The sequence below is a fragment of the Ottowia oryzae genome (assembly GCF_003008535.1).
GTDB classification, from domain to species: Bacteria; Pseudomonadota; Gammaproteobacteria; order Burkholderiales; family Burkholderiaceae_C; genus Ottowia; species Ottowia oryzae.
The window spans coordinates 2,923,705-3,152,579 of record NZ_CP027666.1 but is presented as its reverse complement, the minus strand read 5'-3'; the positions used below and the strand labels follow the sequence as shown (position 1 = coordinate 3,152,579).

The window sequence follows — 228,875 nt, the reverse complement described above, 5'->3', positions numbered from 1 at the left end:
AATCACCGCCGTTATCAAGCCGTTCAAGCTCGAGGAGGTGCGCGAAGCGCTGGCGGAAGTCGGCGTGACTGGCCTCACCGTCACCGAGGTCAAGGGTTTCGGGCGCCAGAAGGGCCACACCGAGCTGTACCGGGGTGCCGAGTACGTGGTCGACTTCTTGCCCAAGGTGAAGATTGAGGTGGTGGTGCCCGACGGCGACGTCGAGCGCTGCGTGGAAGCCGTGATCAAGGCTGCGCGCACCGGCAAGATCGGCGACGGCAAGATTTTCGTCACCCCGGTCGAGCGTGTGATCCGCATCCGCACCGGCGAAGAGGACGACAACGCCGTCTGACCTCGACGCGCCGCGTAAGCGGCGCGCCGTGCTTAGGGCGCTCGCGCACCCTGACCGCCTCACTCGACACTGCCAACCCCAGCAGCTGGCCCCATGCACATCCTGCTGGTCGAAGACGATACCGATCTGGCCGATTCGATCGCCGCTGCCTTGCGCTCGCAAGGATGGCGGGTGGACGTGAGCGACCGGGGTGAGCCGGTGCAGCGCTCGCTGACGCAAGACAGCTACGACATCCTGCTTCTCGACTTGGGCCTGCCGGGTATCGATGGGCTGGAGACCCTGCGCCGCGCGCGCGACAGCGGCTGGCTGGAGCCGATCCTGGTGCTGACGGCGCGCGACAGCGTGGACGACCGCGTCGCGGGGCTGGAAACCGGCGCCGACGACTACCTGTGCAAACCCTTCGCGCCGGCCGAGCTGATCGCCCGTGTGCGTGCGCTGGTGCGGCGGCACGAGCACCGCCAGGCGGGCGTGTACCGGCTGGGCGACTTGAGCTTTGACACCCACAGCCAGCGCGCGTGGCTGGGCGAGCGGCCCCTGTCATTGACCGCGCGCGAATCCATCGTGCTGCAGTACCTGATGGCGCGTTCTAGTGAAGTGGTGGCGCGCGAGCAGCTGAACACCCTGGTGCCAGGCTGGGGACCCGGGGTAAGCGACAACGCACTGGAGCTGCTGATGTCGCGCCTGCGCGCCAAGATCGAACCGGCGATGGTGCTGCTGCGCACCGTGCGCGGGCTGGGCTACATGCTGGAAGCCCGGGATGAACCGCCCAGCCAGTGAACCCGCGCCGGGCGTCGAAACAGACGACGCCCCGGGTCGGCCGCCCAGCCTGCGGCGAAGCCTGCTGGCGTGGCTGCTACTGCCGCTGTGGATTCTGGTGCCCTTGGCCGCGGCGGTGGTGTACTTTCTGGCGCTGGAGCCAGCACTGGACAGCCTGGACCACGCCCTGAATGACACTGCGCTGGCACTGTCGGGCATTTTGCAGATGGAGCACGGCGTGCCGTCTCTGCCGATCAGCGATCAGACTGCCCGCGCCCTCACTTCGAGTCAGGTGGATAAAGTCGTCTTCGCGGTGGGCGACGGCCGCAACGGGCTGTTGGGCGGTGATCCCGCGCTGCTGGCGCTGGTGGGTCTGGCGCGCCCCGTGCAGCCCGGGCAAAGGCAGTTCCTGGACGTGCCCTGGCATGGCCACGCGATGCGGATGGTGGTTTACGGTGAACCCTGTGGCGACCGCGTTTGCCCGGTGCTCGTGGCCGAGTCGCTGGGCAAGCGCAATCAGGCATCGCGCCGTGTGATGCTTGCTGCCTTGGCCGCCGGGTTGATGTTGGCCCTGTGTCTGGGTGTGTTGGCGTGGGTGGCGGTGGCGCGATCGCTGAGCCCCTTGCGGCTGACCAGCCAGGCGCTGTCGCAGCGATCGCTGCAATCCCTGATGCCGCTGCCCGTGAATCAGCTGCCGCGCGAGGTGAGTTTGTTGGGCGATGCCATCAACGACCTGCTGCAGCGGCTGAGGGTGGCGGCGGCAGCCCAGCGTGGCTTTCTGGACGACGCCTCGCACCAGTTGCGCACGCCGCTGGCGGTGATCCTGTCCGAATCTGCCCAAGCCTTGCAAGAGCCGCACCCCGAAGCGCTGCATGGCCACCTCGTGCGCCTGAACTCGGCTGCGCAGCGCGGCGCCCATCTTTCACATCAGCTGCTGACGTTGGCAAGGGCCGAAGGCTCCGCTAAGCCAGAGGCCAGCGGGCAAACCATTGATCTGGCGCGCCTGATCGCCGACAGCGCCACCGAATGGGTCAACAGCGCGCGACGCGCCGGGCAAGACCTGGGTTTTGAGCTGGAGCCGACCACGATGCGGGGAGAGCCCTGGCAGCTTCGCGAGCTGCTGGGTAACTTGCTGCACAACGCCGCGATGCATGCCGGCTCGGGTGCGCAGGTCACGGTGCGCACACACCGCATGGAGGCATCCCGCGACGGTGACGTCGGGCGGGGCACCGCCGTGGTTTTGGAGGTAGAGGACGATGGCCCCGGCATCGCCGCACAGGATCTGCCGCGTGTGTGGGCCCGGTTCTATCGCGGCACCCACGCGAAAGGCGCCGGCACAGGCCTGGGTCTGGCAATTGTTCAGCACATCGCGCGGGCCCATGGCGGCGATGTGCACCTGCATGCGGGTCAGGGTGGGCGCGGCCTGCGCGTTCGCATCACTTTTCCTGCCGCTCCCATGACTGCCTGAACGCGTTCAAGACGCCGCCAAGACGGAAGCTGTCGGTTGGCTGTCATAGGTGGAAGCCGCTATGTCGGCGGCGTCGCGCCGGCTGAATACTGGGCGCGAGGTGTTCGCCGCCATCCTAGGCGGTGTCGCCTCGCGGAGCATCGGACGTGGCCTGAAGCGGGCGCGCCATGCGGGGCTTAACCTAGCCGGATACTTCTGGATGATCGACCGTAACCTGGCGCGCGGCGTGTTTCTTGCCGCCGTGGCGCTGACTTTTGGCGGGTATTCGCTGCGCTATCCCGTAGGCAGCTGGGACAGGGCCGGGCCCGGCTTGTTCCCGCTGATGGTCAGCGGGGCGCTGCTGGCGATGGCGCTCATGATGGTGGTGCGCTCGCGCTTTCAGAAGCCTGAGCCGTTCGAATTCAACGTCAAGAACATCGGCCTCCTGCTGGTGTCCTTGTGTGTGTTCGCCCTGCTGTCGCTGTACGTGAACATGGTGGTGGCCATCGTCGCCATGGTGTTCATCTCGGGCAAGGCGGCCGCCACGTACTCGGTGTCTCGCAACATCAAGATCAGCCTTGGCTTGATCGTGGTGGCGTTCGCCTTTCAGAAACTCCTCGGCCTTAGCCTGCCGCTGCTGTGATGGACGTGCTGCACAACCTCCTCTTTGGGTTTGAGCACGCGCTCACTCTCAGCAACCTGATGTACTGCGCGCTGGGTTGCGCGGTTGGCACGATGGTCGGGCTGCTGCCGGGGCTGGGCCCACTGGCCACCATCAGCCTGCTGCTGCCCCTGACCTACACCATGCCGCTGTCGGGTTCGCTGATCATGCTGGCGGGCATCTACTACGGCGCGCAGTATGGTGACAGCGTCAGCGCCATCACCATGAAGATTCCGCATGCCAGCAGCATCGTCGCCTGCATCGACGGCTATGCCATGACGCTCAAGGGCAAGACGGGTCTGGCACTGTTCACCGCGGGGGTGTCGAGCTTTATCGGCGGCACGCTGGCGATCATCGTGTTGGCGTTCATGGCGCCCACGCTCAGCCAGGTGGCCTTCCTGTTCGGGCCTGCCGAGTACTGCGCGCTGATGCTGGTCGGTTTTGTATGTGTCAGCTTCGTCACCACCGGCAGCCTGCTCAACGGCTTGGCGATGTGCATGGTGGGCGTGCTGCTGGGGCAGATCGGCACCGATGTGAACAGTGGCACGATGCGCTTTACGCTGGATCTGCCCTTTTTGGCGGACGGCGTTGGCCTGGTCAGCATTGCGCTGGGTTGCTTCGGCATCGCCGAGATCACCAAGAACCTCGACGCGCGCGAAGAGCGCTCGCCCTTCAACGGCGCCATCAAGCTGATCCCCACCTGGCCGGAATTCAAGCGCATCATCCCCAGCGCCTTGCGCGGCAGTGTGCTGGGTTCGTTCCTGGGCATCCTGCCCGGCGGCGGCCCCGTGATTGCCCAGTTTGCGGCCTACGCGGTGGACAAAAAGGTGAGCAAGTACCGCCATGAAATCGGCACCGGCGCCATTGAAGGCGTGGCCGGTCAAGCCGCTGCGGATGAAGCCGCCGCGCGCACCAGCTTCATCCCCTTGCTAAGCATCGGCATCCCGGAGAACGCCGTGATGGCGCTGATGATGGGGGCCTTCATGATCAAAGGCGTCACGCCAGGGCCCAACCTGATCCCCGAGCACCCCGACGTGTTCTGGGGCCTGGTTGCCAGCATGTGGGTGGGCAACTGCTTTCTGCTGATCCTGAACGTGCCTTTGGTGCGCTACTGGCTGACGCTGTTCAAGATTCCCTACAGCGTGCTGTTTCCCGCCATTCTGTTCTTCTGCTGCATCGGCTCCTTCAGCGTCAACAACAACGTCGACGACATCTTCGTCACCGTGTTCTTCGGCGCGCTGGGCTACACCTTCATGCGGCTGGGCCTGGATGCGGCGCCGCTGATGCTGGGCTTCATCCTGGGGCCCATGCTGGAGGAGAACTTCCGGCGCGCCATGTTGCTGACGCGCGGCAGCTTCGTGCAGATGGCCGATCGGCCCATCGCCGGTTCGCTGTTTGCGCTGGTGGCCATCTTCATTCTGTGGCAGATCGTGGCCGCGATCCTGAAGATGCGCAAGGAAAGGGTGTCGGCGACCGCCTCAGCCTTGCCTGCGACGCCTTAGGCCTTGCCGGTCGCTATGGCGGCCTGATTTCTGCCGAAAGAGCGCTTTGCCGGTCTTGGCAAAGCGCTGGCGCAGGTAGCACCCGTCCACGCCAATCGGGCCCGCCAGGCTACTACTTACGGGTTCAGCCGCACGGGCGCTGCTGCGCGAGAACCATCGCCTGCAGCTGAAACCATCCGGGTGTCGTGCCAAAACCTCCACGAAGGGGGTTGCTTGTGAGCGTGAACAGGCCCCTTAAAAAGCTACATTTGTGTCGACACGAAACACATGACTGCCGTAGTGCAGTCGGTCAGCTTTTTATGATGCCCTCGCTCAAACAGGCCCGCCTGAACCTTCTGATTTCTCTGGTTTCGGCAACTTACCTCACCGCCTGCGGTGGCGGCAGCGACAGTGCCGCCGTAGCAGCGCCCACCCCCGCGCCCACCCCCGCGCCTTCTCCAGCGCCGATAGGTGCGCCAACGCCGACGCCCGTGCCTGGCCCCGCGCCCGGCACGCCGTCGCCTTATCCGGTGAACCCGGTCATTCCAACGCCGTACCCGCCGCCCAGCCCGGCACCGGCGCCCGCGCCCACACCGAGTCCCGCCCCGGCGCCCGCGCCTGCCCCAACGCCGACGCCTGCTCCTTCGCCAGCGCCCACCCCGGCGCCGGCCCCAACGCCCGCGCCAGCGCCAGCGTCGGCTGCGCGCATCGCCTCGATCGATCTGGTGCAGTCGCACATCTTTGCCTGGGACGACGCCAAGATGAAGGTGGTGGCAGACAAAGACCTGTTGGTCAAAGTCAACGTCACCACCACCGTGCCTAGCCAGGTCTTGCCGGAGGGCACTTTGGTAGTGACCAACGCGGGCGGCACCACGGTCGCCGCTGTGCCGCTGAGCAAGCCGACCGGCACGGTGGGCGCCACTCTGCCGTCCAAACCCGACATGAGCCTGGCCTACACGGCGGTCGTGCCCGCAGCCCAAGTCACCACCGGCATCCAGATGACGGTGAGCCTGAGCGGCAACGGCCAGCCTGCCACGGTGGTCACGCCTGTCGTTCAGGCCACGCCCAGCATCCGCATCGTGGCGGTGCCGGTAGCGTTTGCCGATGGCGCGAATGGCTCGGCCGGCAACGTCGGCAAGGTGCTGCCCGCCAGTTCCGTCAACACGGGCTTCGTCGAGCGAGCGCCGCTGGCGCATGTGCGATACGAAACCAGAACCACGCCCATTGCCCTGGACTACCCTGAAGGTACGCCCAACAAGGACACGCCCGCCCTCGCGCTGAAATTGATGGAAAAAGAGCGTGCGGCCGATACCGACAGAACCATTCCGCTCTACTACTCTGGCGCTTTCCACAGCCCCGGTGGCGGTGGCATCGCCACGATGCCGGGCAACATCAGTGCCATTGGCGACCGAGGGGGCAACGCCGATGGCATGCTGGGTACCTTCTTGCATGAGCACGGGCACAACTTCAGTCTGGGCCACACCGTGGCCTGCATGACCGGCGGGTACATCGACACCAACTACCCCTACGCAGGCGGCATGCTGGGGGATGCGTCCCGCGCCATCACGCCATATTTCATGAGCTTGGGCCTCACGCAGAAGCTGGTGGAACCGACCACGCTGACCGACCGCATGGGCTACTGCTTCCCGGTGCCGTACGCGCTGTCGGACTACAACTACATGAAGGCGTTCAACTACCTGAGCTCGTTGATCAAGACCAAGGCCAAGTCGTCCGCCACGGTGCAGGATTTGCTGTACATCGGTGGCTCGGTTGATGCCAGCGGCAACGTCACGCTGGACCCGGTCGAGGCGATTTCCGGCGTGGACGACACCGCCAGCCAAACCGGCGACTGGGCGGTGCGTGTCACGGCGACCAATGGTCGCGTGTACACCTACCCGATCGAGCTTAAGGTGCTTTCGCACTCGTCAGACCGGCAGTTCGGCATTGCCATCCCAACGCCGGGGCCGCTGGTTTCGGTGGAAGTCGTCAACGCGCAAAAACAGGTGACCAAGCGCCTGGCGACGACCTTGGCCAAGTCGGCCAATGCGCAAAGCGCCAGCGTGCAGTGGCGTGAGACGGGCGGCAAACTCGTCGCCACGTGGGACGTGCAGGCCTTCCGCTATGTGACCGTGAAGTGGGTCAAGAATGGCAAGGTGGTCACGCTGACCAACCCGCGCGAGGGCGGCAGCCTGACGGTCAGCACCCAAACGCTGGAGCCGGGTGGGGCGTTTGAGTTCAGCCTGTCCGACGGCGTGAACAGCACGCGCGTTCGCTACAACCGCTGACGTTTTTCGTTGTACGCGGCGGGCGGCGCGTGGGCGCCCGCCTGCCCAGGCGCGCGGGCGCACGCGCGGCCACACACGCATTGGCCATGCCTTCCGCGCGATCTGCGCCAGGCGCCTTGGTGCCGCGCTGGGTGAGCTGAGGGTCAGGCCGAACAATTGGCACCACGCGCACCAACGCGCCCAAGCGCCGGAAACCAGCGATGCCACTGGCGACGCCACGCCAACGCCTTCGCCGTAGCAGCTAAATCACTACAAATAACATAGCTGCTGCCGGCCATGCCGCTTGCGTTGGCGCATGTTTTGGCATGAACCTCACCGCCGCGCCCCGGCCCGCGGCGGCACGGCGGGGCCCCCTTGCACGACGGGCCCGACTGTTGCCCCAGGGCGACAGGCATTGCACGCCGCTCAGGCAACCCGCGTCCCGCCGGTGACAAGCCGCAGCCTTGCCTCGACAGGGTGTGGCGCTAGCATGTCTGCACAAATACGACAGGAGACAACGCCATGCGCCCGCACTACAAGTTCTGGCCTGCCCGCATGCCCCATGCGATCGCGCCGCCCGCCACCAGCCTGTGGCACAACCTGGCCGTCAGCGCGCTCCGCTACCCCGACAAAGCGGCCATCGTCTTCTTTGGCCGCGTGCTGACGTACGCCCAATTGAAAGACGCGGCGGAGCGCCTGGCCGCACGGCTGAAGGCGCTGGGCGTGGCCAAGGGCGACCGCGTGGTGGTGGATATGCAGAACACGCCGCAGCTGGTGATCGCTCATTTCGCCATCTTCCGCGCCGAGGCCGTCGTGGTGCCCGTCAACCCGATGAACCGGGCCGAAGAGCTCAAGCACTACATCACCGACCCGGGCGCCCGCGTGGCCATCACCACGGCCGACCTGGCGGGTGAGCTGGCCGCCGCCAGCAACGCCTTGCCCGCCGGGCAGGGGTTGGAGCACCTCGTGGTCACCCGCTACGCCGACGCATTCGACGCCGAGGTGGCGGGCCCCGACGCGCCGCCCGAGGCCTGGCGCGGCTGGCTGCTGGCCGAGCACCCGCTGCCCACGCTGACCGGCGGCCAGGTTCACACCTGGCAGTCCGCGCTGGCCGAAGCGCCGCTGCAGGGCGAACTCAACGCCGATCCGCAAGACCTGTGCGTTCTGCCCTACACCAGCGGCACCACCGGGCTGCCCAAGGGGTGCATGCACACGCACGCCAGCATCATGCACAACGCCGTGGCCTGCGGCCTGTGGGGCAGCGCCACGTCTGAAACGGTGGCGCTGGTGGTGGTGCCCATGTTCCACATCACCGGCATGGTGGCGGTGCTGCACGCGGGCATTTTTTGCGGCGCCACGATGGTGGTGATGCCGCGCTGGGACCGCGAGCTGGCCGGGCGCCTCATCTCGCGCTGGAAGGTGACCAGCTTCACCAACATCCCCACCATGATCATCGACCTGCTGGCCAGCCCCAACTTCGCCAGCTTCGACTTGTCCAGCCTGAAGGCCATCAGCGGTGGCGGCGCCGCCATGCCGCAGGCGGTGGCCCAGCGCCTGCTGGAAGCCTACGGCCTGCGCTACGCCGAGGGCTACGGCCTGACCGAGACCGCCGCGCCATCGCACCAGAACCCCATCGACCACAGCAAGCAGCAGTGCCTGGGCATTCCGTTTTTCAGCACCGACTCGCGCATTGTTGACCCCGACACCCTGGCCGAGCTGCCGCAAGGCGAGCAGGGCGAGATCGTGATCAGCGGGCCGCAGGTCTTTCAGGGCTACTGGAAGCGCCCCGACGCCACCGCCGACGCGTTTTTTGAGCTGGATGGCAAGCGCTTCTTCCGCTCAGGCGATCTGGGGCGGATGGACGAGGACGGCTATTTCTTCATCACCGACCGCCTTAAGCGGATGATCAACGCCAGCGGCCACAAGGTCTGGCCGGCGGAGGTCGAATCGCTCATGTTCCGCCACCCGGCGATCCAGGAGGCCTGCGTCATCGGCACCAAAGATGACTACCGAGGCGAATCGGTCAAGGCCGTGGTGGTGCTGCGCCCCAGCCACCGCGACCTGGTGACCGAGCAGGACATCATCGACTGGTGCCGCGAGAACATGGCCGTCTACAAGGCGCCGCGCGTGGTGCAGTTTGTCGAAGCGCTGCCCAAGAGCGGCACCGGCAAGGTGATGTGGCGCCAACTGCAAGAGGCGGAAAAAGCCCCTCGCGCGGCACCCATCGACTGAGGGCGTGCCGCTGAAAGCTATTGAATGAATAGCTGGCCGCGCTGGCGCCTAGGGCGCTGGCGGCCAAAAAGGCTATGCACTGTGCGGCTGCGCCGCCGGCTCAGTCTTTGCGTGGCTTCTCGTTGACCTTGCGGATGAAGAAGCGCACGTACCAGACGGCCATGAAGATCATGAAGGCGATGCCCGCAATGCTCATCAGGCCGTAGTCGGTGCCAAACAGGTCTTGCCAAAGCTTCATGGCGTTCTCCTCTTCTCTCTGTGATGGATACAGAAGAGTCTGGCAAGAACGTGCGCCGCCGGTCTTGATGCGGCGCAAGCCTGCACCGCAGAAGGCCCACTGAAAGCATGGGCTTTGAGAAGGATCAAGCGTCCGGTGCAACGGACGGCGGCGCGGCGCGCGGCGCCGATGCGCTCGCCTGGGGCGCCAAGGGCATGGCGACGGCGGATGCGCACGGTGGCGTGGGGGCAGAAGCAAGGGCAGATGCAGAGTCAGATGCCGCCGCTGAAGTCGCGCCAGTTGCCTCACCCGGCCGGTGCGTGCCCAGGTACTGCCCGGCGGTGACGCCCATCGACACGTAGATGCTGGTCACGCCCTCGATCCCCACCTGTGCGGGCACCACCCAATGCGCCGGCACGAACAGCAGCCCGCCGCCCACCGGCACCGGCGCCGTGGGCACCAGCACACCGTGAAAGGGCTGGCCGCCCATGTCGACCGGCTCGGGCGTGGTCAGCAGGCCCAGCACCACCGTGGTGGCGGGCACTTCGCCAGCCGCGGGCGGGCCGCCGAAGTAAAGCCACACCGGGCTCATCGACTTTTGGCCTTCTTCCTTCGACTTGCCCAGCAGCCCCACCAGGCGCTGCACCACGTCGTACACGGTGCGAACGATCGGAATGCGTTGAATCAGCGATTCGAACAGGCTGTGAAAGCCGCGCTGCAGCCCCGTTTGCACCACCAGGCCCAGCGCGTACACCAGCGCCAGCACCACCAGCAGCCCGGCGAAGTAGCTGGTGGCCGTCGCGCCGCCGCCCACGCCCAGGCCGATGCGCGTCAGCAGGCTGCCGAACAGGCTGGTCGGGCCCAGCCATTCGGCGGCCAGCCGCGTGGCCCAGATCAAGAGCACCAGCGTGGCCGCCAGCGGCAACAGCGCCAGCAGGCCCGTCAGCAGCGGGCGCAGGGGGTGAAAGCGGGGGCGCGAATTCATGGTGGCGGCATTGTGCCCGCGCGTTCAGGGTGCCCGGTGGGGGCAGGGCGCTGGCCGTTAGCCTTTGGCGCCTGGCGCGGTCAGGTAGATGCGGTCGGACCAGGTGGCCAGCCACTGCGGCCGAAAGGCGACGGCCACTGCGGCGAACATGCCGGTCAAGAAGCCGTCGCCCCAGGCGATCAGCCAGCGCGCCACCAGCGCCAGGTCGGGCGGCACCTCCATCGCCAGCGTCTGGCCCGTCCATTGCGCCAGCGCGCCGGTGACGAACATGCACGCCACCGTACCCAGAAAGGCGCGCCCGAGGATGTAGACAAACAGGTTGTGCGGCAGCCAGCGGCGCAGCGCCATGCCGATGCCAAAAGACAGCGTGGCCGGCACGATGCCCAGCCACACCGTCAGGTTCAGCTGCTGCTCCCACGTGATGGGCGCCAGCCAGCCCGCGATCAGCCCGGCCACGCACAGCGCGGGCACCGCCAGCGGCCAGCCCAGCGCGAGCGTCACCATGCACGCGCCCGACAGCTGCAGGTGGATGGGCATCTTGTGCAGCCAGGGCAGCGCCCACAGCCAGGGCACGATCACCAGCGTGGCCAGCAGCGGCGACACCAGGCCCGAATTGGCCAGCAGGCGCCACGGCCGAAAAGCCAGCGCTGCCAGCAGGGCGGTGATCGCAAAAGCGAGTGTCAGCAGTTCCATGAACGGTCAGAAGAGGGGGCAACGCCCGCCGCCGATGCGGGTCGGCGGCCGTGCCACAGCCCGATTTTGCGCCGCCGCTGGCTTGGTGGCTTGTGTGCGGTCATGCCCGGCGCGCGCAATGCCATCTCAGGCGCCAGGGCGTCGGCGGGCCTGCGCCCCTCGCCGCGGCGCCACGCCGTATCCTTTGCACGCCGCAGCGCCCCCTTCTGGGCGGCGGCCGCGCCCATGTTTGCACCGCCCTTTGCCACCCCCGCCACCTACCTTGACGCCCTGCACGGCCAAGGCTTTGCGCTGCTGAACGCCGAAGCCGTTCGGCAATTGAGCGGTGCGGGCCTGGACGAATTCATCGCGCTGGGCGGTGAATGGGCCGACCTGCCGCCCGACGAGTACCTGCGCGACGGTGGCCGCTACCGCAGGCGCCGCCACGCCAGCGCGGTGGTGACCGAGCAAGGCGTGGCCCTGCAGCCCGCGCGGGCGCACTGGCAGCCGCTGGACTACAACGCGCTGCACGGCGGCATCGAGCGCTGGTTTGCGCCGATGACCGAATCCGCGCTGGCCTCGTCCGCCTTGTCGGCGCTGCTGCGGTGGCTGGCGCAGGTGGCCAATGCGCTGCACGGCGCGCAGGCCTGGTTCACCGAAGTGCACGCCTTTCGCATTGACACCACGGGCGGCATCGGCCGGCCCACGCCCGAGGGCGCGCACCGCGATGGGGTGGATCTGGTGGCCGTCTTTCTGGTGGAACGCCACGCCGTCAAGGGCGGCGAGACGCGCGTGTTCGCGCTGGACGGCCCCAGCGGCCAGCGCTTCACGCTGACCGAGCCGTGGTCGGTGCTGCTGATGGACGACGCCCGCGTGATCCACGAAACCACGCCCGTGCAGCCGGTCGGCGCGGCGGCGCCCGGCCACCGCGACACGCTGGTCATCACCTTGCGGCAAGGCGGCTTTCTGGCCCCGCGCGCTTGATGGGCATCAAGGTGCGGGCGCGCGCGCGGCCTCACAATGAACCATCAACCCTCACGCACAGGAGAACGCCATGTTCAAGCACATTCTGGTCCCGGTGGATGGTTCTGAAACCTCGCTCTCGGCGGTCGACAAGGCCATTGGCCTGGCCAAGGCGTTCGACAGCGAGGTCACCGCCATCTACGTGATCGACCCGTACCCCTTCACCGGCGTGGGGGCCGACTTTGCCTACGGTCAAGACCAGTACCTGGGCGCGGCCAAGGCCGAGGCCAACGCGGCCGTCGAAGCCGTGGCCCAGCGCCTGACGGCGGCGGGGCTGAAGGCCGACACGCGCATCGTCGAGGCGCACGCCGTCTGGCGCGGCATCGCCGACGCGGCCGAGGCCGTGGGCGCCGACCTGGTGGTCATGGGCTCGCACGGCCGCCGCGGGCTTGAAAAGCTGGTGCTGGGCAGCGTGACGCAAAGCGTGTTGACGCAAACGCAGCTGGCTACGCTGGTCGTGCGCCGCAACGGCTGATCTGTTTTCAGGGTCTTTTAGGCCGCCAGCGCACGCTGCACCTGCGCTGGCAGCTATCAAAAATAGAGTAAATTGCGGGCCGCGCTGGCAGGCGCAACACCGTGACCGCGTTCGGCGCAGCGACTTGAGTTGACCGCTGGCGCCTCTTGGGGCCTCCCGGAGCCCATGTGCAATCGGTTGGCCTGCGTCGATGTGGGGCGCTTGCCTGCCCTTGGTTGGCGAGGGCCGAGCCCGCTGGCCTAAGGCGGTTCAGGGCACGGCGCCGTCGCGCGCCGAAGCCACGCGCCAGCAGCCACGCACAAGCAGCCCCGCCTGTCGTTCGCGCCCCGCGGGCAGCGCGGCGCCATGGTGCCCACCGTCCGGTGCGACCAGCCCAGCGTTCGTTACGCGACGGGCTTCTCAGCTCGCGCGCCACCGGGCACATCTGCCCACACGCCAGTCGCCCCATCTACCGGCCACGAGCCGTGCGCCTGACAGCCATCAGGCGGGGCAGGGCGCGCCGATTCGTTAGTGGGTCCACTCAAAAAAGATAGCGGCTGGCGCAATGGGCTGCTGCGCTGGCGGGCAATTTCGTACTTGCCCGTTGGGGCCGGCCAGGCTTGCGCGAATGGTGCCTTTGTGGCTCGGCCGCCACACCGGCGGCACCCACAGCCCAGGGGCCGGCGCCCAAAACCCTTGCCTTAACATGCCATCGCATTATTTCCATGGGCAATGTTTGCATAGGCAAATACAATCCGCTCCCCTACCGATTGCTGCGCTGCGATTCCTGCGCTCTTCCTCACCGCCCATGGCCGCGTCTCCATCACCTGCCCCAGCGCCGCTGGCGGCCGCCACCTTCTTCGATGGCGATCACTATCGGCCCGAAGACGGGCTGCTTTTGCTGCTGCGCCAGGCCCAGCTGGCCATCGGCCAGCGCGTGACTGAAGAGGCCGATCTGGGCATTCCCTCCACCGTGCCGCAGTGGCTGCCCCTGTACAAGGTGCAGGCCGGTCATGCCAACACGGTGGCCGAGCTGGCGCGCAAATGCAACATCGACCCGGGCGCCATGACGCGCCTGCTCGACCGGCTGGAGGCCAAGGGCCTGTGCCGCCGCGTGCGCTCCGAGCACGACCGGCGCGTGGTGCACATCGAATTGACCCCTGCGGGTGAGGAAGTGGCCCAGCGCGTGCCGCACATCCTCAGCCGCGTTTACAACGCCGTGCTGGCCGGTTTCAGCGCCGACGAATGGCAGCAGCTGCAGGACTTTCTGCGCCGCGTGCGCGCCAACGCCGAATCGGCATCCACCCACTCTCGCGAGGAATCCGCGTGAACCACCTTCACCGCACACGTTCCGTGGCCGCAGCGGCCATGGCTGCGCTCTGGCTGGCCGGCTGCGCCAACATGCAGGGCATCGACACCCAGGCGCAACTGCGCGACGCGCCCAGCCTGGGCCTGGCCGCCCCCAGCGAATCGCTGACCCCCGCGCCCGACTGGTGGGCCGCGCTGGGCGACGCGCAGCTCAACCGCCTGGTGGCCGATGCGCTGGCCGGCAACCCGAACCTGCGCGTGGCCGCTTCCCGCGTGGGCAAAGCGCGCGCCGCGCAGGCGATTGCCGAGGCGGCCTATGCGCCGCAGGTGACCGGCGCGGTCGACTTGAACCGCCAGAGCTTTTCCAGCAACTACATCTACCCGCCGCCGCTGGGCGGCTCCACCCAGACGTTGGGCAACCTGCAGATCAACGGCGGGTGGGAGCTGGACTTTTTCGGCAAGCACGAAGGCGGGCTGAATTCCGCCATCGGCCAGCTGCACGCGGCCGAGGCCGAGGCCGATGCCGCCCGCATCCTGCTGGCCACCAACGTGGTGCGCGGGTACATCAAATGGGCGCTGGCGAACGACCAATACGTAGTGTCTGAGCGCGCCTTGAACCAGCGCCAGGAAATGCTCAAGCTGGTGCAAGACCGCGTGCGCGCGGGCCTGGACAACCAGCTGGAAGTGCGCCAGAACGAAACCACCCGCGCCGATTCGCGCACGCAGATGGCGGCGCTGCAACAGCAGCAAGACGCTGCGCGCAACGCGCTGGCCGCGCTGCTGGGTCAGCCGCGCCTGCCGGACGACATCCGCCCGCCCACGCTGGCGCAGTTCAAGACGCTGGCCGTGCCGCAGCAGATGGACGCCAACTGGCTGGCCCGCCGCGCCGACATCGTGGCTGCGCGCTGGCGCGTGGAAGCCGCCCGTGGCGAAGTGCAGGTGGCCAAGTCGCAGTTCTATCCCAACATCAACCTGGCGGCCTTCGTCGGCTTTCAAAGCCTGGGGCTGGGCAGCCTGCTCAAGGGCGACAGCTTTCAGTGGGGCGTAGGCCCGGCCATCCGCCTGCCCATCTTTGAAGCGGGCCGCCTGCGCGCCAACCTGGGCGCCAAGACGGCGGACGTGGACGCCGCCATCGAAACCTACAACGCCACCGTGATCGACGCCATGCGCGACGCGGCCGACCAATCTCAGGCGCTGCGGTCGGTGGACCGCCAGCGCACCGAGCAGGCGCAGGCCCTGCGCGCGGCCGAGGGCGCCTACGACATCGCGCAGCGCCGCTACAAGGGCGGCCTGGGCACCTACCTGAATGTGCTGGTCTCTGAAACCGCCGTGCTGGCCCAGCGCCGCACGCAGGTGGACCTGCAGGCGCGCGCGCTGGACGCGCAAGTCGGCCTGACGCAGGCCATGGGCGGCGGCTGGCAGCCATCACCCGAGCTGACGCCGCCCGTGCCCCCCGTCGCCAGCGCCGCGCGCTGATACCGCACCGCCACCCCATCCGAACCCGTTGCAGCCGCAGCCCATTCACTATGTCCAATACCGATCAAGCGCCCGCCACACCAGCGCAAGCAGCTCCTGAAAACGCAGCAAACGCCGCCCCCGTACGCTCGGGCGCCAAAAACCCCAAGCGCAAGCGCGCCCTGCTGACCCTGACCGCCGCGGTGGCGGTGTGCGGGCTCGCGTGGGGCGTGTACGACTGGCTCGTGCTGAGCCACTACGAGGACACGGACAACGCTTACGTGCAAGGCAACCTGATCCAGATCACCCCGCAAGTGGGCGGCACCGTCACCGCCATCATGGCCGACGAGACCGACCGCGTGGAGGCGGGCCAACCGCTGGTCAAGCTGGACGCGGCCGATGCCGACGTCGCCCTGGCGCAGGCCGAAGCCGCGCTGGGCCAGGCCGTGCGCCAGGTGCGCACGCTGTACGTCAACAACGCCGGGCTGGCCGCGCAAGTGCGCCTGCGCGAGGCCGATGTGGCCAAGGCCCGCGCCCAGCTCACCATGGCGCAGCAGGATTTGGGCCGCCGCCAGACGCTGGTGCCCGGCGGCGCCGTGTCGGGCGAAGAGCTGGCGCATGCACGTTCGCAGGTCGTCAGCGCGCAAAGCGCGGTGGACGCGGCGCAGGCCGCCGTGGTGGCCGCGCGTGAGCAGCTCACCAGCAACCGCGCGCTGACCGAAGGCACGCCCGTGGACCAGCACCCCAGCGTGCTGGCCGCTGCCGCCAAGGTGCGCGAGGCCTGGATCACCGCGCACCGCATGACGCTGCCCGCGCCCGTGACCGGCTACGTCAGCAAGCGCAACGTGCAGCTGGGCCAGCGCGTGGCCGCGGGCTCGCCCCTGATGGCCGTGGTGCCGCTGGAGCAGCTCTGGGTGGACGCCAACTTCAAGGAAAACCAGCTGCGCAACCTGCGCATCGGCCAGCCCGTGAAGCTGGTGGCCGACGCCTACGGCAGCAAGGTGGTGTACGACGGCAAGGTGGCGGGCCTGGGCATGGCCACCGGCGCCGCTTCGGCCCTGCTGCCGGCGCAAAACGCCACCGGCAACTGGATCAAGGTGGTGCAGCGCGTGCCGGTGCGCATCGCGCTGGAGACAGAGCAGCTCAAGGCGCACCCGCTGCGCGTGGGCCTGTCCATGGAAGCCAAGGTAGACATCGCCGACCAGAGCGGCACCGAGCTGGCCTCGGCCAGTCGCGCGGGTGACGCCGCCCGTACGCAGGTGTTCGCCCAAGCCGACCAGGGCGCCGACCAGCGCGTGCAAGCCATCATCGCGCAGAACATGGGCACGCCAGTACCCACCAACGCACCCACCAACGCACCCACCGGGGCAGCCGCAGGCGCAGAGGCCACCCCGGCGGCCAAGCGCCCCGCCAGCGCGAACGGCAGCACACCCGCCGCCGCGAACCACGCCACGCACGCCGCCACCACCCAGCACGCGGGCTGATGGCGTCGCCGCGCTGGACGCTTTTATTTTGATAGCTGCCAGCGCTGGTTGCACAAAGGCCTGAACCGGATTTCATTCCTATGAGCGCTCCGAAAGTCTTTCCGCCGCTGACCGGCAGCGCCCGTGCCCTGGGCACCCTGGCGCTGTCCACGGCCACGTTCATGAACGTGCTGGACACCTCCATCGCGAACGTGTCGCTGCCCGCCATCTCGGGCGATTTGGGCGTCAGCACCGTGCAGGGCACCTGGGTCATCACCAGCTTTGCCGTGGCCAACGCCATCTCGGTGCCGCTGACGGGCTGGCTCACCCAGCGCATCGGCCAGGTGCGCCTGTTCATCGGCAGTGTGCTGATGTTCGTGCTGGCTTCATGGCTGTGCGGCCTGGCGCCCAACATGACGATGCTGATCGCCTTCCGCGCGCTGCAGGGCTTCGTCGCCGGGCCGATGATCCCGCTGTCGCAGACGCTGCTGCTGTCCAGCTACCCACCCTCCAAGGCGGGCCTGGCCATGGCGATGTGGTCCATCACCACGCTGGTGGCGCCCATCATGGGGCCGCTGCTGGGCGGCTGGATCACCGACAACGTCAGCTGGCCGTGGATCTTCTACATCAACGTGCCCGTGGGCCTATTGTCGGCCGCCGCCACCTGGATGATCTTCCGCGACCGCGAGACGGCCACGCGCAAGCTGCCCATCGACAGCGTCGGGCTCGCGCTGCTGGTGGTGTGGGTCGGCTCGTTGCAGCTCATGCTGGACAAAGGCAAAGAGCTGGACTGGTTCCATTCGCCCCTGATCGTCGCCTTTGCGGTGACTGCCGTGGTGGGCTTTGCCTTCTTCCTGGTGTGGGAGCTGACGGACGAACACCCCGTGGTCGACCTGTCGCTGTTCAAGCGGCGCAACTTCTGGTCGGGCGCGCTGGCCACCGCCGTGGGCTACGGTGTGTTCTTCGGCAACGTGGTGCTCTTGCCGCTGTGGCTGCAGCAATTCATGGGCTACACCGCCACCCAGGCGGGCATGATCATGGCGCCGGTGGGCGTGCTGGCCATCGTGCTGTCGCCCGTGGTCGGCCTGACGGTGAACCGGTTCGACCCGCGCATCTACGCCAGCCTGTCATTCGTGGTGTTCGGCGTGGTGCTGTGGATGCGTTCGCGCTTCACCATGCAGACCGACTTCGAGACCATCATGATTCCCACGCTCATCCAGGGCGTGGCCATGGCGTGCTTCTTCATTCCGCTGGTCACCATCACCCTGTCGGGGCTGGAGCCGGCGCGCATTCCCGCAGCATCGGGCCTGTCCAACTTCACCCGCATCACCGCGGGCGCCATGGGCACCTCGATCGCCACCACGCTGTGGGAAGACCGCGCCAACATGCACCACGCGCAACTGGCCGAAGCCATCCACAACGGCAACCCGGCGGCGGTGCAAACCCTGCGGCAACTGGAAGCCGGCGGCATGAGCCACGACCAGGCGCTGGGCGTGGTGAACAACCTGGTCACGCAGCAGGCGTTCATGATTTCCACGCAGGAGATCTTCTACGGCTCGGCCATTCTGTTCATCAGCCTGATCGCGCTGGTCTGGCTGGCGCGCCGCACGCACGGCGGCGCGGGGGCGGATGCAGCAGCGGGGGCGCATTGAGCGCCGGGGTTGGCTGCCGGGTGCGGCGACTGTCAGTCGGTTGACGGCCGTTTCGCCTTGGCCCTGGCCAACGCCGCCTCGATGATGCTGCGCTTGCGGTCCAGCTCGGCGGGCGTGGCGCCGCGCACCAGTTCTGGCAGCTTGGCCAGTTTCTCTTTGGCCTTGGCTTCGAGCTTTTCAGCGTGCTCGCGCTCGCCCCGCTTGCGCCGGGCGCTCGTTAATTCATAGCGGACGCGTGCATCCTGGGCCTGGGCGGCGCTCCACGCCTGCCAGCCCGTACGCTCGCCGGTGACGTTGTCCAGCGCAATGCAATCCACGGGGCAGACGGGCAGGCACAGCTCGCAGCCCGTGCACTGCGCTTCGATGACGGTGTGCATGCGCTTGTTGCCGCCCACGATGCAATCGACGGGGCAGGCCTTGATGCACAGGGTGCAGCCAATGCACCAGTCTTCATCGATCCATGCCACATGGCGTGGGCCTTCCTCACCGTATTCGGGGTTCAGCGGCAGCGCCGGCAGGCCGGTGATGGCCGCCAACCGCTGTACGCCTTCGGCGCCGCCTGGCGGGCATTGGTTGATAGCGGCCTGGCCATCCGCAATGGCCTGGGCATAGCCCGCGCAGTCCGGGTAGCCGCAGCGGGTGCACTGCGTTTGCGGCAACGCCGCCAGCACCCGCTGGCCGAGTGGGGCGAGGGCAGAGCTGGCTGGGGCGTCGTGTGGCGTACTCATGAGACGGGTGGAATGAAAACGCCCGCGATGGCGGGCGCTGGGGTGAGTATGCAGGCGGGCCGGTCAACCCGCACTGCATGCTGGGCGCGGCTTACTCAGCCGCTCCGGCGGCGCTGGCACCGGCTTTCTTACGGCTGGGGGCGGGTGCTTTGACCGCAGCGGTCTTGACCGCCGGGCGCTTGGCCTTGGCCGCGCCGTTGGCAGGGGCCCGCTTGGCTGCTGCTGCGGGGCGTGCCGCGCCGTTGGTGGCCGCTGCGCGGCGCGCAGGCGCCTTGGCCGGTGCGGCTTTCACTGCAGCCGCCGCTTCGGCAGGGCGGGCGGCAGGGGCAGCGGCGACGGCCGCTTGCGCGGGCTTGGCAACGTGGTCAGGTGCCTGCGCAGGGGCCTTGTCTGCAGCGACTTGCTTGGACGCGGGCAATTCGCCTTCGCGCGCCGCCTTGGCGTGGAATTCGGCGATGAAGCCCTTGACTTGCGGGTACACCACGGTGCGCCAGCGGCGGCCGCTGAAGATGCCGTAATGCCCGGCCCCCTTGACTTCGAGGTGGTCGCCTTCGCGCCGCTCGATCTGCTGGCACAGCGCGTGCGCGGCGCGCGTCTGGCCAGCGCCGGAGATGTCGTCCAGCTCGCCTTCCACCGTCAGCAGCGCGGTGGTGGTGATGTCCTGCGGGCGCACGCGCTCGAGGTTGCCCTTGGGCGAACGCACGTCCCAGGTGCCATGCACCAGGTTGAAATCCTGGAACACGGTCTTGATGGTTTCCAGGTAATAGTCGGCATCCATGTCCAGCACGGCGTTGTATTCGTCGTAGAACTGGCGGTGCGTTTCGGCGCTGGACTCGTCGCCCTTGAGCAGGTCGCGGAAGTAGTCGTAGTGGCTGTTGGCGTGGCGGTCGGGGTTCATGGCCACGAAGCCCGCGTGCTGCAGAAAGCCGGGGTACACGCGCCGGCCCGCGCCGGGATAGTTCGGCGGAACGCGGTAGATCACGTTGTTTTCGAACCATTCAAAGCTGCGCTGCACCGCCAGGTCGTTCACGGCGGTGGGCGATTTGCGCGCGTCGATCGGGCCGCCCATCATGGTCATGGTGATGGGCGTTTTTTCGCCGCGCGATGCCATCAGCGACACCGCCGCCAGCACCGGCACGGTGGGTTGGCACACGCTGATGACGTGGCAGTTGCCGTATTTGCCCTGCAGGTAGCGGATGAAGTCCTGCACGTAGTTGACGTAGTCGTCCAAATGGAATTCGCCATCGGACAGCGGCACCATGCGGGCGTTCTTCCAGTCGGTGACGTAGACCTTGTGGCCCTCCAGCATGGTGCGCACGGTGTCGCGAAGCAGCGTGGCGTAGTGGCCCGACAGCGGCGCGACCACCAGCACGGGCGGCTGGCCCTTGAGCTTGGCCAGTGTGGCCGGGTCGTCGGAGAAGCGCTTGAAGCGCACCAGCGAGCAGAACGGCTTGTCCATCTCGATGCGCTCGTCAATCGCCACTTCCACGCCATCCACGTCCACCTTGCGGATGCCGAATTCCGGCTTTTCGTAATCCTTGGCGAGCCGGTAGAACAGCGAATAGGCTGCCGCCACGCGCTGGGCCATGGGGCCTCGCCCCATGGTGGAATGCGAATTGCCGAACATCTTGGATGCGGCCTCGGCCATTTCGGCGAAGGGCTCGATGAGAGAGCGCTGCGCTTCGTAGATTTGATAGAGCATAGAAAGAGATTCGGTGGGAGCGGGCGAAATGCTGCGATGCAATATAGCGCAGCTTGATTTAAAAGGCAGTGGGTTGTAACCACTAATCCGGGGCGCTGAGCGTGCGGTTTCTCCCATAGGCTGGAGCCGCGTGAGATTCTCAACCGCCGTGCACCCGGGTGACAAGCGATGGCCGGGCGAATCCCAGTCACCCAGGTGACTGCAAAAGGGCACCCACCGGCCACGGCCAACGCGCGAGCGTGCGCGCCGCCGACGCACCCGCCAATACACGCGCGCACCGAAACGCGGCAGGTATCATGCCCGCCCATGACCTCCGGCTTCTCGCTTCACGACTGGCTGCTGGGCATGGGGCGCAACCTGCTGCGCTGGCTACTGGGTTGGTGGACAGTGGTTTTCATCGGCGCAGAACTGGCCGTGCTGGCGTTTTCGCCTTCCAGCTACCGCCGCGAATCGCGCGGCGTCGTGCTGCGCCAGATCTACTACGCGGCCGGGCCGGGCCTGCCGGGCTTCATCACGCTGATGGCGTTGTTCAACGTCGTGCTGATCCGCATTCTGGTCGTGACGGCGTTCGCCTACGGGCTGACGCAGTACGCGCTGGACGCCGTGGTGCGCGTGCTGGTGCTGGAACTCATTCCTCTCATCTCCGCGCTGTACGTGGCGGTGGAATACACCATTCCCGGCGGTTCGCAGCTGTACAAGCTGCGCCGCAGCGGCGCGCTGGATGCCCTGCGCACGCACGGCGTGGACCCGCTCAGCCGCGAAGTGCTGCCGCGCGTGCTGGCGGGCATGTTCGCCGTGCTGCTGCTGGCGCTGCTCAGCGGGCTGATGTCGCTGGTGCTGGCCTACGTGGCCGTACACGGTTTCACCACGGCGGGGCTGCCTTCCTACAACCACGCCGTGGGCAACATCTTCAACCCGGTGGTGACGATGATCTTCACCATGAAGACGCTGGCGTTTGCCGTGTCGGTGGCACTCTTGCCCGTGGCCAACGCCCTGCGCGACATTCCGCGCCGGCCCTCGCGCACCAGCGTCGAACTGCAGGGGCTGGTGCAGATGTTCGTGCTGATGCTGGTGATCGAAATCGCGTCCCTGGTGGGCAACTACTATTGAGCGTGCGATGACCGACCAGAGACCCCCTCCCGCACCGCCGCCGATGGATGCGGCCAATCCGCCCGGCCTGCCCGAACCCAGCGCGCCTGGCGCAGCCCAGGCCGAGCAGCGCCTGGACGCCGCCGGCCCCGTGCCTCCTGCCAGCGGCTGGTCGCTGCGCAGCCTGGAGTTTCGCGCCGCGCTGCTGCTGATCCTGATGGCCGTGCTGCTGGGCGGCTCGGTGCTGTACCTGCTGTGGGTGCGCGGCGCGTTCGAGCAAACGCAGCAGCTGTACCTGACGGCCGACGACTCGGACGGCGTCACCGTGGGCATGGACATGACCTTTTCCGGCTTTCCGGTGGGCCGCGTCAAGCGGATCGAGCTGGCCGATCAGGGCCAGGTGCGCATCCAGGTGGATGTGCCGGTCAAGTCGGCACGGTGGCTGCGCGTGTCCAGCGTCTTCACGCTGGAGCGCGGGCTGGTTGGCGCGGCCCGGCTGCGGGCCTTCACCGGCATCCTGGACGATGCCCCCCTGCCGCCCGACGCCGAGCGCGTGGTGCTGCGCGGCGACGTGTCCGCCGAGATCCCGAAGATGGTGGCCGACGCGCGCGACGTGCTGCAAAACGTCAACCAGCTCACCGCCACCGATTCGGCGCTGTCCAGCGCGCTGGGCGAAGTGCGCACCTTCGCGCAGCGCCTGAACAGCAACAAGGGCGGGCTGATGGCCGCCGTCACCGGCAACGAGGCCGACGCCCAGCGCGTGGCCCAGCTGATCGACCACGCCAACCAGCTCGTCCAAAACCTGGACGGCGTGGTGCGCAAGGCCGACCAGCAGGTGCTGGGCAAGCAAGGCCTGGTCACCGACGCGCAAGGCGCCGTGCGCCAACTGAACGCCTTGCTGCAGGACGCGCGCCAGACCGTGGCGCAGGTGGACGCCGTGCTCAAGGAAGTGCAGGGCGTGGCCGGCAACGCCCGCGAAGCCACCACCAACCTGGGCGACCTGCGCGCCGACGTGGACGCCAGCCTGCGCAAGATCGACGCGCTCATCACCGAGCTGAACCGCAAGTGGCCCTTCGCCCCCAAGAACAAAGAGGTGACGCTGCCATGAAAGCCCTGTGGATGCGGCGCAGCGCAGGCGCACCCCCAAAGCGCTACGCTATCGTGTTGATAGCTGCTGGCGCCCTGTCAGCCTGCGCCAGCGGCCCGAAAGTGCCTGATTGGAAGATCCAGTCCATCGGCCACGTCGAGCGGTTCACCGCGGCCTACTTGAAAGGCGACAGCCGCGTTGAGGCGCGCGAATTCGACTTGGCACGCGCCGAGACTACCCGCACCGGCCGGCCCGATCTGGTCGCGCGCATCGAGCTGAACCGCTGCGCCGCGCACGTCGCCAGCCTGGATTTCGACCCCTGCACCGGCTTTGAAGCGCTGCGCAGCGACGCCGCCGCGCCCGAGCGCGCCTACGCCGACTACCTGGCCGGGCAACCCGTTGACGCGGCCCAGGCCGCGTTGCTGCCCGAGCACCACCGCGCTGTGGCCGCAGGCACGGCAGGCGCGGCGCTGCCACCGGACGACGACCCCTTCGGCCGCCTGATCGCCGCAGCGGTACTGATGCGGCGCAGCCAGGCCACGCCAGAGGTGGTGGCGCAGGCGGTGGATACGGCGTCTGAACAAGGCTGGCGCCGGCCCTTGCTGGCGTGGCTGGGCGTGCAGGCGCGGCTGGCCGAGGCGCGCGGCGATGCGCCGGAGGGCGCGCGGATCAAGCGGCGGATGGATTTGGTGCAGCCAGCGGCTGGGCGTTGAGCGATTGGCCCTTTGCCCTTTGCCGGCGCGTGGTTTGCTGTGCCAAGGTTGCGTGAGGGCTTGGGGCAAGCTGGCCAGGGTTCAAGCGGCTAGGGCTGATCACTTTTTGCTTGCTTGGTTTATGGTCAGATTGGGGTTTGGCGCTTGTTTGGCCTGCGCTGGCAGCTATCTTTTTTGATATTCGCTTGGGTTGCTGAGGGCAGAGGCCGGGTCTCGGCCCGGCGGCCGACCTGCTTTCTTTTGCTTCGCCAAAAGAAAGTAGGCAAAGAAAAGGCGACCCTGCTGGCTGCGACCCCTTCGCTGCGCTTCGGGGCAACCTGGGTCGGGGCGCTGGCGGGGTGGGCCGCAGAACTCACTTCGCTGCTGCGCAGCTTCGTTCGGACAACTGCGGCCAGCTAGAGCACGAAGCTCGTGCATCCTTCGGTGCACGAGCCACCCCACCAGCACCCCGCCCCAGGCGCATCCAGAAGGGTGTAGGGAACCATACGGGCCATCGCTTCGCTCGGCCCTGGGTTTGGGGTGCCACGGGACGCAACTGATCGCTGAACGCGATGTGACCTGGCCCGGCTTGAAACTAACCGCACCGAACTGAACCTGCCCAAACCCTGGTGCTGGACTTCAGAGTCCCAGAAGGAGAAGCGCAGGTGGGGAGAGCCAAGATGGAAGGCGGCCGCAGTAGCAGGTAACTGCTTGGACGCCACCCGCAAACCCCTGCACCCAGGCCGAGCGCAGCGATGGCCCGTATCGGGCTTCGATCCCCTCTGGACGTGCCGAGAAGCGCAGGGCGTGGGGCGGGCTGAGGGCAGCGCAGCATGCCCTCAGCTTCGTGCTCTAGCTTGCTGCGGTTGTTCGAACGGCGCTGCGCAGCAGCAAAGTGAGTTCCGCAGCGCCGCCCCATGACCGAGCATCGCAGGTTGCCCCGTAGCGAAGCGCAGGGGACACGGCAAGTGGGGTCGCCTTTTCTTTGCCTACTTTCTTTTGGCGAAGCAAAAGAAAGCAGGTCGGCCGCCGGGCCGAGACCCGGCCTCTGCCCTCAGCAACCCAAGCAAACATCAAAAAAGATAGCTGCCAGCGCAGACAAGGTCAGCGCCAGCCGCCAAAAGGGTCCTAGAAAAGCAAGAGCGCAAACGTCAACCGAACCGCCAAAGCCCAATCACTGATCCACAAACGCCCGCTCAACCACATAGTCGCCCGGCGTCGTGGTGTTGCCTTCGTTGAAGCCGCGCTTTTCCAGCACTTCCTTGATCGACTTCAGCATCTGCGGGCTGCCGCACAGCATCACGCGGTCGGTCGTGGGGTTCAGCTCTGGCAGGCCCAGGTCGCGCGCCATCTGGCCGCTTTCGATCAGGTCCGGAATGCGGCCCTGCGTGCGGAAGGGCTCGCGCGTCACGGTGGGGTAGTACTTGAGCTGCTGGCGCACCATTTCGCCCAGAAACTCGTGCTGGGGCAGTTGCTCGGTGATGTAGTCGTGGTAAGCCAGCTCGCCGACCAGACGGCAGCCGTGCACCAGGATGACCTCTTCAAACTTCTCGTAGGTATCCGGGTCGCGGATGATGCTCATGAACGGCGCCAGGCCCGTGCCGGTGCCGAACATGTACAGGCGCTTGCCGGGCAGCAGGTAGTCGATCAGCAAGGTGCCCGTGGGCTTGTGGCCGACGATGACGCTGTCGCCGGGCTGGATGTGCTGCAGGCGGCTGGTCAGTGGGCCGTCGGGCACCTTGATGCTGAGGAATTCCAGCGTTTCCTCGTAATTGGGGCTGACGATGGAATAGGCGCGCAGCAGCGGTTTGTCGTTCACGCGCAGGCCGATCATGGTGAAGTGGCCGTTGGAGAAGCGCAAGCTGGTCGAGCGCGTGGTGGTGAACGAAAACAGGCGATCCGTCCAGTGGTGAACGGTCAGGACTTTTTCTTCGTCGAATGCGGCCATGGGGCAGGTCGGCCCGCGCAGGGCGGGGTTTGTGAGTCAGGTGGAGCCCGGTATTGTCGCACTGCAACATATTCGCATTGGCGCTATGAATATGCCCAGTTGGCATATGCGCAGGCCGCCGAAATCGCCGCTGAGCGGGCTGGGCGTGGCGACTTCAGTCGAGCAGGCTGGCGTCCCACGCGTGCACGCGCTGGCGCTGCTCGCCTAGCCCGTCGATGCCCAGGTGCAGGGTGTCGCCCGGTTTCAGGAACACCGGCGGCTTCCGGCCGAGGCCCACGCCGGGCGGGGTGCCGGTGGAAATCAGATCGCCCGGCTGCAGCGTGACGAAGCGGCTGACGTAGGCGATCAGCTCGGCCACGCCGAAGATCATCGTTCGCGTGCTGCCGGTTTGATAGCGCTTGCCGTTCACGTCCAGCCACAGCGACAGGTTGTGCACGTCGGGCACCTCGTCGGGGGTGACCAGCCAGGGGCCCACCGGGCCAAAAGTGTCGCAGCCCTTGCCCTTGTCCCAGGTGCCGCCGCGCTCCATCTGGTATTCGCGCTCCGACACGTCGTTGACGACGCAGTAGCCGGCCACGTGCTGCAGCGCCTCTGCCGGCTCAACGTAGCGGGCCTTGCTGCCGACGACGATGCCCAGCTCCACTTCCCAATCGGTCTTTTGCGAGCCTTGCGGCAGCACGATGGGGTCGTTGGGGCCGGTTGCGGCGCACCACTTGTTGAACAGGATCGGCTCTTGTGGCACGGGCGATCCGGTTTCGGCCGCGTGGTCGCGGTAGTTCAGGCCGATGCAGATGAACTTGCCGGTGTGCCGCCACGGCGTGCCGATGCGGCCCAGCGCCGTAGGCGCCACCTCGGGCAGGGCGCTGGTGTCCAGCGCGCGCAGTGCCTGCAAGCCCGCGGGCGTGAGCGTGTCGGCGGTGATGTCGCTGATCACCGCCGAAAGATCGCGCGCGCGGCCTTGGGCGTCCATCAGGGCGGGCTTTTCATGGCCGCGTGGGCCGTAGCGAAACAGTTTCATGGGCGTGGCGTCCTTGGCGCGATGGGGCTGGCGTGAATGCGGTTTGGTGCGTGCGGTGGCAGGCGTGCCTTCAAGCGATTGGGGCATGGCCTGCCATGGGCGCTTCGCCGGCTGCGCGACGCAGGGCGGTCACGCCGCGCCCTCGACCAGCAGGCGCACGCGCCGCACGCCTTGCCATTCGTCGGTTTCCAGGCGAAACGCCAAGTGCGCGCGGGCGGGCAATGGCTCGGTGTGGCCAAACCAGATGCCGTCTACCGGCTGGCCTTGGTGGCGCAGCTTCAGCGCCAGGTGTTTTTCGCCCACCAGGCGCTGGCTGAGCACCTCTACCTCTTCGCTGAACACCGGCGGCGCAAAGCCCTGGCCCCAGACGGCCTGGTGCAGCGTGTCGACCACGTCGGCGCGCCGGTATTCGGGCGGCAGCGGGCCGTCGGTTTCGATCCGGCGCGTCAGCGTCGCTTCGTCCAGCCATTCGGCGGCGACTTGCTGTAGCGCCGCGTCGAAGGTTTCAAAGTGATCTTCGGCAATGGTGCAGCCCGCGGCCATGGCGTGGCCGCCGAATTTCAGCAGCACGCCGGGGTGGCGCTTGGCGACCAGGTCCAGGGCGTCGCGCAGGTGAAAGCCGGGGATGGATCGGCCAGAGCCTTTCAGCTCGTGCTCATGCCCCGGCGCGGCGCTGGCGGCAAAGACGAAGGTGGGGCGGTGCAGCTTGTCTTTCAGCCGCGCGGCGACGATGCCGACCACGCCTTCGTGAAAATCGGGGTCAAACACGGCCAGCGCGCTGGGCGCGGCTTCGGCCTCGTCCCACAGGCCTTCGGCGATGTGCATGGCCTGCTCGCGCATGCCGCCTTCGATTTCGCGGCGCTCGCGGTTGATGGCGTCCAACTGGCGGGCCAGTTCGTCGGCGCGCGCAGGGTCGTCGGTGCGCAGCAGCTCGATGCCCAGCGTCATGTCGGCCAGGCGCCCGGCGGCGTTGATGCGTGGGCCCAGTGCAAAGCCAAAATCGAACGTGGTGGCCTTGGGATAAGCGCGGGCAGCTACCGAAAACAGAGCAATCATGCCTGCGGGCAGCTGCCCCGCACGGATGCGCCGCAGGCCCTGCGCGACCAGGCGGCGGTTGTTGGCGTCCAGCTTGACCACGTCGGCCACGGTGCCCAGCGCGACCAGCGGCAGCAGCACGTCCAGCTTGGGCTGCTGAGCGTTGCCCCAGGCCCCGCGCGCGCGCAGCTCGGCCCGCAGCGCCATCAGCACGTAGAACATCACGCCCACGCCGGCCAGCGATTTGCTTTCAAAGCCGCAGCCGGGTTGATTGGGGTTGACGATGACGTCGGCGGCGGGCAATTGGTCGCCGGGCAAGTGGTGGTCGGTCACCAGCACCTTCAGGCCCAGCTCGCGCGCGCGCGCCACGCCGGCCACGCTGGCGATCCCGTTGTCCACCGTCACCAGCACTTGCGCGCCGGTGGCGGCCACGCGCTCGGCGATGGGCGGGGTGAGGCCGTAGCCGTCCACCACGCGGTCGGGCACCAGGTAGTGCACGTCGGTAGCGCCCAGCAGCTGCAGGCCGCGCAAGCCCACAGCGCAGGCGGTGGCGCCGTCGCAGTCGTAGTCGGCCACGATGCAGATGCGCTGGCCGGCGGCCACGGCGTCGGCCAGCAGGCGGGCGGCGTCGCTGGCGCCCAGCAGGCCGGACGGCGGCAAAAGGCGCGCCAGACCATCGTCCAGATCGTCTTGCGTGGCCACACCGCGCGCGGCGTACAGGCGCGCCAGCAGCGGGTGCACGCCCGCTTGTTCCAGCGCCCACGCGGCGCGGGGCGGTACGCTTCTTACTTCAATTTTCATAGCTGCTTGCGCAAGTCCTGTAAGGACGGGCGGCCGAAAAGGCTTGAAATGCGCCCCCACAGCCCGCCGGATGGCGCGGCCAGGGTGATGGCGCGGTGCGGGCCGCCCAGAGTGAGGTGCACCGGCTGGCCGCCGCGCAGGCTGGCCAGCAGCTCGGCCGCCTCGTTTTGGTCAATCGCTCGCCACGCGGCGGTGTGGGCGGCCGCGTCGACCGGCGCGTCGCCCTGCGTCAGCTGCGGCGCCACGCGCACGCCGGGCGTGGGTGGCACAGGCGCATCCAGCGCGCCGGCGCCGTGCACCCAGACGGAATTGATGGGCCAGCGCCGGGCGGCTTCGCGAGCCTGGCTGATGGGGTGGGTGGCCAGCACCATTTCCAGCTCGCTCAGCACGCGGGCCAGCAGGCGCTGCTGCTCGGGCTGGTCGGCGCGCAGCAGCTCGTTGCGCGTCAGCCGGCGGCCGGCGGCGCAGTCGGGCGCGGGGGTGTACAGGTGGCGCAGCAGCTCGCCCTGGGCCAGCCAGCGGTCGGGCGCGACGGCGTGCACGGTGATGCCGTCTTCAGCCAGCAGCGGCGCGCAGGCGGCCAGCAGCTGCCGGGATTCGTCGTCACTCAGCTGCAGCTGGTCCAGGGCGATCAACTGCACGTCGTCCATGCCCATTTGCAGGTGCGCCGGGCGCAGCCAGGCGCAGGGCGTGCCGATGGTGCCGGTCTCCAGCGCGGCCCAGGCGTGGCGGCCCGGCTGGCCGGGCAGGCCGCGCGCGCGGGCCAGCGCCAGGGCGATGGGCGATTCGGGGCTTTCCTCATCGCAGTGGAGGGTGTCGGCCGGGCGCAGGCGCGCCAGCAGCGCCTGAAGGTTCGGCAAGGGCGGTTCGGGTGGCTGGGCACCGTGGGTCGCGCCAGCCGCATCGGCGCCGGGCAGCAGGGCGGCGCCTGGAATCAGCAGATGGCGCAGTGCGGGCTGGCGGCCATCGGCGGGGGCGGCGGTAGAGGCTGCAGTGGGTTGGGAAGACATCAGGGCTGTATTGTCCGGGATGCCACAATGTTGGCCTTCGCCCGCACGGGCGGCTTTCGCGTTTTTCGCCCCCTGATGCCCTCATCCGCTGGCCTACCTTATGAAGCGCGCCTTGGCTGGCGCTACACGCGCGCAGGCCGTGCCACGCGGCGCAACGGCTTCATTTCTTTCATATCTGCGTCGTCCATGCTGGGCATTGCGCTGGGCGTGGCCGCGTTGATCGTGGTGCTGAGCGTGATGAACGGCTTTCGCAAAGACGTCACGGGCCGCATGCTCAGCGTGATCGCGCACGTGGAAGTCTTTTCGCCCGACGGCGGCCCCTTGCCCGACCCGCAGCGCACGCTGAGCGAGGTGCGCGCCAACCCCGAGGTGGTGGGCGCCGCCCCCTTCATCGGCGCGCAAGGGCTGGTGGCGCGCGGCGAAACCATGCAGGGCGCTATCGTTCGCGGCATTGATCCGGCGCTGGAGCCCAACGTCACCGACGTGGCCGCGCAGCTGAAAGACACGGCGCTGGCCAAGCTGGTGCCGGGGCAGTTCGGCATCTTGCTGGGCAGCGACCTGGCGCGCAAGCTGGGCGTGGCAGAGGGCGACCAGGTCACGCTGATCGCGCCCAGCGGCCAGGTGACCCCCGCGGGCGTGGTGCCGCGCCTCAAGCAGATGACGGTGGTGGGCACCTTCAGCAGCGGCCACTACGAATACGACTCGGCCCTGGCCATGCTGCACATCCAGGACGCCGAACGCATCTTCCGCCTGGACGGGCCGACCGGCATCCGCCTGAAGCTGCGCGATCTGAACAAGGCGCGCGAGGTCACGGACCAGCTGGCCCAAACGCTGAGCGGCCAGCTGATGCTGCTGGACTGGACGCGCCAGAACCGCACCTGGTTTGCCGCCGTGCAGCTGGAGAAACGCATGATGTTCATCATCCTCACGCTGATCGTGGCGGTGGCCGCGTTCAACCTGGTCAGCACGCTGGTGATGACGGTGCAGGACAAGCGCGCCGACATCGCCATCCTGCGCACGCTGGGCGCCAGCCCCGCCAGCATCATGAAGATCTTCATGGTGCAGGGCGCGCTGGTGGGCGTGATCGGCACGCTGGGCGGGCTGGCGCTGGGCCTGCTGATCGCCTGCAACATCGACGTGATCGTGCCGTTTCTGGAGCGGCTGTTTCACGCCAGCTTCTTGCCCAAAGAGGTGTACCTGATCAACAAAATGCCCAGCGACCCGCAGGCTGGCGACATCGTGCCCATCGCGGTGATATCGCTGGTGCTGTCCTTCGTGGCCACGCTGTACCCCAGCTGGCGCGCCAGCCGCGTCAACCCCGCCGAGGCGCTGCGCTATGAGTGACGTGCCCCCACGCTCCGCTGCTTCGCATGCTGCGCTGCCCCCCGAGGGGGACACCGCCAGCTTGGGGCGGCCCGGCGCTGGCGAGTCGCCCCCACGCTCCGCTGCTTCGCATGCTGCGCTGTCCTCCGAGGGGGCTGCAGCCGACTTGGGGCGGCCCGGCGCTGGCGGGGCCAATCTTGAAAATGCTATGAATCCGATAGCTGGCAGCGCAGGTGCCACCAGCGCCAACGTCGTTTTAGACGCTAAAGGCCTGACCAAACGCTTTCAGGAAGGCCCGCTGGACGTGACCGTGCTGCACGGGCTGGATCTGCAGGTGCGCGTGGGCGAAACCGTGGCCATCGTCGGCCAATCCGGCTCTGGCAAGAGCACGCTGCTGCACCTGCTCGGCGGGCTGGACAGCCCCAGCACCGGCAGCGTGTGCCTGCTGGGGAAAGACTTTGCCAGCCTGTCGCCCTCTGCACAGGGCATGCTGCGCAATCAGCACCTGGGTTTCGTGTACCAGTTTCACCACCTGCTGCCGGAATTCAGCGCGCTGGACAACGTCGCCATGCCGCTGTGGATTCGCCGCGAGGCGCGCGACCAGGCCACCCGATCGGCCGAACGCATGCTGGCACAGGTCGGCTTGAAAGAGCGCATCCACCACCGCCCAGCCGAGCTGTCGGGCGGCGAACGCCAGCGCGTGGCCATCGCCCGCGCCCTGGTCACGCAGCCCGCCTGCGTGCTGGCCGACGAGCCCACCGGCAACCTCGACCGCGCCACCGCCGACAGCGTGTTCGAGCTGATCTTGCAGCTGGCCCGCAACCACGGCACGGCCTTCGTTCTGGTCACCCACGACGAATCCCTGGCCGAGCGCTGCGGCCGCACGCTGCGGCTGGAGCGGGGGCGCCTGGCGGGGGAATGACGGGCCGCGCGTGCGGCTGCGTCGCTGGGCAAAGAGTGGAATGAAACCCGCGCTGTGAGCCCAAGCCCCTGAGCTGGCCTGCGCGGCGCAGGGTGACGCCTGGGTCGCCGCTGGCGATATCGACAAAGCGCTGGCCAGTGGCGGCACAATAAGCTGGCGGTGATGCTCGCCGCGACTGTTTGCCGACACTGTCATGCTCGAACTGCGCCCCAACTGTGAATGCTGCGACCGCGTCCTGCCGCCGGGCAGTGCCGACGCGCGTATCTGCTCGTTCGAATGCACCTTCTGCGCCGATTGCGCGCAAGCCAAGCTGGGCGGCGCTGCCCGAATTGCGGCGGCGAGCTGGTGGTGCGGCCGCGCCGGGGTGCTGACAAGCTGGCGCGCTATCCTGCGTCGACCGAGAGGGTGCTCAAGCCCCAGGGCTGCGCCGCGGTGACGTTGATGGGCCAAGCGACGGCGGCCTAGGCTTCTGCAAGGAATTTCAGGATGTCTGATCGTAGCGCGCCTTGGGCGCATTCATTCTTCAAGCTGGGCGCTGTGGCGCTGATGGCCGCGCTGGCGGCTTGCACCACGCCTACCAGCACGTCGCCCGCAGCGCCAGCGTCTTCACTGCCGGGCGCGCCCGCGCCCACGACGCCTTTCTACCCGGCGCCTTCGCAGCCTGCCAACGCGCAGCACGCGCCCGTTCTGGTGCTCGTGCCGCTGCCGCCGCTGCTGCACAAGCGCACGCAGTCGGCGCTGCGCCTGCAGCCGCAGCAAATCTGGCAGCTGACGTACGAGGGCAAGCCGGCCTTTTATCTGGTGGAGCCGTGCTGCGACCGCATGAACACCTTGCACGACGCTGCTGGCTATGCACGCTGCGCGCCCACAGGCGGCATCAGCGGCAAGGGCGACGGACGTTGCCCGGCGCCACTGCCACCCTCTGACCAGATGCGGCTGGTGTGGGAGCGCGCCCGCTGAGCGGGCCGTCGTGGCAAGCCGGCTGAAGGCGCTGCGGCCGCTTGGCAGGCGCCGCCGGTTTTTCAGCTTGGCATTAGCACTTCGCTGACTGGCCGGCGTTTGGAGTACGGCAACTTGTCTGCGTAGCCCAGGCGAAGCAGCACTGTCGGGCGTTCCGCGCCCAGCTGTAGGCTTGCGGCCATCTCCCGCGCAAGGCGAGGCACTTCGTTGGGCTGGTTAAGGTGCGCGCACGCCACGCCGAGCGCGGTGGCGGTGAGCCAGAAGCGCTGCAGCGATCGCCCCAGCGCAACCCGTTCGCGCAGCGAGTCCGAAGCGGTGGTGAACAGCGCGAGGTGCGACGCGGACTGGAACCGCTGGCTGTCGTTCTTGTTTTGCGTGGCCGCGTTGATCTGCATGGCCATGATCGGCCGAGATAGGAAGGCGGGCAAGTTCGGTGCGCCGAAAACGGCGTAGCTCAAGCCGTCCAGCGTGCTGTCCTGGTGCTTTCGGTTGAAGCGCATCCAACTCTTCAGCTCGGTTTTGAACGCTTCGTCGTGCATCTGCACGGTGTTACCCCGGTAGACGAATTCCGCAATCGCTTCGAACGCCTGGGTGTCACGCGGATAGAGGTGAAGGCCGACGCCTTCCCCCTGTGCAGTGGCCGCCAACTGAGCGACGGTGTGCTCTGAGAGCAAGCGGCCGCTATAGACCCGGCGGTTGCTTTGCCGCAAGCCAATCTGGGTTGCCAACGGGTCGGGCGAGATGCCTGGGTTGTGGGTCAGCGCCACGGTGATGATGCCGGAATCGGCCACCGTCACCTGGCTGGCATAGCCTTTCTCTGTGGCGGCAAGGCAGAGGTTTTCAACCGCACAGCCTAGCGAGACGTACAGCTCCCGGTGCTCAGGATCGACCGCAGGCAATGATCGCTTCAGGTCGGGGTGAACCTCGATGCTGTCCGTGTTGAGCTTGAAGAGCCACGGTTGGCTGTTGTGGCCTGAGGGGGCTTGCGTGGCCTGTGCCACTAGGTAGAGCCAGTCGGGTGGGGCGCTTGCGGGTTGGGTTGTCATGATGAATGCAAAAAAACTCCGTTCATCTGCCGTGGGACCCCAAGGCCCGCAGCGGCCGCCTGCAAGGCCGGGGCCGCAATTCGCCAGGTGGTCGGCCGGCTTACGGCAAACGGTTGAACCACCACATGGAAAGCCCACCGGCCAGCAGGACCAGCGCGGCGCCCAGCAATGCAAAAAGCGATGTTACTTCGGTTTCCTTTTTCTCCAGCGTCAGGCGGCTGGACAGGCTTTCGTACACCTTCTGCAAGTCTTGCGCGGTGCCGGCGTAGTAGTACTCGGCGGCGGTTTTCTGGGCGATGGCCTTCAGCGTGTCTTCGTCCAGCCGCACGCGCATCGACCAGCCTTCAAAGCCGATGGTTTCGCCGTCCACCGTGCCAATGCCCACGGTGTAGACCTTCACACCACGGTCGGCGGCCATCTTGGCGGCTTCAACAGGGTCCACGCCGGTGGTGCGTTGGCCGTCTGTCAGCATGATGATGGCGGCCGAGTTGTAGGAGCCCGGCGGCACGGGAATGAATTCGTTCTGCGTGGGTGGCGCCTGGTCCAGTGGTCGGCCCAGGGCACGCTGGCGGTCAAAGCTGAGCTGCTGCAGCTCGATGCCCGCGTTGGGGAACAGCGTGGCCAGCGAAATCACGATCGCGTTGCCCGTGGCCGTGGCGCGCTGCAGCTGAAAGCGGTCGATGGCGGTGACGAGGTCGTCCCGGTTGACCGTGGGCAGCTGCGCCACCTGGGCGGATCCGGCAAAGGCCACCACGCCCACCTTCACGTCGCGCGGCAGCGCCTTCAGGAAAGCCTTGGCTGCATTCTGCGCCGCCACCAGGCGGTTGGGCTCGACATCGGTGGCGCGCATGCTGCCGGACACGTCCATCGCCAGGATGATGGTTTGCTGGTTCGAGGGCAGCGACACCACGGCGACCGGCCGCGCGCTGGCCACGATCAGGGCCGCCAGCGCCGTCAGCATCAACAAGGGTGGCACGTGCCGGCGCCAAGCCACGCGTTGGCCCACGGCTTCCCTCACGATGGAAAGGCTGGCGTAGCGCACCGCCAGCTTCTTGCGGCGCCGCTGCAGCCCCAGGTACAGCAGCACCAGCACCGGCAAGAGCAGCAGCAGCCACAGGAATTGCGGCCACAGGAAGTGCGGCTCAGGCAGGCCTTGGGGCCAGTGCAGGAAGGCGGGCCAGGTGCGGTTCATGGTCAGCTCGCTGGAGCCCCATTGTCGCGCGATCGGGTCCGTGGGCGCAGGTGCAGGGGCATGCCCAACTGGGTATGCCCGCCGCCGGTGCGCGTGCGCTGGCGGCGCAGTTCGGCAAACCGCATGACGGCTTCGGCCAGGTCGTCTGCGGTAGACAGCTCCAGGGCGTCCACGCCCGCGCGGGCCAGCGCGCTGTGCAAGGCTTCTTCGCGCTGGGCGGCGACGGTGGCAAAGCGGTAGCGGAAGGCCGCATCGTGGGTGTCGACCAGCAGGTGTTCGCCGGTTTCGGCGTCACGCAGGGTGAGCAGGCCCAGGTCGGGCAGGTGCTGCTCTAGCAGGTCGATCAAGCGCACGGCCACTACCTCGTGGCGCTGGGCCAACTGGCCCAGGGGCTTTTCCCAGCCGGGCTCGCTGATGAAATCCGACACCACGAACACCGTCGACCGGCGGCGAATGCTGTGAACGCCTGCGCTCAACAGATCGGCCAGCCGCGTCGTGTTGCCCTGGGCCCGGTCGGCCAACGCCGTGGGGTGCAGGTTCTTCTGGATGCTGTGCAGCAGGTGCAACACATGCTGGCGGCCGGTGCGCGCGGGCACTACGCGGTCCACGCCCGCGCCGTAGAGCAGGGCGCCCACGCGGTTGCCGCGCTGCGTGAGCAGGCGCGCCAGCACCGCCACGAATCCGACAGACAGATCGCGCTTGCTTTGCGGGCCTGAGCCAAAGTCGACCGAGGGGCTCAGGTCCAGCAGGAACCAGGCGGACATCTCGCGGTCTTCGGTGTACACGCGCACGTGCGGTACCTGCAAGCGCGCGGTCACGTTCCAGTCGATGTGCCGCACGTCGTCATGCAGCTGGTACTCACGCAGATCGGCCAGATCCAGCCCGGCGCCGCGCATCAGCGTGCGGTAGTCGCCCATCAGCTGCCCGTCCAGGCGCTTGAGCACCGTCCACTCCAGCCGACGCAGCAGGCGCTCGGCTTGGCCATGCAGCGGCGCACGGGCGGCCCCGGCGCTTGGAGTTGGCGCCGTGTGCGGTTCTGGCTGGGCAGGTTGACGGCGGAACCAGGCCATGCTCAAGCCCGGCATCCGACTGCGGGGACAGGCGTTGCGACGTGGCTCGCATTGCGGTGGGGCGCGCGCAGCGCCAAGGCCGACCGTTCACCCTCGGCGCATCCAACACTGTCGCCGGATGGGCGGCGCAAACCGGCGCTGCCCGCCCCCCGAATCGCGCAGCATCGAGCGACCGGGTGGCGGCGCGGGCGGTGGCTCAGCGGGCGTCTCATCGCTACGCCGCCCGCCTTTCCGGTGCCAGCGGCTTGGGCGGGGGGGGCACCTTGGCCATGATGCGAAGCACTGCGTGATCGACCGATAGGCCTTCGGACAACGCCTCGTACGACAGCACCAGGCGATGGCGCAGCACATCAGGCACCAGGTCGCTCATGTCTTCGGGCAGCGCGTAGCTGCGCCCCCGCATCATCGCCAGCGCCTTGGCGCCCTGAATCAGCCCAATGGTGGCGCGCGGGCTGGCACCGTAGCTGACCAGCGGCGCCAGGTCTTTCAAGCCGACGTGGGCGGGTGAGCGCGTGGCCGACACCAACCTGACCGCGTACTGCATCAGTGAAGGGTCCACGTACACCTGCGCGCACTGGCGCTGCAGCGCACCCAGCTGTTCCATGGTGGCCACGGGGTTCACGTAGATGCGCGGGCCCGTCACGCGCTGGGCGATCACAAATTCCTCTTCGTCATTGGGGTAGTCCACCAGCACTTTCATCATGAAACGGTCGACCTGCGCCTCGGGCAGCGCGTAGGTGCCTTCGGTTTCGATGGGGTTCTGCGTGGCCATCACCAAGAACGGCTCAGGCACGAAATGCGTTTGCCCGGCGATGGTCACCTGCCGCTCCTGCATCACCTCCAGCAGCGCGCTTTGCACCTTGGCGGGCGCACGGTTGATTTCATCGGCCAGCAGCAGATTCGTGAACACCGGGCCCAGTGCGGTGCTGAAGTCGCCCGTTTTCTGGTTGTACAGCCGTGTGCCCATCAGGTCGGCCGGCACCAGGTCGGGCGTGAACTGAATGCGCTTGAAATCGCCCTGCAGCACGCTGGCCAGCGTCTTGACGGTGAGGGTCTTGGCCAGCCCCGGCACGCCTTCCACCAGCAGGTGTCCGCCCGCCAGCAGCGCGACCATGACGCGCTCCAGAAAACGGTCTTGCCCGACCACCACGCGCTTGACTTCATACAAGACCCGCTCCATCAGCTCGGCCGTGTCAGGGTTAAGAAGAAAACGGCTTTCGTCGTTGCTGGACATGCGCTGGCAGCTCCTAAAAAGTGAGTATCAGAAAGGCGGCTGCCCGGCTGCGGCCGCGGCGTTTTCGATGGGCACGGCAAAGCCAATGCCCAAGAACGTGCGCGCGGGCGTGGGGTTCAGGATGGCGGTGACGATGCCCACCACCTGACCGTCCAGCGTCACCAAAGGGCCGCCCGAATTGCCGGGGTTGGCGGCGGCATCGAACTGGATCAGGTTGCTCATCTGCTGGCCCCCATCGGGCGAGCGAAACCCGCGCCTTACGCCCGACACCACGCCCGAAGACACCGAAGGGCCGATGCCAAACGGAAAGCCGATCGCTACCACTTCTTCGCCCGGCCTCAGGTCGGCGGAGGAGCGCAGGGTGGCGGCCTGCAGATCGTCCGGCAGCTTCTGCGCGCGCAGCACCGCCAGGTCGTTCTCAGGCTGGATGCTGACGATGCCCGCCGGGCTTTCGGTGCCGTCGGCAAAGGCGACGGTGATGCTTTCGGCCGTCTGCACCACGTGCAGGTTGGTGAGGATGGTGCCGTCGTCGATGATGACCACGCCGCTGCCCACGCCCTTGCCCGGTTCCGCGCTGCCCCTGCGGCGCTTTTGTCCAGGGATCGTGCCCTCGACCCGTACCACCGAAGGGCCCACGGCGGCGGCGGCGCGCGCGACCTGCGACGGAAGGTGCCTCGTGGCGAGCGTGTGCATGACGGCAGCGTGGATGTCGTTCTGCGTCAGGGCGCGCGCGGGCGGCTTGCGCCAAGGCATGGCGGGCCAAAGCAGCGCGCCAGCCAGCAGTGCGATGGCAGCCCACAGCAGTGCCGGGTGGGCCAGCACGCGGCGCCAACGGTGCGCTCGTGCATTGGGCGCCTCGGGGGACGGGCAGGGGCCGGAAACAGGGGGCGCCGCCGCAGCGGCGCTTGCGCTGTCAATGTCAGGCGCGCGGTGGGAAGAGCGGCTGTAGAGCGCGGGTCGACGCATCAAGGCAACCCCCAGTGCTTGAGGCAAAACGTGGACATTCGCACAGTAGCACGCTTGCCCGGATGTTCGTCAGGCCAAAGCCCTTCGGCCAAGGTCGGGCATGATCGCGCCATGCCGGTCTGGATCGATACGCACTGCCATCTGGATGCGCCGGAGTTCGCGCCCGACGTGGACGCGGTGCGCGCCCGCGCCACCCAGGCGGGCGTGGCGCGCTGTGTGATTCCTGCGGTTGAGGTGCGCACTTTTGACGCAGCACGCTTGCTGGCCCGGCGATTCGGCGATGGCTACGCGCTGGGCATCCACCCCCTGTACGTGGGGCGGGCGGCGGACGACGCACTCAGCCAATTGGACGCAGCGCTGACCGCGCACGCGGGCGACCCGCACTTGGTGGCCGTGGGCGAGATCGGCTTGGACTACTTCGTGCCCGAGTTGACCACCGGCCCGCTGCGCGAGCGGCAAGACCGTTTCTATCGCGAGCAGCTGCGGCTGGCGCGCCAGCACGGCCTGCCGGTGATCCTGCACGTGCGCCGCTCGGTTGACCAAATCCTCAAGGGTCTGCGGCAGTTCGAGCCTCCTGGCGGAATCGCCCACGCCTTCAACGGCAGCCGCCAGCAGGCCGACATCCTGGCGGCGATGGGTTTCAAGCTGGGGTTTGGCGGCGCCACCACGTATGAACGCGCGACACGACTGCGGGCCTTGGCGGCAGAATTGCCACTGGGCACGATGGTGATGGAAACCGACGCGCCGGACATTCCGCCGCACTGGCTCTACACCACGGCCGAGGGCCGCGCCGCCGGGCAGCCCCAGGGCCGCAACGAACCGGGCGAGTTGCCCCGCATTGCGCAAACGGTGGCGGGCCTGCGCGGCATGCCGCTGGACGAGCTGGCTGCCGCGACCAGCAGCAACGCCGTGGCGGTGCTGCCACGCCTGGCGGGATTGCTGCCAGGCCATGGTGTTTCACGCCACTGAGCCGACGCACGCCGCAGCGTGCAGCGCGGCGTTGGCGTGGGCCCGGCAAGGCGCGGCCATGTCCGCAACCGCACACGGGCAAGGTCACCAGCCAGATGGCCGCCACGTGGCCTAGCAGCGCAGTGGCTGGCCGCAAGCGACCTCAGCTCAAAGGCTGTAGAAGCTGCGAACCACTTCCCACGCCTCTTGCGGTGTGTCGACGATCCTGAACAGCTCCAGGTCTTCTTCCGAGATGGTGGCGTCTTCCAGCATCGCGTCCATGTGCAGCAGGCGCGTCCAGAAGTCTCTGCCGACCAGCACCACCGGCACGCGGCGCACCTTGCGCGTTTGCACCAGGGTCAGCACTTCGAACAGCTCGTCCATGGTGCCGAACCCGCCGGGGAAGACCACCAGCGCCTGCGCGCGCATCAAGAAATGCATCTTGCGCAGGGCGAAGTAGTGGAACTTGAACGACAGCTCCGGCGTGATGTAGCGGTTGCCCGACTGCTCATGCGGCAGCGTGATGTTCAAACCCACCGAAGGCGCACCGGCTTCCTGGGCGCCGCGGTTGGCCGCTTCCATGATGCCGGGGCCGCCGCCGGTGCAGATGTACAGGCGCTCCTTGGGCGGCTGCGTCAGCCCGAATTGGGACACCAGTTGACCGAATTCGCGCGCCTGTTCGTAGTAAACCGAGGTGCGTTCAGACCGCTCGGCCAGGGCAATGGCGTGCGCGTCGCCCGACGCGCGGGCCGCCGCCAGGCGCTCGGCCGCCACCTCGCGCGAGACGAAGCGTGCGCTGCCGTAGACCACCACGGTGTGGTCGATGCCTGCGGCGGCCAGCTCCAGGTCGGGCTTGAGCAGCTCCAGCTGAAAGCGGATGCCGCGCGTTTCGCGGCGCAGCATGAATTCCGGGTCGGCGAAGGCCAGGCGGTAGGCGGCGGGGTCCAGCGGTTCGCCGCGATCGGCGTGGGCCTGCAACTCTGCCCAGGCGTCGGCCAGAGGCGATCCGGTGGCTTGTTTGAGGTTCTCAGTGGTTTCCATGGGGCGCCAGTTTAGGGGAAGGGTGGGGCCACTATCGGGTGCTGTCCTCGGCCGGTCACAGGCAGCGAAAAGGCTCCCGCAGGAGCCTTTTTCGAGCCGGATGAACCGCCGCAGCGGTCCCCCTGAGATCAGACGCGTTTCTTGTATTCGCCGGTGCGGGTGTCGATCTCGATCTTGTCGCCCTGCGCCACGAACAGCGGCACGGCCACTTCGAAGCCGGTGGAGATCTTGGAAGGCTTGAGCACCTTGCCCGAGGTGTCGCCCTTGACGGCCGGCTCGGTCCAGGTGACTTCGCGCACCACGGTGGTGGGCAGCTCGACCGAGATGGCCTTGCCGTCATAGAAGACCACTTCCACGGCCATGCCGTCTTCCAGGTAGTTCAGTGCGTCGCCCATGTTCTCGGCTTCGACTTCGTACTGGTTGAATTCACCGTCCATGAACACGTACATCGGGTCGGCGAAGTACGAGTAGGTGCACTCTTTGTGGTCCAGGATGACCTGGTCCATCTTGTCGTCGGCCTTGAACACCACTTCGGTGCCCATGTTGTTGAGCAGCGCCTTGAGCTTCATGCGCACGGTGGCTGCACCACGGCCGCCACGGGCGTATTCGGTGCGAAGGACGATCATCGGATCCTTGCCGTGCATGATGACGTTGCCGGCGCGGATTTCCTGAGCGATTTTCATGTGTAGGGGTCTTCCAGTGAGTGAAGGGAGCGTGGTGGCCGCTCGTGCACCGAAGATGTGAAGAACGCGCGGCGCGCTGCGGCAAGAGGCGAAATGCGGGGGCTGCGCTCTATGACAAAGCGGGCGGCCAAATTTCGCAAAGCCCGCAATTCTAGCCTTTTTCCTGCACGAACCCGATCAGTTGCTCGGCCAGGCTGGGCTGGGCCAACAGGCGCGCGCGGGCTGCCTGGGCGGCCGCCAGCCATGTCGCCCCATCGGCCGCGTCGGGCAAAAGCAAAGGCGGCGCGGCCTGCCCGGCAGGGTGCACGTCGTTCCAGGCGTCGTGAAAGCGCCGAAGCGAAGGCGGCGCCTGCAGCCAGTCCAGAAATGCGTGCAGCTTGGCGTGGTGGGCGTCGTCTTCGGGCTGCGGGTAGATCTGCCAGACGAAGGGGCGCCCCGCCCACAGCGCGCGCACCAGCGAATCTTCACCGCGCACGAAGTTCAAGTCGCAGGCCCACAGCAGCTCGTCGTAGGCGGTCTGTGGCAGATGCGGGAGGTATGAAATGGATAGCTGCTGGCGCTCTTGCAGCAAGCGCTGGAGGCCATTTTCTTGTGCAATCGCATGCCGCACTGCGGCTGTGGCGCGCCCGGCCGTCACCAGCAGGCGGGTGGGCTCCGGTGCGTGCGTCGAATTTGCCCACTGCATCAGCAGCGCGGGCAAAGCCGTAGGTTCGTAGCAGAACAGCGAAGCCAGTCGCTCGCCCCGCCAGTCGATGCTATGCGCGCGCAACCACGCGGCGCGGTCGAACATGCCCTGGCGCGAGGGCAGATCGGCTTCGCGCAGCAGCCCGCCCGTGCGCGGGGTAAAGCCGGGGTAGAAGAACCACTTGGTCCAGCCGGCCGCGGGCCCGCGCAGCACGGGCGAGGGCAGGGCGTGCATGCGCTCTACATACGGCTCAGCGCTCAGGTATTCTAGGTTCAGCCAGACTGGCGGTTGGGGGTCAAATCGGCCTCCAGCGCTGGTGGCGCCTGCGCCAGCAGCTATGAATTCAGGAGGAATCTCGCAGCCGAAGGCTTCTACCCAAGCCTTGGCTGGGGCCTCCGCCGTCACCGCGGCCACGGCTTGCGCATCCTGCGCCCTGGCCCAGGGCAGCACCTGCACGCCAGGCACATCGCCCTGCAGCGCGCCGGGTGCCATCCAGTGCAGCGCGGACGCATCGTCCACCCACAGCCGCACGTGCTGACCGCGCGCCACCAGGTCGCGCGCCAGGCGCCAGCACACGCCCAGATCGCCATGGTTGTCGATCACGCGGCAGAAGATGTCCCAAAGGTCAGGGTGGGTTGAAGGTGAAGGCACGTGGCGATTGTGGGCTGAATGCGCGGCGTGTAGCCAACGATGGCCTGCGCCACGCAGCCAGCAGGTCAACGCGCTTCGGGCAAAGGTACGCCCGCCAGCCGCGCTGCGATGGCCACGCCCGCGCCGCGCTCACGCCACAATAGGCGCATGTCCGATTCCCTACCGGCGCACCCCGAAGCGCTGCTGGCCCAGGTGGGCGCCTTGCCCGGCCTGCCGGGCGTTTACCGCTATTTCGACGAAGCCGGCAACGTGCTTTACGTGGGCAAGGCGCGCAACCTGAAAAAGCGCGTTTCCAGCTACTTCCAGAAGAACCACGGTGGCACGCGCATTGGCCACATGGTGCGGCGCATCGCGCGGATGGAAACGACGGTGGTGCGCTCAGAGGCCGAGGCGCTGATCCTGGAAAACAACCTGATCAAGCAGCTGGCGCCCAAGTACAACATCGTCTTTCGCGACGACAAAAGCTACCCCTACCTGAAGATCACCGGCACCGGGCACGAGCACGACAGCGCCGAAGGCCCGCCACGCCCAGCGGCCTATCCGCGCATGGCCTACTACCGCGGCGCCACCGACAAGCGGCACCGCTACTTCGGCCCCTATCCGGGTGCCTGGGCGGTCAAGGAAACCATCCAGCTGATGCAAAAGGTGTTTCACCTGCGCACCTGCGAAGACACGGTGTTTGCCAACCGCACGCGGCCCTGCCTGCTCTACCAGATCCGCCGCTGCACGGGCCCCTGCGTGCGGCTGATCAGCGAGGCGGACTACGCCGCCGACGTGGCGCACGCCGAGCAGTTTCTGCGCGGCGAAACGCAAGACCTGCTGCACCAGCTGGAGGCGCGCATGATGGCCCACGCCGACGCGCTGGAGTTTGAGCAGGCGGCCAACATCCGCAACCAGATCACGTCGCTGTCGGCGGTGCTGCACCAGCAGGCGGTCGAGGTGGCCGGGGATGCGGACGTGGACATCCTGGCCGTCAAGGTGCAGGGCGGGCGCGCCTGCGTCAACCTGGCCATGGTGCGCGGTGGGCGACACCTGGGCGACCGGGCGTACTTTCCCAGCCACGTCGAAGACGGCGCCGCCATGGCGCTGGATGAAAGCGACGAAGAGCTGCCCACGCTGGAGGCGCAGGTGCTGGACGCCTTCATCGCCCAGCACTACCTGCACGTGCCCGCGCCTCCGCAGCTGATCACCAGCGAGCCCGTGTCGCGCTCATTGCTGCAGGCGCTGGCCGACAAGGAAGAAGTGAAGATCAGCGCCACCCACGCCCCGCGCGGGCAGCGCCGCGTGTGGCTGGACATGGCGCGCCAAAACGCCGGCCTGCAACTGGCGCGGCTGCTGGCGGAAGAGGGCTCGCAACTGGCGCGCACCCGCGCGCTGGCCGACGCGCTGGGCCTGGACGTGCCCGATCTGGGCGACTTGCGCATCGAATGCTTCGACATCAGCCACACCGCGGGCGAAGCCACGCAGGCCAGCTGCGTCGTGTTTCAGGCCAACCGCATGATGAGCAGCGAATACCGCCGCTACAAGATCGAGGGCATCACCCCCGGCGACGACTACGCCGCCATGCGCCAGGTGCTCACGCGCCGGTACACCAAGATCGCCGAGGCGCTGCAGACATCCGCCGAAGGCGAGGCGCCCGGGGTGCGCATGCCCGATCTGGTGCTGGTGGATGGCGGCAAGGGCCAGGTGGCCATGGCGCGCGAGGTGTTTGCCGCGCTGGGCCTGGACTTGTCGCTGATCGTCGGCGTGGAAAAAGGCGAGGGCCGCAAGGTGGGCCTGGAAGAGCTGGTGTTTGCCGACGGGCGCGAAAAGGTCTACCTGGGCAAGGATTCGGCCGCGCTGATGCTGATCGCGCAGATCCGCGACGAGGCGCACCGCTTTGCCATCACCGGCATGCGCGCGCAGCGCGCCAAGGTGCGCGTGGGCGGCAGCCGCATTGAGGAGATTGCCGGCGTCGGCCCACGCAAGCGCGCGCGCCTGCTGCAGCGCTTTGGCGGCGTGCGCGGCGTGGAAGCGGCCAGCGTTCAGGATCTGGCCACGGTGGAGGGCATTTCGCCCGCGCTGGCCGAGGAGATCTATCGGGCTTTGCATTAGCCCAGCGTCAGCGCGCGGACTTGAGCCCGTCATCCTCGCTGGCCTGCGAGCCACGACTCGATGCGAAGACCCATTCGATCGGCTGCGCTTTCTTATTGAAAAAAAACAGCTGCCAGCACAGGTGCAGTCAGCGCTTTAAGCTATTGATTGAGTAGCAATCCAGCCTGCCGGCCGTTGCGCCACGCTGGCGCGGCGGGCGTGCCACAATCGCCGCCATGTTCTTCACCCTGCCCACCATCATGACCTGGACGCGCATCGTCGCGATTCCGCTGATCGTGGGGGTGTTTTACCTGCCTTTGGCGCCCCAGACCGCCAACCTGGTGGCCACGGTGATGTTCATCGTCTTCGCTTGGACGGACTGGCTGGACGGCTTTCTCGCTCGGCGACTGAACCAGACCTCCGCCTTCGGCGCCTTTCTGGACCCGGTGGCAGACAAGTTTTTGGTGTGCGCGTCGCTGCTGGTGCTGGTGCACTTGCAGCGGGCCGACGTCTTCGTTGCGCTGATCATCATCGGCCGTGAAATCGCCATCTCGGCCCTTCGCGAGTGGATGGCCAAGATCGGCGCCAGCCGCAGCGTCGCGGTGCACATGCTGGGCAAGCTCAAGACCACGGTGCAGATGGTGGCCATTCCGTTCTTGCTGTACGACGGCACGCTGTTGGGCGTGGTCGACACGCGCGCATGGGGCCTTGTGCTGATCTGGATCGCTGCCGTACTCACGGTCTGGTCGATGGTGTATTACCTGCAGAAGGCGCTGCCAGACATTCGTGCGCACGCCAAGTAGATCGGCTAGCGGATACGGGTGCTTCAGTGCGCGGCTAAGCCGTCCAGGCGGGGCTGTTCACGTCCTCTTGTTCAGCTGGCTGTGGCGATGGCTCGGACCGCCGAGCATTGAGCTGGCCCGTCCGCGCTTGGCGAAATGGCGAGCGGCTGTCCATCGCCGCCGAGGGCAAAGGCTTTTCCGGCGGGCCAAAATGCCGCAAAACTGGCGGATACGTCACACACCAGCCCACCTTGGCATGCGCCATGTTGCGCTTGCGCACAAGCCGGTCAGATACGGGTTGGCGAGTCCCAATTGGGACTAGAATGCAACGCTCGCCGGACAGGGGCCGACGTGACCGCGCTATGCGCGCACGTCGATGACGGCCATTGCGGGTTTGCGTTGACACCCGCCGCCGCCTACCTTATGAAGCGGGCTGACCGAGTTTTCGGGCAGTCCGACATCGTTTTCCGGGCACTGGATAAATTCTTGAAAGAGGGGCACCTTCGTGAACAAAACCGAGCTGATCGAACACATCGCCAAGAACGCCGACATCTCCAAAGCTGCAGCCACTCGCGCGCTGGAGGCGACCATCGGTGCCGTTAAGACCACGCTGCGCAAGGGTGGCGCCGTATCGCTGGTGGGCTTTGGCACGTTTGCGGTCGGCAAACGCGCCGCGCGCTCGGGCCGCAACCCCCGCACCGGCGCTACGATTAAAATCAAGGCTGCCAAGGTGCCCAAGTTCCGTCCCGGCAAGGCGCTGAAAGACGCGCTGAACTGATTGATACACCGTTTCAGGTGGGGTGCTTAGCTCAGTTGGTAGAGCGGCGCCCTTACAAGGCGTAGGTCGGCGGTTCGACCCCGTCAGCACCCACCAAGTGACGTAAAGGCGAACCCCGGTTCGCCTTTTTTTCTGTTCCCAGATCTATCCGAGAGAGTCTCGCGCATGTTCGATATCGTCCGCAAACACACCAAGCTGCTGATGGTGGTGCTGTTCTTGCTGATCATCCCTTCGTTTGTGCTCTTTGGCATTGATGGGTACACGCGCATGAGCGATGCCACCGCCAAGGTGGCCACGGTCAACGGCAAGGCCATCACACAGACCGAATGGGACAACGCGCATCGCCAGGACGTGGATCGCCTGCGCGCCAGCAACCCCAGCGTGGACCTGAACCTGTTGGATTCGCCGCAGATCAAGTACGCATCGCTGCAGCAATTGGTGCGCGAACGTGTGCTGGCCGCGGCGGCGGCGGACGAGCACCTCACGGTCAGTGATGCGAGTCTGGCGGCCTACTTGCAAAACGACAGCAGCATCGCCGCGCTGCGCCGCGCCGACGGCAGCTTGAACATGGACGAGTACCGGCGCTTGCTGGCCCTGCAAGGCATGACGCCCGAGCAATTCGAAGCGCGCGTGCGCGGCGACTTGTCGGTGCAGCAGGTTCTGGGCGCCGTGGCGAACACAAGCTTTTCGACGCAGGCCGAAGCCGACGTGGCGATGAACGCCTTTCTCGAGCGCCGTGAAGTCCGCCTCCTGAAGCTCAGCGCCGCCGACTACGCCGCCAAGATCAACCCGACCGATGCCGAGTTGGACGCGTTCTACAAAGCCAATCTGGCGCGTTACCAGGCACCCGATTCCGCCCGCGTCGAGTACATGGTGCTCGACCTCGACCGCATCAAAAAGTCGATCGAAGTCAACGAGCAAGATCTGCGCAAGTACTACGAGCAGAACAGCGCCCAGTTGGGCGAGCCTGAGCAACGGCGCGCTGCCCACATCCTGATCGCCGCGCCCAAGGATGCGCCGGCAGCCGATCGCCAGAAAGCCAAGGCCACGGCCGAAGCCTTGCTGGCATCGCTGCGCAAAGCCCCTGATACGTTTGCCGATGTGGCGCGCAAGTCCTCGCAGGACGACATCAGCGCGCCCAGCGGCGGTGACCTGGGCTTTTTCCGTAACGACCGCGGCACCGACCCGGCGATTGCCAAAGCCACCTTTGCCCTGGCCAAGGCGGGCGACATCAGCGACGTGATCGAGAGCGATTTCGGCTACCACATCGTTCGCCTGACCGAAATCAAGGCTTCGGGTGTGCCCCCCTTCGAGCAGGCGCGCGCCAAGCTGGAGGACCAATACCGCACCCAGGAAGCCCAGAAGCGCTTTGGCGAGTTGGCCGAAGAATTCCGCAACGGTGTGTATGAGCAAGCCGACAGCTTGAAGCCCACCGCCGACAAATTGAAGTTGTCCGTGCAGACGGCAGACAACGTGACGCGCGCGCCAGCGGCAGGCGCGTCCGGCCCGCTGGCCAACGCGAACTTTCTCGCAGCGCTGTTCAGCGCGGATTCACTCGACAAAAAGCGCAACACCGAGGCAATGGATCTAGGCTCCAACGAACTGGCCTCCGGCCGCGTAGTGAGCTATTCGCCCGCGCACGCCAAGCCTTTTGCGGAAGTGAAAAACGAAGTTCGTGCTGCCTACGTTGCGCAAAAAGGCACCGAACAGGCGCTCAAAGCCGGGCAGGAGAAGGTGAAGGCGTGGGAAGCCAAGCCGGAATCGGCCACGCCTGAGTTGACCAAGGTGGTCACCATTTCGCGCGATGACCCCGCTGGGCAATCGCCCGCCTTGGTCGATGCTGCGCTGCGCGCCGATCCGAAGAAGCTGCCCAAGCTGATTGGCGTTAACCTGGGTGCGGAGGGCTTTGTGATTGCCCGCGTCGACAAGGTCGTCCCGCGTGCGGCCATGACGAAGGAAGACAACCAGCAAAACCTGTCGCGCTACGAACAGCTGTGGGGCATGGCAGAAACCGTCAGCTACTACGACACCCTGAAGGCCAAGTACAAAGCGAAGATTCTGGTGCCCGAACCAGCGGCCACCCTGACGCCAACTGCGGGCGGCTCGGGCGCTGCGGCAGCGCCTGCTGCTGCGGCGGCGTCTCGCTAAGCGGGGCGCGCTGTGTCAGAGCGGTGGCGTTGGCCACCGCTTTTTTTTTGGGCGATTCATGGTCCGAGCTGCTTTGAGGCGATTCGGAGCATCCTCGGGCAGGCACGGACTGCGGCGTTGCACGATTGGCGGGTTCAGGGGGAGAGCAACCACCGCGCGGCACGCGCGCTGATCAGCCGTGTCTTCCTTCGGCTGGGTTAGGGGCGGCGAGCGACACGTCCTTCGTACTGGCCACACGGCAATTGATTCGCACGGCGCCATCGCCTGAAGCCGGCACCGAATGACGCGACGGGCGCGGGTTGAGCAGGCGCAGCCGATTCAGGATTGCCTGCGCCCAATCGCTCGTCAGCCGCTCAACCGCCGCCGCTTCCGTTTCTCAGGGCTTCTTGCTGCTCGCGCATGCGCACGCAGCTGGGGTGCTGGCGCAGCGCGGGTTTGCTGCATTCCGACTGCAAACAGACGGCACGCCCGATGAACGCGCGGTCGCTGCACAGGCTGGCGGCGACAGGCGCGGGCGCCGTGGGGGGCGGCGTTGTAGGGCTTGGCGCCGATGGCGTGGGCGCTGCGGTGCCTGCCGATTTCTCTGCGTTGGCGCGTGAACGATCCGCGTGGGCCTTGTCCGTCGGTGCCTTGCCAGGGCGTGCCGCAGCCTTGGGCGCAGCCTGCGCTGGCGTGGGTGCCGCGTTGGCGTGTGGCGCGGCGTCTGCGGCCTTGCTGGCGGCGACGGGCGCAGTGTTCAACGCAGCCGATGCCGCCGCGGCAGCCGTCAGCACGGCGGCCGAGCCGGCGACTTCCGGAGCCGCGTTGGCTACGGGGCGCGGCGCTTCACCTGCAGCCGCCGCTGCGGCTGGTGCCGACTCAGACGGAGCGCGGGCGGTGCTTTCGCCGTAGGCCAAACCGCCAGGCGGTGTGACCCCCGCCGCCGGCCCCGAGGGCGCAGAACTGCGCATGCCCCACCACACGGCGGTGACCAACACCAGCGCGCCCGCCACACTGCCCACCAGCCAGCGGTTGTCTGGCCGGGTCCGGCCCGCTGCCGCAGCGCGCGCCTGCGCTTCTTTATGGCGACGACGTTGGCGCCGGCGCGAGCCGCGTGCGGCTTCCGCTTCGGCGGGATTGAGCACGACCAGCTGCTTCGCGCACTTCAGGCAGAACTTGGCGTGGGGCCGGTTTTCGGCGCCACATCGGGGGCAAATCAGCGACATGCAGGGTGGGGATCAGACCTGGTTGGCGGCCACGTTTCAGTCGGGCACGCCGCGCAAGATCGGAAAGTAATCCCAAAGTGTAAGCAACGCGGCGGCGGTTTGGCCGCAGCGCGTCGGCTATGCGCGCATCAGCCCACGAATCCGTCACGGGAATGCGCATCGCATGGCACTGCCACGCCACGGCGCACCGTGGCCAAGCGTGTCCGCCTGTGCAGGGCGGATACGCATGTCCGCCGCACGACGAGGGTTGCGAAATACTATGAAATAGATAGCTTCCAGCGCTGGTTAAGCCTGCGCTGGAGGCACATTTGCCTGCTATCTATACCGTTTCGGCCGTCGGCGCCTGGTGCAGGCGGGCGATCAACGCGTGCTCTGCCGGGCCGTCCACCGGAATCCACACGCGCAGCGGGTTGCCCGCGGCCACTTCGATCGCCTGGCCGTCGGCGTTCTTCATGACGTCCAGGCGCACGGTGCGGTTGCCCTGGGGATGGATGATCTCGATCCAGTCGCCCACGGCGAATCGGTTCTTGGTTTCCACTTCTGCCCAGCCGTCCTGCACGGCTTTGACTTCGCCCACGAACTGGCTGCGTGTGGCCACGGAATGGCCGGTTTCGTAGTTCTGGTAGTCGTTGGCGGGGCGCCGCTCCAGAAAGCCGCTGGTGTAGCCGCGGTTGGCCAGGCCTTCCAGCTCGGTGATCAGCGCGGGGTTGAAGGGACGGCCAGCCACCGCGTCGTCGATGGCGCGGCGGTACGTTTGCGCGGTGCGGGCCACGTAGTACAGGCTCTTGGTGCGGCCTTCGATCTTGAGCGAATCCACGCCGATCTTGGTCAGCTTCTCGACCAGCTCCACCGCGCGCAAATCCTTGCTGTTCATGATGTAGGTGCCGTGCTCGTCCTCCATGATCGGCATCAGCTGGCCGGGGCGGCCTTCTTCCTCGATCAGGTACACCTTGTCGGCCGACGGGTGGCGCTGGCCATTGCCGCAGGTGGATTCGCCGCCCAGCGCGGCCTGCTCAGCGCGCTCAGCCTCGGCGCCGAAGCTGAAGCCGTCCAGCCGCTCGCCGCGCGCCAGGGCTTCGCCCGTATTGGGGTCTACATCGGCGTCCACGGTCTTGTAGTTCCAGCGGCACGCGTTGGTGCAGGTGCCCTGGTTAGGGTCGCGCCGGTTGAAGTAGCCCGACAGCAGGCAGCGGCCCGAATAGGCGATGCACAGCGCGCCGTGCACGAACACTTCCAGCTCGATGTCGGGGCATTCGTTGCGGATCTGCTCCACCTCGGCCAGGCTCAGTTCGCGCGAAAGGATGATCCGCTCGACGCCCGCGCGCTGCCAGAACTTCACCGCGGCCCAGTTGGTGCTGTTGGCCTGCACCGACAGGTGGATCGGCACGTGCGGCCACAGGCCTTTTTCCATCTGCTCGCGCACCAGCATGATCAGACCCGCGTCGGCCATGATCAGCGCGTGGGGCTTGAGCTCGACCACCGGCTGCAAATCACGCAGGTAGGTGCGCACCTTGTCGTTGTGGGCGATCAGGTTGCTGGTGACAAACAGCTTTTTGCCCCGTGCGTGCGCCTCGGCAATGCCTTCGGCGAGTTGCTCCAGGCGGAATTCGTTGTTGCGCGCGCGCAGGCTGTAGCGCGGCTGGCCTGCGTACACGGCGTCGGCGCCGAAGTCGTAGGCGGCGCGCATCTTGTCGAGGCTGCCGGCCGGCAGCAGCAATTCGGGGGCTTTCATGGGGGCGTATTGTCCCTTTTTGGCGTTCGGCGTGCCGGCTTTTGGGGATGTTGGGGCTTTCCATAGGCCCCGCGCTGCCAATCAAGCCGCAAATGCGCGGCCCATGGATAGCCACCGTGGCCTTGCGGGCCTACCATCGCCACTTCCAATTCGGAGGGAAGACCATGAAACTCAATCACCCCGCCATGTGCCTGTGGGCAGTCGCTGCTGCACTGACGGCCGGCCACGCGCAGGCACAGGCGCAGTCCATCAAGCCAGGCCTTTGGGAGCTGCGCATGACCAAGCAAGTGGTCAACGGCGTGGACCAAACCGCCCAGATGGCCGCCGCTGCCGAACAGATGAAGGCCGCCATGGCCAAGCTGACGCCCGAGCAGCGCAAGCAGATGGAGGCCGCCATGGGTGGCGCCGGCGCTGGCCCGGCAGGCGCGCACCGGCTGTGCATCAGCCCAGCCATGGCGGCGCAAGAGGCGCCTAAGATGCCGACCGACGCCAAGTGCCAGCCGCCTACGGTCAAGCGCGAAGGCAACGTCACGCAGTACGAGTTCAGCTGCCAGCAGGACGGCAATACCGTCAAAGGCAAGGGCCAGTCGGAAGTGGCCAGCAACCGCGTGGTGACGCGCATGGAGATGGTCACCACCGGCCGCCAGGGCAAGCAAAGCATGCAGAGTGAGTCGGAGATGCGCTTTGTCAGCGCCGACTGCGGCGGCGTTGTGCCTGCCGATCAGCTTGGCATGAAGGCGCCGGCCAAGCGCTGAGGTGCTTTTTGCGGCGTGCCGTCTGCTTTACTGGGCGGCAGTACCGCTGCCCCTTCACGCACGATTGGCGGCACCACCGCCAGTGCGAACCGCGGCGCCAGCCGGCCCGGGCCAGCGCGGGCCGTACCAGCACGCAAGCGCCGCGCTCCTTCAACCCAGGTCAAGAAAGGCTTTCCCCTTTGGTCGCCAAAGTCCTTTGACGCCTGACACAATAAGGAAAGGCGCGTTGTGCGCTCCTGCCATTTGTTGAAGGAAAACGTCATGGCTACCAAAAATTCCCACGCTTTCGCCTCTGCCCGTAAGAGTTTTACAACCGCCTCCGGCAAGACGGGTGACTTGTATTCCCTGCCGGCCCTGGCCAGGAAGTTTCCCAACATCAAGCGGCTGCCGGTGTCCTTGCGCATCGTGCTCGAATCGGTGGTGCGCCATTGCGATGGCTTGAAGGTCACGCCCGAGCACGTTCAGCAACTGGCCAACTGGCAGCCCAACGCCGCCCGCACCGACGAGATTCCCTTCACCGTGGCCCGCGTCGTGCTGCAGGATTTCACCGGCGTGCCCCTGCTGGCCGACCTGGCGGCCATGCGCTCCACCGCCCAGCGCCTGGGCAAGGACGCCAAGAAGATCGAACCCCTGGTGCCGGTGGATCTGGTGGTCGACCACTCGGTGATGGTCGACTTCTACGGCAAGAAGAACGCGCTGGACTTGAACATGAAGCTCGAGTTCCTGCGCAACCGCGAGCGCTACGAATTCATGAAGTGGGGCATGCAGGCGTTCGATACGTTCGGCGTGGTGCCCCCGGGCTTCGGCATCGTCCACCAGGTGAACCTGGAATACCTGGCGCGTGGCGTGCACAAGCGCGCCGACGGCGTTTACTACCCCGACACCCTGGTCGGCACCGACAGCCACACCACCATGATCAACGGCATCGGTGTGGTGGCCTGGGGCGTGGGCGGCATCGAGGCCGAGGCCGCCATGCTGGGCCAGCCGGTGTATTTCCTCACACCCGACGTGGTGGGCTTCGAGCTGAAGGGCCGCCTGCGCGAAGGCTGCACCGCGACCGACCTGGTGCTCACCGTCACCGAAATCCTGCGCCGCCACAAGGTGGTGGGCAAGTTTGTCGAGTTCTTTGGCGAAGGCACGCGCACGCTCAGCCTGCCCGACCGCGCCACCATCGGCAACATGGCGCCTGAATACGGCGCCACCATGGGCTTCTTCCCCGTGGATGAGCGCACCATCGAATACTTCCAGGGCACCGGCCGGACCAAGGCCGAGATCGAGGCGTTTGAGGCGTACTTCCGCGCCCAGGGCCTGTTTGGCGTGCCCAAGGCGGGCGACATCGACTATTCGCAGGTCATCACGCTCGACCTGGGCGATGTCAGCCCCAGCCTGGCCGGCCCCAAACGCCCGCAAGACCGCATCGAGATCGGCCACGTGGCCGCGCAGTTCGAAACCCTGTATTCCAAGCCCATGGGCGAAAACGGTTTCAACCGCCCCGCCGCCGAGCTGCGCAATCGAGTGGACGTGGTGCGCGATGCCCACATCGAAGCCGAAGAGACGGCGCCCACCGCCCAGCCCCCAGCCGCTGGCGCACCGCGCGAGGTGGTGGAAATGGTGGCCAACCGCCCCACGCTCGAATCCGCGCTGGCCGTGGCCGACGTGATCGAGCCGTCCACCCCCTACCGCTACAGCCTGGGCAATGGCGACGTGCTGATCGCGGCCATCACCAGCTGCACCAACACCAGCAACCCCAGCGTGCTGTTGGCGGCGGGCCTGCTGGCCAAGAAAGCGGTGGAGGCGGGCCTGACGGTGCAGCCGCACATCAAGACATCGCTGGCGCCGGGCTCGCGCATCGTTACCGAGTACCTGACCGAAACCGGCCTCATGCCCTACCTCGAAAAGCTGGGCTTTGCACTGGCGGGCTACGGCTGCACCACGTGCATCGGCAACGCCGGCGACCTGGCGCCTGAGATCAACGAGGCCATCGTCAAGAACGACCTGATCTGCGCCGCCGTGCTGTCGGGCAACCGCAACTTCGAGGCGCGCATCCACCCCAACCTGAAGGCCAACTTCCTGGCCAGCCCGCCGCTGGTGGTGGCCTACGCCATCGCCGGCAACGTCATGGTCGACCTGATGACCCAGCCCGTGGGCAAGGGCAAGGGCGGCAAGGACGTGTTCTTGGGCGACATCTGGCCGACCAGCGACGAAATCAACAAGCTGCTCAAGTACGCGATGAAGGGCAAGGCCTTCCGCGAGAACTACGCCAAAGTGGCCACCGAGCCGGGCGACCTGTGGGAGCGCATCGAAGGCGTGACCGGCCAGGTCTACAACTGGCCCACCAGCACCTACATCGCGCAGCCGCCGTTCTTTGACGATTTCACTATGGAATCAGGAGCTGCCGGCGCAGGCCAGACGGGCGCTGGCGGCCAAAATGATGACCATCGTGTGACCGGTGCGCGCGTGATGGCGCTGTTTGGCGACAGCATCACCACCGACCACATCTCGCCGGCCGGCAGCATCAAGGACACCTCGCCCGCCGGCCAGTGGCTGCTGAAGCACGGCGTGCACAAGCCCGACTTCAACAGCTATGGCGCGCGCCGCGGCAACCACGAAGTGATGATGCGCGGCACCTTCGCCAACGTGCGCATCAAAAACCTGATGATCCCGCCGCAACCCGACGGCAGCCGCGAAGAGGGCGGTGTCACGCTGTACCAGCAGCCGGGGCCGGAGCAGGGCAGCAAGCAGTTCATCTACGACGCGGCCATGAAGTACATCGCCGCGGGCGTGCCCACGGTGATCTTCGCGGGCGAGGAATACGGCACCGGCTCCAGCCGCGACTGGGCGGCCAAGGGCACGCAGCTGCTGGGCATCAAGGCCGTGGTGGCCAAGAGCTTCGAGCGCATCCACCGCAGCAACCTGGTGGGCATGGGCGTGCTGCCCCTGCAGTTCAAGGCCGGCGAATCGTGGGAAAAGCTAGGCCTGAAGGGCGACGAGCTGATCGAGATCGTCTGCGACGAGCAGCTCACCCCGCAGAGCGACGCGCAGCTGATCGTCACCCGCGCCGATGGCAGCAAGAAGAAAACCACGCTGACGCTGCGCATCGACACGCCGATCGAGGTGGACTACTTCCGCGCCGGCGGCATCCTGCCCTACGTGCTGCGCCAGCTGCTGGCGTAAGCGGCGCCGGTCGCTGTGCAGTGCCGCGCGAGCGCTGCACAGCGGTGGAATGCGCCAGTTTTTGAATCCAACTGGCCGCCAGCGCAGGCGGGTAGGGCGCTGGGAGCTATTGGTTTGAGAGCGTTGGCTGCGATCTGACAGCGTAAGGGGCTGTCCGTCAGCTGCGCGAATTCCGCCACGGCGGTTCGCGCCCAGCACGTCTTTGCGGCCACGCCGCCCGATGCGCGTGGCCCCGTCGCTTGTGACCCTGAGCGCATCGACAGGTGCAGCCTGCGCGCTGCGCGGATCATGCCCGGCCGCCCTGTGCAGGGCGCGCACCGCGTCACGGCACAATCGGGGGTCATGAGCGCATTGCAAGTGTTGATCGCAGGGGGCGGGATTGGTGGCTTGGCCGCGGCGCTGGGCTGCGCGCGGGCCGGTTGTGAAGTTCGCCTGTACGAACGCGCCCCCGCGTTCAGCGAGGTGGGCGCGGGCGTTCAGCTGGGGCCGAACGTCACCGGCATCTTGCGCGACTGGGGCCTGGGCGACGAGCTGCAGGTGGTCGCCGCCTTTCCGGAGCAGCTGCAGGCCCGCAGCGCGCTGACCGGCGAGGTGCTGGGCCAGCTGCCGCTGGGCGCGCGCTCGATCGAACGCTACGGCGCGCCCTATGTCACCGTGCACCGGGCGGATCTGCACCGCGCGCTGGCCCGTGCGGCGATGCGCGACGAGCGCATTCACGTGAATCTGAACCAGCCGGTCACGGATTTCTCTGACGCCGCAGGCGCCGTCACGCTGACCATTGGCGCCACCTACCGAGTGGAAGGCGACGTGCTGGTGGCCGCCGATGGCGTGTGGAGCCCCATCCGCCAGGCGCTCATCAAGGATGGCCCGCCGCGCGTCACGGGGCATCTGGCCTACCGCGCCATGCTGCGCACCGCCGATTTGCCGCCTGCGCTGCGCGCCAACCAGGTCACTGCATGGCTTGGCCCGCATGTGCACGTCGTGCAGTACCCCGTGCGGCACGGCGAGTGGACCAACGTGGTGGCCATCGTCGAAGGCGCGCCGCCCTCGGATGCCCACGACTGGGACCACGGCGCCAACCAGGCCGATCTGATGCACGCCCTGGGCCGAGTCTGTGCCCCGCTGCAGGAATTGCTGGAAGCCGCGCCCGGCGCCAGCCTGAACGCCGCCACCTGGCGCCTGTGGGCGCTGGCCGATCGCCCACCGGTGCGCGGGGCCGACCAGATGGCGCGCGGCCTGGTGGCCTTGGCGGGCGACGCCGCGCATCCGATGCGCCCGTTTCTTGCCCAAGGCGCCGGCATGGCCATCGAGGACGCGGCCGAGCTCGGGCGCGCCATGGCGATGGACGCCGTGGATGTGCCCACGCGGCTGAAGCGTTATGCCCTGGCGCGCTGGGAGCGCTGCGCGCGCGTGCAGGCGCGATCCGCCCGCAACGGGCAAATCTTCCATTCCACCGGCCTGATGCGCCTGGGGCGCGACGCCTTGATGCGGGTCATGGGCGCGCGCCTGATGGACGTGCCCTGGCTGTACGGGCGCTAAAGCCCGCTAACGGACGCTGAGCGGGCGCGCCTGCTCAGCCTGCCGCCGAAGGTCGCATGGCTTGCGTAGAGTGAAAACGCTCCGCCCAAGGCCCTTCACAAAGCGGGTGATCGGGCGGCACCCAAATGGCGAAAAATCTTGCTCGCATCAGGGAAAGCCTGTGCATGGTGCGGCGCAGCAGCAACCTAGAATCCTTGGCGATGCAGCAGTTTCCCGTTCGTTCGACATGAGCCGTAGCAAGCCCTCCACTGAGCCGAAGACCCCCAAAGGCTCTGCGGTCCCCCCTCCCACGGCCGAGCGCGTGATCAAGAAGTACCCCAACCGGCGCCTGTACGACACCACCAGCTCAAGCTACATCACGCTCGCCCAGGTGCGCGAACTGGTCATGAGCCGCGAGCATTTCGCCGTGCGCGACGCCAAGACCGGCGAAGACCTCACGCGCAGCATCCTGCTGCAAATCATTCTGGAAGAAGAGGCGGGCGGCTCGCCCATGTTCACCGAGGCAATGCTGTCCAACATCATTCGCTTCTATGGCCATGCGATGCAGGGCTTCATGGGCAGCTACCTCGAGAAAAACATCCAGTCGTTCATGGAAATCCAGGCCAAGCTGGCCGACCAGTCCAAGGGGCTTACGCCCGAGATGTGGTCGCAGTTCCTGACCATGCAGTCGCCCCTCATGCAGGGCGTGATGGGCAACTACCTGGAGCAGTCTAAGAACATGTTCCTGCAGATGCAGGAGCAGATGAACCGGCAGACCGAGCAAATGTGGGGCGCTTTCGGCCTCAAGCGCTGAAGCGGCGCTGACGTGCAGGAATGCCGGGTGCCGGGCGCCGGGCGCACTGCCGCCAGGAAGCGCTTGCCGACCGGGCCGATGCACTGAATGATCGGCAGCGCGGGTACCTTGCCGCAGTACCGACGCCCGCAACGCGCTGAGCGCATACAATGCACGCTGCTTGCACCTTGCGCAAAAGGCGCGAGGCCTCAGCTTCAACTACGACGCGATGCAGCGAAGACAGTTGGCCCATGTGGCGCCGGGCGATCAGGGCCCGTTCAAATTCTGCGCAACGCGCGATCTGCGCCAATGTGCGCATCCCACCCTGACCTTCCTGGCCTTTCCTACAGCACGCTGGGCCATTCCATCCAGCCCCTGCCACCTTGTGCCGCTGCGCCGCACAGCACACGGTCGGGGCGGAGATTTCCGCTGCGAATCTGCGCAACCAGCCAGCGCCAAGTCTGGCCGCGCCACCTGAAAAGAACATGACCACCACCACCGATGCCGCGCCGGCGGCCGCACTCAAGACCGAAGCACCCCGCGTAGGCTTCGTCTCGCTGGGCTGCCCCAAGGCGCTCACCGACTCTGAGCTGATCCTGACCCAGCTCTCTGCCGAAGGCTACGCCACCAGCAAGACGTTTGAAGGGGCCGACCTCGTCATCGTCAACACCTGCGGCTTCATCGACGAAGCCGTGAAGGAAAGCCTGGACACGATTGGCGAGGCGCTGTCGGTCAACGGCAAAGTCATCGTCACCGGTTGCCTTGGTGCAAAAACGATAGCTGCCAGCGCTGGTACGGCGGGCGCTGAAGGCCAAAATGGCTCAGATAACCTGGTGCGATCACTGCACCCATCGGTGCTGGCCGTCACGGGCCCGCACGCCACGCAAGAGGTGATGGACGCGGTGCACCAGCACCTGCCCAAGCCGCACGACCCGTTCATCGACCTGGTGCCCGGCGCGTTTGGCGAGGCGGGCCTCAAGCTCACGCCGCGCCACTACGCGTACCTGAAGATCAGCGAAGGCTGCAACCACCGCTGCACGTTCTGCATCATCCCGTCGATGCGCGGCGACCTGGTCAGCCGGCCCGTGGGCGACGTGCTGAAGGAAGCCAAGGCGCTGTTCGAAGGCGGCGTGAAAGAGCTGCTGGTGATCAGCCAGGACACCTCGGCCTACGGGGTGGACGTGAAGTACCGCACCGGTTTCTGGGATGGGCGGCCCGTCAAGACGCGCATGCTCGATCTGGTGCAGCAGCTGGCCGAGCTGGCCGAGCCGCACGGCGCGTGGGTGCGCCTGCACTACGTGTACCCGTACCCGCACGTGGATGAAATCGTTCCGCTGATGGCGCAGGGCAGGGTGCTGCCCTACCTGGATGTGCCGCTGCAGCACAGCCACCCGGACGTGCTGCGTCGTATGAAGCGGCCCGCCAGCGGCGAGAAAAATCTGGAGCGCATCGCCCGCTGGCGCGAAATGTGCCCTGAACTGGTGATCCGCTCGACCTTCATCGCCGGTTTTCCGGGCGAGACCGAGGCCGAGTTCGAGCACCTGCTTGATTTCGTGCGCGAGGCGCGCATCGACCGCGCGGGCTGCTTTGCCTATTCGCCGGTGGAAGGTGCCACCGCCAACGCGCTGCCAGGCATGCTGCCGCCCGAAGTGCGCGAAGAACGCCGCGCGCGCTTCATGGAAGTGGCCGAGGCCGTTTCCACTGAAAAGCTGCGCGAACGCGTGGGCGCGACCATGCAGGTGCTGGTGGATTCGGCACCCGCGCAGGGGCGGAGAGGCGGCGTGGGCCGCAGCTACGCCGACGCGCCGGAAATCGATGGGGTGGTGCAGCTGCTGCCGCCCGAGAAGATCAGCAAGACGCTGAAGGTGGGCGAGTTCACGCGCGCCCGCATCGTCGGTACCCAAGGCCACGACCTGGTGGCCGTGCCGGTCTGACCGCGTGAGGCTGTCGCTGCGCTTGTCGTCTGCCCTTGGCCTGAACCTTGGCGCGGCCGTGTGCCGCGCAGGGCACAGGCTTGGCAAGGCGGGTGTCGGGTGTGGCTTCCTGCCAACAAACTGCGCCGACAAGGCGGCGCAACAACGCGCGGGCAAGAAAAAAGCCACCCTAAGGTGGCTTCTTAAGGGCATTCGGTCTGTTAAGTTCAGACTTCATGCCAACATCTCTTTGGTGCCCAGGAGAGGACTCGAACCTCCACGGAGTTACCCGCTAGTACCTGAAACTAGTGCGTCTACCAATTCCGCCACCTGGGCATCAGGACAAGCAAGGATTCTATATCAAAAATTCGAACATAACCAGCATCGGGCTGGAAGAAATTGAAGGTGTGGTGCAAGGGCACCGCGACGGGCACGGTTTTGTGTCGCCAGATGACGGTTCTCCCGACATCTATTTGCCCCCGAACGAGATGCGCGCGGTGTTGCACCGCGACCACGTTAAGGTGCGCGTGGTGCGCCACGACAAGCGCGGCCGCCCCGAGGGCCGCGTGGTGGAAATCGTGCAGCGCCCGCCGCACCCGATCATCGGGCGGCTGTTGCACGAAGGCGGCATCTGGCTGGTGGCGCCGGAAGACAAGCGCTACGGCCAGGATGTGCTGATTCCCAAGCAGGGCATTGGCGAGGCCAAGGCCGGCGAGGTGGTGGTGGTCGAGCTGACCGAGCCGCCGGCCCTGTACGGCCAACCCATCGGCCGGGTTCGTGAGGTGCTGGGCGACATCGACGACGCGGGCATGGAGATCGAGATCGCCGTGCGCAAGTACGGCGTGCCGCACGAGTTCTCTGCCCCCGCCATGGCCGAGGCGCGCGCGCTGCCTGACACCGTTCGGCCGGCTGATAAGGCGGGCAGGGTCGATCTGACCGACGTGCCGCTGTGCACCATCGACGGCGAAGACGCACGCGACTTCGACGACGCGGTGTATTGCGAGCCCGCCGTGGTCACCGGCCGGGGCAAGAAGCCCAACGGCTGGCGCCTGCTGGTGGCCATTGCCGATGTCAGCCACTACGTCAAGACGAACAGCCCGATCGACGTGGACGCGTACGACCGCGCCACCAGCGTGTACTTCCCGCGCCGCGTCATCCCGATGCTGCCTGAAAAGCTCAGCAATGGCCTGTGTTCGCTGAACCCCGACGTTGATCGCCTGTGCATGGTGTGCGACATGCTGGTCACGGCCAACGGTGACGTGCACGCCTACCAGTTCTACCCGGCGGTGATGCACAGCCATGCCCGCTTCACCTACACCGAGGTGGCCGCGATCCTGGCGAACACGCGCGGGCCCGAGGCGGCGAAGCGCAAGGCGCGCGTGAAGGACCTTGAGAACCTGCATGACGTGTTCCGCGCCTTGCTCAAGGCGCGCCACGCCCGCGGGGCAGTGGATTTCGACACGGTAGAGACGCAGATCATTGCGGACGAATCGGGCCGCATCGAGCGGATCGAGCCGCGCACCCGCAACGACGCGCACCGCCTGATCGAAGAGTGCATGCTGGCCGCCAACGTGTCCAGCGCCGACTACATCCTGGGCAGCAAGCACGCGGGCCTGTTCCGCGTGCACGAGGGCCCCACGCCCGAGAAGATGGAGCTTTTGCGCGCCTACCTGAAGGCGCTGGGCCTGGGCCTGTCGATCAGCGACGAGCCGCACCCCAGCGAATTCCAGCGCATCGCCGAAGCCACCAAGGACCGCCCCGACGCCGAGCAGATCCACATGATGCTGTTGCGCTCGATGAGCCAGGCGATCTACACGCCCACCAACAGCGGCCATTTTGGCCTGGGGTATGAGGCGTACACGCACTTCACCAGCCCGATCCGGCGCTACCCCGACCTGCTGGTGCACCGCGTCATCAAGGCGATCCTGCAGGACCGCAAGTACCAGCTGCCCGATCTGCCCACGCCCGGCGAGGCGCATGAGAAGCTGACCCGCCGCTTGAAAAAGCAGAGCGCCTCGCGCAGGCGGGACGAGGGCGCGCCGCCCAAACGGCTCTCTGAAGAGCTGCTGGGTTGGGAGGCCGCAGGCCTGCACTGCAGCGCCAACGAACGCCGCGCCGAAGAGGCCAGCCGCGACGTCGAATCGTGGCTGAAGTGCAAGTACATGAAAGAGCACCTCGGCGAGGTGTTCAACGGCACGGTGACGGCCGTCACCACGTTCGGGCTGTTCGTCACGCTGAACGAGTTGCACGTGGAAGGGCTGGTGCACATCACCGAGTTGGGCGGCGAGTATTTCCGCTTCGACGAAGTGCGCCAGGAGCTGCGCGGCGAACGCACCGGCATTCGCTACATCATCGGCAGCAAGGTGCGCGTGCAGGTCAGCCGGGTGGATCTGGACGGTCGCAAGATCGACTTCCGCATGGTGTCTGAAAACGACGAGCTGCCAGCGCGCCCCCCACGCGATCGCGCCGGCAGTGCCGCCGCCGAAGGCCGTGCGGGCAATACCGCTAAACCAGCCAAGTCGGCTAAGTCGGCCAAAGCCGGCGGCCGTGCGGCGCGCCCGCCGCGCGCCGATGGCGAAGGGCCGTCGCGCCAGGCGATGTCGCCTATCCAGGCACTCAAGGCCAGCCTGAAGAAGGCGACGGGCCGCGCCAAGAAGAGCAGCAAGCCGCGCAAGACCCGGCGTTGAGCGATGTGCACCGGTGCCGATCGGCGCCGGTGCGCGCCGGCCGGCCCCGATTGAGGTTCGGGTGAATTCCGGTTTGCTATTTTTAGTGTAGCTGTCAGCGCTGGTGCAGCCTGCGCTGGAAGCCATTTTTATTTGAGATTCGCATGAATTCAGCAGTCACACCATCGCCGCGCACCGCCATCGTCACGGGCGCGGGCAGCGGCATTGGCCGCGCGTCGGCGCTGGCGCTTTTGAACGACGGCTGGCAGGTGGTGCTGGCCGGGCGCCGGCGCGAGCCGCTCGAGGCCGTGGCCGCCGAGTCAGGCGCCGGCGACCGCGCCATGCCGTTTCCTGCCGACGTGAGCGACGCCAGTGCGGTGGCAGCGCTGTTTGCCGCGGCGGTCGAGCGCTTTGGCCGCGTCGATCTGCTGTTCAACAACGCGGGGCTCAGCAACCCGCCCGGCCCGTTTGAAGACTGGACGCCTGAGCAATGGCGCGCGGTGGTCGACGTCAACCTGAACGGCATGTTCTTCTGCCTGCAGCAGGCGTTTCGCACCATGAAGGCGCAAAGCCCGCGCGGCGGCCGCATCATCAACAACGGCTCGATCTCGGCCACCACGCCGCGGCCCAATTCGGCCGCCTACACGGCCACCAAACACGCGGTGAAGGGACTGACCAAGACCGCCGCGCTGGACGGCCGCCCGTGGGACATCGCCGTGGGCCAGATCGACGTGGGCAACGCCATGACCGAACTGGCCGCGCGCATGGCCAAGGGTGTGCCGCAGGCCAATGGCCAGATTGCCGTAGAGCCGATGATGGACGTGGCCGACGTGGGCCGATCGGTGCTGTACATGGCCAACCTGCCGCTGGATGTGAACGTGCTTTTCCACACCGTGATGGCGACCAAGATGCCGTTTGTGGGGCGCGGCTGACCTGCTGAACGCCCCCAGTTCTTAGGTACCGGTACTTGAACAGCCCCTGGCTGCGGCGCGCGCCGCCGGCCCGCTAACCGAGCGACTTGGCCAGCGCGCCGGCGGTCAAGCCGTGGCCGCGCGGCCAGGCGTCTGCCGCCGCGCCGTGCTGGTACACCGCGTCGCACGCGGCCTGAAACGCAGGCTGCCCCGCGGCCAGTCGCGCCCCCGTCAAACCCGCCAGCACGTCGCCCGTGCCCGCCGTGGCCAGCAGGCCGTTGCCCGTGGGGTTGATGTGCGGCGCCTTGCCCGGCGCGGCGATCACGGTGCCGCTGCCCTTCAAGACCACCACCGCCGCCATGCGCGCAGACAGCGCCTGCGCTGCGGCGAGGCGGTCGCGCTGCACCTCGGCCGTGGTGGTGCCTAGCAGCCGCGCGGCCTCCAACGGGTGCGGCGTCAGCACGGTGGCCAAGTTGCCGTCCGCCCTTCGGCGCACATCGGCGGCCAAGTCGGGCCGATGGGCGATGGCGTTGAGTGCGTCGGCATCCAGCACCAGGCGCGGCGCCTGCGCCAGGATGGCGGGCAGCAGCGCGGCCACCGAAGCGCCGCCGCCGCAGCCGCACACCACCGTCAGGCTGGCCCGCGGCAGCGCCTGCGGGTCGCGAAACATCAATTCGGGCTGCGCCACATCGCAGTCGATCTGCGGCTGGCCCAGCAGGCCCACGTATACGCGCCCGGCGCCGCCGTGCAGCGCGGCGCTGGCGGCCAGCAAGGCCGCGCCCGCCATGGCGGTGGCGCCGGGGTGCGAGGCATCGACCGCGCTGACCGCGCCCTTGGCGGCGGGGCGCAGGGTTTCACCGCCGACGATGGCGACGTCGCCCCGGCTGCCTTTGTGGCTGGCGTGCGCATAGTGCGCGGTGGCGGGCGCGCCAGACAGCCAGGCCGTGGCGGGCTCTTCGCCCAGAGGCACCATCAGATCGTCGAACCAGAGGGTGCCGCAAGCGTCGCGCCCCTGCGCGGTGAACAGCCCTGGCTTGAGGGTGAGCAGGCTCAGCGTATGGGTTCGGCTTTCAGTGCCAAACAAGCCGCTGGCGCTGGTGTGGCCTGCGCTGGCAGCTATCAAAGGCGTAGCGTCGGGCGAAAGCAGGCAACCGGTATCGGCGTCAAGCCCGCTGGGCACATCCACGTTCAGGCGCAGCGCCGGGCTGTGGGCCATGTGCGCCAACCAATGGGCCATGCGGCCCTCTGGCGGGCGCGCGGCGCCGATGCCCAGCAGGGCGTCAATGCACACATCCTGCTCGCCAAGCCGGTCAGCCGCAGGCGGCTGGTCGCGCAGCTGCACGCCCGCATCCAGCGCACGCGCCAGTGCCGCGCGGGCGTCGGCGGGCGCGCGATCGGCATCGCCCAGCCAGGTGACGTGGGGCGTGCGCCCCCAGCGCTGCAGGTGCAGGGCGGCTTCCAGCCCGTCACCGCCGTTGTTGCCGGGGCCGCAGGCGATCCAGATCGTGCGGGCGTGAGGCGCCAACGCCATCGCCAGCCGCGCCACCGCCAGGCCCGCGCGCTGCATCAGGGTGTTGGGCGGCAACTGGGCCGCCGCGCGTTCCTCAACGCGGCGGGTGGCGACGACGCTGTGCAGCGCGTGCGGTGTGTCCAATCGCAAGAGGTGCGGCATGGCGACGATTGTGCATGCGAGGCAATGCGTGGCTGCGCCGTCGTGGCCGGTGCTGAAAGCGCGAAACGGGTCGGCCGGTGGGTGCAGCGAGAGGCTGATCGACCAAGCCCGCCCAACCGAGGGCCGGTTCTGATCCTGGCTTGTTGAGGCTTAGCAAACTTGCTTCGACGCCTTGGCACGGCAGCGGCGCTCAGCGCAGGCGATCCGGCCCCAGGCCTTCGGTGTCTATCTCGGGTTGGCGCCCGGCAATCTGGTCGGCCAGCACGCGGGCGCTGCCGCACGCCAAGGCCCAGCCGCTGGAGCCATGCCCCAGGTTCAGCCAAAGGCCAGGTCGGCCGCTGGCGCCGATCACCGGCGGGCCGTCCGGCAGCATGGGGCGGGCGCCTTTCCAGACCTGCACGCCCCGCGACAGCCGCCCGGCGGAAGGGAACCAGTCCGACAAGACCTTGTACAGGGTTTGCAGCGCGTGCTGGTTCGTCGCGTCCGGCGTGCCGCCGATCTCAGCAGAGCCCGCCACGCGCACGCGCTGGCCCATGCGGCTGATGGCGACCTTGTAGCGCTCGTCCATCACACCGCTGCGCGGGGCGAAAACAGGTTCTGGCACGTGCGCGCTCACGGAATAGCCATACACCGGGCGCATCGGCAGGCGAATGCCCAGGGGCGCCAGCAGTTCGGGCGACTGCACGCCCGCGCACACGACCAGCGCGTCAAAGTGGTGCGCGGTGGGGTCGTTTGCTACGTAAATGGTAGCTGGTTGCGCTGTATCAATGCGCGCTACAGGCGTATTGAACGAAAAATTCACGCCCATCTGCTGCGCCGCATCGCGCAGGATGACGGCAAACTGGCGGCAATTGCCCACGCCGTCTTCGGGCAGAAAAATGGCGGCGGCCAGCGGGGTGTCGGGGTTCAGCGCGGGTTCGATCTGGCGCGCTTCGGCGCCGGTGATTTCGTGAAAGGCCACCCCCAGCTCGCGCAGCAGCGCCATGCCCGGCTGCGCCATTTCGCGCTCCTGGTCGCCGCGCAGCAGCACCATGTAGCCGTTGCTGCGGTCGAAGTCGTAGGCCATACGCCCAGCCACCTCGTTCAGCCGCTGGCGGCTGTAGAACGCCAGGCGCTGCAGGCGCGCACGGTTGGCCAGGTAGGTGTCGGCATCGCAGGCGCGCAGCCAGCGGCGCATCCAGGCGATGTCACCGCCCGACAGGGGGCGGCTCACGCGCACCGAGGCGTGCTTGGTCAGCAGCTGGCGCAGCACCTTGCCCGGCATGCCGGGGGCGGCCCAGGGCGTGACATACCCGGGCGCAAGCACGCCGGCGTTGGCGAAGCTGGCGCCTTCGGCCACGCTCGCGTGCCGCTCGACCACGGTCACCTCGTGGCCGTCGCACGCCAGCTCATACGCCGTGGCGACACCAACGATACCGGCGCCAAGAATCGCGATTTTCATGGGGGAGGGCACTGCGGTGAATAACCGCGGACTGAGACAAGTGAGGGGCGGCCGATCGCCACCGCGGCGCGAATCATAGAGATATTCGGGCCAGGTGTGCGCCTGGCGGGGCGAAGATCACGGCGGCGCCGAAGGCCTAATGGCCCCGCACATGGGTGCTGGCGTGCTAGAATCCTGCGGTTTTGCTGAATGGCGCCGCCTTGGCGCTGCAAGCGGCAGAACAAATCGCAAACCAGCCCCACGAGGTGTCGCCCGCCGGCCGTTCTTGGCCGAATCCGGTGATCTGCGGGCTGGCTTTTAGATCCAACCTTGAGAAGGTATTCCTATGTCCGTCACCATGCGTGAAATGCTGGAAGCCGGTGTCCACTTCGGTCACCAAACGCGCTTCTGGAACCCCAAGATGGCCCCGTACATTTTCGGCCATCGCAACAAGATCCACATCATCAACCTGGAAAAATCGCTGCCGATGTTCCAGGACGCGCAGAAGGTGGCCAAGCAGTTGGCAGCCAAGCGCGGCACGATTCTGTTTGTTGGTACCAAGCGCCAGGCCCGCGAAATCGTCGCTGAAGAAGCCCGCCGCTGTGGCATGCCCTATGTCGAGCAGCGCTGGCTGGGCGGCATGCTGACCAACTTCAAGACGGTGAAGACTTCCATCAAGCGCCTGAAGGACATGAAGGCTCAGCAGGAAGCCGGTCTGGAAAGCATGAGCAAGAAAGAGCAGCTGATGTTCTCGCGCGAAATGCAGAAACTCGAGCGCGACATCGGCGGCATCCAGGACATGAACGTCCTGCCCGATGCGATCTTCGTGATCGACGTGGGTTTCCACAAGATTGCCGTGTCCGAAGCGCAAAAGCTGGGCATTCCGCTGATCGGCGTGGTGGATACCAACCACAACCCCGACGGCATCGACTACGTGATTCCCGGTAACGACGACTCGGCCAAGGCTGTGACGCTGTACGCCCGCGGCATGGCCGACGCTGTGCTGGAAGGCAAAGCCAACGCCGTGAACGACGTGGTCAAGGCCGTTCAGGCCGAAGGCGACGACGAGTTCGTCGAAGTCGAGGAAGGCCAGGCGTCCGCCTGAGTTTTGCGCCTCCTGCCGGGCCGACGCTGAGGCGTCACGCCGTGGCACTAAAAAGGGGCCGCAAGCCCCTTTTTTCGTAAGCTGATTTTCAGGGCGCCCAGGGCGGCGCCACTTAACCGAACCGACGGAGAAACAAGATGGCAGCAATCACTGCAAGCATGGTCGCCGAACTGCGCGCCAAGACCGACGCCCCGATGATGGAGTGCAAGAAAGCCCTGACCGAGGCCGATGGCGACATGGCCAAGGCCGAAGAGCTGCTGCGCGTCAAGCTGGGCACCAAGGCTGGCAAGGCCGCCAGCCGCGTGACGGCCGAAGGCGTCGTGGCTGCCTACGTGGCAGGCGATGTGGGCGCGATGATCGAAGTGAACTGCGAAACCGACTTCGTGACCAAGAACGAAATGTTCCTGGCCATGGCGCAAGGCGCCGCCAAGCTGGTGGCAGAAAACAACCCGGCCGACATCGCCGCACTGGGCGCGCTGCCGTATGAGCAAGACGGCTTCGGCCCCACGCTGGAAGACGTGCGCGTGGGCCTGGTCGGCAAGATCGGCGAGAACATGAGCTTCCGCCGCTTCGTGCGCAAATCCGGCACGCAACTGGCCAACTACCTGCACGGCACCCGCATCGGCGTGCTGGTGGAGTTCCAGGGCGACGAAGCCGCCGCGAAAGACGTGGCGATGCACGTGGCCGCGATGAAGCCCGCCGCGCTGACCGGCGCCGACGTGCCCGCCGAGCTGATCGAGAAAGAGCGCAGCGTGGCGACCGCCAAGGCGGCCGAATCTGGCAAACCTGCCGATATCGCTGCCAAGATGATCGAAGGCTCGGTGCAGAAATTCCTGAAAGAGGTTTCGCTGTTCAACCAGGCTTTCGTGAAGAACGACAAGCAATCGGTCGAGCAGATGCTGAAGGAAAAAGGCACGCAAGTCTCCGCCTTCACGCTGTACGTGGTGGGCGAAGGCATTGAGAAGAAGGCCGACGACTTCGCGGCCGAAGTGGCTGCGCAAGTGGCTGCCGCCCAAGGCAAGGCCTGATCGGCGCCAAGGCTGCGGCGCGCCTGGGTGGCGCCGCTGCAGCACGCCGCGCAACTTGAGCCACCCGCTCCCTTTATTCACCCGAACATGCCCATGACCAAAGCCAAACCTGTTCACAAGCGGATTCTGCTGAAGCTCTCTGGTGAAGCCCTGATGGGCGATGACGCGTTTGGCATCAACCGCGCGACCATCGAGCGCATCGTGGGCGAGATTGCCGAGGTGACGGGCTTGGGTGTTCAGGTCGCGGTGGTCATTGGCGGCGGCAATATCTTTCGCGGCGTGGCGGGCGGCTCGGTCGGCATGGATCGCGCCACCGCCGACTACATGGGCATGCTGGCCACCGTGATGAACGCGCTGGCCCTGGCCGACGCCATGAACAAGCATGGCATGACGGCGCGGGTGATGTCCGCCATCGCCATTGAGCAGGTGGTTGAGCCTTACGTGCGCCCCAAGGCGCTGCAGTACCTTGAAGAAGACAAGGTGGTGGTGTTCGCCGCAGGCACGGGCAACCCCTTCTTCACGACCGACACCGCAGCCGCGCTGCGCGGTGCCGAAATCGGTGCCGAACTGGTGCTGAAGGCCACGAAGGTGGATGGCGTTTATACGGCCGATCCCAAGAAAGACCCGACCGCCACACGCTACGCCACGCTCACGTTCGACGAGGCCATGAGCCGCAACCTGGGCATCATGGACGCGACGGCGTTCGCCCTTTGCCGTGACCAGAAGCTGCCTCTCAAAGTGTTTTCGATTTTCAAGCCCGGTGCCCTCAAGAGCGTGGTGCTGGGTGGCGATGAAGGCACTCTGGTGCACGTCTGAGAAGCGCCTGGCAACCGTCCTTCGGGCGGACCCAATGCGCCGCAGGCCGGTTGCAGCGAATGCGCCAGCCGCGGCGCCTGAGGGCTTGCCCCGGCGCCCCACCGTCGCCATGCCCCGGCAGCGGGCAATAATCCGCGATTGGAGATACTGACATGACCATTGCCGACATCAAATCCAACACGCAGACCAAGATGGATCAATCCATCGCTGCGTTCAAGAACAACCTGACCAAGATCCGCACCGGGCGCGCCAGCCCCGCGCTGCTGGACACCATCCATGTCGAGTACTACGGCAACAACGTGCCCTTGTCCCAAGTTGCCAACGTCGCGCTGATCGACGCGCGCACCATCAGCGTGCAGCCCTGGGAGAAGGGCATGGGTGCCAAGATCGAAAAGGCCATCCGTGAGAGCGATCTGGGCCTGAACCCGGCCAGCATGGGCGATCTGATTCGCGTGCCCATGCCGCCCATGAGCGAAGAGCGCCGCAAGGAAATGACCAAGATCGTGCGCAGCGAGGGCGAGAACGCCAAGATCGCTGTGCGCAACCTGCGCCGCGACGCCAACGAAGCGATCAAGCGCCTGGTCAAGGACAAAGAGGCCACGGAGGACGACCAAAAACGTTCCGAAGCCGACATCCAGAAGTCCACCGACAAACACATCGCCGAGATCGATGCCTTGGTCGCCTCCAAGGAAAAGGACATCATGGAAGTCTGAAGCGCAGCGCTTCGGATCTTTCGTCTTTCGCCGCAACATGGCGTTTCCCCGCTTGTCTTCCGCTGCGTCCGCAGCGGCCCGCCCAGCGCCTCATCACGTGGCCATCGTGATGGACGGCAATGGCCGTTGGGCGCACAAGCGCCTATTGCCGCGCATTGCCGGGCACCGTCAGGGTGTCGAATCCTTGCGTCGCTGCATCCGCGCCTGCGCCGAACGCGGCGTGAAGGTGCTGACGGTGTTCGCGTTCTCTTCCGAGAACTGGAATCGCCCTGAGGAAGAAGTCAGCGGGCTGATGGAGCTGATGGGCAAGGCGTTGGCCAATGAGGTGCCTGAGCTGCATCGGGCGGGCATCCGCATGTATTTCGTGGGTGATCGCGATTCCTTGTCCGCGCGCATGCAGCAAAGCCTGACGCAGGCGGAGGCTGCCACGGCGGCCAATTCGCGCATGGTGCTCAACGTGTGTTTCAACTACGGCGGACGTTGGGACATCGCCCAGGCCGCGGCGCGGGTGGCGGCCAGCGGCCAGCCGATCAATGAAGAATCGCTGGGGCGCGCGACAGCGCTCGCGCATGTGCCCGACCCCGATCTGCTGATTCGCACGGGTGGCGAGCATCGCATCAGCAACTTTCTGTTGTGGCAGTGCGCCTACAGCGAGCTGTATTTCAGCGACAAGCTCTGGCCCGATTTCGACGAAGCCGCGCTGGACGAAGCCTTGGCCGACTACGCAGTTCGTGAGCGCCGCTTCGGCAAGACCTCCGCCCAGGTGGCGCAGGCCACAGGCTGAACGAAAGGCACCGACATGCTGCGTCAACGTGTCATCACCGCCCTGGTACTGCTGGCCATTCTGCTGCCGGCGCTTTTCGCCGCCTCGCCCGTGCCTTTCATTGCGCTGTCGGTGGCGATGATCGCGGCCGCCGGTTGGGAATGGGCACGCTTGAATGGTGTCACCGGCGCCGCCGCGTTGGCCACAGGTGCCGTGTGCGGCGCGCTGTGCCTGGCGTTGTGGGGGCTGGGCGCCGTGGATCGCCCCTTGCCCGGGCTCTGGTTGGCATCCGCAGCCGCTTGGGTCGTGGGCGGTGCGTGGCTGATTCGCGGGGGTGTCTCTGGCTGGCCCAAGCTGCCGCGCGGCCTGCGTTGGTTCGTTGGCGTGACCGCGTTGTGCGTGGCCTGGCTGGCCATGGCGCAGGCGCGCACGCTCGGCGTCAACTTCTTGCTCTCCTTGTTCATGCTGGTCTGGGCCGCCGACGTGTTTGCCTATTTCTTTGGCCGTGCGCTGGGCGGCAAGTTGTCGGCGGGGCGCAAGCTCGCGCCCACCATCAGCCCTGGCAAAAGCTGGGAAGGTGTTTGGGGTGGCATGCTGGGCGTGTTGATCGTCGGCTTTGTCTGGATCGGCGTTGACCAGCGTTGGGCCACCGGTTCCGCGAGCCTGTTTACGCGCCTCAACGGCGTTGGCCCTTGGTTGCTGGTCTTGGCGTGCTTGTTTCTGTCTGCGATGAGCGTGGTGGGCGACTTGATCGAGTCGCTCGTCAAGCGCAGCGCGGGTATGAAGGATTCCAGCCAGTTGCTGCCTGGCCATGGCGGCGTGCTCGACCGGATCGACGCCATGCTGCCCACGTTGCCGCTGGCGATGATGCTGGTCAGTGTTGCAGGAGGTGGGGCGTGAGCAAGCAGCGCGTGGCCGTGCTGGGATCGACCGGCTCGATTGGCACCAATACGCTGGACGTTCTGGCGCGCCACCCTGATCGGTTCGAGGTGGTGGCACTCACTGCCGCGACCCAGGTCGATCTGATGCTGGCGCAGTGCGAGCGCTTTCGGCCCCGCGTCGCAGCGATGGCCAGCGAGCCGCACGCGCAAGAGCTAGCGCAGAAAATTAAGCAAAAAGGCCTTCCAACGCAGGTGGAATCAGCGCAGGCAGCTATTGAAGATATAGCGTCTTCCGACGAGGTGGATGCTGTCATGGCCGCCATCGTCGGTGCTGCAGGACTGGCTTCCTGCCTGGCGGCGGCACGCGCCGGCAAGCGCTTGCTGCTCGCCAACAAAGAGGCATTGGTGGTTGGCGGCGATGTGTTCTTGCGGGCCGTGCGCGACGGCGGCGCCACGCTGCTGCCCATCGACAGCGAACACTCAGCCGTGTTCCAGTCGCTGCCCGACGATCCGGCCACCTGGGGGCGGCGCATTGAGAAGATCATGCTGACCTCGTCCGGCGGGCCGTTTCGCACGCGCGATCCGGCCACGCTGCGCGATGTCACACCCGATCAGGCCTGCGCGCACCCCAATTTCGCGATGGGGCGCAAGATCTCGGTGGATTCGGCCACGATGATGAACAAGGGGCTGGAGGTCATTGAGGCCAAGTACCTCTTCGGCGTGGCGCCCGAGCAGATCGAGGTCGTGATTCACCCGCAGCAGATCATCCACTCCATGGTGCAGTTTCACGACGCATCGGTCATCGCCCAACTGGGCACGCCCGATATGCGCGTGCCCATCGCCTATGGGCTGTCCTGGCCGGAGCGCGTCGAGAGTGGCACGCCGCGGCTCGATTTCGCGCGGATTGCCGCCATGACGTTCGAGGCACCCGACTTGGCGCGGTTTCCGTGCCTTGGCCTGGCGTGGGAGGCGCTTCGTGGGCCCTCAGGCAGCTGCGCCGTGTTGAACGCGGCCAACGAGGTGGCGGTGGCCGCCTTTCTGGACCGGCGAATCCGCTTTGACCAGATTCACCACGTCAACCGTGCCACGCTGGATACCGTGCGGCCGGATGCGCCCGACAGCCTGGAAGCGTTGCTGGCGCTGGACGCGCAGGCGCGCGCTGCGGCATTGTTGGTGGTTGGCGCCCTGGCGCCTTGAACTTTCACCGCGACGACGGAACCTAGTGCCATGCTGATGACTTTGCTGGCTTTTGTCGTGGCCTTGGGCGTGCTTATCGCCATCCACGAATGGGGACACTACCGCATGGCGGTGGCCCGGGGTGTCAAGGTGCTGCGCTTTTCGGTGGGCTTTGGCAAGACCATTGCGCGCTTCAAGCCCAAGAAGCAGCGCCAGGGACAGGACACGGAATTCGTCATTGGCGCCATCCCTTTTGGCGGCTACGTCAAGATGCTGGACGAGCGCGAAGGAGAAGTGCCTGAGGCGGATCGCCCCATGGCGTTCAACACCCAGCCGCTTTCAACACGCGCGCTCATCGTGGCCGCTGGGCCGGTCGCCAATTTGATTTTGGCGGTGCTGCTTTACGCAGTGGTCAACTGGGTGGGCGTGGATGAGCCGCGCGCGCTGTTGTCACCGCCGGTGGCCGGGTCACTCGCGCAAAGTGCCGGGCTGCAAGGCGGTGATCTTGTGCGCAGCGCCGCGCTGGCCGGCGATGATTTGGAGCCGGTGGCCTCGTTCGAGACCCTGCGCTGGGTACTGACCCGCGGTGCTTTGAATGCGCAGGACGTTCAGCTGGAGGTGGTACGCGGCGACAACGGCACGTCGCGCGAAGTGCGCCTGCCGCTGTCTTCGCTGGCCCACAAAGACCCTGACGCTCAACTGTTTCGCGCCATCGGCATCGTCTCGCCGCTGACCGAACCTGTCCTGGGCGAGGTGATGGCGGGCGGCGCAGCGGCGCGCGCCGGTCTTCGCGAAGGCGACCGTGTCGTTCGCGTGGGCGATACCGCCGTGGCGGACGGCCAGCAGCTGCGCGAGTGGATTCGCGCCTCCGCCCGCGATGGTGCGCCGGCCGAACTGGCCTGGCAGATCGTCCGCGACGGTCGTCCCATGACCGTTCAAGTGCGCCCGGACGCCGTGGACGACAAGGGCGGCCGCATCGGCCGCGTGGGCGCCTTCGTGGGATCTGCGCCGGCCATGGTCACCGTCCGCCAGGGTCCCATTGAGGGCCTGTGGTCTGGCGCGGTGCGCGTCTGGGAGGTTTCCACGCTGTCGTTGCGCCTGTTGGGCCGCATGGTGACGGGTGATTTGTCGCTCAAGAACCTGAGCGGCCCCATTGCGATTGCCGACTACGCGGGCAAGTCTGCCGCGCTGGGTTTGACGTATTACCTTGGCTTTTTGGCCTTCATCAGCGTCAGCCTGGGCGTGCTGAACCTGCTGCCCGTGCCCGTCCTCGATGGGGGGCACCTGATGTATTATCTTTGGGAGGCGGTCACGGGCAAGGCGGTAGAAGGCAAATGGCTCGAACGGCTCCAATACGTGGGCATGTTTTTGCTGCTGTCCATGATGGCCATTGCGATGTTCAACGACATCACCCAGCGCCTAGGCTAGAACATCTGTGACCCGCAGGTCACCTCAAACTCTGCATTCATGAAGTCAATCGCTCAACGATTCCGCCTGCGCTCTGTGACCTCGTTGGTCACGCTGGCCCTTGCATCGCAAATGGCCTGGGCGGTTGACCCTTTCACCGTGCGCGACATCCGTATCGAGGGCCTGCAGCGCGTCGAGCCGGGCACCGTGTTCGCGTCTCTGCCGGTACGTGTGGGCGAAACCTACAACGATGAAAAAGGCGCCGCGGCCATCCGTTCGCTGTTCGGCCTGGGCTTGTTCACCGACGTGCGCCTCGACGTGCAGGGCGACGTGCTCGTGGTCAACGTGCAGGAGCGTCCTACCGTCGCTGCCGTGGATTTCGCTGGCAACAAGGAATTCAGCAACGACATCCTGCAAGGTGTGCTGCGCGACGCGGGGCTGTCGTCTGGGCGGCCTTACGACCGCGCGCTGATCGACCGGATCGAGCAAGAGCTCAAGCGCCAGTACATCAACAAGAGCCTTTACGGCGCCGAGGTGGTGACCACCGTCACCCCCATGGAGCGCAACCAGGTTCGCCTGACCTTCAACATCACCGAAGGCCGCGCTGCGCGTATCAATGACATCGAGATCCTCGGCAACCACGCCTTTTCTGAAAAGCAGCTCAAGGGCCTCTTCGAGCTGGATTCAGGTGGCTGGCTGTCTTGGTATACGAAATCCGACCAGTATTCGCGCACCAAGTTGAATGCCGATCTGGAGGCGCTGCGCTCCTTCTACCTGGCGCGTGGCTACCTCGATTTCAAGATCGATTCCACCCAGGTGGCCATGTCGCCCGACAAGGAATCCATCTCGGTCACCGTCAACGTCACTGAAGGTGACCGCTTTGTCGTGACCGGCGTCTCGCTCGAAGGCAATTACCTTGACAAGGACGACGAGTTCAAATCGCTCATCACCATCAAGCCGGGTGAGGCGTACAACGCCGATCAGGTGGCAGAAACCACCAAGGCGTTCACCGAATACTTTGGCAACTACGGTTATGCGTTCGCCCAGGTGGAAGCGCTGCCGCAGGTGGATCGTTCGACCAACCGTGTGGCGATGGTGATCAAGTCGGATCCGGGGCGGCGCGCCTATGTGCGCCGCATCAACGTGCAGGGCAACGCTCGCACCCGCGACGAAGTGATCCGCCGCGAGTTCCGCCAGTACGAATCGTCCTGGTACGACGCCGACCGCATTCGCCTGTCGCGCGATCGGGTGGATCGCCTGGGGTATTTCACCGAACTGTCCGTGACCTCGGCCGAAGTGCCGGGCGCGCCTGATCAGGTCGATCTGAATATCGAAGTCAAGGAAAAGCCGACGGGCAACATCTCCATCGGCGCAGGCTATTCGTCGGCAGAGAAGCTGTCGTTCACCTTTGGCCTGGCGCAGGAAAACGTGTTTGGCTCGGGCAACCGGCTGGATCTGCAGCTCAATACGGGCAAGTTCAACCGCACCGTGGTGGTCAGCACGACCGACCCGTATTTCACGGCCAACGGTGTGTCGCGCACGGTCGATCTGTACTACAAGACCCAGAAGCCGTACCAGGATCAGGGTGGTAACTACACCCTGGTCACCATGGGTGCTGGCCTGAAGTTCGGTGTGCCCGTTACCGAAATCGACACCGTGTACTTGGGCATGAACGCCGAGCGCACGCGCATCAAGCCGGGTACGAACATTCCGGCCTCGTATCTGGCCTACGCCAACCGTTTTGGCTACACCAGTACATCCTTCCCCTTCACATTGGGCTGGTCGCGCGATTCTCGCGACAGCGCATTGGCGCCTACCGATGGCCGCTATCAGCGCTTGCTGGGTGAATTGGGCCTGGTCGGCGACGCGCGCTACGTCAAGGCGAACTACCAGTACCAGCAATACATCCCTCTGGGCAAGCTGTACACGCTCGCATTCAATGCCGAAGCGGGCTGGGGCAAAGGTTTGGGCGGTCGCCCGTTCCCGGTCTTCAAGAACTTCTATTCGGGTGGCCTGGGGTCGGTGCGCGGCTATGAGCAGTCCACGCTCGGCCCGCGCGACGTGACGGGCGCTTTTATCGGCGGTACGCGCAAGTTCACCCTGAACACCGAGTTCATTACCCCGTTCCCCGGTGCCGGCAACGATCGCACCTTGCGCCTGTTCGGCTTCGTCGACGTGGGCGCGCTGTACGGCGACGGTGAGAAGATCACCGGCGACGCATTGCGTTACTCAACCGGTATCGGGTTCAGCTGGATCTCGCCCCTGGGCCCGCTGCGGTTTGCCTTTGCAGTGCCGCTGCGCAAGCGCCCCGGCGATAGAATTCAACGTTTCCAATTCCAGATCGGGACTTCGTTTTGAAGCAGTATTTTTCTCATGGGCTGATGGCGCTGGTGGTCACGGGCGCCGCAGTGCTGAGCACGCAGGCCGTTGCGCAAGATTTCGCGCGCATCGGTTTCGTCAACACCGACCGCATGCTGCGTGAAGCCAACTCCTCTCGCACCGCGCAGACCAAGCTGGAGCAAGAGTTCTCACGTCGCGAAAAAGAGATCGACGACGCCGGCAGCGCACTGAAAACCGCTTCCGATCGCTTTGAGCGCGAATCGACCACCATGTCGGAAAGCCAGCGCCAAACGCGCCAGCGCCAACTGATGGATCAAGACCGCGAGTTTCAGCGCAAGCGCCGTGAATTCCAGGAAGACCTGAATTCGCGCAAACAGGAAGAGCTCCAGCAGATTCTTGACCGCGCCAACCGTATCGTCAAACAGGTCGCCGAGGCTGAAAAGTACGACGTCATCCTGCAAGAGGCGGTGTACGTCAATCCCAAGCTCGATATCACCGACAAGGTGATCAAGGCGCTCAACGGCGCCAAGTGAGTGAGCGCGCGTGCTACCTTTTTTGCAGCGCGCGCCCCGAGATTCCTACTGCTGAATTCCTGACGTGACCTTGCGAGCCGGTGCCATTGTTCAGTCGCTCGGCGGAGAGCTGTTTGGTGATCCGGACCGTCAGATCACCCGACTGGCGCCGCTGGAAACCGCTCAGCCGACCGAGCTGAGCTACCTTGTCAACCCGCGTCTGGCCCAGCAGCTGGCCAACACGCAGGCTGGCTGCGTCATCGTGGGGCCCGCCATGGCGGAGGCCGCCCGCAGCCGCGGCGACTGCATCGTCTGCGACGATCCGCACCTGTACTTCGCGCGCGTTACCCAACTGTGGCGCCGCCTTCACCACGTTGCGCCGCGTTCGCGCATTCATCCCAGCGCGGTGGTGGAAGAGGGTGCCTTCGTACATCCCACCGCCGTTGTCGGCGCGCTCAGCTTCGTGGGTCGTGGCGCCCGTATTGGTGCCGACACGGTCATCAAAGAGCGCGTGACCATTGGCGAAGACTGCGTGCTGGGCGCCCGCTGCCTGGTGCAAAGCGGTGCGGTGATCGGCGGCGACGGCTTCGGCTTTGCATCGCAAGACGGCGCCTGGATCAAGATCGAGCAGCTGGGCGCGGTGCGCATCGGGGACGACGTGGAGATCGGCGCCAACACCTGCGTGGACCGCGGCGCGTTGGACGACACCGTGATCGAAGACGGCGTCAAGCTCGACAACCTGATCCAGATAGGCCACAACACGCACATTGGCAAGCACACGGCGATGGCCGGCTGCGTGGGCGTGGCGGGCAGCGCGCGCATCGGCGCCTATTGCACCGTGGGCGGCGCGGGCATGATCGCCGGGCACCTGAGCATTGCCGACCATGTGCATGTGTCGGCCGGGTCATTGGTGTCGCGCTCGATCACCAAGCCGGGCCACTACACCGGCTTCTTCCCCATCGATGACAATGGCGAGTGGGAAAAGAACGCCGCCACCCTGAGGCAGCTGCACCGCCTGCGCGAACGCGTTCGGCAACTCGAGCGGCTCATGGCCGATTCCGAAGAATAATGGGCTCCAGCGCTTGTGCGACAAGCGCTGGCAGCTATCAAATAGTGAGCATACTGCCATGATGGACATCCACCACATCCTGACCAAGCTGCCGCACCGCTACCCGTTTTTGCTGGTCGATCGCGTGTTGGATATCGACCTTGAGGCCAAGACCATCCGCGCGCTCAAGAACGTGACGGTGAACGAGCCTTGTTTCACCGGGCATTTTCCCAAGCGCCCGGTTTTCCCGGGCGTTTTGATGCTGGAGGCGCTGGCCCAGGCCTGCGCGCTGCTGTCGTTCGAAGTCACCGGCCTGTCGCTGGACGACGAATCGGTCTTTTACTTTGTCGGCGTGGACGGCGCGCGTTTCAAGCGCCCCGTTGAGCCGGGCGACCAGCTCATCATGCATTCGGCTTTAGAGCGCGTGCGCGGCGGCATCTACCGCTACAACTGCAAGGCCACGGTCGATGACGAGGTCGCGGTCGAAGCGGCGATCATGTGCACGATGCGCAAGGTGGTATGACGCTGCCGGATTGCCAAGCTGCCGTGTCTTCTGACGTGCCGCGCGTCTTCTTGCGCGTTCGCGTGACGGACTTCTTCAGCCTTCTGAGCGCCGCCGCGCGCCGGCCCGCCTTGAAGGTTGAAAGGGCTGGCGCTTGACCCAGATCCACCCCACCGCATTGGTTGACCCTGCGGCCGAATTGGCCGAAGGCGTGGTGGTGGGTGCGTATTCGATCATCGGCCCGCATGTGCGCGTGGGCGCCGCCACCGAAATCGGCCCGCACTGCGTGGTGGAAGGCCACACCACCATCGGGCGCAGCAACCGCATTCTGCAGTTCGCCAGCATCGGCGCGCCACCGCAAGACAAGAAATACGCTGGCGAGCCCACGCGGCTGGAAATTGGCGACGGCAACACCTTCCGCGAGTTCGTCACCGTCAACACCGGCACCGTGCAGGATGCGGGCGTCACCCGCATCGGCAGCGACAACTGGATCATGGCCTACGTGCACATTGCGCACGATTGCCAGCTGGGCGACCACATCATCCTGGCCAACTCGGTGCAACTGGCCGGGCACGTGCATTTGGGCGACTGGGTCTTTCTGGGCGGGCTGACGGGCGTGCACCAGTTCGTGCGCGTGGGAGCGCACGCGATGACGGCCTTCCAGTCGCGACTGGCGCAAGATGTGCCGCCCTTCGTCACCGCGGGCGGCAACCCTTCGGAAGCGCAGAGCATCAACGCCGAGGGCTTGCGCCGCCGTGGCTACAGCAGCGAGCGGATTGCGCTGGTCAAGCAGATGTACCGGCTGCTGTACCGCAAGGGCCTGACGCTGGATGCCGCACGCCAGCAGATCGATGCGCTGCGCGGTGAAGTGCCCGAGGCCGACACCGATATCGCGCTGATGCAAACCTTTCTGGCGCAGGCCTCTCGCGGTATCGTGCGTTGACCAAGTGGCCGCTGGTGCCGCTAGCTGGAGAAGATAGATGAACACCCGTATCTTGGTGCGCCGCGTGGGCGTTGCTTTCGCCCTGTCGGGCGCTCTGGCCGCGCACGCCGAGCCCGCGTCCGAAGCCGCTGCGCAAGAGCTGCTCAAGATCAGCCGGGCCGAGTCGATGATGACGGCAGCGAGCGCCAACCTGGAGCAGCAAATGCGCGACACCATGGGCAGCATGCTGGCGCAGGAAAAGCTGACCCCCGCGCAGCGCGACGCCGTGACGCGCGTGGTGCCCGCCCGCGTGTCTGAGCTGATCAGCAAGGCGATGGACTGGCCGGCAGTAGAAAAAGACATGGTGCAGGTCTACCGCGATAACTTCACTGAAGAAGAAGTGGCGGGGCAGATCGCGTTCTACCGCTCATCCGTCGGCCAATCGGTGCTCGACAAAATGCCGGCCGTCATGCAGCAATCCACCGAGTTGGCCATGCGCCGCATGCAGACGGTGCTGCCGCAGATGAAGTCCGTCATTGAAAAGGCGCTGGCCGAAGCGAAAGCCAGCGCCGACGCCGCGCCCAGCCGCCCGTGATCACGCAGACCGGCGCCGCCGCTGGGGCGTCACCGAGCTTGGCGATGGTGGCCGGCGAACCTTCCGGCGACCTGCTCGCCGGGCACCTTCTGGCGCACCTCAAGGCGCGATGGCCTGGTCTGGATGCGGCCGGGATAGGCGGCGCTCACATGGTGGCGCAGGGGTTCAACGCCTGGTGGCCGGTCGAGAAGCTGTCGGTGCGTGGCTATCTCGAAGTGCTGCCGCGCCTGCCCGAGCTGCTGCGCCTGCGCCGCCAGCTGGGTGATCGCCTGCTGGCCGAGCGGCCGGACCTGTTCATCGGCGTGGACGCGCCCGATTTCAATTTCGACCTGGAAGCGCGCCTCAAGCAAGGTGGCCTCAAGACCCTGCACTTCGTCAGCCCATCCTTCTGGGCCTGGCGGCCAGAAAAGCTGATCAAGCTGCGGCGCGCGGCCGACCACGTGCTGTGCCTGTTCCCCTTCGAGCCCGAACTGCTGCACCGCGCCGGCATTGCCGCCACCTACGTCGGTCACCCCTTGGCGCAGGCCATTCCGATGCAGGCCGACGCCGCAGCCGCGCGCGCTGCGCTGGGCCTGCGCGCCGATGGGCCGCTGGTCGCGCTGCTGCCCGGCAGCCGCAATGCCGAGGTAGATCACCTTGCGTCAAGATTCTTTCAGGCTGCAGCGCTTATCCGACAAGTGCATCCAGCTACACAATTTGTAGTGCCCACGGTGCCTTACCTGCTGCCCAAGGTGCGGCAGCTGGCCGGCGCCAGCGGCCTGGGCGACGCGGTGCACGTGGTGGCGGGCCAGTCGCACGCCGCGCTCGCGGCCTGCGACGTGACCCTGATCGCCAGCGGCACCGCCACGCTGGAGGCCGCGCTGTTCCATAAACCCATGGTGATCGCCTACGCCATGCCCGCGCTCAGCTACCGGCTGATGTGGCGCAAGCGTCAGCTGCCCTGGGTGGGCCTGCCCAACATCCTGTGCGCCCCGCGCGAATGGCTGGATCGGCCTGCCGCCGTGGCGCCGCGCGAATGGGCCGACCGGCCGGGCGCGCCCTTCGTCGTGCCCGAACTGGTGCAGGACGCCGCCACGCCGCGTGCGCTGGCCACGGCCGTGCTGGACTGGCTGCGCGCGCCTGAGAAAATGGCGGCCACCACGGCGCGCTTTGCCGATCTGCACGCCGAACTGCGCCGCCCCACCGCCCAACTCGCTACCAATGCGATCGAAACGCTTCTTGCACGCTGAACAGTCCGCGCTGGACTGGAAACCGTCCGGCCTGTGCGCCGGCGTGGACGAGGCCGGGCGCGGCCCGCTGGCCGGGCCGGTGGTCGCGGCGGCCGTGATCCTGGACCCGCGCAAGCCCATCGCCGGCTTGGCCGATTCCAAAACGCTGACCGCGCTTCGGCGTGAGCGGCTGTACGACGAGATTTGCGCCAAGGCGCTGTGCTGCTCCATCGCCGAGGCTTCGGTGGCAGAGATCGACACCATCAACATCCTGCAAGCCACGCTGCTGGCCATGCGCCGCGCCGTGGAGGGCCTGCGCCTGCCGCCCGCGCTGGTGCGGGTGGACGGCAACCGCTTGCCGGTGCTGGCAGTGCGGGCCGAAGCGGTGGTGGGTGGCGACGCCACGGTGGCCGAGATATCGGCCGCCTCCATCCTGGCCAAGGTGCACCGCGACCGCTGGTGCGCCGCAATCGACTTGCAGTGGCCGCAGTACGGCTTTGCTGCGCACAAGGGCTACGGCACGCGCGCGCACATGCAGGCCTTGCGCGAACACGGCGCGTGTGTGCACCACCGGCGCACCTTCGGCCCCGTGGCGGCTGCCCTGCTGGCCAGCCAGGGCGCGTTGCAACCCGAGGCGGCATCGGCATGAGTGAAACCGGCCCCGTCGTCATCCGATCGCGCGACAACGCGCTGCTGAAAGACCTGCGGCGCCTGGCGCAGGACAACGGCGCCTACCGCAAGCAGGGCCGCGTGTGGATCGAGGGGGATCACCTCTGCCGTGCCGCCCTGGCGCGCGGGTGGCGCCCGGCGTTGGCTGTGTTTTCTGAATCATATTGGCCTGCAGCGCCCGCTGCAATTGCGCAAGCAGCTCCTAAAAACATAGTAATCGAAGATGGGCTGATGGCCGGCATCAGCGGCCTGGAATCGCCCGCGCCGATGGCTTTCGTGCTCGATCTGCCAGCGGGCCACGCGCTGCAGGCCGACCTGCCCACCGTCGTGCTCGACCGCCTGCAAGACGCGGGCAACGTCGGCTCCATCCTGCGCAGCGCGGGCGCGTTTGGCTTCGCGCAGGTGCTGGCGATCAAGGGCACGGCGCAGCTGTGGTCGCCCAAGGTGCTGCGCGCGGGCATGGGCGCGCATTTCGGCCTGCGCCTGGTTGAAGGCCTGGACGTGGCCGCGCTGGCCGCGCTGCAGGTGCCCTTGGTAGTGACCAGCTCGCACGAGGGCGAATGGCTGCACCGCGCGCGCCTGCCCTGGCCGTGCGCGTGGGTGATGGGGCACGAAGGGCAGGGCGTGGATGCCGCTTTGGCCCAGCGCGCGGCGATGGCCGTGCGCATCGCCCAGCCGGGCGGCGAGGAGTCGCTGAACGTAGGCGCTGCGGCGGCGATTTGCCTGCACGCCAGCGCCACATCGCGAATGGCCTGAGGCGCGCGGCAGGCCCCACGCGGGGCGAGGGTGCAAGGTATAATCAGCGGCTTTTCTCGAAACCGCGTCGCCCGACCGCAGTCAAGTCCAACATTCAATTGAGACGAGCCACGCGGCGCGCTGCGTGGCCAGGCAAGTGTGGGCGACCGTCAACCAACGGAGTATCCCGTGCTTTCCACCTTGAGCGGGAAACACCCCGCCGCCATCCTGGCCCTTGCCGATGGCACGGTCTTCATCGGTCAGTCCATTGGTGCTGCCGGCCAAACGGTCGGCGAAGTGGTGTTCAACACCTCGATCACCGGCTACCAGGAAATCCTGACCGACCCCAGCTACTGCCAGCAGCTGGTCACCCTGACTTACCCCCACATCGGCAGCTACGGCACCAATGGCGAGGACGTCGAGTCTGCCCAGGTGTTTGCCGCCGGCCTGATCGTGCGCGATCTGCCGCTGCTGGCCAGCAACTTCCGCAGCGACGCCAGCCTGAGCGAATACCTGCAGCGAGCTGGTTGCGTGGCCATTGCCGGCATCGACACGCGCCAGCTCACGCGCCTGCTGCGCGACAAGGGGGCGCAAAACGGCGCGATTCTGGCGTTGGCCGAGGGCCAGGCGCCCGATCAAGCCGCCGTCGACACCGCCTTGGCCGCCGCGCGCGCCACGCCGCCCATGAGCGGGCTGGATCTGGCCAAGGTGGTCAGCACCACCGAAGCCTACCCCTGGACGCAGACCGAATGGCGCCTGGGCGAAGGCTATGGCCGCCAGGACGCGCCCCGCTTCAAGGTGGTGGCGTACGACTTCGGCGCCAAGTACAACATCCTGCGCATGCTGGCCGAACGCGGTTGCGACTTGACCGTGGTGCCCGCGCAGACTTCCGCCGCCGAGGTACTGGCCATGCGGCCAGACGGCGTGTTCCTGTCCAATGGCCCCGGCGACCCCGAGCCGTGCGACTACGCGATCAACGCCGCGCGCGAGATCATCGCCAGCGGCATGCCCACCTTCGGCATCTGCCTGGGCCACCAGATCATGGCCCTGGCCGCGGGTGCCAAGACGTTCAAGATGGCCAACAGCCACCACGGCGCCAACCACCCGGTGAAAGACCTGGACACAGGCCGCGTCAGCATCACCAGCCAGAACCACGGCTTTGCGGTGGCGATGGATTCGCTGCCCGCCACGCTGCGCGCCACGCACATCAGCCTGTTCGACGGCACGCTGCAAGGCCTGGAAGTGATCGGGAAGCCGGCGTTCTGCTTTCAGGGGCACCCTGAGGCCTCGCCCGGCCCCCACGACATTGGCTACCTGTTTGACCGTTTCATAAAAGATATGGCTGCAGCGCAGGCTGGTAGTGCGCCGGCAGCTACAAAAAAGGGAGTGGTTGCCGCATGAAGTTGTACAGCTTTCCGCAGGCTCCGCTGGAAAAAGCCATTGCCAAGCGCATGCTGACGCTGGTGCCGCCGCACAAGGATTGGTTCGCTGAGCGCTGGTCGCAAAAGCCCTACAAGAAATCCTTCATGGAACACAAGGCCATGCCGCTGATCACGCTGCTGGCCAAGGGCAAGACCTGGACCGACGAAGAATTCAACAGCGAGCTGGCCGGCTGGACGGTGAAGTTCTACGACGCCGAAGCCGAAGTGCTGCGCCCGCTGATCGACGGCGACGGCCTGCTGCAGCTGATGCAGAAAAACATGCCGCCCGAGCGCGTGCAGGCCCTGCTGCGCAAGCTGGATGAGGATCGCCATGCCTAATGCGCGCCAAGCGGGCTGGTTGCGGCGCTGCCTGGCTGCCGGCGTGGCCGGCGCCTTCCTGGCGCTGGGCGCGGCAGGTTGCGCCAGCAATGGCGCCGCCAAGGCAGCCGACCCGGCGCGCGTGCAGCGCCTGGGCGCACTGTTCGTGCAGACCATGCCGATCGGCTGGATTGCCGAGCGCGTGGCCCAGCTTGACCCGCAGTGGCCCATGCAGCAGCACGCCGGCAAGTTCACGCCCGCGCAGCTGGCCTGCACTCGCGGTGAACTGACGGCCGACAAGGTGGACGCCACCGTGATCGGCAACGCGCAGGCCTTTGCCCGGCGCTACCCTGATCGCGTGGAAGAGTCGATCCAGCTGCTGGAAGCCGGCGCGGCCGAAACCACCGGCATGCTGATGCGCGCCGGCGTGCGAGAGGGCACGGGCGGCGCCAAGGTGGACGCCAGCCGCTTGATGGCCGAATTGACCGCCGCGCAGCTTCGGTCTTTCGTCACCTTGACTGAAAACCCCCAATACGCCGAACTGCGCCAAGCCCTGCGGCTGGATGGCATCACCAGTGCCAGCAGTCGCCAAGAATCGCGCCAGCGCGGCTTTCGCCTGGGGCAATCGCTGATGGCGGCACCGCTGCTGAGCGCGTTCGAGCGCTGCAACATCTCCCCAGCAGCCATTTTTGACAAGCCTGGAATGCCTGCGTGAGCGACTCCATGGCGTGGTGCTTGGCCCTGGTGGTCTTTGGCGCGCTGGCCTTGCTGGCCGGCTGCGCTCGCCTGCCCGTGGCCGAAACCGCCGCGCCCCGCGACCGGTTTGCCAGCGCCTATGTCGAGTTGCTGCCCGTCGCCGACATGATGGGTGAAGCCGCCGCGCGCGACCCGCGCTGGCCCTTGGCCGAAAAGGCCGCGCTGGTCAGCCCCGCCCAGCTGGGGTGCATGCGCCAGGCGTTGGCCCCCGGCCAGGTGCAGGCGGCGCAGCTCCAGTTGGCACTCGACTACGCCGACGCGCATCCTGCCACGCTGACGGCAGACATCGCCGTTCTGGAAGGCGGCGCTGCCCGCCTGATCGGCCAGGCCATGCGTGCCGGGGCCGGGTTGAAAGCCCCTGCATCCACGCGCCCCGCCAGCGAGGGTGAAATGCGGGCGCTGGCGCAGTTCGCCACCGACGCGCGCTTCGCCGATCTGCGCCAGGCCACGGGCCTGTCCCGGCTGGCGGGCGGATCGCCTTCGGCGGACGACGAGCGCGGCAAGGACATTGCGCGCGCCCTGACAGTGAACTTTCTGACCGACGCATTTCTGCGTTGCCACATTCCGGTCAAGCTTTTGTATTGACCCCAAGCCATGCCCAAACGTTCTGATCTGAAATCCATCCTCATCATTGGCGCCGGCCCCATCGTGATTGGCCAGGCGTGCGAGTTCGACTATTCCGGCGTGCAGGCCTGCAAGGCGCTGCGCGAAGAAGGCTACAAGGTCATCCTGATCAACAGCAACCCCGCGACGATCATGACCGACCCGGCCACGGCCGACGTCACCTACATCGAGCCCATCACCTGGCCGACGGTCGAGAAGATCATCGCCAAGGAGCGGCCCGACGCCATCCTGCCCACCATGGGTGGCCAGACGGCGCTGAACTGCGCGCTCGATTTGTGGCGCAACGGCGTGCTGGCCAAGTACAACGTTGAGCTGATCGGCGCCACGCCTGAGGCCATCGACAAGGCCGAAGACCGACTGAAGTTCAAAGAGGCGATGACCAAGATCGGCCTGGGCTCGGCACGCTCGGGCATTGCGCACAGCATGGACGAAGCCTGGGGCGTGCAAAAGCACGTGGGCTTTCCCACCGTGATCCGCCCCAGCTTCACCCTGGGCGGCACCGGCGGCGGCATCGCCTACAACCCGGAAGAGTTCGAGACCATCTGCAAGCGCGGCCTGGAAGCCTCGCCCACCAACGAGTTGCTGATTGAAGAATCGCTGCTCGGCTGGAAAGAGTACGAGATGGAAGTGGTGCGCGACAAGGCGGACAACTGCATCATCATCTGCTCCATTGAAAACCTGGACCCGATGGGTGTGCACACGGGCGACTCGATCACGGTGGCCCCGGCGCAGACGCTGACCGATAAGGAATACCAGATCATGCGCAACGCCAGCATCGCGGTGCTGCGCGAGATCGGGGTGGACACGGGCGGCTCGAACGTGCAGTTCTCGATCAACCCCAAAGACGGCCGCATGGTCGTCATCGAGATGAACCCGCGCGTGTCGCGTTCATCCGCGCTGGCCTCCAAGGCCACGGGCTTTCCCATCGCCAAGGTGGCCGCCAAGCTGGCTGTCGGCTACACGCTGGACGAACTGAAGAACGACATCACCGGCGGCGCCACGCCAGCCAGTTTCGAGCCCAGCATCGACTACGTCGTTACCAAGATCCCGCGTTTCGCGTTCGAGAAGTTTCCGGCCGCCGACAACCGCCTGACCACGCAGATGAAGAGCGTGGGCGAGGTGATGGCCATCGGCCGCACCTTCCAGGAATCCTTCCAGAAAGCCCTGCGTGGCCTGGAAGTGGGCGTGGATGGCATGAACGAAAAAACCCAGGACCGCGAATGGCTTGAAAAAGAGCTGGGCGAGCCGGGGCCAGACCGCATCTGGTTCGTGGGCGACGCCTTCGCCGCCGGCTGGTCGCTGGACGAGGTGCACAACATCACCAAGATCGACAAATGGTTCTTGGTGCAGATCGAGGAGATCATCAAGATCGAGCTGGAGCTGGACCAGCACACCGAGCAGCAGGGCGCCAAGGCGCTGGAGACGCTATCGAAAGAAGAGCTACTCACGCTCAAGCGCAAAGGCTTCTCGGACCGTCGCCTGGCCAAACTGCTTAAGACCACGGACAAGGCGGTGCGCGACCAGCGCCGTGCGCTGAATGTGCGCCCGGTCTACAAGCGCGTGGACACCTGCGCCGCCGAATTCGCCACCAACACCGCGTACATGTATTCGACGTACGAGGTGGAATGCGAGGCCGCGCCCACCAACAACAAGAAGATCATGGTGCTCGGCGGTGGCCCCAACCGCATCGGCCAGGGCATCGAGTTCGACTACTGCTGCGTGCACGCCGCGCTGGCCATGCGCGAAGATGGCTACGAGACCATCATGGTCAACTGCAACCCCGAAACCGTCTCGACCGACTACGACACGTCTGACCGCCTGTACTTCGAGCCGCTGACGCTGGAAGACGTGCTGGAGATCGTCGACAAGGAAAAGCCCACCGGCGTGATCGTGCAGTACGGCGGCCAAACGCCGCTGAAACTGGCGCTGGGCCTCGAGGCCGAAGGCGTGCCCATCATCGGCACCAGCCCCGACATGATCGACGCCGCCGAAGACCGCGAGCGCTTCCAGAAACTGCTGCATGAGCTGGGCCTGCGCCAGCCGCCCAACGCCACCGCCCGCACCGAGGCCGAGGCGCTGGAAAAGGCCGCCGAGCTGGGCTATCCGCTGGTGGTGCGCCCCAGCTACGTGCTGGGCGGCCGCGCCATGGAAATCGTGCACGAACAGCGCGACCTGGAGCGCTACATGCGCGAAGCGGTGAAGGTCAGCAACGATTCGCCGGTGCTGCTGGACCGTTTCCTGTCCGACGCCATCGAGTGCGACGTCGATGCCGTCTGCGACGGCCAGCGCGTGTTCATCGGCGGCGTGATGGAGCATATCGAGCAAGCCGGCGTGCACTCGGGCGACTCGGGCTGCTCGCTGCCGCCGTACTACCTGAAGCAGGCCACCATCGACGAGCTGAAGCGCCAGACCGCCGCCATGGCCAAGGGCCTGAACGTGGTGGGCCTGATGAACGTGCAGTTCGCCATTCAGGAAAAACCGCAGGCCGACGGCAGCAAGCAGGACGTGATCTACGTGCTGGAAGTCAACCCCCGCGCCAGCCGCACCGTGCCCTTCGTCAGCAAGGCCACCGGCATCCAGCTGGCCAAGGTGGCCGCGCGCTGCATGGCAGGCCAGTCGCTGGACGCGCAAGGCATTGGCGCCGAAGTGCACCCGCCGTACTTCAGCGTGAAGGAAGCGGTGTTCCCGTTCGTGAAATTCCCGGGTGTCGACACGATCCTGGGCCCCGAGATGAAATCGACCGGCGAAGTCATGGGCGTGGGCAAGACCTTTGGCGAGGCCTACGTCAAGGCGCAGATGGGTGCGGGCGAGCGCCTGCCGCGCCCGCTGAAGGCCGATGGCACGCCCAGTGGCAAGGTCTTCCTGACGGTGAAGAACAGCGACAAGCCGCAAGCCGTGCAGATTGCACGCGATTTGCACGCCATGGGCTTCGCGCTGGTGGCCACGCGCGGCACGGCCGCCGCCATCGAAGCGGCGGGCATCCCGGTGCAGACGGTGAACAAGGTCACCGAAGGCCGCCCGCACGTCGTCGACGCGATCAAGAACGGCGAAATCGTCATGGTCATCAACACCGTGGAAGAGCGCCGCAACGCCATCGCCGACTCGCGCCAGATCCGCACCAGTTCGCTGCTGAACCGCCTGACCACCTTCACCACCATCGCCGGCGCCGAAGCCGCGGTGGAGGGCATGAAGTTCATGGACAAGCTGGGTGTGATCTCGGTGCAGGAGATGCACGCGCAACTGGTGTAAGCGGACCGACGCGCGGGGCTTGCGGCCGCGCGCGTCCCCTGCCTGATGGGCTAGGGCCCCAGCGCCCAAAGCCGGGGCATAATGGCATCAACAACACACACCGCCGAGGGGAAACGCTCGGCGGTTTTCGCTTTTTGCATGGACTTAGAGACAAATGGCCACCATTCCCATCACCACGCGCGGCGCTGAGAAACTCAAGGCGGAACTGCATCGCCTCAAGACCAAGGACCGCCCGGAGGTCATCCAGGCGATTGCCGAGGCGCGCGCGCAGGGTGACTTGAGCGAAAACGCCGAGTACGACGCGGCCAAGGATCGCCAGGGCTTCATCGAAGGCCGCATCAAGGAAGTGGAAGGCAAGCTGGCCGCCGCGCAGGTGATCGATCCGTCGTCGCTGGACGCGGGTGGCAAGGTCGTTTTTGGCGCCACCGTGCAGCTGGAAGAAGAGGAATCGGGCGAGAAAGTCACCTACCAGATCGTGGGTGAGGACGAGGCCGACCTGAAGCACGGCCTGATCAACATCAGCAGCCCCATCGCCCGCGCGCTGATCGGCAAGGAAGAGGGCGACAGCGCCGAAGTGCAGGCGCCCGGCGGCGTGAAGCACTACGAAATCATCGCCGTCAGCTACATCTGAGCACCCGGCGCACGCCATGAGATCACGCACGCTCGTCTTTGCCGCCGCCCTGTGGTGGGGCAGCCTGAGTGCCATTGGCTTCATGGCGGTGCCGCTGTTGTTCCGCTACTTGCCTACCGCGGCGCTGGCGGGGCAGGCGGCGGCGCGGCTGTTTTCGGCGCAGACGTGGGTGTCGCTGGTGTGCGGCGCTCTGCTGCTGGTGCTGTTGAAGCCAAAACCGGGCCTAGCGCAGGCGCAACCGGCGCGGGCAGCTACGATTTTCGTAGTGCTTGGCATGCTGATGGCCATGGTGGTGGAGTACGGCGTGGCGCCGCGCATCGTGGCGCGCGAAAATCTGGCCGTATGGCACAGTGTAGGCACCCTGATGTACGCCGTGCAGTGGGTGTGCGCCGGCATCGTGCTGTGGCGCGTCAGCCCGCCAACCGGATGGAGGCCATGAAAAGCGACCAAATCGTCGAAATCGACGCGACCGACATCGGGCAGCTGCACAGCCAGCCCGATTGGACGGCCGCGGTCGAGGCGGGCAAGCTGCTGTACTTTCCGCACCTGGGCTTTCAGGTGCAGCCCGATGAGCGCGCCCTGCTGCGCGAAGACATGCTCAGCCCCAAGGCGCGCAACGTCAGCCTGGGCGCCGACGGCGTGCTGAAGGGCGCAGGCGGCTCGCAGGCCGAGCAGGCGCTGCTGGCCGCCATGGTGGCGCGCTTTCGCCAGCAGGCGCTGCAACTGGTCGACGTGCTGCTGCCCGAATACCACGGCCACACGCGCATTGCGCCCACCAGTTTTCGCCCGCGGCAGGTGGAAACGCGCGTGCAGTCGGTGCGCGCAGACGACCAGCGCATGCACGTGGATGCCTTCCCGTCGCGCCCCAGCTATGGCGAGCGCCTGCTGCGCGTGTTCGCCAACGTCAACCCCGCGGGCGTGCCGCGCGTGTGGCGCGTGGGCGATTCGTTCGAGGCGGTCGCGCGCCACTTTCTGCCCAAGGCCAAGCCCTACAGCCTGTGGCAGGCCAAGGTGCTGAACGCCGTGAAGGCCACCAAGTCGCTGCGCAGCGAGTACGACCACTACATGCTGCAGCTGCACGACCTGATGAAGTTCGACGAGGACTATCAGAAGAACGGCACGCAGGTGAAGATGCCTTTTCCGCCTGGCTGCCTGTGGGTGTGCTTTTCCGACCAGGCCACGCACGCCGTAATGAGTGGGCAGTACATGATGGAGCAGACGCTGTACCTGCCGCCGGGGCGCGAAGTGAATCCGCAGTCCAGCCCGCTGGCGATCCTCACGCGCCTGGTTGGGCGGCCGCTGCTGGGCGTCGGCGAGGGCCGGGCGCGCTGAGCGCTTGCACCGGCCAGCGGCGGCGTTTTGCTATTGAATAGCTAGCTGCTTGCGCAGGTGCAGCAAGCGCTGGCGGTCGATTTGTCTTGTAGGTCGCACTTTGACGGCCCAGCCCCTCGACGCTTTTGTCTAGGCCTTCCAGGCCTGCCCCACCCAGGTGGCGGGCTGGATGTGGGCAAAGCGCTTGTTGCGTTTGCCCGCCAGCGCGTCGGGCGGATTCACTTCGCCGTGGAAGATGACGATGCGCGCACCCGCTGGCACGAAGGGTGGCTTCCAGTAGTTGGTGGGCCACGTCGGGATGCAGTCGTATTTGAAGCTGGGGCACCAGCCGGTCGGCCAGTAGTTCAGCTTGCCCTGCCGGTGCAGGTAGTGCGAGAGGAAATCCTGCTCGTTGCGGTACTCGCGCTGCACTTCTTCCATGTGGTCGCGGAAGTACGCCAGCACGTCGGCGTGCGCCCCCAGCTCAAACCGGTACACGGACGAATTGCCCACGATGCGCTGGCCAAAACGCCAGAAGCGCGGGTAGTCGTGGATGATGTTGAACGCACCCGGCTGGGTGAAAAAATCGTCCAGGCTGCCGACGACCACCACGTCCAGATCCATGAACATGGCGGTGCCGCGCAGGCCGTGCAAATCGGCCTCAAAGGTGGTCAGCTTCTTCCAGGCGCCGTCGCGCTGGCCGGGCTTCAGGTTCAGGTTGAGCGGCGGGATGGGCAGGCACTGCACCTCGGGCCGAATGCCCTTGGCGTCGTCGGTCAGGCAGACGAAGTTGAAGTCGCCCGACAGATGGCGCCGCACCATGCCGTAGAGGCGGTCGACGTATTCGGGGCCGTATTTCGTGCCCCATTTCATGCACAAAATATGGCGTTGGCGCTGGTCTGACATGCGCTGGCAGCTATGAATTCAGGAGTAATTGGCGCCGCATCGCAGCGCGCTGCCGCTCAATCAGAACGGCCTTTCTTGACCGACTTTTGCTTGGGCGCCGACCTTTTCACCTTGCCACCCGTGGTCAGGCGCTGGTTGCCCAGCACGCGCACCACGCGCACTTCGGGCCGCTGGCCGCCGCGCTTGCTGTACTTCAGCACCTTCACGTCCTTGGGGCCGGCCATGCGGTCTTCATCGGGCGCGCCGCGCTCTTTGGCGGGCTTGGGGCGCCACAGCACCAGCAGCTTGCCGATGTGCTGGATGGGCGCGGCGTTCAGCTCGTCGGCCAGTTGTTGGTAGATGGCCTCGCGCGCGGCGCGGTCGTCGCCCAGCACGCGGATCTTGATCAGACCGTGGGCGTTCAGCGCCAAATCGGCTTCTTTGCGGATGGCGTCGGTCAGGCCATCGCCGCCAATCATGACCACGGGGTCCAGGTGGTGGGCCTCGGCGCGGTGCGCTTTGCGTTCGGTGGGGGTAAGTTGGATCTGCGCCATGCGCGCGATTATCTACTGCGGCCAAGGCTGCGGGCGGCGACAATCGGCGCATGAAGGTGAAAAGCAAGAGCAAAAAGGTCAACAAGGCGTGGTTGAGCGACCACCTGAACGACCCCTACGTCAAGCTGGCGCAGCGCGAGGGCTACCGCGCCCGCGCGGCGTACAAGCTCAAAGAGATCGACGAAACGCTGGGGCTCATCAAGCCCGGGCATCGCGTGGTGGACCTGGGCAGCACGCCTGGTGCCTGGAGCCAGTACGTGCGCCGCCGCCTGTCGCCCGACGGCGCAGCCGCCGGCGAGCTGAACGGCACCATCGTTGCGCTGGACATCCTGCCCATGGAGCCGATCGAGGGCGTGCAGTTTCTGCAAGGCGATTTCCGCGAAGACGAAGTGCTGGCCCAACTGGCGCAAGCCGTGGGCGGCGAGCCGGTGGACGTGGTGGTGTCGGACATGGCGCCCAACCTGTCGGGGGTGGAATCCAGCGATTCGGCGCGCATCGCGCATCTGGTCGAGCTGGCCGTGGAATTCGCTCAGAACCACCTCAAGCCGGGTGGCGCGCTGGTGGTGAAGGTGTTCCACGGCAGCGGCTACAGCCAGCTGGTCAAGCTGTTCAAGGAAACCTTCAAGGTGGTTAAGCCGATCAAACCCAAGGCTTCGCGCGACAAATCGGCGGAAACCTTTCTGGTCGGTATCGGTCTGAAGCACGGCCGCTGCGACGTGCCCCGACCTTGATCTGGACAAACTGCCGCAACCAGATGTAAGCCTGCTGCTTGGATTGGCTTGCCTTGAGCGGCCCCTGTGGCCGCATTCGTTCTGAAAATGCGCCGAAAAGCGCGTCTGCGGGGCGGGATTTACCCATTTGCCCTCTGTTGCCAGAGGTTGAAAAGCCTAGAATGACCCGTACATGTTCGGCACTGCCGGCATTTTGCTGACTCTGGAGCGTAAGCCTTGAAGAATCAATGGTTCTCGAAGATCGCCGTTTGGATGGTGATCGCGATGGTGCTGTTCACTGTGTTCAAACAGTTCGACGGCGGCCGCATGGCGAATTCGTCGCATGTGGGCTACTCGGATTTTCTGGAAGATGTGCGCAACAACCGCGTGAAGGAAGCCACCATCCAGGAAAGCCCCGGTGGTACCGACATCGTCGCCGTGATGAACGACGACCGCCGCGTGCGCACCCAAGCCACCTACCTCGATCGCGGGCTGGTCGGCGACCTGATCAACCACAACGTCAAGTTTGACGTCAAACCGCGCGAAGAAGGCTCGCTGCTGACCACGCTGCTGGTCAGCTGGGGCCCGATGCTGCTGTTGATCGGCGTGTGGGTGTACTTCATGCGCCAGATGCAGGGCGGTGGCAAGGGCGGCGCGTTCAGCTTCGGCAAGTCCAAGGCGCGCATGCTGGACGAGAACACCAACCAGGTTACCTTTGCTGATGTGGCTGGCTGCGATGAAGCCAAGGAAGAAGTCAAGGAAGTCGTGGACTTCCTGAAAGACCCGCAGAAGTTCCAGAAGCTGGGCGGCCGCATTCCGCGCGGTTTGCTGCTGGTCGGCCCTCCGGGCACCGGCAAGACCTTGCTGGCCAAGTCCATCGCTGGCGAGGCCAAGGTACCCTTCTTCAGCATTTCCGGCTCCGACTTCGTCGAAATGTTCGTCGGCGTGGGCGCGGCCCGTGTGCGCGACATGTTCGAAAACGCCAAGAAGAACGCCCCCTGCATCATCTTCATCGACGAAATCGACGCCGTGGGCCGCCAGCGCGGCGCCGGCTTGGGCGGCGGCAACGACGAGCGCGAACAGACCCTCAACCAGATGCTGGTCGAGATGGACGGCTTCGAGACCAACCTCGGCGTGATCGTGGTGGCCGCCACCAACCGCCCCGACATCCTGGACGCCGCCTTGCTGCGTCCCGGCCGCTTCGACCGCCAGGTCTACGTGACGCTGCCGGACATCCGCGGCCGCGAACAGATCCTGAACGTGCACATGCGCAAGATCCCGATTGGGCAAGACGTTAGCCCCAACGTGATCGCCCGAGGTACCCCCGGCATGAGCGGCGCCGATCTGGCCAACCTGTGCAACGAAGCCGCGCTGATGGCCGCGCGCCGCAATGCGCGTGTGGTCGAGATGCAGGATTTCGAGAAGGCCAAGGACAAGATCTTCATGGGCCCCGAGCGCAAGAGCATGGTCATGCCCGAGGAAGAGCGCCGCAACACGGCCTACCACGAATCTGGCCACGCACTCATCGGCAAGCTGCTGCCCAAGTGCGACCCGGTCCACAAGGTCACCATCATCCCGCGCGGGCGCGCGCTGGGCGTGACCATGAGCCTGCCCGAGAACGACCGCTACAGCTATGACAAGGAATACATGCTGAACCAGATCAGCATGCTGTTCGGCGGCCGCATTGCGGAAGAAGTGTTCATGAACCAGATGACCACCGGCGCCAGCAACGACTTCGAGCGCGCCACCAACCTGGCCCGCGACATGGTCATGAAGTACGGCATGAGCGAGGTCATGGGCCCGATGGTCTATGCCGAGAACGAGGGCGAGGTGTTCCTGGGCCGCAGCGTGACCAAGACCACCAACATCAGCGGCGCCACCATGCAGAAGGTGGACGGCGAAGTGCGCCGCATCATCGACGAGCAGTACGCGCTGGCGCGCAAGCTGATCGAAGACAACCAGGACAAGATGCACGCCATGGCCAAGGCTTTGCTGGAATGGGAAACCATCGATGCCGAGCAGCTGGACGACATCATGGCCGGCCGCGCGCCGCGCCCGCCTAAGGACTTCACACCGCGTACGCCTTCGTCGGGCGGCAGCGGCGGGACGCCCTCCGAGGTGACCAAGCCTGCCGATCCAGCGCCCAGCGCTGCTTGACGCCAACCAACGCCCGCAAGCCGGGCGTTGACCACCGCAGCGGGGCCGATGGCCCCGCTTGCTTTTTGTGGGCCCCAACCGAGTCACCGCCATGCAATGGAAAACCACACGATTCGACATTGACCTCAGCGAGCCGCAGGTCATGGGTATCGTCAACCTGACGCCGGATTCGTTTTCTGACGGCGGCCAATTCCACGATCCGGTGCACGCGCTTCGGCATTGCGAACGGTTGCTGAAGGACGGTGCGCACATGCTCGACATCGGCGGCGAATCGACGCGCCCGGGCAGCGGTGGCGTGTCGGTCGAGCAAGAGCTTCAGCGGGTACTGCCAGTCGTGCGCGAGGCCGTCAAATTCAACGTGCCCATCTCGGTGGACACGTCCAAGCCCGAGGTCATGTCGGCGGTGCTCGATTTGGGCGCCGACATCATCAACGACGTGTGGGCGTTGCGACGAGCCGGCACCGACGGCGGCCCCAGCGCCACGGATGTCGTGCGCGCGCACCCGGCGTGCGGCGTCTGCGTGATGCACATGCACGGCGACCCTTCGACGATGCAGCTTCAGCCGATGGACGGTGACGTGGTGCCTGAAGTGCTCCTGTTCTTGGAGCGTTCAGCGCAAGCACTGCAAGCGCTGGGGGTTCAAAAGGCCCGAATTGCCATAGACCCGGGCATCGGGTTCGGCAAGACCGTGGCGCAGAACTACGCCCTGTTGGCCAGGCAGTCCGAGCTGTTGCAGCCGGGCTATCCGCTGCTCGTTGGCTGGTCGCGCAAGTCGTCGATTGGCGCGGTTTCGGCCGACGCGCAAGGCAACGTTCCGCCTGCCGCGCAGCGCTTGGGTGGCAGCGTGGCGGCGGCCGTGCTGGCTGCAGAGCGCGGTGCGCGCATCGTGCGGGTGCACGACGTGCGCGAAACCGTGCAGGCGCTGCAAGTCTGGCGCGCCGTGGCGGTGCAGGCCGGTTCTTCACAACGGCTGGTTTAACCTGACGCAACAGACAGCGTGGCTCCCGCCCGGGCGTTGCGCCGGGCTGGGGAATAATCCCTGTTGGTCGACGAAGACTATGAAAACAGTAGCTGCTGGCGCAGGAGGTTGAAGCGTATGGCCCGTAAATACTTTGGAACCGATGGCATTCGAGGCACGGTGGGGCAGTCGCCCATCACGCCCGACTTCGTGCTGCGCCTGGGGCACGCCGTGGGGCGGGTGCTGCGGCAAAGCCAGCCCCGGCCCACCGTGTTGATCGGCAAAGACACGCGCATATCCGGCTACATGCTCGAAAGCGCGCTGGAATCGGGCTTGAACTCTGCCGGTGCAGATGTCGTGCTGCTGGGCCCGGTGCCCACGCCCGCGGTGGCGTACCTCACGCGGGCGCAGAGGGCAGACCTGGGCATTGTCATCAGTGCCAGCCACAACCCGTTTGCCGACAACGGCATCAAATTCTTCAGCGGTGCGGGCACCAAGCTGCCTGACCAGTGGGAACAGGACGTGGAAGCCGCCCTGGACGAAGCGCCGCAGTGGGCCGACTCCAGCCACCTGGGGCGTGCGCGCCGCCTGGACGACGCGGCTGGCCGCTACATCGAGTTCTGCAAGAGCACCTTCAGCCACTGGCTTTCCTTGCGTGGCCTGAAGCTGGTGGTCGACGCCGCCAACGGCGCTGCCTACCAGATCGCGCCCAAGGTTTTCCACGAGCTGGGCGCCGAGGTCATCGCCATTGGCTGCACGCCCGATGGGCTGAACATCAACGACGGCGTGGGGGCCACGCACCCCCAGAAGCTCATCGCGGCGGTGCTGGCGCACCACGCCGACTACGGCATTGCGCTGGATGGCGACGCCGACCGCCTGCAGATGGTCGACCGCACGGGGCGCCTGTTCAACGGCGACGAATTGCTGTACCTGCTGGCCGCCGACCGCCTGGCGCACCTGCGCGCCAAGGGCACGCAGCGCGGCCCTGAGTTGGGCGGCGTGGTGGGCACCTTGATGACCAACATGGCGGTGGAGCTTGCGCTCAAGCGCCTGGGCTACGACTTTGTGCGCGCCAAGGTGGGCGACCGCTATGTGCTGGAAGAGCTGCTTGCGCGCGGCTGGACGCTGGGCGGCGAAGGCTCTGGCCACCTGCTGGCGCTGGACAGGCACAGCACCGGTGACGGCCTGGTGTCGGCCCTGCAGGTGCTGCGCGCCTGCGTGGCCAGCGGCCAGACGCTGGCCGAGTTGCTGGCCGACGTGACCTTGTTCCCGCAGACCTTGATCAACGTGCGTTTGCCTGCTGGGCAGGATTGGCGCGCTGCGCCCGAATTGCCGGCGGTTACCCAGGCCGTCGAGGCAGAGCTGGCGGGCAGCGGCCGGGTGTTGATCCGCCCCAGTGGCACCGAACCGGTGGTGCGCGTGATGGTCGAAGCGCGCGATGGCGCCCAGGCCGAGGCTTGCGCCCATCGTCTGGCCGACGCGCTGCGCGGCCCGCAGTAAGCGCCGCTGCCGGGCTTTTGCTGGCATCAGGCAAGGCCTTACCCGCGCGACGCCGCCTGTTGCCCCGGCCCTTTGTCACGCTAGGCCGGTTTGCCGCGCTTGGGCGGCGCTGGCGTGGGGAATAATGAATCTGTGAAAAGTGATGTCTCGGCCTCGTCGGAGGTCAATCTTTCTGAAAGCGACGGCATTCGTTACCTGCACCTTGGAACCGAATGGGTGCAGGGCTCGATGCGCATCAAGGCGCCTTTCGATATCGACCTGGAATACGTGCAGCGCATGATGGCGTGGCTGCTGTTCGTGCCGCCCGATACCGTAGCAGGCAGGCATGCCATGCAATTGGGCCTTGGCGCAGGCGCCATAACGAAGTTCTGCTATAAAAAACTGAGAATGACCTGCACGGCGGTAGAGATCAATCCGCGCGTTGCCGATGTCTGCCAGGCGTGGATGCGTCTGCCGCCGCAGGATGAGCGCCTGCGCGTGGTCATAGCCGATGCCGCGCGAGAAATTCAGGATCCGCAGTGGCTGGGCACGGTCGACGCGCTGGCCGTCGACCTGTACGACGAAGACGCCGCCGGCCCGGTGCTGGACAGCGAGGATTTCTACGCCGATTGCCGGCGCCTGCTGACGGACGAGGGCTGCATGACGGTCAACCTGTTTGGCCGCACCGCCAGTTTCGAGCGCAGCCTGTCGCGCATCAGCCAGGTGTTTGGCGCAGACGCAGTCTGGGCCTTCAAGCCCACACGCGAGGGCAACACCGTCTTGCTGGCCCAGCGCACGCCGCAGCGGCCGAAGCGTGCGGCGCTGGAGGCGCGCGCCGAAGTGATAGAAGCGCGCTGGGATCTGCCCGCGCGCAAATGGCTCAAGGTATTCAAGGCAGTCGAAAAATGAAAACCGCATCCCGCCCCGCGCCGCTGACGGCGCAAGTGCAGGCCTACCAGGGGCCGCTGGCCTGGCGCCATCTTGTGGATTGGTTGCAGGAAGACGGCGTCATCTCGCAGGACGAGGCCGACCGCACGATCGCGCGCTGTTCGCAGGGCGAGAGCTCGCAACCCCCGCTGGTGCGACTGGCGGCGGTGGGCATCCTGCGCCAGTCCGACGGCCAACCGCTGGATCTCGACGAGCTGACGCAGTTCCTCGCCCGCCGCGCCGGGCTGGACTACATGCGCATCGATCCGCTGAAGGTGGACGCGGGCAAGGTGGGCGACGTGATGAGCGCCAACTACGCCGAGCGGCACAAGGTGCTGCCGGTGCTGGTCGGCCCCAGCGAAGTGGTGGTGGCCACCAGCGAGCCGTTCATTCAGGAATGGGTGGGAGAGGTAGAGCGCCAGTCGCGCCGCAAGGTGCGCCGCGTGGTCGCCAACCCGCTGGACATCAAGCGCTACACGGCCGAATTCTTCGCCCTGGCCAAGTCGGTGCGCGCGGCGGTCAAGACCGGCGGCACGACGGGCGTGGCCAGCTTCGAGCAGCTGGTGGAGCTGGGCAAATCAGGCCGCCAACTGGACGCCAACGACCAGGGCGTGATCCAGGTGGTCGACTGGTTGTGGCAGTACGCGTTCGATCAGCGCGCCAGCGACATCCACCTCGAGCCGCGCCGCGACCAGGGCGTGATCCGCTTCCGTATCGACGGGGTGCTGCACCCGGTCTACCAGGTGCCGCCGGGTGTGATGAACGCCATCACCGCGCGGGTCAAACTGCTGGGCCGCATGGACGTGGTGGAGCGCCGCCGCCCGCAGGACGGCCGCATCAAGACACGCGGGCCGAACGGCGATGAGTTTGAAATGCGCTTGTCCACGCTGCCCACCGCGTTCGGTGAAAAGCTGGTGATGCGCATTTTCGATCCCGACACGGCGGTCAAAGACCTGGCGGCGCTGGGGTTCACCCCACACGATGCCGAGCGATGGGAAAGCCTGGTGCAAAGGCCGCACGGGATCATTCTGGTCACCGGCCCGACGGGCTCGGGCAAGACGACCACCTTGTATTCCACGTTGCGCCGGGTTGCCACGGAAGAGGTGAACGTCAGCACCATTGAAGACCCGATCGAAAAGATCGACCCCGCGCTGAACCAGACGCAGGTGCAGCCGCAGCTCGATTTCAGCTTCGCCGAAGGCGTGCGTGCGCTGATGCGCCAAGACCCTGACATCATCATGATCGGTGAGATCCGCGATCTGGAGACGGCTGAAATGGCGGTACAGGCCGCGCTGACGGGCCACTTGGTCTTCAGCACGCTGCACACCAACGACGCCCCTTCGGCGCTGACCCGGCTGATGGAGTTGGGCGTGCCCGCCTACCTGCTGAACGCCACCATCCTGGGCGTGTTGGCACAGCGCCTGGTGCGCACACTGTGCCCGTTGTGCAAGCAGCCCGACGAGCGCGGTACGACGGAATTGCTCGCCGAGGCCGTCAAGCCCTGGAAGATCAACAGCGGCAACTACCGGCCCTACAAACCGGTCGGTTGTGTCGACTGCCGGATGACGGGTTTCCGTGGGCGGCTTGGGATTTATGAACTGTTGACCGTCACCGAAGCTTTCCGCGGGCAGGTGCACGAAGGCGCCAGCATGGGTGCGCTGCGCAAGCAGGCGGTGCTGGACGGCATGCGCCCCTTGCGCCTGGCCGGCGCCATGCGCGCGGCCGAGGGGCTGACCACGCTGGAAGAAGTCGTCGCCGCCACGCCGCCGCTGACCTGAAGGCGGGCCGCTTGCGGCGCCCCTGCGCGGCCACTCTTGCGGTGGCTGCGTGGGTTTTTTTCGATGCGGGTGTTCGTCTTTTCCCTAGGGGTAATCCCCAGCCAGGGTAGGTGAAACCCACATCCTTCACGCTTCAACGCGTCGTCACAATCCCCGTTGCAACTTGCATCTGAGGAGACGAAGCGTGCGCATAAAAAGTCAAAAGGACTTTTTCGCCGGCCTCTTGTACATGGGCATCGGCATTGCCTTTGCCTGGGGCGCGACGAACTACAACATCGGTGACGGGGCCCGCATGGGGCCTGGTTACTTCCCACTCCTGCTGGGCATCGTCCTGGCCGTGATTGGCGCGATTGTGATGATCCGCGCCATGGTCGTGGAGACGGCCGACGGCGAGCCAATTGGCCAATGGGCATGGAAGCCCCTGGTGCTGATCATCCTGGCCAACTTCGTGTTCGGCATCCTGCTGGGCGGCATGCCCAGCCTGGGCATCCCGGCGATGGGCCTGATCGCTGCGATCTTCGGGCTGACTTTCCTGTCGGCACTGGCCGGCTCGGAATTCAAGTTCATCGAAGTGCTGATCCTGGCCATCGTTCTCGCGGTAGGCAGCTGGGCCGCGTTCGTCTGGGGCTTGAACCTGCAGTTCCAGGTCTGGCCGAGCTTCATCTCAGGTTGAGCGCGAGGACATCACCATGGATCTGATCAACAACCTCTCGCTCGGGTTCTCCGTCGCTTTCACGATGCAGAACCTGCTGTACGCCTTCATCGGCTGCCTGTTGGGCACGCTGATCGGGGTGCTGCCCGGTGTCGGCCCTGTGGCAACGATCGCCATGCTGTTGCCGGCGACCTACGCGCTGCCCCCGGTGGCGGCGCTGATCATGCTGGCGGGCATCTATTACGGCGCCCAATACGGCGGCTCCACCACCGCCATTCTGGTCAACCTGCCGGGTGAATCGTCGTCTGTCGTCACGGTGATCGACGGCTACCAGATGGCCCGAAAGGGCCGGGCGGGGCCGGCGCTGGCTTCGGCTGGCATTGGCTCGTTCATCGCCGGCTGCGTGGGCACCTTGATCCTCGCGGCCTTTGCCGCGCCTTTGACCGAAGTGGCGTTCAAGTTCGGCCCGGCCGAATACTTCTCGCTGATGATCCTGGGCCTGATTGGCGCGGTGGTGCTGGCGTCCGGCTCGCTCATCAAGGCCATCGGCATGATCGTGCTGGGCCTGCTGCTCGGCCTGGTCGGTACCGACGTCAACTCCGGCGTGGCGCGCTATTCGTTCGATGTGCCCGAGCTGACCGACGGCATTGGCTTCATCGTGATTGCCATGGGCGTCTTTGGCTATGGCGAGATCATCGCCAACCTGTCCAACCCCGGTGAAAAGCGCGACGTGTTCACCGGCAAGGTCGAGCACATCTACCCGACCAAGCAAGACTGGAAGCTGATGATGCCCGCCATCCTGCGTGGAACGGCCATTGGCTCGGCGCTGGGCATTTTGCCGGGCGGCGGCGCCATGCTGGCGGCGTTTGCCGCGTACACGGTCGAGAAGAAAACCAAGCTGCGGCCGGGCGAAGTGCCTTTCGGCAAGGGCAACATCCGCGGCGTGGCTTCGCCCGAATCGGCCAACAACGCCGGTTCGCAAACCTCGTTCATCCCGCTGCTGACGCTGGGCATTCCGCCCAACGCCGTGATGGCGCTGATGGTGGGCGCCATGACGATCCACAACATCCAGCCGGGCCCGCAGGTGATGACCAGCAACCCTGAGCTGTTCTGGGGCCTGATCGCTTCGATGTGGATCGGCAACCTGATGCTGATCGTGCTGAACCTGCCCTTGATCGGCATCTGGATCAAGCTGCTGTCGGTGCCCTACCGCTGGCTGTTCCCGGCCATCGTGCTGTTCTGTGCCATCGGGGTGTACTCCACCAACAACAACACGTGGGACGTGTGGATGGTGGGCTGGTTCGGCATCATCGGCTACATCTTCATCAAACTGGGCATGGAGCCGGCGCCGCTGCTGCTGGGCTTTATCCTGGGCCCCATGATGGAAGAGAACCTGCGGCGGGCGCTGCTGCTGTCGCGTGGCGACTGGAGCGTGCTGGTCACCCGGCCCCTGTCGGCCACGCTGCTGGGCATGGCGCTGCTGCTGTTGATCATCGTGCTGCTGCCGGCTGTGAAGAAGAGCCGCGAAGAGGCCTTCGTCGAAGAGTAGTGCGCCACACGCGCTGCGCAACGAGAAAACGGCACCTTGGTGCCGTTTTTTCTTGCCCGGCGCACGCCGCCGCCGCGTCGGGCCGACAATGCCCGATGCGCCGTGGTCTCACTGCCGTTCGGCGCCACCCCATCCAACCTCCTCGCCCGTTCTGCGCATGAAGTTCGACTACGCCAACCCTTACCCCAGCGCCCGCCTGCCCGTCTTTGCGCGCAACCTGGTGGCCACGTCGCAGCCCATCGCCGCGCAGGCTGGTCTGGCGGTGCTGCGCCAGGGCGGCAATGCGGTGGATGCGGCCGTGGCCACCGCCGCCGCGATGACCGTGTGCGAGCCCACCGGCAACGGCCTGGGCAGCGATGCGTTCTGCATCCTTTGGGACGGGCAGCAGCTGCATGGGCTCAACGCTTCCGGCCCGGCGCCGCAGGGCTGGAGCAGCGCGTACTTCCAGCGCAAATACGGCGCTGGCGCGTCGTCACCGCCTTTGCGCGGCATCGACAGCGTCACGGTGCCGGGCGCGGTCGGCGCGTGGGCGGCGTTGCATCAGCGCTTTGGCCGGCTGCCTTTCGATCAGGTGCTGGCGCCAGCGGTCGATCTGGCTGAGAACGGTTACCTGGTGCCCGTGGTGATGCAACCCAAATGGGCCGCAGGCGCAGCAGAACTCGGCGCACAACCCGGCTTCGCGGCCACGTTTCTGCCCAACGGTCGGCCGCCTGCGGTGGGCGAAGTGTTTCGCATGCCCAACGCCGCGCGCGCCCTGCGGCTGATTGGCGAAACGCGGGGCGCTGCGTTCTACCAGGGCGAGATCGCCGCGGCCATCGAGCGCTTTGCCACCGCGCACGGCGGCGTGCTGAGTCAGGCCGATCTGGCCGCCTACCAGCCGGAATGGGTCGCGCCGCTCAGCATGGACTACCGCGGCTACACCCTGCATGAAATCGGCCCCAGCACGCAGGGCATTGCGGCGCTGATGGCGCTGGGCATCTTGTCGCACTTCGACATGCCCGCGCTGGGGCTGGACAGCGCCGCCAGCTACCACCTCCAGATCGAGGCGATGAAGCTGGCCTTTGCCGATGTCTACCGCCATGTGGCCGAACCGTCAGCTATGGCCGTGACGGCCCAGCAGATGCTGGACGCGGGCTACCTGCAAAGCCGCGCGGCGCTGATCGACATGCAGCGCGCGCAGGACTTCGGCCCCGGCCTGCAGCCCACGGGCGGCACCATCTACCTCACTGCGGCCGACGACAGCGGAATGATGGTCAGCTTCATCCAGAGCAACTACCTGGGTTTTGGTTCTGGCTGTGTCGAGCCGGACTTTGGCATCAGCCTGCAAAACCGCGGCCACGGCTTCAGCCTGACACCGGGCAGCCCCAACGAGGTGGCGCCGGGCAAGCGGCCGTTTCACACCATCGTGCCCGCCTTTGTCACGCGCGCGGGGCAGCCGGTGATGAGCTTTGGCGTGATGGGCGCGCACATGCAGCCGCAAGGCCATGTGCAAACGGTGCTGCGCATGGTCGACTTTGGGCAAAACCCGCAGACCGCGTGCGACGCGCCGCGCTGGCGCGTGAACCAGGGCCTGAGCGTCAACCTGGAGCCCACCGCGCCTGCGCACGTCGCCGAAGGGCTGCGCGCACGCGGGCACCAGCTGGCCGCGCACAACGACGTGTACCAGGACTTTGGCGCCGGGCAGTTCATCTGGCGGCTGGATGACGATCTTGGCAACCCTGCTAAAGCGCGCAGCGCGGCGCGCTACGTGGCGGCCAGCGACCCTCGGCGCGACGGCCAGGTGGCGGGTTACTGATGCCCGGCCTTGTGAATTGCACCTGGCTGGTTCCATGACAAATCGGCCTACAGCGCAGGCTGCACCAGCGCCAGCAGCTTCCAAAAGCATAGCGGCTGGCCTGGGCATGGCGATCGGTGGCGCCATCGCCTTCAGCGGCAAGGCGATCATCGTCAAGCTGGCTTACCGCTATGGGGTGGACGCGGTCACGCTCATCATGCTGCGCATGGTGTTCGCGCTGCCGTTCTTCCTGGTGATGGCGTGGTGGGCGGGGCGCGGCAAACCGCCGCTCACGCCGCGCGACTGGGCAGGCGTGGTGGCGCTGGGCTTTTCGGGCTACTACCTGTCCAGCATGCTCGACTTTGCTGGCCTGCAGTACATCAGCGCCAGCTTAGAGAGGCTGATCCTGTACCTGGGCCCCACGCTGGTGCTGCTGCTGAACTGGCGCGTGAAGGGCCAGCCCGTGTCGCGCGCGCAATGGGTGGCCATGGCCGTCAGCTACGCCGGGGCGCTGCTGGTGTTCGGGGTGGAGCTGCGCGTGGCGCCCGGCGGCGCCACGGCGTGGGGCGCGCTGCTGGTGTTCATGTCCACCTTCAGTTATTCGCTGTACCTCTTCTACAGCGGCGAATTCGTGCAGCGCCTGGGTGCGCTGCGCCTGGGCGGCTGGGCCACGGCGGTGGCTTGCGCTTTCTGCATTGCGCAGTTTCTGCTGCTGCGCCCGATGTCTGCTGCGCACGTGGCGCCGCAGGTGCTGTGGCTGTCGGTGCTGAACGCCACGGCGTGCACGGCCGCGCCGGTGCTGCTGGTGATGATGGCCATCGAGCGCATCGGCCCAGTGCTGACGGCGCAGGTGGGCATTCTGGGGCCGCTGGCCACCATCGTCATGGGCATCGTGCTGCTGGGCGAGCCGTTCACGCCCTGGCTGGTGGCGGGCACGGTGCTGGTGGTGTGCGGCATCTACCTGTTCTCGCGCGCGGGGCGCGTGGGCAGGTGAGGGCGTTTGCTATTGAGTTGGTAGCTTCCGGCGCTGAATGCACCTGCGCTGACGGGCAATTTGTTTCATCATCGACCGTCGGCGTGGCCGTGGGCTGCGCGCGTTGGACGAACCCGTGTGTAAAGGACTGAGACCATGAATCTGGGCATTGAAGGCAAATGGGCGCTGGTGTGCGGCGCCAGCAAGGGGCTGGGCCGTGGCTGCGCCGAAGCGCTGGCTGCCGAAGGCGCGAATGTGCTGCTGGTGGCGCGCGGGGCAGAGGTGCTGGCGACCACCGCCGCGGCCATTCAGGCCGCCAATCCCGCCGTGCAGGTGCTGCACGTGGCGGCCGACATCACCACGGCCGAGGGCAGGGCGGCGGTGTTCGCAGTGCGGGGTGACTTTGACATCGTCGTTACCAACGCGGGCGGGCCGCCGCCGGGCGCCTTTCGTGACTGGGGCCGCGACGATTGGATCAAGGCGCTGGACGCCAACATGCTCACGCCCATCGAGCTGATCAAGGCCACCATCGACGGCATGATCGCGCGCGGCTTTGGGCGCATCGTCAACATCACGTCCAGCTCGGTGAAGGCGCCCATCGACATCCTGGGCCTGTCCAACGGCGCGCGGTCGGGCCTGACGGGCTTCGTGGCGGGCGTGGCGCGCAACCCCGACATCGCGGCCAGGGGCGTGACCTTGAACAACCTGCTGCCCGGCAAGTTCGACACCGACCGGCTCAAGGGCACCATGGCTGGCGCCGCGCAGAAAAGCGGCCAAACGGTGGATGCGGTGCGCGCCCAGCAAGCCGCGCAGATTCCGGCGCGGCGCTTTGGCACGGCGGCCGAGTTCGGCGCGGTCTGCGCCTTTATGTGCAGCCAGCAAGCCGCCTATTTGACGGGGCAGAACATCCTGCTGGACGGCGGGGCGTACCCCGGCACGTACTGACGCGCACGGCCACACGGCCACGCGCCCTTTGGCCGTTCGTGCTGCGGCGTGTGGCCAATGGCAGCGCACTGCAGGCCGCGATGCCGTGCACGCCTAGCGGCGCGAAGACACCACGATGCCCGCCACGATCAGGGCGAAGGCCACGCCGTGGTACCAGGCGGGCGCCTCGCCCAGCACCAGGGTGGACATCACGGCGGCGAACACCGGCGTCAGGTTGGAAAAGAACCCCGCCGCCGCCGGGCCCGCGCGCTGCACGCCCAGGCCCCAGCAGCGGTAGGCGATGACGGCCGGGCCCACCGCCACGAAGGCCAGGATGGCCGCCAGCGCCCAGCCCCACTGCACGTGGCCCGCGCCCACCGACCATTCCGCCGCCGTCATCGCGCCCGACCACATCAGCCCGAAGGTGATCTGCGCCAGCAAAAAGGCGGCCCAGTCGGCGCGAATGGCGCCAGGCTCGTTCGGGCGCGACAGCAGCCACGAATACCAGGCCCAGCACACGGTGGCGGCCAGCATGTACAGATCGCCCGGCACCAGCCGCAGCCGGGCCAGTTGGCCCCAATCGCCCCGCGCCAGCACCAGCACCACGCCCGCTATCGACAGCAGCGCGCCCAGCACCTGCTGGCGCTGCACCGGCGCGTGAAAGAACAGGCGGCCGATGCTCAGCATCCACAGCGGCATGCTGGACGCCACCAGCGTCACGTTCAGCGGCGACGAGGTCTGCAGCGCCAGGTACTGCAAGGCGTTGTACGCGCCCACGCCCAGAAGGCCCAGCAGCGCAAACCGGCGCCAGTGCGCCCACAGCCCTGACTGCGGCCGCAGCACCCACGCCCCCAGCGGCAGCAGGATGCCCAACGCCAGCACCCAGCGAAAAAAGTTCAGCGTGATGGGCGAAATCAAAGGCACCGCCAGGCGCCCCACCACGGCGTTGGCCGCCCACAAGAAGGGCGGCAGGGTGAGCAGCGCGGCGGCGGCCGGTGTAAGGCGGGTGGTCGTCATGGGGCGCCAATGGTGCCATGGGCAGAGCGCGCTTCGCCACAGCGTGGCACCATGGCGCACTTCACACCTCACACTCACTCTTGTCAGCTAAGGAGCTTTTGCATGGCTTTGACCGTCCAGATCGATCAACCCGGTGGCCCTGAGGTCATGAAACTGGTGGACTTGCCCGTGGGTGAGCCCGGCCCCGGGCAGGTGCGCATCCGCCACGAGGCGATCGGCCTGAACTTCATCGATGTGTACCAGCGCACCGGGCTGTACACACTGCCCATGCCGTTGACGCTGGGCATGGAAGGCGCTGGCGTGATCGAGGCCGTGGGCGAAGGCGTGACGCACCTCAAGGTGGGCGACCGTGCGGCCTACGCCAGCAACCCGCCGGGCAGCTACAGCCAGGCGCGCGTGCTGCCGGCGCTGGCGGTGTGCCGCTTGCCCGAATCCATCGGCTTTGACACGGGCGCGGCGATGATGCTCAAGGGCTTGACCGCGCAATACCTGCTGCGCCGCACCTTGCCGGTGGGCGGCCTGCAGCCGGGCGACCAGATCCTGTGGCACGCCGCCGCGGGCGGGGTGGGGCTGATCGCCTGCCAGTGGGCCAAGGCGCTGGGTTATGAGCTGATTGCCACCGCCGGCTCGGACGAGAAGTGCCAGCTGGCCCTGGCCAATGGCGCCGCGCACGCCATCAACTACCGCACCGAAGACTTCGCCGCGCGCGTGCGCGAGATCACCGGCGGCCAGGGCGTGAAAGTGGTGTACGACTCGGTCGGCAAAGACACGTGGGACAAATCCCTCGAATGCCTGCGCCCGTTCGGCCTGATGGCCAGCTTTGGCAACGCCAGCGGCCCGGTGCCCCCGATTTCGCCCGCCGTGCTGGCGCCCAAGAGCCTTTACCTGACCCGCGCCACGCTGTTCACGCACATCGCCACGCGCGAAAACTGCCAGGCTATGGCGGACGATTTGTTCGACGTGGTGGGCAGCGGCAAGGTCAAGATCCACATCGAACAGCGCTTTCCGCTGGCCGACGTGCAGGGCGCCCACCGCTTGCTGGAAGCGCGCAAGACCACCGGATCGACCATTCTGCTGCCCTGATCCGCCGCCGCCTGCCGTGCATGCCTGCGGGTGCGGCTGGCGAGGCCTGAAGCGGCGACCGAAGGTGGATGGGTAAAGAAAAAGCCTTTTAGCGCAGGTGGTGCCTGCGCTAGAAGCTATTCAATTGATAGCGAAAGCGCGTCGATTCACACGCGATCAATCGACGCGCCGCGATGGTCCGGCCTCATGAAAATGGGGCGAGGCGCCTGTGCTGCTGGCGCCCCCAGGTCAACCGAAATGGTTGGCGAACTTGCGCACCTTGAACGCCATCATCACCGTCAATGCGCCGAAGATGAACGCGTACGTGGCGATGATCCAGGCCACGGCCAGGGCGCCCGCACCGGGCTGGGCGACCAGCAGCAGGCCGAACGCCACGGACAGCACGCCCATCAGGCCCATCAGCCATTCGCCCTGGATTTCCTTGCGCAGGCGGAAGGCCGCCACGATCTGCAACACGCCCGTCACGATGGCCCAGGCGGCGATGTACATCAGCAGCACCAGCCCGGTGACGGCGGGGGCCAGAAAGGTCATGGCGCCCACCGCCACGCTGACCAGGCCCCACAGCAGCAGCACCCACCAATGGCGGTGGTTCTTGCGCCCCGACAGCGCGGCCCAAATACCCAGCACGCCGTCGGCCAACACGTAGATGCCGAAGACCAGCACCATGGCGGCCAGCGATGCGGCGGGCTGCAGCCAGGTCAGCAGGGCGAACGCGATGGCGACCAGCCCGCGCAGCAGCAGCAGCCACCAGCTTTTGCCCATCGCGGTGGCAAGATCGTCGGCATTGGGTCGGACCATGGGTTGCTCCTTCAAGCTGTAACTACCCAGGCCACTTTACCCCTGTGGCCCCAGGCTGGCAAACCGGCAGCGCAGCCGCTGGTGGCGCCCGTCAGCGCCCCCGGCGCACGCGCAGCAGCTCGTCCAGAATCAGGCCGATGGCGCCCGCCGTGATGGCGGCGTCGGCCAGGTTGAACGCGGGGAAGTGCCCGCCGCGAAACAGCGCGCCGAGAAAGTCCCAGTGGAAGTCGAGGTAGTCCACCACATAGCCGTGCAGCATGCGGTCGACCACGTTGCCGATGGCGCCGCCCATGATCATGCTCAGGCTGAAGGCGAACAGCTTTTGCCCCGGATGCGCGCGCAGCAGCCACACGATGAAGCCCACCGCGCCCAAGGCCAGCGCGATGAAGAACCAGCGCTGCCAGCCGCCCGCGCCCGCCAGGAAGGAGAACGCCGCGCCCGGGTTGTGCGCCCGAACGATGTTGAAGAAGCTGGTGACGGTGGTGCTATCGCCCAGGCGGTAGTTGCCCAGGATGTACTGCTTGATCAGCTGGTCGGCCACAGCCACCACGCCGGCCAGCGCCAGCCACAGCAGCATCGCGCGGCTGGATGAGCGGGTGCCGGCCATGTCAGGCTACCGTGCGCGTTTCGCCCGCGCCGAACAGGTTGCTGATGCAGCGGCCACACAGGGTGGGGTGCGTCGCGTCTTGGCCGACGTCGTCGGTGTAGTGCCAGCAGCGTTCGCACTTCAACGACGTACTGGCGGATACTTGGATGTGACCGCCGTCATCTACGGCTTTCTTCAACACAGCTTGTGAAGTGATAAGGACAAACCGGAGGTCATCTCCCAAGCTCTGCAGCAGGTCGTAATCAATTCCGCCCCAGACATCTAACCCTTGTGAGCGCAATTGAGCACCAACTGCCCCCCCTTGTTTCGTTGTCGGGGCCTCGATGGTTACGTTCGCTTGTAGAGACGAGCCAATAAGGCCTTTTTCGCGCAGGGTTTCAACTTCCTTATTGACGATTCCGCGGATTTCACGCACGCGCGCCCACTTGGCCAGCAGCGCTGCATCCGGCTCGGGCAGCGACCAGAACTCCTCAAGAAAGATGGAATCGCTGTTGCCAAAGATCTTCCACGCTTCTTCGGCGGTAAAGCTGAGGAAGGGCGCCATCCAGCGCAGCATGGCCTGCGTCAGGTGCCACAGCGCCGTCTGCGCGCTGCGGCGTGCCAGGCTCTTGGGCGCGGTGGTGTACAGGCGGTCCTTGAGCACGTCCAGGTAGAAGCCGCCCAGGTCTTCCGAGCTGAACAGCGCCAGCTTGGCCACCACGGGGTGAAACTCATACAGCTCGAAGTGCGCCAGCACCTCGCGCTGGAACTCGGCCGCGCGCGACAGCGCCCAGCGGTCCACCTCCAGCAGCTGGTCTAGCGGCACGGCTTCGGTGACGGGGTCGAAGTCGCTGGTGTTGGCAAGCAGGAAGCGCAGCGTGTTGCGGATGCGGCGGTAGGTGTCGATCACCCGCGCCATGATCTTGTCGTCGCCCGCGATGTCGCCCGAATAGTCGCTGGACGCCACCCACAGGCGCAGGATTTCCGCGCCCCACTTCTTGTTGGCCTCGGTCAAGTCGATGCCGTTGCCCAGCGACTTGCTCATCTTGCGGCCTTGCGCGTCCACGGTGAAACCGTGGGTGAGCAGGTTGCGGTAAGGTGCGCGGCCGCGGATGGCCGACGCCAGCAGCAGCGAGCTGTGGAACCAGCCGCGGTGCTGGTCGTGGCCTTCCAGGTACAGATCGGCCTCGGGACCCGGAGCGCCAGTGCGCGGGTCAATGGCCGCGTGATGTTCGTTCGGGTGCGTACCGCACAGCACGTGGAAGAAGGTGGAGCCCGAGTCGAACCACACTTCCAGGATGTCGTTGAACTTGCGGTAGTTCTGCGCGTCTTCGTCGCCCAGGATTTCCTCGGCCGTCACGCGGCTCCAAGCCTCGATGCCGCCTTGCTCGATGATGTCGGCCGCCTGGTCCAGGATTTCCAGGGTGCGCGGGTGCAGCTCGTCCGTGTCCTTGTGCAGGAAGAAGGCGATCGGCACGCCCCAGGCGCGCTGGCGGCTGATGACCCAGTCGGGCCGCCCGGCGATCATGTCGCGCAGGCGCGCCTTGCCGTTGGGCGGGTAGAAGTTGGTGTCTTCGATGGCGCGCAGCGCGGTGGTGCGCAGCGATTCGGGCGCCTTGTCCTTCGTGAGCACGCCTTCGCCTTCGTCCATGCGCACGAACCATTGCGAGGCAGCGCGGTAGATCACGGGCGACTTGTGGCGCCAGCAGTGCGGGTAGCTGTGCGTGATGGTGCTGGTGGCCAGCAGGCGGCCCGCGTCCTGCAGCGTCTGGATGACCACGGGCACGGCCTTCCAGATGTTCAGGCCGCCGAACAGGGGCCAATCGGCCTCGTAGCTGCCGCCGCCTTGCACCGGGTTCAGGATGTCGGCATGCGCCAGGCCGTGGGCCACGCAGGAGTTGAAATCCTCGATACCGTAGGCGGGCGCCGAGTGCACGATACCCGTGCCGTCGGTGTCGGTGGCGTAGTCGGCCAGGTACACGGGCGCCACGCGGCGGTAGCCGTAGGTGCCGTCTTCGCTGGGCACGTCGTACAGCGGGTGCTTGAAGTTCAGGCCCGCCAGCTTGTCGCCCATGGCGGTGGCGATCACCGTGCCCTCCAGGCCGAAGCGCTTCAGGCTGTCTTCGACCCGCGCCTTGGCCAGCAGCAGCACGCCCTTGGGCGTATCGACCAGCGCGTATTCGATGTGCGGGCCGAGGTTCAGCGCCTGGTTGGCCGGGATGGTCCAGGCGGTGGTCGTCCAGATAACGACGAAGGCGGGTTTGTCCAGCTTGGGCAGGCCGAAGGCGGCGGCCAGCTGGCCGGGCTCGGCCGCTTCGAAGGCCACGTCCACCGTGTTGCTCTTCTTGTCCTGGTATTCGATCTCGGCCTCGGCCAGGGCCGATCCGCAGTCAAAGCACCAGTACACCGGCTTCAGGCCGCGGTAGACGTAACCACGTTCGATCAGGCGCTTGAACAGGCGCAATTCCCCCGCCTCGTTGGCGAAGTTCATGGTCTTGTACGGGTTGTCCCACTCGCCCAGCACGCCCAGGCGCTTGAAGCTGACCATCTGCTGCGCGATTTGCTCGGTGGCGTAGGCGCGGCCCTTGGCCTGCATCTCGTCGCGGCTCAGGTTGCGGCCGTACAGCTTTTCGATCTGGTTTTCGATGGGCAGGCCGTGGCAGTCCCAGCCCGGCACGTAATGCGCGTCCATGCCCTTGAGCTGCCGCGTCTTGACGATCATGTCCTTCAGGATCTTGTTGACCGCGTGCCCGGCGTGCAACTGACCATTGGCGTAGGGCGGGCCGTCGTGAAGGATGAATTTCTCGCGCCCCGCGCGCGCCTGGCGCAGGCGGCGGTACAGGCCGTTTTCGTCCCATTCCTCAACCCAGCCCGGCTCGCGCTTGGGCAAGTCGCCGCGCATGGGGAAGGGCGTGTCGGGCAGGTTGAGGGTTTTGCGGTAGTCGGTCTTGCTGTCGGAACTCATGGCGGGGGAATGCTTTTAAATCTGAATCAAAACAGCTGCTGGCGCTTGGCTGACAAGCGCTGGCAGCTATGAAAACAGGAGTGGGGCGCTGTGCGGACGCAGGAGGCAGGCCGTCCGCCGCCCCATCAAATTCGGCCGCCGCGGGCGCTCAACCAGGCGCGCGCGTCGTCGCAGTCGCGCGCGATGCCCTCGGTCAGTGCCGCCAGGCTGTGATAGCGCAACTCGTCGTGCAGTTTGTGCAGCAGGTCCACGCGGATGATTTTACCGTAGGCCCCCTCGGCGCCCAGGGCGGCGGGCCAGTTCAGAACATGCGTTTCGAGCAGCACGCGCCCGCCGTTCACGTCGTTCGGGTCCAGCGACGGGCGCACGCCCAGGTTGGCCACGCCGGACAGGGGGTGATCGGCCAGGCCGTGCACCTGCACCACAAAGATGCCACTGGCCGCAGGCTTCCACGCATGCGCGCGGCGCGAAAAGCGCAGGTTCAGCGTGCGAAAACCATCCGCCTTGCCGGGCGCGCTTTCTGCCAGCGCGCGGCCCAGCTTGCGCCCGTGCACCACGTGCCCGCTGATGCTGTAGGGGCGCCCCAGCAGGGCTGCCGCGTCGTCCATGCGCCCGGCGGCCAGCGCGTCGCGCACCGCTGAGCTGGACACGCGCAGGCCATGTACCTCGTAGCTCATCATCCGCGCCACATCGAAACCCAGGCGGGCACCCGCAGCGTCCAGCATGGCGTAGTCGCCTGAACGTTGGGCGCCAAACCGGAAGTCATCCCCCACCAGCACGTAACGCACGCCCAGGTCGCGCACCAGGGTCTCTTCAATGAACGCCTCGGCGCTTTGGGTGGCCAGCGCCTCGTTGAAGGGCAGCACGATGGCCTGATCAACCCCGCTGCGCGCCAACTCGGCCAACTTGTCGCGAAACGTGCAGACCCGCGCAGGCGCCAGATCGGGCTTGGCCAGCAAGGCGGCAAAGTAGTCGCGCGGGTGCGGCTCAAACGTCATCACGCAGCTGGGCACGCCGCGCTGCGCCGCTTCGCTTTTCAGCAGCGCCAGCATGGCCTGGTGGCCACGGTGCACGCCATCAAAGTTGCCGATGGTGAGCGCGCAGCCCGGCGCGATGCCAGGGTGGTGCAGGCCGCGGAAGATTTTCATAGGTTTTAGTGAAAAAAGGCGGAAAGCAGCATCGCAACCCAACGGGCAGGGTCATCGGTCACGGCAGCGGCGCAGCGTTCACACGGGATGACCGGGAAGCCGTGCAGGGGGAGTCTGAACCGGACATGGAAACCACCTAGTAAGACTCCCAGCTAGGAACGATCCCAGTGTCAGATCGTGGGTATTGGAGGAAGATACCAGCCTCCGTGACATCTTAGTTTCCAGTGCGCGTTCGCCATGCAAATTGAATCTGCCCAAACATCTTCAAGGGGGACTGTTCACTCCTCGAATCCACCGAATGCCGATGACGTCATGTCTCGGCCAGCGCCTGCACATGTTGATCGGCTGCATTGGAAATTGGCGGATACTGATGAGCGTCGGCAGCTTGTACAAGGCGCAGCTGAGCAGCCGCGCGAGAACGGTGAGCTTGAGGCCGGCGGCGCCTCGCCGCTGATACTTGGTGGCATGGCCGGCGCCCGCGCAGCCGATCGCCTCAACACCACGCCGCAAGGTCTGACCGACCGCCAATTCGACGGCGTCGCGCGCAAGGTGCGCGACGCAGCGCAGCAGCGCGGCTTGGGCAGCGACATCGTGGTTCAGGGCAGCCGCGCGGCGCGCACAGCCAAGCCAAGCTCGGACATCGATTTGGCCATCCGCGTTTCACCGCAAGAATTTGACCGTTTTATCAACAGCAAAGCGCAGTCCACGTTGTCGTCACCCAATCCCGGATCCAACCTGGAAAAAACGCGCGTCAGGGCTAATGAAGTCGGGCTTGTTCAGGCTGGCGAGGCCAGGTTGTCGAGTACAGCGAAGGCGATCGGCTCCGACATCCTCCAGACTCAGCCAGCCGTTAATGAACGGGTCGATCTTTCGGTCGTGCGTCGTGGCGGCCTTTTCGATACATCGCCCACGATGGATGTCCCCAGCGCCCGTGTCGCGACGGCGCGTGCAGCGGGGCAGGGTGCCTTGGTTGCTGGTGCCATTGGCGGTGCCGTAAGTGCCGCCAACGCGCTGCGCGATCGCACCCTCACAGGCGCTGAGGCGCGTGACGTGCTGACCGAAAGCGCGCACGCCGCCGCGGTGGGCACCACCTATGCCGTGACCGAGAATGGCCTCGTGCGAGCTGCCGACCGTGCGGCCGGCAGCGCCATTGAGCGCGGTTTGGGTAACGGTGCGCGCGTGGCAGGCACGCGCCTGGCCGGTGCGGGGGCCGCAGGCGCGGTGATCGGCGCCGGCATATCGATCTACGAAAACCGCGATGGTCTGGCGCGCGGCGACTCTAAGGCCATCGGCAACGTTGCTGGCGACGCGGTGGTTGCCGGTGGATCGGCCTTGGCAGGCGCCGCCGCCGGGGCGGCTATCGGCAGCATCGTGCCTGGCGTCGGCACGGTAATTGGTGCGGGCGTTGGCTTGGTGGGCGGGTATCTTGCCGATCAGGCTTTGCGTGCCGGCGGTGTTGACAAGCTGGTCGGCAGCGCGGTGTCCAGCGCCGTGGATGCGATCAAAGGTTGGTTCCGCTGACGGACCGTTGCTGGCAGCACGACAAAATGAATGCACGCGACGATCTCTTTTGCAAGCTCTATGTAGCCGATGCGGTGGATGAGCATGCCTACCAAGCGGCGGTACATGAGATCGCGCGCGGCGGTGTGTCTGCAAGCGGCGCCGCCCTTTCTGCACTGGACATCACTGCGCGTGCGCAGACCCGGCATTTACCGCTGGACGACACGCAAGACGACTGCACCCTTTGGCGGCACTATGCGGATATCGAAGCCGCCAATGCAGGCGTGACGTTCGAGACGTTTTTCTCGGAGTGCGTTCAGCTGGTCGTTGGCTTGCGGGAACGCGGCATGAGAGTGGCGCCATCGTGCGATTTCGAGGGTGAAATTGAAGCCGCCGCGCGTGCCCTACAACCTTCTGGCCGGGCGTAGCGGTCGCACAGGTGCATGCCACCCCGGCCAGCAAGGCGCGCCAACGCCTCAGAGGCCTCAATTAAACGCCGCGATGCCTGTGATCGCCCGACCCAGGATCAGCGCATGCACATCGTGCGTGCCTTCGTAGGTGTTGACGACTTCCAGGTTCACCAGGTGGCGCGCCACGCCGTATTCGTCGCTGATGCCGTTGCCGCCCATCATGTCGCGCGCCTGGCGGGCAATGTCGAGGGCCTTGCCGCAGTTGTTGCGCTTGAGCACCGAGGTCAGCTCCACCGGGGCGATGCCTTCGTCCTTCATGCGCCCCAGGCGCAGCACGCCTTGCAGGCCCAGGCCGATGTCGGTCAGCATGTCGGCCAGTTTCTTCTGGATCAGCTGGTTGGCGGCCAGGGGGCGGCCGAACTGGTTGCGGTCCAGCACATACTGGCGGGCGCGGTGGAAGCAGTCTTCGGCCGCGCCCATCGCGCCCCAGGCGATGCCGTAGCGGGCGCTGTTCAGGCAGGTGAAAGGGCCTTTCAAGCCGCGCACGTCGGGAAAGGCGTTTTCTTCAGGGCAGAACACCTCGTCCATGACGATTTCGCCGGTGATGCTGGCGCGCAGGCCCACCTTGCCGTGAATAGCGGGGGCAGACAGGCCTTTCCAGCCTTTTTCCAGGATGAAGCCGCGGATTTGCCCGCCATCGTCCTTGGCCCAGACGACGAACACGTCGGCGATCGGGCTGTTGGTGATCCACATCTTGGCGCCGCTGATCGAATAGCCGCCATCGACCTTGCGTGCGCGGGTGATCATGCTGCCCGGGTCGGAGCCGTGGTTGGGCTCGGTCAGGCCGAAGCAGCCGATCCATTCGCCCGCGGCCAGCTTGGGCAGGTACTTCTGCTTTTGCGCTTCGGTGCCGAATTCGTTGATGGGCACCATGACCAGCGAGCTTTGCACGCTCATCATGCTGCGGTAGCCGGAATCGACGCGCTCGACCTCGCGGGCCACCAGGCCGTAGCAGACGTAGTTCAGGCCAGCGCCGCCGTACTGCTCGGGGATGGTGGCGCCCAAGAGGCCCAGCTCGCCCATCTCGCGGAAGATGGCGGCGTCTGTCGTTTCGTTGCGAAAGGCCAGTTGCACGCGGGGCAAGAGCTTTTCCTGGCAATACTGGCGGGCTGCATCCTGCACTTGGCGCTCGTCTTCGCGCAGCTGCTGGCTCAGTTGGAAGGGGTCTTCCCAGTTGAAGGTGGCTTTCATGTCTCTTGGGTTCCTTGGGGTTCGGGGATGGCGGATGTTTTCCAACAGTGGCGAGGTTGTCGCGCCGCGCGCATCGGTCGGTCAATGGTAATGGGCGTTTGGCAGGCAGGAATGAGGCTGTCAGGGTGAAGGCGAAGGGCTTGAACGCTCGACCAGCTTGAAGGTTCCGGTTGCCATGGCGACCAGCTCGCCCGCGTCGTTCAAGACCTCGCCGCGGGCAAAGCTGAGCGAACGGCCACGTCGCTCGCATTGGGCGCGCGCGTGCATCGTGCCGCGGCCGGTGGCCAGAAAATGCAGCACCAAGTCGATGGTTACGACGCCGTAGCGGGCAGGGTCGTGCGCGCGCGCAGCACTGGCCAGCGCACAGTCCAGCAGCACCGCCAGTGCGCCGCCATGCACGTCGCCACGGCTGTTGGTGTAGGCCGCATTCGGCGGCATGTCGATCCAGGCCTGGTCGGCGCCGATGTGCGTGCCCTTCAAGCCGAAGGCCAGGGCCATGGGCATAGGCAGCGCAAACAGCTCGCCAGCGGCTTCTGTGGCGAAGGGCGATGCGGGCGGCATCTGCCGCAGCGTGGTGTTTTGGGGGGCAGGTTTCATGGCCAAAGTGCTGAGCGATCAGGGCGCAGTATCAGCGGGTTTGCCAGGCGCCCCCATCGCGCCAGCGGCGAACAGCGACTGCACCGCCGCCGTGTCCAGGCCCAGCCATTCCGACAGCACCGCAGCATTGTCCGCACCCAACTGTGGAGGGGCGCGCAGGGGCGCGCGGTGCGCGCTCATGTTCAGGCAACTGCGCAGCAGCTTCAGCGGCGCGCCGCTGCCATGCTGGACTTCGGCGACCAGGTTCCGGTGCTGCACCTGCGGGTCGGCAAAGGTTTGCGCCATGTTGTTGATGCGCGTGCAGGGCACCTGCACGTCGCTGAGCCGGGGCAGCCAATGGCCGGTGGTCTGGGATTGCAGCACCGGTTCGATCAGCGCGTGCAGTGCTTGGCGGTTCTGCACCCGCATCATGTTGCTGGCAAAACGCGTGTCGCTAGGCAAATCGGTGGCGCCCAAAACGCCGCAAAGCTGCACAAACTGCCGGTCGTTGCCCGCAGCAACCACCATCCATCCGTCTGCAGTCTGAAACACGCCCGACGGCGAAGCGATCGGGTTGTTGTTGCCCTGGCGTGAGACCGGCTGACCGGTGATCAGGTAGGCCTGCGCCAAGGTCGAGTTGAAGCACACGCTGGAATCCAGCATGGCTGCGTCGATGAACTGCCCCTGGCCGCTGATGCCGCGCTGGATCAACGCGCCCAGGATGGCCACGGTGGCCTGGTAGCCCGCCACCAGGTCGGTGGTGGGAATGCCGGTGCGCATGGGCATGCCGCCGGGCGCGCCTTCGGGTTGGCCGCAGCTGCTCATCAGGCCCGCCATGGCCTGCATGATGAAGTCGTAGGCGGGGCGCTTGGCGTAAGGGCCGTCCTGTCCGAAGCCGGTGACCGAGCAATAAATAAGCCGATGGTTGGCCGGCATCAGGCTGGCCGCGTCCAGGCCGAAGCGGCGCAGGCCGCCGGCCTTGAAGTTCTCTACCAGCACATCGCTTTCGGCGGCCAGTCGAGCGATCAGCGCCGCGCCGGAAGCGGTGTTCAGGTCGACGGTGATCGAGCGCTTGTTGCGGTTGCAGGCCAGAAAAAAGCCTGAGTCACGCCCAGGCCCGTCGACCGGCAAGGCTTGGCCGAACTGGCGAGAGTCATCGCCGGTGCCCGGCGCCTCAACCTTCACCACGTCGGCCCCCAGGTCGCCCAGCAACTGCGTACACCACGGGCCGGCCAGTACGCGCGTGAGGTCCAGCACGCGCACGCCCTCCAGCGGCGCCCGCTGCACGGGGGAATCGGTTGGGGCGCTCATGACTTACAGCAGCCCTTTGGCACGCAGCTTGGCCACCCGCTTTTCTTCGCGCTCGTAGGCTTGCAGGGCGTAGGTTCGGTAGGCGTCAGGGTCCATGTAGTTCACCGGCTGATTCAGCGATTCCAGCGCACGCAGGCTGCCGGGCGAGTTCAGCGCTTGCTGGAACACGCCGCTCAGCCGTTTGACCAGCGCCGGGTCCATGCCGGCAGGCCCCGCCACGCCGTAAGGCGAATCGATCCAGGCGTTGACCCCTTGCTCGCGCAGCGTGGGCAGATCGGGGTAGCGCTTGATCCTGTCTTTGGTGAGCGCCACCAGGTAGCGCATCTTGCCCGAGGCGATGTGTGGAACAGCGATGCCGCTCAAAGGCCCCGCATCCACGTGGCCACCGAGGATGGCGTTGGCCAGGTCGGCATCGCCCTTGTACGGCACTACGTTGAGGTCGATGCCCGCTTCGGAGGCGGCCTCGTCCATGACGATGCGCGGCGTGCCCACCGCGCCGGTGGCGCCGACGTTGATGCGTCCGGGGCGCTTCTTGGCATCGGCGGCCAGGTCTTTCCATTGCTTCCAGGGGGCGTCTGCGCGCACGGCCAGGCCGAATGCGTAGTCCGACAGCATCGCGATGTAGCTGAAGCTGGTGCGGGGGTCAAACGGCGTCTTCTGTACGTGCGGCTCGCGGTACACGGAGGCCGGAAGAATCGCGAGTGTGTAGCCGTCGGGCGCCGCCTTGGGCAGCAAGGCGGCACCGTTCACGCCGTTGGCGCCCGGTTTGTTGTCGATCACCACGGGCTGGCCCAGCAGCTTGCCGGCGGCGTCTGCCACCGCCCGCACGTGGGTATCCGTCGGGCCACCAGCGCCGTAGGGCACCAGCAGGGTGATGGGTCGCGTGGGAAAGGTGGCTCCCGGCTGTGCCCAGGCCTGTACGGTGGGCAGCGAGGCGGCGAGCAAGGCGCTGCGGCTCAGAAAGTGTCGTCGTTGCATGTTTGTCTCCTTGTTGTCGTGAAAAGCGCGATCAGATCTAGGGCGCGGCGCAGCTGCGTGTCAGGGCGCTGGCGGGTCGGCCGGGTGGACGGGCGGCGCCAGCCGGTAACTGGCGGGGGTGCGGCTCAGCTTGATGGGGGAGGCAACCCCCGTATAGGCGTCGCCAACCTGTACCACCATCTGACGGTGGGCGGTGTGCGGGTGCTTCAGGGCCGCGCTCACCGAAAGCACGGGTGCGGCCGGCACGCCGATGGCCATCAGCGCCTCGGCCAGGGCGGGGCCGTCCTGACTCGCCAAGAGCGCAATCAGCTGTTCGCGCAGCGCGGCACGGTTGACAGACCGCGCGCCAGCAGTGGCATACAGGGCGTCGTCCGCCAGATCGGCGGCGCCCAGGTGCTGGCAGAGCAGGCGGAACTGGCGGTCATTGCCTACTGCCAGAAACACCGCGTCGGTGCCGGTCGGGAACGCGTCGTAGGGGTAGATGTTGGGGTGCGCGTTGCCGGTGCGGCGCGGCTCCTTGCCGCTGGCGAACCAGTTCGCTGCGTGCGGGTGCAGCAGCGACAGGCCGCTGTCGAACAGGCTGGCTTCGACAAACTGGCCACGGCCGCTTGTGTGACGCTCTTGCAGCGCGAGCAGCACGCCCAAGGCGGCATTCAGCCCCGTCACCATGTCCACAATCGGCAGGCCCACCCGCAGCGAATCGCCACCCGTTTCGCCGTTCACACTCATAATGCCTGTCATGGCTTGCACGGCGGCGTCGTAACCCGCCAAGCCGCCCAGCGGCCCGTCCGCGCCAAAGCCGCTGACACGGCAGTACACCAGGCCGGGAAAGCGCTCAGCCAGCGTGTCGTAGTCCAGGCCCCAGCGCTCCATGGTGCCGGTCTTGAAGTTTTCGATCAGCACGTCCGCGCCTTGCAGCAGCGTCCACAAGATCGCGCGGCCTTCTTCGGTAGACAAGTCGAGCTGGGTGCCGCGCTTGTTCCGGTTCAGGCCCATGTAGTAGGAGGCCACTTGGCGCCCCTGCACGTCCTCGAACGGAGGGCCCCAGGCGCGCGTATCGTCGCCCTGGGGGGGTTCGATCTTGAGGACATCGGCCCCATGGTCGCCCAGGATCTGGCCGCAGTACGGACCGCCCAGCACGCGCGAGAGGTCGACCACGCGGATGCCGGCCAGCGCGCCCGGTTGGGCCGTGGAAGGGTTGGCGGTGCTCATCAGTCGGCCTTGGCGCCAGACGCCTTGATCACCGCGCGCCATTTGTTGGCTTCAGCCTGGGCGTACGCGGCCAGGGCTTCGGGTGTGTGCTGCGCGGGGGCTTCCAGGCCCTGCTTTTGCAGCCGCGCCTTGATTTCGGGGTCCTCCAGCACCTTGAGGAAGGCCGCATTGAGTTTGGCAATCACCGGTTTGGGCGTGCCTGCCGGGGCCACCACGCCGAAGAAAACGCTTGCGTCAAACCCCTTCACGCCCTGTTCATCCAGCGTGGGCACATCGGGTAGTGCGCGTGACCGCTTGGCCGACGTGACAGCCAGCGCGCGCAGCTTGCCGGCCTCCAGGAACGGCAGGGCCGACAGCACGTCGGTGAACGCCACCTGCACCTGGCCGCCCAGCAAGTCGTTCAGCGCAGGGCCGGTTCCTTTGTACGGCACGTGCAGGATGTCGGTGCCGGTCTGCATGTTGAACATGACGCCCGCCAGGTGCGACGAGGCGCCGCTGCCGGATGAGGCGAAGCTGACCTTGCCCGGATTGGCCTTGGTGTACGCGATCAGTTCGCGCGCGTTCTTGGCCGGCACGCTAGGGTTGACCAGCAGTACGTTCGGCAGGTAGCCGACCTGGATGACCGGCGCAAAGCTCTTGAGCGGGTCGTACTTCAGGTTGGCGTACAGGGATTGATTGATGGCCAGCGGCGCCGACGTGCCCAGCATCAAGGTGTAGCCGTCTGGCTGCGCGCGCGCCACGTACTCGGCTCCGATGTTCGAGCCGCCGCCCGCCTTGTTCTCCACGATCATGGTTTGGCCCAGTACGGGCCTGATCGCGGTAGCCAGCATGCGCGCCATGGCGTCGGTGGGGCCGCCCGCCGAATAGGGAATCACCATTGTGATCGTGCGGTTGGGGTAGTCCTGTGCCCAGACGGGCAGGGTGGTCAGCCCGAGGGCACAGGCGAGCATCGCCTTGCGTCGCGAAAAAGCCATGGTTTGTCTCCAGTCGTTGGATCTCTTGATTTCGAAGGAGCAGCCTGCGCCATGCGCAACGCGCCCCTTATCCGATCGCCTTCTGTGGGCGGTGCGGGTCAGCGGGACAGAATCAATGCGGTGTCTTCGTCCGCTTCCGCATCGACGTCTGCGGCGAGCGGGTCGTTCACTTGCAGACGGTGGCGCAACACCCTGCGCGCCAGCGCCTGGCGAACAGCGCCCGCGCCCTGCGTGCCTTCCCACGCCATGGCGATGGCCGAGGTGACGTGGTACAGCGCACTGGCGGCGCGGCGCGCCAGCGCGTCTGCGCCGGGCATGGCCGCTTGCTCCGCCAGCGCCGTCGCGCGCACCAGTGCTGCTTGCAGGTCGCTGCGCAGCGCGGCGTCGATGCCGGGTTCGGCCAACAGCTTGCCAAGGTGGCGGTTGAGCGCCGGCAAAGAGGCTTCGCGGCGGATGGCGCGGATCACGTCCAGCGCAACGATGTTGCTGGTGCCTTCCCAGATGGAGCCCAGGTGCGCGTCGCGCACCAGGCGCGGGTCGGCAAATTCCTCGATGTAGCCGCAGCCGCCGCGCACTTCCATCGCGTCGCCCGTCACCTTGCGCGCGTCGCGGCAGGCGCGAAACTTGATCAGCGGCGTCAGGATGCGCAGCAGCGCGTACGCCTCGGTGTCGCCCGTGTCAGAGCGGGTCAGCGTCTGCGCGGTTTGAAACACCATCGTGCGCGCCTGCTCGGCCGGCACGATCAGCTTGAGCAGCTGGCGGCGCATCAGCGGCAGATCGACCAGGGCCTTGCCAAATGCGCGGCGGTTGCGCCCCACATACAGCGCTTCGCTGACGGCGCGGCGCATAAGGCCTGCAGCGCGCACGCCGTTGGACAGGCGCGAGTTGTTGACCATGTCGGCCATCTGAACAAAGCCACGCCCGCGCTCGCCCACCATCCAGGCTTGCGCGCCTTCCATGCGGATTTCGCCGCTGGCCATCGACCGGGTGCCCAGCTTTTCCTTCAGCCGGATGATGCGGTAATGGTTGTGGCTGCCGTCGTCCAGGTCGCGCGGCAGAAGAAAGAGCGACACGCCTTTCATGCCGTCCGGGTCGCCTTCCACGCGCGCCAGCACCATGGCCAGCGCGGCGTCGGGGTTGGAGCAAAACCATTTGTCGCCGCTCAGCAGCCAGCGGTTCGGATCGCTGGGGTCGGGGCGCGCCAGCGTGGCGGTGGCGGCAATGTCAGAGCCTGCGCCCTGTTCGGTCATGAACATCGCGCCCTGGGCCAGCGTGTCCAGGTCCAGGCTGGTCAGGCTGTCGAAGTAGCGCTCAACCAGCTCGGGCGCGCCAAATTTCTTCAACGTGCGCGTCAACGAATCGGTCATCGACACCGGGCAGCACAGGCCGAACTCGGCCTGCACGAACAGGTACGTCAGCGCGTATTTCACGGCGGCGGGCATCTGCCCCTGCCAGCCCAGCACGTCCTGCCGGTGCGACACCGCGGCCAACGCGAACTCTTCGAAGGCGTGACGTTCCAGCTCGACATAAGCGGGGTGCTTGAGCACCTTCTGCGCGTCGACACCGGTGCGGTCGCGGTACTGCAGCTCGGGTGGGTTCTTGTCGGCCACGCCGGCCAGGTCGTCCAGGCGCGAGCCAGCCAGGGCGCCCAGCCGGTCGAGCGTCGGCGTGAGGTGCGCTAGCAGATCGGCGGGCAGGTAGATCGACAGCAGCTCGCGCAGGGCCGGGTCGGTCGTGAAGAGGTTGGCGCCGTGCTGGTCGGGCACCGGATGGGGAGCGACCAAAGCCGACAGTGCGGGCGGATTTTTAGTCATCGTCTTGTCTCCTTGTTGGGGGCATTCTTGATCTTTGATCAATACAACTCCAATATTGACTATGGAATGATCAATACGAAAATCAGAACATGGAGCTGAGGCACCTGCGCTGCTTCCTGGCGGTGGCCGAAGAACTGCACTTCGGCCGCGCGGCCGAGCGCCTGGCCATGAGCCAGCCGCCGTTGACCGTGGCGATCCAGCAGCTCGAGTCCGAAGTGGGCGCCGCCTTGCTGCTGCGCAACAGTCGGGGCGTGCGGTTGACGGCGGCCGGTTCTGCCTTGCTGCCCCGGGCGAGGGCGCTGTTGACAAGCGCGTCCCAGGCCATTGGTGAAGCGCGCGAGGCGGCGCACGGCTTGTCGGGCAACCTGGTCATTGGCTTCGCGGGCACGATGCTGTACCGCGGGCTGCCGCAGATGCTGCGCGACTTTCGTGCCGAGCACCCGCGCATCAAGCTGAGCCTGCGCGAAATGAATTCCGGCGAACAGGTGATCGAGCTGCAGCACGATCGGCTGGATGCGGCCTTCGTGCACACCAGCCGCGTGCCGGCCGGAATGCACCAGATCCTGGTGGCCAGCCAGACCTTCGTGGCCTGCCTGCCGGACCACCATGCGCTGGCTGGCGCACGCTCCGTCAAGCCTTCGCAACTGGCTGGCGAGCCGCTGGCGCTGGTCGCGCGGGCCGTCTCGCCGGACTACCACGAGCGCACGCTGGCCATGTGCAGCGCCGCGGGGTTTGACCCGGTTTCGGTGCATGAGCTGCGCCATTGGCTGAGCGTGGTGTCCATGGTGGCTGAGGGCCTGGCCGTGGCGCTGGTGCCCGCCGCGCTGCAGCAATGCGGCATGGCGGGCGTGCGCTACTTGCCGTTGTCGCAGAAAGAGGCGGCGCTGCCGCGCTACGAAACCCGCTGCCTTTGGTCTGCCGCACGCGACCAGCCCGCGCTGGGGTTGTTTTTGAACGCCGTGCGCACGGTGGCCCAAGCCGGCTAGCATGGATGCTCACAGGGGCGCGCAGTGCGGCCCACCAAGCCGGGGTTTTTTATGAGTACGGAAACAATTGCGTTGGGCGGCGGGTGCTTCTGGTGTACCGAAGCGGTTTTCAAGGAAGTGCGCGGCGTGCTGGACGTGGAATCCGGCTATAGCAACGGCCAGGAAACCGCCCCCACGTACGAGCAGGTGTGCACCGGCCGTACCGGCAGCGCCGAGGTGGTCAAGCTGGTGTACGACCCGGCGCAGGTCAGCACGCGGCAGATTCTGGAAATCTTTTTTGCCACGCACGACCCCACGCAGCTCAACCGCCAGGGCAACGACGTGGGCACGCAGTACCGCAGCGGCATCTACTACACGACCACGCAGCAGCGTGACGTGGCCAATGACCTGATCCGCGAGGCGGGCCAGGACAAGCTGTACGACGGCAGCATCGTCACCGAGGTGCTGCCGCTGGCGCACTACTTTGCGGCCGAGGACTACCACCAGGACTTCTTCGAGAAGAACCCCACGCAGGGGTACTGCATGGCGGTGGCGGCGCCCAAGGTCAGCAAGTTCCGCAAGACATTCCGGGATCTGGCCAAGGGCTGAGGCGTAAACGGGTTGAAGGTGTTTTGGGGCTCCAGCGACCGTCTGATGCGCGCTGGCAGCTATCAAAAATGTAGTTTTTCGCGCGAGACGCGCAGGTGCTTGCCGCCGCTTGCCTGCTGGCGCTGGCGTTGAGGCACGCTCAGCCGCGTCACCACGCCTTCGCACCCACGCGCTTCGCTGACGAACGATGAAGCAGGTCTCCATTCGCCCGGTCTGGACCATTCAGGACCCGTCCGGCCCCGTGCTGCCCGCGCGCCTGATCGAGCTGCTGGTGCACGTGGCTGAAACCGGCAGCCTGCTGCAGGCCGCGCGACAGCTGGCCATGTCCTACCGCCGCGCGTGGGACATGGTGCGCGAGGGCGAGGCGCAGTTCCACGCGCCGCTGCTGGCCATGGAGCGCGGCCGTGGCTCCAAGCTGACGCCGCTGGGCGCGCGACTGGTATGGGCCGACAAGCGCATCCACGCGCGCCTGCGCCCCGTGCTGGAAAGCCTTTCTTCCGAGCTGGCGCAAGAGCTTGGCGATGCGCTGCGCGAGGCGCCCGCCGCCCTCCGCATGCAGGCCACACACGGCTTTGCCATCGAGCGGTTGATTGAGCGCCTGTCGCAAGACGGGCTGACGCTGGCCGTGACGTACGGCAGCTGCGCGGCCGCCGCAGCGGCGCTGCGCGAGGGCAAGTGCGATGTGATCGGCATGCACATTCCGCTGGGGCCAATACAGGCGCTGGCCCTGCAAACCTACGCGCCCTGGCTCAAGGGCTTGCCGTTGACCTTGATCGACGTGGCGACGCGCAGGCAGGGCTTGATGGTGCGCCCCGGCAACCCCAAGGCGGTGCTGGCGCTGGCCGATCTGGCGCGGCCGAATGTGCGCTTCATCAACCGCCAGGCGGGCTCGGGTACGCGGCTGTTGCTGGAGGGGCTGCTGCGTGCGCAGGCCGTGGCGCCAACCGAGATTGCCGGTTTCGAGCACGGCGAATACACGCACGCCGCCGTGGCCGCCTACGTGGCCAGCGGCATGGCGGACGTGGGCTTCGGGCTGGAGACGCCGGCGCGCGACTTCAAACTGGATTTCGTGCCCCTGGCGACGGAGCGCTACTTTTTGCTGTGCCGCGACCAGCTCATGTCCACCCCCGCGATGCAAACGGTGCTGAGCGTGCTGCGCGAGCCGAGGTTTCTGAAATCGCTGGCCGGCTTGCCGGGGTACGACGCCACCGGCGCAGGCGCTGTGATGCCGCTGAGCCAGGCGTATCCCGGCCTAGGCGATGGGCTTGGCTGACGCTGAGAGCGTGTGGGGGCTAAGGCGTGCCGTGCGGGCGCTGTGCGCCTCTGTTCAATATGAAATCAGCCTCTGGCGCTGGTGCAGTCAGCGCCAGTAGCTATCAAAAGTGAAGTGATTGGCGCATTGACGCTGTGGGTGCAAGCGGGGCGCTTGCCGTTGGCGCCAGCGGCCACGAAGCTGTGCGCGCGATTTGCGAAGACACGCAGACGTCTACCTGCGGCAAGCAGGCGTTGATCAGCCCATGCCGCGCGACCGCACCCGCAAGGTGATCAACGCGCCCACCACAATGCCCAGCAGCGCCGGTACGCTGGCCACCGCCAGCGCCGACAGGCCTGTCAGCCCGTGGCCAATGGTGCAGCCCAAGGCCAGCACGCCGCCAAAGCCCATCAACACGCCGCCGAAGGCCGACGCGGCCAGGCGCGATGGGCTGTCAAAGCCTTCCCAACGCGCGGTGCGCGTGGCCAGCGCGGCCACCAGTGCGCCCAGCAGGGTGCCCACCACAATGGCCGTGCCCAGGCTGAAGTTGCGGCCCGCCGCCATCTGCAGGTACAGCAGGGTGTCTGCCACCGGGCCCACGAAGCTGAGCGAGATGAGCGGAATCGGCTCGAAAGGGTCAAAGCCCACGTTCGCGCTGATCCACCAGCCCGCGGCCACCAGCGCGCCGATCACCAACGCGCCCAGCCATTCGCGCGGGCTGCGCCGCAGCGCGGGGCGCCACAGCGCGTACGCCAACAGCAACGCCGCCAGCACGGCCGTGCTGGCAATCACCGCCACCAGCGCGGGAACCCCCTGCGCCTGCAGCTGGCCGGGCAGCGTGCCGTGCGACAGCGTGACCGCGCCCCAGCCCTGCAGCCAGTGGCGCAGCGGGGCCAGCACGCCCGTCAGCGTGGCCTGCGCGCCCAGGCCCAGCGCCACCAGCGCCACCAGCGCACGCAGGTTGCCGCTGCCCAGCAGCACCAGCGCCCGCGCGCCACAGCTGCGCGCCAGCACCATGCCCACGCCAAAGAGCAGCCCACCCACGAACGTGGCTGTTAAGGAGAACCGCGCCCGCACGATGGGCGCGTTGGCCCAGTCGATCTGCCCGGTGTACGCCAGCCATTGCGAGCCCACCAGCGCCACGGCCAGCGCCAGCGCAAAGGCCTGCAGTGCAGGCGCGCCGCGTGTGTCACCGCCATCCTCACCCCGCCACTGCCGCAGTCCGCGCAACAGGCAGAAGCGACTGACCTGCGCCGCCGCGCCAAAGGCACAGCCCAAGGCCAGACCGGCCCAGAGAACGTGGTGAGGGTTGGGGTCCATGGTGCGTCAATCAGGGGGCAGTCGCCTGGTCGGCGGATCGTTGGCGGTGCGCGCAAAACCCGTCAATGTCATGGCCGGGGCTGTGTCGCTGACTGGCGTTGTCGCCAGCGCGGCAGAAGGGGCTGAGCCTCGTGGCGCCGGCCTTGCCTGGGCAAGCTGGGGCGGCGCTGCAGGCTGCGAGCGCCGACGGCCTGTGCGTCCCAGGAGTGCGGTATTTACTTCGTCCCGAAAATGCGGTCACCCGCGTCGCCCAGCCCCGGCAGGATGTAGCCGTGGTCGTTCAACTCGCGGTCGATGGCGGCGGTGTAGATCGGCACATCCGGGTGCGCCGCCTGCAGTGTGGCAATGCCTTCGGGCGCGGCCAACAGGCAAAGAAACTTGATCGAACGGGGGCCGGCGGCTTTCAGCTTGTCGATGGCCGCGACGGCGGAATGGCCGGTGGCCAGCATGGGGTCAACCGCGATCACGTCGCGCTCAGCCATGTCGGCGGGCATCTTGTAGTAGTACTCGACCGCCTGCAGCGTTTGCGGGTCGCGGTAAAGGCCGACGTGGCCCACGCGGGCGTTGGGCACCACGCGCAGCAGGCCGTCCAGCATGCCGTTGCCCGCGCGCAGGATGCTGGCAAACACCAGCTTCTTGCCGTCGATCATGGGGCTTTGCATGGTCTCCAGCGGTGTGTGGGTTTCGACCATCTGCACCGGCATGTCGCGGGTGACTTCGTAGGCCATCAGCATGGCCAATTCGCCCAGCAGCGTGCGGAAGGTGGTGCTGCTGGCCTCTTTGTTGCGCATCAGCGTCAGCTTGTGCTGAACCAGGGGGTGGGTAACGTGGTGGACTTGGGGCGTGGGAGTGGGCGCAGACATGGCGCGCATTTTAGGCAAGCGGCGCGGGGTGAGTGGCGCTCAAGCGTCGGTGCCCGCGTGAATCGCGGCGGCAGAAACGCGCGCCGGAGGACGTCGGTCAGCCCCAGATGGCACCGCAGGCGCGTTCGATATTCACGCCAGCCACAGGGTTGACTCTGCTTTTAAATTGATAGCTGCCAGCGCAGGCTGATAGGGCGCTGGCAGCCGCCGGGGCACTATTTTCGCTTGCCCCCCAGCAAGCTGCCCAGCGCTCCGCGCACCAACTCGCGGCCCATGCGGCGCATCTCGCCCTTGACCACGTTTTGCACCAGGCCGTCGTATTGGCCGCCGCGCGGGCCGGTGCGGCCAAACAGCGCCTCTTTGCCCAAGGTCATCAAGTCGCCAAACATGCCGCCGCTTTCGGCAGGCGCTGGCGCATTGGCGGTGCCTGGTGTGGCGGGGGCACCTGGTTTTGCAGCGCCCTGGCTGCCACCCGCCTGCACGGCCTGGTTGCCGCGCTGGGCCAGCATTTCGTAGGCGGATTCGCGGTCGACCGCTTCTTCATAGGTGCCGGCCACCAGCGATTCCTTGACCAGCGTGGCGCGCTGCGCGTCGGTGATGGGGCCGATCTGGCTGCCGGGCGGCAGCACGTACACGCGCTGCGTGACGCTGGGGCGGCCTTTCTCGTCCAGCAGGCTGACCAGCGCCTCGCCCGTGGCCAGCTCGGTGATGGCCTGCGCGATGTCCAGGCCGGGGTTGCCGCGCATGGTTTCGGCGGTGGCTTTCACCGCTCTCTGGTCGCGGGCGGTGAAGGCGCGCAGCGCGTGCTGCACGCGGTTGCCCAGCTGGGCCAGCACGGTGTCGGGCACGTCGATGGGGTTTTGCGTGACGAAGAACACGCCCACGCCCTTCGAGCGCACCAGGCGAACCACCAGCTCGATGCGCTCCAGCAGCGCCTTGGGCGCGTCGTTGAACAGCAGGTGCGCCTCGTCAAAGAAGAAGAGGAACTTGGGCTTTTCGGGGTCTCCGATCTCGGGCAGGCGCTCGTACAGGTCGGACAGCATCCACAGCAAGAAGGTGGCGTACAGGCGCGGCGAGGTCATCAGCTTGTCGGCCGACAGGATGTTGACCACGCCCTTACCGCCCACCGTCTGCATCATGTCGTCGATGTTGAGCATGGGCTCGCCAAAGAACTTGTCGCCGCCCTGGCTTTCGAGTGTGAGCAGCCCGCGCTGGATGGCGCCCACGCTGGCGGCGCTGACGTTGCCGTACTGCGTGGTGAACTGCTTGGCGTTGTCCGCCACGAAGGTCAGCATGCTGCGCAGGTCTTTCAAGTCAAGCAGCAGCAGGCCGTTGTCGTCGGCGATCTTGAACACCAGGTTCAGCACGCCGCTTTGCGTCTCGTTCAGATCGAGCATGCGCGCCAGCAGCAGCGGGCCCATGTCGCTGATGGTGGCGCGCACCGGGTGCCCGTGTTCGCCAAACACGTCCCACAGGGTGACAGGGCAGGCCACGGGCGTGGGCGCGGGCAGGCCGCGCTCTTTCAGGATGTCGGCCATCTTGCCGCCCACGCTGCCGGTCTGGCTGATGCCGGTCAGGTCGCCCTTCACGTCGGACATGAAGACCGGCACGCCGATCTGGCTGAAGGATTCGGCGATCTTCTGCAGCGTGACGGTCTTGCCCGTGCCGGTGGCACCGGTGATCAGGCCGTGGCGGTTGGCCAGGCCCGGCAAGATGAAGCATTCAATGTCGCCGCGCTGGGCAATGAGCTGGGGTTCGGCCATGGCTGTGCGTCAAAAGTAAAATCGCCGCATTATCCCAAGCACATCGCAGAAAGCAGCACTCCATGGCCGGACACAGTAAATGGGCCAATATCCAGCACCGCAAGGGCCGCCAGGATGAGAAACGCCAACGGGTCTGGACCCGCGTGGTGCGAGAAATCATGGTGGCAGCGCGCACCGGCGGGGGCGACCCCACCGCCAACCCGCGCCTGCGACTGGCTATTGAAAAAGCCAAGGCCGCCAACATGCCGGCCGACACCGTCAAGCGCAACATCGACAAAGCCACCGGCAACCTCGAAGGCGTGAGTTACGAAGAGATTCGTTACGAAGGCTACGGCATTGGCGGCGCCGCCATCATCATCGACACCATGACCGACAACCGCGTGCGCACGGTGGCCGAGGTTCGCCACGCGTTCAGCAAATACGGCGGCAACATGGGTACCGAAGGCTCGGTGGCGTTCCAGTTCAAACACGTCGGCCAGATCATTTTTGCGCCGGGCACCAGCGAAGACAAGGTCATGGAAGTGGCGCTTGACGCGGGTGCGGACGACGTCGTGACCGACGAGGACGGCGCCATCGAGGTGCTGACCGACCCCGCGCAGTTCGAGGCCGTGAAGAACGCTCTTGAGGCGGCTGGCCTGACGCCCGAAGTGGCTGAGGTGACCATGCGCGCCGAAAACACCATCGACCTGACCGGCGAAGACGCCGCCAAGATGCAAAAGCTGCTCGACGTGCTGGAAGACCTGGACGACGTGCAGGACGTGTTCCACAACGCCAACGTGGAGCTGGCTTGAAGCTGGCGTTGCCCCCGTCTGCACTGGCGCCAGCGTGCGCCGTGCTGGCCTGCCTTTTGGCGGCTTGCGGGGGCGATACGGATGCGTCCTGGTGCTTGGCCGGTGGCAATGGCCATTGGTCGGCTGGTTACAACACCAGCAGCTGCCCGCCTGAGCGGGCTGCGGAAGTCGTAGCGCCAGGGCTCGGTGACCAGTCCGGGCAGCATTGAAGGCACCCCGCCTGAATGGCCTGCGCGCGAAACAAGTGAAGTGAACCCATGAAGATTCTGGTGATCGGCGGCGGTGGCCGTGAACACGCGCTGGCCTGGAAATTGGCGCAGTCGCCCAAAGTGCAGCAGGTGTACGTGGCGCCCGGCAACGGCGGCACGGCCTTGGCCAGCAACCTGCAGAACGTGCCCATCACCGATGTGGCGGCGCTGCGCGACTGGGCGCTGGCGGAAAAGATCGGTTTGACCGTGGTGGGGCCAGAGCAGCCCCTGGCCGCCGGCGTGGTGGACGATTTCCGCGCCCACGGCCTGCGCATCTTCGGCCCGAGCAAAGCAGCCGCGCAACTCGAAAGCTCCAAGGCCTTCAGCAAGGCCTTCATGAAGCGCCACGGCATTCCCACGGCCGAGTACGAAGCCTTCACCGATGCAGACGCCGCGCACGCGTACGTGGAGGCCAAGGGCGCGCCCATCGTTGTCAAGGCCGATGGCCTGGCAGCCGGTAAGGGTGTTGTGGTAGCTGCTACCAAAGATGAAGCGCATGCCGCCATCGACGACATGCTGGGCGGCAACAGCCTGGGCGTGGCGCACAACGACGGCGGCGCGCGTGTGGTGATCGAAGAGTTTTTACAGGGCGAGGAAGCCAGCTTCATCGTGATGTGCGACGGCAAGAACGTGGTCGCCATGGCCACCAGCCAGGACCACAAGCGATTGAAGGACGGCGACGAGGGCCCGAACACCGGCGGCATGGGCGCTTATTCGCCCGCGCCCGTGGTCACGCCCGACGTGCACGCCCGCGCCATGCGCGACGTGATCCTGCCCACCGTGCGCGGGATGGACAAGGACGGCATTCCCTTCACTGGCTTTCTGTACGCCGGCCTGATGATCGGCGCGGACGGCAAGCCCAAGACGCTGGAATTCAACACCCGCATGGGCGACCCGGAGACCCAGCCCATCATGATGCGACTCAAGTCCGACCTGGTGGACGTGATGATGGCCGCCACCAGTGGCAAGCTGGACGAGGTCGAGCTGCAGTGGGATCGCCGCGCTGCGCTGGGCGTGGTGATCGCCGCTGGCGGCTACCCGCTGAACCCCAAGAAGGGCGACGTGATCACCGGCCTGCCCAAGCCGACCGACGACGTGGTGGTGTTCCATGCCGGCACAGCCGAGCAAGGCGACAAGACCCTCACTTCAGGTGGGCGCGTGCTGTGCGTGACAGCGCTGGCCGATTCCGTGAAGCAGGCGCAGTCCAAGGCGTACGACGCGGCGCGCAGCATTCACTTTGACGGGATGCAGTACCGGCGCGACATCGGCCACCGCGCGGTGAAGTAAGTCGTTGTTAGCGCGGGTGGCTTGGCGCGGCGTGTACCTGACTGCGCTTCGGCTGGGCCACGGAGTCATTCGAGCGAGTCAGCAGCAGTCTTGCATTTGCGCACGGTTTTGGACTTGCTCGCCTGAAAAGGTGCGGTTTGGCAACTGAAGGGCCGTACGCGCGCACCGCTTGCGGGCAAAGGCGGCTTATACACAGCGAATTTCTGCTTGGCACGTAACGTGCGTAAGACGTGACGTCCCCGACGCCTGAGCGACTCAGGTGGGGCGTATGGCAAAGGCGCCATGGACCAGCGATGGTTCATGGCGCCTTTGTTTTTGTCCAACGCAATGTCGTCAAGGTTCTCAAATGTCTTACATCGTGCCTTCGGAATTCGTCACCAAGATGGTCGACGCAGGTGAATCCAAGCTCTACATGGCGACGCGAGATGCCTTCATCCGCGCGCTGATGGCCGGGGCCATCCTGTCGGTAGCGGCCGCCTTCGCAGTGACGGTCTCGCTGCAAACGGGTCAGCCCATCGTCGGCGCCATCCTGTTTCCGGTCGGGTTTTGCATGCTGTACCTGATGGGGTATGACCTGGTGACGGGCGTATTCATGTTGACGCCGCTGGCCTGGCTGGATCGGCGGCCGGGGGTCACGTTGCCTGCAATCTTGAAACACTGGCTGATAGTGTTCGCGGGCAACTTCGCCGGCGCCCTGATCGTCGCCGTCTTGCTGGCATTTGTGTACACGTACGGCTTTTCAGCGCCAGCGGGCAAGATCGGCGACACGCTGGCGCATATTGGTGAGAACCGTACCTTGGGGTACGCGGCCCATGGCGTGGCGGGCTGGTTCACCATCTTCATTCGCGGCATCTTGTGCAACTGGATGGTGTCGCTGGGCGTGGTGGGCGCCATGGTGTCCACCAACGTGAGCGGCAAGGTGATTGCCATGTGGATGCCCATCATGCTGTTCTTCGCCATGGGGTTCGAACATTCCGTGGTCAATATGTTCTTGTTCCCCACAGGCCTGATGCTGGGCGGCAACTTCTCGATCGCCGACTACTTCATCTGGAACGAGATCCCTGTGCTGCTGGGCAACATGGTGGGCGGCCTGACCATGACGGGCCTGGCGCTCTATGCCACTCATGTCAAGACCGCGCCACGCAAGCATGCGATCGCCTGAGGGCGCTTCGGTGGGGGCGGGCAGCGGCAACGCGACGCCCCGGCTTCGTGTTCGCTTGGCACAAGCCAGCGAACGCGGGCAGCACGCACGCAACCAGGACTTCCACGGGGCTTGCGTCCCCAACGAAGAAGTGGTGCCGACCAAGGGTGTTGTGTTGGCCATCGCGGACGGTGTGGGCTCCAGCGAAGTGGCTCATCTGGCCAGTGAAATTGCCGTGCGCAGCATGCTGGAGGACTTTTTCAGCACGCCGGCCAGTTGGTCGATACGAAAATCCGCCCAGCGCGTGATTGAAGCGACCAATGGCTGGTTGTACGCGCAGTCGCGCCAGGCCGGGCATACCGGCGCACGCCGCGATCAGGCGTGCGCTTGCACCCTCAGCGTCTTGGTTCTTCACTCATGCACGGCCCATGTATTCCATGTGGGCGATGCGCGCATCTACCGCTTGCGCCAAGGCGAGCTTGAACAGATCACGCAAGACCACCGCGTCTTCATCGACGGTCAGAAAGGCGTGTCACGCGTTCTGGGTGTGGCACAGCACGTCGAGGTGGATCACGAAAGCCAGCCGATTGAAATCGGCGACGTTTTTTCGTTGATGACGGATGGCGTGCACGAGCACGTGGACGCTGCTGCACTGCGGCACGCCATGGCGCAGGCTGCCAGCCCCGATGCGGACTTGGCTGCGGTGGCTGCAGGGCTTGTGGCATCGGCGCGAAGCCATGGCAGCACAGACGACGCCACGATTCAGATCCTGCACGTGTTGGAGCTTCCTGAGCGCCATCTCAGTGACCTGAGGCAGTATGCAGGGCCGCTGCCGTGCCCGCCGTTGCTCAGCCCTGGACAGAGCCTAGATGGCTTGACCGTAGTCGAGCAGCTGCACGCGAGCAGCCGCAGTCACGTATACCTCGTCGAGCGAGAAAGCGCCGAGGGGCAGCCGACAGGCAGCGGGCGTTGGGTCATGAAGATTCCATCTCTGGATGGGCGTAACGACCCTTCCTACCTTGAGCGCATGCAGCTAGAGGAATGGATGGCAAGGCAGATTCACAGCGCCCATGTGGTGCGCAGTGCGCCCGCCACGCCGCACCGAAGCTACCTATATGTGCTGAGTGAATATGTGCCTGGCGTCACGCTCACGGCGTGGATGAGAGCGCATCCGAACCCTGGCCTGGATGCGGTTCGAGGCGTCATCGAGCAGATAGCGCGCGGCCTGCAGGCCATGCATCGGCGAGAGATTCTTCACAGGGATCTCAGACCAGACAATGTGCTGGTCGACGACCAGGGCGCGGCTTGCATCATTGATCTGGGCTCTGCGCAGGCCGCTGGGTTGCGCACGGCAGCAGAAGCCGACGAGCCTATGGGCGGCGTTGGGACATTAGCATTCACCGCGCCCGAACAGTTTTTAGGCGTTCGGGCCAGTATGCAGTCGGATCAGTACGCGTTGGCTTGCATGGCCTACCAGATGCTGAGTGGACGCCTGCCCTACGGCACGCGGGTGGCACGCGCCCGCTCCTTCGCCGAGCAGGCGCGTCTTGGCTATGAGCCGGTGGCGACGCCTGAGAGGGATTTGCCGGTGTGGCTCGATGACACGTTGGCACGCTCGTTGCATCCAGACCCAGCGCAACGTTTCGAGACCTTGTCAGAGTTCGTGCAAGGCCTGCGCCAACCAACAGCGTTGCGGCCTGCGCACAGATCTCTGAGCGAACGGCACCCGCTGCGGTTTTGGCAAGGCCTTTGCGCTGCTTTGGCGCTCGCCTTGTGTTGCTCCCTGTGGGCGCTGGTTCAAGTGGGTTGAAACTGAAGGCTGACCATGATGCGAGATTTGCTGCGTTTCCCTTTGGGCCCTTCGCCTGCCGAGCGCGCTGCCGGCAAGGTGTGGCTGGTGGGCGCCGGACCGGGCGACCTGGAGCTCTTGACGCTCAAGGCGGTGCGGGTGCTGGGCGAGGCGGAAGTGGTGCTGGTGGATGACCTCGTCAATCCGGAAATCTTGAGCCATTGCGCGCAGGCGCGCACAGTTTGGGTTGGAAAGCGCGGGGGTTGCCGATCCACCTCACAAGCGTTCATCCAGCGGCTGATGTGGCGACTTGCCCGGCAAGGCAAGTGCGTGGTTCGGCTGAAGGGCGGTGATCCCGGCGTGTTTGGCCGGGCTGGCGAAGAGGCGCTGTGGCTGCACGCTCGTGGCGTGCCCTGCGAGGTGGTCAATGGCGTTACGGCTGGCGCAGCGGCGGCCACTGCGTGTGGCTTTCCGTTGACGATGCGTGGGATGACGATGGGGGTGACGCTGGTGACGGGCCATACCGAGCACGGCGACACACCGAACTGGCCTGCGTTGGCGCACAGCGGTACGACGCTGGTGATTTACATGGGCGTGTCGACGATGGCACAGACGCAGGACTCACTTTTGCGCGCAGGTATGGAGCCCAGCACGCCTGTGGCGATGGTTGAGAACGCCAGTCTGGCCCAGCAGCGCCATCGACTGTCCACGCTGGCCCACATGCTGGCGGATGCGCGCGATTTTGGCTTGCGCAGCCCCGCCATTTTGGTGGTGGGGCAAGTGGTGGGCATGGCTGAGGCGCTGGTGCCCTTGGCCGGCGCGTCTAAACGCACTGGAACCCTGGGATGAACGCGCCGACACGGCCAGAACATGCCGACGGTGAGTTGACACTGCGCTTTGCGCTGGCCGCGCGGCGGCGTGAACTGCAAGGCATGCACGAGCTGGCGCAAACCAGTGAACTGGTTGCTCAAGTGGGCCAGTTGATCCACGAGCTGCAGAAAGAGCGCGGCCGAGCGGCCCTGCTGGTCGGGCAAACGACCGAAGAACAACGAACGCACTGGCTGGGTCAAACCGCTCTGACCGTGCGGGCGCAGCGTTCATTGAGCGAACGGCTCACGAGCGAGCTCAACGGCGAAAGGCTACTGCAGCGCCGCACGCGCTGGCTTCACGCCGTGGCCCACGCGCTGCACGCGATGGATGGTCTGGCGGCACTTCGAGCATCCTTGGTCGCGGGAGCCATGCAGGCCGAAGACGCCACCTTGGCCTACAGCAGTGTTATTGGCTGCTGGCTCGGCGTGGTCATTGAGGCACTGGATGGGCCCTCCGATCCCCACATCACGCGGGTGCTTGTGGCACTGCTCAACTTCATGCAGGCCAAAGAACTGTGCGGGCAAGAACGCGCCGTTGGCGTCGCGGGATTTGCGCGAGGCAGCTTCAACGCTGAACGGCGCACGCAGATGGCCAGCCTGGCGCGCGGTCAGGCCCGCAGCTTCGAGCTGTTTCTGCAGCACGCTTCCGCAGGTCTGCGCGCTGGCTGGGAAGCGCTGAGAGCGGGTGAACTGGCGCTTCAACGTCTGCGCGATCTGGCCGCGACGCCGGATGCTGCTATCAGTCCTCAGCTGGCCCAGCCCTGGTTCGATGTTTGTACCGCCCGCATTGACGCCCTTCACGGGCTAGAACAGGTCCTGACGACAGAGTTGGCCGACTGTTGCCGTGACCGGGTCGCGGAGAACGAGCGTGCTTTGTCCCAGCTCACCGATGACAGCGACCGCCATGCGACAGAGGGTCAAAGCGCAAAAGCCATGACGAGTGTCATGCGCCAATCCCTTGTGTACACCTTGGTCGGTCGGCCGATGGATGCGGTCGTCACTGGCGACGCCATTGGCGACACGATGGCCCGTTCCGTCCTGGACTTGTTGCTGGAGCAAGGCGCCAGGTTGCACGAAGCGGACTTGAGGTTGTCGGAAGCGCGGCGCGCCCGCCATGAGCGCCGACGCATTGAGCAAGCCAAATGGTGGTTGGTCACCCACTACCAGCTCAGCGAGCCCGCAGCGCAAGAACGCTTGCAGCGCACCGCTATGAACAACGGCCTCACGCTGCTTGAGGTGGCCGATCGCATTCTTGCGTCCGAGTCTCCGGCTGGATGATCGTGGCGCTTGCTCACCGCTGCCCGAATTTGCACCGCGAAGCGGCCGATCCGCACCTGCCGAAGTGCGTCGGGTGGATCGCAAAGCCTCCACGGGCAGCGTCCGTGCAAAACATCTAGCCTCAACGCACCAAGATGTCGCAGGTCGAGCACGGGTTGGGTGCATGGATCGCCCGATCGGTGTCATTTACGCTTTGAATGCCTGGCACGCCAATTGCAGGTCATAGGCTACTAGGCTTTGCCACCTGCAAGGCCTCTTGGACAACGGCGTCCATTGCCCAGCGAATGCGCACCGCGCAGCTCGCCAGGGCGATGGACGCCGTTTGCGTTTGGCTGAACAAGGAGTGCTTTGATGCCTGATACAACCCGCGTCGTCGTCGTAGGCAATGGCATGGTGGGCCATTGCTTTGTGCAAGAGATGGTGCGGCGCACGCCTGATCTGGTTGCTGCCTGCCTGCAGATCACGGTGCTCGGCGAAGAGCCCCGGCCAGCGTACGACCGAGTGCATTTGTCGAGCTTCTTCGCTGGCACCACGGCAGACGAACTGTCCCTCGTCGAGCCAGGCTTCTACGACCGACCTGGCTTGTCTCTGCGGCTCAACGCACGTGTGCAGCAGATTGATCGACGCATCCATCAGCTCAGGCTCGCCGATGGCGAGATGATGAGCTACGACCGGCTGGTTCTGGCCACTGGCTCAGTGCCGTTCGTTCCCGCCGTACAGGGGCGCGACCGGGACGGTTGCTTCGTCTACCGAACCATCGAAGACCTGGAGGGCATGCTGGCGGCGGGCCGATATGCGCAAAGCGGCGTCGTGATCGGCGGGGGATTGCTCGGGTTGGAATGCGCCAAAGCGCTGCGCGACATGAAGCTGACCACGCACGTCGTGGAATTCTCCAAACGGTTGATGGCCGCTCAGGTGGACGACGGTGGCGGGGAGGTGCTGCGCGCCAAGATTGAGGCGCTGGGCGTTCAGGTACACACCAGCCGCAACATGGTGGAAATCACCGATGGCATGACGGCGCGCCACCGGCTCGTGTTCGACGATGGCATCTGGCTCGAGACCGATATGGTCGTTTTTTCAGCCGGTATCCGCCCGCGCGATGAGCTGGCGCGCCAGAGCGTGTTGGCGATCGGCCCGCGCGGCGGCGTGGCGATTGACGACCACTGTCGCAGCTCGGATCGTTCGGTGTATGCGATTGGCGAATGCGCTTCCTGGAAGGACAAGTTGTTCGGGCTGGTTGCCCCCGGCTACGAGATGGCGCGTGTGGCGGCGGGGCACATTCTGGGCGATGGCGAGGCCAGTTTTTCCGGCACCGATATGAGCACCAAGCTCAAGCTCATGGGCGTGGAGGTGGCCAGCGTGGGCGACGCCCACGGCGCTACGCCGGGCAGTCGCAAGTTCGTGTATGCGAACGAGCTTCAGCAGATCTACAAGAAGCTCGTTATCAGCCAGGACGGCCTGCAACTGCTGGGCGCGGTGCTGGTCGGGAACGCCGACGAGTACGGCACGCTTCAGCAAATGGTTGCCAACGGCATCGCGTTGCCTGCGCAGCCTGAGTTCCTGATCCTGCCGGCCAGCGACGGGCAGGCCAAGCCGGGCCTCGGCGTTGATGCGCTGCCCGACAGCGCTCAGCTTTGTTCGTGCAACAACGTCAGCAAGGCGCAGGTGTGTGCCGCCGTGGGCGAGGGCGCCACCACCATCGCCGAGCTGAAGGCTTGCATCGGGGCGGGGACGAGCTGCGGCGGCTGCGTGCCCCTGGTCACCCAGGTGATGAAGGCCGAGATGGCCCGCCGTGGCTTGAAGGTCAACAACCATCTGTGTGAGCACTTTGCCCATTCCCGCCAAGAGCTCTATCACCTTGTCAGGGTGGGCCAGATCAAGTCTTTCGATGCCTTGCTGGCCGCGCACGGCCAGGGGGAAGGCTGTGATGTGTGCAAGCCCACCGTGGCCAGCATCCTGGCGTCGTGCTGGAACGAGTTCGTGCTCAAGAAAGACCTGGCCAAGCTGCAGGACAGCAACGATTACTACCTGGGCAACCTCCAGAAAGACGGCAGCTACTCCGTCGTGCCGCGCATGCCCGCTGGTGAAGTGACACCCGATGGCCTGATCGCCGTAGGAACGATTGCCAAGAAGTACGGCCTTTACACCAAGGTGACGGGCGGTGCGCGCGTGGACATGTTTGGCGCGCGGGTCGACCAGCTGCCGCTGATCTGGGACGAACTGATCGCGGCCGGCTTCGAATCAGGACACGCGTACGGCAAATCCCTGCGGACAGTCAAGAGTTGCGTGGGCTCGACCTGGTGCCGCTATGGGGTTGGCGACAGCATCGGGTTGGCCGTGCTGCTGGAAAACCGCTACAAGGGTTTGCGCGCGCCTCACAAGATCAAGTTTGGCGTTTCTGGCTGCACGCGCGAATGCGCTGAGGCGCAGGGCAAGGATATCGGCGTGATCGCCACCGAAAAAGGCTGGAACCTCTACGTGTGCGGCAACGGTGGCATGAAGCCACGCCACGCCGAATTGTTCGCGACCGACCTGAGTCAGGACGAATTGATCGCAATGATCGACCGGTTCCTGATGTTCTACGTGCGTACTGCCGACCGCCTGCAACGCACCAGCACGTGGCGCGAAGGCCTGGAAGGCGGCCTGGCCTACCTGCAAGACGTGCTAATTCGTGACAGCCTGGGCCTGTGCGCCGAACTGCAGGCGCAGATGCAGCACGTGGTCGACAACTACCGTTGCGAATGGAATGAGGCCGTCTCCGACCCCGACACGCGCAAACGCTTCAAGACATTCGTCAACAGCGACGCAGCCGACGCGAACATTCAGTTTGTGCCAGAGCGCGCACAGATCCGCCCCGCCACCGAGGCGGAAAAGGCCCTGGCTGGCGCCGCCTTGTAAGAGTCCATCATGACCCATTCAAACGAATTCCATGGCGGTGGCTGGACACCCGTTTGCGCGCTCGACGACATCAGCCCCAGCATGGGCGTGTGCGCATTGCTGGGCCGGCGCCAGGTGGCCGTTTTCCGCATGCCCGACGATCGCCTCTTCGCGCTCGACAACCACGACCCCCACAGCGGGGCGAACGTACTGTCGCGGGGCATCGTGGGCGATTTAGCGGGCGAGCTGGTGGTGGCCTCACCGATGTACAAGCACCACTACAAGCTGCACACCGGCGAGTGCGTTGAGGACGCGCAAACCTCGGTCGCTGTTTACCCGGTCAAGTCGTGCAACGGCAAGGTCTGGGTCTGCGCGGGCGAGGACTAGGGCGCACTGCCGCGGCCGGCGCCGTGCGCGAAGGCCGGGTGGGATAATCAATGGTGCACCCAGCGTGCCGAGGCGCGGTGCACGCGCCCGCGAATCCCGATCCATCACATGCGCCTGTGCGCCGGCGGTCTGCCGGGCCGGGCCTTCTCACTTTATGGTGACATCCTCCGTTGTGCGGCCTTGGCTCATGGGGCTGCAATCGTCCATCGTGGACGCCATCGAAGCCCACGAGCGCGCCGCTGGCAGCACTGTGCGCTTTGCGCGCGATGCCTGGCAGAAAGAGCCCGGTGAGCCGCTCCAAGGGCAGGGCCTCACCTGCATCCTGGAGGGCGGTGAAGTGTTTGAGCGCGCTGGCGTGGGCTTCTCGCACGTCAGCGGGCCGCGCTTGCCCCCCTCGGCGACGCAGCACCGCCCAGAGTTGGCTGGTGCGCCATTCGCTGCGATGGGCGTCTCGCTGGTATTTCATCCGCGCAACCCGTATGTGCCCACGGTGCACATGAACGTTCGCATGATCGAAGCGATCCGCCCGGGCAACGAGCCGGTTTGCTGGTTTGGCGGCGGCATGGATCTCACGCCGCACTACGGCTTTGCCGAAGACTGCGTGCACTTTCACCAGACCTGCCGCGATGCGCTGGCGCCGTTTGGCGACGACAAATACCCGCGCTTCAAAACCTGGTGCGACGACTACTTTCTCAACAAGCACCGCGGCGAGCCGCGCGGCATCGGCGGTGTCTTCTTTGACGACTTTGCCGAGGGGGGTGCCGACAACGGCTTTGCGCTGATCCGCGCCGTGGGCGAAGCGTTTCTGCCCGCGTACGAGCCCATCGTGCGCCGCCGGCAGGCCACGCCCTGGGGTGAGCGCGAGCGCCAGCACCAGCTGGTGCGGCGCGGCCGCTACGTCGAATTCAATCTGGTGTGGGACCGCGGCACGCATTTCGGCCTGCAATCGGGCGGGCGCACCGAATCCATCCTGCTGTCCATGCCGCCGCAGGTCGCATGGACCTACCAATACCAGCCCGAGCCTGGTTCGCCCGAGGCCGAATTGACCGAGCGCTATCTGAAGGCGCAGGCGTGGGTGTGACGACGCAGGCCGATACGCAGGCCGCGCGCCGCATCGGTGTCTTTGGCGGCGCGTTCGATCCGCCGCACGCCGTGCACCACGCACTGGCGGCGGCCGCCATCGACACGCTGGCGCTGGATGTCCTGCTGATCGTCCCCACGGGCGACGCATGGCACAAAAGCCGCCCCCTCAGCCCCGCGCGCGATCGGCTGGCGATGTGCCGCCTGGCGTTTGCCGACCTGCCCAAAGCGCGCGTGGACGACCGGGAACTGCACCGCGACGGCCCCACCTACACCATTGACACGTTGACCGAATTGCAGCAAGCGTGGCCCGCCGCCCAGCTGTACCTGCAGATCGGCGCCGACCAGGCCGCGGCCTTTCACACTTGGCGCAGCGCGCAAGCCATCGCGGATATTGCTATCATCAGCATAGCTGCCCGCGCTGATGCAACGGGCGCTGCGCTGCAATTTGATCCAGAAAACCCGCTGCCTGGGCTGAATGTTTTGCCCGACGGCGTGCGTGTTTTGCCGCTGCCCCCCATGCCGCACAGCGCCACCGACGTGCGCCGCCGCGTCGCCCAGGGGCTGCCGATTGACCATCTGGTCGCGCCGGCCGTCGCCGGGTATATTGCCGAAAACCACCTTTACCAAACTGCCTGATGAGCGAAACCGCTGCCAAGAAAGACGTCCAGAAACTCCAGCGCACCATCGTCGATGGTCTGGAGGACATCAAGGGCCACGACATCCGCGTGTTCAATACCGAGCACCTTTCGCCGCTGTTTGAGCGGGTGATCATCGCCAGCGGCACTTCCAACCGGCAAACCAAGGCCCTGGCCGCCAGCGTGCGCGACAAGCTGCGCGACGGTGGCTATGGCAAGCCCCGCATCGAAGGCGAAGACAACGGCGAATGGGTCATCGTCGACTGCGGCCAAGTGGTGGTGCACGTCATGCAGCCCGCCATCCGCCAGTACTACAACCTGGAAGAAATCTGGGGCGACAAGCCCGTGCGCCTGAAAGGACCTGAGGCGCGCGCCGCAGGCTCGCAGCGCAAAGCCGCGGCCAAGGGCGATGAAAATTCGGCGCCAGCGCCCGCTGCCAAAGCGCCGGCAGCTTCCAAAAAGGTAGCAAAAGGCGCAGTCGCCAAGAAGGCCCCTGCGACCAAGGCGCCTGCCAAAGCCCCCGCTGCCAAAAAAGCGGGCGCGAGCGTGCCAGCGAAGAAATCCGCGGCACGCCCGGCCGCCAAGGCACCTGCGCGCAAGGCGGCACCCGCCAAAGCCGCGCGCGGCGCCGAAGCGCTGCCCACGGTGGTGGTGAACAAGCCGAAGGCCAAGCCCGCGACCAAGACCGCAGCGAAGCCCGCCGCCAAACCTGCTGCCAAAGCCGCAGCAAAACCTGCTACCAAGGCTGCGCCGAAGGCCGCCGCCAAAAAGGCGCCTGCCAAGGCCGCTGCCAAAAAGCCCAGCAGCGCACGCACCGGGCGTTGATCGCTTCGCATGAGGCTGATGGTCGTTGCGGTGGGGCAGCGTGTGCCCACCTGGGCGCAAACCGCGTGGGACGACTACGCCAAGCGCTTTCCGCCTGAGCTGAAGCTGGAGCTGAAGGCGATCAAGACCGAGCCGCGCGCCGGCGGCAAGACCGCCGCGCAACTCATGGCGGCTGAGCGCCAGCGCATCGAAGCCGCCATCTCCAAAGGCACGCATACCGTGGTGCTGGACGAGCGTGGCACCGCGCTCACCACGCAGGCGCTGGCTAGCCGCTTGGGCGATTGGCAAGGGCTGGGAGGCGACGTGGCGCTGGTGATCGGCGGGCCCGACGGGCTGGACCCCGAGCTGCGCCGCAGCGCACAAGAGCGCATCCGTCTGTCTGACCTCACGCTGCCCCACGCCATGGTGCGCGTGCTGCTGGTCGAGCAGCTATACCGCGCCTGGTCGGTCAACGCGGGCCATCCGTACCACCGTGAGTAGCCACCGCTGGGCGCCCGTTGATGGCAGCCAGGCGCAGGCTGGGCAGCGACTGGCCGAAGACGGCTGCCTGATGTGCCCCGGCTTGTTGACCTGGCGTGAGACGCAGTTGCTGGGCAGGCTGCTTCTGCCAAGGCCCGAGGGTGCTGGCCAGCGCGAGCTGCTGTCGCGCCCCTGGGCGGCGGCGCTGGCTGCCCGCGTGCGTACCCGCCTGGTTGGTGCGGGGTTGCTGAGCACCCATGCACGGGCCGTGCAGTGCACCTTGTTCGACAAGACGCCCGCGCGCAACTGGTTGGTCACGTGGCATCAAGACCTGTCGGTGCCCGTGCAAGGCAACTCAGACGCCGACAACGGCGCCTGGCAGCGCGGCGCGGTCAAGCAAGGTGTGCGCTTTGTGCAGCCGCCTGCCGCCTGGCTGGCGCGGCTGTTGGCGGTGCGCCTGCACATCGACCGCTGCGGCGCCGGCAGTGGGCCGCTGCGCGTGCTGCCCGGTTCGCACCACCACGGCAAGCTGGCGCTGGATGGGCCTGGCGGCGCGGTTGAGGTCTTGCGCCAAGTGCGCGCCCAACATGCAGAGGTGCGTTGCACCGCCGAGGCGGGCGATGCGCTGCTGATGCGGCCGCTCACGGTGCACGCCTCGTCCCGCATGGCCGATGGCGCCGGCCAGCGTCGGCGCGTGCTGCATTTCGTGTTTGCGCCGCCTGAGCTGCCCGCTGGCCTGCGCTGGCACTGGTCCGCGTGACCCGCAGCGGCTTGACGCCCTGCGCTTCGCCCGTCGCTCAGCCATACTGCGCCATTGCAGCGCCGCGCAGCGGTGCCCCAGCCACAACATGACCGAATCCACCCCCCACTTCATCTACCTGGCTTCCCAAAGCCCGCGCCGCCGCCAGTTGCTGGAGCAGCTGGGCGAGCGCCTCAGCCTGCTGCTGCCGGATGACGCCGAAGCGGCCGAAGCGCTGGAAGCCGTGCGCCCCGGCGAGGCGCCCGCCACCTACGTGCGCCGCGTCACCGGCCTGAAGCTGCAAGATGCGCTGCGCCGGTTGACCGACCGGCACCTGCCGCCCGCACCCGTGCTGTGTTCCGACACCACGGTGGCGCTGGGCCGGCAGATTCTGGGCAAGCCGCGCGACGCCCAAGACGCGGCCGACATGCTGGCGCGCTTGTCTGGCCAGACGCACCGCGTGCTGACGGCGGTGGCCATTCAGTCGGGCCAGCGGCGCGTGGACGCGCTCAGCGATTCGCGCGTGCGCTTCGCCGCGTTGACGCCCGCCGACATCGCCGCCTACATCGCCAGCGGCGAATGGGAAGGCAAGGCCGGTGCCTACGCCATTCAGGGCAGGGCGGCGGCTTTCGTGGAACACATCAGCGGCAGCTACAGCGGCATCATGGGTTTGCCGCTGTTCGAAACTGCGGACTTATTGAAACAAATTCGTGCCTAGCGCCCGTCCAACCTGCGCGGGCAGCTACAAAATATGCAGCAAGACATTCTGATCAACTGGTCGCCCCAGGAAACGCGCGTGGCCGTCGTCGAGTACGGCGCCGTGCAGGAAGTGCACGTGGAACGCACGCTGGAGCGCGGCCTGGTGGGCAACGTGTACCTGGGCAAGGTGGCGCGCGTGCTGCCGGGCATGCAGTCGGCCTTCATCGATATCGGGCTGGAGCGCGCGGCGTTCTTGCACGTGGCCGACCTGTGGCAGCGCCCGCTGGACGGCGAAAGCCTGAGCGCCAGCCGCGCCGCCACGCCGCCCAAGCCGATCGAAAAGCAGGTGTTCGAGGGCCAGACGCTGATGGTGCAGGTCATCAAGGACCCCATCGGCACCAAGGGCGCGCGTCTGTCCACGCAGATCAGCCTGGCGGGGCGCATGCTGGTGTTTTTGCCGCAGGACGACCACATTGGCGTGTCGCAAAAGATCCCGGCCAGCCTGCGCGACAACCTGCGCACGCGCGTGCAGGCGCTGGCGGCCGAGGGCGTGCCCGAGGGCAAGACCGGCGGCTTCATCCTGCGCACGAACGCAGAGGACGCATCCGACGCCGAGCTGGCCGAAGACATCGCCTACCTGCGCAAAGCCTGGTCGCGCATCCGCGATGCCAGCGCGCGCATGCCGCCCACCAGCCTGCTGCATGAAGACCTGAGCCTGCTGCAGCGCGTGCTGCGCGATTTGACGTCCGAGCGCACGCAAACCATCTTGATCGATTCGCTGGAGCAATTCCACGCGCTGACGAAATTCGGGCGCGAATTCATGCCCGCCGCCGCCGCGCACCTGCAGCATTACAAGGGCGAACGCCCACTGTTCGACCTGCACAACGTGGACGAAGAGATCACCAAGGCGCTGGGCCGGCGGGTGGATTTGAAATCGGGCGGCTACCTGATCGTGGACCAGACCGAAGCGCTGACCACGGTGGACGTGAACACCGGCGGCTACGTGGGCACGCGCAATTTTGACGACACGGTGTTCAAGACCAACCTGGAAGCCGCGCAAGCCATTGCCCGCCAGCTGCGGCTGCGCAACCTGGGCGGCATTGTGGTGGTGGATTTCATCGACATGGCGCAGGCCGAGCACCAACAGGCGGTGCTGAGCGAGTTTCGCAAGCAGCTGGCCCGCGACCGCGTGAAGACGCAGGTGGGCGGTTTTTCGCCGCTGGGCCTGGTCGAGATGACACGCAAGCGCACGCGCGAATCGCTGGCGCAGCTGCTGAGCGAAACCTGCGAGCAGTGCCAGGGCGCCGGGCGCGTGCGCACGGCGCGCACGGTGGCCTACGACATCCTGCGCGAAATCCTGCGCGAGGCGCGGCAGTTCAACCCCAAGGAATTCCGCGTGGTGGCCCCGCCCGCGGTGATCGACATGCTGCTGGACGAGGAAAGCCAGCACTTGGCCGGGCTGTCGGATTTCATCGGCAAGCCGATTTCGTTGCAGGCCGAAGGCGCGCTGGGGCCTGGCCAGTACGACATCGTGCTGCTGTAGCTGGATCTAAGTGTTTTGAGCCGCCAGCGCTGGTGCAGACTGCGCTGGTAGCTATTTAAAATATAGCGTTTTGCGGCACGTCGGCATCGCCCGGGCTGGGTGGTGCACCGTTGGCCGAGCCGGGGCTGTTGGAAACCGTGCCGCTGCTTGCCGCGCTGGCGGTGGGCAGCGGCGAGTGGTTCAGCCGCGCGTACAGGCCACCGGCACGAATCAGCTCGGCGTGCGAGCCTTGCTCAACGATGCGACCGTGCTCCATCACCACGATGCGGTCGGCGTGCTCGATGGTGGACAGGCGGTGCGCAATGACCAGCGTGGTGCGCCCCACCATCGCCCGTGCGATGGCCTGCTGCACCAGGCGTTCGCTTTCGGTGTCCAGCGCGGAAGTGGCTTCGTCCAGCAACAGCACCGGCGCATCCTTGTACAGCGCGCGCGCGATCGCCAGGCGCTGGCGCTGGCCGCCCGACAGCTGCGTGGCGTTGTGGCCCAGCACGGTGTCAATGCCCTGCGGCAGCGCGCCAACATGGCCCCACAGGTTGGCATCCTGCAGGCAGCGCTGCACGCGGTCGCGGTCGATGGCGGGCGCACCCAGCGCCACGTTGGCCGCCACGCTGTCGTTGAGCATGGTCACGTCCTGGCTGACCATGGCGAACTGCGCGCGCAGGCGGCGCAGCGGCCATTCGCGGATGTCGGTGCCGTCCAGCAGCACGCGCCCGTTGGTGGGCGCCACAAAGCGCGGCAGCAGGTTGACCAGCGTGGTCTTGCCAGAGCCCGATGGGCCCACCAGCGCCACGGTTTCGCCCGCCCGCACGTGCAGGCTGAGCGCGTCCAGCGCGGGTTCGCCATCGGAGCCGTAGCGCACGCTGACCTGGTCCAGCGTGATTTCGCCCCGCGCGCGCGGCGGCTGGGTGGCGGCGGCATCGGGCGGCGAGGCGGGGCCGGGCTCGGGTAGCACTTCGGCCATCAGGTCCAGCCCGCGCTCGAGCGCCGCCAGCCCGCGCGTGACCGGGCCCACCACGTCGGTCAGCCGCCGCAGCGGCTGGATCAGCATCAGCATGGCGCCGATGAAGGCAACGAACCCGCCCACGGTGATCGCCCGCCCGCTGGCGCTTTGGCCCTGGTACAGCGCGATGCCGATCACCACCGACAGCGCCACGGCTGCGGCCATCTGCGCCAGCGGCATGGCGCCGGCCGACGCGGCCGTGGCCTTGATCGACAGGTTGCGCAGGTGGCGGCTCAGCCCGTCAAAGCGGCTGGCCTGCTGCGCTTGCGCGCCGTGCAGCCGCACCATGCGGTGCGCCAGCACGTTTTCTTCGACCACGTAGGCCAGCTCGTCCGTGGTGGCCTGCGCCAGCCGCGTGTAGCGGTAAAGGCGGCGCGACATCACCTTCATGATCACACCCACGATGGGCACCAGCACCAGCACGATCAGCGTCAGCGACCAGTTCAAGTACAGCAGGTAGAACATCAGCGCCACCACGGTGAAGCTGTCGCGCGCCAGGTTCAGTATGGCCTGCACCAGCAGCGTGGTGCCCGTTTGCACTTCGTACACGATGGTGTTGGCCAGCTGGCTGGCGCTTTGGCGCGCGAAAAGCAACAGGTCGGCATCCAGCAGGCGCTCAAACAGCTGTGCGCGCAGCTTGACCATACCCTCGTTGGCAATACGCGCCAGCGCGTATTGGCTGGCAAAGTGGGCAAAGCCGCGCAGGGCAAACAAGCCCACAATGGCCAGCGGCACGATCCAGATCGGCAGGCTGCCTTGCGTGAAACCCTCGTCCAGCAGGGGTTTGAGCAGGGCGGGCACCGACGCCTCGGTCAGCGCGCTGATCAGCGTGCCCACTGCGGCGATCACCCAGCCCAGGCGGTATTCCTTGAAGTACATCCACAGGCGCGCCAGCCGCGCGCCCATGGGCCGCTGCGCGGCGGGCGATGCGGCGGGTGGGTCGGGCTGTCGGTTGCTCATGGGCGGTTGGGGCAGGGCGCGGGCCAAACCGGCCATTCTACGGAGCGCCGTCGTGACGATATTTCACACATGAGCGGAACTAATGCCTCGCCATCTGGACAAATTCACAGATTGAAACGTGCGTTCACGCAGGCTTGCTAACATTGCCGCCGTGCCACGGCTCGCCACCCTTCGGGTGCCATTCGCTGACGCCTAGTTGAAATGAAATTCTCTCGTCCCGACTCCCCGCCTTCCCCCAACTGGCAGCGCCGCGGTCTTGTCGCCGCTTTGGCCGTTGCCCCAGTTGTGCCTGCCATGGCGCAATTCCGTGTTGAAGTTTCAGGCGTCGGCCTGACGCAGTTGCCGATCGCGCTGGTGCCCTTCCGGGGCGAAGACGCTTCTTCACAGAAGATCAGCGCCATCATCAAGGCCGACCTGGAGCGCACCGGCCAATTCCGCTCGATCGACGCCGCTGGCCAGTCGATGGACGAATCCACCCGCCCCGACATGTCCACCTGGCGCCAGCGCAATGCGGACGCCCTGGCCGGCGGCAGCGTCACCCGGCTGGCGGACGGCCGCTGGGACGTGCGCTTTCGCTTGTGGGATGTCGTCAAGGATCACGATTTGGGCGGGCAGGGCTACGTCGTGCCGCAGGCCGACCTGCGCCTGGCAGCCCACAAGATCGCCGACTACATCTATGAAAAGCTGACCGGCGAGAAAGGCATTTTCTCGACCCGCCTGGCCTATGTCACCAAGGCTGGTGGCCGTTATACGCTGTGGGTGGCCGATTCCGACGGCGAAAACGCCCAGGCGGCCCTCGGCAGCCCCGAGCCGATTATTTCGCCCACCTGGTCGCCCAACGGCTCGCAGCTGGCCTACGTGTCGTTCGAGTCGCGCAAGCCGGTGATCTACGTGCACGACGTGTCCACGGGCCGCAGGCGACTGCTGGCGAACTTCCGCGGATCCAACAGCGCGCCAGCCTGGTCGCCCGACGGCCGCAGCTTGGCGGTCACGCTGTCGCGCGACGGCGGTTCGCAGCTCTACCTCATCAGTGCCAGCGGCGGCGAGCCGCGCCGACTGACCCAGTCGCAGAGCATCGACACCGAGCCCACTTTCTCGCCCGACGGCAGCATGATTTATTTCGTGAGCGACCGAGGCGGCGCCCCCCAGATCTATCGCATGTCCGCCAGTGGCGGCGCGGCGCAGCGCGTGACCTTCAACGGCAGCTATAACGTCTCTCCGGCGATCAGCCCGGACGGGCGCTGGCTGGCTTATGTGTCGCGCACCGGTGGCTTCAAGCTGCACGTGATGGAGCTGTCGTCCGGCAATGTCACGCCTGTCACGGACACCACCGAAGATGAAAACCCCAGCTTTGCGCCCAACAGCCGCCTGATCGTTTACGCCACTCGCCAAGGCGGGCGCGAGGCGCTCATGATCACCACCGTGGACGGCAAGATCAAGGCCCGCCTGGCGGGCAAGAGCGGTGACATCCGCGAGCCTTCCTGGGGGCCTTTCCAGCGCTGACAGATTCCGACGGCAGCCGATTCTGGCTGACGACGAGTTGCCTTATTTTTTCTTGATTCAGGAGTGATCGAAATGATGAAACGATATTTGATGGTGGCCGCACTGGCCTTGGTTATGGCCGGTTGCGGCTCTAACGTCAAACTGGATCCGCCCGTGCAAGGCTCGGACGCGACGGCGACCGGCGCAGCCGGCGGCGCGGGCAGCCAAGGCGCAGGCCAAAGCACGGTGACGCAGGTCCAGGCGGGCTCTTCTGCTGGCGATGCCGCGGGCCCCGTGGGCGTTGAGCGCGTGATCTATTTCGACTACGACAGCTTCACCGTCAAGCCCGAGTACCAAGGCCTGGTGGATCAGCACGCCCGCTTCCTGCAGGCCAACAAGGGCCGAAGCATTTCGCTGGAAGGCAACACTGATGAGCGTGGCAGCCGTGAATACAACCTCGCGCTTGGCCAGAAACGCGCCGAGGCGGTTCGCCGCGCCATGACGCTGGTCGGCGCCAACGACGCGCAGATCGAGGCGGTGAGCTTCGGTGAGGAAAAGCCGGCCGTCCAGGGCAGCTCGGAAGAAGCCTACGCGAAGAACCGTCGCGTTGAAATCCGCTACCGCTGAACCGGCCGATGATGCGCATGAATTCGCTTCGCGCGGCCATTCTGGCGGTGTGCTGTGTTGCGGGGCAGGGCGCGCACGCGCAGCTGTTCGGTGACGATCAGGCCCGCCAGGCCATTCTCGATTTGCGTCAGCGGTTCGATCAGTCGGTCGCCGCGCAGAACCGCTTGGTGGATGAGAACGCCCAGATGCGCCGCGGCATGCTGGATCTGCAGCAGCAGATCGAGTCGTTGCGGGGTGACCTGGCGCGCTCGCGCGGCCAGGAAGAGCAGTTGACGCGCGACATCGCCGATCTCAAGAAGGCGCAAGCCGACAGTCAACGCACTCTGGATGACCGCCTGAAGAAGATGGAGACGCCTTCGGCCGGCGCGTCGGCCGAGGCGCCCGTCTCCAATGCCGGCGGCACGGTCGCCAGCGAGGGCTCTCCCAACGAAAAGCAGGAATACGACGCCGCACTGGCCCAGTTCCGCGCGGGTGACTTTGCGGGCGCACAGTCGAGTTTTGCCGCTTTCATCAAGCGTTATCCGCGCAGCGCACTGGCACCCACGGCCTTGCTGTGGCTGGGCAATGCGCAGTACGCCACACGCAACTACAAGGAAGCCATTACCAACTTCCGTTCGTTGCTAACGGCAGCGCCGAACCACGCACGTGCACCTGAAGCGATGCTGTCCATCGCGAATTGCCAGATTGAGCTGAAGGACACGCGCGCTGCGCGCACGACGCTGGAATCGCTGATCAAGACCTATCCGCAATCCGAGGCCGCGCATGCGGGCAAGGAGCGGCTGGCGCGTCTGAAGTAGTTTTTAAGCTGCTTCGCGATCAAAGAGAAGGCCGCGTTTGCGCGGCCTTCTCCATTTCGGAAGGGCTCGTTGAGTTGTCTGCAGCCCTTGGGTCTTTCGCCTAGCACTGGTCAAGTGCACCAGTGCGCGTGCGATGTATAATCCTGAGTTCCCTTGCCGCACCCTGTCTTGACGCCGGGGGCGGCTTTTCACTCGGCCCGATCCCGATCGGTCCGCTCATCCACAAGGAGAGTCCATGCGTCACTATGAAATCATCCTGCTGATCCATCCGGATCAAAGCGAGCAGGTTCCGGCCATGCTGGAGCGCTACAAGGGCATGATCACCGCCGGCGGCGGCAAGATCCATCGCCAGGAAGACTGGGGCCGCCGTCAGCTGGCTTACCAGATCAACAAGCTGGCCAAGGCGCATTACCTGTGTCTGAACATCGAGGCCGATCAGGCCGTGATGGGCGAGCTGGAGCACGCGTTCAAGTTCAACGACGCCGTTCTGCGCCACCTGACTGTGCAACGCCCCAAAGCCGACACCGGCCCTTCGTCGATGATGAAGACCGTCGAGCGCGAAGAGGCTCGCAAAGCCCAGCAAGCTGAAGCCAGCAACTGAACGCGACGCGCGTGGAGGCCATGAGATGGCCAATCTGACCCGTCTCACCGCTGTCATCGCCGAATCGAATCCGCTTCGCTTCACGCCCGCCGGTTTGCCGGCACTGGATATGCGGCTCGAACACGAGTCGCAGGTCGAAGAGGCAGGAAGCCAGCGAATGGTACGGTTGGTGCTCAAGGCGGTTGCCTTGGGTGCGATGGCAGAGCGCTTGGTCAAGCAGCCCATCGGCAGCCAGTGGCTGTTCAGCGGGTTTCTGGCCAGCCCACGCAACGCGAAATCGGTGGTGCTTCACATCCAGGATTTTCAGCAAGATCAGTTTCAAGGAGCCTCAAATGGCCACGTTCAAGAAATTCAATAAGGACAAGCGTCCCAAACGCAACACGCAGTCGCTGCTGTTCAAGCGCAAACGCTTCTGCCGTTTCACCGTCGCTGGCGTCGAAGAAATCGACTACAAGGACATCGACACCCTGCGCGACTTCATCAGCGAGAACGGCCGCATCGTGCCCGCTCGCCTGACCGGCACGCGCGCTTTCTACCAGCGTCAGCTGAACACCGCCATCAAGCGCGCGCGCTTCCTGGCCATGCTGCCGTACTCCGATCAGCACCGCGTCTGAGGAAGGAAACACCATGCAGATCATTCTTCTGGACAAGGTCGTCAACCTGGGCAACCTGGGTGACATCGTCAAAGTCAAAGACGGCTACGCTCGCAACTTCCTGATCCCCAGCGGCCGCGCCCGCCGTGCGACTGAGGCCGCGAAGGCCGAATTCGAAGCCCGCCGCGCCGAGCTGGAAAAGCAAGCCGCTGAAAAGCTGGCTGCGGCCCAAGCTCTGGGCGACAAGCTGAACGGCCAGACCATCAAGCTGACGCAAAAAGCCGGCGTGGACGGTCGTCTGTTCGGTTCGGTCACCAACCACGACATCGCCGACGAGCTGAAAAAGCAAGGCTTTGACGTGCACAAGTCGCAGATCCGTCTGCCCAACGGCCCGATCAAGGTCGTGGGTGACAATACGGTTCACGTGGCGCTGCACACCGACGTGGATTCGGAAATCACCGTCGCGGTCTACGGCGAAACCGCCTGATCGCGCAAAAGCTCGCGCCTCGTCGGGCCTGGCCCGGTGAGGTGGCGCAGCCCCAGCCGCCCGCTGCAAGGCGTGGCGGCTTTGTTGTTTTTGAGGGCGGCTTGTGCACAGGTTTGGGTGGGTTACCCCAAGCTGTTGCACGGCTTGTCCACAGCTTTGTCCCATGACGTCGGCGCGCGATCGGCGTAGCATGGCGCAGAAGTACCACCGCCTGCATGTCTTCTGTCTTTCCCCCCACTTTTCCTGATCTCGGCGACGAAGCGCCGCCGGACCGCCAGGTCGCGCAGCTGCGCATTCCTCCGCATTCCATCGAAGCGGAATCCAGCGTGCTGGGCGGCCTGCTGCTGGACAACACCGCGTGGGACCGCATGGGCGATGCGGTGGGCGCCACGGACTTCTACCGCTACGAACACCGTCTGGTATTCGAGGTCATTCACAAGCTGATCAACGAGACCAAGCCCGCCGACGTCATCACGGTGCATGAAGAGCTGCAGCGCCAAGGCAAGGCCGACGAGGTGGGCGGGCTGACCTACCTGAACGCGCTGGCCCAGTACGTGCCCAGCGCCGCCAACATCCGCCGCTACGCCGAGCTGGTGCGCGAGCGCTCCATCCTACGCAAGCTGGTCTCGGCCAGCGATGAGATCGCCACCAGCGCCTTCAACCCCCAGGGCAAGGCCGTTGCCAAGATTCTGGACGAGGCCGAGGGCAAGATCTTCAAGATTGGCGAAGAAGGCTCGCGCATGAAGCAGGGCTTTCAGGGCATGGAGAGCCTGGTGGTCGAGCTGCTCGACCGCGTTCAGGAAATGGCGGACAACCCGAACGACGTGACGGGCGTGCCCACCGGCTTCATCGATCTGGACCGCATGACGGCCGGCCTTCAGGCTGGCGACCTCGTGGTGCTGGCCGCGCGCCCCTCCATGGGTAAGACTGCGTTCGCCATCAACATCGCCGAGCACGTCGCGCTGATGGAACAGCTGCCCGTGGCCGTGTTTTCAATGGAAATGGGCGCTGCGCAGCTTGCTGTGCGTATCGTGGGTTCCATCGGCCGCATCGACCAGGGGCATTTGCGCACCGGCAAGCTCAGCGATGAAGAATGGCCGCGTCTGACCGAGGCGATCGAGCGCCTGCGCGGCGTCAGCCTGCATATCGACGAAACGCCGGGCCTCACGCCCAGCGAGCTGCGTGCCAACGCGCGCAGGCTGGCGCGCCAATGCGGCAAGCTGGGCCTGATCGTGGTCGATTACCTGCAGCTGATGAGCGGCAGCAGCTCCGACGGCGAGAACCGCGCGACCGAGCTGGGCGAGATTTCGCGTGGCCTGAAGGCGCTGGCCAAAGAGCTGCAGTGCCCGGTGATCGCCTTGTCGCAGCTCAACCGCAGTGTGGAGCAGCGTACCGACAAGCGCCCCATGATGAGCGACTTGCGCGAATCCGGCGCTATCGAGCAGGATGCCGACATCATCATGTTCATCTACCGCGACGACTACTACAACAAGGATTCGCGCGAACCTGGGGTGGCCGAGATCATCATCGGCAAACAGCGTAACGGCCCCACGGGCACGGTGAAACTGTCGTTCCTGAAGCCGCTGACGCGCTTCGAAAGCATGCCCTTCGGCGTCAGCGACGACTTCTAAGGCATTTGGGCTTCCAGCGCTGGAGGAAAGGGCACTGGCAGCTATCAACTTAATAGTAATCTGAGGCTTGGCTGGGGCAGCCCAGCCATTGCGTTCGCGCGTTGCCAGCGTCAACGCTCATACACCCAGGTGCTGCTGGGCGTGGCGTGTTGCAGGGGCGGATCGGCATGCAAGGTTGGCATCAGCGGCTCGGGTGTGGGCGCCGTTGCAGGGCCATCGCTCAAGGCGCGCGAGCGGCTTTGACCCGCATGAGACGGTCACATGGTCCACTATCAATAGCGTAGCTGCTGGCGCTGGTGGGATAAGCGCTGGATCCTGATAACAATCGAAATCTGCAAGGCGCTGGGTCGCCCGGAAGGCTATATGACCATGGTCAGTAGCGCGCTGCAACCCCGGAGCTTGCGGCGCCGCCAGTCAGCGTAGTGCGCTGCTCAAAGCTAGGCGCATGGCGCACGGCGCGGCGGTGTCTGGCGGTATGGCGCCCCGGTTCACGCCGCCAACTTGGCACGTCAGTGCAGTCAGATCATCTCAAGCGGCTGCGCGTGCGTGGGCGGCGCGAAGGCCTCGTCGATCAGTGCGATGTCTGCCTCGGTCAGCCGGATGTCCAGCGCGCGGGCGTTGTCTTGCACGTGCGCGACGGTCGAAGCCTTGGGAATGGCCACCACATCGCCCCCGCGGATGTCCCAGGCCAGCGCCACCTGCGCCACCGTGGCTTGGTGGCGCTGCGCGACTTGCGCCAGCGCGGGGTGGCGCAGCAGGCGGCCTTGCTCTATGGGGGAATAGGCCATGATGCGCACACCCGCTTGGGCGCACAGCGGCATAAGGTCGAACTCTGGCCCCCGGCGCGACGGGTTGTAGAGAATCTGGTTGACCTGCGGCGTGCCCAGTTGCAGCAATTCGCGCATGTCGTCGGTGTCAAAGTTGCTCACGCCCCAGGCGCCGATCTTGCCGGCGCGCTGCAACTGCTCAAACGCCTGCACCGTTTCGGCCAGCGGATGGCTGCCGCGCCAGTGCAGCAGGTACAGGTCGATCTGCTCGACGCCCAGCGCTTTCATGCTGCGTTCACAGGCTTTGACGGTGCCGGCGTGCGAAGCGTTGCTGGGCAGCACCTTGTCCACCAGGTAAACGCTGTCGCGCAGGCCGCGAATGGCTTCGCCCACCAAGCGCTCTGAGCGCCCGTGGCCGTACATCTCGGCGGTGTCGATCAGGCTCAGGCCCAGCTCGACGCCCGCGCGCAGCGTGGCGATCTCGGCCGCGCGATCGCCGGCGGGCTCGCCCAGCTCCCACGTGCCTTGGCCCAGCACCGGGATGGCGTGGCCGCTCTTCAGGGTGAGGGTGGGGATGGGCATGGCTTCTCCTGGTGGCAGGCGTGGGACGTTGGCAGCGCGCCGGGTGCGGTGCCCGGCCGCGCCATCCAGCCTGCGCGCCCTGCGTGGCATCCACCTCAGTGGATCCGGTCGGTGCAGAGCGGCGAAGCGCGCCGCGCGCAGTGTGTGGCAATGCTGGTGCGATGCACGCAGCGGCAGCGGCAGCGGTCGCGCACGCAGATCGTCGCCCCAAAGCAAAACCCGGGCGCGGGGCCCGGGTTTTGATCACACCACCTTGGCGATGGACTGACAGACGTAGTCGATGTTCTTGTCGTTCAGCGCGGCCACGCACATGCGGCCGGAATCGGTGCCGTACACGCCAAACTCATTGCGCAGGCGCACCATCTGGTCTTTGGACAGGCCGGAATAGCTGAACATGCCGATCTGCGTGGTGATGAAGCTCATGTCCTGCTTCACGCCTGCGGCTTTCAGGCCGTCCACCAGCTTGGCGCGCATCTGCTTGATGCGGTTGCGCATGTGCGACAGCTCTTCTTCCCACTGCTGGCGCAGCGCCGGGTCGTCCAGCACCAGCGCCACCACGGCGCCGCCGTGCGTGGGTGGGTTGCTGTAGTTGGTGCGGATCATGATCTTCAGCTGGCTCAGCACCTTGGCGGCTTCTTCCTTGGTGCTGCAGACCACCGACAACGCGCCCACGCGTTCGCCGTACAGGCTGAAGCTCTTGCTGAAAGACGTGGCCACGAAAAAGTCCAGGCCAGAGGCGACGAACTTGCCGACCACGGCGCCGTCTTCGGCAATGCCGTGCGCAAAGCCCTGGTAGGCCATGTCGAGGATGGGCGACAGCTGGCGCTCTTTCACCACGGCGATCACCTGGTCCCACTGCGCGGCGGTGATGTCGTAGCCCGTCGGGTTGTGGCAGCAGGCGTGCAGCACGGCGATGGTGCCCGGCGCGGCGGCCTTCAGGTCGGCCAGCATGCCGTCGAAATCCAGCGCGCGGGTGCTGGCGTTGTAATAGCGGTAGGTGTCCACCTCAAAACCGGCCTGGCTGAACAGGGCGCGGTGGTTTTCCCAGCTGGGGTCGCTGATCAGCACTTTGGCGCCGGGGTTCAGGCGCTTCAGAAAATCGGCGGCGATCTTCAGGCCGCCCGTGCCGCCCAGGCCTTGCACCGTGGCGATGCGCCCGTCTTTGTAAACGGCTGCGTCGGCGCCGAACACCAGCTTTTTCACGGCGTCGTCGTATGCGGCGATGCCGTCAATGGGCAGATAGCCGCGCGGCTTGGGCGTGTCCATCAGCTTTTTCTCGGCCGCTTGCACGCACTGCAGCAGCGGCAGCTTGCCGTTTTCGTCGAAGTAGACGCCCACGCCCAGGTTGACCTTGTTGGGGTTCTGGTCGGCGGCGTATTGCTCGTTCAGGCCCAGGATCGGGTCGCGCGGTGCGAGTTCAACTGCGGAAAAGAGAGACATGGACAGTGCCTGCGTTGGTGGAAAAAGTGACCAATTAAGGTGAAACCCTTGGATTTTAGGCCCACGTTCCCAAACAAGGTGCGCGCCGGGTGGTTCGCTAAGGGGTAAGGCCCTTGCGGCCACGGCTGGTAGCGCCCAAGCGGGGCCGGGCGCCCTTGTCGAACGCCGCCACGTCACCAACTGCGTTGCATGCCTGCTGCAACCCCGCTACCTGAAAGCCCGCAAGCGTGGGCGGCCATTGACCAGCGGCTGGATCGCATTGCGCGAAGCGCCTTCCGTGCGCGCATCCACTTGCAGCCGGCCGACCGCGCGTTCATCGCACAGCGCGGGCTGGAGACGGTGCGTCAGCACGCCTACGACCTGCTCACACGCCGCCTGGCGCCGGCCTTTCCCTTGAACGACGGGCGCCAGACGCCGTGGCGCGGGCACCCGGTGTTCCGCGCCCAACACGCCACCGGCACCTGCTGCCGCAGCTGCCTGGCGCGCCTTCACGCCATCCCCAAGGGGCAGGCGTTGGCCGCCGCGCAGCTGGATGAGCTTGTCGCGCTGATTGACCGCTGGCTGGTGCGTGAGCTTGGCGACGGCAGCGGGCAGGGGCAAGAAAGCGGTGAGGCAGTCCATCAGCGCCCTCAGGGCGACGGCCCCTTGTTTGATAGCTGACTACTGTTTATATATTCAGTAAAATGGCCAGATGCTGAACCCATGACCGGGGCCGCCGCGCCAGCACGTATCTTCAAGCCAAATTGCCTTCCAGCGCCCGTGCAGTGTGCGCTGGCAGCTATCAAAACCATAGAAATTCAAAGCGCGGCGGCGGTTGCCCTGCGGTCAGCGTTTTTTGAACCAGCGCACCCGGTGCGCCCACCCGTCCGCCATGCCATGGTCGCGTGCACTGCGCACGGCCATGGGTTAAGGTGGTCGGCTTGCCCTTTGGGGCCTTCGCCCGCATCTGTTTTGCCATGCCGCCCACCATCACGCCCCAAGCCCCCGCCGACTTTGCCCCGCCTCGCGCGGTAGAGGCGCCCGCGCCGGCGCAGGGCCAGTTCGTCACTTTTCCAGGCTCGCCCTTCCAGCTGTACCAGCCGTACCCGCCCGCGGGCGACCAGCCCGGCGCCATCGACAAGCTGGTCGAAGGGGTGGAAAACGGTGAATCCTTCCAGACGCTGCTGGGCGTCACGGGCTCGGGCAAGACCTTCACCATGGCCAACGTCATCGCGCGCATGGGGCGCCCGGCCATCGTGTTTGCGCCCAACAAGACGCTGGCCGCGCAGCTGTACAGCGAATTCCGCGAGTTCTTCCCTAAGAACGCCGTCGAGTACTTCGTCAGCTACTACGACTACTACCAGCCCGAGGCCTACGTGCCGCAGCGCGACCTGTTCATCGAAAAAGACAGCGCGATCAACGAGCACATCGAGCAGATGCGCCTGTCGGCCACCAAAAGCGTGTTGGAGCGGCGCGACACCATCATCGTGGCCACCGTCAGCGCCATCTACGGCATTGGCGCGCCCGACGATTACCTGCAGATGCGGATGATCCTGAAGGTGGGCGGCAAGCAGGGCCAGCGCGATGCCATCGCCCAGCTGGTGCGCATGCAGTACCAGCGCAACGACACCGACTTCAGCCGGGGCACGTTCCGCGTGCGCGGCGACACCATCGACGTGTTCCCCGCCGAACACAGCGAATTGGCCGTGCGCATGGAGCTGTTCGACGACGAGGTCGAAAGCATCTCGCTGTTCGACCCGCTCACGGGCCGCGTGCAGCAGAAGGTGCCGCGCTTCGTCATCTACCCCAGCAGCCACTACGTGACCCCGCGCGAGAAAACGCTGGCGGCGGTGGAAACCATCAAGCTGGAGCTGGCCGACCGCCTTAAGCAATTCGTGGGCGACGGCAAGCTGGTGGAGGCCCAGCGGCTTGAGCAGCGCACCCGCTTCGACATTGAAATGCTCAGCGAAGTGGGGCACTGCAAGGGGATCGAGAACTACACGCGCCACCTGTCGGGCGCTGCGCCGGGCGATCCGCCCGCGACGCTGACCGACTATTTGCCCAAGGACGCGCTGATGTTCCTGGACGAAAGCCACCAGATGATCGGCCAGCTCAACGCCATGTACAACGGCGACAAGGCGCGCAAAACCACGCTGGTCGAATACGGCTTTCGCCTGCCCAGCGCGCTGGACAACCGGCCGCTGAAGTTCGAAGAGTTTGAGCGCCGCATGCGCCAGGTGGTCTTCGTCAGCGCCACGCCCGCCGACTACGAGAAGACCCACGCGGGCCAGGTGGTCGAGCAGGTGGTGCGCCCCACGGGCCTGGTCGATCCGCTGGTGGAAGTGCGCCCCGCCACCCACCAGGTGGACGACGTGCTGCAAGAGATTCGCGACCGCACGCAAAAGCATGAACGCGTGCTGATCACCACGCTGACCAAGCGCATGGCCGAGCAGCTCACCGAATACCTGACCGACAACGGCGTGAAGGTGCGGTACCTGCACTCGGACGTGGACACTGTGGAGCGCGTGGAAATCATCCGCGACCTGCGCCTGGGCGCCTTCGACGTGCTGGTGGGCATCAACCTGCTGCGCGAGGGGCTGGACATTCCCGAGGTGTCGCTGGTCGCCATTCTGGATGCCGACAAAGAGGGCTTTCTGCGCGCCGAGCGGTCATTGATCCAGACCATTGGCCGCGCCGCGCGCAACGTGAACGGCAAGGCGATCCTGTACGCCGACCGCATCACCGATTCGATGAAAAAGGCCATGGGCGAGACCGAGCGCCGCCGCGCCAAGCAGATCGCCTTCAACGAGGCCAACGGCATCACGCCGCGCGGCATCGTCAAGCAGGTGCGCGACCTGATCGATGGCGTCTACAGCGAGAAAAGCGGCCGCGAACAAGATCGGCAGGCCGCGCTGGCTGGCGCTGGCGTGCTGGATGAAAGCCTGTCGGAAAAAGACCTGGCCAAGGAAATCAAACGGCTGGAAAAGCAGATGCTGGACCACGCCCGCAACCTGGAATTCGAAAAGGCCGCGCGCGTGCGCGATCAGCTGCAGTTGCTCAAGCAGCGCACGCTGGGTGCGCCGGGCAGCGACAACCTGGCTGCCTAACTTGCCTGCCTGAGTGAAATCAGCCGGTTTGCTTCTAAAAAAATAGCGGCCAGCGCAGGTGCATCCTGCGCTGGCCGCTATTTTTATGCTCAAAAGCTGGGGTGGCGTGCCGGTGCGAATCCGGCGCGCTGCCCCTGGCCGATCAGCCCACCTTGAGCAGGTTGGCCACGCCGGTCACGCCCTTGGTGTCGCGGGCGATGGCGGCAGCGCGGTCTTTGGCCGCGGCGGTGGGGGCAGGGCCTTGCAGGGTCACTGTGCCGTTTTTGGTGTCTACGTCGATCTTCAAGGCGCTCAGATCGGGATCTTTGGCCAAGCCAGCCTTGACCGACGCGGTGATCGATGCGTCGTCCAGGGCGTCGCCCACGGCCGATGCCGCAGCGCTGGCGCTGGCTGCCAGATCAGAAGCGCCAGCGCGAACGTCTGCGCCGGCGCGGTCTGCGGCGGCTTTGGCGTCGTCAGCGGCTGCAGCAGCTTTGGCTTTCGCCTCATCGGCTGCGGCGTCGGTTTTGGCAATCGCCGAATCGAGCTTCTGGCCGGCGGTACGGTCGTCGTTCTTGTTGCAGGCGGCCAAGCCCATGGCCAAGGCGGCGCCAGCAGCAATCAGGGTGATGCGGTGGATGAAGTTGTTCATGAAAGAAGCCCTCTGTACGATTCGTTGAAATCCAGTCAGGCGAGAGACCGTCCCCCGCCTTACGGTGCGTAATTTAGGTGTAAGCGCCACTCTGCCACGTCGGCGTGCGATGAAACTGATGTAGGACAAATCTGAGTGCACGATGCGCCCTGAAGGCGGCCAAGCCTAGATTGGCGATGGCCGGGCTGGCCAGGGCATGGCCATAATCACGGCCCCCGCATTCCGGCGACGCGGTCTTGCCTGGCGTTTTGTCATGGGGCTGCTGCAGTGTCTTGCTCATGCACACGGCAGCCTGAAACCCCTCGTAGCACGTTGATCAAGCAGTTGGTAGGGGAAATCCCCTGAGTTTGGTCGGATTTGCGGTATACTTGAGGAAATCACTCGGAATTGACCGGCCCGCGGTTTTCTAGCGGCCCACCGGCCAGTCCACCTGGGCGAGCTTCACGTGTTGCAGCGGTCCAGAACACCTTAGGAGTTCCAGATGCGCCTCACCACCAAAGGTCGGTTTGCCGTCACCGCCATGATCGACCTGGCCCTGCGTCAGGGCAGCGGTCCGGTCACTCTGGCGGCGATCAGCCAGCGCCAGCAAATTTCGCTGTCGTACCTGGAGCAGCTCTTTGGCAAGCTGCGTCGTCACGAGCTGGTGGAATCCACCCGCGGCCCGGGCGGCGGCTATTCGCTGGGCCGCAAGGCCAGTGAGATCACGGTGGCCGACATCATTACGTCGGTCGACGAGCCGCTGGACGCCACGCACTGCGGCGGCAAGGAAAACTGCCACGGCGACGGTGGCCGCTGCATGACGCACGACCTGTGGACTTCGCTGAACGCCCGCATGCTGGAATTCCTGGAATCCGTCACGCTGCAAAAGCTGGTGGACGACCAGCACGCCCACGGCGTTGAAGTGGAGGGCAAACCCGCCACCAAGCGCGCCATCTCCAGCTCGCCCGTGGTCAAGCCGATCCGCATCAACGCGCCCAATTCGGTCTTTGCCCTGGGCGAAGTCGCCTCCAAGTAACCGCCTGCGGGCCGGCTGCCGCTTGGCGCCGCCCGCACATCGAAGACATTCCGAAAACTGAGAACACTGCGATGAGCCAGACCCCGCATTTCCCCATCTACATGGACTACGCCGCCACCACGCCCGTCGATCCGCGGGTGGTGGACGCCATGATCCCGTGGTTGCGCGAACAGTTCGGCAACCCCGCCAGCCGCAGCCACGCGTGGGGCTGGGAAGCGGAAAAGGCCGTTGAAAAAGCGCGCGAACAGGTGGCCGACCTGATCGGCGCCGACCCGCGCGAGATCGTCTGGACCAGCGGCGCCACCGAATCCAACAACCTCGCCATCAAAGGCGCAGCCCAGTTCTACAAAGGCAAGGGCAAGCACCTGATCACCGTCAAGACCGAGCACAAGGCCGTGCTGGACACCATGCGCGAGCTGGAACGCCAGGGCTTCGAGGTGACTTACCTGGACGTGCAGCAAGACGGCTTGATCGACATCGAGAAGTTCAAGGCCGCGATTCGCCCCGACACGATTCTGGCCAGCGTCATGTTCGTGAACAACGAAATTGGCGTGATTCAGGACATCGAAGCCATCGGCAAAGTGTGCCGCGAGCACGGCATCATCTTCCACGTCGATGCGGCGCAGGCCACCGGCAAGGTCGAGATCGACGTGAAAAAGCTGCCCGTGGACTTGATGAGCCTGGCCAGCCATAAGACCTACGGCCCCAAAGGCATTGGCGCGCTGTACGTGCGCCGCAAGCCCCGCGTGCGCCTGGAGGCGCAGATGCACGGCGGCGGGCATGAGCGCGGCATGCGCTCGGGCACGCTGGCCACGCACCAGATCGTGGGCATGGGCGAGGCTTTTCGCATCGCCAAGGAAGAGATGGCCAAGGACAACGAGAAAGCCTGGGCGCTGCACAAGCGCTTTGTGGATGGCATGAAGGGCCTGGATGAAGTGTTCATCAACGGCCACCCCACGCAGCGCGTGCCGCAGAACATCAACATGAGCTTCAACTTCGTCGAAGGCGAGTCGCTGATCATGGGCATCAAGGGCCTGGCCGTCTCCAGCGGCTCGGCCTGCACGTCGGCCAGCCTGGAGCCCAGCTACGTGCTGCGCGCCCTGGGCCGCAGCGACGAGCTGGCGCACAGCAGCCTGCGCATCACCATCGGCCGCTTTTCGACCGAGGAAGACATCGACGCCGCAGTGAAGGCGATTCGCGAGAACGTCGTCAAGCTGCGCGAGCTGAGCCCCCTGTGGGAAATGCACCAGGACGGTGTGGACCTCAGCACCATTCAATGGGCCGCCCATTGATTCTTTGAACGGTTTCGGCCCGCAGCGCACTGTGCACCAGCGCGGGCAGCTATTAAAACAGGAGTAAAGCCATGGCCTATTCTGAAAAAGTCATCGACCATTACGAGAACCCCCGCAACGTCGGCAGCTTTGACAAGGGCGACGACAGCGTGGGCACCGGCATGGTCGGCGCACCCGCCTGCGGCGACGTGATGAAGCTGCAGATCAAGGTGAACCCGCAAACCGGCGTGATCGAAGACGCGCGCTTCAAGACTTACGGCTGCGGCTCGGCCATTGCCTCGTCGTCGCTCGTCACCGAGTGGGTGAAGGGCAAGACGGTGGATGAAGCCGCCACGCTGAAGAACAGCCAGATCGCCGAAGAACTGGCGCTGCCGCCGGTGAAGATCCACTGCTCGATCCTGGCCGAAGACGCCATCAAGGCAGCGGTGGACGACTACCGCAAGAAGCACGCGGCCTGATCTGCCATGGCGCTGCAGCACGCTAGTTCCGGCGATGTGATCGATGTGCGGCCGTACGGCGCGCGCATCGATGGCGCGCAATCCATCGCGTTGTTCAAGTCGAACCAGCTCGAAGTGATGCGCCTGGTGCTGCCCGCCGGCCACCGCATGCCGCCGCACCACGTGCCGGGCGAGATCACCATCCAGTGTCTGGAAGGCGTGGTGCGGGTCGATGTGGCGGCTGCGTCGCACGACTTGCCGACGGGGCATTTGATGTATGTCGCGGGCGGTGTCGAACACGCGCTCACTGCGATCGAGTCGGCCTCGGTGCTGGTCACGATCGCGCTTTGAAGTTCACGGAAATCGGATTGCTAGGCCATGGCCGTCTCTCTCACTGAAGCCGCAGCGCGGCATGTCACCAAATACCTCAGCAAGCGCGGCAAGGGCGTGGGCGTGCGCCTGGGCGTCAAGACCACGGGCTGCTCCGGCCTGGCCTACAAGCTGGAGTACGTGGACGACGTGGCGCCCGAAGACGCCCTCTTTGAGCAGCACGGCGTGAAGCTGATGGTCGACCCCAAAAGCCTGGCCTACATCGACGGGACAGAGCTGGATTACGTGCGCGAAGGGCTGAACGAGGGCTTTCGCTTCAGCAACCCGAACGAGCGCGACCGCTGCGGATGTGGTGAGAGCTTCCGCATCTGAGATGAACGCCGCCGCCGCGCAGCCAGCAGCCCGCGCCACGGTCAGCGTCACCATCGACAACGAGCGCGAGGTGATGGCCATGAACGCGTGGTTTCAGCGCTGGGGCCCGCGCATCCAGTGCGCCGACAACCAGGGCTGCGGCTGCTGCGTTGACATTTGGGACGTGCGCGCGCCAGCCCAGGCGTTGGCCGAGTTGCCCGCCGGCATGGTCCGCCAAGCTGCATCATGAACCTTCAATCCACCGACTTTGAGCTGTTTGCCGTGCCCGCGCGCTTTGCGCAGGATCGCGCCCAGCTGGACGCGCGCTGGAAAGAGCTGCAGCGCGAAGTGCACCCCGACCGCTTCGCCGCGCAGGGCGCCGCCGCCCAGCGCGTGGCCATGCAGTGGTCTGCGCGCATCAACGAGGCGTACCAGCGCCTGAAAGACCCGCAGCGCCGCGCTGCCTACCTGTGCGAGCTGAACGGTGCGCCGATCGAGGCCGAGAACAACACGGCCATGCCGACCGAGTTCCTCATGCAGCAGATGGATTTGCGCGAGCAGCTGGACGATGCGCACACCGGCGAGGCTTTGGATGAAATCAGCGCCGAGAGCACACAGCTGGCGCGCGACCTGCTGCAAAAAATAGAGCAACAGCTGGACGACCAGAAGGACTGGTCGGGCGCGGCGCAGTCGGTGCGCGCGCTGATGTTCCTGGACAAACTGGCCGCCGACATCGACCGGCGCCACGAGACCTTAGAAACGAGATAAGCATGCGCGGCGGAGCAGGGCGGTGGCCCAGCGCTTCGCGGCGATGCGGCAATTCATGGCCCTGCTACAGATTTCCGAACCGGGCCAATCGCCCGACCCACACCAGCGGCGCATCGCCGTGGGTATTGACCTGGGCACCACCCATTCGTTGGTGGCCGCCGTGCGCCACGGCGTGGCCGAATGCCTGCCCGACGCCCAAGGCCGCGTGCTGCTGCCCAGCGTGGTTCGCTACCTTGAGGGCGGCGGCCGCCAGATTGGCGACGAAGCCCTGGCCAGCGCCGCGCTGGACCCTGAGAACACGCTTTCATCCATCAAGCGCCTGATGGGGCGTGGCTTGAGCGATGTGGCCGATGCCGACCGCCTGCCTTACCGCCTGGTCGACCAGCCCGGCATGGTGGGCGTGCAGACCGTGCTGGGCGTGAAATCGCCGGTCGAGGTCAGCGCCGAGATTCTGGCCACGCTGCGCTACCGCGCGGAAGACACCTTCAACGATGACCTGTACGGCGCCGTGATCACCGTGCCCGCCTACTTTGATGATGCTCAACGCCAAGCCACCAAGGACGCGGCCCGCCTGGCAGGCATCAACGTGCTGCGCCTGATCAACGAGCCCACCGCGGCGGCCCTGGCCTATGGGCTGGACCATGAAGTGGAAGGCGTTTATGCCGTGTTCGACCTGGGCGGCGGCACCTTCGACGTGTCGATCCTGCGGCTGACCAAGGGCGTGTTTGAAGTGATCGCCACCGGCGGTGACTCGGCCCTGGGCGGTGACGATTACGACCGCGCGCTGGCGCAGTGGGTGCTCCAGCGCGCCGACGCCAAGGCCGAGAGCCCCACCGACCGCGCCAACCTGCTGCGGGCCGCGCGCACAACCAAAGAGGCGTTGACTGCTTCTGAAACTGTAGCGTTCAGCGCTGATCTGGCGGGCGCCAGCGTGCGATTGGACGTGAATCGTACGGATTTTGAAGCCGCTACGGCCGCGTTGACCGAGCGTTGCATCGCTTCCGCGCGGCGCGTATTGCGCGATGCGCGCTTGAGCGCCGGCGAGATTCAGGGCGTCGTCATGGTGGGCGGCTCCACCCGCATGCCGGTGATTCGCCACGCCGTGGCCGAATTCTTCCGGCGCGACCCGCTGGTCAACCTCAACCCCGACGAAGTGGTGGCCCTGGGCGCCGCAGTGCAGGCCAACCAGTTGGCGGGCAATGACTCGGCGGGCGACTTGCTGCTGCTGGACGTGATCCCGCTGTCGCTGGGTATTGAAACCATGGGCGGGCTGGTCGAGCGCATCGTGCCGCGCAACCAGACCATCCCCGTCGCTATGGCGCAGGATTTCACCACCTACAAAGACGGCCAGACCGCGCTCGCCCTGCACGTGGTGCAGGGCGAGCGCGACCTGGTGCAGGACTGCCGCAGCCTGGCGCGGTTTGAGCTGCGCGGCATTCCGCCGATGGCCGCCGGTGCGGCGCGCATCCGCGTCACCTTCACTGTGGACGCGGACGGTTTGCTGAACGTGTCGGCACGCGAGCAAACCAGTGGCGTGGAAGCGCAAATCGACGTCAAGCCCAGCTACGGCCTGTCGGACGACCAGATCGCCAGCATGCTGCAGGATTCATTCACCACCGCCGATGCCGACGTGAAAGCGCGCGCGCTGGTGGAGGCGCGTGTTGAGGCCGACCGCATGCTGCTGGCCACGCAAAGCGCGCTGAACGCCGATGGCGACCTGTTGGCCGCATCCCAGCGCGCCGAGATCGACGCGCTGATGCTGGCTTTGCGCGCCATCGCCGCCAACAGCACGGATGCGGCGGCCATCGAATCTGCCACCGAAGCCTTGGCCCACGGCACCGAAGCCTTTGCGGCTGCGCGCATGAACGCGGGCATCCAGAAGGCCCTGGCCGGCAAGAAAGTCGAGTCGCTCTGAGCGGCTTGCGATACCCAACATGCCCACGATCAAAATTCTTCCCCATCCCGAGTACGCGCCCCAAGGCACTGAAATCCAGGCCAACGTGGGCGATTCGATCTGCGAAGCCCTGCTGGACAAGGGCATCGAGATCGAGCACGCCTGCGAAATGAGCTGCGCGTGCACCACCTGCCACTGCATCGTCCGCAAGGGCTACGATTCCATGGAGGCGCCCGTCGAAGCCGAAGAAGACCTGCTCGACCGCGCCTGGGGGCTGGAGCCGCAGTCGCGCTTGTCCTGCCAGGCCATCGTTGGTCAGGAAGATCTGACCATCGAGATTCCTCGCTACTCGATCAACCACGCCAAAGAAAACCACTGAGGTGCGCGCAGCATGACCCGCCAGATCGTCCTGGACACGGAAACCACCGGGCTGTCGGCCGACAGCGGCGACCGCATCATCGAGATCGGCTGCGTGGAGTTGCTGAACCGCCGCCTGACCGGCAACAACCTGCACTTCTATCTGAACCCCGAGCGCGACAGCCATGAAGACGCGCTGCGCGTGCACGGCTTGACGACCGAGTTCTTGCGCGACAAGCCCAAGTTTGCCGAGGTGGCCGAAGATCTGCTGACCTACCTGCAAGACGCCGAGATCATCATCCACAACGCGGCCTTTGACGTCGGCTTTCTGGACCGCGAGCTGGAGCGCCTGCGCAAGCCCGCGTTCAACACATGGGTTGACTCGATCACCGACACGCTGGTGATGGCCAAACAACTGTACCCAGGCAAACGCAACAGCCTGGATGCGTTGTGCGACCGGCTGGGCGTGGACAACAGCGGGCGCACCTTGCACGGCGCGCTGCTGGACGCCGAGTTGCTGGCCGATGTGTACATCGCCCTCACGCGCGGGCAGGAAGCGCTGCTGATTGATCTGGGCGACGTTGGCCAGCAAGGCGTGAGCGTGCGCCGGGCCGACTTCAGCGCGCTGGACCTGCCCGTGATTCGCGCCAACGAGGTGGAGCTTTCCGCCCACGCCGGGGTGCTGACGCAGCTGGATAAATCCAGCAGCGGAAAAACCGTGTGGCGCGTGGTTGAGCCGGAAATAACTGGTATATAATTCCATCTTTCGCTGCGGTGCAAAGCTGCAGAGATCGGGTGATTAGCTCAGCGGTAGAGCACTGCCTTCACACGGCAGGGGTCGCAGGTTCAAACCCTGCATCACCCACCAAAAATTCCAAGGGCCTGGCAGACGCTAGGCCCTTTTTCTTTGCGCCGCCGTTTTCTGCGCGCCTCCGCCGGTTAGCCGGACGTATCCGCAGGGTAAACAAGCTCACTTCTCTGGCAGACGCAGAAGCCGTCGGTTGTGGGCTGCCCGCTTACCCAACTGCAACGGTCATTTACTTGCCGTTCTGCGTCTCTGAATAATGCGCGGGTTCGGGCAAACTGCCGCTTAAGCGGCAGACGTCGCGCCGGGCGTGCTGCTGAGTTGGCTCGCGCTCCAATCAAGGATTCTCAGAAGAATGAGCCAAGCTGGCCAATCCGGGCGATATGCCGCCTCGTCAGTGGTGCGTGCCGTGCTGGGCTTCGCCGTGCTGGTGGCGTGTCTCTTCGCCGGAACGGCGCTCGTGCGCTGGACGGGGCTTCCCGTGCCGCCCTCCGTCATGGGCATGGCCATCCTGATCGTGGCGCTGGCGTGCTTTGCGCGCCTGGAGGCGCCCGTGGGCTTGGCCGCGACGCCGCTTCTAAAACACATGATGCTGTGCTTCATCCCGGCCGTCGCCGGTGTCATGGAGCAATTTGCGGTTCTCAAGACGGGCTGGCTGCCCTTCGTGGCGGCCAGCGTGCTGGGCGGTGCGCTGACGCTCGTGGTCACCGCGCTTACGTTTCAGGCGCTCATGAAACGAAAAGAGGTGGCGTGATGGACGCAACCACCATCTCTACTGTGCTGGCGGCGACGCTTTTGACCTTGGCGGCCTATGCGCTGGCCGTGTACGCCTATCGGCGCACGGGGTGGAATCTGCTGCTGCCGGTGCTGACGGGTGCCACCATCGTGGTCGCGGTGCTGATGCTGGCGGCCGTGCCGTACAGCACCTACCGCAGCGGGGCTGCCGTGGTGTCGTGGTTGGCTGGTCCGGCCACCGTAGCGCTGGCGCTGCCCCTGTACCGCCAACGGCATCGGTTGCGCGGCCTGGTGGTGCCCGTGGTCGGCGCGCTTTTGGTCGGCTCGGTGACGGCCGTTGTCTCAGCCGTTGGCATTGCTTGGCTGCTGGGGGCCGATTGGGCGCTGATGATGTCCTTGGCGCCCAAGTCCGCCACGATGCCGGTCGCCATTCCCGTGGCGGATCGCATGGGCGGCTCGCCTTCGCTGAGCGCGGTGTCGGTGGCCTTGACCGGCATCGCTGCTGCGGTGTTGTCTGGTGGCCTGTTCTCATTGCTGGGCGTGCGCAACGACGTGGTGCAGGGCTTTGCGCTGGGGGAATCGGCGCACGCCATAGGCACAGCGCGCGCCGTGCAGATCAGCGAAACGGCGGTGGGCTTTTCAGCGCTGGCGATGGGGCTGAATGCCATCGCCACCAGCGTGCTGGTGCCGCTGATGGTGGGGCTGCTATGAAGGGTGCTGTGAGCTGCCTCAGGCCGCCACCGGAGATCGTCCCAGAGACGTTCAACGTGTTTGGCATGAGCACTTCCGATGAGATTTTGTTCTCGGTCCACTCCGCCGACGAGCGTTCTGCCGAGCAGGTGACAAGCGTCGCGTTCGACCAGACCGTGCTCAATGTGGACGGCCAGTGGCTTCGGCTGGAGGGTCTCGCGACCATCCAGGACACCGCTCAGGCGGGCGTGCTGGTGGTGCGCAGCAAATTTGTGCCCTTGCCGTGCGAGGTCGAGGTCAACGCCGTCAAAGGGCGCGCCTGATCGTTCGCGGGGCGCATGGTTTTCGCAGCCCAAGTCCGCGGTGCCAGCATTCCAGGCTCAAAGAGATGCGGAGGCGCCACGCCGTCTCACTCGACCGATCAGCCTCAAAGCCGTGCACCCGACACTTAGGTGGCTGGGGCGAACAGAGCAGGGCGCCTGCCGCTGCCTTAGCGCATTCAGAGTGAAGCGGTTGGCACGCGCACCGGCATAGACAGCAGGATTTGCGCCATGCCTTTGCCCAAAGGGTCATTGCGCAAAGAGGCCATGCCACCGCCGCCCAGAGCTTGTTCGCAAACGAAGTTGAAGGCGTGAATGCCGGGCAACTCGTACCGGGTAACGCGCCCCTTGACCAGATGGGCCAGGTAGTTGGCGACGCGAGTTGTGGTCAGCTCGGCGCGCAGGGCCGGCACCCACTCTGCCCGGCGCGCAACCACCCCGATGTTGGAGATGTCGCCCTTGTCGCCTGAACGTGCCCAGGCCAGGCGAATCAATGGCACTTCGGTCCAGTCGCACTCATCCGCTGCAAACGCATGTTCGGTCAGCGGCATTGGGGCACTCGTGACGGCGACAGGTGTCGCAATGTCCGGGTGGTCTGTTTCGGTTGGCGGCTGTCCGACGGCCACGGTGCGCCCGTTACGCTGAACGGCAGCAGAGATGAGCGCCTTGTCCAGCAGGAATGCGTACTGCCGAATGGATGGCGAAACGCTTGCGCGCCCGCCTGCACCCGTTGTTCCGGGTGCCCAAGACGTGCCGGCCGGGGCGACTTCGCGGGTCAAGAGCTGCAAGGCGGCCTTGTCGGGGTGCCACGCGGTGATGCGCAGCACCGCTTCGCGCGCGCTGGATAGGGCGCGCTGAGCGTGTGGGCCGTAAGCGCTTTCGGCGCCGATTACTTCAATTTCTGTAGCTGCTAGCGCAGGTATGGCAAGGGCTGCGAGCATATCGTTCACACGCTCAACAATGGCTTCGCCCGTTCGCCGAGCCTTGGCTACCGCGTCGAAGCCGATGACGGTGAGCTGTGCCGATGTCTTGAAGCCATCCATATAGGTGGCACTGACCTTGTAGCTGTGGGGTGGCGCGCTTCCGCGCGCGCCCGAGACGCGCACGTGGTCACGGTCCCCGCGCTCGATGCGTACGTCGCGCCAGTCGCAGCGCACGTCTGGCAGCAGGTAGGCGGCAGGGTCATGGATTTCGTAGAGCAACTGTTCGGCCACGCATTGCGGCGCGATCAGCCCGCCCGTGCCAGGCGGTTTGGTGACGGTGAAACTGCCGTCTTTATGGCATTCGGCAATGGGATAGCCAATGTGCGCCCAATCCGGGACATCCTGCCAGTCGGTGTGCAGGCCGCCCGTCGCTTGGCAGCCGCATTCAAGAATGTGACCAGCCAAGCTGCCCGCAGAGAGCAGGTCGTAGTCGCTGGCAGACCAGTTGAAGGCGTGCATCAGTGCACCCAGCGTGACCGCAGAATCCACGCATCGCCCGGTGATCACGATCTGGGCGCCAGCATCCAGCGCGGCCTTGATCGGCAGGGCGCCCAGGTAGGCATTGGCCGTCAGCACCTTGGCTGGCAAGGGCGCGCCGCTCTGAAGCTCTTGCACCGGCGGCTCAGCCGCGCGCAGCGCTGTGAGCTGCGGCATCACGTCGTCGCCGGTGACCACGGCGATGTCGATATCGACGCCCAGCTCCGTCGCCAGGGCGCGCAGGGCGTCGGCGCAGCCTTGCGGATTGACGCCGCCAGCATTGCTGACCACGCGAATGCCTTGCTTGACGACATCCATCAGCACGCTGCGCATAGCGACATCCACAAAGTCCGTGGCGTAACCCATGGTAGGGTTTTTGAGGCGCGCACCCGCCAGGATCGACATGGTGAGTTCGGCCAGGTAGTCGAACACCAGAAAATCGACTTGCCCTTTGCGGACGAGTTGCGGCGCGCCTACAGCGGAGTCGCCCCAGAAGCCGGAGGCGCCGCCGATCCGGACGGTTTTGCGTACGTGTGCGGGTGTAGCGCTGGCGCTGTTCATCGGCCGCTCCATCGGGGTGGTCGTTTCTCGCGGAAGGCTGCTTGCCCCTCGGCCGCGTCCTCGGTCAAGGCGATCAGGCCGATCTGGCTTTCGGTAAAAGCCATGGATTCTTCGAACGACATCGCGCCCATGCGCTTCATGAGGTACAGGCCGCGGCGGATGGCGGCGGGCGACTTGTCCAGAAAGCGGTTGAGCAGGGCGCTCACCCCGGCGTCGAGGTCTTCGCTGACGCGGTTGATAAGCCCCAGCCGCAGCGCTTCCTCGGCACCGATGGGCTCACCGGTGATGCACAGCTCAGTCAACGCGCGCGCGCCAATCAGGCCGTTCAACACCGACAAAACCTGGGCGGGAAACACGCCCACCTTGACTTCCGGCAGGCCAAATTGCGCGTGCGGCGCCGCCAGCGCCAAATCGCACATCGCCAGCAGGCCCATGCCACCCGCCATGCAAGCGCCGTTCACGCGCGCCACCATCGGCACCGTCATTTGGCGCGAGAGGCGCAGCAAGTTGGCAAAGCCTTGCGTGGGCTCGGCGTAGTCGAATTGAAACGACTGGCCTGACTGCAGATCCGCGCCGGCACAGAAAGCCTTGTCGCCAGCCCCTGTGAGCACGATGGCGCGCAGGCTGCGGTCGCTGTTGGCGCTCGTCAACGCCGCTGCCAGCGCGTTGATTACCGCAGGACTGATCGCGTTGCGCCGGCTCTCGCGCTGGATGGTCAGGCGAAGCACGCCGTCTTGCTGGTGCGCAATCAGGTCGGCTCCGGTGTTGGTTGGCGAATCGGACATGTTTGAGTGAGGTGCGTGAAAGATTGGCCGCAGCAATGCACCGCCTTGCCGCAATTTAACTGCGCATCCGGTGCAGTCCGAAGTCAGTCTAGGGGCGCCCAATTGATCTGTGAAGATCCAGTCTGCTATATGTGTGATAACAAAAACGGATCAATCGCATGGGCCAAATCGACCTTACGCTGGCGCAGTTGCAGGCCTTCGTCCACATCGTGGAGGCTGGCAGTTTTCGGGGCGCGGGCTTGCAGATGGGCGTGTCGCAGCCTGCGCTCAGCCGAACCATTCGGCAGGCAGAGGCCACGCTGGGCGCGCGCCTGTTCGATCGCGACACGCGCAACCTTCACATCACCGCCGTCGGCCGCGAGTTGCTGCCCATCGCGCGGCGTGTGTTGAGCGAATTCGACGCCTCGTTTGGCGAGCTGGGCCAGTTCTTGCAGGGCCGCAGCGGGAAGGTGGCGGTGGCAACCTTGCCATCCGTCGGGGCGAGCGTCTTGTCCACCGCCATCGCATCGTTTCGCCGCGTGCGCCCGGACGTTCAGTTTGACCTTGCCGAGGCACCCGCCGATGGCTTGCTGGCGATCATTGAAGAGGGGCGTGCTGACTTCGCGCTGAGCGTCAAGCCGGCGCCCGACCGCACGCTGCGCTACCAGCATCTGCTGGACGATGAACTTGTGCTGCTGTGCCGCAACGACGACCCGCTGGCCGATCGCAAGGCCGTGCCGTGGTCGGTGTTCGCTACGCGCCCGTTCATCGCGGCGCAGCCGCGCAGCAGCATTCGCCAGCTGACGGACGCCGTGTTTCTACAGCGCCGGCTATCGGTGCCAATGGCGATGGAATGCCCCAGCGTTGCCGCCTGCGGGGCGCTGGTCTTGGCGGGCGTGGGGGTCAGTGCGTTGCCACGGCTGGCGCTGTCGCTGGCGAATATGCAGGGCCTGCGCGCCGTGCCTTTGGTGCGCCCCGCCATGCTGCGCTCGATCGGTATCTTGACGCGCATAGGGCGCTCGCTGTCGCGGGCGGCGAATTCGTTCATGCAGCATCTGGCGACGCTGGCGTGAATTGCGGCGCACTTCGGGGTTGGCGACGGGTTTGAGCGTCGCGTCGGCGCAAGGGCCTGTGCTAACCTTACTTACGCCTGTCAGAGACGGGTGGGCAGACTTGCCAGCACGCCGTTTTTGAAGCCAGCACGCATCTGCCGATCGTGCGACACTTTCCCAAAATACTTCACCTTGTAGACCGCCGCTTGCCAGCGGTTTTCGCGCTGATGGGGCTCCTGCAGTAGGCCGATGTGCAGGGGCGACGATTCACCACAGGAGCTTGCCGATGCTGCTTGACGCCGATGACAGCCAATTGGTGCTGATTGACTACCAAGCCCGCCTGATGCCGGCCATCCACGACCACAACGCGGTGCTCGCCAACGCGCGTCGCCTGGCGGAAATGGCGCGGCTGGTGGGCGTGCCCGTGTGGGCGACCGAGCAGAACCCTGACAAGCTGGGGCCGACCGATTCCTCGCTGGCGCCTTTGTGCGACGACGTCGTGGCAAAGATGGCTTTCAGCGGGGCAGATGAACTGCAGCCATTGCTGGCGCCGCTCGCCGCTCGCGCGCCCGCGCCCCGCGCTGGTAACGCGCGCAGCCTGCCGCGGCATCTGCAAAAGCCCGCCGCACCGCCCGCGCCCGAGCGCAACACCTTGTTGCTGGCCGGTTGCGAGGCGCATGTCTGCCTTTTGCAAACCGCCCTGATGTTGCTCGAAGCCGAGTGGGACGTGTGGGTGGTGACCGACGCCTGTGGGTCGCGCACCGAGCGCAACCGCGATGCCGCTTACGACCGCTTGGCCGGTGCGGGGTGCGAGCTGGTCACTACCGAAATGGTCGGGTTCGAATGGCTGCGCACTTGCGAGCACCCGCAGTTTCGCGAACTGCAGGCTTTGGTGAAGTAGGGCGCCGCTGCCTCCCGCACAGACCGATTGTGTACAAAAACGCCTTCCAGCGCAGGCCACACCAGCGCTGGAAGCTATGTAAAACGTAGCAAAGTTGGCCGCCCGCCTTCCCCGCTGCATGCTTGAGAAAGTTGCACTATGGTTCATAAGCAGTTGCGCCTGACGCGCGATGCGGCCCAATTGGCCGATGCCGTGCCACAGGTCGTCATGCACCGCGTCGGCCGGATGATGACCGCCGGGGTCAACCCCAGCCGCAAGGATCAAGATGAGTTTTACCGAATGGGCGCCGAGAAGGTGGCCGCGTTCGGTGAATCGTGGACGGCGATGTCGATGCAGGCGCTGGCCGCGCAACAGCAGTTCGCCGGCTGGTGGCTGCAAACCTGGTGGAAGGTGGCGCTGGGCGGTTGGATGAACCCGCCGACGCTGCAGCACCTGTCCGCCAGCGCTCAGCGCCAGGTGATGAATTCGATGCTGGACGTGGCTGTGCGCGGCATGGCCCCCGTGCGCCGCCGCGCGGTGGCGAACGCGCGTCGCCTGGGCGGCACATCACGCTGACCTGCCTGCGCGGCCAGGCGGCCTGCGCTTGCGGGCAAGAATAATTTGGTCTGGGCCGGCGCGTTGGCCCTTGCCGGGCGCCCGCGGCTGCCGTCAGCTTTTTGCAAGAGCGCGCCCGACATAATGGCCCTACAGGCCGAGTGTCCATAACTCAACCCGCGCGTTGCATCGGCCGAAGCAATTCACCGTGCCGAGGAGACAACCGTGGCCAGCTATGCCGATTTCTACCGTCGTTCCATCGACGATCGTGATGTTTTCTGGGCCGAGCAAGCCCAGCTGATCGACTGGGCAACGTCGCCCCAGACGATTTGCGACTACAGCAACCCGCCTTTCGCGCGCTGGTTTGCCGACGGCACCACCAACCTTTGCTACAACGCGGTGGATCGGCATCTGGCCGATCGCGGTGATCAGCGCGCACTGATCTTCGTGTCCACCGAGACGGATCAGGAGATCGTCTACACCTACCGCCAGCTGCACGCTGAAGTGCAACGCATGGCCGCCGCACTGCAAGGCCTGGGCGTGCGCAAGGGCGATCGGGTGTTGATCTACATGCCGATGATCGCCGAGGCGTGCTTTGCCATGCTGGCCTGCGCGCGCATCGGCGCGGTGCACTCGGTGGTGTTTGGCGGCTTTGCATCCGGCTCGTTGGCCACGCGCATCGACGATGCCGAACCCACGGTCATCGTCAGTGCCGATGCGGGTTCACGCGGCGGCAAACCCGTGCCCTACAAGCACCTGCTGGACGAAGCCATCAAGCTGGCGGCGCACAAGCCCCAGGCCGTGCTGCTGGTTGATCGTGGCCTGGCGCCCATGCAATTGGTGGAAGGGCGCGACCATCTCTGGGGCGCGCTGCGCGAATCCTTGCTGGATGCGCAGGTGCCCTGCGAATGGGTGGAAGCCACGCACCCCAGCTACACGCTGTACACCAGCGGCACCACCGGCAAGCCCAAGGGCGTGCAACGCGATACGGGTGGCTACGCGGTCGCGCTGGCGGCGTCCATCCGAAACATCTACTGCGGCAAGCCGGGCGAAACCTTCTTTTGCACCAGCGACATCGGCTGGGTGGTGGGGCACAGCTACATCATCTACGGCCCGCTGATCGGCGGCATGGCCACCATCATGTACGAAGGCACACCCGTTCGCCCCGATGGCGGCATCTGGTGGAAGCTGGTCGAGAAATACAAGGTCTCGGTGATGTTCAGCGCCCCCACGGCGATTCGCGTGCTGAAGAAGCAAGACCCCAAGTACCTGAGCCAGTACGACCTGTCGTCGCTGCGTTCGCTCTTTCTGGCGGGCGAGCCTCTCGACGAGCCCACCGCCAAGTGGATCAGCGAGGGGCTCAATCACAAGCCCATCATCGACAACTATTGGCAGACCGAGACGGGCTGGCCGATCCTGGCGGTTTGCAACGGCGTTGAGCCAACGCCCACGCGCTTCGGCTCGCCCGGCAAGGCGGTCTACGGCTACAACGTCAAGCTGCTGGACGACCAGACGGGCGAAGAGCTGACGGGCCCCAATCAAAAGGGCGTGATCGCCGTACAGGGGCCGCTGCCGCCGGGCTGCCTGCAAACGGTGTGGCGCGACGACGCACGCTACGTGAATACGTACTGGTCGTCCGTGCCGAATCAGCTGGTCTACAGCACCTTTGACTGGGGCATTCGCGATGAAGACGGCTATTACTTCATCCTGGGGCGCACCGACGACGTGATCAACGTGGCGGGCCACCGCCTGGGCACGCGCGAGATCGAAGAGGCCATCGCGGCTCACCCGAACGTGGCGGAAGTCGCCGTCGTTGGCGTGGCCGACCAACTCAAGGGCCAGGTGGCCATGGCTTTCGCCGTGCTCAAGGACGCCAGTCAACTGGAAGATCCCGACGCAATGCTCAAGCTCGAGGGCGACGTCATGAAGCTGGTCGATGGTTCGCTGGGGGCCGTGGCGCGGCCCGCGCGCGTGCGTTTCGTGGCCGTACTGCCCAAGACCCGCTCGGGCAAGCTGCTGCGGCGTGCGGTGCAGGCGGTGTGCGAAGGGCGCGATCCTGGCGATCTCACCACCATGGAAGACCCGGGCGCGCTGCAGCAAATCAAGGATTTGGTTGCAGGCGTGTGACCAACACCTTCTCTGCTGAGGGGTTTTGTGCCACGGCGGCATCGCGCGCTGCTTAGGCAGCGGTATCGGTGGCACAATCCTGGCTGCGAAGTTTTTCCGGCCCTTCCCAGCCAGTCGCGTCCGCCAACCGGTTCAGCCGTGACGCGGAAGGTTTCTTCACCAACTTGAGCTTCCCTGAGGGAGGCGAAAGGTCTGCGCAAGCCATGAACGAGACGAAATCCGTCTATGCCACCTACGGGGGCAACAGCTATCTCTTCGGGGGCAACGCCCCTTACGTCGAAGAGATGTATGAGAACTACCTCGCCAACCCCGGCAGCGTGCCCGATTCGTGGCGCGAGTACTTCGATGCCCTTCAGCACGTACCCGCTGTTGACGGCAGCAACGCGCGCGATGTGCCTCATCTGCCCGTCATCAATGCGTTTGCCGAACGTGCCAAGCAGGGCGGCACGCAGGTCGTGGTCGCTTCAGGTGCCGATTCGGAACTGGGCCGCAAGCGCACCGCCGTTCAACAGCTGATCGCCGCTTACCGCAACGTGGGCGCGCGGTGGGCCGACTTGGACCCCCTCAAGCGCACTGAGCGCGCCGACATTCCTGAGCTGGATCCTGCCTTCTACGGCTTCACCGGCGCCGACATGGAGACGGTGTTCAACACCAGCAACACGTTCTTCGGCAAAGAAACGATGTCGCTGCGCGACCTGTTGAATGCGCTGCGCGAAACCTATTGCGGCACCATTGGCGCCGAGTACATGTACATCACCGACCAGGGCCAAAAGCGCTGGTGGCAGCAGCGCCTGGAAAGCGCGCGCACCAACCCGCACCTGGACGCCGAGCAGAAAAAGCACGTTCTTGAACGCCTGACCGCCGCAGAAGGCCTGGAGCGCTTCCTGCACACCAAATACGTTGGTCAGAAGCGCTTCTCGCTGGAAGGCGGCGAAAGCTTCATCGTGGCCATGGATGAACTGATCCAGAAGGCCGGCACCGCAGGCGTGCAGGAAATCGTGATCGGCATGGCCCACCGCGGCCGCCTGAACGTGCTGGTCAACACGCTGGGCAAGATGCCCTCAATGCTGTTTGCCGAGTTCGACCACACGGCGCCGGAAGACCTGCCTGCGGGCGATGTGAAGTACCACCAGGGCTTCTCGAGCGATGTCAGCACCGCTGGCGGCCCTGTGCACCTGTCGCTGGCATTCAACCCCTCGCACCTGGAAATCGTCAACCCGGTGGTGGAGGGCAGCGTGCGCGCGCGCCTGGACCGCCGCGGCGATCACGAAGGCGACACCGTCCTGCCTGTGCTGGTGCACGGCGACGCGGCCTTTGCAGGCCAGGGCGTGGTCATGGAAACGCTGGCTCTGGCGCAAACGCGCGGCTACTACACCGGCGGCACGGTTCACATCGTCATCAACAACCAGATCGGCTTTACCACCAGCGACCCGCGCGACACGCGATCGACGCTGTATTGCACCGACGTGGTCAAGATGATCGAAGCGCCTGTTTTGCACGTGAACGGCGACGATCCTGAAGCCGTGGTGTTGTGCATGCAGCTGGCGCTGCAGTACCGCCAGGAATTCAATCAGGACGTGGTGGTCGACATCGTCTGCTACCGCAAGCTGGGCCATAACGAGCAGGACACCCCCATGCTCACCCAGCCGCTGATGTACACCAAGATCGGCAAGCACCCCGGCACGCGCCGCCTGTACGGCGAAAAGCTGGTGGCGCAGGGCGTGCTGGGCGACACCGGCCCGGACGACATGGTGGCCGCCTACCGCGCCGCCATGGACGCGGGCAAGCACACGTTCGATCCGGTGCTGACCAACTTCAAGAGCAAGTACGCCGTCGACTGGCAGCCGTTCCTGAACCAGAAATGGACCGACGCGGGCGAGACCTCCATCCCGTTGGCCGAATGGAAGCGCCTGGCCGAGCGCATCACCACGGTGCCCGAAGGCTTCACGGTGCACACGTTGGTCAAGAAGGTGCTGGAAGACCGCGCCGCCATGGGCCGCGGCGAGATCAACGTCGACTGGGGCATGGGCGAGCACATGGCGTTCGCGTCGCTGGTGGCCAGTGGCTACCCGATTCGCCTGTCTGGTGAAGACGTTGGGCGCGGCACCTTCGTGCACCGCCACGCCGTGCTGCACGACCAAAAGCGTGAGAAATGGGACGTGGGCACCTATGTGCCGCTGCAGCACGTCACCGACGGCCAAGCGCCGTTCGAGGTGTTCGATTCCATTCTGTCGGAAGAGGCGGTGCTGGGCTTCGAGTACGGCTACGCATCCAATGACCCCAACACGCTGGTCATCTGGGAAGCGCAGTTCGGCGACTTCGTCAACGGCGCCCAGGTGCTGATCGACCAGTTCATCGCCTCGGGCGAAGTGAAGTGGGGCCGCGTGAACGGCCTGACCCTGATGCTGCCGCACGGCTACGAAGGCCAGGGCCCTGAGCACTCTTCCGCGCGCCTGGAGCGCTTCATGCAGCTGGCGGCCGACACCAACATGCAGGTCGTGCAACCGACCACGGCCAGCCAGATCTTCCACGTGCTGCGTCGCCAGATGATTCGCCCGCTGCGCAAGCCGCTGGTCATCATGACGCCCAAGTCGCTGCTGCGTAACAAAGATGCCACTTCGCCGGTGGCTGAGTTCACCAAAGGTGGCTTCCAGACCGTGATCGCCGACAAGGCCGATCTGAAGGCCGACAAGGTCAAGCGCGTCATCGCCTGCTCGGGCAAGGTGTACTACGACCTGGCCAAGAAGCGCGAGGAAAAAGGCGTGGACGACGTGGCCATCCTCCGCGTGGAACAGCTCTATCCGTTCCCGCACAAGGCGTTCGCTGCCGAGATCAAGAAGTACCCCAACGCGACCGAAATCGTGTGGTGCCAGGACGAGCCGCAGAACCAGGGCGCCTGGTTTTTCGTGCAGCACTACATCCACGAGAACATGCTGGCTGGCCAGAAGCTGGGCTACGCGGGCCGCGCCGCCTCTGCATCGCCCGCCGTGGGCTACGCACACCTGCACCAAGAGCAGCAAAAGGCGTTGATCGACGCCGCCTTCGGCCGCCTCAAGGGATTCGTGCTGCAAAAGTAAGCGACTGTGCCTTGGCCGCCGCGCCCTGACGGTGCTGCGGCCAACCACCCGCTCCCAAGAACACGCTCAGAAATAACTGGAAAACAACATGGCAATCGTTGACGTCAAAGTCCCGCAGCTGTCCGAATCCGTGGCCGAAGCCACCTTGCTGCAATGGAAGAAAAAACCCGGAGAGGCCGTTAAGGTCGACGAGATCCTCGTCGAAGTCGAAACCGACAAGGTGGTGCTGGAAGTGCCTGCGCCCGCGGCTGGCGTGCTGGCCGAGATCGTGCAAGCCGATGGCGCCACCGTCGTGGCCGATCAGCTGCTGGCCAAGATCGATACCGAAGGCGTGGCAGGTGCCGCTGCGCCCGCACCCGCCGCTGCTCCTGCGGCCGCAGCCCCTGCGCCCGCCGCTTCTGCCGCGCCGGCAGCCGCTGCCACTGGTGGCGACAAGGCGGGTATTGCCATGCCTGCCGCGGCCAAGATCATGGCCGACAACAACCTGGCCGCCGGCTCGGTCGCGGGCACCGGCAAGGATGGCCGCGTGACCAAGGGCGACGTCCTCGGTGCTATTCAATCAGGAGCTGTCAGCGCTGGTGCAGCAAGCGCTGGCGGCCAAAAAGCCGCCAATATTCCTACCGGTGCGCCGACCAGCGCGCTGCCCCAGGTGGCGCCGCCTGCCGCCCCCAACCTGGGCGACCGCCCCGAGCAGCGCGTGCCGATGACGCGCCTGCGCGCCCGCATTGCCGAGCGCCTGCTGCAGTCCCAGGCCACCAACGCCATCCTGACGACGTTCAACGAAGTCAACATGCAGCCGGTGATGGATCTGCGCAAGAAGTTCCAGGACCAGTTCGTCAAAGAGCACGGCGTCAAGCTGGGCTTCATGAGCTTCTTCGTCAAGGCGGCGGTGCACGCGCTGAAGAAATTCCCGGCCGTCAACGCCTCGATCGACGGCAACGACATCATCTACCACGGCTACTTCGACATCGGTATCGCCGTCAGCTCGCCGCGCGGCCTGGTGGTGCCCATCCTGCGCAATGCCGACCAGATGAGCTTTGCCGACATCGAGAAGAAGATCGCCGAATACGGCCAGAAGGCCAAGGACGGCAAGCTGAGCATCGAAGAGATGACCGGCGGCACCTTCTCTATCTCCAACGGCGGCACCTTCGGCTCGATGATGTCCACCCCCATCATCAACCCGCCGCAGTCGGCCATCCTGGGCGTGCACGCCACCAAGGACCGCGCCGTGGTCGAGAACGGGCAAGTGGTGGTTCGCCCGATGAACTACCTGGCCATGTCGTATGACCACCGCATCATCGACGGCCGCGAAGCCGTGCTGAGCCTGGTGACGATGAAAGAGGCACTGGAAGAGCCTGAGCGCCTGCTGTTTGATATCTAACAGGCGTACCCTGTGCCGCTGCGTGCTTTTGCCTTGTTTCTCTTGGGGCTGTGTTTTTGCGCGCAGGTCCAGGCTGACGAAGGTTTTTCCGGCTCGTATCGGTTGGACTGCCGCACGATTCAGTCTGAGCCTAGCGCGGTGAAATGGCTGAAGACCGAATGCGAGCGCGGGAAAGACGCGCCAACACTGCGTATTGAACCCGGTGAAGTGTCTGGTAGCTGGATCGTCACGGGGTTGGGTGCTTCGGAGGACGGGCGCACTGACTCTTTGACGTGGAGACAGAGCGCCGTGGACGGCATGGAGTGCGTGTCCGCGCCGTTTGTCGCCATCTGCAAGGTTCCCACCAACAAGGCGGTGTTTGGTCAACTGGTGGGTGATGGTGTGCGGTCCAACACAGGGCTTCTATTGGTAGGCCAAGGCTTGATTGCCGACGTGATAAAGGTAAACAAATGAGCAAACAATTCGACGTCATCGTCATCGGCGCTGGCCCCGGCGGCTACATCGCTGCCATCCGCGCCGCCCAACTGGGCTTCAACGTCGCCTGCATCGACGAGTGGAAGAACGACAAAGGCGGCCCGGCGCCGGGCGGCACCTGCACCAACGTGGGTTGCATTCCGTCCAAGGCGCTGCTGCAATCGTCTGAGAACTACGAAGAAGCCGCGCTGCACTTTGCCGACCACGGCATTGGCATCAAGGGCCTGAGCATCGACGTGGCCAAGATGATTGGCCGCAAGGATGCGGTGGTCAAACAGAACAACGACGGCATCCTGTACCTGTTCAAGAAGAACAAGATCGCTTTCTTCCACGGCCGTGGTTCGTTCGTGAAAGCCGCCGAGGGCGGCTATGAAGTGGCCGTGACCGGCACGCAGAACGAAACCCTGGTGGGCAAGCAGGTGGTGATCGCTACGGGTTCCAGCGCTCGCGCGCTGCCCGGCGTGCCTTTCGACGAAGAAGTGGTGCTCAGCAACGACGGCGCGCTGCGCGTGGGCGCCGTGCCCAAGAAGCTGGGTCTGATCGGCTCTGGCGTGATCGGCCTGGAAATGGGCAGCGTGTGGCGCCGCCTGGGCGCTGAAGTGACGGTGCTGGAAGCGCTGCCCACCTTCCTGGGCGCGGTGGACGAGCAGATTGCTAAAGAAGCCAAGAAGGCTTTCGACAAGCAAGGCCTGAAGATCGAGCTGGGCGTGAAAGTGGGCGACATCAAGGCGACCAAGAAGGGCGTCAGCGTGGCCTACACCAACGCCAAGGGCGAGGCGCAAACGCTGGACGTGGACAAACTGATCGTCTCGATCGGCCGCGTGCCCAACACCACCGGCCTGAACGCGGAGGCGGTGGGCCTGAAGATGGGCGAGCGTGGCGACATCGTGGTGGACGACGAATGCCGCACCAACCTGCCCGGCGTGTGGGCGATTGGCGACGTGGTGCGCGGCCCCATGCTGGCGCACAAGGCCGAGGAAGAGGGCGTGGCGGTGGCTGAACGCATCGCCGGCCAGCACGGCCACGTTGATTTCAACCTGGTGCCCTGGGTGATCTACACCAGCCCCGAAATCGCCTGGGTCGGCAAGACCGAGCAGCAGCTGAAAGCCGATGGCGTGAAGTACAAGGCCGGCACCTTCCCGTTCCTGGCCAACGGCCGCGCGCGCGCCCTGGGCGACACAACGGGCATGGTCAAATTTCTGGCCGACGCGGCGACGGACGAGATCCTGGGCGTGCACATGGTCGGCCCCATGGCCAGCGAGTTGATTGCAGAGGCCTGCGTTGCCATGGCCTTCCGCGCCAGCAGCGAAGACATTGCGCGCATCTGCCACGCGCATCCGTCCTTGAGCGAAGCGACCAAAGAGGCGGCGCTGGCCGTCGACAAGCGCACGCTCAACTTCTGAGCCTGTTCGCTGTTTGAGGTCTGATTGGCCTCTAGCCGGCGCCCCACTGGCGCCGGCAGCTATTAAAAAGAGAGTAAGAGGGTTTGCGTGACATGACCAGCGTGCGTGAGTATTACGAGGCCGAACTCAAAGCGCGCGGTTACCACAGCGACCCGGCGCAGCTGCGCGCCGTCGCGGCGCTGCAGCGCTGCGCAGACGATTGGGCGGCCTACAAGGACAAGCGATCCAACTCGTTCAAGAAGCTGTTCAACCGCCCGGACATCCCGAAGGGCGTGTACATGTACGGCGGCGTAGGGCGCGGCAAGAGCTTCCTGATGGATTGCTTCTACAACGCCGTGCCGATCCGCCGCAAGACGCGTCTGCACTTTCACGAATTCATGCGCGAGGTGCACCGCGAACTGGCTGCACTGCAAGGCACCGTGAACCCGCTGGACGAGCTGGGCCGGCGCATGGCCCTCAAGTTCAAGCTGATCTGCTTTGACGAGTTTCACGTAGCGGACATCACCGACGCGATGATCCTGCATCGTCTGTTGGTGGCGCTGTTCGACAACGGCGTGGGCTTTGTCACCACCAGCAACTTCAAGCCGGACGACCTGTACCCCGGCGGCCTGCACCGCGACCGCATCCTGCCCGCCATTGCGCTGCTGAACGAGCGCATGGAAGTGGTGAACGTGGACAACGGCACCGACTACCGCCGGCGCACGCTGGAGCAGGTGCGCCTGTACCACACGCCCCTTGGGCCCGAAGCGGACGCGGCCATGGACGAGACCTTCTCGCGCCTGGCTTCAGGGCCCGATGAAGACCCGGTGCTGCACATCGAGGCGCGCGAGATCCGGGCGCGCCGCCGCTCGGGCAGTGTGGTGTGGTTCGACTTCAAGACCCTGTGCGGCGGCCCGCGGTCGCAAAACGACTACCTGGAAATAGCGTCGCAGTTCAACACCGTGATGCTGTCCGACGTGCCGCACATGCCGGTTCGCATGGCATCTGAAGCGCGGCGCTTCACCTGGCTGGTGGACGTGCTGTACGACAGGCACGTTAAGTTCATCGTGTCGGCGGCTGTGCCGCCGGAAGCGCTTTACACCGAAGGGCCGCTGGCCCACGAGTTCCCGCGCACCGTCAGCCGGCTGAACGAAATGCAATCGGCCGAATACCTTGCGCTGGAAAGACGCACCGTTGATACTCATCTGACATGACGCGCGCCTCGATCCTGTTGGCCTTGGCAGTGTGCGGCCTTGCCGCAGGCTGCACATCCACCCCCGCTACGCCGCCCGTGCCGCCTGCGACGGTGGTGCGGCCAATTCCGCCGTCGGTGCAGGCGCCCGACGGATTGAGCGACGCCGACTTCCAATCTTGGCTGGACGGGCAGCGCACCCGCGTTGACGCCGCCCGCACGACCGCGCACAAGGCCTATGCTGACGCCGAGTTGGAGTGCTGGCACCGCTTTGCCGTCAACGATTGCCTGAGTAAGGCGCGCGCCAAGCGGCGGTCGACCTTGGACGGCTTGCGCGCGGAAGAACTGGCGCTCAACCAGCAAGAGCGGCAGCGCACAACGGCGGACAAGCTCCAGCAGTTGCAAGAAAAGCAGCGCACCGGCGAACAGCCCAAGTGATCTTCGGCAGACGGTGCTGAGGCGCAAAGCGCCTGGAGCGCGGCGCGGAAGAAGCGTTCTTCCTGAACGCCTTGCTTGACGGGTGCCAAACGCTGCGCAGCGGGCGTTGACTTACGGCGCCGCGCAGCCCGTGCGCTCAGGGCAAAGGCGAGAAGCCGGACCCGACCGGCGCCTTGTCTGGGACGGGTGGCTCCACCTTCACGATGGCCAGCGCCAGGTTGTCGCCGCCGCCCATCGCGCGTGACCGCGCTTTCTCGACCAAGAACTCACTCGCTTCGCGCGGCGGCAAGGAGTGCAGTACCGAGCCCAACTCTTCGGTGGTGAAGTAATGCCACAGACCGTCCGAGCAGGCCAGCAGCGAGTCGCCGATCTGAAGCTGCGGGATGTAGTGCGTGGCCAGCTCGGGCTCGGCTTCCGTGCCGAGGCAGCTGAGCAGCACGTTTGATTTTGGGTGAACCAGCGCCTCATCGTCGGTCAGCTCGCCCTGGTCAACGAGCGCCTGCACGTACGAATTGTCCTTGGTGCGCCGCAGCAGCGCCGGCCCGCGAAAGTGGTACAGGCGTGAATCGCCCGAATGCACCCAGTGGCATTCCCCACCAGGGTTGATGATGAAGGCCGCGATGGTGCTGTGAGGTTCCTGCTCGGCAGCGATGGCCGTCAGCTTGATCACCAAGTGGGCTTCTTCGCCGATCTGGCGCAGGGTGGTGGAGCCGTCCTCGCTGGCGGGATCGTAGCGCTCGAACAGCTGCCGCGAAGTCAGCAAAACCTGATCGGAAGCCTTTCGCCCGCCCGCACGACCGCCCATGCCGTCGGCCACCACGCCCAATACACAACCCGGTATGCGCGGGTGGGCCAGCAGTGCGACCTGATCCTGCTGGTATTCGCGATCCCCCTTGTGGATGCCGGTCGCTGCGCTGAGTCGATATCCCTTGTCCATATTCTTGTAGTGCCCGGTGAGGCGTAGTGCGGCAAAGCCCTATTATTGATGGAACGGCAGGCCGACAAGTGCCAAGTCTGTCACTTCAACATGGTTGCCGATTCCTGTTTTCCCTTTAATCCGACACCGCTTAGGCCGCAGGCGGCCCATGCGCGGGGTCGCCGCACCTGGGCCCGATCGACCGTCTGCACAGCCCGCCGCCTTTCGTCGCGTGGACGTGGCGCCGTCTCGCCGGCGCTGCCCCGCCGGAGCCCACGCACTGCATGAGCCCGCTGCAAGAGGCGGTGGCCGCCACGTTCGCTTCGGACGGCACGCTGGCGTGCACCGCCGACGGCTTTCGGCCGCGCGACGGGCAAACCCAGCTGGCCCTGGCGATTGCCCGCACCATCGACCAGGGGGGTGAGCTGGTCGCCGAAGCTGCCACCGGCGTCGGCAAAACCTTTGCCTATCTGGTGCCGGCTTTGCTGTCGGGCGAGCGCGTGTTGCTGTCGACCGCGACCAAAGCCCTGCAGGACCAGCTGTTCACGCGCGATTTACCTCAGCTGGCCGCGGCGCTGGGCGTGCCCGTGCGCATGGCGCTGCTCAAAGGGCGCGCCAGCTACCTTTGCAAGCACCGCCTGGGTTTTGCCGATGCGGCGCTGGGCTCGCATGAGCTGGCACAGCGCGTGGCGCTGGCCAAGGTGGCGCAATGGGCCCAAGCCACGCGCACGGGCGACCTGGGCGAAATTCCGGGCCTGGATGAACGGTCGCCCGTCATCCCCTTGGTCACCTCTACGCGAGAAAACTGCCTTGGCGCCGAATGCCCGCAGTTTCGCGGCTGCCACGTCAACCAGGCGCGCCGCGAGGCCATGGCGGCCGACGTGGTCGTCATCAACCATCACCTGTTTTTTGCCGATTTGGCCGTGCGTGAGTCGGGTATGGCCGAGCTGCTGCCCACCGTGCGCGTGGTGGTGTTTGACGAGGCGCATCAGCTCAATGAAACGGGTGTGCAGTTTCTGGGCCGCCATTTGGCCACCGGCCAGTTGCTGGACTTTTCGCGCGATCTGCTGGCCGCCGGTATCCAGCACGCGCGCGGTTTGGCCGACTGGATGGTGCTGGCGGGCAATGTGGAACGCGCCGCGCGCGACTTGCGGATGGCGGCCGGGCCAGCCAAGACATCGCAGCGCTATCGCTGGGCACTGCAACAGCCTGACGGCGTCGACGGCGCCGCCTGGGCGCTGGCGCTGACCAGCTTGGGGCACGCGCTGGCCACAGCCCAGCGCGCCCTAGCCAACGTGGCTGAAAGCGCGCCCGACCTGGCGCGGCTGAACGAGCGGGCTGCCGACCTGGGCGAGCGCGCCGTTCGGTTTGCCGCACCGGCTGAGCCCGGCGTGGTGCGGTGGCTGGACGTGGCCGCAGGCCTGCGCCTGATCGAATCGCCGCTGGATATCGCCGAAACGGTGCAGACCAAGCTGCTGGCGCAGCCGAACGTACAGCCTGATGTACGGCCCGGTGTGCAAGCTGGGGCACAGCCAGGCACGCACAGCCCGCGCCGCGCCTGGGTTTTCGTTTCGGCCACGCTGGGCGCGGACGCGCGCCTGTCCTGGTTCACCGGCCCGTGCGGGTTGGAGGGCGCCGAGGTGATGCAGATCGCCAGCCCGTTCGACTATGCCCACCAAGCGGCGCTGTACGTGCCGCCCGAGATGGCGCGCCCTGCCGATGCCCACCACAGCGTCGAGGTCGCCGCGCTGGCCGGCGACATCGCAGCCCATCTGGGCGGTCGCACCATGGTGCTGACGACCACGCTGCGCGCGTTGCGCACGATCGGCGATGCGCTGGCTGCGCGCTTTGCGGGCCGCACCGGGCCGGAGGTGCTGGTGCAAGGCGCCTTGCCCAAGCGCGTGCTGATGGAGCGCTTTCGCGCAGGCGCCGACGACGCGCTAGGGCGGGGCTGCGTGCTGGTGGGTTCCGCCACGTTCTGGGAGGGCGTGGACATGCCCGGCGATGCGCTGCAGTGCGTGGTGATCGACAAGCTGCCTTTTCCGCCGCCCGGCGATCCCTTGGTGGAGGCGCGTTGCCAGCAACTGGAGGCGCAGGGTCGCAGCGCCTTCGCCGATTACTCGGTGCCCGCCGCAGCCGTCGCACTCAAGCAAGGGGCAGGGCGCCTGATCCGGCGCGAAACCGATGCGGGCCTGCTGGTGATCTGCGATACGCGCCTGACCAGCATGGGCTACGGCCGGCGGTTGCTGGCAGCCTTGCCACCCATGCGGCGACTGCGCGGCCAGGATGAGTTGATGCAGGCGCTCGATCAGCTGAACGAGCAGCGCACGGGCGTTGGTGCCGCAGCACAATCAGACTGAAATCAGGCCCTAGCGCTGGCGCAGCAAGCGCTGGTAGCTACGATTTTTATAGTGTTTGCTTCAGGCGCGACTCGGGCAGCGCACCCGAAGCCACTCACCAAAGCTGCCACCAGGGCTTGGCGTTGGCGCGAAAGCCCTTGGCCACGAACTCGCTGTTCGGGTAGTTGGCGTCCAACACGCGTTTGGCGTCGTCGCGCAGTTGCGGCATGCCCAGCTTGTCATACGACTGCACCAGGATGTACAGCGCCTCTTCCAGCGCCGGCGCGTCGCGGTAGTCGCTCAGGGCCTGCTGGGCGCGGTTGACGGCCGCCACGTACGCGCCGCGCGTGTAGTAGTAGCGCGCCACGTGCACTTCGTACTGCGCCAGCGCGTTGACCGTGTAGCGCATGCGCGCGCGGGCATCGGGGGCGTAACGCGAATCAGGGAAGCGCGTGACAAGGTCGTTGAACGACTCGAACGCCTCTTTGGCGGCCCGCTGGTCGCGCTCAGACAAATCCTGGCGTGACAGGAACGACATCAGCCCCAACTCGTCGTTGAAGTTGATCACGCCCTTCATGTACAGCGCATAGTCGATCGCCGGGCTGGACGGATGCAGGCGCATGAAGCGGTCCAGCGTGGCGATGGCCTCGGCCTTTTGGCCGTCCTTGAACTGCGCGTACGCCTTGTCCAGCTGGGCCTGTTGCGCCAGCGGGGTGCCGGCGGCGCGGCCTTCCAGGGTTTCGTAAAGCGGAATCGCTTTGTCGAAGCTGCCGGAATTGAGTTCGTCCCGCGCTTCGGCCTGGATGCGGTTGGGGCTCCAGCCGGCCGTCTTGTCGACCGGCTTGGAGGAGCAGGCCGACAGCAGCACGGCCAGCAACAGAACCCCCGTGCCAGCGGCCGATAATCGGTCTCGATGCATCAGCGGTAATCCTCTTGAGTCAAGCTCCTGCCATTATATCGGCCGCCCCCCGGCCCAACGCCCCTGCCGACGCCACGCCCGAGGCCGACGACGAGTTCGCCATCGGCGAAGCCGAGCGGCGCGCCATCACCGTGCCGCCCGAGTGGCACGGTGAGCGCCTGGACCGCGCCCTGGCGGCGCTCGTGCCCGAGTTCTCCCGCAACTACCTCAGCCAGTTGATCGAAGACGGCGCGCTGGAGGTGGCGGGTGCGCCCGTCACCAAACCTTCGCGCAAGGTCAAGGCGGGCGAGGCGCTGACGCTGGAGCTGCGCCCCACGCCCATGAGCCAGGCCTTCGTGCCGCAGGCCATTCCGCTGGACGTGGTGTATGAGGACGAGCACCTGGCCGTGATCAACAAGCCCGCAGGCATGGTGGTGCACCCGGCCGCTGGCAACTGGAGCGGCACGCTGCTGAACGCGCTGCTGGCCCGCGACCCGCGTGCGGCCCAATTGCCACGCGCCGGCATCGTGCACCGGCTGGACAAGGACACCAGCGGCCTGATGGTGGTGGCGCGCACGCGGGCGGCCATGGATGCGCTGGTCGCCGCCATCGCCGCGCGCGACGTGCACCGCGAATACATTGCGCTGGCGCACCGCACCTGGGGCTTGGCGCCGCAGCGCGAGGTGGATGCGCCCATCGGGCGCGACGCGCGCCATCGCCTGCGCATGGCGGTGGTCGATTTGCAGCGCCAGCCGGGCAAAACCGCGCAGACCGAGTTTTCGCTGCTGCAAGACGCCGATGGCGGCTGCCTGCTGCGCTGCGTCCTGCGCACCGGGCGCACGCACCAGATCCGCGTGCACGCCGCGCACATCCACCACCCGTTGGTGGGCGACACGCTGTACGGCGGCACGCCTGCTGCGGGCATGACGCGCCAGGCCTTGCACGCACGGCGCTTGAGCTTCGTGCACCCCGTCACCGGCCAAGCGCTGGCTTGGCAGGCGCCCTTGCCGGCCGACCTGGCCGCCGCGCTGACGGAGTGGGGCCTTACAATGCCCGATGACGACAGCGCCGCCGCCACGACCGTCAGCGCGCCGCAGGGCGGCTGAGCTGGCGCCTCTTATCCGGGGCACCCGCGGCATCGTGCGCGTGATGCGCACCGCCCCGCTGTCGGTTGACTGTCTGCCCGGCGCTGCCCTGGCCGCTAGGCCGGGCGCCCGCAGTGTCGCCGGTGCCGCTGCGGCCAGCGCCCCCATTCATCCGAGTACGCCACCGTGAATTCAACGGACGCCAAGCGCATTCTTGAAACCGCCCTGATCTGTGCCACGCAGCCGGTGCAGGTACGCGACCTGCGCGTGCTGTTTGACGATCAGGTGGGCGCCGACACGCTCAAGTCCCTGCTGCAAGAGCTTCAGGACGACTGGGCGCAGCGCGGCGTGGAACTGGTTCAGGTCGCCAGCGGCTGGCGCTTTCAAAGCCGGCCCGAGATGCGCGAGTTTCTGGACCGCCTGCACCCCGAAAAGCCGCCCAAGTACACGCGCGCCACGCTGGAAACGCTGGCCATCATTGCCTACCGCCAACCCGTGACGCGTGGCGACATGGAAGATATTCGCGGCGTAACGATCAATTCCGTGCTGCTCAAGCAGCTGGAAGACCGTGGCTGGGTCGAGGTGATCGGCCACCGAGAAACCGTGGGCCGCCCGGGCCTGTACGCCACCACGCGCCAGTTTCTGGACGACCTGGGCCTGGAATCGCTCGACCAGCTGCCCATGCTGGAATCGCCCAGCGAAGAAGCTGCCAGTATGTTTGAGGCGCTGGCCGGCGGCTTGGAAGGCGAGGGCGCTGCGCCCGCCGTCGCGCCGGGGGTGGCGGAACCCGTGGGCGATACGGGTGAGTCGCCCGGGGCCAGCTTGATCGACTTGGTCGAAGTGGCCGACAGCGCTGTCGCCGTGCAAGCGGCCGAAGCGCCGCAGGCCGTCGACGGCGATTTCGCCCAAGCTGCAGGAGAGGCCGACCATGTCAGTTTTCCAACGCCGGCGTTGAACGAGGATGCACTGACCCAAGCCACGCCCGAAGCTGCGGCGCTGGCTGAAACCGACGCACAAGCGCCCGACGCGCCCGCCAGCCAGCGCGCGGCGCCGTCCGACCACGAACGCCATGCGGCAGCAGCGCCTGCCGCACAGACCCCTACAGCCGACCCAGACGACTGGTTGGCCACAGCGCCCCACGAAGCCACGGAACCGCCCAGCAGCCGCGACGCTGACGACACCGACCCGGCGCCCCTTCCCACAGAATCGACCAAGCCATGAACACCGAAGACTCTTCCGCCAACGCCGAGGGCGCACCTGCAGCCGCTGACGACACACCAGCGTCATCCAAGAAAAAAAGGGCGCCAGCGCAGGCAGATAGTGCGCCGGCAGCTACTGAAAATATAGCGAAGCCAAGCAAGCGCCGTGCAGCCAAGCCTGCGGCTGGTGAAGCGCAGAACGAACTGAACGCGGCTGATGGTGCCGACGACGCACCCGCTGGCGAGCCGCAGCTGCTGACCGAAGTGGCGGAATCGGACGAGCCCAGCGCACCCGTCGCCGCCGATGCGGAAATGGCCGACGACGAGGCGCAAGCGCCGGTCGGCTTCGACGACCTGGTTTCCGGCCGCTTCGACGACGAGGCGGATTCCGAATCGCAGCTGCCTACCAAGCGCGTGCTGCAACCGCAGCCTGAGCAGCCCAAGCTGCACAAGGTGCTGGCGCAGTCGGGCTTCGGCTCGCGCCTGGAGATGGAGCAGATGATTCTGCAGGGCCGCATCTCGGTCAACAACCAGCCCGCCCACGTCGGCCAGCGCATCCAGTTTGGCGACAAGGTCAAGGTGGATGGCCGCCTGATCGCGCTGCGCATTGCCCAGCCGCCCGCGCGCGTTTTGGCGTATCACAAGCCCGTGGGCGAGGTGGTCACGCACGACGATCCGCAGAACCGACCCACCGTGTTTCGCAAGCTGCCGCGACTGCAGCACGGCAAGTGGCAGTCGGTCGGCCGGCTGGACTTGAATACAGAGGGGCTGTTGCTGTTCACCAACTCGGGCGAATTGGCCAACCGGCTGATGCACCCGCGATTCGGGCTGGAGCGCGAATACGCCGTGCGCGTGCTGGGCGCGCTGACGGACGAAGAGAAGCAGCGCCTGCTGGACGGCGTACAGCTGGACGACGGCATCGCGCAATTTGGCTCCATCAAGGAAGAGGGCTTGGGCGAGGGCGCCAACCAGTGGTACCGCGTGACCATTTCCGAGGGCCGCAACCGCGAAGTGCGCCGCATGATCGAATCGGTAGGCCACGCCGTCAGCCGCCTGATCCGCATCCGCTACGGCGCCATGATGCTGCCGCGCGGCTTGAAGCGCGGCGCATGGATGGAGCTGTGGGACCGCGACATCGAGGCGCTGGGCGCCGCATCGGGCACGCCCAGCCACGTCATCAAAGGCGGCCGCGACCCTGAACAGCCAACACTGGCGCCCAAGCGCCCAGGCCGTGGCGATCGCGGGCGAAGCAGCGGCCCACGCCCCAACATGGCCAACCCCGGTGGCAACCGCAGCGCTGACAACGCCCCGCGCGCGGCCTACGGCGCCAACCCCATGGCGGGGCGCAGGCGCACGGGCGCCGGGCCGTCTGGCGCTGAGGGGCGTGGCCAGCAGCCTGACCCATTGCGCACGTCGCAGGGCTACATCGGCGCCGACAGCTTGTCGCGCCAGCGGCGCAAGAGCGGGCCGGGTGTGGGCGGCAATCGCCCGGGAGGTGCTCCGGCCGGGCGCGGTGGCGCTGGTGGTAATTCAGGCGGCGGTGCCGGGGGCAACCGCGGCGGAGCAGGGCGCGGCGCACCGCGCGGCGGCCGGCGTGGCTGAATCAGCGGCGCGTGGGCGGGTGACGTGCGCGGCAGCCCAAATCCCCTGTGCGGCTGAGTTTTCGTGCCGCGCTGCCACACGGCAGACACCGCCGCCGGTTAAAATCTCGGGCTTTGCCCAATTTGCCTAAACTGGGCGTTGAACCTCTCCTTCTTATCTGGAACTTACTCAAATGGCTATCGAACGCACCCTGTCCATCATCAAGCCCGACGCCGTCGCCAAGAACGTCATCGGCCAGATCTACGCCCGTTTCGAAGCCGCCGGCCTGAAAGTGGTGGCTGCTCGCATGCAGCACCTGTCGCGCCTGGAAGCCGAGCAGTTCTACGCCGTGCACAAAGAGCGCCCCTTCTTCAAGGATCTGGTGGACTTCATGATTTCCGGCCCGGTGATGATCCAGGCCCTGGAAGGTGAAGGCGCCATCGGCAAGAACCGCGAACTGATGGGCGCGACCGACCCCAAGAAAGCCGACAAAGGCACCATCCGCGCCGACTTCGCCGACAGCATCGACGCCAACGCCGTGCACGGCTCCGACGCCCCTGAAACCGCTGCCGTGGAAGTGGCTTTCTTCTTCCCGGGCCTGGCGATCTACTCGCGTTGATCGCCCGCGGCCTGGCCCCGCTCGCATGACCACCACGCCTGTCAACCTGCTCGATTTCGATCTCGACGGGCTCACCGCGTACTGCGAGGGGCTGGGCGAAAAGCGCTTTCGCGCCGCGCAACTGTTCCGCTGGGTGCACCAGCGCGGCGTGGCCGATTTCAGCCAGATGACCGATCTGGCCAAGTCGTTTCGCGACAAGTTGGCGGGCGTGGCGGAAGTCCGCGCACTGCCCGTCATCACCCAGCACGATTCCCGCGACGGCACCATCAAGTGGCTGTTCGACGTGGGCGGCGGCAACGCCGTCGAGGCCGTGTTCATTCCCGAGGACGACCGTGGCACGCTGTGTATCTCGTCTCAGGCGGGCTGTGCGGTGGGCTGCCGTTTCTGCTCCACCGGTCACCAGGGCTTTTCGCGCAACCTGACCACGGCCGAGATCGTGGCCCAGCTCTGGTTCGCCGAGCATTACCTGCGCCGCCACCTGAACACGCCAGACCGTGTCATCTCCAACGTGGTGATGATGGGCATGGGCGAGCCGCTGCAGAACTACGACCGTTTGGTGCCGGCGCTGCGCACGATGCTCGACGACCACGCGTATGGCCTGTCGCGCCGCCGGGTGACGGTGTCTACCTCGGGTGTGGTGCCGATGATGGAGCGCCTGGCGCGCGACTGCCCCGTGGCGCTGGCTGTGTCGCTGCATGCGCCCACCGATGCGTTGCGCGACCACCTCGTGCCGCTCAACCGCAAATACCCCATTGATGAACTGCTCCGCACCTGCACCGCCTACCTGGCCAGTGCGCCGCGCGACTTCATCACTTTCGAGTACTGCATGCTGGACGGCGTGAACGACGCGCCGGAGCATGCCCAGGCGCTGGTCGATCTGATGCGTGCGCACGCCGCTGACGGGCTGCGTTGCAAATTCAACCTGATCCCGTTCAACCCGTTCCCGGCGTCGGGGCTGACGCGTTCGCCCATGCAGCGCGTGCTGGCCTTCGGCAAACTGCTGAACGATGCGGGCATCGTGACCACGGTGCGCAAGACGCGCGGCGACGATATTGACGCCGCTTGCGGCCAATTGGCCGGCGACGTGCAGGATCGCACGCGCGTGCAGGATCGCGTGGCCCGCCAACGCACCGTGGTGCTTCAGCGCATGCCCGCACCTCAGGCAAGCGGCAACCAGAGAAAGGCTGTGACATGACCCCTGTGCAATCCCTCCGCCCTGCGTCGCGCTGGCTGCTGCTGGCAGCCGGTGCTGCCGTGTTGCTGGGCGGCCTTGCCGGTTGCGCCACAGGCCCCGGTGGCTTGGGTGATCCGACCGAGTTGCATACCGCGATAGACGACAGCCCGGCACGCGCCCGTGCGCGCACCCGGCTGGCGCTGGCCACCAGCTATTTCCAGAACAATCAGCCCGAAGTGGCGCTGGATGAGGTCAAGAAAGTGCTCCAGGTTGACCCCAGCTTCGCCGACGCCTACAACCTGGGCGGATTGATCTACCTGCGGCTGGATCAGCAGGCCATGGCCGAATCGCACTTTCAGCGCGCCATCAACCTGAACCCGCGCGATGCCAATGCCATGCACAACCTCGGCTGGCTGCAGTGCCAGCAAGGCCGCTACCCTGAAGCCGCGCAGTCCTTCCAGCGCGCCATCGCGGTGCCCGGCTACCAGGGGCGCGCGCGCACCATGATGGCGCAGGGTATTTGCGAAAGCCGTGCAGGCGACAACGTCCGGGCCGAAGCCACCCTGAAGCAGTCCTACGAGCTGGATCCGGGCAACCCGGTTACCGCCTACAACCTGTCGCTGCTGCTGTACAAGCGGGGTGACTACCAGCGTGCGCAGTTCTTCATCCGCCGCCTCAATAACAGCGAGTTGGCCAACGCCGAATCGCTGTGGCTGGGCATCCGGGTGGAGCGGCGCCTGAACGACCGCCAGGCTTCGGACCAGCTGGCCTCGCAATTGCGGCGGCGCTTCTCGCAGTCGCGCGAGTATCAGGCCTATGAACGTGGAGCTTTCGATGACTGAACGGGATTCCGCGTTCGCGCCCAGCCAGCTGCCGCCCGAGGGTGCGCCAGAGCCCGACAAGCCGAGCGGGCCCGTGCTGCAGGGCAGCTCGCCCGGCGGCATGCTGCGCCAGCTGCGTGAGGCTGCAGGGGTTGACCCAGCCCTGGTGGCCAGTGCGATGAAGGTCTCGCTGCAAAAGCTCGACGCGCTCGAAAACGACCGCTTTGACGAGTTGCCTGACCTCACCTTCGCGCGTGGCCTGGCTTCGGCCATCTGCCGCGCCTTCGGCGCCGACCCCGCACCGGTGCTGGAGCGCATGCCGCTGGCCGCGCCAGGGCTGCGCGCGCAGGGCAAGCCGATCAACCAGCCTTTCCGCCAGCCCGGCGACAGCCCGGCGCCGATGCTCAAAAGCAGCTTCTCCAAGCCGCTGGTGATCGCAATCGGCGTGCTGCTGCTCGCGGCCGCGGCCTTGTGGTTGTTGCCCACCCTGCCAATCCAGCTGACCGCACCGGCCCAGGAATCCACTTCTGCCGATGGCGAAGTGCAGGAACCCGCGGTCCCCGCCGCTGAGCCGACGCCGCCCGCCGAAATGCCGGCGGGCGCGGCTTCGGCCGAGCAAACTGCACCCGCTGCCCCGCAGGCGTCAGCATCGGCTGCGGAGCCCGCTGCGACGGCGGACGGTGACCTGCTCGTCTTCACGGCCAATGCCGAAACCTGGCTGACCGTGCGCGACGCGCAAGGCAAACAGCTGATCAACCGCACGCTGACCAGCGGTGAAACCGTCAAGCTGACGGGCGAAGTGCCGCTGTCGGCCACGGTTGGCCGCAAGGACGCGATCAGCGTGAAAGTGCGTGGCGAGCCGTTCGACATCAAGGCGCTCAGCAAAACCACCGTGGCCCGTTTTCAGGTGAAATGATGACCGTCGCCGCTACCGCCGCACCCGCCCAGACCTCTGCCGACGCCTTACCGATCGCGGTGGCCGCGCCCGCCGCGCGCCGCAGCCGTCAGGCGCGCGTTGCGTGGGGCCAGCGCGTGGTCACCGTGGGCGGTGATGCGCCGGTGCGCGTCCAGTCGATGACCAACACCGACACGGTGGACGCCATTGGCACCGCGATCCAGGTGAAAGAACTGGCGCTGGCCGGCAGCGAGATGGTGCGCATCACGGTGAATACGCCCGAGGCCGCCGCGCAGGTGCCCTACATCCGCGAGCAGCTCGACCGAATGGGCGTGGATGTGCCGCTGATTGGCGACTTTCACTACAACGGCCACCGCCTGCTGACCGACTACCCGGACTGCGCGCAGGCGCTGTCCAAGTACCGCATCAACCCCGGCAACGTGGGCAAGGGCGCCAAACGCGACGCGCAGTTTGGCCAGATGATCGAGGCGGCGCTCAAGTGGGACAAGCCGGTGCGCATCGGCGTCAACTGGGGCAGCCTGGATCAGGAACTGCTGGCCGGCCTGATGGACGAAAACGCCAACCGCCGCCAGCCCTGGGAAGCGCGCCAGGTCATGTATGAGGCGCTGATCCAGTCCGCCATCGGCTCGGCCGAACAGGCGGTGGATCTGGGCATGCGGCCTGAGCAGGTCATCCTGAGCTGCAAGGTCAGCGGCGTGCAGGATTTGATCGCCGTTTACCGCGAACTGGCGCGCCGCTGCGACTATCCGCTGCACCTCGGCCTGACCGAGGCTGGCATGGGCACCAAGGGCACGGTGGCTTCGGCCGCGGCGCTGTCGATCCTTTTGCAGGAAGGCGTGGGCGACACCATCCGCGTCAGCCTGACGCCGCAGCCAGGCGAGGCGCGCACGCAGGAAGTGGTCATCGCCTCGGAAATCCTGCAGTCGCTGGGCCTGCGCGTGTTCGTGCCCAGCGTGACGGCCTGCCCGGGTTGCGGGCGCACCACCAGCACCACGTTCCAGGAACTGGCCAAGGACATCGACGACCACCTGCGCGCCAACATGCCGGTGTGGCGCGCCAAGTACCCCGGCGTCGAAAAGCTGAAAGTGGCCGTGATGGGCTGCATCGTCAACGGGCCGGGTGAAAGCAAGCATGCGGACATCGGCATCAGCCTGCCGGGCACGGGCGAAGCGCCGGCTGCGCCCGTGTTCATTGATGGGCAGAAGGCGATGACGCTGCGCGGCGAACATATCGCCACCGAGTTTCACCAAATCGTGGCCGATTACATCGAGCGGCGCTTTGGTGCGGGCGTCGTCAATAGTTAAGAGATAAAAGCGCTGCCAGCGCTTGTGCTACAAGCGCTGGCAGCTATCAAAATAATAGTTTTCGTACCGATGTCAGGCAACCCCAAAATCACCGCCATCAAAGGCATGAACGACATCCTGCCGCCGGAATCGGCGCGCTGGGAATGGCTGGAATCGGTGGTGCGCCGCGTGATGGCCGCCCACGCTTACCGCAACCTGCGCACGCCCATCATGGAGCACACGCAGCTGTTCACGCGCGGGCTGGGCGAGGTGACCGACGTGGTCGAGAAGGAGATGTATTCCTTCCAGGACCGGCAAGACCAGCATGGCAACGCAGAGCACCTCAGCCTGCGGCCTGAGAACACCGCCGGCGTGGTGCGCGCCGTGGCCGAGCACAACCTGCTGTACGACGGTGGCAAGCGCCTGTACTACATGGGCCCGATGTTCCGCCGTGAGCGCCCGCAGCGCGGCCGCTACCGGCAGTTCCACCAGATCGGCGCCGAGGCGCTGGGCTTTGCGGGCGCTGAGGTCGATGCCGAGCTGATCCTGCTGGCCGTCAGCCTGTGGCGCGAGCTGGGCATTCAAAACTGGCGGCTTGAGCTGAACAGCCTGGGCCAGCCCGAAGAGCGGCGCGAGCACCGCGCGGCGCTGATCGCCTACTTTGAAGCGCACGCCGACCAGCTGGACGAAGACGCGCGCCGGCGCCTGCACGCCAACCCGCTGCGCATTCTGGACACGAAGAACCCCGCCATGCAGGCGCTGGTGGAAGGCGCGCCCAAGCTGATGGACTACCTGGGCGATGCGTCCAAAGCGCACTTTGCCGCCGTACAGGCCATCCTGGACGCGAACGGCGTGGCCTGGCGCGTCAACCCGCGTCTGGTGCGCGGGCTGGACTACTACAACCTCACGGTGTTCGAATTCATCACCGACAGCCTGGGCGCGCAAGGCACCATCTGCGGCGGCGGGCGCTACGACTACCTGATCGAGCAGATCGGCGGCAAGGCCGCCCCTGCTGTGGGTTGGGCCCTGGGCGTAGAGCGTGTGCTGGAACTGCTCAAGGAAGAGGGCGTGACCAGCCCTGAACCCGCGCCCGACGCGTACGCCATCATCCCCGACGCCAGCGCGCTGCCGCGCGTCATGCAGGCGCTGCATGCGTTGCGCGCGCAAGGCGTGGCCGTGCAAATGCACGCAGGCACTGGCGAGGGCATGGGCAGCATGAAAAGCCAGTTCAAACGGGCCGATGGCTCTGGCGCCGCCTTCGCGCTGGTTTTTGGCCCCGACGAGCTGGCCGCGGGCGAAGTCACCGTCAAGGCGCTGCGCGATGGCGCCGGCGCACAGACGCGCCAACCGCTTGCCAATGTGGCCGCCTGGGCCGGCACCCTAAAATCCACCGCTTGACCGAATAGACACTGCACATGGCGAAACATCTCGATCTTGAAGAACAGGAACAGCTTGACGCGCTCAAGCACTTCTGGAACCGCTGGGGCAACCTGATCACCTGGCTGCTGATTGCCGTACTGGGCGCCTACGCCGCCTGGACAGGGTGGCAATACTGGGAACGCCGCCAAAGCGCGGCCGCCTCGGTGCTGTACGACGAAATGTCGCGCAGCGTGCAGGCCGGCGACGTAGCGCGCGTGGAACGCACGCTGTCCGACATGAAAGACAAATTCGGCAGCACCGCCTACGCGGCGCAAAGCGGCTTGATGGCCGCCAAGATGCTGCAGGACAAAGGCAAGCCTGCCGAAGCCAAGGCCGCGTTGACCTGGGTTGCCGACAAGGCACCGAACGACGGGCTGAAATCCTCCGCACGCCTGCGTTTGGCGTCGCTGCTGGTCGCCGACAAGGCGTACGACGACGCCATCAAGTTGCTGTCTGGCAGCTTTCCTGCCAGCTTTGTCCCTCTGGCGGCCGATCGCCGTGGCGACGTGCTGCTGCTGCAAGGCAAGCGCGACGAAGCGGCCACCGAATACGGCAAGGCCTACCAGGGCTTGACCGCTGATACCGGCGACTACCGCCGTCTGGTGGGCATGAAGCTCAACGCGCTGGGTATTGACCCCGATGCCGGGCCGAAAGGTGCCAGTTCATGATCGATGACCGCAAAACTCTGAAAAGCCACGCGGGCCGCGCGCTGGCACTCAGCGCCAGCCTGTTGACCGTCGCTGTCTTGGCAGGCTGCGCCGCGGGTTCGGCCCGACCGAAGCCCGCAGAGCTGCCACCCAACGTGGCCTTGATGGGCGTGCGGCAGGCCTGGACGGCCCGCATTCCCGCCGTCAATTTCCCGCTGCAAACGCGCGTGGTGGGCAACCAGGTCGTGGTGGCTGGGGGCGATGGCTCCGTGGTCACGCTGGATGCCAATACCGGCGCCGAGGTGGCGCGTGCCAACGTCGGCACCACGCTGTCGGCAGGTGTCGGCAGCGATGGCCGCACCCACGCCGTCGTCACGCGCGACAACAATGTCGTTGCGCTCGAAGGCCGCCGTGAGATCTGGCGTTACCGCCTGCCCACGCAAAGCTACACCGCACCGCTGGTGGCTGGTGGCCGTGTCTTCGTGCTGGGCGCGGACCGCTCCCTGACGGCACTGGACGGCCGCGCCGGCACCTTGCTATGGACCGTGCAGCGCCCCGCTGAGCCGCTGGTGCTGCGCCAAGCAGGGGTGTTGACCGCGGTGGGCAATACGCTGGTGGCTGGTCTGGCCGGTCGGCTGGTGGGTGTCAATCCTGACAGCGGCAACGTCACCTGGGAAGCACCCGTGGCTTCGGCACGCGGCACCAACGACGTGGAACGCCTGGTTGATCTGGTGGGCGGTGTGCGCCGCCAGGGCAACGTGGTTTGCGCGCGCGCCTTCCAGGCTGCCGTGGGCTGCGTCGATACGTACAACGGCAACGTCGCCTGGACGCGCGCAGCCAACGGCGCCACCGGCATCGACGGCGACGACCAGCGCATTTTTGGCACCGAATCCGACGGCCGCGTGCTGGCCTGGCGCGCCGACAATGGCGACCGTTCCTGGTCCAGCGAACGCCTGCAGTGGCGTTACCTGACCGCGCCGCTGGTGCTGGGCCGCTCGGTGGTGATGGGCGACGAAACGGGGCTGGTGCACTTCCTTTCGCGCGAAGACGGCTCGCCGTTGACGCGCGTGAGCACCGACAGCTCGGGCATTGCCGTGTCGCCCGTCGTGGCTGGCAACACGCTGGTGGTTGTGACGCGCAACGGCGGCGTCTACGGCTTCCGGCCCGATTGAGATCGCAGAAAGTTTGTATCCGTGAAACCCGTATTGGCCCTGGTCGGGCGCCCCAACGTGGGCAAGTCCACGTTGTTCAACCGCCTCACGAAAAGCCGCGACGCGATCGTTGCCGACTACGCCGGCCTGACGCGCGACCGCCACTACGGGCAGGGTCGCCTGGGCAACCGCGAATACATCGTCATCGACACCGGCGGCTTTGAGCCCGAAGCGGGCGAGGGCAGCATCTTCCGTGAGATGGCCAAGCAAACGCGCCAGGCCATCGCCGAGGCCGACGCGGTGATTTTCGTGGTGGATGCGCGCGGCGGCCTGTCGGGGCAGGACCATGACATCGCCAAGGAATTGCGCCGCTTGGGCAAGACCTGCGTGCTGGTGGCCAACAAGGCCGAGGGCATGACCGAAGGCGCGCAGTTGGCCGAATTCTATGAACTGGGCTTGGGCGAAGTCGTGCCCGTGTCCGCCGCCCACGGCCAGGGCGTGCGCAGCATGGTGGAAGCCGCGCTGGACACCCTGGGTGTGCCCGAGGAAGACGACGACGCCGAGCGCGTGGACGACGGCATCATCCGCCTGGCGGTTGCCGGGCGCCCCAACGTCGGCAAATCCACGCTGATCAACGCCTGGCTGGGCGAAGAGCGCCTGGTGGCCTACGACTTGCCGGGCACCACGCGTGACGCCATCTCGGTGCCTTTCGAGCGCGATGGCAAGAAGTTCGAGCTGATCGATACGGCTGGCTTGCGCCGCAAGGGCAAGGTTTTTGAGGCCATCGAGAAATTCTCGGTCGTCAAGACGCTGCAGGCCATCGAATCGGCCAACGTCGTCCTGCTGTTGCTGGACGCCACACAGGGCGTGACCGATCAAGACGCGCACATCGCCGGCTTCATTCTGGATGCTGGCCGTGCCGTTGTGCTGGCCGTGAACAAGTGGGACGCGGTGGACGCGTACCAGCGCGAAATGGTGCAGCGCTCCATTGAAACGCGGCTCCCTTTCCTGAAATTCGCCGAGATCCATTTCATCTCGGCCAAGAAGCGCCAGGGGCTCGCCCCGCTGTGGAAATCCATCGCGAAGGCCTACGCCGCGGCCATGCGCAAGATGCCTACCCCGCAGCTCACGCGCCTGCTGCTGGAGGCGGTGCAGTTCCAGCAGCCCAAGCGCAGTGGCATGTACCGGCCCAAGCTGCGTTACGCGCACCAGGGTGGCATGAACCCGCCGGTGATCGTGGTGCACGGCAATTCGCTCGAAGGCGTGACCGACACCTACAAGCGCTACCTGGAAGGGCGCTTCCGCAAGGCTTTCGACCTGGTCGGCACGCCCTTGCGTGTCGAGATGAAATCGGCGCGGAACCCCTACGCCGATAAAGACTCCTAATCAAGGCGCCAGCAGCGGCTGGCGTGGGTTTGCGGCCAGTTTTTGGGTGACGGGCCCGGCGGGGCTGCCTTGCGGGCAGTCTTTCAACACCCCGCCTCTTGTCGTGGGCTTTGCCGTCTCCATATGGTAAGTTCCAACCCCCTCAACCCGTTCGTAGAACACGGAGAATATCGTGAGCAATAAAGGGCAACTTTTACAAGACCCCTTCCTCAACACGCTGCGTCGCGAGCACATTCCGGTGTCGATTTACCTCGTCAACGGTATCAAGCTCCAGGGTCAGATTGAGTCGTTTGACCAGTACGTCGTGCTGCTTCGCAACACCGTCACCCAGATGGTTTACAAGCACGCGATTTCCACCATCGTGCCTGGTCGCGCCGTCAATTTCCAAACCCCTGCCGACAACGCAGATTCCCAAGCCGATTAAGGCTCTAGCCCTCGCCCATCCTGCGCAAGCAGCTCCTGAAAAAGGAGCGTCTGGCAGGGTGGGTTTTTCACATCTGGACCTGTAGCTTTGCCTGAAACCCGCGCCCCTGAACACATCGACGCCGTTTTGGTCGGCGTGGATTTTGGGTTGCCCCATTTCGACCACGATCTGGAAGAGCTCGGCCTCTTGGCCGAAACCGCTGGCCTGAACCCCGTTGCGCGCCTGACCTGCAAGCGCAAGGCGCCCGACGCGGCGCTGTTCGTCGGAACCGGCAAAGCCGAAGAGATCCGCATGCTGGCGCAGGCCGAGGGCGCGGCCGAGGTGCTGTTTGACCAGGCGCTCAGCCCGGTGCAGCAGCGCAATCTGGAGCGCGCCATCGGCATGCCGGTGAACGACCGCACGCTGCTGATCCTGGAAATCTTCGCGCAACGCGCCCGCAGCCACGAGGGCAAGCTGCAGGTTGAATTGGCGCGCCTGCAGTACCTCAGCACCCGTCTGGTGCGCCGCTGGAGCCACTTGGAGCGCCAGCAGGGCGGCATTGGCGGCCGCGGCGGCCCGGGTGAAACGCAGATCGAGCTGGATCGCCGCATGATCGGCGAGGCCATCAAGCGCACGAAAGAGCGCCTGACCAAGGTCAAACGCCAGCGCCAAACGCAGCGCCGCCAGCGCGAGCGGCGCGAGGCTTACAACATTTCCCTGGTTGGCTATACCAACGCCGGCAAATCCACGCTGTTCAATGCGCTGGTGAAGGCGCGTGCGTACGCGGCCGACCAGCTGTTTGCCACGTTGGACACCACTACGCGCCAGCTGTACCTGGGCGACCAGGAAGGCGGTGGGCGTTCGGTGTCGCTGTCGGACACGGTGGGCTTCATCCGCGACTTGCCCCACGGTTTGGTGGAGGCGTTCCAGGCGACCTTGCAGGAAGCGGCAGACGCCGATCTGCTGCTGCATGTGGTCGATGCGGCCAACCCCGCCTGGCACGAACAGATGCAGGAAGTGCAGCGCGTGCTGGGCGAAATCGGTGCGCTTGAGGTGCCGCAACTGGTCGTGTTCAACAAGCTGGACGCGGTGGACGCTGCCAAGCGCCCGCTGGCTTTGCAAGATCGCATGGATCTTGATGGCCGTCTGCTTGACCGCATCTTTGTCAGTGCACAGTCCGGTGAAGGGCTGCCGGTTCTGCGCAACGAGCTGGCGCGCCGCGCCCAGGAAGCCGCGGAAGCCCGCCAGGCACTGGAATCCGACGAGTCTCCTACTGCCTTTGGGCACAATGGCGGGTTGAACAGCCCGATGACCAACGAATGAAAGACCGTTTTTTCACCTTGCGCCCGGCCGGGTGGCCTGAGCGCCTTCGGGGCATGTTCAACCTGAACGACCCCCGCTGGGGCCGTGGCGACGACGCCGGTCAAAACGAGCCGCGCCCGGATGACCAGCGCCCCGCTGACCCCCCCCGCCAGCCGCCGAACGAGCCGCCTCGCCAGCGTCCGTCCAGCGGTGGCGATCAAGGTCCGCCCGATCTCGACGAGCTCTGGCGCGACTTCAACCGCAAGCTGGGCGGCCTGTTTGGCGGCGGTGGTGGCAATCGCCGCCCGGGTGCCAGTGGTGGCGGTGGTTTCCAGCCTCCCGACATGAAGAATGCCGGTGTGGGCATCGGTGTGATCGGCGTGGTTGCCCTGCTGATCTGGCTGGGCACTGGCTTTTTCATCGTGCAGGAAGGCCAGCAGGCCGTGATCACCCAGTTCGGCAAGTACCACTCCACGGTGGGTGCGGGCTTCAACTGGCGTCTGCCTTACCCCATTCAGCGCCAGGAAACCGTGAGCGTGACGCAGATCCGGTCGGTGGATGTGGGCCGTGACAGCGTGATCAAGTCCACCGGCCTGCGCGAATCGGCCATGCTGACGCAGGACGAAAATATCGTCGAGATCAAGTTCGCCGTGCAGTACCGCCTGAACGACGCGCGCGCCTACTTGTTTGAAAGCAAGAACCCGGCGGATGCCGTGGTACAGGCCGCCGAAAGCGCTGTGCGCGAAGTGGTCGGCAAGATGAGCATGGACAACGCCATGGCGGACGAGCGCGACCAGATCGCTCCGCGCGTGCGCGATCTGATGCAGAAGATCCTGGACCGCTACAAGGTTGGCATCGAAGTGGTGGCCGTCAACATGCAGCAAGGCGGCGTGCGCCCGCCCGAGCAAGTGCAGGCCGCTTTCGACGACGTGCTCAAGGCCGGCCAAGAGCGCGAGCGCGTGAAAAACCAGGCGCAGGCCTATGCCAACGACGTGATTCCGCGTGCCACCGGTACGGCTGCGCGCTTGACGCAGGAGGCCGAGGGCTACAAGGCGCGCATCGTGGCGCAGGCCGAGGGTGACTCGCAGCGCTTCAACTCGGTGCTGGCCGAGTACCAGAAGGCGCCGCAAGTCACGCGCGACCGCATGTATATCGACACCATGCAGCAGATTTATGGCGGCGTGAACAAGATCATCGTGGACAGCAAGTCCGGCGGCAATTTGATGTACCTGCCCTTGGACAAGGTGATGCAGGCCGCAGGTGCCCCGGCGGCTTCTGCGCCCGCCGCGCAGGCTGCGCCGGCGGCTTCGGCCGCGGCCCCCTCCACGCAATTGCCCCCCGATGCCCGCACCCGCGACAACGCCCGCAGCCGCGAGCGTGAAACCCGCTGATTGCCGAGAGCGATTGAAATGAACAGAGTCGGATTCATCGCCACCACCGTCCTCATCCTGTTGGCCCTGCTGGCCTCCACGATGTTCGTGGTGGATCAGCGCCAGTTTGGCGTTGTCTATCAGCTGGGGCAGATCCAGCGTGTGATCACCGAGCCAGGGCTCAGCTTCAAGCTGCCGCCGCCGGTGCAGAATGTGCGCTACATCGACAAGCGTCTGCTGACGCTGGACAGCATGGACACCGAGCCGATGCTCACCGCCGAAAAGCAGCGCGTTGTCATCGACTGGTACATGCGCTGGCGCATTTCGGACCCGCAGGCCTACATCCGCAACGTGGGCCCTGACGAGGCTGCCGGTGCCACGCAGCTCAACCGCGTGGTGCGCAACGCCTTCCAGGAAGAGATCAACCGCCGCACGCTGCGCGAGCTGCTCTCCACGCGCCGTGAAACGCTGATGGCCGACGTGAAGCGCGAAGTGACCGAGGCGGTTACCGGCGCCAAGCCCTGGGGCATCGACATCGTGGACGTGCGCATCACGCGCGTCGACTACGTGGAGTCGATCACTGAATCGGTGTACCGCCGTATGCAGGCCGAGCGCGAACGTGTCGCCAACGAGCTGCGCGCAACCGGCGCCGCCGAAGGCGAGCAGATCCGCGCCGACGCCGACCGCCAGCGCGAGGTGACGGTGGCCAACGCCTACCGCGACGCCGAGAAAGTGCGCGGCGAGGGCGATGCCCAGGCTACGCGCATCTACGGCGAATCGTTCGGCAAAGACCCGAAATTCGCCGAGTTCTACCGCAGCCTGGATGCGTACAAGGCCAGCATCGGCAAGAAGGGCGACGTGCTGGTGATCGACCCGGCTTCGTCCGAATTCTTCAGCAACATGCGCGCGCCGCAGTCGCGCCGTTGAGGCGCACGGGCACGGCGCCGTGAACGCAAGCGTATTGCTGGCCGCGCTGGGGCTGGCGCTGATCCTGGAGGGGCTGATGCCCCTTATCGCGCCCCAGGGTTGGCGGCGCGTGGTGGCGCAGCTCATGCAGCTCAAGGACGGGCAACTGCGTTTTTACGGCTTGATCAGCGTGGTGTTGGGGCTTTTGCTGTTGTTCAGCTTTCTCTGACCGCGCTGGCATTTGATTGGGCCGCGCTGCGGGGCCGGTAGAATCACGTTTTTAACAGCCCCGCGAACTTTCATCCCATGTCCGCCTGGCTCCTGCCGGATCACATCGCCGATGTACTGCCCTCTGAGGCCCGGCGCATCGAAGAACTCCGTCGCGAACTGCTCGATACCGCCCGTGCCTATGGCTACGAGCTGGTGATCCCGCCCCTGATCGAGCATCTCGACTCGCTGCTCACCGGTACCGGTGAAGCGCTCAACCTCCAGACGTTCAAGCTGGTCGACCAGCTGTCGGGCCGCTCGCTCGGCGTGCGTGCCGACACCACGCCGCAGGTCGCGCGCATCGATGCGCACTTGCTGGGGCGCCAGGCGGTCACGCGGCTTTGCTACTGCGGCCCCGTGCTGCACACCCGGCCCGAACGCCCGCACGCCACGCGCGAGCCGCTGCAGTTCGGCGCCGAAATCTACGGCCACGCGGGGCGCGAGGCCGATCTGGAAGTGCTCTCGCTGGCGCTGGATTGCCTGAGCGCGGCGCAAGTGGGCGATTTGACGGTCGATCTGGCCGACGCGCGCATCGTGCGGGCGTTGCTGGCCGGCGTCATGGTCGATCCGCAGGTGCTGTCGGCTGTGCACGACGCGTTGGCCGCCAAAGACGCCAGCGAGATCGCCAGGCTGACCGACGATTTCCCTGCCGCGTCCCGCGAAGGCCTGTTGAAGCTCGTCACGCTGTACGGCGGTGCCGAGGTGCTGGATGAGGCCGAAATTGCCCTCCAGCGCTTTCCTGCTGTGCGCGACGTGCTATCAAATTTGAAGTGGCTGGCGTCGCGCCTGGAAGGCGTGAACGTGAGCTTCGACCTCTCCGACGCCCGCGGCTACGACTACTACACCGGTGTGCGCTTTGCCGTCTATGCGCGCAGCGCGGGCGATGCCCTGCTGCGCGGTGGGCGCTACGACGGCGTGGGCGCGGTGTTCGGCCACAAGCTGGACCGCGAACGCCCCGCCGTCGGCTTCAGCCTGGATGTGAAGCAACTGGTGCGCGCCGCGTCTGAGCGCCCGCTGCGCGCCGCGATCTGCGCGCCCTGGAGCGACGCGCCCGAGCTGATGGCCGCCGTTCGCGCGCTGCGCCAGCAGGGCGAAACGGTGGTCTGCGTGCTGCCGGGGCAGGGCGAGATCGACGAGTTTGATTGCGACCGCGAACTGGTGCTCAGCGCGGGGCAATGGCAGGTTCAACCGATTGGAAAAGACTGAAATGACACGTACGAACGGACGCAACGTGGTGGTCGTCGGCACCCAGTGGGGCGACGAAGGCAAGGGCAAGCTGGTGGACTGGCTGACCGAAAGCGCCCAGGGCGTGGTGCGCTTTCAGGGCGGCCACAACGCGGGTCACACCCTGGTGATCAATGGCGTGAAAACGGCGCTGCACCTGATTCCCAGCGGCATCATGCGTCCGGGCGTGAAGTGCTACATCGGCAACGGCGTGGTGCTGTCGCCCACCAAGCTGCTGGAAGAGATCGAGGGCCTGGAAAAAGCCGGCGTGCAGGTGCGCGACCGCCTGCGCATCAGCGAAGCCTGCCCGCTGATCCTGCCGCTGCACGCGGTGCTGGACGTGGCTCGTGAAGCCGCGCGTGAACAGCACGGCAGCGAAAAGATCGGCACCACCGGCCGCGGCATCGGCCCTGCCTATGAGGACAAGATCGCCCGCCGCGCCCTGCGCGCGCAGGACTTGAAGCACCCCCAGCGCTTTGCCGCCAAACTGCGTGAGCTGCTCGACCTGTACAACTATGTGCTCCTGGGCTACCTGGGTTCGGCCAAGCTGCAGTTCAGCGACACCCTGACGCCGTACCTGAAGCAGGGCGAGCTGCAATTCGACGCCATCTACGACGAAGCCATGCGCCAGGCCGAAGCCGTGGTGCCCATGCTCGCCGACGTCTCGCGTGAATTGAACGAAGCCCATCGCAACGGCGCCAATCTGCTGTTTGAAGGTGCGCAGGGCACCTTGTTGGACGTGGATCACGGCACCTATCCGTATGTCACCAGCAGCAACTGCGTGGCGGGCAACGCCGCGGCGGGCTCGGGCGTGGGCCCCGGCATGCTGCACTACATCCTGGGCATCACCAAGGCGTACTGCACGCGCGTGGGTGGTGGCCCGTTCCCCACCGAACTGGACTGGGAAACCCCCGGCACGCCCGGCTACCACATGAGCACCGTGGGCGCCGAAAAAGGCGTGACCACCGGGCGCAGCCGCCGCTGCGGCTGGTTTGACGCGGCCTTGCTTAAGCGCAGCGCGCAAGTCAACGGCTTGTCCGGCCTGTGCATCACCAAGCTGGACGTGCTGGACGGCCTGGACGAGCTGCAGCTGTGCGTCGGCTACGAACTGGACGGCGAACGCGTGGACATCCTGCCGCTGGGCGCCGACGACATTGCCCGCTGCCAGCCTATCTATGAAACGCTGGAAGGCTGGAGCGAGAGCACCGTGGGCGTGACCGACTACGCGAGGCTGCCCGTCAACGCGCGCCTGTACCTGCAGCGCATCGAGCACGCCACCGGCGTGCCCATCCACCTGATTTCCACCAGCCCGGACCGCGATCACACCATCATGATGCGCCACCCGTTCCTGGCCTGATTTAGAAGCAAATTGACCGCCAGCGCAGGTGCCACCTGCGCCACCAGCTATTGATTGAGGAGCAAAGAGGATGCTGACCGAAGACGGAAAACACCTGTACGTAAGCTACGACGAGTACCACAGCCTGGTCGAAAAGCTGGCCATCAAGGTGCACCAATCCGGCTGGAAGTTCGACACCATCCTGTGCCTGGCACGCGGTGGCATGCGCCCCGGCGACATCCTGAGCCGCATCTTCAGCGTGCCCCTGGCCATCATGTCCACCAGCTCATACCGCGCCGAGGCCGGCACGCAGCAGGGCCACCTGGACATCGCCCACTACATCACCACGCCCAAGGGTCAGATCGCCGGCAAAGTGCTGCTGGTGGACGATTTGGCCGACACCGGCGTTACCCTGCAGGCGGTGGTGGACCGGTTGAGGAACAACTACCAGCCCATCACCGAGCTGCGCACCGCCGTGATCTGGACCAAGGGCTGCTCGGGCTTCAACGCCGACTATTCGGTGGAACACCTGCCCACCAACCCCTGGATTCACCAGCCCTTCGAGGCGTACGACACCCTGTCGCCCGAGAAGCTGCTGGAGAAGTGGAAGGTCTGAACCCGGGCGCGGGCGTGCCCAGCCGCGCCCGCAGTGACGCGGTTGTCGGCTGCCTGCTCGGCACGGCGGTGGGCGACGCCATCGGTTTGCCCCTGGAGGGCCTCAGCCCGCAACGCGCAGCGCGCCTGTATCCCCCGCCGCTGCGGCATCACCTGATCTTGGGGCGCGGAATGGTGTCGGGCGACACCGATCACGCTGCCTGACGGCGCGCGCTTTGCTGTTGGCGGGTGGTGACGCAGAGGCGTTTGACCGCACGCTGGCGTCCTCGCTGCGCTGGTGGTTGGCCGGTTTGCCTGCAGGCGTGGGCTTCGCCACGCTGAGGGCCATTCTGAAATCGTGCGTGGGCATGGGTCCAGAGCGCAGCGGCGTGGCATCGGCTGGCAACGGCCCGGCGATGCGCAGCGCGATCATCGGCGTCGTGTGGGGTCATGCGCCGGACGTAGTGGTCGAGTGGGTGCGCCGATCAACGCGCTTGACGCACACCGACCCCAAGGCCCTCCATGGTGCCGTCGCGGTGGCGCTGGCGGCTTACCAGGCGGCTTCGGCGCCAGTCACTTCGCCCAATGGCTACCTTGCGGCGCTGGCGCGGTTGCTGGGCGCAGGGGCGGACGAGTTCATGTCACTGGCGCATCGCGCGGCCGAATCGGCTGCACGCGGCGAACCGGTTGCGCGTTTCGTTGGGAGCATCGGCTCGCACCGTGGCGTTTCGGGCTACATGCTGCACACCGTGCCTTGTGTGTTGCAGGTCTACTGGCGCTTTCCTGACGACTACGCCGCGGGCATTGAGGAGATCGTGCGTGCTGGTGGCGACACCGATACGGCTGCAGCCATTCTGGGCGCCATCGTGGGTGCGCGCGTCGGCAAGCAGGGCATTCCGCGCGATTGGCTGCGCGGCGTGACCGAGTGGCCGCGCGGTATGCCGTGGATAGAGCGACTGGGCGCTGCGCTGGCGGCACGAGGGCAGGTCTCTCAGGGTGACGAGGCGCCTGCGTACCCTGGGTATTTCGTGCCCGGCGTGCCGCTGCGAAATCTGGCTTTTCTGCTGGTGGTGTTGGCGCACGGCTTCAGGCGGCTGACCCCACCCTATTAGCGTGCCCGCTGGGCCTGCAGTGCCGCGCAGGCCCAGCGGCGCTGGATTCACGCCCCCAACGCAAACACCGCAGGCTGATCCCAAGCCGCTGCGTCAGCCGGCGCCTTGGCCAGCACGTCGCGCCATTGCTTGGCTGGCATGCTGCGCACCTGCGGGGCTGGCAAGGTGAGGCCGCTGGCCACGGCCAGCCGTGTGCCGGGTTGCAGTTGCTGCGCCAGCGCCTGCAGCAGTGCCGCATTGCGATAGGGCGTCTCGATGAACAGTTGCGTCTGCCCTGTGCGCAGGGCCAGCTTTTCCAGCTCTTGAATGCGCTGCTGGCGCGCCGCGCCTTCGCGTGGCAGATATCCAACAAAGGCAAAGTGCTGCCCGTTCAGCCCGCTGGCCGCCAGTGCCAGCATCAGCGACACCGGGCCGCTGAGCGGCACCACGGTCAACCCCAACTCATGCGCGGCGCGCACCAGCGAACTGCCGGGGTCGGCGATGGCGGGCATGCCAGCTTCGCTGATCAGGCCCACGTCGCGCCCTTGCAGCGCAGGGGCGAGCAGGGCGCGCGCATCCACCCGGGCGGCACCGGCAGCGCCGTGGTCGCCCTTTTTGTGCGCCTCGCGGGGCAATTCTGTGATTTGCTGTTCCTGCACAGACGTGGCCAGGGGGCACACGTCGGCCACGCGCTTCAGAAAGGCGCGGGTGGATTTGGCGTTTTCGCTCACCCAGCAATCCAGCGCGGCCACCGCCTGAATGGTGGCCAGCGGCAGCACCGCGTCCAGCGGCGAAAAGCTGTCACAGCCATGGTCCAGCGGCGTGGGCACCAGAAGCAGGCGCCCGGTGGGCTTGGCGGGTACGGTCATGGCAGCGTCAGCCCAGCGTTGCGCAGCAGGCGCGCGGTGCGGATCAGGGGCAGGCCGATCAAGGCCGTGGGGTCGTCGCTGTCGATGGCGTCCAGCAAGGCGATGCCCAGGCCTTCGCTCTTGGCCGATCCGGCGCAGTCGTAGGGTTGCTCGGCACGCAGATAGCGTTCGATCTCGTCGTCGTTCAGGTCGCGAAAGCGCACGTTCACCGGCGCCATATCGGCCTGCTCAAAGCCCGTGGCCAAGCAGACGACCGCCAGCGCGGTATGAAACACCACGGTTTGGCCGCGCATCTGGCGCAGCTGTTCGGTGGCGCGCTCGTGCGTGCCCGGCTTGCCCAGTGGCTGGCCGTGCAGATCAGCCACTTGGTCGGAGCCGATGACCAGCGCATTCGGGAAGCGCGCCGCCACGTCGCGCGCCTTGGCCAGCGCCAGGCGTTCGGCCAGTGCGCGCGGCGCTTCGCCGGGCTGCGGCGTTTCGTCCACTTGCGGCGCGGCCACCTCAAAGGGCAGGTTCAGGCGGGTCAGCAAGTCGCGGCGGTAGCGGGATGTGGAGCCCAGGATCAGCGGGCGCACGGCGGATTGAGCGGCAGAAGCGGTCATGGCGGAGGATTCTCTTACACTGGCGCGATGAGCAAGACTTTCAATGCGCGGCACCTGAACGTCGCCGCATTCACCCAGGCCAAAACGGCCATCAGCGGCGAGGAATTGCTGCAAAATTATGAGCGCCTTGCGCAGGAGCTGCAAGCGCCAGCGCCCGATTTGACCTTGAAATGGCAGGCGACTGGCGAATCGCGCACCGCCGTGGACGGCAGTGTGCGCCCAGCCATCCATCTGCAGGTGCAGGCCAACGTGCCGCTGACCTGCCAGCGCTGCATGGAGGCGGTGCACACGCCCATCGACGTGGACCGCCATTTCATCTTCGTGCCCGACGAGGCGACGGCTGCGGCGATGGACGACGATTCCGAAGACGACGTGCTGGAAATGTCGACCGACTTCAACCTGCTGGGACTGATCGAGGACGAAGTGCTGATGGCCCTGCCGCTCGTGCCGCGCCACGATGTTTGCCCCACTGGTGTCGCCCAGAGCGCGCAGACGGACGATTTCAACGACGTGGCCGAGGAAAAACCCAACCCCTTTGCCGCGCTGGCGGCGCTCCAGAGCCAAAAACCATAGCAAAAGAGCGCTGCGTGGTGCCCTGAAGTTGGCGCACGCGGGGGTTTGCAGGCTATAATCGTGAGCTTCGCTGAATTGGCTTGGGTTGCTGCTGCTTTGGGCGCGCTTGAGTCAGGCGGTTTGTCTGTGGCTCTTTTGCTTCACCTTTGAGGTGTGGCGATGGGTCTTCAGTCAAGCGACGGCGGCCCCGCCGATGTGCGGGCATCCACCCATTTACTGCAGGTCGGCGTGCTTTTGGCGCGCAGTCAGGCCATTTTCAAGGAGCCATCATGGCTGTTCAACAAAACAAAAAGTCGCCCTCCAAGCGCGGCATGCACCGTTCGCACAACGCCCTGAGCACCCCCGGCATCGCCGTGGAGCCCACCACCGGCGAAACGCACCTGCGCCACCACATCAGCCCGAACGGTTTCTACCGCGGTCGTCAGGTTATCAAGCCCAAGACCGAAGCCTGATTGGCTGCCGGCCAGTCGTTGGTCGGCTTGTGCGCCGCAGCCGCGGTGTGACAAGCTGGGTTCTAACGAGTGCAGGCCAGGCCGCTACACTCAACGGCCCGTTGCTGCGCTAGCGTAGCCCCGGGCTTTTGTCGTTTCTAACGGCAAATCGATTTTTTTTGCGTACGGCCGGCCGGCGTTTCTGGCCCGGCACTTCGATGGGACTTGCATGATCGTTCTGGCAGTCGACTGCATGGGCGGAGACCACGGCCCCAAGGTAACCTTGCAGGCCTGTCGCCAGTTTCTGGATCGCCATCCTGACACGCAGATTCTGCTGGTGGGCCAGCCGTACGCGTTGTCGGGCTTCCAGCACGATCGCGCACGCATTGTCCCGGCCGCCGAAGTCGTCACGATGGACGATTCCGTCGAGGTGGCGCTTCGCCGCAAGAAGGATTCATCCACGCGCGTCGCCGTCCAGCAGGTCAAGAGCGGCGAGGCGCAGGTGGCCGTTTCTGCCGGGAACACCGGCGCGCTGATGGCCATTTCCCGCTACCTGCTCAAGACCATCGATGGGATCGAGCGCCCCGCCATCGCCACCCAGCTGCCCAACGTCAAGGGCCGAGCCACGACGGTGCTGGATTTAGGCGCCAACGTGGACTGCACGGCAGAGCACCTGCTCCAGTTTGCCGTCATGGGCTCGGCGCTGGTCTCTGTGTTGAACGACGACCCGGCGCCCACTGTGGGCCTGCTCAACATCGGCGAAGAGGTGATCAAGGGCAGCGACGAGATCAAGCGCGCAGGCGAATTGCTGCGGTCTGCGGCCAAGGCAGGTGACCTGAACTTCGTCGGCAACGTGGAAGGCAACGACATCTTCAAGGGCACGGCCGACATCGTGGTGTGCGACGGCTTTGTGGGCAATGTCGCGCTCAAGACCACCGAGGGCTTGGCGTCGATGATCATGCAGTTCCTGCGTGAAGAATTTACGCGCAACATCGGCACGAAACTGGCTGCCATCGTCTCGTATCCGGTGCTATCCGCGCTCAAAAAACGTTTGGATCACCGGCGCTACAACGGCGCGGCGCTTCTGGGCCTGCGCGGGCTTGTGTTCAAAAGCCACGGTTCGGCCGATGCGCTGGCTTTCGAAGAGGCGCTGGTGCGGGCGTATGATGCGGCACGGCACCAGTTGCTTGAGCGCGTTCAGGCGCGCATTGCGCACGCAGCGCCTTTGCTGGCTGAAAGCGCCGCCGCCGTGCCGACACCCCACGCCGACGCCTGAGCTTGAAGGCATATCCGCCGACGGCCGCCAACCCCTTTTTCTTATCCGCTGACATGAGCAGACGCTATTCCCGCATTGCCGGTACCGGCAGCTACCTGCCGCCACGCCGCGTCAGCAACGACGAGCTGGTGCAGGAACTGGCCGCGCGCGGCATCGAGACGTCCGATCAGTGGATCGTCGAGCGCACCGGCATCCGCGCCCGCCATTTGGCCAGCCCCGATATGGCCGCCAGCGACCTGGCCGTGCCTGCCGCGCGCGCCGCGATGGAAGCGGCCGGTGTCCAACCGGGCGACATCGATCTGATCGTGGTGGCCACGTCCACCCCGGACATGGTGTTTCCGTCCACCGCCGCCATCGTGCAGCACAAGCTGGGCATGGCAGGATGCCCCGTGTTTGATCTTCAAGCCGTGTGCAGCGGCTTTGTGTATGCGTTGACCGTGGCCGACGCGATGATTGCCAACGGAACCGCCAAAAGGGCGCTGGTGATCGGCGCCGAGGTTTTCAGCCGCATCCTGAACTGGAACGACCGCGGCACCTGCGTGCTGTTTGGCGACGGCGCTGGCGCCGTGGTGCTTGAAGCGGCGGATGAGCCCGGCATCCTGGCCAGCGATCTGCATGCCGATGGCAAGTACGTCGACATCCTGTGCGTGCCCGGCCATGTGTCGGGTGGCCAGGTGGTGGGCGAGCCGCTGCTGCGCATGGACGGCCAGGCCGTGTTCAAGCTGGCCGTGGGCGTGCTCGACAAAGCGGCCCGCGCCGTGCTGGCCAAGGCTGGCAAGCAAGAGACTGATATTGACTGGCTGATTCCGCACCAAGCCAACATCCGTATCATGCAAGGCACGGCCAAGAAGCTTCACCTGCCGCTGGAGAAAGTCATCGTCACCGTGCACGAACACGGCAACACCTCGGCCGCGTCCATTCCGCTGGCGCTGGATCACGGCGTGCGCAGCGGCCAGATTCAGCGCGGGCAGACCCTGCTGCTCGAAGGCGTTGGCGGCGGGTTTACCTGGGGCGCGGTGCTGCTCACTTTCTGACAGGGCGCGCAATCGGCGCCCAAGGCAGCGCTCAAGCGCGTTGGCCTTGGCTGGCTCTTATCGACTTCCCACGTTCACCTACCTATCAGTTCGGTCATGAAACCCGTTGCTTTTGTTTTCCCCGGCCAGGGGTCCCAGTCGGTTGGCATGCTCGACGCCTGGGGCGACAACCCCGCCGTGCGCACCACGCTTCAAGAAGCCTCCGACGCGCTGGGTGAAGATCTGGCGGCGCTGATTCATGACGGCCCCAAGGAAGCCCTGGCGCTGACCACCAACACGCAGCCAGTGATGCTGGTCGCGGGCGTGGCCTGCTGGCGTGCGTGGCGGGCCGACGGTGGCGAGCTGCCGGGGGCGGTCGCTGGCCACTCGCTGGGCGAGTATTCGGCCCTGGTCGCCGCTGAGGCGCTCACGCTGGCCGACGCGGTGCGCTTGGTGCGCCTGCGCGCGGCCGCCATGCAAGAGGCGGTGCCGGTCGGTGCCGGTGCCATGGCTGCCATTTTGGGTATGGATGCTGCAAAAGTGATAGCTGGCTGCGCTGATGTGACGGGCGCCATGGGCCAAAATGGCACTGAAGTGGTCGAGGCGGTGAATTTCAACGACCCGGTACAGACCGTGATCGCCGGCACCAAGGCGGCGGTCGACAAAGCCTGTGAAGTGCTCAAGGGCATGGGCGCCAAGCGCGCGTTGCCACTGCCCGTGTCGGCGCCGTTCCACTCCAGCCTGATGAAGCCGGCGGCCGAGCGCCTGAAGGTCGCGCTGGCCGGTGTGGCGTTGGCCGAGCCCAAGATCCCCGTGGTCAACAACATCGACGTGGCGATCGAGTCCAACCCTGACCGCATTCGCGATGCGCTGTACCGCCAGGCCTTTGGCCCCGTGCGCTGGGTGGAATGCATCCAGAAGATCAAGGCCATGGGGCTGCATACCGTGGTCGAATGCGGCCCCGGCAAGGTGCTCGCGGGCATGACCAAGCGCATCGATGCCGAATTGACCGGTTTGCCGATGTACGATCCGGCAACGCTGGCCGAGGCCAGGGCCGCTGTCAGTCAGACGGCCTGAGGCGCAGCAGGAGAACTAGCAGATATGTCAGACAACGCGATGAACGGCCAAGTGGCCCTGGTCACCGGTGCCTCGCGCGGCATTGGCGCTGCCATTGCGCAGGAACTGGCCGCACGCGGCATGACCGTGATCGGCACGGCCACATCCGACGCCGGCGCCGAGAAAATCAGCGCCGCCTTGGCTGGCCATGGCGCCAGCCGCGGTGCCAAGCTGGACGTGAACGACGCTGCAGCGGCCGAGGCGCTGGTCGAGGAAATCGCCAAGACGCACGGCGCGCTGCACGTGTTGGTCAACAACGCCGGCATCACCCGCGACACGCTGGCCATGCGCATGAAGGACGACGACTGGGATGCGGTGCTGGACACCAACCTCAAGGCCGTGTTCCGCATGGCCCGCGCCGTCATGCGCCCGATGATGAAGCAGCGCTATGGCCGCATCGTCAACATCACCAGCGTGGTGGGTGCTTCGGGCAACCCGGGTCAGGCCAACTACGCCGCGGCCAAGGCCGGTGTGGCGGGCATGACCCGCGCCTTGGCGCGCGAACTGGGCAGCCGATCCATTACAGTCAACTGCGTTGCGCCGGGCTTCATTGCGACCGACATGACGGCAGCTCTGTCGGACGACCAACAGAAATCCCTGACGGCCCAGATCCCTCTGGGCCGCCTCGGTGAGCCAGCGGACATCGCGCACGCGGTGGCCTATTTGGCTAGTCCGCAAGCCGCTTACGTGACGGGGCAGGAACTGCACGTCAACGGCGGCATGTACATGGCTTGACTGCCACCTCACCGCCCGTGTCTGCGCTGCGACAAATAGCGCTGTAAGCACGGGTAAAATCCCTGTTTTCCATAACCCTTAGAGGGAATCCATGAGCGATATCGAAGCACGTGTCAAGAAAATCATCGCCGAACAACTCGGCGTGGAAGAGTCTCAAGTAACGAACGAAAAAGCCTTCGTGGCCGATCTGGGTGCAGACTCGCTGGACACGGTGGAGCTGGTGATGGCGCTGGAGGACGAGTTCGGTATCGAGATCCCGGACGAGGACGCAGAAAAAATCACCACGGTGCAAGCCGCCATCGACTACGCCAACAGCAAGAAGGCCTGATCGCGAATGACCCGGCGCCGTGTTGTTGTTACTGGTTTAGGTTGCGTCAGCCCCGTTGGCAACACGGTGGCAGAGAACTGGGCCAATGTACTGGCCGGACGTTCGGGCATAGACACCATAACGCGCTTCGATGCCAGCGCCTTCGCCTGCCGTATTGCGGGTGAGGTGCGCGGGCTCGATCTTTCGCCGTTCATATCGACGAAAGAGTTGCGCACCATGGATACATTCATCCATTACGGCATCGTGGCCGCCGCACAGGCGGTGCAGGACGCCGGTCTGCCTTTGGGCGACGCACTGGGTGAAGAGCTGGCCGAGAGAATCGGCTGCGTGATCGGCTCCGGCATTGGCGGTCTGCCCATGATCGAAGAGACGCACGGTGAATGGATGTCGCGCGGTGCGCGCCGCATCTCTCCATTTTTTGTTCCGGCCTCCATCGTCAACATGGTGGCCGGGCACGTATCGATGAAGTTCGGCTTCAAGGGGCCCAACCTGTCGATCGCCACCGCCTGCACCACCGGGCTGCACTGCATCGGTGAAGCCGGCCGTCTGATCGAGTACGGCGATGCCGACGTCATGCTGGCGGGCGGCGCCGAGGCCACCGTCTGCCCGTTGGGCATTGGCGGCTTTGCAGCGATGCGGGCGCTCTCCACGCGCAACGACGATCCCAAGGCCGCTTCGCGCCCCTGGGACTCAGAGCGCGATGGCTTCGTCCTTGGCGAAGGCGCGGGCGTGCTGGTCCTGGAAGAGTACGAGCACGCCAAGAAGCGCGGCGCCACCATCTACGCCGAGTTGGTCGGTTTTGGTATGAGCGCCGACGCAGGCCACATGACCGCGCCCAACCTGGATGGCCCCCGCCGCGCCATGCAGGGTGCGCTGCGCAACGCGGGCCTGAACCCCGATGCGATTGGTTACGTGAACGCGCACGGCACCTCGACGCCGTTGGGCGACCTGAACGAAACCAACGCCATCAAGGCGGCGTTGGGCGACCACGCCAGCTCGGTTGTGGTCAGCTCCACCAAGTCGATGACCGGCCATTTGCTGGGCGGCGCTGGCGGCGTGGAAAGCGTCTACACCGTGCTGGCCCTGCGCGACCAGAAAGTGCCACCCACTATCAACATGGGCACGCCGGGCGAGGGCTGCGACTTGGACTATTGCGCCAACACCGCGCGCGACCTGAGTTTTGACTACGCGCTGAAGAACAACTACGGATTCGGCGGCACCAACGGTGCGCTGGTGTTCAAGCGCGTTTGATCACGCTTTGCACATTCCGCATTCCACGGCCGCTCAGCGGCCGTTTGTTTTGCGCCGCGGATTTCATTCACCCTGAGCTTTTGCCGAGTGGCTTTGGGCGCTGTCTGCCAAACCCGTTGCGGGGCCGTCGATCTTCGGCGTGTGTTCACGCAGGCTTGAGATGTTGAACGCGCCCCCCGTGCATTACCCGGTAGGTCGAGCGGCATCGCTCGGGTGGCTGTTGACTGCGCTTTGGCTGGTCGCCGCCGCACCGGGTGTCTGGATGCTTTTTGTGGCGCTGGCGCAGGTGGGTAGTGCGCGAGCAGCTATTGTTTCAGTAGCGTTCTGCAGCTTTCTTTGGCTTATGGCCGGGCTGGGCCTGCTGGAGTTCTGGCGCCGCCAAGCTCCGCGCCGCCTGCACTGGGACGGTGAATGCTGGCGGCTGGGCGTTGGCCAGACATTGCCCGATGCGATCAGCGCACTCGCACCCGGTACGCCCGCTGTGCGGCTGGATCTGCAGCGCTGCCTGTTGATTCGCTGGCAAGCGCCCGGCAGCCAGGCGCGTTGGCTTTGGGCGGATGCCTTGGCCGACCCCCAGCACTGGCATTTGTTGCGCTGTGCGCTATATTCAAAAGCACGCGGTCAGGGCGCTGAGCCCGCGGCCGCACCCACCTTGCGCGCCTGACCACCGGGCGCGTCGTTGTTTTCCCCTTGGTATTTGTGTCCAGCCCTTCCGCCGCCCCCCCCGCAGCTTCCGACAGCGACGCCCAGTTGGTTGAGCGCGCCGCCGCAGGCGACCACCGCGCGTATGAGCTGCTGGTCATCAAGTACCAGCGCCGGATCGAGCGGCTGATCGGCCGCATGGTGCGCGACGTCGACCTCGTGCCGGACATTGCGCAGGAAACCTTCATCCGCGCCTGGCGCGCGCTGCACCAGTTTCGCGGCGACGCGCAGTTCTATACCTGGCTGTACCGCATTGCGGTCAATACGGCCAAGAAATCGCTGCTGGAGCTCAAGCGCAATCCGGTCGTCATTGAGGCGGCGCTGCAATCCGGCGACGACGACGATGAAACTTCCCGGCGCGATAACGAACTAACAGCCGAATCCACGCCGGAATCGGAGTTGGCGGCCCGCGAAATTGCCGCCGCTGTGAACGCCGCGATGGAAGCGCTGCCAGAGGATTTGCGCCAAGCGGTCACGCTGCGCGAAATCGAAGGCATGAGTTACGAAGAGATTGCCGAGGCCATGGACTGCCCCATCGGAACGGTGCGGTCACGCATATTCCGGGCCCGTGAGGCGATCTCGGCAAGGGTCAAGCCGCTGCTGAGCCACCAAACGGGCAAGCGCTGGTGAAGATGAGATCGTTAGTCAAAAAACGGTGATCGTGATGGAAACGCAGATCAAAGTTGAATGGAGCCGCGAGCGGCTTTCCGCCTTCATGGACGGCCAGGACGCCGATGGCGACATCGCCAGCGTCTTCGGCGTAGCGAACCAGGCCGAAGATAGCCGCGAATGCTGGCAGATGTACCACCTGATTGGTGATGTGCTGCGCGCGCCCGATCTGGCCCGATATGGGCGCGATGGCAGTTTGGCTGAGCGCGTCAGTGCGGCCATAGCCGCTGATGTCGCAAGCCAGCCGAAGGCGCCCGTGGTGGTGGTGCCGCTGCCGCAGGTCGAGCAAGACCGCACCTACGTCGAGCGCCCGGCCGCCAACGACGGTGTGTTCCGCTGGAAGATGGTGGCGGGTTTCGCTTCTTTTGCCGCCGTGGCCGCCGTGGGGTGGGGCATTGTTTCGGGCGCCGGCTCGCAACTGGGTGCTGGCCCGCAGCTGGCCCAGAACCAATCGCCCACGCAGGTTCAAAGCCAGGTGCTGGCCGTGGCCGCGCCGGTGCAGACTGGCGCCAGCGCGAACGACGGCGACGGCAGCGCGCCGGTCATGCTGCGCGATGCGCGGTTGGATGAGCTTCTGGCAGCGCACCATCAGGCTGCAGGCATGTCGGGGATGGGCGGTGCGTCGGGCTTTTTGCGCAACGCCACATTCGAAGGGCACGCGCGTTGATCGGCGCGGGCGTCATCACTGGCGTTCGTCCTGTGAGCAGCTCTGTGTCGTTGCCGTCTGCTTCGCACGGGTGGGTGCAACGGCTGCGCGGCGTTGCCGTGGCGTGCTGCGCGGGCGGTCTCGTCAGTTTCGCGCTGGCTCAATCAGCGCCAGTGTCCGGCGATGCGCCAGCGCCCATGGGGCCGCCAGAGCGCAGCGTTGCGGAGTGGCTGGTGCGTCTGCAGCAGGCTGCACGCGTTCCCTCGTTCATGGGGACGTTCGTGGTGACATCGGCGACGGGCGCGATGTCCAGCGCGCGAATCTGGCACGTTTGTGAAGGCAGCACGCAGGTTGAGCGGGTAGAGGCCTTGTCGGGCGTGCCGCGCACCATCTTGCGCCGCAACCAGTCGGTGATGACCTTCTACCCCCAGACGCGCGTGGCGATCACCGACCAACGCGAGTCGGGCGGTGGTTTTCCCAACTTGCTCGTTTCGTCTCGTTCGGCGTCGGTGGTCGACCACTACGCGGCCAAGGAACTGGGCCAGAGCAGGGTGGCGGGGTTCGACGCCGATGTGGTGATGTTCAAACCGCGTGACGACTTGCGCTACGGCTATCGAATCTGGAGCGAGCGCAATACGGGTCTTGTTCTGAAGACCCAGACGCTGGACGGCAATGGCCGCGTGCTCGAGCAGTCGGCCTTTTCTGAGTTGCAGCTCAACACGCCTTTGCAGGCGACCAAGCTCAGTCGCATGATGGACCGCACTGAGGGCTACGCAGTGCAGAAGCCCGCGCGCGTGGCCACCACGCCTGCTGCGGAAGGGTGGGCCATGTCGGGCGAGGTTCCCGGCTACCACTCGCTGAGCTGTTACCGCCACGCCACCGAGAAAAACGCCGCCATGGTGCAGTGGCTCTTTTCGGATGGCTTGGCTACGGTGTCGCTCTTCCTGGAGCCCTTCGATCCGCGACGCCACGCCAGTGAAGGCGTGGCCGCCATGGGTGCCACACACACGCTGACCAAGCGGCTGCCAGACGCGAATGGCGCCTGGTGGGTGACAGCGGTGGGAGAGGTGCCCCCGGCAGCACTCAAGGCGCTGGTCTCCCGCCTAGAACGAAAACCCTGACAAGCACGGTGCCGCAGAGCATGCTGGGCGCGATTGACCCCCCTAGTTTTTGATCCTGATCGACCATGAACCTCCAACTCAAGAAAGCGGGCGTCTCCGCTCTGTTCGTGCCGCTGATGGTTATCGGCGCGAGTGTTCTGCCGCCCGCGGTGGCCGCCCAGACCGGAAACGCCGCCGCGGTGCGCGGCCTGCCCGATTTCACGGATCTCGTGGATCAGGTCGGGCCCTCGGTGGTCAACATCCGAACCATGGAGCGCGTGCGCTCCGGCGGCTCAGCCGGCGCGGGCGATGAAGAGATGCAGGAGTTCTTCCGGCGCTTCTTCGGCATGCCCATGCCCAACGCGCCGCGCCAAAGCCCCCGGCCCAACCGGCCTGCGCCGCAGACCGAGCAAGAGGTGCCGCGCGGCGTGGGTTCGGGTTTCATCCTTTCCGCCGATGGCTTTGTCATGACCAATGCGCATGTGGTGGATGGCGCTGACGAGGTACTGGTCACCCTGCCAGACAAGCGCGAGTTCAAGGCCCGCATCGTTGGCGCGGATAAACGCACCGACGTGGCCGTGGTCAAGATTGACGCCACCGGTCTGCCCGCCGTGCGGATTGGCGATGTCAACAAGCTCCGCGTGGGTGAATGGGTCATGGCCATCGGTTCGCCGTTCGGGTTGGAAAACAGCGTCACGGCCGGCATCGTGAGCGCGAAGCAGCGCGATACGGGCGATTACCTGCCCTTCATCCAGACCGATGTGGCGGTCAATCCCGGCAATTCGGGCGGCCCGCTGATCAACATGCGAGGCGAGGTGGTGGGCATCAACAGCCAGATCTATTCGCGTTCGGGCGGCTTCATGGGGATCTCGTTCGCTATTCCCATCGACGAGGCCATGCGCGTGAGCGAGCAGCTGCGCACCAGCGGCCGCGTGACACGCGGGCGGGTAGGCGTACAAATCGACCAGGTCACGAAGGACGTGGCCGAGTCGATCGGGCTTGGAAAGGCGCAGGGCGCCTTGGTGCGCAACGTGGAGCCGGGCTCACCTGCCGAGAAGGCAGGCGTGGAGGCCGGGGACATCATCACCCGCTTTGAAGGGCGGCCGGTCGAGAAGGCGTCGGATTTGCCGCGCTTGGTGGGCAACACGAAACCGGGCACCAAGAGCACGATCACCGTGTTCCGGCGCGGGCAAAGTCGTGACCTCAGCATCACGATTGCCGAGCTGGAGGTCGATCAAGCCGCCAAACGCCCGGCGAGTCGCAGCAGCGAGGCGCCGAAAGCGCAAGCATCGGTGCAGGCCCTGGGCGTGACAGTGACGGAGCTGACGGACGCCCAGAAGCGAGAACTGAAGGTCAAGCGAGGCGTGCGCGTCGAATCGGTCGCGGATGCGGCCGCGCGCTCGGGCCTGCGCGAGGGCGACGTCATCCTTTCGGTAGGGAACGTCGAGATCCGCAATCCGCGTGAGTTTGAAGCGGCGGTGGCGAAGGTGGATCGGTCCAAGCCCGTGAACATGCTGATTCAGCGTGGCGAGCTGGTTCAGTTCGTTCTGGTGCGACCAAGCCGGTGAGCCTTGCAATGGAATGACGGAATTTCGCTAATTTCTATCAAGATAAAAATAACGTTAGCGAAAAACTCAAATTCGAACTAGGTAGAATGCCGGCTTGATTTTTGTTCTCATCGGCATATCGAGCGGTTGTCACGCAGCGGATGTGCACAGGCGGCGTGACGTGTTGGCAGCCCATAGCGCCTCCATCTGCTCCTGCTTTCGTGCTGCTTTAAGGCTGTTGATAAGCTGTTTATATCATTTCGTTGTGACCCTGCAACGGGTGCGCGATGCAGGTGGTGGCCACTAACGCCCAACTGTTTTTACCTACAATGGTGAACCAACTATCGCAGTTGCCATAGATTGTTGGTTCGGGGCGCGTCACATCACTGGCGCGCCCCTTTTTCATGCGCTCAGCCCAATAACTCAATCACTTGCTGACTCTCGTTGATGGATCACATCAGAAATTTTTCAATCATCGCGCACATCGATCATGGCAAGTCGACGCTGGCTGACCGCCTGATCTCTCGCTGCGGTGGCCTCAGCGATCGTGAGATGAGCGAGCAGGTGCTCGACTCGATGGACATCGAAAAAGAGCGGGGGATAACCATCAAGGCCCAGACTGCCGCCCTGCTATACAAGGCGCGCGATGGCAAGACCTACAACCTCAATTTGATCGACACGCCCGGCCACGTCGACTTCAGCTACGAAGTGAGCCGCTCCTTGTCGGCCTGTGAAGGCGCGCTGCTCGTCGTCGATGCGTCGCAAGGTGTGGAAGCGCAGACCGTGGCCAATTGCTACACCGCGCTTGAGCTGGGTGTGGAGGTGCTGCCGGTGCTGAACAAGATGGATTTGCCGCAGGCAGATCCGGAGAACGCCAAGGCCGAGGTGGAAGACGTGATCGGCATTGATGCCAGTGAAGCGATCGCCATCTCTGCCAAAACCGGCATGGGCATCGACGATGTGCTGGAGCAGATCGTTGCCAAGGTGCCGGCACCACGTGGCAAGAGTGATGCGCCGCTGCGCGCGATGATCATCGACAGTTGGTTCGACGCGTACGTGGGCGTCGTCATGTTGGTGCGCGTGGTCGACGGGCACTTGTTGAAGGGCGAGCGCTTCAAGATGATGGCCACGGGCGCGGCGTACGAAGCCAACAGCCTGGGCGTCTTCACACCGGCGCAGGTGTCGCGCGACAGCTTGGAAGCCGGTGAGGTGGGCTACATCATCGCCGGTATCAAAGAGCTGAAAGTCGCCAAGGTCGGCGACACCATCACGCTCGAAAAAAAGCTGCCCAACAACCTTGGCCCGGCCGAGCAGGCGCTGCCCGGCTTCAAGGAAATCCAGCCGCAGGTGTTTGCGGGGCTCTACCCCACCGAAGCCAACCAATACGACGCACTGCGCGATTCACTGGAGAAGCTGCAGCTCAACGACGCCAGCCTGCATTTCGAACCTGAGGTGTCGCAAGCACTGGGCTTTGGCTTTCGCTGCGGCTTTCTGGGCTTGTTGCACATGGAAATCGTGCAGGAGCGGCTAGAGCGCGAATTCGACCAAGACCTGATCACCACTGCGCCCAGCGTGGTGTATGAGGTCGAGAAAGCCGACGGGGAGGTGATCCAGGTCGAAAACCCCTCGAAGATGCCCGATCAGGCCAGGATCCAGGAGATCCGCGAGCCCATCGTCACCGTGCACCTGTACATGCCGCAGGACTATGTCGGCCCCGTCATGACGCTGGCCAACCAGAAGCGTGGCGTGCAGCTGAACATGGCCTACCACGGCCGTCAGGTCATGCTGACGTACGAGCTGCCGCTCGGCGAGATCGTGCTCGACTTCTTTGACAAGCTGAAATCCGTCAGCCGTGGCTACGCGTCGATGGATTACGAGTTCAAGGAGTACCGGCCTTCTGATGTGGTGAAGGTCGACATCCTCTTGAACGGAGAGAAGGTCGACGCGCTGTCGATCATTGTGCACCGCAGCCAGTCGCAGTACCGCGGCCGCGCGGTGGCGGCCAAGATGCGGGAGATCATCAGCCGGCAGCAGTTCGATGTGGCCATCCAGGCCGCCATCGGCGCGAACGTGATCGCGCGCGAGAACATCAAGGCCTTGCGCAAGAACGTGCTGGCAAAATGCTACGGCGGTGACATCACGCGCAAACGCAAACTATTGGAAAAGCAGAAGGCGGGTAAGAAACGCATGAAACAGATCGGCTCTGTCGAAGTGCCGCAAGAAGCGTTTCTGGCCATTCTGCAGGTGGAAGACTGATGCCTATTTTGACGGCCCTCGTGCTGGCGGCTTTTGCTGGCTACGGCGCAGCGTGGTATTTCGGAGCGGTCGAGGGCAACTTCGCCTTGCTGCTTTTCGTCGCGACGGCGGTGACTGGCCTCTACTGGCTGGCAGACCGCTTCTACTTTCTTCCCAGACGCCGTGCCGCCGCCGCCGCGCTCGAGGCCAACCAGGCGCAGCGTCGCGCTGAACTGGCCGCGCGCGGCATTTCGCAGGTCGACGAGCAGGATATCGCCCCGGCCCGCGAGCGGATTCTGGCGCAGCCCTGGTGGCTGGACTGGACGGCAGGGCTCTTTCCGGTGATCGCCATCGTTTTCATGCTGCGCTCGTTCGTGTTTGAGCCGTTCAAGATTCCCTCGGGCTCCATGATTCCTACGCTGCTGGTGGGCGACCTGATTCTGGTGAACAAATTCACCTATGGCTTGAAGGTGCCGGTGCTCAACACCCGGATCACGCAGGGCAACCCATTGCAGCGCGGCGATGTCGTCGTGTTTCGCTATCCGCCGAAGCCCAGCGTGGATTACATCAAGCGCGTCGTCGGTTTGCCGGGCGACGAGGTGTCTTATCTGAACAAGCGCTTGACGATCAATGGCCAGCCCATCGCCACCACGCAGGATTCGGATTTCTTTGACGAATCCGTGATGGAGTACTTCCCTCAGTTCAGCGAGCAGCTGGGTGAGAAAAATCACCGATTCATCGTGGATCCACGCCGCCCCGCGTTCGTGTCGGGCGCCGACGAATTCAGCCGCCGCGACAATTGCCGCTACAGCGTTCAGGGTGTTACATGCAAGGTGCCTGAGGGCCAATACTTCATGATGGGCGACAACCGCGACAACTCGCTCGATTCGCGCTACTGGGGTTTTGTGCCCGACGCCAATATCGTCGGCAAGGCCTTTTTCGTGTGGATGAACTTTGGCGACCTGAAGCGCATTGGCGGCTTCAACTGAGTAGCGATTTTGGAGATGGAGGGATAGGATGAAAACAGCACAACGGTCTTCGCAACGCGGCATTTCGTTCTTTGGTTTGCTGATTCTCGGCATCGTGCTGGCGCTGCTGGCCATCGTCGGCGCGCGCGTGGTGCCCACGGCCACCGAGTACATGGCGATCAACAAGGCCGCGAAGAAGGCCGCCGCCGAAGGCGGGACAGTCCCAGAGGTCAGGGCTGCGTTCGACCGCTCAGCTGCGGTCGACTACATCTCCACCTTGACGGGCAAGGATCTGGATATCACCAAAGACGGCGACAAAGTGGTCGTGTCCTTCGCCTACGACAAGGAAATCCCCTTGGCAGGCCCTGCCTACCTCTTGATCAAGTACCGTGGTTCTTCGGCCAGTGGTTATCGATAAGGGCGCGCGCCAGCGCGCGCTGCGCGTGTGGTGACCCAAAACCCAGGCCTTCGCGATCTGCAGGTACGCCTGCACCATCGCTTTGCCGACGCTGCCCTGTTGCAGCGCGCTCTCACGCACCGCAGCTTCTCGGCCGATCACAACGAGCGGCTGGAGTTTCTGGGCGACTCCGTCCTCAATCTCGCCGTGGCCCACTTGCTTTACGAGGCATTGGGCACGCTGCCTGAGGGCGACTTGTCGCGCGTGCGGGCGCAGCTGGTGCGGCAAGACAGCCTTCATCAGCTGGCGTTGGGGCTTGGCCTGCCCGATTTGATCCGCCTGGGCGAGGGTGAATTGCGCTCGGGCGGGCAACGCCGTCCCTCCATCCTGGCCGATGCGCTGGAAGCGGTGATTGGCGCCGTGTACCTCGATGGCGGGCATGCGGCGGCCGATGCGCTGGTGCGCCGCCTGTTCGAGGGCGTGCAGATCACGCCGGCGCTTTCCGCCGCCTCGAAAGACGCCAAGACCGCCTTGCAGGAGTGGTTGCAAGGGCGCAAGATGCGATTGCCACAGTACGAGGTGACGCGCATCCTGGGTGAGGC

209 protein-coding genes, 3 tRNA genes and 2 pseudogenes (2 of these 214 only partly in view) are annotated in these 228,875 nt (G+C 65.9%); 164 read left to right on the top strand and 50 right to left on the bottom strand.

Annotated features, from left to right (window positions below; genetic code table 11):
- From C6570_RS14365 to C6570_RS14335, 7 genes are all read left to right on the top strand, one after another.
- Positions 1-331, top strand: the 3' portion of a protein-coding gene (locus tag C6570_RS14365; protein ID WP_106703828.1) for a P-II family nitrogen regulator. Its footprint begins 8 nt before the window's first position; 331 of the gene's 339 nt are visible here — the last part of the coding sequence; its start codon lies beyond the left edge, outside the window; its stop codon occupies positions 329-331.
- 93 nt (positions 332-424) lie between these two features.
- Complete coding sequence (locus tag C6570_RS14360; RefSeq protein ID WP_106703827.1) at positions 425-1,108, top strand: response regulator; 684 nt, start codon at positions 425-427, stop codon at positions 1,106-1,108.
- Positions 1,089-2,555, top strand: coding sequence for a sensor histidine kinase (locus C6570_RS14355; RefSeq protein ID WP_106703826.1), 1,467 nt, complete (start codon positions 1,089-1,091; stop codon positions 2,553-2,555). The genes C6570_RS14360 and C6570_RS14355 overlap by 20 nt, the downstream gene beginning before the upstream one ends.
- A gap of 61 nt (positions 2,556-2,616) precedes the next feature.
- Positions 2,617-3,177, top strand: a complete 561-nt coding sequence (locus C6570_RS14350) for a tripartite tricarboxylate transporter TctB family protein (protein ID WP_342747935.1) — start codon at positions 2,617-2,619, stop codon at positions 3,175-3,177.
- Complete coding sequence (locus C6570_RS14345) at positions 3,177-4,697, top strand: tripartite tricarboxylate transporter permease (protein ID WP_106703824.1); 1,521 nt, start codon at positions 3,177-3,179, stop codon at positions 4,695-4,697. The genes C6570_RS14350 and C6570_RS14345 overlap by 1 nt, the downstream gene beginning before the upstream one ends.
- 470 nt (positions 4,698-5,167) lie before the next feature.
- Complete coding sequence (locus C6570_RS14340; RefSeq protein WP_164675455.1) at positions 5,168-6,961, top strand: zinc metalloprotease; 1,794 nt, start codon at positions 5,168-5,170, stop codon at positions 6,959-6,961.
- A 501-nt stretch (positions 6,962-7,462) separates the two neighbouring features.
- The gene (locus C6570_RS14335; protein WP_106703822.1) at positions 7,463-9,172 is read left to right on the top strand and encodes a long-chain fatty acid--CoA ligase; all 1,710 of its coding nucleotides are present in this window, start codon (positions 7,463-7,465) and stop codon (positions 9,170-9,172) included.
- A gap of 100 nt (positions 9,173-9,272) precedes the next feature.
- On the opposite strand, the gene C6570_RS14330 is transcribed toward C6570_RS14335, so the two are convergent.
- The 3 genes from C6570_RS14330 to C6570_RS14320 all read right to left on the bottom strand — a co-directional run bounded on the left by C6570_RS14330 (position 9,273) and on the right by C6570_RS14320 (position 11,067).
- Positions 9,273-9,410 (bottom strand): DUF3149 domain-containing protein, encoded by a 138-nt coding sequence (locus C6570_RS14330; protein ID WP_106703821.1) that lies wholly within the window; start codon positions 9,408-9,410, stop codon positions 9,273-9,275.
- 124 nt (positions 9,411-9,534) lie between these two features.
- Positions 9,535-10,374 (bottom strand): DUF502 domain-containing protein, encoded by an 840-nt coding sequence (locus C6570_RS14325; RefSeq protein WP_106703820.1) that lies wholly within the window; start codon positions 10,372-10,374, stop codon positions 9,535-9,537.
- 57 nt (positions 10,375-10,431) lie between these two features.
- Positions 10,432-11,067 carry a hypothetical protein gene (locus tag C6570_RS14320; protein ID WP_106703819.1) on the bottom strand — a complete coding sequence of 212 codons (636 nt, stop codon included), beginning with the start codon at positions 11,065-11,067 and terminating at the stop codon, positions 10,432-10,434.
- A 225-nt stretch (positions 11,068-11,292) separates the two neighbouring features.
- Between C6570_RS14320 and C6570_RS14315 the strand changes: the two genes are divergently transcribed.
- From C6570_RS14315 to C6570_RS14290, 6 genes are all read left to right on the top strand, one after another.
- Positions 11,293-12,030 carry a 2OG-Fe dioxygenase family protein gene (locus tag C6570_RS14315; protein WP_106704721.1) on the top strand — a complete coding sequence of 246 codons (738 nt, stop codon included), beginning with the start codon at positions 11,293-11,295 and terminating at the stop codon, positions 12,028-12,030.
- 70 nt (positions 12,031-12,100) lie between these two features.
- Positions 12,101-12,544: a universal stress protein gene (locus C6570_RS14310; protein WP_106703818.1), complete on the top strand. Its 444-nt coding sequence runs from the start codon at positions 12,101-12,103 to the stop codon at positions 12,542-12,544.
- A gap of 787 nt (positions 12,545-13,331) precedes the next feature.
- Entirely contained in the window at positions 13,332-13,853 is a 522-nt protein-coding gene (locus tag C6570_RS14305; protein WP_245896204.1) for a MarR family winged helix-turn-helix transcriptional regulator, read from the top strand.
- Positions 13,850-15,307: an efflux transporter outer membrane subunit gene (locus tag C6570_RS14300; protein WP_245896203.1), complete on the top strand. Its 1,458-nt coding sequence runs from the start codon at positions 13,850-13,852 to the stop codon at positions 15,305-15,307. The genes C6570_RS14305 and C6570_RS14300 overlap by 4 nt, the downstream gene beginning before the upstream one ends.
- A gap of 50 nt (positions 15,308-15,357) precedes the next feature.
- Positions 15,358-16,770, top strand: coding sequence for an HlyD/EmrA/EmrK family protein (locus C6570_RS14295; RefSeq protein WP_106703816.1), 1,413 nt, complete (start codon positions 15,358-15,360; stop codon positions 16,768-16,770).
- Between the two features lie 80 nt (positions 16,771-16,850).
- Complete coding sequence (locus tag C6570_RS14290; protein ID WP_106703815.1) at positions 16,851-18,401, top strand: DHA2 family efflux MFS transporter permease subunit; 1,551 nt, start codon at positions 16,851-16,853, stop codon at positions 18,399-18,401.
- Positions 18,402-18,433: 32 nt separating this feature from the next.
- Here the strand turns inward: C6570_RS14290 and rsxB are convergent, their stop codons facing one another.
- Together rsxB and C6570_RS14280 are read right to left on the bottom strand one after the other, a co-directional pair.
- Positions 18,434-19,129, bottom strand: coding sequence for an electron transport complex subunit RsxB (gene rsxB, locus C6570_RS14285; protein ID WP_106703814.1), 696 nt, complete (start codon positions 19,127-19,129; stop codon positions 18,434-18,436).
- A gap of 91 nt (positions 19,130-19,220) precedes the next feature.
- Positions 19,221-20,831, bottom strand: a complete 1,611-nt coding sequence (locus C6570_RS14280; RefSeq protein ID WP_106703813.1) for a polyhydroxyalkanoate depolymerase — start codon at positions 20,829-20,831, stop codon at positions 19,221-19,223.
- 306 nt (positions 20,832-21,137) lie between these two features.
- Between C6570_RS14280 and C6570_RS14275 the strand changes: the two genes are divergently transcribed.
- Genes C6570_RS14275 through C6570_RS14265 form a run of 3 tightly spaced genes read left to right on the top strand, consistent with a single transcriptional unit; the run spans position 21,138 to position 23,720 of the window.
- Complete coding sequence (locus C6570_RS14275) at positions 21,138-21,941, top strand: MlaE family ABC transporter permease (protein WP_106703812.1); 804 nt, start codon at positions 21,138-21,140, stop codon at positions 21,939-21,941.
- Positions 21,942-21,948: 7 nt separating this feature from the next.
- On the top strand, positions 21,949-23,028 hold the full coding sequence (locus tag C6570_RS14270; protein ID WP_106703811.1) for an MlaD family protein: 1,080 nt from the start codon (positions 21,949-21,951) through the stop codon (positions 23,026-23,028).
- Positions 23,025-23,720, top strand: a complete 696-nt coding sequence (locus C6570_RS14265) for a hypothetical protein (protein ID WP_245896202.1) — start codon at positions 23,025-23,027, stop codon at positions 23,718-23,720. Before C6570_RS14270 ends, C6570_RS14265 begins: the two co-directional genes overlap by 4 nt.
- 1,153 nt (positions 23,721-24,873) lie before the next feature.
- On the opposite strand, the gene C6570_RS14255 is transcribed toward C6570_RS14265, so the two are convergent.
- The 4 genes from C6570_RS14255 to C6570_RS14240 form a co-directional block, all read right to left on the bottom strand.
- Positions 24,874-25,647, bottom strand: a complete 774-nt coding sequence (locus C6570_RS14255; protein WP_106703809.1) for a ferredoxin--NADP reductase — start codon at positions 25,645-25,647, stop codon at positions 24,874-24,876.
- A 154-nt stretch (positions 25,648-25,801) separates the two neighbouring features.
- Positions 25,802-26,665, bottom strand: coding sequence for a fumarylacetoacetate hydrolase family protein (locus C6570_RS14250; protein WP_106704718.1), 864 nt, complete (start codon positions 26,663-26,665; stop codon positions 25,802-25,804).
- Between the two features lie 129 nt (positions 26,666-26,794).
- Complete coding sequence (recJ, locus tag C6570_RS14245) at positions 26,795-28,501, bottom strand: single-stranded-DNA-specific exonuclease RecJ (RefSeq protein WP_106703808.1); 1,707 nt, start codon at positions 28,499-28,501, stop codon at positions 26,795-26,797.
- Positions 28,498-29,511: a hypothetical protein gene (locus C6570_RS14240; protein WP_106703807.1), complete on the bottom strand. Its 1,014-nt coding sequence runs from the start codon at positions 29,509-29,511 to the stop codon at positions 28,498-28,500. Before C6570_RS14240 ends, recJ begins: the two co-directional genes overlap by 4 nt.
- Positions 29,512-29,586: 75 nt before the next feature.
- Here C6570_RS14240 and C6570_RS14235 point away from each other — a divergent pair, with 75 nt between their 5' ends.
- The 4 genes and pseudogenes from C6570_RS14235 to C6570_RS14220 all read left to right on the top strand — a co-directional run bounded on the left by C6570_RS14235 (position 29,587) and on the right by C6570_RS14220 (position 32,716).
- The gene (locus tag C6570_RS14235; RefSeq protein ID WP_106704717.1) at positions 29,587-30,855 is read left to right on the top strand and encodes a lipoprotein-releasing ABC transporter permease subunit; all 1,269 of its coding nucleotides are present in this window, start codon (positions 29,587-29,589) and stop codon (positions 30,853-30,855) included.
- A gap of 187 nt (positions 30,856-31,042) precedes the next feature.
- Complete coding sequence (gene lolD / locus C6570_RS14230) at positions 31,043-31,756, top strand: lipoprotein-releasing ABC transporter ATP-binding protein LolD (RefSeq protein ID WP_106703806.1); 714 nt, start codon at positions 31,043-31,045, stop codon at positions 31,754-31,756.
- Positions 31,757-31,949: 193 nt separating this feature from the next.
- Positions 31,950-32,221 (top strand): annotated as a pseudogene (locus C6570_RS14225) (DUF1272 domain-containing protein).
- 21 nt (positions 32,222-32,242) lie between these two features.
- Positions 32,243-32,716 carry a DUF6970 domain-containing protein gene (locus tag C6570_RS14220; RefSeq protein WP_106703805.1) on the top strand — a complete coding sequence of 158 codons (474 nt, stop codon included), beginning with the start codon at positions 32,243-32,245 and terminating at the stop codon, positions 32,714-32,716.
- A 62-nt stretch (positions 32,717-32,778) separates the two neighbouring features.
- Here C6570_RS14220 and C6570_RS14215 read toward each other — a convergent pair whose 3' ends face one another.
- The 5 genes from C6570_RS14215 to C6570_RS14195 form a co-directional block, all read right to left on the bottom strand.
- On the bottom strand, positions 32,779-33,762 hold the full coding sequence (locus C6570_RS14215) for an Acg family FMN-binding oxidoreductase (RefSeq protein ID WP_106703804.1): 984 nt from the start codon (positions 33,760-33,762) through the stop codon (positions 32,779-32,781).
- A gap of 100 nt (positions 33,763-33,862) precedes the next feature.
- Positions 33,863-34,954 (bottom strand): VWA domain-containing protein, encoded by a 1,092-nt coding sequence (locus tag C6570_RS14210; RefSeq protein ID WP_106703803.1) that lies wholly within the window; start codon positions 34,952-34,954, stop codon positions 33,863-33,865.
- A gap of 2 nt (positions 34,955-34,956) precedes the next feature.
- A complete protein-coding gene (locus C6570_RS14205; protein WP_106704716.1) occupies positions 34,957-36,024 on the bottom strand; it encodes a DUF58 domain-containing protein in 1,068 nt (355 codons plus the stop codon).
- A 214-nt stretch (positions 36,025-36,238) separates the two neighbouring features.
- A complete protein-coding gene (locus tag C6570_RS14200; RefSeq protein WP_106703802.1) occupies positions 36,239-37,258 on the bottom strand; it encodes an AAA family ATPase in 1,020 nt (339 codons plus the stop codon).
- Between the two features lie 27 nt (positions 37,259-37,285).
- Positions 37,286-38,224 (bottom strand): S1C family serine protease, encoded by a 939-nt coding sequence (locus C6570_RS14195; protein ID WP_106703801.1) that lies wholly within the window; start codon positions 38,222-38,224, stop codon positions 37,286-37,288.
- 111 nt (positions 38,225-38,335) lie between these two features.
- Here C6570_RS14195 and C6570_RS14190 point away from each other — a divergent pair, with 111 nt between their 5' ends.
- Positions 38,336-39,193, top strand: a complete 858-nt coding sequence (locus tag C6570_RS14190; RefSeq protein WP_106703800.1) for a TatD family hydrolase — start codon at positions 38,336-38,338, stop codon at positions 39,191-39,193.
- A gap of 147 nt (positions 39,194-39,340) precedes the next feature.
- Here C6570_RS14190 and C6570_RS14185 read toward each other — a convergent pair whose 3' ends face one another.
- The 3 genes from C6570_RS14185 to earP all read right to left on the bottom strand — a co-directional run bounded on the left by C6570_RS14185 (position 39,341) and on the right by earP (position 42,232).
- Complete coding sequence (locus C6570_RS14185; RefSeq protein WP_106703799.1) at positions 39,341-40,213, bottom strand: LOG family protein; 873 nt, start codon at positions 40,211-40,213, stop codon at positions 39,341-39,343.
- A gap of 128 nt (positions 40,214-40,341) precedes the next feature.
- Positions 40,342-40,896: an elongation factor P gene (gene efp, locus C6570_RS14180; RefSeq protein WP_106703798.1), complete on the bottom strand. Its 555-nt coding sequence runs from the start codon at positions 40,894-40,896 to the stop codon at positions 40,342-40,344.
- Between the two features lie 151 nt (positions 40,897-41,047).
- Positions 41,048-42,232 carry an elongation factor P maturation arginine rhamnosyltransferase EarP gene (gene earP, locus C6570_RS14175; protein WP_106703797.1) on the bottom strand — a complete coding sequence of 395 codons (1,185 nt, stop codon included), beginning with the start codon at positions 42,230-42,232 and terminating at the stop codon, positions 41,048-41,050.
- Between the two features lie 147 nt (positions 42,233-42,379).
- Between earP and uvrC the strand changes: the two genes are divergently transcribed.
- The 5 genes from uvrC (at position 42,380) to C6570_RS14150 (ending at position 48,013) form a co-directional block, all read left to right on the top strand.
- Positions 42,380-44,326 carry an excinuclease ABC subunit UvrC gene (uvrC, locus tag C6570_RS14170; RefSeq protein ID WP_106704715.1) on the top strand — a complete coding sequence of 649 codons (1,947 nt, stop codon included), beginning with the start codon at positions 42,380-42,382 and terminating at the stop codon, positions 44,324-44,326.
- A 215-nt stretch (positions 44,327-44,541) separates the two neighbouring features.
- Positions 44,542-45,108 (top strand): CDP-diacylglycerol--glycerol-3-phosphate 3-phosphatidyltransferase, encoded by a 567-nt coding sequence (pgsA, locus tag C6570_RS14165; RefSeq protein ID WP_106703796.1) that lies wholly within the window; start codon positions 44,542-44,544, stop codon positions 45,106-45,108.
- A 484-nt stretch (positions 45,109-45,592) separates the two neighbouring features.
- Positions 45,593-45,865 (top strand): HU family DNA-binding protein, encoded by a 273-nt coding sequence (locus C6570_RS14160; protein ID WP_106703795.1) that lies wholly within the window; start codon positions 45,593-45,595, stop codon positions 45,863-45,865.
- A gap of 20 nt (positions 45,866-45,885) precedes the next feature.
- Positions 45,886-45,961 (top strand) — tRNA-Val (locus C6570_RS14155).
- Between the two features lie 69 nt (positions 45,962-46,030).
- Positions 46,031-48,013, top strand: coding sequence for a SurA N-terminal domain-containing protein (locus C6570_RS14150; RefSeq protein ID WP_106703794.1), 1,983 nt, complete (start codon positions 46,031-46,033; stop codon positions 48,011-48,013).
- 353 nt (positions 48,014-48,366) lie between these two features.
- On the opposite strand, the gene C6570_RS14145 is transcribed toward C6570_RS14150, so the two are convergent.
- The 3 genes and pseudogenes from C6570_RS14145 to trhP form a co-directional block, all read right to left on the bottom strand.
- Positions 48,367-49,137 carry a hypothetical protein gene (locus tag C6570_RS14145; protein WP_245896200.1) on the bottom strand — a complete coding sequence of 257 codons (771 nt, stop codon included), beginning with the start codon at positions 49,135-49,137 and terminating at the stop codon, positions 48,367-48,369.
- A 33-nt stretch (positions 49,138-49,170) separates the two neighbouring features.
- Positions 49,171-49,218: pseudogene (locus C6570_RS18595) on the bottom strand (hypothetical protein); the annotation flags it as partial.
- A 319-nt stretch (positions 49,219-49,537) separates the two neighbouring features.
- The gene (gene trhP / locus C6570_RS14140; RefSeq protein WP_106703792.1) at positions 49,538-50,950 is read right to left on the bottom strand and encodes a prephenate-dependent tRNA uridine(34) hydroxylase TrhP; all 1,413 of its coding nucleotides are present in this window, start codon (positions 50,948-50,950) and stop codon (positions 49,538-49,540) included.
- 164 nt (positions 50,951-51,114) lie between these two features.
- Here trhP and C6570_RS14135 point away from each other — a divergent pair, with 164 nt between their 5' ends.
- From C6570_RS14135 to rimO, 5 genes are all read left to right on the top strand, one after another.
- The gene (locus C6570_RS14135; RefSeq protein ID WP_164675548.1) at positions 51,115-51,705 is read left to right on the top strand and encodes a DUF3617 domain-containing protein; all 591 of its coding nucleotides are present in this window, start codon (positions 51,115-51,117) and stop codon (positions 51,703-51,705) included.
- Between the two features lie 261 nt (positions 51,706-51,966).
- Positions 51,967-54,879, top strand: coding sequence for an aconitate hydratase (locus C6570_RS14130; protein WP_106704714.1), 2,913 nt, complete (start codon positions 51,967-51,969; stop codon positions 54,877-54,879).
- A 342-nt stretch (positions 54,880-55,221) separates the two neighbouring features.
- On the top strand, positions 55,222-56,418 hold the full coding sequence (locus tag C6570_RS14125) for an FAD-dependent monooxygenase (protein WP_106704713.1): 1,197 nt from the start codon (positions 55,222-55,224) through the stop codon (positions 56,416-56,418).
- Between the two features lie 226 nt (positions 56,419-56,644).
- Entirely contained in the window at positions 56,645-57,211 is a 567-nt protein-coding gene (gene phaR / locus C6570_RS14120) for a polyhydroxyalkanoate synthesis repressor PhaR (RefSeq protein WP_106703790.1), read from the top strand.
- 464 nt (positions 57,212-57,675) lie between these two features.
- On the top strand, positions 57,676-59,124 hold the full coding sequence (gene rimO / locus C6570_RS14115; RefSeq protein WP_106704712.1) for a 30S ribosomal protein S12 methylthiotransferase RimO: 1,449 nt from the start codon (positions 57,676-57,678) through the stop codon (positions 59,122-59,124).
- 230 nt (positions 59,125-59,354) lie between these two features.
- Here rimO and C6570_RS14110 read toward each other — a convergent pair.
- Positions 59,355-59,439 (bottom strand) — tRNA-Leu (locus C6570_RS14110).
- A 62-nt stretch (positions 59,440-59,501) separates the two neighbouring features.
- On the opposite strand from C6570_RS14110, the gene rnr reads away from it, so the two are divergent.
- Together rnr and C6570_RS14100 are read left to right on the top strand one after the other, a co-directional pair.
- The gene (gene rnr / locus C6570_RS14105; protein ID WP_245896497.1) at positions 59,502-61,790 is read left to right on the top strand and encodes a ribonuclease R; all 2,289 of its coding nucleotides are present in this window, start codon (positions 59,502-59,504) and stop codon (positions 61,788-61,790) included.
- 143 nt (positions 61,791-61,933) lie between these two features.
- Positions 61,934-62,701 carry an SDR family oxidoreductase gene (locus C6570_RS14100; RefSeq protein ID WP_106703789.1) on the top strand — a complete coding sequence of 256 codons (768 nt, stop codon included), beginning with the start codon at positions 61,934-61,936 and terminating at the stop codon, positions 62,699-62,701.
- A 73-nt stretch (positions 62,702-62,774) separates the two neighbouring features.
- Here the strand turns inward: C6570_RS14100 and C6570_RS14095 are convergent, their stop codons facing one another.
- The gene (locus C6570_RS14095) at positions 62,775-64,352 is read right to left on the bottom strand and encodes an NAD(P)H-hydrate dehydratase (RefSeq protein ID WP_106703788.1); all 1,578 of its coding nucleotides are present in this window, start codon (positions 64,350-64,352) and stop codon (positions 62,775-62,777) included.
- A 190-nt stretch (positions 64,353-64,542) separates the two neighbouring features.
- A complete protein-coding gene (locus tag C6570_RS14090; protein WP_106703787.1) occupies positions 64,543-65,793 on the bottom strand; it encodes a D-amino acid dehydrogenase in 1,251 nt (416 codons plus the stop codon).
- Between the two features lie 325 nt (positions 65,794-66,118).
- Here C6570_RS14090 and rpsB point away from each other — a divergent pair, with 325 nt between their 5' ends.
- From rpsB to kdoO, 25 genes are all read left to right on the top strand, one after another.
- Positions 66,119-66,877: a 30S ribosomal protein S2 gene (gene rpsB, locus C6570_RS14085; protein WP_106703786.1), complete on the top strand. Its 759-nt coding sequence runs from the start codon at positions 66,119-66,121 to the stop codon at positions 66,875-66,877.
- 137 nt (positions 66,878-67,014) lie between these two features.
- Positions 67,015-67,905: a translation elongation factor Ts gene (tsf, locus tag C6570_RS14080; protein ID WP_106703785.1), complete on the top strand. Its 891-nt coding sequence runs from the start codon at positions 67,015-67,017 to the stop codon at positions 67,903-67,905.
- A gap of 93 nt (positions 67,906-67,998) precedes the next feature.
- The gene (gene pyrH, locus C6570_RS14075) at positions 67,999-68,721 is read left to right on the top strand and encodes a UMP kinase (protein WP_106704710.1); all 723 of its coding nucleotides are present in this window, start codon (positions 67,999-68,001) and stop codon (positions 68,719-68,721) included.
- A 152-nt stretch (positions 68,722-68,873) separates the two neighbouring features.
- Positions 68,874-69,434, top strand: coding sequence for a ribosome recycling factor (gene frr, locus C6570_RS14070; RefSeq protein WP_106703784.1), 561 nt, complete (start codon positions 68,874-68,876; stop codon positions 69,432-69,434).
- A gap of 37 nt (positions 69,435-69,471) precedes the next feature.
- Positions 69,472-70,218, top strand: a complete 747-nt coding sequence (gene uppS, locus C6570_RS14065) for a polyprenyl diphosphate synthase (protein WP_106703783.1) — start codon at positions 69,472-69,474, stop codon at positions 70,216-70,218.
- A gap of 15 nt (positions 70,219-70,233) precedes the next feature.
- Positions 70,234-71,097: a phosphatidate cytidylyltransferase gene (locus tag C6570_RS14060; RefSeq protein WP_106703782.1), complete on the top strand. Its 864-nt coding sequence runs from the start codon at positions 70,234-70,236 to the stop codon at positions 71,095-71,097.
- The gene (ispC, locus tag C6570_RS14055) at positions 71,094-72,275 is read left to right on the top strand and encodes a 1-deoxy-D-xylulose-5-phosphate reductoisomerase (protein WP_106703781.1); all 1,182 of its coding nucleotides are present in this window, start codon (positions 71,094-71,096) and stop codon (positions 72,273-72,275) included. Before C6570_RS14060 ends, ispC begins: the two co-directional genes overlap by 4 nt.
- A gap of 30 nt (positions 72,276-72,305) precedes the next feature.
- Complete coding sequence (gene rseP, locus C6570_RS14050) at positions 72,306-73,682, top strand: RIP metalloprotease RseP (protein WP_106703780.1); 1,377 nt, start codon at positions 72,306-72,308, stop codon at positions 73,680-73,682.
- Between the two features lie 39 nt (positions 73,683-73,721).
- Positions 73,722-76,019 (top strand): outer membrane protein assembly factor BamA, encoded by a 2,298-nt coding sequence (gene bamA / locus C6570_RS14045; RefSeq protein ID WP_106703779.1) that lies wholly within the window; start codon positions 73,722-73,724, stop codon positions 76,017-76,019.
- Positions 76,016-76,534 carry an OmpH/Skp family outer membrane protein gene (locus tag C6570_RS14040; RefSeq protein WP_425437887.1) on the top strand — a complete coding sequence of 173 codons (519 nt, stop codon included), beginning with the start codon at positions 76,016-76,018 and terminating at the stop codon, positions 76,532-76,534. Before bamA ends, C6570_RS14040 begins: the two co-directional genes overlap by 4 nt.
- Before the next feature lie 64 nt (positions 76,535-76,598).
- Positions 76,599-77,582 (top strand): UDP-3-O-(3-hydroxymyristoyl)glucosamine N-acyltransferase, encoded by a 984-nt coding sequence (gene lpxD, locus C6570_RS14035; RefSeq protein WP_106703778.1) that lies wholly within the window; start codon positions 76,599-76,601, stop codon positions 77,580-77,582.
- A gap of 58 nt (positions 77,583-77,640) precedes the next feature.
- On the top strand, positions 77,641-78,084 hold the full coding sequence (gene fabZ, locus C6570_RS14030) for a 3-hydroxyacyl-ACP dehydratase FabZ (protein WP_106703777.1): 444 nt from the start codon (positions 77,641-77,643) through the stop codon (positions 78,082-78,084).
- Between the two features lie 133 nt (positions 78,085-78,217).
- Positions 78,218-79,006 (top strand): acyl-ACP--UDP-N-acetylglucosamine O-acyltransferase, encoded by a 789-nt coding sequence (lpxA, locus tag C6570_RS14025; protein WP_106703776.1) that lies wholly within the window; start codon positions 78,218-78,220, stop codon positions 79,004-79,006.
- A gap of 37 nt (positions 79,007-79,043) precedes the next feature.
- A complete protein-coding gene (locus tag C6570_RS14020) occupies positions 79,044-79,580 on the top strand; it encodes a DUF2059 domain-containing protein (RefSeq protein WP_106703775.1) in 537 nt (178 codons plus the stop codon).
- 44 nt (positions 79,581-79,624) lie between these two features.
- Positions 79,625-80,809, top strand: a complete 1,185-nt coding sequence (gene lpxB / locus C6570_RS14015) for a lipid-A-disaccharide synthase (RefSeq protein ID WP_106703774.1) — start codon at positions 79,625-79,627, stop codon at positions 80,807-80,809.
- Complete coding sequence (rnhB, locus tag C6570_RS14010; protein WP_106703773.1) at positions 80,781-81,437, top strand: ribonuclease HII; 657 nt, start codon at positions 80,781-80,783, stop codon at positions 81,435-81,437. Before lpxB ends, rnhB begins: the two co-directional genes overlap by 29 nt.
- Positions 81,434-82,213, top strand: a complete 780-nt coding sequence (locus C6570_RS14005; protein ID WP_106703772.1) for a TrmH family RNA methyltransferase — start codon at positions 81,434-81,436, stop codon at positions 82,211-82,213. The genes rnhB and C6570_RS14005 overlap by 4 nt, the downstream gene beginning before the upstream one ends.
- A gap of 168 nt (positions 82,214-82,381) precedes the next feature.
- Positions 82,382-83,593 (top strand): glutamine-hydrolyzing carbamoyl-phosphate synthase small subunit, encoded by a 1,212-nt coding sequence (gene carA / locus C6570_RS14000; protein WP_106703771.1) that lies wholly within the window; start codon positions 82,382-82,384, stop codon positions 83,591-83,593.
- Positions 83,590-83,952 (top strand): hypothetical protein, encoded by a 363-nt coding sequence (locus C6570_RS13995; protein WP_106703770.1) that lies wholly within the window; start codon positions 83,590-83,592, stop codon positions 83,950-83,952. Before carA ends, C6570_RS13995 begins: the two co-directional genes overlap by 4 nt.
- On the top strand, positions 83,945-84,646 hold the full coding sequence (locus C6570_RS13990; protein ID WP_123812270.1) for a hypothetical protein: 702 nt from the start codon (positions 83,945-83,947) through the stop codon (positions 84,644-84,646). Before C6570_RS13995 ends, C6570_RS13990 begins: the two co-directional genes overlap by 8 nt.
- Positions 84,643-85,272 (top strand): hypothetical protein, encoded by a 630-nt coding sequence (locus tag C6570_RS13985; RefSeq protein WP_123812269.1) that lies wholly within the window; start codon positions 84,643-84,645, stop codon positions 85,270-85,272. Before C6570_RS13990 ends, C6570_RS13985 begins: the two co-directional genes overlap by 4 nt.
- Before the next feature lie 9 nt (positions 85,273-85,281).
- Positions 85,282-88,560: a carbamoyl-phosphate synthase large subunit gene (gene carB, locus C6570_RS13980; RefSeq protein WP_106703767.1), complete on the top strand. Its 3,279-nt coding sequence runs from the start codon at positions 85,282-85,284 to the stop codon at positions 88,558-88,560.
- Between the two features lie 154 nt (positions 88,561-88,714).
- Positions 88,715-89,191 carry a transcription elongation factor GreA gene (greA, locus tag C6570_RS13975; RefSeq protein ID WP_106703766.1) on the top strand — a complete coding sequence of 159 codons (477 nt, stop codon included), beginning with the start codon at positions 88,715-88,717 and terminating at the stop codon, positions 89,189-89,191.
- Positions 89,192-89,207: 16 nt separating this feature from the next.
- Positions 89,208-89,630, top strand: a complete 423-nt coding sequence (locus tag C6570_RS13970; RefSeq protein WP_106703765.1) for a DUF4149 domain-containing protein — start codon at positions 89,208-89,210, stop codon at positions 89,628-89,630.
- Positions 89,627-90,523, top strand: coding sequence for a Kdo hydroxylase KdoO (gene kdoO, locus C6570_RS13965; RefSeq protein ID WP_106704708.1), 897 nt, complete (start codon positions 89,627-89,629; stop codon positions 90,521-90,523). The genes C6570_RS13970 and kdoO overlap by 4 nt, the downstream gene beginning before the upstream one ends.
- Before the next feature lie 129 nt (positions 90,524-90,652).
- Here kdoO and C6570_RS13960 read toward each other — a convergent pair whose 3' ends face one another.
- Together C6570_RS13960 and C6570_RS13955 are read right to left on the bottom strand one after the other, a co-directional pair.
- Positions 90,653-91,375 (bottom strand): glycosyltransferase, encoded by a 723-nt coding sequence (locus C6570_RS13960; RefSeq protein ID WP_106703764.1) that lies wholly within the window; start codon positions 91,373-91,375, stop codon positions 90,653-90,655.
- 89 nt (positions 91,376-91,464) lie between these two features.
- Positions 91,465-91,941, bottom strand: coding sequence for a YhbY family RNA-binding protein (locus C6570_RS13955; RefSeq protein WP_106703763.1), 477 nt, complete (start codon positions 91,939-91,941; stop codon positions 91,465-91,467).
- 50 nt (positions 91,942-91,991) lie between these two features.
- Between C6570_RS13955 and C6570_RS13950 the strand changes: the two genes are divergently transcribed.
- From C6570_RS13950 to C6570_RS13900, 11 genes are all read left to right on the top strand, one after another.
- Entirely contained in the window at positions 91,992-92,672 is a 681-nt protein-coding gene (locus C6570_RS13950; RefSeq protein ID WP_106703762.1) for an RlmE family RNA methyltransferase, read from the top strand.
- 216 nt (positions 92,673-92,888) lie between these two features.
- The gene (gene ftsH, locus C6570_RS13945) at positions 92,889-94,808 is read left to right on the top strand and encodes an ATP-dependent zinc metalloprotease FtsH (RefSeq protein WP_106703761.1); all 1,920 of its coding nucleotides are present in this window, start codon (positions 92,889-92,891) and stop codon (positions 94,806-94,808) included.
- 91 nt (positions 94,809-94,899) lie between these two features.
- Positions 94,900-95,787, top strand: a complete 888-nt coding sequence (folP, locus tag C6570_RS13940) for a dihydropteroate synthase (RefSeq protein ID WP_106703760.1) — start codon at positions 94,900-94,902, stop codon at positions 95,785-95,787.
- Positions 95,788-95,904: 117 nt separating this feature from the next.
- Positions 95,905-97,266, top strand: coding sequence for a phosphoglucosamine mutase (glmM, locus tag C6570_RS13935; protein WP_106703759.1), 1,362 nt, complete (start codon positions 95,905-95,907; stop codon positions 97,264-97,266).
- A gap of 132 nt (positions 97,267-97,398) precedes the next feature.
- The gene (locus tag C6570_RS13930) at positions 97,399-98,154 is read left to right on the top strand and encodes a class I SAM-dependent methyltransferase (protein WP_106704707.1); all 756 of its coding nucleotides are present in this window, start codon (positions 97,399-97,401) and stop codon (positions 98,152-98,154) included.
- Positions 98,151-99,950 carry a type IV pilus assembly ATPase TfpB gene (gene tfpB / locus C6570_RS13925; RefSeq protein ID WP_106703758.1) on the top strand — a complete coding sequence of 600 codons (1,800 nt, stop codon included), beginning with the start codon at positions 98,151-98,153 and terminating at the stop codon, positions 99,948-99,950. Before C6570_RS13930 ends, tfpB begins: the two co-directional genes overlap by 4 nt.
- A 184-nt stretch (positions 99,951-100,134) precedes the next feature.
- A complete protein-coding gene (locus C6570_RS13920) occupies positions 100,135-100,623 on the top strand; it encodes a tripartite tricarboxylate transporter TctB family protein (protein WP_106703757.1) in 489 nt (162 codons plus the stop codon).
- A gap of 16 nt (positions 100,624-100,639) precedes the next feature.
- Positions 100,640-102,151 carry a tripartite tricarboxylate transporter permease gene (locus C6570_RS13915; RefSeq protein WP_106703756.1) on the top strand — a complete coding sequence of 504 codons (1,512 nt, stop codon included), beginning with the start codon at positions 100,640-100,642 and terminating at the stop codon, positions 102,149-102,151.
- Positions 102,152-102,308: 157 nt separating this feature from the next.
- Complete coding sequence (locus C6570_RS13910; protein ID WP_106703755.1) at positions 102,309-103,946, top strand: gamma-glutamyltransferase family protein; 1,638 nt, start codon at positions 102,309-102,311, stop codon at positions 103,944-103,946.
- A gap of 34 nt (positions 103,947-103,980) precedes the next feature.
- On the top strand, positions 103,981-104,919 hold the full coding sequence (locus C6570_RS13905; RefSeq protein WP_106703754.1) for a DMT family transporter: 939 nt from the start codon (positions 103,981-103,983) through the stop codon (positions 104,917-104,919).
- A gap of 135 nt (positions 104,920-105,054) precedes the next feature.
- A complete protein-coding gene (locus C6570_RS13900) occupies positions 105,055-105,843 on the top strand; it encodes an SDR family oxidoreductase (protein ID WP_106703753.1) in 789 nt (262 codons plus the stop codon).
- Between the two features lie 93 nt (positions 105,844-105,936).
- Here the strand turns inward: C6570_RS13900 and C6570_RS13895 are convergent, their stop codons facing one another.
- Positions 105,937-106,839, bottom strand: a complete 903-nt coding sequence (locus tag C6570_RS13895; RefSeq protein ID WP_106703752.1) for a DMT family transporter — start codon at positions 106,837-106,839, stop codon at positions 105,937-105,939.
- A 102-nt stretch (positions 106,840-106,941) separates the two neighbouring features.
- Between C6570_RS13895 and C6570_RS13890 the strand changes: the two genes are divergently transcribed.
- Positions 106,942-107,922, top strand: coding sequence for a quinone oxidoreductase family protein (locus tag C6570_RS13890; protein WP_106703751.1), 981 nt, complete (start codon positions 106,942-106,944; stop codon positions 107,920-107,922).
- A 228-nt stretch (positions 107,923-108,150) separates the two neighbouring features.
- Here the strand turns inward: C6570_RS13890 and C6570_RS13885 are convergent, their stop codons facing one another.
- From C6570_RS13885 to C6570_RS13870, 4 genes are all read right to left on the bottom strand, one after another.
- The gene (locus C6570_RS13885; protein ID WP_106703750.1) at positions 108,151-108,720 is read right to left on the bottom strand and encodes an HdeD family acid-resistance protein; all 570 of its coding nucleotides are present in this window, start codon (positions 108,718-108,720) and stop codon (positions 108,151-108,153) included.
- A 91-nt stretch (positions 108,721-108,811) separates the two neighbouring features.
- Positions 108,812-109,327, bottom strand: a complete 516-nt coding sequence (lspA, locus tag C6570_RS13880; RefSeq protein ID WP_106703749.1) for a signal peptidase II — start codon at positions 109,325-109,327, stop codon at positions 108,812-108,814.
- Position 109,328: 1 nt separating this feature from the next.
- Entirely contained in the window at positions 109,329-112,271 is a 2,943-nt protein-coding gene (ileS, locus tag C6570_RS13875) for an isoleucine--tRNA ligase (RefSeq protein WP_106703748.1), read from the bottom strand.
- 125 nt (positions 112,272-112,396) lie between these two features.
- Positions 112,397-113,419 (bottom strand): bifunctional riboflavin kinase/FAD synthetase, encoded by a 1,023-nt coding sequence (locus C6570_RS13870; RefSeq protein ID WP_106703747.1) that lies wholly within the window; start codon positions 113,417-113,419, stop codon positions 112,397-112,399.
- Between the two features lie 237 nt (positions 113,420-113,656).
- Here C6570_RS13870 and C6570_RS13865 point away from each other — a divergent pair, with 237 nt between their 5' ends.
- Entirely contained in the window at positions 113,657-114,940 is a 1,284-nt protein-coding gene (locus C6570_RS13865) for a nucleotidyltransferase domain-containing protein (RefSeq protein WP_123812268.1), read from the top strand.
- 26 nt (positions 114,941-114,966) lie between these two features.
- Positions 114,967-115,347: a hypothetical protein gene (locus tag C6570_RS13860; protein ID WP_106703745.1), complete on the top strand. Its 381-nt coding sequence runs from the start codon at positions 114,967-114,969 to the stop codon at positions 115,345-115,347.
- A gap of 57 nt (positions 115,348-115,404) precedes the next feature.
- Here the strand turns inward: C6570_RS13860 and C6570_RS13855 are convergent, their stop codons facing one another.
- From C6570_RS13855 to C6570_RS13825, 7 genes are all read right to left on the bottom strand, one after another.
- Entirely contained in the window at positions 115,405-116,580 is a 1,176-nt protein-coding gene (locus C6570_RS13855) for an acyl-CoA dehydrogenase (protein WP_106703744.1), read from the bottom strand.
- Between the two features lie 120 nt (positions 116,581-116,700).
- Entirely contained in the window at positions 116,701-117,177 is a 477-nt protein-coding gene (locus tag C6570_RS13850; RefSeq protein ID WP_106703743.1) for a PaaI family thioesterase, read from the bottom strand.
- A gap of 18 nt (positions 117,178-117,195) precedes the next feature.
- Positions 117,196-118,467 carry a CaiB/BaiF CoA transferase family protein gene (locus C6570_RS13845; RefSeq protein ID WP_106703742.1) on the bottom strand — a complete coding sequence of 424 codons (1,272 nt, stop codon included), beginning with the start codon at positions 118,465-118,467 and terminating at the stop codon, positions 117,196-117,198.
- Between the two features lie 3 nt (positions 118,468-118,470).
- On the bottom strand, positions 118,471-119,445 hold the full coding sequence (locus tag C6570_RS13840; RefSeq protein WP_106703741.1) for a Bug family tripartite tricarboxylate transporter substrate binding protein: 975 nt from the start codon (positions 119,443-119,445) through the stop codon (positions 118,471-118,473).
- 60 nt (positions 119,446-119,505) lie between these two features.
- Positions 119,506-120,657: a CaiB/BaiF CoA transferase family protein gene (locus tag C6570_RS13835; RefSeq protein WP_106703740.1), complete on the bottom strand. Its 1,152-nt coding sequence runs from the start codon at positions 120,655-120,657 to the stop codon at positions 119,506-119,508.
- A complete protein-coding gene (locus tag C6570_RS13830) occupies positions 120,657-121,631 on the bottom strand; it encodes a Bug family tripartite tricarboxylate transporter substrate binding protein (RefSeq protein WP_106703739.1) in 975 nt (324 codons plus the stop codon). The genes C6570_RS13835 and C6570_RS13830 overlap by 1 nt, the downstream gene beginning before the upstream one ends.
- Positions 121,632-121,729: 98 nt before the next feature.
- The gene (locus C6570_RS13825; protein ID WP_106704706.1) at positions 121,730-123,445 is read right to left on the bottom strand and encodes an acyl-CoA dehydrogenase family protein; all 1,716 of its coding nucleotides are present in this window, start codon (positions 123,443-123,445) and stop codon (positions 121,730-121,732) included.
- Between the two features lie 89 nt (positions 123,446-123,534).
- On the opposite strand from C6570_RS13825, the gene C6570_RS13820 reads away from it, so the two are divergent.
- From C6570_RS13820 to C6570_RS13810, 3 genes are all read left to right on the top strand, one after another.
- Complete coding sequence (locus C6570_RS13820) at positions 123,535-124,431, top strand: LysR family transcriptional regulator (protein WP_106703738.1); 897 nt, start codon at positions 123,535-123,537, stop codon at positions 124,429-124,431.
- A gap of 51 nt (positions 124,432-124,482) precedes the next feature.
- Positions 124,483-125,019 (top strand): peptide-methionine (S)-S-oxide reductase MsrA, encoded by a 537-nt coding sequence (msrA, locus tag C6570_RS13815; protein ID WP_106703737.1) that lies wholly within the window; start codon positions 124,483-124,485, stop codon positions 125,017-125,019.
- A gap of 187 nt (positions 125,020-125,206) precedes the next feature.
- Complete coding sequence (locus tag C6570_RS13810) at positions 125,207-126,292, top strand: substrate-binding domain-containing protein (protein ID WP_106703736.1); 1,086 nt, start codon at positions 125,207-125,209, stop codon at positions 126,290-126,292.
- Positions 126,293-126,529: 237 nt separating this feature from the next.
- Here C6570_RS13810 and C6570_RS13805 read toward each other — a convergent pair whose 3' ends face one another.
- The 3 genes from C6570_RS13805 to C6570_RS13795 all read right to left on the bottom strand — a co-directional run bounded on the left by C6570_RS13805 (position 126,530) and on the right by C6570_RS13795 (position 130,217).
- Positions 126,530-127,591 carry a YeeE/YedE family protein gene (locus C6570_RS13805; protein ID WP_106703735.1) on the bottom strand — a complete coding sequence of 354 codons (1,062 nt, stop codon included), beginning with the start codon at positions 127,589-127,591 and terminating at the stop codon, positions 126,530-126,532.
- Between the two features lie 215 nt (positions 127,592-127,806).
- Positions 127,807-128,454, bottom strand: coding sequence for a uracil phosphoribosyltransferase (gene upp, locus C6570_RS13800; protein WP_106704705.1), 648 nt, complete (start codon positions 128,452-128,454; stop codon positions 127,807-127,809).
- Positions 128,455-128,669: 215 nt separating this feature from the next.
- On the bottom strand, positions 128,670-130,217 hold the full coding sequence (locus tag C6570_RS13795) for a helicase HerA-like domain-containing protein (RefSeq protein WP_106703734.1): 1,548 nt from the start codon (positions 130,215-130,217) through the stop codon (positions 128,670-128,672).
- Positions 130,218-130,279: 62 nt separating this feature from the next.
- Between C6570_RS13795 and C6570_RS13790 the strand changes: the two genes are divergently transcribed.
- From C6570_RS13790 to rng, 15 genes are all read left to right on the top strand, one after another.
- Entirely contained in the window at positions 130,280-131,008 is a 729-nt protein-coding gene (locus tag C6570_RS13790) for a YebC/PmpR family DNA-binding transcriptional regulator (protein WP_106703733.1), read from the top strand.
- Between the two features lie 257 nt (positions 131,009-131,265).
- Positions 131,266-132,543 (top strand): phosphoribosylamine--glycine ligase, encoded by a 1,278-nt coding sequence (purD, locus tag C6570_RS13785; RefSeq protein WP_106703732.1) that lies wholly within the window; start codon positions 131,266-131,268, stop codon positions 132,541-132,543.
- A 346-nt stretch (positions 132,544-132,889) separates the two neighbouring features.
- On the top strand, positions 132,890-133,705 hold the full coding sequence (locus C6570_RS13780; protein ID WP_106703731.1) for a formate/nitrite transporter family protein: 816 nt from the start codon (positions 132,890-132,892) through the stop codon (positions 133,703-133,705).
- Positions 133,692-135,494 (top strand): bifunctional protein-serine/threonine kinase/phosphatase, encoded by a 1,803-nt coding sequence (locus tag C6570_RS13775; protein ID WP_106703730.1) that lies wholly within the window; start codon positions 133,692-133,694, stop codon positions 135,492-135,494. The genes C6570_RS13780 and C6570_RS13775 overlap by 14 nt, the downstream gene beginning before the upstream one ends.
- 15 nt (positions 135,495-135,509) lie before the next feature.
- Positions 135,510-136,322, top strand: a complete 813-nt coding sequence (gene cobA / locus C6570_RS13770; RefSeq protein WP_342747934.1) for a uroporphyrinogen-III C-methyltransferase — start codon at positions 135,510-135,512, stop codon at positions 136,320-136,322.
- Positions 136,319-137,620 (top strand): nitrate regulatory protein, encoded by a 1,302-nt coding sequence (locus C6570_RS13765; RefSeq protein ID WP_106703729.1) that lies wholly within the window; start codon positions 136,319-136,321, stop codon positions 137,618-137,620. The genes cobA and C6570_RS13765 overlap by 4 nt, the downstream gene beginning before the upstream one ends.
- A 351-nt stretch (positions 137,621-137,971) precedes the next feature.
- Positions 137,972-140,518, top strand: coding sequence for a nitrite reductase large subunit NirB (nirB, locus tag C6570_RS13760; protein ID WP_106703728.1), 2,547 nt, complete (start codon positions 137,972-137,974; stop codon positions 140,516-140,518).
- A 9-nt stretch (positions 140,519-140,527) separates the two neighbouring features.
- Positions 140,528-140,884, top strand: coding sequence for a nitrite reductase small subunit NirD (gene nirD, locus C6570_RS13755; protein WP_106703727.1), 357 nt, complete (start codon positions 140,528-140,530; stop codon positions 140,882-140,884).
- Between the two features lie 154 nt (positions 140,885-141,038).
- Positions 141,039-141,965 (top strand): oxygen-dependent coproporphyrinogen oxidase, encoded by a 927-nt coding sequence (gene hemF, locus C6570_RS13750; RefSeq protein WP_106703726.1) that lies wholly within the window; start codon positions 141,039-141,041, stop codon positions 141,963-141,965.
- On the top strand, positions 141,956-142,603 hold the full coding sequence (gene nadD, locus C6570_RS13745) for a nicotinate (nicotinamide) nucleotide adenylyltransferase (protein ID WP_245896199.1): 648 nt from the start codon (positions 141,956-141,958) through the stop codon (positions 142,601-142,603). Before hemF ends, nadD begins: the two co-directional genes overlap by 10 nt.
- Positions 142,603-143,427, top strand: a complete 825-nt coding sequence (gene rsfS / locus C6570_RS13740) for a ribosome silencing factor (RefSeq protein ID WP_106703724.1) — start codon at positions 142,603-142,605, stop codon at positions 143,425-143,427. Before nadD ends, rsfS begins: the two co-directional genes overlap by 1 nt.
- A gap of 9 nt (positions 143,428-143,436) precedes the next feature.
- On the top strand, positions 143,437-143,907 hold the full coding sequence (gene rlmH, locus C6570_RS13735) for a 23S rRNA (pseudouridine(1915)-N(3))-methyltransferase RlmH (RefSeq protein ID WP_106703723.1): 471 nt from the start codon (positions 143,437-143,439) through the stop codon (positions 143,905-143,907).
- Positions 143,900-144,646, top strand: coding sequence for a phytanoyl-CoA dioxygenase family protein (locus C6570_RS13730; RefSeq protein WP_106703722.1), 747 nt, complete (start codon positions 143,900-143,902; stop codon positions 144,644-144,646). The genes rlmH and C6570_RS13730 overlap by 8 nt, the downstream gene beginning before the upstream one ends.
- Before the next feature lie 88 nt (positions 144,647-144,734).
- A complete protein-coding gene (locus C6570_RS13725) occupies positions 144,735-145,343 on the top strand; it encodes a Maf family protein (RefSeq protein WP_106703721.1) in 609 nt (202 codons plus the stop codon).
- A gap of 33 nt (positions 145,344-145,376) precedes the next feature.
- A complete protein-coding gene (gene rng / locus C6570_RS13720) occupies positions 145,377-146,867 on the top strand; it encodes a ribonuclease G (protein ID WP_106703720.1) in 1,491 nt (496 codons plus the stop codon).
- 55 nt (positions 146,868-146,922) lie between these two features.
- Here the strand turns inward: rng and msbA are convergent, their stop codons facing one another.
- Positions 146,923-148,827, bottom strand: coding sequence for a lipid A export permease/ATP-binding protein MsbA (msbA, locus tag C6570_RS13715; RefSeq protein ID WP_106703719.1), 1,905 nt, complete (start codon positions 148,825-148,827; stop codon positions 146,923-146,925).
- A gap of 294 nt (positions 148,828-149,121) precedes the next feature.
- On the opposite strand from msbA, the gene tolB reads away from it, so the two are divergent.
- From tolB to dnaB, 8 genes are all read left to right on the top strand, one after another.
- Positions 149,122-150,330: a Tol-Pal system beta propeller repeat protein TolB gene (gene tolB, locus C6570_RS13710; RefSeq protein WP_245896198.1), complete on the top strand. Its 1,209-nt coding sequence runs from the start codon at positions 149,122-149,124 to the stop codon at positions 150,328-150,330.
- Between the two features lie 72 nt (positions 150,331-150,402).
- Positions 150,403-150,936, top strand: coding sequence for a peptidoglycan-associated lipoprotein Pal (pal, locus tag C6570_RS13705; RefSeq protein ID WP_106704703.1), 534 nt, complete (start codon positions 150,403-150,405; stop codon positions 150,934-150,936).
- A gap of 17 nt (positions 150,937-150,953) precedes the next feature.
- Complete coding sequence (gene ybgF, locus C6570_RS13700; protein WP_425437885.1) at positions 150,954-151,733, top strand: tol-pal system protein YbgF; 780 nt, start codon at positions 150,954-150,956, stop codon at positions 151,731-151,733.
- Between the two features lie 235 nt (positions 151,734-151,968).
- Positions 151,969-152,334, top strand: coding sequence for a 30S ribosomal protein S6 (gene rpsF / locus C6570_RS13695; RefSeq protein ID WP_106703716.1), 366 nt, complete (start codon positions 151,969-151,971; stop codon positions 152,332-152,334).
- Between the two features lie 25 nt (positions 152,335-152,359).
- Positions 152,360-152,692: a primosomal replication protein N gene (priB, locus tag C6570_RS13690; RefSeq protein ID WP_106703715.1), complete on the top strand. Its 333-nt coding sequence runs from the start codon at positions 152,360-152,362 to the stop codon at positions 152,690-152,692.
- The gene (gene rpsR / locus C6570_RS13685; RefSeq protein WP_106703714.1) at positions 152,667-152,948 is read left to right on the top strand and encodes a 30S ribosomal protein S18; all 282 of its coding nucleotides are present in this window, start codon (positions 152,667-152,669) and stop codon (positions 152,946-152,948) included. The genes priB and rpsR overlap by 26 nt, the downstream gene beginning before the upstream one ends.
- A gap of 13 nt (positions 152,949-152,961) precedes the next feature.
- Entirely contained in the window at positions 152,962-153,414 is a 453-nt protein-coding gene (gene rplI, locus C6570_RS13680) for a 50S ribosomal protein L9 (RefSeq protein ID WP_106703713.1), read from the top strand.
- Between the two features lie 215 nt (positions 153,415-153,629).
- The gene (gene dnaB, locus C6570_RS13675) at positions 153,630-155,045 is read left to right on the top strand and encodes a replicative DNA helicase (protein ID WP_106703712.1); all 1,416 of its coding nucleotides are present in this window, start codon (positions 153,630-153,632) and stop codon (positions 155,043-155,045) included.
- A 518-nt stretch (positions 155,046-155,563) separates the two neighbouring features.
- On the opposite strand, the gene C6570_RS13670 is transcribed toward dnaB, so the two are convergent.
- Positions 155,564-156,394 carry an aldo/keto reductase gene (locus C6570_RS13670; protein WP_106703711.1) on the bottom strand — a complete coding sequence of 277 codons (831 nt, stop codon included), beginning with the start codon at positions 156,392-156,394 and terminating at the stop codon, positions 155,564-155,566.
- Between the two features lie 243 nt (positions 156,395-156,637).
- Positions 156,638-157,834: an amino acid aminotransferase gene (locus C6570_RS13665; protein WP_106703710.1), complete on the bottom strand. Its 1,197-nt coding sequence runs from the start codon at positions 157,832-157,834 to the stop codon at positions 156,638-156,640.
- Between the two features lie 189 nt (positions 157,835-158,023).
- Between C6570_RS13665 and C6570_RS13660 the strand changes: the two genes are divergently transcribed.
- Both C6570_RS13660 and uvrB read left to right on the top strand, forming a co-directional pair.
- Positions 158,024-158,494 (top strand): DUF4186 domain-containing protein, encoded by a 471-nt coding sequence (locus C6570_RS13660; protein WP_106703709.1) that lies wholly within the window; start codon positions 158,024-158,026, stop codon positions 158,492-158,494.
- Between the two features lie 296 nt (positions 158,495-158,790).
- Positions 158,791-160,920 (top strand): excinuclease ABC subunit UvrB, encoded by a 2,130-nt coding sequence (uvrB, locus tag C6570_RS13655; RefSeq protein ID WP_106703708.1) that lies wholly within the window; start codon positions 158,791-158,793, stop codon positions 160,918-160,920.
- A gap of 142 nt (positions 160,921-161,062) precedes the next feature.
- Here the strand turns inward: uvrB and C6570_RS13650 are convergent, their stop codons facing one another.
- Positions 161,063-161,551: a BON domain-containing protein gene (locus tag C6570_RS13650; RefSeq protein WP_106703707.1), complete on the bottom strand. Its 489-nt coding sequence runs from the start codon at positions 161,549-161,551 to the stop codon at positions 161,063-161,065.
- Positions 161,552-162,032: 481 nt separating this feature from the next.
- Between C6570_RS13650 and iscR the strand changes: the two genes are divergently transcribed.
- From iscR to C6570_RS13580, 14 genes are all read left to right on the top strand, one after another.
- Entirely contained in the window at positions 162,033-162,566 is a 534-nt protein-coding gene (gene iscR / locus C6570_RS13645; RefSeq protein WP_106703706.1) for a Fe-S cluster assembly transcriptional regulator IscR, read from the top strand.
- A gap of 71 nt (positions 162,567-162,637) precedes the next feature.
- Positions 162,638-163,858: an IscS subfamily cysteine desulfurase gene (locus C6570_RS13640; protein ID WP_106703705.1), complete on the top strand. Its 1,221-nt coding sequence runs from the start codon at positions 162,638-162,640 to the stop codon at positions 163,856-163,858.
- Between the two features lie 71 nt (positions 163,859-163,929).
- Positions 163,930-164,316 carry a Fe-S cluster assembly scaffold IscU gene (gene iscU, locus C6570_RS13635; protein WP_106703704.1) on the top strand — a complete coding sequence of 129 codons (387 nt, stop codon included), beginning with the start codon at positions 163,930-163,932 and terminating at the stop codon, positions 164,314-164,316.
- A gap of 6 nt (positions 164,317-164,322) precedes the next feature.
- Positions 164,323-164,646, top strand: a complete 324-nt coding sequence (locus tag C6570_RS13630) for a cupin domain-containing protein (RefSeq protein ID WP_106703703.1) — start codon at positions 164,323-164,325, stop codon at positions 164,644-164,646.
- A 27-nt stretch (positions 164,647-164,673) separates the two neighbouring features.
- Entirely contained in the window at positions 164,674-164,997 is a 324-nt protein-coding gene (gene iscA / locus C6570_RS13625) for an iron-sulfur cluster assembly protein IscA (RefSeq protein WP_106703702.1), read from the top strand.
- A 1-nt stretch (position 164,998) separates the two neighbouring features.
- Positions 164,999-165,226, top strand: a complete 228-nt coding sequence (locus C6570_RS13620; RefSeq protein WP_106703701.1) for a hypothetical protein — start codon at positions 164,999-165,001, stop codon at positions 165,224-165,226.
- Positions 165,223-165,744: a Fe-S protein assembly co-chaperone HscB gene (gene hscB / locus C6570_RS13615; RefSeq protein ID WP_106703700.1), complete on the top strand. Its 522-nt coding sequence runs from the start codon at positions 165,223-165,225 to the stop codon at positions 165,742-165,744. Before C6570_RS13620 ends, hscB begins: the two co-directional genes overlap by 4 nt.
- A 55-nt stretch (positions 165,745-165,799) precedes the next feature.
- Positions 165,800-167,659 carry a Fe-S protein assembly chaperone HscA gene (gene hscA / locus C6570_RS13610; protein WP_106704702.1) on the top strand — a complete coding sequence of 620 codons (1,860 nt, stop codon included), beginning with the start codon at positions 165,800-165,802 and terminating at the stop codon, positions 167,657-167,659.
- A gap of 19 nt (positions 167,660-167,678) precedes the next feature.
- On the top strand, positions 167,679-168,017 hold the full coding sequence (gene fdx, locus C6570_RS13605) for an ISC system 2Fe-2S type ferredoxin (RefSeq protein ID WP_106703699.1): 339 nt from the start codon (positions 167,679-167,681) through the stop codon (positions 168,015-168,017).
- Positions 168,018-168,029: 12 nt separating this feature from the next.
- Positions 168,030-168,752 carry a DNA polymerase III subunit epsilon gene (dnaQ, locus tag C6570_RS13600; protein ID WP_106703698.1) on the top strand — a complete coding sequence of 241 codons (723 nt, stop codon included), beginning with the start codon at positions 168,030-168,032 and terminating at the stop codon, positions 168,750-168,752.
- A gap of 36 nt (positions 168,753-168,788) precedes the next feature.
- A tRNA-Val gene (locus tag C6570_RS13595) sits at positions 168,789-168,863 on the top strand.
- A gap of 346 nt (positions 168,864-169,209) precedes the next feature.
- Positions 169,210-169,554 carry a CidA/LrgA family protein gene (locus C6570_RS13590; protein ID WP_245896197.1) on the top strand — a complete coding sequence of 115 codons (345 nt, stop codon included), beginning with the start codon at positions 169,210-169,212 and terminating at the stop codon, positions 169,552-169,554.
- The gene (locus C6570_RS13585; RefSeq protein ID WP_106703696.1) at positions 169,554-170,246 is read left to right on the top strand and encodes an LrgB family protein; all 693 of its coding nucleotides are present in this window, start codon (positions 169,554-169,556) and stop codon (positions 170,244-170,246) included. Before C6570_RS13590 ends, C6570_RS13585 begins: the two co-directional genes overlap by 1 nt.
- Positions 170,247-170,311: 65 nt before the next feature.
- Complete coding sequence (locus tag C6570_RS13580; RefSeq protein WP_123812267.1) at positions 170,312-170,548, top strand: hypothetical protein; 237 nt, start codon at positions 170,312-170,314, stop codon at positions 170,546-170,548.
- 176 nt (positions 170,549-170,724) lie between these two features.
- Here C6570_RS13580 and C6570_RS13575 read toward each other — a convergent pair whose 3' ends face one another.
- Together C6570_RS13575 and C6570_RS13570 are read right to left on the bottom strand one after the other, a co-directional pair.
- A complete protein-coding gene (locus tag C6570_RS13575) occupies positions 170,725-172,566 on the bottom strand; it encodes an acyclic terpene utilization AtuA family protein (protein WP_106703694.1) in 1,842 nt (613 codons plus the stop codon).
- A complete protein-coding gene (locus C6570_RS13570; RefSeq protein ID WP_106703693.1) occupies positions 172,563-173,351 on the bottom strand; it encodes an enoyl-CoA hydratase/isomerase family protein in 789 nt (262 codons plus the stop codon). Before C6570_RS13570 ends, C6570_RS13575 begins: the two co-directional genes overlap by 4 nt.
- A gap of 158 nt (positions 173,352-173,509) precedes the next feature.
- Here C6570_RS13570 and C6570_RS13565 point away from each other — a divergent pair, with 158 nt between their 5' ends.
- The 10 genes from C6570_RS13565 to C6570_RS13520 all read left to right on the top strand — a co-directional run bounded on the left by C6570_RS13565 (position 173,510) and on the right by C6570_RS13520 (position 185,888).
- Positions 173,510-174,403, top strand: coding sequence for a LysR family transcriptional regulator (locus tag C6570_RS13565; protein WP_106703692.1), 894 nt, complete (start codon positions 173,510-173,512; stop codon positions 174,401-174,403).
- 265 nt (positions 174,404-174,668) lie between these two features.
- Positions 174,669-175,283 carry an isochorismatase family protein gene (locus C6570_RS13560; protein WP_106703691.1) on the top strand — a complete coding sequence of 205 codons (615 nt, stop codon included), beginning with the start codon at positions 174,669-174,671 and terminating at the stop codon, positions 175,281-175,283.
- 138 nt (positions 175,284-175,421) lie between these two features.
- The gene (locus C6570_RS13555) at positions 175,422-175,838 is read left to right on the top strand and encodes a polyhydroxyalkanoate granule-associated phasin (RefSeq protein ID WP_211297605.1); all 417 of its coding nucleotides are present in this window, start codon (positions 175,422-175,424) and stop codon (positions 175,836-175,838) included.
- 204 nt (positions 175,839-176,042) lie between these two features.
- Positions 176,043-177,944 carry a propionate--CoA ligase gene (locus tag C6570_RS13550; protein ID WP_245896196.1) on the top strand — a complete coding sequence of 634 codons (1,902 nt, stop codon included), beginning with the start codon at positions 176,043-176,045 and terminating at the stop codon, positions 177,942-177,944.
- Between the two features lie 203 nt (positions 177,945-178,147).
- Positions 178,148-181,021, top strand: a complete 2,874-nt coding sequence (locus tag C6570_RS13545) for a 2-oxoglutarate dehydrogenase E1 component (RefSeq protein WP_106703689.1) — start codon at positions 178,148-178,150, stop codon at positions 181,019-181,021.
- An 88-nt stretch (positions 181,022-181,109) separates the two neighbouring features.
- The gene (odhB, locus tag C6570_RS13540) at positions 181,110-182,402 is read left to right on the top strand and encodes a 2-oxoglutarate dehydrogenase complex dihydrolipoyllysine-residue succinyltransferase (RefSeq protein ID WP_106703688.1); all 1,293 of its coding nucleotides are present in this window, start codon (positions 181,110-181,112) and stop codon (positions 182,400-182,402) included.
- 12 nt (positions 182,403-182,414) lie between these two features.
- On the top strand, positions 182,415-182,855 hold the full coding sequence (locus tag C6570_RS13535; RefSeq protein WP_123812266.1) for a hypothetical protein: 441 nt from the start codon (positions 182,415-182,417) through the stop codon (positions 182,853-182,855).
- Positions 182,852-184,279 (top strand): dihydrolipoyl dehydrogenase, encoded by a 1,428-nt coding sequence (gene lpdA, locus C6570_RS13530; protein ID WP_106703686.1) that lies wholly within the window; start codon positions 182,852-182,854, stop codon positions 184,277-184,279. Before C6570_RS13535 ends, lpdA begins: the two co-directional genes overlap by 4 nt.
- Positions 184,280-184,371: 92 nt before the next feature.
- A complete protein-coding gene (zapE, locus tag C6570_RS13525) occupies positions 184,372-185,472 on the top strand; it encodes a cell division protein ZapE (protein WP_106703685.1) in 1,101 nt (366 codons plus the stop codon).
- Between the two features lie 134 nt (positions 185,473-185,606).
- Complete coding sequence (locus C6570_RS13520; RefSeq protein ID WP_106703684.1) at positions 185,607-185,888, top strand: hypothetical protein; 282 nt, start codon at positions 185,607-185,609, stop codon at positions 185,886-185,888.
- A 136-nt stretch (positions 185,889-186,024) separates the two neighbouring features.
- On the opposite strand, the gene C6570_RS13515 is transcribed toward C6570_RS13520, so the two are convergent.
- On the bottom strand, positions 186,025-186,825 hold the full coding sequence (locus C6570_RS13515) for a PP2C family protein-serine/threonine phosphatase (RefSeq protein ID WP_106703683.1): 801 nt from the start codon (positions 186,823-186,825) through the stop codon (positions 186,025-186,027).
- A gap of 263 nt (positions 186,826-187,088) precedes the next feature.
- On the opposite strand from C6570_RS13515, the gene yoaA reads away from it, so the two are divergent.
- Positions 187,089-189,164: a DNA repair helicase YoaA gene (yoaA, locus tag C6570_RS13510; protein ID WP_106703682.1), complete on the top strand. Its 2,076-nt coding sequence runs from the start codon at positions 187,089-187,091 to the stop codon at positions 189,162-189,164.
- Between the two features lie 94 nt (positions 189,165-189,258).
- Here yoaA and C6570_RS13505 read toward each other — a convergent pair whose 3' ends face one another.
- Positions 189,259-190,062 carry an outer membrane protein assembly factor BamD gene (locus C6570_RS13505; RefSeq protein ID WP_106703681.1) on the bottom strand — a complete coding sequence of 268 codons (804 nt, stop codon included), beginning with the start codon at positions 190,060-190,062 and terminating at the stop codon, positions 189,259-189,261.
- Positions 190,063-190,076: 14 nt separating this feature from the next.
- Here C6570_RS13505 and C6570_RS13500 point away from each other — a divergent pair, with 14 nt between their 5' ends.
- The 22 genes from C6570_RS13500 (at position 190,077) to C6570_RS13400 (ending at position 211,836) form a co-directional block, all read left to right on the top strand.
- Positions 190,077-191,147, top strand: a complete 1,071-nt coding sequence (locus C6570_RS13500) for an RluA family pseudouridine synthase (protein ID WP_106703680.1) — start codon at positions 190,077-190,079, stop codon at positions 191,145-191,147.
- 165 nt (positions 191,148-191,312) lie between these two features.
- A complete protein-coding gene (gene scpB, locus C6570_RS13495; RefSeq protein ID WP_106703679.1) occupies positions 191,313-192,347 on the top strand; it encodes an SMC-Scp complex subunit ScpB in 1,035 nt (344 codons plus the stop codon).
- A complete protein-coding gene (locus C6570_RS13490) occupies positions 192,344-193,927 on the top strand; it encodes a pseudouridine synthase (protein WP_106703678.1) in 1,584 nt (527 codons plus the stop codon). Before scpB ends, C6570_RS13490 begins: the two co-directional genes overlap by 4 nt.
- Positions 193,928-194,099: 172 nt before the next feature.
- A complete protein-coding gene (gene ndk, locus C6570_RS13485; RefSeq protein ID WP_106703677.1) occupies positions 194,100-194,525 on the top strand; it encodes a nucleoside-diphosphate kinase in 426 nt (141 codons plus the stop codon).
- A 25-nt stretch (positions 194,526-194,550) separates the two neighbouring features.
- Positions 194,551-195,720: a dual-specificity RNA methyltransferase RlmN gene (rlmN, locus tag C6570_RS13480; RefSeq protein ID WP_106703676.1), complete on the top strand. Its 1,170-nt coding sequence runs from the start codon at positions 194,551-194,553 to the stop codon at positions 195,718-195,720.
- The gene (pilW, locus tag C6570_RS13475) at positions 195,717-196,541 is read left to right on the top strand and encodes a type IV pilus biogenesis/stability protein PilW (protein ID WP_106703675.1); all 825 of its coding nucleotides are present in this window, start codon (positions 195,717-195,719) and stop codon (positions 196,539-196,541) included. The genes rlmN and pilW overlap by 4 nt, the downstream gene beginning before the upstream one ends.
- Positions 196,534-197,436, top strand: a complete 903-nt coding sequence (locus C6570_RS13470) for a helix-turn-helix domain-containing protein (protein WP_164675547.1) — start codon at positions 196,534-196,536, stop codon at positions 197,434-197,436. Before pilW ends, C6570_RS13470 begins: the two co-directional genes overlap by 8 nt.
- Positions 197,436-198,740 (top strand): flavodoxin-dependent (E)-4-hydroxy-3-methylbut-2-enyl-diphosphate synthase, encoded by a 1,305-nt coding sequence (gene ispG, locus C6570_RS13465; RefSeq protein ID WP_106704700.1) that lies wholly within the window; start codon positions 197,436-197,438, stop codon positions 198,738-198,740. Before C6570_RS13470 ends, ispG begins: the two co-directional genes overlap by 1 nt.
- A 69-nt stretch (positions 198,741-198,809) precedes the next feature.
- A complete protein-coding gene (hisS, locus tag C6570_RS13460; RefSeq protein WP_106703673.1) occupies positions 198,810-200,117 on the top strand; it encodes a histidine--tRNA ligase in 1,308 nt (435 codons plus the stop codon).
- Between the two features lie 17 nt (positions 200,118-200,134).
- Positions 200,135-200,806, top strand: coding sequence for a YfgM family protein (locus C6570_RS13455; RefSeq protein WP_106703672.1), 672 nt, complete (start codon positions 200,135-200,137; stop codon positions 200,804-200,806).
- On the top strand, positions 200,803-201,957 hold the full coding sequence (gene bamB / locus C6570_RS13450; protein WP_106703671.1) for an outer membrane protein assembly factor BamB: 1,155 nt from the start codon (positions 200,803-200,805) through the stop codon (positions 201,955-201,957). Before C6570_RS13455 ends, bamB begins: the two co-directional genes overlap by 4 nt.
- Before the next feature lie 21 nt (positions 201,958-201,978).
- Positions 201,979-203,322 (top strand): ribosome biogenesis GTPase Der, encoded by a 1,344-nt coding sequence (der, locus tag C6570_RS13445; protein WP_106703670.1) that lies wholly within the window; start codon positions 201,979-201,981, stop codon positions 203,320-203,322.
- Positions 203,323-203,494: 172 nt separating this feature from the next.
- A complete protein-coding gene (gene hfq, locus C6570_RS13440; RefSeq protein WP_106703669.1) occupies positions 203,495-203,746 on the top strand; it encodes an RNA chaperone Hfq in 252 nt (83 codons plus the stop codon).
- A gap of 87 nt (positions 203,747-203,833) precedes the next feature.
- The gene (hflX, locus tag C6570_RS13435) at positions 203,834-205,048 is read left to right on the top strand and encodes a GTPase HflX (RefSeq protein ID WP_211297604.1); all 1,215 of its coding nucleotides are present in this window, start codon (positions 203,834-203,836) and stop codon (positions 205,046-205,048) included.
- On the top strand, positions 205,045-206,418 hold the full coding sequence (gene hflK / locus C6570_RS13430) for an FtsH protease activity modulator HflK (protein ID WP_106703668.1): 1,374 nt from the start codon (positions 205,045-205,047) through the stop codon (positions 206,416-206,418). Before hflX ends, hflK begins: the two co-directional genes overlap by 4 nt.
- 18 nt (positions 206,419-206,436) lie before the next feature.
- On the top strand, positions 206,437-207,324 hold the full coding sequence (hflC, locus tag C6570_RS13425) for a protease modulator HflC (protein ID WP_106703667.1): 888 nt from the start codon (positions 206,437-206,439) through the stop codon (positions 207,322-207,324).
- Between the two features lie 19 nt (positions 207,325-207,343).
- Positions 207,344-207,532, top strand: a complete 189-nt coding sequence (locus C6570_RS13420; RefSeq protein ID WP_106703666.1) for a DUF2065 domain-containing protein — start codon at positions 207,344-207,346, stop codon at positions 207,530-207,532.
- Positions 207,533-207,609: 77 nt separating this feature from the next.
- Entirely contained in the window at positions 207,610-208,776 is a 1,167-nt protein-coding gene (locus tag C6570_RS13415) for an ATP phosphoribosyltransferase regulatory subunit (protein ID WP_106703665.1), read from the top strand.
- 1 nt (position 208,777) lies between these two features.
- On the top strand, positions 208,778-210,151 hold the full coding sequence (locus tag C6570_RS13410; protein WP_106703664.1) for an adenylosuccinate synthase: 1,374 nt from the start codon (positions 208,778-208,780) through the stop codon (positions 210,149-210,151).
- 70 nt (positions 210,152-210,221) lie between these two features.
- On the top strand, positions 210,222-210,746 hold the full coding sequence (locus tag C6570_RS13405) for a phosphoribosyltransferase (protein WP_106703663.1): 525 nt from the start codon (positions 210,222-210,224) through the stop codon (positions 210,744-210,746).
- Positions 210,734-210,949: an ADP-ribosylglycohydrolase family protein gene (locus C6570_RS18590; protein WP_211297603.1), complete on the top strand. Its 216-nt coding sequence runs from the start codon at positions 210,734-210,736 to the stop codon at positions 210,947-210,949. Before C6570_RS13405 ends, C6570_RS18590 begins: the two co-directional genes overlap by 13 nt.
- An 11-nt stretch (positions 210,950-210,960) precedes the next feature.
- Positions 210,961-211,836 (top strand): ADP-ribosylglycohydrolase family protein, encoded by an 876-nt coding sequence (locus C6570_RS13400; protein ID WP_211297602.1) that lies wholly within the window; start codon positions 210,961-210,963, stop codon positions 211,834-211,836.
- 47 nt (positions 211,837-211,883) lie between these two features.
- Here the strand turns inward: C6570_RS13400 and C6570_RS13395 are convergent, their stop codons facing one another.
- Together C6570_RS13395 and C6570_RS13390 are read right to left on the bottom strand one after the other, a co-directional pair.
- Complete coding sequence (locus C6570_RS13395) at positions 211,884-212,684, bottom strand: SAM-dependent methyltransferase (RefSeq protein ID WP_106703662.1); 801 nt, start codon at positions 212,682-212,684, stop codon at positions 211,884-211,886.
- On the bottom strand, positions 212,681-213,286 hold the full coding sequence (locus tag C6570_RS13390) for a Maf family protein (RefSeq protein WP_106703661.1): 606 nt from the start codon (positions 213,284-213,286) through the stop codon (positions 212,681-212,683). The genes C6570_RS13395 and C6570_RS13390 overlap by 4 nt, the downstream gene beginning before the upstream one ends.
- Before the next feature lie 27 nt (positions 213,287-213,313).
- On the opposite strand from C6570_RS13390, the gene C6570_RS13385 reads away from it, so the two are divergent.
- The 17 genes from C6570_RS13385 to rnc form a co-directional block, all read left to right on the top strand.
- Positions 213,314-213,859, top strand: a complete 546-nt coding sequence (locus C6570_RS13385) for a YceD family protein (protein WP_106703660.1) — start codon at positions 213,314-213,316, stop codon at positions 213,857-213,859.
- 269 nt (positions 213,860-214,128) lie between these two features.
- Positions 214,129-214,311, top strand: a complete 183-nt coding sequence (rpmF, locus tag C6570_RS13380) for a 50S ribosomal protein L32 (RefSeq protein ID WP_106703659.1) — start codon at positions 214,129-214,131, stop codon at positions 214,309-214,311.
- 208 nt (positions 214,312-214,519) lie between these two features.
- Positions 214,520-215,566: a phosphate acyltransferase PlsX gene (plsX, locus tag C6570_RS13375; protein WP_106703658.1), complete on the top strand. Its 1,047-nt coding sequence runs from the start codon at positions 214,520-214,522 to the stop codon at positions 215,564-215,566.
- Positions 215,567-215,619: 53 nt separating this feature from the next.
- The gene (locus tag C6570_RS13370) at positions 215,620-216,600 is read left to right on the top strand and encodes a beta-ketoacyl-ACP synthase III (RefSeq protein WP_106703657.1); all 981 of its coding nucleotides are present in this window, start codon (positions 215,620-215,622) and stop codon (positions 216,598-216,600) included.
- 96 nt (positions 216,601-216,696) lie between these two features.
- The gene (fabD, locus tag C6570_RS13365) at positions 216,697-217,656 is read left to right on the top strand and encodes an ACP S-malonyltransferase (RefSeq protein WP_106703656.1); all 960 of its coding nucleotides are present in this window, start codon (positions 216,697-216,699) and stop codon (positions 217,654-217,656) included.
- A 24-nt stretch (positions 217,657-217,680) separates the two neighbouring features.
- Positions 217,681-218,430, top strand: a complete 750-nt coding sequence (gene fabG / locus C6570_RS13360; protein WP_106703655.1) for a 3-oxoacyl-ACP reductase FabG — start codon at positions 217,681-217,683, stop codon at positions 218,428-218,430.
- A gap of 91 nt (positions 218,431-218,521) precedes the next feature.
- A complete protein-coding gene (gene acpP, locus C6570_RS13355) occupies positions 218,522-218,758 on the top strand; it encodes an acyl carrier protein (protein ID WP_106703654.1) in 237 nt (78 codons plus the stop codon).
- A 6-nt stretch (positions 218,759-218,764) separates the two neighbouring features.
- Entirely contained in the window at positions 218,765-220,009 is a 1,245-nt protein-coding gene (gene fabF, locus C6570_RS13350; protein ID WP_106703653.1) for a beta-ketoacyl-ACP synthase II, read from the top strand.
- A gap of 160 nt (positions 220,010-220,169) precedes the next feature.
- A complete protein-coding gene (locus C6570_RS18015; RefSeq protein WP_211297601.1) occupies positions 220,170-220,673 on the top strand; it encodes a hypothetical protein in 504 nt (167 codons plus the stop codon).
- 35 nt (positions 220,674-220,708) lie between these two features.
- The gene (gene rpoE / locus C6570_RS13340; protein ID WP_106704698.1) at positions 220,709-221,341 is read left to right on the top strand and encodes an RNA polymerase sigma factor RpoE; all 633 of its coding nucleotides are present in this window, start codon (positions 220,709-220,711) and stop codon (positions 221,339-221,341) included.
- Between the two features lie 34 nt (positions 221,342-221,375).
- Positions 221,376-222,047: a sigma-E factor negative regulatory protein gene (locus C6570_RS13335; RefSeq protein ID WP_106704697.1), complete on the top strand. Its 672-nt coding sequence runs from the start codon at positions 221,376-221,378 to the stop codon at positions 222,045-222,047.
- A 248-nt stretch (positions 222,048-222,295) separates the two neighbouring features.
- Positions 222,296-223,147 (top strand): MucB/RseB C-terminal domain-containing protein, encoded by an 852-nt coding sequence (locus C6570_RS13330; RefSeq protein ID WP_245896195.1) that lies wholly within the window; start codon positions 222,296-222,298, stop codon positions 223,145-223,147.
- 65 nt (positions 223,148-223,212) lie between these two features.
- Positions 223,213-224,694, top strand: a complete 1,482-nt coding sequence (locus C6570_RS13325; RefSeq protein ID WP_106703650.1) for a DegQ family serine endoprotease — start codon at positions 223,213-223,215, stop codon at positions 224,692-224,694.
- Positions 224,695-225,120: 426 nt separating this feature from the next.
- Positions 225,121-226,929 carry a translation elongation factor 4 gene (gene lepA, locus C6570_RS13320; RefSeq protein WP_106703649.1) on the top strand — a complete coding sequence of 603 codons (1,809 nt, stop codon included), beginning with the start codon at positions 225,121-225,123 and terminating at the stop codon, positions 226,927-226,929.
- The gene (lepB, locus tag C6570_RS13315; RefSeq protein WP_106703648.1) at positions 226,929-227,897 is read left to right on the top strand and encodes a signal peptidase I; all 969 of its coding nucleotides are present in this window, start codon (positions 226,929-226,931) and stop codon (positions 227,895-227,897) included. The genes lepA and lepB overlap by 1 nt, the downstream gene beginning before the upstream one ends.
- 28 nt (positions 227,898-227,925) lie before the next feature.
- Positions 227,926-228,294: a DUF4845 domain-containing protein gene (locus tag C6570_RS13310; protein WP_106703647.1), complete on the top strand. Its 369-nt coding sequence runs from the start codon at positions 227,926-227,928 to the stop codon at positions 228,292-228,294.
- A gap of 30 nt (positions 228,295-228,324) precedes the next feature.
- Positions 228,325-228,875: the 5' portion of a ribonuclease III gene (gene rnc / locus C6570_RS13305; RefSeq protein ID WP_106704696.1), read on the top strand. The gene runs 142 nt beyond the window's last position; only the first 551 of its 693 coding nucleotides appear in the window; its start codon is at positions 228,325-228,327; its stop codon lies beyond the right edge, outside the window.

Coding starts and splice junctions, on each gene's coding strand:
- C6570_RS14360 (WP_106703827.1), top strand. CDS start 425: ATGCACATCCTGCTGGTCGAAGACGATACCGATCTGGCCGATTCGATC.
- C6570_RS14355 (WP_106703826.1), top strand. CDS start 1,089: ATGAACCGCCCAGCCAGTGAACCCGCGCCGGGCGTCGAAACAGACGAC.
- C6570_RS14350 (WP_342747935.1), top strand. CDS start 2,617: ATGTCGGCGGCGTCGCGCCGGCTGAATACTGGGCGCGAGGTGTTCGCC.
- C6570_RS14345 (WP_106703824.1), top strand. CDS start 3,177: ATGGACGTGCTGCACAACCTCCTCTTTGGGTTTGAGCACGCGCTCACT.
- C6570_RS14335 (WP_106703822.1), top strand. CDS start 7,463: ATGCGCCCGCACTACAAGTTCTGGCCTGCCCGCATGCCCCATGCGATC.
- C6570_RS14330 (WP_106703821.1), bottom strand. CDS start 9,410: ATGAAGCTTTGGCAAGACCTGTTTGGCACCGACTACGGCCTGATGAGC.
- C6570_RS14325 (WP_106703820.1), bottom strand. CDS start 10,374: ATGAATTCGCGCCCCCGCTTTCACCCCCTGCGCCCGCTGCTGACGGGC.
- C6570_RS14320 (WP_106703819.1), bottom strand. CDS start 11,067: ATGGAACTGCTGACACTCGCTTTTGCGATCACCGCCCTGCTGGCAGCG.
- C6570_RS14315 (WP_106704721.1), top strand. CDS start 11,293: ATGTTTGCACCGCCCTTTGCCACCCCCGCCACCTACCTTGACGCCCTG.
- C6570_RS14310 (WP_106703818.1), top strand. CDS start 12,101: ATGTTCAAGCACATTCTGGTCCCGGTGGATGGTTCTGAAACCTCGCTC.
- C6570_RS14305 (WP_245896204.1), top strand. CDS start 13,332: ATGGCCGCGTCTCCATCACCTGCCCCAGCGCCGCTGGCGGCCGCCACC.
- C6570_RS14295 (WP_106703816.1), top strand. CDS start 15,358: ATGTCCAATACCGATCAAGCGCCCGCCACACCAGCGCAAGCAGCTCCT.
- C6570_RS14290 (WP_106703815.1), top strand. CDS start 16,851: ATGAGCGCTCCGAAAGTCTTTCCGCCGCTGACCGGCAGCGCCCGTGCC.
- rsxB (WP_106703814.1), bottom strand. CDS start 19,129: ATGAGTACGCCACACGACGCCCCAGCCAGCTCTGCCCTCGCCCCACTC.
- C6570_RS14280 (WP_106703813.1), bottom strand. CDS start 20,831: ATGCTCTATCAAATCTACGAAGCGCAGCGCTCTCTCATCGAGCCCTTC.
- C6570_RS14275 (WP_106703812.1), top strand. CDS start 21,138: ATGACCTCCGGCTTCTCGCTTCACGACTGGCTGCTGGGCATGGGGCGC.
- C6570_RS14270 (WP_106703811.1), top strand. CDS start 21,949: ATGACCGACCAGAGACCCCCTCCCGCACCGCCGCCGATGGATGCGGCC.
- C6570_RS14265 (WP_245896202.1), top strand. CDS start 23,025: ATGAAAGCCCTGTGGATGCGGCGCAGCGCAGGCGCACCCCCAAAGCGC.
- C6570_RS14255 (WP_106703809.1), bottom strand. CDS start 25,647: ATGGCCGCATTCGACGAAGAAAAAGTCCTGACCGTTCACCACTGGACG.
- C6570_RS14250 (WP_106704718.1), bottom strand. CDS start 26,665: ATGAAACTGTTTCGCTACGGCCCACGCGGCCATGAAAAGCCCGCCCTG.
- recJ (WP_106703808.1), bottom strand. CDS start 28,501: ATGAAAATTGAAGTAAGAAGCGTACCGCCCCGCGCCGCGTGGGCGCTG.
- C6570_RS14240 (WP_106703807.1), bottom strand. CDS start 29,511: ATGTCTTCCCAACCCACTGCAGCCTCTACCGCCGCCCCCGCCGATGGC.
- C6570_RS14235 (WP_106704717.1), top strand. CDS start 29,587: ATGCCCTCATCCGCTGGCCTACCTTATGAAGCGCGCCTTGGCTGGCGC.
- lolD (WP_106703806.1), top strand. CDS start 31,043: ATGAATCCGATAGCTGGCAGCGCAGGTGCCACCAGCGCCAACGTCGTT.
- C6570_RS14220 (WP_106703805.1), top strand. CDS start 32,243: ATGTCTGATCGTAGCGCGCCTTGGGCGCATTCATTCTTCAAGCTGGGC.
- C6570_RS14215 (WP_106703804.1), bottom strand. CDS start 33,762: ATGACAACCCAACCCGCAAGCGCCCCACCCGACTGGCTCTACCTAGTG.
- C6570_RS14210 (WP_106703803.1), bottom strand. CDS start 34,954: ATGAACCGCACCTGGCCCGCCTTCCTGCACTGGCCCCAAGGCCTGCCT.
- C6570_RS14205 (WP_106704716.1), bottom strand. CDS start 36,024: ATGGCCTGGTTCCGCCGTCAACCTGCCCAGCCAGAACCGCACACGGCG.
- C6570_RS14200 (WP_106703802.1), bottom strand. CDS start 37,258: ATGTCCAGCAACGACGAAAGCCGTTTTCTTCTTAACCCTGACACGGCC.
- C6570_RS14195 (WP_106703801.1), bottom strand. CDS start 38,224: ATGCGTCGACCCGCGCTCTACAGCCGCTCTTCCCACCGCGCGCCTGAC.
- C6570_RS14190 (WP_106703800.1), top strand. CDS start 38,336: ATGCCGGTCTGGATCGATACGCACTGCCATCTGGATGCGCCGGAGTTC.
- C6570_RS14185 (WP_106703799.1), bottom strand. CDS start 40,213: ATGGAAACCACTGAGAACCTCAAACAAGCCACCGGATCGCCTCTGGCC.
- efp (WP_106703798.1), bottom strand. CDS start 40,896: ATGAAAATCGCTCAGGAAATCCGCGCCGGCAACGTCATCATGCACGGC.
- uvrC (WP_106704715.1), top strand. CDS start 42,380: ATGTCCGATTCCCTACCGGCGCACCCCGAAGCGCTGCTGGCCCAGGTG.
- pgsA (WP_106703796.1), top strand. CDS start 44,542: ATGTTCTTCACCCTGCCCACCATCATGACCTGGACGCGCATCGTCGCG.
- C6570_RS14150 (WP_106703794.1), top strand. CDS start 46,031: ATGTTCGATATCGTCCGCAAACACACCAAGCTGCTGATGGTGGTGCTG.
- trhP (WP_106703792.1), bottom strand. CDS start 50,950: ATGAAAGCCCCCGAATTGCTGCTGCCGGCCGGCAGCCTCGACAAGATG.
- C6570_RS14135 (WP_164675548.1), top strand. CDS start 51,115: ATGAAACTCAATCACCCCGCCATGTGCCTGTGGGCAGTCGCTGCTGCA.
- C6570_RS14130 (WP_106704714.1), top strand. CDS start 51,967: ATGGCTACCAAAAATTCCCACGCTTTCGCCTCTGCCCGTAAGAGTTTT.
- C6570_RS14125 (WP_106704713.1), top strand. CDS start 55,222: ATGAGCGCATTGCAAGTGTTGATCGCAGGGGGCGGGATTGGTGGCTTG.
- phaR (WP_106703790.1), top strand. CDS start 56,645: ATGAGCCGTAGCAAGCCCTCCACTGAGCCGAAGACCCCCAAAGGCTCT.
- rimO (WP_106704712.1), top strand. CDS start 57,676: ATGACCACCACCACCGATGCCGCGCCGGCGGCCGCACTCAAGACCGAA.
- C6570_RS14100 (WP_106703789.1), top strand. CDS start 61,934: ATGAATTCAGCAGTCACACCATCGCCGCGCACCGCCATCGTCACGGGC.
- C6570_RS14095 (WP_106703788.1), bottom strand. CDS start 64,352: ATGCCGCACCTCTTGCGATTGGACACACCGCACGCGCTGCACAGCGTC.
- C6570_RS14090 (WP_106703787.1), bottom strand. CDS start 65,793: ATGAAAATCGCGATTCTTGGCGCCGGTATCGTTGGTGTCGCCACGGCG.
- rpsB (WP_106703786.1), top strand. CDS start 66,119: ATGTCCGTCACCATGCGTGAAATGCTGGAAGCCGGTGTCCACTTCGGT.
- tsf (WP_106703785.1), top strand. CDS start 67,015: ATGGCAGCAATCACTGCAAGCATGGTCGCCGAACTGCGCGCCAAGACC.
- pyrH (WP_106704710.1), top strand. CDS start 67,999: ATGACCAAAGCCAAACCTGTTCACAAGCGGATTCTGCTGAAGCTCTCT.
- frr (WP_106703784.1), top strand. CDS start 68,874: ATGACCATTGCCGACATCAAATCCAACACGCAGACCAAGATGGATCAA.
- uppS (WP_106703783.1), top strand. CDS start 69,472: ATGGCGTTTCCCCGCTTGTCTTCCGCTGCGTCCGCAGCGGCCCGCCCA.
- C6570_RS14060 (WP_106703782.1), top strand. CDS start 70,234: ATGCTGCGTCAACGTGTCATCACCGCCCTGGTACTGCTGGCCATTCTG.
- rseP (WP_106703780.1), top strand. CDS start 72,306: ATGCTGATGACTTTGCTGGCTTTTGTCGTGGCCTTGGGCGTGCTTATC.
- bamA (WP_106703779.1), top strand. CDS start 73,722: ATGAAGTCAATCGCTCAACGATTCCGCCTGCGCTCTGTGACCTCGTTG.
- fabZ (WP_106703777.1), top strand. CDS start 77,641: ATGATGGACATCCACCACATCCTGACCAAGCTGCCGCACCGCTACCCG.
- C6570_RS14020 (WP_106703775.1), top strand. CDS start 79,044: ATGAACACCCGTATCTTGGTGCGCCGCGTGGGCGTTGCTTTCGCCCTG.
- lpxB (WP_106703774.1), top strand. CDS start 79,625: ATGGTGGCCGGCGAACCTTCCGGCGACCTGCTCGCCGGGCACCTTCTG.
- rnhB (WP_106703773.1), top strand. CDS start 80,781: ATGCGATCGAAACGCTTCTTGCACGCTGAACAGTCCGCGCTGGACTGG.
- C6570_RS14005 (WP_106703772.1), top strand. CDS start 81,434: ATGAGTGAAACCGGCCCCGTCGTCATCCGATCGCGCGACAACGCGCTG.
- C6570_RS13995 (WP_106703770.1), top strand. CDS start 83,590: ATGAAGTTGTACAGCTTTCCGCAGGCTCCGCTGGAAAAAGCCATTGCC.
- C6570_RS13990 (WP_123812270.1), top strand. CDS start 83,945: ATGCCTAATGCGCGCCAAGCGGGCTGGTTGCGGCGCTGCCTGGCTGCC.
- carB (WP_106703767.1), top strand. CDS start 85,282: ATGCCCAAACGTTCTGATCTGAAATCCATCCTCATCATTGGCGCCGGC.
- greA (WP_106703766.1), top strand. CDS start 88,715: ATGGCCACCATTCCCATCACCACGCGCGGCGCTGAGAAACTCAAGGCG.
- C6570_RS13970 (WP_106703765.1), top strand. CDS start 89,208: ATGAGATCACGCACGCTCGTCTTTGCCGCCGCCCTGTGGTGGGGCAGC.
- kdoO (WP_106704708.1), top strand. CDS start 89,627: ATGAAAAGCGACCAAATCGTCGAAATCGACGCGACCGACATCGGGCAG.
- C6570_RS13960 (WP_106703764.1), bottom strand. CDS start 91,375: ATGAAATGGGGCACGAAATACGGCCCCGAATACGTCGACCGCCTCTAC.
- C6570_RS13955 (WP_106703763.1), bottom strand. CDS start 91,941: ATGGCGCAGATCCAACTTACCCCCACCGAACGCAAAGCGCACCGCGCC.
- C6570_RS13950 (WP_106703762.1), top strand. CDS start 91,992: ATGAAGGTGAAAAGCAAGAGCAAAAAGGTCAACAAGGCGTGGTTGAGC.
- folP (WP_106703760.1), top strand. CDS start 94,900: ATGCAATGGAAAACCACACGATTCGACATTGACCTCAGCGAGCCGCAG.
- glmM (WP_106703759.1), top strand. CDS start 95,905: ATGGCCCGTAAATACTTTGGAACCGATGGCATTCGAGGCACGGTGGGG.
- tfpB (WP_106703758.1), top strand. CDS start 98,151: ATGAAAACCGCATCCCGCCCCGCGCCGCTGACGGCGCAAGTGCAGGCC.
- C6570_RS13915 (WP_106703756.1), top strand. CDS start 100,640: ATGGATCTGATCAACAACCTCTCGCTCGGGTTCTCCGTCGCTTTCACG.
- C6570_RS13910 (WP_106703755.1), top strand. CDS start 102,309: ATGAAGTTCGACTACGCCAACCCTTACCCCAGCGCCCGCCTGCCCGTC.
- C6570_RS13905 (WP_106703754.1), top strand. CDS start 103,981: ATGACAAATCGGCCTACAGCGCAGGCTGCACCAGCGCCAGCAGCTTCC.
- C6570_RS13900 (WP_106703753.1), top strand. CDS start 105,055: ATGAATCTGGGCATTGAAGGCAAATGGGCGCTGGTGTGCGGCGCCAGC.
- C6570_RS13895 (WP_106703752.1), bottom strand. CDS start 106,839: ATGACGACCACCCGCCTTACACCGGCCGCCGCCGCGCTGCTCACCCTG.
- C6570_RS13890 (WP_106703751.1), top strand. CDS start 106,942: ATGGCTTTGACCGTCCAGATCGATCAACCCGGTGGCCCTGAGGTCATG.
- C6570_RS13885 (WP_106703750.1), bottom strand. CDS start 108,720: ATGGTCCGACCCAATGCCGACGATCTTGCCACCGCGATGGGCAAAAGC.
- lspA (WP_106703749.1), bottom strand. CDS start 109,327: ATGGCCGGCACCCGCTCATCCAGCCGCGCGATGCTGCTGTGGCTGGCG.
- ileS (WP_106703748.1), bottom strand. CDS start 112,271: ATGAGTTCCGACAGCAAGACCGACTACCGCAAAACCCTCAACCTGCCC.
- C6570_RS13870 (WP_106703747.1), bottom strand. CDS start 113,419: ATGAAAATCTTCCGCGGCCTGCACCACCCTGGCATCGCGCCGGGCTGC.
- C6570_RS13865 (WP_123812268.1), top strand. CDS start 113,657: ATGCAAATTGAATCTGCCCAAACATCTTCAAGGGGGACTGTTCACTCC.
- C6570_RS13860 (WP_106703745.1), top strand. CDS start 114,967: ATGAATGCACGCGACGATCTCTTTTGCAAGCTCTATGTAGCCGATGCG.
- C6570_RS13855 (WP_106703744.1), bottom strand. CDS start 116,580: ATGAAAGCCACCTTCAACTGGGAAGACCCCTTCCAACTGAGCCAGCAG.
- C6570_RS13850 (WP_106703743.1), bottom strand. CDS start 117,177: ATGAAACCTGCCCCCCAAAACACCACGCTGCGGCAGATGCCGCCCGCA.
- C6570_RS13845 (WP_106703742.1), bottom strand. CDS start 118,467: ATGAGCGCCCCAACCGATTCCCCCGTGCAGCGGGCGCCGCTGGAGGGC.
- C6570_RS13840 (WP_106703741.1), bottom strand. CDS start 119,445: ATGCAACGACGACACTTTCTGAGCCGCAGCGCCTTGCTCGCCGCCTCG.
- C6570_RS13835 (WP_106703740.1), bottom strand. CDS start 120,657: ATGAGCACCGCCAACCCTTCCACGGCCCAACCGGGCGCGCTGGCCGGC.
- C6570_RS13830 (WP_106703739.1), bottom strand. CDS start 121,631: ATGGCTTTTTCGCGACGCAAGGCGATGCTCGCCTGTGCCCTCGGGCTG.
- C6570_RS13825 (WP_106704706.1), bottom strand. CDS start 123,445: ATGACTAAAAATCCGCCCGCACTGTCGGCTTTGGTCGCTCCCCATCCG.
- C6570_RS13820 (WP_106703738.1), top strand. CDS start 123,535: ATGGAGCTGAGGCACCTGCGCTGCTTCCTGGCGGTGGCCGAAGAACTG.
- msrA (WP_106703737.1), top strand. CDS start 124,483: ATGAGTACGGAAACAATTGCGTTGGGCGGCGGGTGCTTCTGGTGTACC.
- C6570_RS13810 (WP_106703736.1), top strand. CDS start 125,207: ATGAAGCAGGTCTCCATTCGCCCGGTCTGGACCATTCAGGACCCGTCC.
- C6570_RS13805 (WP_106703735.1), bottom strand. CDS start 127,591: ATGGACCCCAACCCTCACCACGTTCTCTGGGCCGGTCTGGCCTTGGGC.
- upp (WP_106704705.1), bottom strand. CDS start 128,454: ATGTCTGCGCCCACTCCCACGCCCCAAGTCCACCACGTTACCCACCCC.
- C6570_RS13795 (WP_106703734.1), bottom strand. CDS start 130,217: ATGGCCGAACCCCAGCTCATTGCCCAGCGCGGCGACATTGAATGCTTC.
- C6570_RS13790 (WP_106703733.1), top strand. CDS start 130,280: ATGGCCGGACACAGTAAATGGGCCAATATCCAGCACCGCAAGGGCCGC.
- purD (WP_106703732.1), top strand. CDS start 131,266: ATGAAGATTCTGGTGATCGGCGGCGGTGGCCGTGAACACGCGCTGGCC.
- C6570_RS13780 (WP_106703731.1), top strand. CDS start 132,890: ATGTCTTACATCGTGCCTTCGGAATTCGTCACCAAGATGGTCGACGCA.
- C6570_RS13775 (WP_106703730.1), top strand. CDS start 133,692: ATGCGATCGCCTGAGGGCGCTTCGGTGGGGGCGGGCAGCGGCAACGCG.
- cobA (WP_342747934.1), top strand. CDS start 135,510: ATGATGCGAGATTTGCTGCGTTTCCCTTTGGGCCCTTCGCCTGCCGAG.
- C6570_RS13765 (WP_106703729.1), top strand. CDS start 136,319: ATGAACGCGCCGACACGGCCAGAACATGCCGACGGTGAGTTGACACTG.
- nirB (WP_106703728.1), top strand. CDS start 137,972: ATGCCTGATACAACCCGCGTCGTCGTCGTAGGCAATGGCATGGTGGGC.
- nirD (WP_106703727.1), top strand. CDS start 140,528: ATGACCCATTCAAACGAATTCCATGGCGGTGGCTGGACACCCGTTTGC.
- hemF (WP_106703726.1), top strand. CDS start 141,039: ATGGTGACATCCTCCGTTGTGCGGCCTTGGCTCATGGGGCTGCAATCG.
- rsfS (WP_106703724.1), top strand. CDS start 142,603: ATGAGCGAAACCGCTGCCAAGAAAGACGTCCAGAAACTCCAGCGCACC.
- rlmH (WP_106703723.1), top strand. CDS start 143,437: ATGAGGCTGATGGTCGTTGCGGTGGGGCAGCGTGTGCCCACCTGGGCG.
- C6570_RS13725 (WP_106703721.1), top strand. CDS start 144,735: ATGACCGAATCCACCCCCCACTTCATCTACCTGGCTTCCCAAAGCCCG.
- rng (WP_106703720.1), top strand. CDS start 145,377: ATGCAGCAAGACATTCTGATCAACTGGTCGCCCCAGGAAACGCGCGTG.
- msbA (WP_106703719.1), bottom strand. CDS start 148,827: ATGAGCAACCGACAGCCCGACCCACCCGCCGCATCGCCCGCCGCGCAG.
- tolB (WP_245896198.1), top strand. CDS start 149,122: ATGGCGCAATTCCGTGTTGAAGTTTCAGGCGTCGGCCTGACGCAGTTG.
- pal (WP_106704703.1), top strand. CDS start 150,403: ATGATGAAACGATATTTGATGGTGGCCGCACTGGCCTTGGTTATGGCC.
- ybgF (WP_425437885.1), top strand. CDS start 150,954: ATGAATTCGCTTCGCGCGGCCATTCTGGCGGTGTGCTGTGTTGCGGGG.
- rpsF (WP_106703716.1), top strand. CDS start 151,969: ATGCGTCACTATGAAATCATCCTGCTGATCCATCCGGATCAAAGCGAG.
- priB (WP_106703715.1), top strand. CDS start 152,360: ATGGCCAATCTGACCCGTCTCACCGCTGTCATCGCCGAATCGAATCCG.
- rpsR (WP_106703714.1), top strand. CDS start 152,667: ATGGCCACGTTCAAGAAATTCAATAAGGACAAGCGTCCCAAACGCAAC.
- rplI (WP_106703713.1), top strand. CDS start 152,962: ATGCAGATCATTCTTCTGGACAAGGTCGTCAACCTGGGCAACCTGGGT.
- dnaB (WP_106703712.1), top strand. CDS start 153,630: ATGTCTTCTGTCTTTCCCCCCACTTTTCCTGATCTCGGCGACGAAGCG.
- C6570_RS13670 (WP_106703711.1), bottom strand. CDS start 156,394: ATGCCCATCCCCACCCTCACCCTGAAGAGCGGCCACGCCATCCCGGTG.
- C6570_RS13665 (WP_106703710.1), bottom strand. CDS start 157,834: ATGTCTCTCTTTTCCGCAGTTGAACTCGCACCGCGCGACCCGATCCTG.
- C6570_RS13660 (WP_106703709.1), top strand. CDS start 158,024: ATGCCTGCTGCAACCCCGCTACCTGAAAGCCCGCAAGCGTGGGCGGCC.
- uvrB (WP_106703708.1), top strand. CDS start 158,791: ATGCCGCCCACCATCACGCCCCAAGCCCCCGCCGACTTTGCCCCGCCT.
- C6570_RS13650 (WP_106703707.1), bottom strand. CDS start 161,551: ATGAACAACTTCATCCACCGCATCACCCTGATTGCTGCTGGCGCCGCC.
- iscR (WP_106703706.1), top strand. CDS start 162,033: ATGCGCCTCACCACCAAAGGTCGGTTTGCCGTCACCGCCATGATCGAC.
- C6570_RS13640 (WP_106703705.1), top strand. CDS start 162,638: ATGAGCCAGACCCCGCATTTCCCCATCTACATGGACTACGCCGCCACC.
- iscU (WP_106703704.1), top strand. CDS start 163,930: ATGGCCTATTCTGAAAAAGTCATCGACCATTACGAGAACCCCCGCAAC.
- C6570_RS13630 (WP_106703703.1), top strand. CDS start 164,323: ATGGCGCTGCAGCACGCTAGTTCCGGCGATGTGATCGATGTGCGGCCG.
- iscA (WP_106703702.1), top strand. CDS start 164,674: ATGGCCGTCTCTCTCACTGAAGCCGCAGCGCGGCATGTCACCAAATAC.
- C6570_RS13620 (WP_106703701.1), top strand. CDS start 164,999: ATGAACGCCGCCGCCGCGCAGCCAGCAGCCCGCGCCACGGTCAGCGTC.
- hscB (WP_106703700.1), top strand. CDS start 165,223: ATGAACCTTCAATCCACCGACTTTGAGCTGTTTGCCGTGCCCGCGCGC.
- hscA (WP_106704702.1), top strand. CDS start 165,800: ATGGCCCTGCTACAGATTTCCGAACCGGGCCAATCGCCCGACCCACAC.
- fdx (WP_106703699.1), top strand. CDS start 167,679: ATGCCCACGATCAAAATTCTTCCCCATCCCGAGTACGCGCCCCAAGGC.
- dnaQ (WP_106703698.1), top strand. CDS start 168,030: ATGACCCGCCAGATCGTCCTGGACACGGAAACCACCGGGCTGTCGGCC.
- C6570_RS13585 (WP_106703696.1), top strand. CDS start 169,554: ATGGACGCAACCACCATCTCTACTGTGCTGGCGGCGACGCTTTTGACC.
- C6570_RS13580 (WP_123812267.1), top strand. CDS start 170,312: ATGAGCACTTCCGATGAGATTTTGTTCTCGGTCCACTCCGCCGACGAG.
- C6570_RS13575 (WP_106703694.1), bottom strand. CDS start 172,566: ATGAACAGCGCCAGCGCTACACCCGCACACGTACGCAAAACCGTCCGG.
- C6570_RS13570 (WP_106703693.1), bottom strand. CDS start 173,351: ATGTCCGATTCGCCAACCAACACCGGAGCCGACCTGATTGCGCACCAG.
- C6570_RS13565 (WP_106703692.1), top strand. CDS start 173,510: ATGGGCCAAATCGACCTTACGCTGGCGCAGTTGCAGGCCTTCGTCCAC.
- C6570_RS13560 (WP_106703691.1), top strand. CDS start 174,669: ATGCTGCTTGACGCCGATGACAGCCAATTGGTGCTGATTGACTACCAA.
- C6570_RS13555 (WP_211297605.1), top strand. CDS start 175,422: ATGGTTCATAAGCAGTTGCGCCTGACGCGCGATGCGGCCCAATTGGCC.
- C6570_RS13545 (WP_106703689.1), top strand. CDS start 178,148: ATGAACGAGACGAAATCCGTCTATGCCACCTACGGGGGCAACAGCTAT.
- odhB (WP_106703688.1), top strand. CDS start 181,110: ATGGCAATCGTTGACGTCAAAGTCCCGCAGCTGTCCGAATCCGTGGCC.
- lpdA (WP_106703686.1), top strand. CDS start 182,852: ATGAGCAAACAATTCGACGTCATCGTCATCGGCGCTGGCCCCGGCGGC.
- zapE (WP_106703685.1), top strand. CDS start 184,372: ATGACCAGCGTGCGTGAGTATTACGAGGCCGAACTCAAAGCGCGCGGT.
- C6570_RS13515 (WP_106703683.1), bottom strand. CDS start 186,825: ATGGACAAGGGATATCGACTCAGCGCAGCGACCGGCATCCACAAGGGG.
- yoaA (WP_106703682.1), top strand. CDS start 187,089: ATGAGCCCGCTGCAAGAGGCGGTGGCCGCCACGTTCGCTTCGGACGGC.
- C6570_RS13505 (WP_106703681.1), bottom strand. CDS start 190,062: ATGCATCGAGACCGATTATCGGCCGCTGGCACGGGGGTTCTGTTGCTG.
- C6570_RS13490 (WP_106703678.1), top strand. CDS start 192,344: ATGAACACCGAAGACTCTTCCGCCAACGCCGAGGGCGCACCTGCAGCC.
- ndk (WP_106703677.1), top strand. CDS start 194,100: ATGGCTATCGAACGCACCCTGTCCATCATCAAGCCCGACGCCGTCGCC.
- rlmN (WP_106703676.1), top strand. CDS start 194,551: ATGACCACCACGCCTGTCAACCTGCTCGATTTCGATCTCGACGGGCTC.
- pilW (WP_106703675.1), top strand. CDS start 195,717: ATGACCCCTGTGCAATCCCTCCGCCCTGCGTCGCGCTGGCTGCTGCTG.
- C6570_RS13470 (WP_164675547.1), top strand. CDS start 196,534: ATGACTGAACGGGATTCCGCGTTCGCGCCCAGCCAGCTGCCGCCCGAG.
- ispG (WP_106704700.1), top strand. CDS start 197,436: ATGACCGTCGCCGCTACCGCCGCACCCGCCCAGACCTCTGCCGACGCC.
- hisS (WP_106703673.1), top strand. CDS start 198,810: ATGTCAGGCAACCCCAAAATCACCGCCATCAAAGGCATGAACGACATC.
- C6570_RS13455 (WP_106703672.1), top strand. CDS start 200,135: ATGGCGAAACATCTCGATCTTGAAGAACAGGAACAGCTTGACGCGCTC.
- bamB (WP_106703671.1), top strand. CDS start 200,803: ATGATCGATGACCGCAAAACTCTGAAAAGCCACGCGGGCCGCGCGCTG.
- hflK (WP_106703668.1), top strand. CDS start 205,045: ATGAAAGACCGTTTTTTCACCTTGCGCCCGGCCGGGTGGCCTGAGCGC.
- hflC (WP_106703667.1), top strand. CDS start 206,437: ATGAACAGAGTCGGATTCATCGCCACCACCGTCCTCATCCTGTTGGCC.
- C6570_RS13415 (WP_106703665.1), top strand. CDS start 207,610: ATGTCCGCCTGGCTCCTGCCGGATCACATCGCCGATGTACTGCCCTCT.
- C6570_RS13410 (WP_106703664.1), top strand. CDS start 208,778: ATGACACGTACGAACGGACGCAACGTGGTGGTCGTCGGCACCCAGTGG.
- C6570_RS13405 (WP_106703663.1), top strand. CDS start 210,222: ATGCTGACCGAAGACGGAAAACACCTGTACGTAAGCTACGACGAGTAC.
- C6570_RS13395 (WP_106703662.1), bottom strand. CDS start 212,684: ATGACCGTACCCGCCAAGCCCACCGGGCGCCTGCTTCTGGTGCCCACG.
- C6570_RS13390 (WP_106703661.1), bottom strand. CDS start 213,286: ATGACCGCTTCTGCCGCTCAATCCGCCGTGCGCCCGCTGATCCTGGGC.
- C6570_RS13385 (WP_106703660.1), top strand. CDS start 213,314: ATGAGCAAGACTTTCAATGCGCGGCACCTGAACGTCGCCGCATTCACC.
- rpmF (WP_106703659.1), top strand. CDS start 214,129: ATGGCTGTTCAACAAAACAAAAAGTCGCCCTCCAAGCGCGGCATGCAC.
- plsX (WP_106703658.1), top strand. CDS start 214,520: ATGATCGTTCTGGCAGTCGACTGCATGGGCGGAGACCACGGCCCCAAG.
- C6570_RS13370 (WP_106703657.1), top strand. CDS start 215,620: ATGAGCAGACGCTATTCCCGCATTGCCGGTACCGGCAGCTACCTGCCG.
- fabD (WP_106703656.1), top strand. CDS start 216,697: ATGAAACCCGTTGCTTTTGTTTTCCCCGGCCAGGGGTCCCAGTCGGTT.
- fabG (WP_106703655.1), top strand. CDS start 217,681: ATGTCAGACAACGCGATGAACGGCCAAGTGGCCCTGGTCACCGGTGCC.
- acpP (WP_106703654.1), top strand. CDS start 218,522: ATGAGCGATATCGAAGCACGTGTCAAGAAAATCATCGCCGAACAACTC.
- fabF (WP_106703653.1), top strand. CDS start 218,765: ATGACCCGGCGCCGTGTTGTTGTTACTGGTTTAGGTTGCGTCAGCCCC.
- C6570_RS18015 (WP_211297601.1), top strand. CDS start 220,170: ATGTTGAACGCGCCCCCCGTGCATTACCCGGTAGGTCGAGCGGCATCG.
- C6570_RS13335 (WP_106704697.1), top strand. CDS start 221,376: ATGGAAACGCAGATCAAAGTTGAATGGAGCCGCGAGCGGCTTTCCGCC.
- C6570_RS13330 (WP_245896195.1), top strand. CDS start 222,296: ATGGGGACGTTCGTGGTGACATCGGCGACGGGCGCGATGTCCAGCGCG.
- C6570_RS13325 (WP_106703650.1), top strand. CDS start 223,213: ATGAACCTCCAACTCAAGAAAGCGGGCGTCTCCGCTCTGTTCGTGCCG.
- lepA (WP_106703649.1), top strand. CDS start 225,121: ATGGATCACATCAGAAATTTTTCAATCATCGCGCACATCGATCATGGC.
- lepB (WP_106703648.1), top strand. CDS start 226,929: ATGCCTATTTTGACGGCCCTCGTGCTGGCGGCTTTTGCTGGCTACGGC.
- C6570_RS13310 (WP_106703647.1), top strand. CDS start 227,926: ATGAAAACAGCACAACGGTCTTCGCAACGCGGCATTTCGTTCTTTGGT.